The 222998-nt window shown below is 48.0% G+C and carries 266 protein-coding genes and 1 riboswitch (2 of these 267 only partly in view); of the genes, 125 read left to right on the plus strand and 141 right to left on the minus strand.

The features are described from left to right. Positions 1–249, plus strand: the 3' portion of a protein-coding gene (locus KNQ08_RS04500) for a hypothetical protein (protein WP_050677872.1). The gene continues 36 nt to the left of window position 1, outside the view; 249 of the gene's 285 nt are visible here — the last part of the coding sequence; its start codon lies beyond the left edge, outside the window; the stop codon is at positions 247–249. A gap of 114 nt (positions 250–363) precedes the next feature. On the opposite strand, the gene KNQ08_RS04505 is transcribed toward KNQ08_RS04500, so the two are convergent. Then, a complete protein-coding gene (locus KNQ08_RS04505; RefSeq protein ID WP_214804878.1) occupies positions 364–3582 on the minus strand; it encodes an ABC transporter permease in 3219 nt (1072 codons plus the stop codon). A gap of 329 nt (positions 3583–3911) precedes the next feature. Between KNQ08_RS04505 and KNQ08_RS04510 the strand changes: the two genes are divergently transcribed. Next, entirely contained in the window at positions 3912–4235 is a 324-nt protein-coding gene (locus KNQ08_RS04510) for a DUF3784 domain-containing protein (protein WP_214804880.1), read from the plus strand. A 99-nt stretch (positions 4236–4334) separates the two neighbouring features. Here the strand turns inward: KNQ08_RS04510 and KNQ08_RS04515 are convergent, their stop codons facing one another. Further along, positions 4335–4802 carry a GNAT family N-acetyltransferase gene (locus KNQ08_RS04515; protein ID WP_214804882.1) on the minus strand — a complete coding sequence of 156 codons (468 nt, stop codon included), beginning with the start codon at positions 4800–4802 and terminating at the stop codon, positions 4335–4337. Positions 4803–4921: 119 nt separating this feature from the next. Here KNQ08_RS04515 and KNQ08_RS04520 point away from each other — a divergent pair, with 119 nt between their 5' ends. Further along, positions 4922–5533 (plus strand): DUF3885 domain-containing protein, encoded by a 612-nt coding sequence (locus tag KNQ08_RS04520; RefSeq protein ID WP_214804884.1) that lies wholly within the window; start codon positions 4922–4924, stop codon positions 5531–5533. Positions 5534–6046: 513 nt separating this feature from the next. Here KNQ08_RS04520 and KNQ08_RS04525 read toward each other — a convergent pair. Genes KNQ08_RS04525 through KNQ08_RS04535 form a run of 3 tightly spaced genes read right to left on the minus strand, consistent with a single transcriptional unit; the run spans position 6047 to position 8585 of the window. Then, a complete protein-coding gene (locus KNQ08_RS04525; protein ID WP_214769983.1) occupies positions 6047–6424 on the minus strand; it encodes a VOC family protein in 378 nt (125 codons plus the stop codon). A gap of 17 nt (positions 6425–6441) precedes the next feature. Further along, complete coding sequence (locus KNQ08_RS04530) at positions 6442–7605, minus strand: MFS transporter (protein ID WP_214804886.1); 1164 nt, start codon at positions 7603–7605, stop codon at positions 6442–6444. Further along, positions 7602–8585, minus strand: coding sequence for an ROK family protein (locus KNQ08_RS04535; RefSeq protein WP_214804888.1), 984 nt, complete (start codon positions 8583–8585; stop codon positions 7602–7604). Before KNQ08_RS04535 ends, KNQ08_RS04530 begins: the two co-directional genes overlap by 4 nt. Before the next feature lie 264 nt (positions 8586–8849). On the opposite strand from KNQ08_RS04535, the gene KNQ08_RS16955 reads away from it, so the two are divergent. The 4 genes from KNQ08_RS16955 (at position 8850) to KNQ08_RS04555 (ending at position 11424) form a co-directional block, all read left to right on the plus strand. Continuing rightward, complete coding sequence (locus KNQ08_RS16955; RefSeq protein ID WP_133208597.1) at positions 8850–9755, plus strand: methyl-accepting chemotaxis protein; 906 nt, start codon at positions 8850–8852, stop codon at positions 9753–9755. 109 nt (positions 9756–9864) lie between these two features. Continuing rightward, entirely contained in the window at positions 9865–10353 is a 489-nt protein-coding gene (locus KNQ08_RS04545; protein WP_149427329.1) for a GNAT family N-acetyltransferase, read from the plus strand. 34 nt (positions 10354–10387) lie between these two features. Continuing rightward, complete coding sequence (locus tag KNQ08_RS04550; RefSeq protein WP_214804890.1) at positions 10388–10966, plus strand: GNAT family N-acetyltransferase; 579 nt, start codon at positions 10388–10390, stop codon at positions 10964–10966. After that, a complete protein-coding gene (locus tag KNQ08_RS04555; RefSeq protein ID WP_064300945.1) occupies positions 10948–11424 on the plus strand; it encodes a GNAT family N-acetyltransferase in 477 nt (158 codons plus the stop codon). Before KNQ08_RS04550 ends, KNQ08_RS04555 begins: the two co-directional genes overlap by 19 nt. A 40-nt stretch (positions 11425–11464) precedes the next feature. Here KNQ08_RS04555 and KNQ08_RS04560 read toward each other — a convergent pair whose 3' ends face one another. Then, positions 11465–12517 carry a C45 family autoproteolytic acyltransferase/hydrolase gene (locus KNQ08_RS04560; RefSeq protein ID WP_214723140.1) on the minus strand — a complete coding sequence of 351 codons (1053 nt, stop codon included), beginning with the start codon at positions 12515–12517 and terminating at the stop codon, positions 11465–11467. A 162-nt stretch (positions 12518–12679) separates the two neighbouring features. Between KNQ08_RS04560 and KNQ08_RS04565 the strand changes: the two genes are divergently transcribed. Continuing rightward, on the plus strand, positions 12680–14386 hold the full coding sequence (locus KNQ08_RS04565) for a methyl-accepting chemotaxis protein (RefSeq protein WP_149427331.1): 1707 nt from the start codon (positions 12680–12682) through the stop codon (positions 14384–14386). A 140-nt stretch (positions 14387–14526) separates the two neighbouring features. On the opposite strand, the gene KNQ08_RS04570 is transcribed toward KNQ08_RS04565, so the two are convergent. Further along, positions 14527–15030, minus strand: coding sequence for a DNA topology modulation protein (locus KNQ08_RS04570; protein WP_149427332.1), 504 nt, complete (start codon positions 15028–15030; stop codon positions 14527–14529). A gap of 81 nt (positions 15031–15111) precedes the next feature. Between KNQ08_RS04570 and KNQ08_RS04575 the strand changes: the two genes are divergently transcribed. Further along, positions 15112–15534 carry a hypothetical protein gene (locus tag KNQ08_RS04575; protein ID WP_149427333.1) on the plus strand — a complete coding sequence of 141 codons (423 nt, stop codon included), beginning with the start codon at positions 15112–15114 and terminating at the stop codon, positions 15532–15534. A 250-nt stretch (positions 15535–15784) separates the two neighbouring features. On the opposite strand, the gene KNQ08_RS04580 is transcribed toward KNQ08_RS04575, so the two are convergent. Beyond that, a complete protein-coding gene (locus KNQ08_RS04580; protein ID WP_149427334.1) occupies positions 15785–16531 on the minus strand; it encodes a bacteriorhodopsin in 747 nt (248 codons plus the stop codon). 151 nt (positions 16532–16682) lie between these two features. On the opposite strand from KNQ08_RS04580, the gene KNQ08_RS04585 reads away from it, so the two are divergent. Beyond that, complete coding sequence (locus KNQ08_RS04585) at positions 16683–17123, plus strand: VOC family protein (protein WP_214804892.1); 441 nt, start codon at positions 16683–16685, stop codon at positions 17121–17123. Positions 17124–17143: 20 nt separating this feature from the next. Here the strand turns inward: KNQ08_RS04585 and KNQ08_RS04590 are convergent, their stop codons facing one another. Both KNQ08_RS04590 and KNQ08_RS04595 read right to left on the minus strand, forming a co-directional pair. Continuing rightward, complete coding sequence (locus tag KNQ08_RS04590; RefSeq protein WP_214804894.1) at positions 17144–18412, minus strand: NAD(P)-binding domain-containing protein; 1269 nt, start codon at positions 18410–18412, stop codon at positions 17144–17146. A gap of 36 nt (positions 18413–18448) precedes the next feature. Beyond that, a complete protein-coding gene (locus KNQ08_RS04595) occupies positions 18449–18895 on the minus strand; it encodes a MarR family winged helix-turn-helix transcriptional regulator (RefSeq protein WP_023468262.1) in 447 nt (148 codons plus the stop codon). Between the two features lie 121 nt (positions 18896–19016). Here KNQ08_RS04595 and KNQ08_RS04600 point away from each other — a divergent pair, with 121 nt between their 5' ends. From KNQ08_RS04600 to KNQ08_RS04610, 3 genes are all read left to right on the plus strand, one after another. After that, positions 19017–19496 (plus strand): GNAT family N-acetyltransferase, encoded by a 480-nt coding sequence (locus KNQ08_RS04600; protein WP_149427337.1) that lies wholly within the window; start codon positions 19017–19019, stop codon positions 19494–19496. Between the two features lie 118 nt (positions 19497–19614). Further along, positions 19615–20268, plus strand: a complete 654-nt coding sequence (locus KNQ08_RS04605) for a flavodoxin family protein (protein WP_285800975.1) — start codon at positions 19615–19617, stop codon at positions 20266–20268. Next, the gene (locus KNQ08_RS04610) at positions 20265–20750 is read left to right on the plus strand and encodes a YusW family protein (RefSeq protein WP_251133617.1); all 486 of its coding nucleotides are present in this window, start codon (positions 20265–20267) and stop codon (positions 20748–20750) included. Before KNQ08_RS04605 ends, KNQ08_RS04610 begins: the two co-directional genes overlap by 4 nt. 40 nt (positions 20751–20790) lie before the next feature. Here the strand turns inward: KNQ08_RS04610 and KNQ08_RS04615 are convergent, their stop codons facing one another. After that, positions 20791–21576 carry an endonuclease/exonuclease/phosphatase family protein gene (locus KNQ08_RS04615; protein ID WP_214804896.1) on the minus strand — a complete coding sequence of 262 codons (786 nt, stop codon included), beginning with the start codon at positions 21574–21576 and terminating at the stop codon, positions 20791–20793. Next, on the minus strand, positions 21573–22103 hold the full coding sequence (locus KNQ08_RS04620) for a GNAT family N-acetyltransferase (protein WP_214770027.1): 531 nt from the start codon (positions 22101–22103) through the stop codon (positions 21573–21575). The genes KNQ08_RS04615 and KNQ08_RS04620 overlap by 4 nt, the downstream gene beginning before the upstream one ends. A 79-nt stretch (positions 22104–22182) precedes the next feature. Here KNQ08_RS04620 and KNQ08_RS04625 point away from each other — a divergent pair, with 79 nt between their 5' ends. Further along, positions 22183–22599, plus strand: a complete 417-nt coding sequence (locus tag KNQ08_RS04625) for a GNAT family N-acetyltransferase (RefSeq protein ID WP_214804898.1) — start codon at positions 22183–22185, stop codon at positions 22597–22599. On the opposite strand, the gene KNQ08_RS04630 is transcribed toward KNQ08_RS04625, so the two are convergent. From KNQ08_RS04630 to KNQ08_RS04640, 3 genes are all read right to left on the minus strand, one after another. Continuing rightward, positions 22596–23057: a DUF2178 domain-containing protein gene (locus KNQ08_RS04630; RefSeq protein ID WP_149427342.1), complete on the minus strand. Its 462-nt coding sequence runs from the start codon at positions 23055–23057 to the stop codon at positions 22596–22598. The two genes, KNQ08_RS04625 and KNQ08_RS04630, sit on opposite strands and share 4 nt — an antisense overlap. Next, complete coding sequence (locus KNQ08_RS04635) at positions 23057–23263, minus strand: helix-turn-helix transcriptional regulator (protein WP_023468270.1); 207 nt, start codon at positions 23261–23263, stop codon at positions 23057–23059. The genes KNQ08_RS04630 and KNQ08_RS04635 overlap by 1 nt, the downstream gene beginning before the upstream one ends. A gap of 471 nt (positions 23264–23734) precedes the next feature. After that, positions 23735–24016, minus strand: a complete 282-nt coding sequence (locus KNQ08_RS04640; RefSeq protein WP_214770032.1) for a hypothetical protein — start codon at positions 24014–24016, stop codon at positions 23735–23737. A 213-nt stretch (positions 24017–24229) separates the two neighbouring features. Between KNQ08_RS04640 and KNQ08_RS04645 the strand changes: the two genes are divergently transcribed. The 4 genes from KNQ08_RS04645 to KNQ08_RS04660 all read left to right on the plus strand — a co-directional run bounded on the left by KNQ08_RS04645 (position 24230) and on the right by KNQ08_RS04660 (position 27024). Beyond that, entirely contained in the window at positions 24230–24406 is a 177-nt protein-coding gene (locus KNQ08_RS04645; protein ID WP_169738094.1) for a hypothetical protein, read from the plus strand. A gap of 80 nt (positions 24407–24486) precedes the next feature. Further along, on the plus strand, positions 24487–25539 hold the full coding sequence (locus KNQ08_RS04650; RefSeq protein WP_214804900.1) for a flavin monoamine oxidase family protein: 1053 nt from the start codon (positions 24487–24489) through the stop codon (positions 25537–25539). Further along, positions 25536–26447, plus strand: a complete 912-nt coding sequence (locus KNQ08_RS04655) for a PhzF family phenazine biosynthesis protein (RefSeq protein WP_214804902.1) — start codon at positions 25536–25538, stop codon at positions 26445–26447. Before KNQ08_RS04650 ends, KNQ08_RS04655 begins: the two co-directional genes overlap by 4 nt. Next, the gene (locus tag KNQ08_RS04660) at positions 26419–27024 is read left to right on the plus strand and encodes an HAD-IA family hydrolase (RefSeq protein ID WP_214770040.1); all 606 of its coding nucleotides are present in this window, start codon (positions 26419–26421) and stop codon (positions 27022–27024) included. The genes KNQ08_RS04655 and KNQ08_RS04660 overlap by 29 nt, the downstream gene beginning before the upstream one ends. A gap of 39 nt (positions 27025–27063) precedes the next feature. On the opposite strand, the gene KNQ08_RS04665 is transcribed toward KNQ08_RS04660, so the two are convergent. From KNQ08_RS04665 to KNQ08_RS04675, 3 genes are all read right to left on the minus strand, one after another. Beyond that, entirely contained in the window at positions 27064–28245 is a 1182-nt protein-coding gene (locus tag KNQ08_RS04665) for an MFS transporter (protein WP_214770043.1), read from the minus strand. A 17-nt stretch (positions 28246–28262) separates the two neighbouring features. Beyond that, positions 28263–28856: a TetR/AcrR family transcriptional regulator gene (locus tag KNQ08_RS04670; protein WP_023468277.1), complete on the minus strand. Its 594-nt coding sequence runs from the start codon at positions 28854–28856 to the stop codon at positions 28263–28265. 117 nt (positions 28857–28973) lie between these two features. Next, positions 28974–30026 carry a hypothetical protein gene (locus KNQ08_RS04675; protein WP_251133618.1) on the minus strand — a complete coding sequence of 351 codons (1053 nt, stop codon included), beginning with the start codon at positions 30024–30026 and terminating at the stop codon, positions 28974–28976. Positions 30027–30308: 282 nt separating this feature from the next. Here KNQ08_RS04675 and KNQ08_RS04680 point away from each other — a divergent pair, with 282 nt between their 5' ends. The 3 genes from KNQ08_RS04680 to KNQ08_RS04690 all read left to right on the plus strand — a co-directional run bounded on the left by KNQ08_RS04680 (position 30309) and on the right by KNQ08_RS04690 (position 33977). Beyond that, the gene (locus KNQ08_RS04680) at positions 30309–31610 is read left to right on the plus strand and encodes a hemolysin family protein (RefSeq protein WP_214770046.1); all 1302 of its coding nucleotides are present in this window, start codon (positions 30309–30311) and stop codon (positions 31608–31610) included. A gap of 300 nt (positions 31611–31910) precedes the next feature. Beyond that, on the plus strand, positions 31911–33203 hold the full coding sequence (locus tag KNQ08_RS04685; protein WP_149427349.1) for a globin-coupled sensor protein: 1293 nt from the start codon (positions 31911–31913) through the stop codon (positions 33201–33203). 78 nt (positions 33204–33281) lie between these two features. Next, positions 33282–33977 carry a hypothetical protein gene (locus KNQ08_RS04690; RefSeq protein WP_214804904.1) on the plus strand — a complete coding sequence of 232 codons (696 nt, stop codon included), beginning with the start codon at positions 33282–33284 and terminating at the stop codon, positions 33975–33977. 142 nt (positions 33978–34119) lie between these two features. On the opposite strand, the gene KNQ08_RS04695 is transcribed toward KNQ08_RS04690, so the two are convergent. Then, on the minus strand, positions 34120–34749 hold the full coding sequence (locus tag KNQ08_RS04695; RefSeq protein ID WP_023468282.1) for a Lipopolysaccharide core heptose (II) kinase: 630 nt from the start codon (positions 34747–34749) through the stop codon (positions 34120–34122). Positions 34750–34894: 145 nt separating this feature from the next. Between KNQ08_RS04695 and KNQ08_RS04700 the strand changes: the two genes are divergently transcribed. Genes KNQ08_RS04700 through KNQ08_RS04720 form a run of 5 tightly spaced genes read left to right on the plus strand, consistent with a single transcriptional unit; the run spans position 34895 to position 39064 of the window. Beyond that, entirely contained in the window at positions 34895–36373 is a 1479-nt protein-coding gene (locus KNQ08_RS04700) for a carboxypeptidase M32 (protein WP_214804906.1), read from the plus strand. Further along, complete coding sequence (locus KNQ08_RS04705) at positions 36373–37095, plus strand: glycerophosphodiester phosphodiesterase (RefSeq protein WP_251133619.1); 723 nt, start codon at positions 36373–36375, stop codon at positions 37093–37095. Before KNQ08_RS04700 ends, KNQ08_RS04705 begins: the two co-directional genes overlap by 1 nt. A 13-nt stretch (positions 37096–37108) precedes the next feature. Further along, positions 37109–37579, plus strand: a complete 471-nt coding sequence (locus KNQ08_RS04710) for a hypothetical protein (RefSeq protein ID WP_050677915.1) — start codon at positions 37109–37111, stop codon at positions 37577–37579. Next, on the plus strand, positions 37569–38126 hold the full coding sequence (locus tag KNQ08_RS04715; protein WP_029341679.1) for a guanylate kinase: 558 nt from the start codon (positions 37569–37571) through the stop codon (positions 38124–38126). Before KNQ08_RS04710 ends, KNQ08_RS04715 begins: the two co-directional genes overlap by 11 nt. A 50-nt stretch (positions 38127–38176) precedes the next feature. Next, complete coding sequence (locus KNQ08_RS04720) at positions 38177–39064, plus strand: phosphotransferase family protein (protein WP_214804908.1); 888 nt, start codon at positions 38177–38179, stop codon at positions 39062–39064. A gap of 78 nt (positions 39065–39142) precedes the next feature. On the opposite strand, the gene KNQ08_RS04725 is transcribed toward KNQ08_RS04720, so the two are convergent. The 4 genes from KNQ08_RS04725 to KNQ08_RS04740 all read right to left on the minus strand — a co-directional run bounded on the left by KNQ08_RS04725 (position 39143) and on the right by KNQ08_RS04740 (position 41622). Further along, positions 39143–39388, minus strand: a complete 246-nt coding sequence (locus tag KNQ08_RS04725; RefSeq protein WP_023468288.1) for a hypothetical protein — start codon at positions 39386–39388, stop codon at positions 39143–39145. An 85-nt stretch (positions 39389–39473) separates the two neighbouring features. After that, positions 39474–39959, minus strand: a complete 486-nt coding sequence (locus tag KNQ08_RS04730) for a tetratricopeptide repeat protein (RefSeq protein ID WP_214804910.1) — start codon at positions 39957–39959, stop codon at positions 39474–39476. 71 nt (positions 39960–40030) lie between these two features. Continuing rightward, positions 40031–40474, minus strand: a complete 444-nt coding sequence (locus KNQ08_RS04735; RefSeq protein ID WP_023468290.1) for a MarR family winged helix-turn-helix transcriptional regulator — start codon at positions 40472–40474, stop codon at positions 40031–40033. Between the two features lie 71 nt (positions 40475–40545). Next, positions 40546–41622: a GTP pyrophosphokinase gene (locus KNQ08_RS04740; protein WP_231681756.1), complete on the minus strand. Its 1077-nt coding sequence runs from the start codon at positions 41620–41622 to the stop codon at positions 40546–40548. A 140-nt stretch (positions 41623–41762) separates the two neighbouring features. On the opposite strand from KNQ08_RS04740, the gene KNQ08_RS04745 reads away from it, so the two are divergent. Further along, positions 41763–42899, plus strand: a complete 1137-nt coding sequence (locus KNQ08_RS04745; RefSeq protein ID WP_058713078.1) for a hypothetical protein — start codon at positions 41763–41765, stop codon at positions 42897–42899. Positions 42900–43031: 132 nt separating this feature from the next. Here KNQ08_RS04745 and KNQ08_RS04750 read toward each other — a convergent pair whose 3' ends face one another. Beyond that, positions 43032–43454 carry an organic hydroperoxide resistance protein gene (locus KNQ08_RS04750; protein ID WP_023468292.1) on the minus strand — a complete coding sequence of 141 codons (423 nt, stop codon included), beginning with the start codon at positions 43452–43454 and terminating at the stop codon, positions 43032–43034. A gap of 108 nt (positions 43455–43562) precedes the next feature. Between KNQ08_RS04750 and KNQ08_RS04755 the strand changes: the two genes are divergently transcribed. Beyond that, complete coding sequence (locus KNQ08_RS04755) at positions 43563–43994, plus strand: MarR family winged helix-turn-helix transcriptional regulator (protein WP_251133620.1); 432 nt, start codon at positions 43563–43565, stop codon at positions 43992–43994. Between the two features lie 17 nt (positions 43995–44011). Here the strand turns inward: KNQ08_RS04755 and KNQ08_RS04760 are convergent, their stop codons facing one another. Then, positions 44012–44467 (minus strand): hypothetical protein, encoded by a 456-nt coding sequence (locus KNQ08_RS04760; protein ID WP_023468294.1) that lies wholly within the window; start codon positions 44465–44467, stop codon positions 44012–44014. Between the two features lie 126 nt (positions 44468–44593). On the opposite strand from KNQ08_RS04760, the gene KNQ08_RS04765 reads away from it, so the two are divergent. Genes KNQ08_RS04765 through KNQ08_RS04780 form a run of 4 tightly spaced genes read left to right on the plus strand, consistent with a single transcriptional unit; the run spans position 44594 to position 48295 of the window. After that, positions 44594–45085 (plus strand): PH domain-containing protein, encoded by a 492-nt coding sequence (locus tag KNQ08_RS04765; RefSeq protein WP_214804914.1) that lies wholly within the window; start codon positions 44594–44596, stop codon positions 45083–45085. Continuing rightward, entirely contained in the window at positions 45082–46530 is a 1449-nt protein-coding gene (locus KNQ08_RS04770; protein ID WP_214804917.1) for a PH domain-containing protein, read from the plus strand. Before KNQ08_RS04765 ends, KNQ08_RS04770 begins: the two co-directional genes overlap by 4 nt. Before the next feature lie 34 nt (positions 46531–46564). Then, the gene (locus KNQ08_RS04775) at positions 46565–47485 is read left to right on the plus strand and encodes an alpha/beta hydrolase (protein ID WP_214804919.1); all 921 of its coding nucleotides are present in this window, start codon (positions 46565–46567) and stop codon (positions 47483–47485) included. A gap of 18 nt (positions 47486–47503) precedes the next feature. Continuing rightward, positions 47504–48295, plus strand: a complete 792-nt coding sequence (locus KNQ08_RS04780) for a PP2C family serine/threonine-protein phosphatase (protein WP_214804921.1) — start codon at positions 47504–47506, stop codon at positions 48293–48295. A 35-nt stretch (positions 48296–48330) separates the two neighbouring features. Here KNQ08_RS04780 and KNQ08_RS04785 read toward each other — a convergent pair whose 3' ends face one another. Then, positions 48331–48477 (minus strand): hypothetical protein, encoded by a 147-nt coding sequence (locus tag KNQ08_RS04785; protein WP_023468299.1) that lies wholly within the window; start codon positions 48475–48477, stop codon positions 48331–48333. Positions 48478–48625: 148 nt separating this feature from the next. Here KNQ08_RS04785 and KNQ08_RS04790 point away from each other — a divergent pair, with 148 nt between their 5' ends. Continuing rightward, positions 48626–49222: a DUF1129 family protein gene (locus tag KNQ08_RS04790; protein ID WP_029341691.1), complete on the plus strand. Its 597-nt coding sequence runs from the start codon at positions 48626–48628 to the stop codon at positions 49220–49222. Positions 49223–49243: 21 nt separating this feature from the next. Next, positions 49244–50428: a hypothetical protein gene (locus KNQ08_RS04795; RefSeq protein ID WP_214804923.1), complete on the plus strand. Its 1185-nt coding sequence runs from the start codon at positions 49244–49246 to the stop codon at positions 50426–50428. 47 nt (positions 50429–50475) lie between these two features. On the opposite strand, the gene KNQ08_RS04800 is transcribed toward KNQ08_RS04795, so the two are convergent. Then, positions 50476–50886, minus strand: a complete 411-nt coding sequence (locus KNQ08_RS04800; RefSeq protein ID WP_149427360.1) for a hypothetical protein — start codon at positions 50884–50886, stop codon at positions 50476–50478. 83 nt (positions 50887–50969) lie between these two features. Further along, the gene (locus KNQ08_RS04805; RefSeq protein ID WP_149427361.1) at positions 50970–52433 is read right to left on the minus strand and encodes a potassium/proton antiporter; all 1464 of its coding nucleotides are present in this window, start codon (positions 52431–52433) and stop codon (positions 50970–50972) included. 160 nt (positions 52434–52593) lie between these two features. On the opposite strand from KNQ08_RS04805, the gene KNQ08_RS04810 reads away from it, so the two are divergent. The 11 genes from KNQ08_RS04810 (at position 52594) to KNQ08_RS04860 (ending at position 63551) form a co-directional block, all read left to right on the plus strand. Next, positions 52594–53466, plus strand: coding sequence for an SDR family NAD(P)-dependent oxidoreductase (locus tag KNQ08_RS04810; RefSeq protein ID WP_023468304.1), 873 nt, complete (start codon positions 52594–52596; stop codon positions 53464–53466). A gap of 222 nt (positions 53467–53688) precedes the next feature. Continuing rightward, positions 53689–54174: a GNAT family N-acetyltransferase gene (locus KNQ08_RS04815; protein ID WP_064299892.1), complete on the plus strand. Its 486-nt coding sequence runs from the start codon at positions 53689–53691 to the stop codon at positions 54172–54174. A gap of 73 nt (positions 54175–54247) precedes the next feature. Next, a complete protein-coding gene (locus KNQ08_RS04820; protein ID WP_050677930.1) occupies positions 54248–55297 on the plus strand; it encodes an oxidoreductase in 1050 nt (349 codons plus the stop codon). A gap of 183 nt (positions 55298–55480) precedes the next feature. Further along, positions 55481–56557: a C39 family peptidase gene (locus KNQ08_RS04825; RefSeq protein WP_214804925.1), complete on the plus strand. Its 1077-nt coding sequence runs from the start codon at positions 55481–55483 to the stop codon at positions 56555–56557. Positions 56558–56696: 139 nt separating this feature from the next. Beyond that, entirely contained in the window at positions 56697–58400 is a 1704-nt protein-coding gene (locus KNQ08_RS04830) for a DUF2339 domain-containing protein (protein ID WP_214804927.1), read from the plus strand. Between the two features lie 134 nt (positions 58401–58534). Further along, positions 58535–59353 (plus strand): iron uptake system protein EfeO, encoded by an 819-nt coding sequence (efeO, locus tag KNQ08_RS04835; protein ID WP_149427363.1) that lies wholly within the window; start codon positions 58535–58537, stop codon positions 59351–59353. A 2-nt stretch (positions 59354–59355) separates the two neighbouring features. Then, the gene (efeB, locus tag KNQ08_RS04840) at positions 59356–60588 is read left to right on the plus strand and encodes an iron uptake transporter deferrochelatase/peroxidase subunit (RefSeq protein ID WP_251133621.1); all 1233 of its coding nucleotides are present in this window, start codon (positions 59356–59358) and stop codon (positions 60586–60588) included. Beyond that, on the plus strand, positions 60572–62245 hold the full coding sequence (locus tag KNQ08_RS04845; RefSeq protein ID WP_214805716.1) for an FTR1 family protein: 1674 nt from the start codon (positions 60572–60574) through the stop codon (positions 62243–62245). The genes efeB and KNQ08_RS04845 overlap by 17 nt, the downstream gene beginning before the upstream one ends. An 86-nt stretch (positions 62246–62331) precedes the next feature. Next, positions 62332–62793, plus strand: a complete 462-nt coding sequence (locus tag KNQ08_RS04850) for a YflT domain-containing protein (protein WP_023468312.1) — start codon at positions 62332–62334, stop codon at positions 62791–62793. Between the two features lie 93 nt (positions 62794–62886). Then, the gene (locus tag KNQ08_RS04855; RefSeq protein WP_149427365.1) at positions 62887–63252 is read left to right on the plus strand and encodes a YciI family protein; all 366 of its coding nucleotides are present in this window, start codon (positions 62887–62889) and stop codon (positions 63250–63252) included. Further along, positions 63252–63551, plus strand: a complete 300-nt coding sequence (locus KNQ08_RS04860; RefSeq protein WP_029341704.1) for a putative quinol monooxygenase — start codon at positions 63252–63254, stop codon at positions 63549–63551. Before KNQ08_RS04855 ends, KNQ08_RS04860 begins: the two co-directional genes overlap by 1 nt. A 41-nt stretch (positions 63552–63592) precedes the next feature. Here KNQ08_RS04860 and KNQ08_RS04865 read toward each other — a convergent pair whose 3' ends face one another. Further along, entirely contained in the window at positions 63593–63910 is a 318-nt protein-coding gene (locus KNQ08_RS04865; protein ID WP_149427366.1) for a hypothetical protein, read from the minus strand. A gap of 79 nt (positions 63911–63989) precedes the next feature. Further along, positions 63990–64526, minus strand: a complete 537-nt coding sequence (locus tag KNQ08_RS04870) for a flavodoxin family protein (protein ID WP_214804929.1) — start codon at positions 64524–64526, stop codon at positions 63990–63992. A gap of 145 nt (positions 64527–64671) precedes the next feature. On the opposite strand from KNQ08_RS04870, the gene KNQ08_RS04875 reads away from it, so the two are divergent. Further along, positions 64672–65340, plus strand: coding sequence for a hypothetical protein (locus KNQ08_RS04875; RefSeq protein WP_029341707.1), 669 nt, complete (start codon positions 64672–64674; stop codon positions 65338–65340). On the opposite strand, the gene KNQ08_RS04880 is transcribed toward KNQ08_RS04875, so the two are convergent. Next, entirely contained in the window at positions 65328–66179 is an 852-nt protein-coding gene (locus tag KNQ08_RS04880) for an alpha/beta fold hydrolase (protein WP_050677940.1), read from the minus strand. The genes KNQ08_RS04875 and KNQ08_RS04880 overlap by 13 nt on opposite strands. 113 nt (positions 66180–66292) lie before the next feature. Here KNQ08_RS04880 and KNQ08_RS17015 point away from each other — a divergent pair, with 113 nt between their 5' ends. The 3 genes from KNQ08_RS17015 (at position 66293) to KNQ08_RS04895 (ending at position 68628) form a co-directional block, all read left to right on the plus strand. After that, positions 66293–67297: a helix-turn-helix transcriptional regulator gene (locus KNQ08_RS17015; RefSeq protein WP_050677941.1), complete on the plus strand. Its 1005-nt coding sequence runs from the start codon at positions 66293–66295 to the stop codon at positions 67295–67297. A 159-nt stretch (positions 67298–67456) separates the two neighbouring features. Continuing rightward, positions 67457–67783, plus strand: a complete 327-nt coding sequence (locus KNQ08_RS04890) for a hypothetical protein (protein WP_050677942.1) — start codon at positions 67457–67459, stop codon at positions 67781–67783. 326 nt (positions 67784–68109) lie between these two features. After that, positions 68110–68628 (plus strand): hypothetical protein, encoded by a 519-nt coding sequence (locus KNQ08_RS04895; RefSeq protein WP_214804931.1) that lies wholly within the window; start codon positions 68110–68112, stop codon positions 68626–68628. Positions 68629–68697: 69 nt separating this feature from the next. Here KNQ08_RS04895 and KNQ08_RS04900 read toward each other — a convergent pair whose 3' ends face one another. Then, positions 68698–69420, minus strand: coding sequence for an SDR family oxidoreductase (locus KNQ08_RS04900; protein ID WP_214804933.1), 723 nt, complete (start codon positions 69418–69420; stop codon positions 68698–68700). A gap of 111 nt (positions 69421–69531) precedes the next feature. Here KNQ08_RS04900 and KNQ08_RS04905 point away from each other — a divergent pair, with 111 nt between their 5' ends. Continuing rightward, positions 69532–69885, plus strand: coding sequence for a winged helix-turn-helix transcriptional regulator (locus KNQ08_RS04905; protein ID WP_069940701.1), 354 nt, complete (start codon positions 69532–69534; stop codon positions 69883–69885). Between the two features lie 14 nt (positions 69886–69899). On the opposite strand, the gene KNQ08_RS04910 is transcribed toward KNQ08_RS04905, so the two are convergent. The 3 genes from KNQ08_RS04910 to KNQ08_RS04920 are packed head-to-tail and all read right to left on the minus strand — an operon-like array spanning position 69900 to position 72828. Then, positions 69900–70874 carry a hypothetical protein gene (locus tag KNQ08_RS04910; protein WP_214804935.1) on the minus strand — a complete coding sequence of 325 codons (975 nt, stop codon included), beginning with the start codon at positions 70872–70874 and terminating at the stop codon, positions 69900–69902. Further along, the gene (locus tag KNQ08_RS04915; RefSeq protein ID WP_050677947.1) at positions 70871–71917 is read right to left on the minus strand and encodes a DUF58 domain-containing protein; all 1047 of its coding nucleotides are present in this window, start codon (positions 71915–71917) and stop codon (positions 70871–70873) included. Before KNQ08_RS04915 ends, KNQ08_RS04910 begins: the two co-directional genes overlap by 4 nt. Before the next feature lie 2 nt (positions 71918–71919). Continuing rightward, on the minus strand, positions 71920–72828 hold the full coding sequence (locus tag KNQ08_RS04920; RefSeq protein WP_058265957.1) for an AAA family ATPase: 909 nt from the start codon (positions 72826–72828) through the stop codon (positions 71920–71922). Positions 72829–73050: 222 nt separating this feature from the next. Between KNQ08_RS04920 and KNQ08_RS04925 the strand changes: the two genes are divergently transcribed. After that, positions 73051–73278 (plus strand): hypothetical protein, encoded by a 228-nt coding sequence (locus KNQ08_RS04925; protein WP_050677949.1) that lies wholly within the window; start codon positions 73051–73053, stop codon positions 73276–73278. Between the two features lie 33 nt (positions 73279–73311). Here the strand turns inward: KNQ08_RS04925 and KNQ08_RS04930 are convergent, their stop codons facing one another. The 9 genes from KNQ08_RS04930 to KNQ08_RS04970 form a co-directional block, all read right to left on the minus strand. Beyond that, positions 73312–73527, minus strand: a complete 216-nt coding sequence (locus tag KNQ08_RS04930) for a DUF3006 domain-containing protein (RefSeq protein WP_050677950.1) — start codon at positions 73525–73527, stop codon at positions 73312–73314. A 21-nt stretch (positions 73528–73548) separates the two neighbouring features. Continuing rightward, a complete protein-coding gene (locus tag KNQ08_RS04935; RefSeq protein ID WP_069941047.1) occupies positions 73549–74409 on the minus strand; it encodes a ComEC/Rec2 family competence protein in 861 nt (286 codons plus the stop codon). Next, positions 74406–74957, minus strand: a complete 552-nt coding sequence (locus tag KNQ08_RS04940; protein WP_149428138.1) for a histidine phosphatase family protein — start codon at positions 74955–74957, stop codon at positions 74406–74408. Before KNQ08_RS04940 ends, KNQ08_RS04935 begins: the two co-directional genes overlap by 4 nt. Positions 74958–75003: 46 nt before the next feature. Next, positions 75004–75798, minus strand: a complete 795-nt coding sequence (locus tag KNQ08_RS04945; protein WP_214804936.1) for a DUF3307 domain-containing protein — start codon at positions 75796–75798, stop codon at positions 75004–75006. Further along, a complete protein-coding gene (locus tag KNQ08_RS04950; RefSeq protein ID WP_214804938.1) occupies positions 75795–76442 on the minus strand; it encodes a hypothetical protein in 648 nt (215 codons plus the stop codon). Before KNQ08_RS04950 ends, KNQ08_RS04945 begins: the two co-directional genes overlap by 4 nt. Before the next feature lie 285 nt (positions 76443–76727). After that, entirely contained in the window at positions 76728–77198 is a 471-nt protein-coding gene (locus KNQ08_RS04955) for an NUDIX domain-containing protein (protein WP_231681758.1), read from the minus strand. Between the two features lie 298 nt (positions 77199–77496). Next, a complete protein-coding gene (gene parC, locus KNQ08_RS04960; RefSeq protein WP_214804940.1) occupies positions 77497–79902 on the minus strand; it encodes a DNA topoisomerase IV subunit A in 2406 nt (801 codons plus the stop codon). Continuing rightward, on the minus strand, positions 79895–81865 hold the full coding sequence (gene parE / locus KNQ08_RS04965) for a DNA topoisomerase IV subunit B (protein ID WP_214804942.1): 1971 nt from the start codon (positions 81863–81865) through the stop codon (positions 79895–79897). Before parE ends, parC begins: the two co-directional genes overlap by 8 nt. A gap of 178 nt (positions 81866–82043) precedes the next feature. Beyond that, complete coding sequence (locus KNQ08_RS04970) at positions 82044–82445, minus strand: CoA-binding protein (RefSeq protein WP_023468336.1); 402 nt, start codon at positions 82443–82445, stop codon at positions 82044–82046. 429 nt (positions 82446–82874) lie between these two features. Here KNQ08_RS04970 and KNQ08_RS04975 point away from each other — a divergent pair, with 429 nt between their 5' ends. The 9 genes from KNQ08_RS04975 (at position 82875) to KNQ08_RS05015 (ending at position 93789) form a co-directional block, all read left to right on the plus strand. Continuing rightward, positions 82875–83915, plus strand: a complete 1041-nt coding sequence (locus tag KNQ08_RS04975) for a tyrosine-type recombinase/integrase (protein ID WP_058703402.1) — start codon at positions 82875–82877, stop codon at positions 83913–83915. Between the two features lie 30 nt (positions 83916–83945). Beyond that, positions 83946–86555, plus strand: coding sequence for a DEAD/DEAH box helicase (locus KNQ08_RS04980; protein WP_214804944.1), 2610 nt, complete (start codon positions 83946–83948; stop codon positions 86553–86555). Further along, positions 86552–87082 (plus strand): glycerol-3-phosphate acyltransferase, encoded by a 531-nt coding sequence (locus KNQ08_RS04985; protein ID WP_149427376.1) that lies wholly within the window; start codon positions 86552–86554, stop codon positions 87080–87082. Before KNQ08_RS04980 ends, KNQ08_RS04985 begins: the two co-directional genes overlap by 4 nt. Before the next feature lie 12 nt (positions 87083–87094). Next, positions 87095–88645 carry a GNAT family N-acetyltransferase gene (locus KNQ08_RS04990; RefSeq protein WP_214804946.1) on the plus strand — a complete coding sequence of 517 codons (1551 nt, stop codon included), beginning with the start codon at positions 87095–87097 and terminating at the stop codon, positions 88643–88645. Positions 88646–88936: 291 nt separating this feature from the next. Further along, complete coding sequence (locus tag KNQ08_RS04995; RefSeq protein ID WP_214804948.1) at positions 88937–89614, plus strand: 50S ribosomal protein L25/general stress protein Ctc; 678 nt, start codon at positions 88937–88939, stop codon at positions 89612–89614. Positions 89615–89709: 95 nt separating this feature from the next. Continuing rightward, positions 89710–89809: riboswitch (TPP riboswitch) on the plus strand. Positions 89810–89909: 100 nt separating this feature from the next. Further along, positions 89910–90482 carry an ECF transporter S component gene (locus KNQ08_RS05000; protein WP_214804950.1) on the plus strand — a complete coding sequence of 191 codons (573 nt, stop codon included), beginning with the start codon at positions 89910–89912 and terminating at the stop codon, positions 90480–90482. After that, positions 90479–92008 (plus strand): ABC transporter ATP-binding protein, encoded by a 1530-nt coding sequence (locus KNQ08_RS05005; protein WP_251133622.1) that lies wholly within the window; start codon positions 90479–90481, stop codon positions 92006–92008. The genes KNQ08_RS05000 and KNQ08_RS05005 overlap by 4 nt, the downstream gene beginning before the upstream one ends. After that, positions 91980–92702: an energy-coupling factor transporter transmembrane component T family protein gene (locus KNQ08_RS05010; protein ID WP_214804952.1), complete on the plus strand. Its 723-nt coding sequence runs from the start codon at positions 91980–91982 to the stop codon at positions 92700–92702. The genes KNQ08_RS05005 and KNQ08_RS05010 overlap by 29 nt, the downstream gene beginning before the upstream one ends. Positions 92703–92757: 55 nt before the next feature. Beyond that, positions 92758–93789, plus strand: a complete 1032-nt coding sequence (locus tag KNQ08_RS05015; protein WP_214804954.1) for an NAD(P)/FAD-dependent oxidoreductase — start codon at positions 92758–92760, stop codon at positions 93787–93789. Between the two features lie 72 nt (positions 93790–93861). Here KNQ08_RS05015 and KNQ08_RS05020 read toward each other — a convergent pair whose 3' ends face one another. Next, positions 93862–94680 carry an alpha/beta fold hydrolase gene (locus KNQ08_RS05020; protein ID WP_055968162.1) on the minus strand — a complete coding sequence of 273 codons (819 nt, stop codon included), beginning with the start codon at positions 94678–94680 and terminating at the stop codon, positions 93862–93864. A 154-nt stretch (positions 94681–94834) separates the two neighbouring features. On the opposite strand from KNQ08_RS05020, the gene KNQ08_RS05025 reads away from it, so the two are divergent. Together KNQ08_RS05025 and KNQ08_RS05030 are read left to right on the plus strand one after the other, a co-directional pair. After that, complete coding sequence (locus tag KNQ08_RS05025; RefSeq protein ID WP_214770140.1) at positions 94835–96103, plus strand: hypothetical protein; 1269 nt, start codon at positions 94835–94837, stop codon at positions 96101–96103. Continuing rightward, entirely contained in the window at positions 96100–97365 is a 1266-nt protein-coding gene (locus tag KNQ08_RS05030; RefSeq protein WP_214804956.1) for a hypothetical protein, read from the plus strand. Before KNQ08_RS05025 ends, KNQ08_RS05030 begins: the two co-directional genes overlap by 4 nt. A gap of 1 nt (position 97366) precedes the next feature. Here KNQ08_RS05030 and KNQ08_RS05035 read toward each other — a convergent pair whose 3' ends face one another. The 4 genes from KNQ08_RS05035 to KNQ08_RS05050 all read right to left on the minus strand — a co-directional run bounded on the left by KNQ08_RS05035 (position 97367) and on the right by KNQ08_RS05050 (position 99135). Then, on the minus strand, positions 97367–97603 hold the full coding sequence (locus KNQ08_RS05035) for a hypothetical protein (RefSeq protein ID WP_214770144.1): 237 nt from the start codon (positions 97601–97603) through the stop codon (positions 97367–97369). A 118-nt stretch (positions 97604–97721) separates the two neighbouring features. After that, positions 97722–98051, minus strand: a complete 330-nt coding sequence (locus tag KNQ08_RS05040; RefSeq protein WP_214770146.1) for an antibiotic biosynthesis monooxygenase — start codon at positions 98049–98051, stop codon at positions 97722–97724. Positions 98052–98083: 32 nt separating this feature from the next. After that, positions 98084–98707 (minus strand): hypothetical protein, encoded by a 624-nt coding sequence (locus KNQ08_RS05045; protein ID WP_214770149.1) that lies wholly within the window; start codon positions 98705–98707, stop codon positions 98084–98086. After that, positions 98707–99135: a GNAT family N-acetyltransferase gene (locus tag KNQ08_RS05050; protein WP_214804958.1), complete on the minus strand. Its 429-nt coding sequence runs from the start codon at positions 99133–99135 to the stop codon at positions 98707–98709. Before KNQ08_RS05050 ends, KNQ08_RS05045 begins: the two co-directional genes overlap by 1 nt. 44 nt (positions 99136–99179) lie before the next feature. Here KNQ08_RS05050 and KNQ08_RS05055 point away from each other — a divergent pair, with 44 nt between their 5' ends. Beyond that, positions 99180–99965 carry a pentapeptide repeat-containing protein gene (locus KNQ08_RS05055; RefSeq protein ID WP_214804960.1) on the plus strand — a complete coding sequence of 262 codons (786 nt, stop codon included), beginning with the start codon at positions 99180–99182 and terminating at the stop codon, positions 99963–99965. A 67-nt stretch (positions 99966–100032) separates the two neighbouring features. On the opposite strand, the gene KNQ08_RS05060 is transcribed toward KNQ08_RS05055, so the two are convergent. Further along, a complete protein-coding gene (locus tag KNQ08_RS05060; RefSeq protein ID WP_251133623.1) occupies positions 100033–100863 on the minus strand; it encodes a nucleotidyltransferase domain-containing protein in 831 nt (276 codons plus the stop codon). Next, positions 100745–101218: a hypothetical protein gene (locus KNQ08_RS05065; RefSeq protein ID WP_029341746.1), complete on the minus strand. Its 474-nt coding sequence runs from the start codon at positions 101216–101218 to the stop codon at positions 100745–100747. Before KNQ08_RS05065 ends, KNQ08_RS05060 begins: the two co-directional genes overlap by 119 nt. A 199-nt stretch (positions 101219–101417) precedes the next feature. On the opposite strand from KNQ08_RS05065, the gene KNQ08_RS05070 reads away from it, so the two are divergent. Next, positions 101418–101987, plus strand: coding sequence for a recombinase family protein (locus tag KNQ08_RS05070; protein WP_064299856.1), 570 nt, complete (start codon positions 101418–101420; stop codon positions 101985–101987). A 25-nt stretch (positions 101988–102012) separates the two neighbouring features. Here the strand turns inward: KNQ08_RS05070 and KNQ08_RS05075 are convergent, their stop codons facing one another. Next, complete coding sequence (locus KNQ08_RS05075; protein WP_023468357.1) at positions 102013–102420, minus strand: hypothetical protein; 408 nt, start codon at positions 102418–102420, stop codon at positions 102013–102015. Positions 102421–102565: 145 nt separating this feature from the next. Between KNQ08_RS05075 and KNQ08_RS05080 the strand changes: the two genes are divergently transcribed. Beyond that, positions 102566–102949, plus strand: coding sequence for a hypothetical protein (locus KNQ08_RS05080; RefSeq protein ID WP_029341748.1), 384 nt, complete (start codon positions 102566–102568; stop codon positions 102947–102949). A gap of 17 nt (positions 102950–102966) precedes the next feature. Here KNQ08_RS05080 and KNQ08_RS05085 read toward each other — a convergent pair whose 3' ends face one another. Then, entirely contained in the window at positions 102967–103494 is a 528-nt protein-coding gene (locus tag KNQ08_RS05085) for a hypothetical protein (protein WP_149427387.1), read from the minus strand. 110 nt (positions 103495–103604) lie between these two features. Here KNQ08_RS05085 and KNQ08_RS05090 point away from each other — a divergent pair, with 110 nt between their 5' ends. Then, positions 103605–104204 (plus strand): TetR/AcrR family transcriptional regulator, encoded by a 600-nt coding sequence (locus tag KNQ08_RS05090; RefSeq protein WP_133207306.1) that lies wholly within the window; start codon positions 103605–103607, stop codon positions 104202–104204. 40 nt (positions 104205–104244) lie between these two features. Here the strand turns inward: KNQ08_RS05090 and KNQ08_RS05095 are convergent, their stop codons facing one another. From KNQ08_RS05095 to KNQ08_RS05155, 13 genes are all read right to left on the minus strand, one after another. Then, complete coding sequence (locus tag KNQ08_RS05095) at positions 104245–105534, minus strand: MATE family efflux transporter (protein WP_214804962.1); 1290 nt, start codon at positions 105532–105534, stop codon at positions 104245–104247. Beyond that, on the minus strand, positions 105528–106265 hold the full coding sequence (locus KNQ08_RS05100) for an ABC transporter ATP-binding protein (RefSeq protein WP_064299853.1): 738 nt from the start codon (positions 106263–106265) through the stop codon (positions 105528–105530). Before KNQ08_RS05100 ends, KNQ08_RS05095 begins: the two co-directional genes overlap by 7 nt. Then, on the minus strand, positions 106244–106990 hold the full coding sequence (locus KNQ08_RS05105; RefSeq protein WP_214804966.1) for an ABC transporter ATP-binding protein: 747 nt from the start codon (positions 106988–106990) through the stop codon (positions 106244–106246). The genes KNQ08_RS05100 and KNQ08_RS05105 overlap by 22 nt, the downstream gene beginning before the upstream one ends. Further along, positions 106938–107765, minus strand: coding sequence for an ABC transporter permease (locus KNQ08_RS05110; RefSeq protein WP_251133624.1), 828 nt, complete (start codon positions 107763–107765; stop codon positions 106938–106940). The genes KNQ08_RS05105 and KNQ08_RS05110 overlap by 53 nt, the downstream gene beginning before the upstream one ends. Further along, on the minus strand, positions 107762–108697 hold the full coding sequence (locus KNQ08_RS05115; protein WP_214770170.1) for an ABC transporter permease: 936 nt from the start codon (positions 108695–108697) through the stop codon (positions 107762–107764). Before KNQ08_RS05115 ends, KNQ08_RS05110 begins: the two co-directional genes overlap by 4 nt. Next, a complete protein-coding gene (gene nikA, locus KNQ08_RS05120) occupies positions 108697–110214 on the minus strand; it encodes a nickel ABC transporter substrate-binding protein (RefSeq protein ID WP_214804970.1) in 1518 nt (505 codons plus the stop codon). Before nikA ends, KNQ08_RS05115 begins: the two co-directional genes overlap by 1 nt. Before the next feature lie 162 nt (positions 110215–110376). Beyond that, entirely contained in the window at positions 110377–111291 is a 915-nt protein-coding gene (locus KNQ08_RS05125) for a methyl-accepting chemotaxis protein (protein ID WP_023468367.1), read from the minus strand. Between the two features lie 116 nt (positions 111292–111407). Continuing rightward, the gene (locus KNQ08_RS05130) at positions 111408–112166 is read right to left on the minus strand and encodes a glucose 1-dehydrogenase (RefSeq protein ID WP_149428140.1); all 759 of its coding nucleotides are present in this window, start codon (positions 112164–112166) and stop codon (positions 111408–111410) included. Positions 112167–112271: 105 nt separating this feature from the next. After that, entirely contained in the window at positions 112272–112454 is a 183-nt protein-coding gene (locus KNQ08_RS05135; protein ID WP_214804972.1) for a hypothetical protein, read from the minus strand. Between the two features lie 290 nt (positions 112455–112744). After that, entirely contained in the window at positions 112745–113182 is a 438-nt protein-coding gene (locus KNQ08_RS05140; RefSeq protein ID WP_023468370.1) for an Asp23/Gls24 family envelope stress response protein, read from the minus strand. A 42-nt stretch (positions 113183–113224) separates the two neighbouring features. Then, positions 113225–113431, minus strand: a complete 207-nt coding sequence (locus tag KNQ08_RS05145) for a DUF2273 domain-containing protein (protein WP_035397250.1) — start codon at positions 113429–113431, stop codon at positions 113225–113227. A gap of 15 nt (positions 113432–113446) precedes the next feature. After that, on the minus strand, positions 113447–113989 hold the full coding sequence (gene amaP / locus KNQ08_RS05150; RefSeq protein WP_023468372.1) for an alkaline shock response membrane anchor protein AmaP: 543 nt from the start codon (positions 113987–113989) through the stop codon (positions 113447–113449). Positions 113990–114273: 284 nt separating this feature from the next. Beyond that, positions 114274–114717 carry a hypothetical protein gene (locus KNQ08_RS05155; RefSeq protein WP_149427394.1) on the minus strand — a complete coding sequence of 148 codons (444 nt, stop codon included), beginning with the start codon at positions 114715–114717 and terminating at the stop codon, positions 114274–114276. A gap of 85 nt (positions 114718–114802) precedes the next feature. On the opposite strand from KNQ08_RS05155, the gene KNQ08_RS05160 reads away from it, so the two are divergent. Then, positions 114803–115531 carry an SDR family oxidoreductase gene (locus tag KNQ08_RS05160; RefSeq protein WP_023468374.1) on the plus strand — a complete coding sequence of 243 codons (729 nt, stop codon included), beginning with the start codon at positions 114803–114805 and terminating at the stop codon, positions 115529–115531. A gap of 73 nt (positions 115532–115604) precedes the next feature. On the opposite strand, the gene KNQ08_RS05165 is transcribed toward KNQ08_RS05160, so the two are convergent. From KNQ08_RS05165 to KNQ08_RS05175, 3 genes are all read right to left on the minus strand, one after another. Further along, a complete protein-coding gene (locus KNQ08_RS05165) occupies positions 115605–116573 on the minus strand; it encodes an LLM class flavin-dependent oxidoreductase (RefSeq protein WP_149427396.1) in 969 nt (322 codons plus the stop codon). A gap of 62 nt (positions 116574–116635) precedes the next feature. Beyond that, positions 116636–117325: an ABC transporter ATP-binding protein gene (locus KNQ08_RS05170; protein ID WP_023468376.1), complete on the minus strand. Its 690-nt coding sequence runs from the start codon at positions 117323–117325 to the stop codon at positions 116636–116638. Between the two features lie 107 nt (positions 117326–117432). Next, a complete protein-coding gene (locus KNQ08_RS05175; RefSeq protein WP_023468377.1) occupies positions 117433–117825 on the minus strand; it encodes a hypothetical protein in 393 nt (130 codons plus the stop codon). 197 nt (positions 117826–118022) lie between these two features. Between KNQ08_RS05175 and KNQ08_RS05180 the strand changes: the two genes are divergently transcribed. Further along, positions 118023–118541, plus strand: a complete 519-nt coding sequence (locus KNQ08_RS05180; RefSeq protein ID WP_149427397.1) for a DUF4256 domain-containing protein — start codon at positions 118023–118025, stop codon at positions 118539–118541. A 137-nt stretch (positions 118542–118678) separates the two neighbouring features. Continuing rightward, positions 118679–119542: a sensor domain-containing diguanylate cyclase gene (locus tag KNQ08_RS05185; protein WP_149427398.1), complete on the plus strand. Its 864-nt coding sequence runs from the start codon at positions 118679–118681 to the stop codon at positions 119540–119542. On the opposite strand, the gene KNQ08_RS05190 is transcribed toward KNQ08_RS05185, so the two are convergent. Both KNQ08_RS05190 and KNQ08_RS05195 read right to left on the minus strand, forming a co-directional pair. Then, positions 119504–120193: an alpha/beta fold hydrolase gene (locus KNQ08_RS05190; protein ID WP_149427399.1), complete on the minus strand. Its 690-nt coding sequence runs from the start codon at positions 120191–120193 to the stop codon at positions 119504–119506. The genes KNQ08_RS05185 and KNQ08_RS05190 overlap by 39 nt on opposite strands. After that, the gene (locus tag KNQ08_RS05195; RefSeq protein ID WP_149427400.1) at positions 120190–121035 is read right to left on the minus strand and encodes an alpha/beta fold hydrolase; all 846 of its coding nucleotides are present in this window, start codon (positions 121033–121035) and stop codon (positions 120190–120192) included. Before KNQ08_RS05195 ends, KNQ08_RS05190 begins: the two co-directional genes overlap by 4 nt. 39 nt (positions 121036–121074) lie before the next feature. Here KNQ08_RS05195 and KNQ08_RS05200 point away from each other — a divergent pair, with 39 nt between their 5' ends. Then, the gene (locus KNQ08_RS05200) at positions 121075–121740 is read left to right on the plus strand and encodes an HAD family hydrolase (protein WP_214804974.1); all 666 of its coding nucleotides are present in this window, start codon (positions 121075–121077) and stop codon (positions 121738–121740) included. Next, a complete protein-coding gene (locus tag KNQ08_RS05205) occupies positions 121737–122120 on the plus strand; it encodes a GNAT family N-acetyltransferase (protein ID WP_149427402.1) in 384 nt (127 codons plus the stop codon). Before KNQ08_RS05200 ends, KNQ08_RS05205 begins: the two co-directional genes overlap by 4 nt. Here KNQ08_RS05205 and KNQ08_RS05210 read toward each other — a convergent pair. Genes KNQ08_RS05210 through KNQ08_RS05220 form a run of 3 tightly spaced genes read right to left on the minus strand, consistent with a single transcriptional unit; the run spans position 122112 to position 123510 of the window. Beyond that, complete coding sequence (locus KNQ08_RS05210; protein ID WP_149427403.1) at positions 122112–122549, minus strand: GNAT family N-acetyltransferase; 438 nt, start codon at positions 122547–122549, stop codon at positions 122112–122114. The genes KNQ08_RS05205 and KNQ08_RS05210 overlap by 9 nt on opposite strands. 14 nt (positions 122550–122563) lie before the next feature. Further along, positions 122564–123019, minus strand: a complete 456-nt coding sequence (locus KNQ08_RS05215) for a hypothetical protein (protein ID WP_149427404.1) — start codon at positions 123017–123019, stop codon at positions 122564–122566. Then, positions 123016–123510: a sigma-70 family RNA polymerase sigma factor gene (locus tag KNQ08_RS05220; RefSeq protein ID WP_167507569.1), complete on the minus strand. Its 495-nt coding sequence runs from the start codon at positions 123508–123510 to the stop codon at positions 123016–123018. Before KNQ08_RS05220 ends, KNQ08_RS05215 begins: the two co-directional genes overlap by 4 nt. Positions 123511–123648: 138 nt before the next feature. On the opposite strand from KNQ08_RS05220, the gene KNQ08_RS05225 reads away from it, so the two are divergent. The 8 genes from KNQ08_RS05225 to KNQ08_RS05255 all read left to right on the plus strand — a co-directional run bounded on the left by KNQ08_RS05225 (position 123649) and on the right by KNQ08_RS05255 (position 128441). Next, positions 123649–124674 carry a serine hydrolase domain-containing protein gene (locus KNQ08_RS05225; RefSeq protein ID WP_251133674.1) on the plus strand — a complete coding sequence of 342 codons (1026 nt, stop codon included), beginning with the start codon at positions 123649–123651 and terminating at the stop codon, positions 124672–124674. Continuing rightward, positions 124671–125081: a group-specific protein gene (locus KNQ08_RS05230; protein ID WP_214804978.1), complete on the plus strand. Its 411-nt coding sequence runs from the start codon at positions 124671–124673 to the stop codon at positions 125079–125081. The genes KNQ08_RS05225 and KNQ08_RS05230 overlap by 4 nt, the downstream gene beginning before the upstream one ends. Beyond that, positions 125078–125638 (plus strand): AAA family ATPase, encoded by a 561-nt coding sequence (locus KNQ08_RS05235; protein ID WP_214804980.1) that lies wholly within the window; start codon positions 125078–125080, stop codon positions 125636–125638. The genes KNQ08_RS05230 and KNQ08_RS05235 overlap by 4 nt, the downstream gene beginning before the upstream one ends. A 164-nt stretch (positions 125639–125802) precedes the next feature. Further along, complete coding sequence (locus KNQ08_RS17020) at positions 125803–126027, plus strand: hypothetical protein (RefSeq protein ID WP_353049217.1); 225 nt, start codon at positions 125803–125805, stop codon at positions 126025–126027. Positions 126028–126033: 6 nt separating this feature from the next. Continuing rightward, complete coding sequence (locus tag KNQ08_RS05240; RefSeq protein WP_353049218.1) at positions 126034–126609, plus strand: phosphotransferase; 576 nt, start codon at positions 126034–126036, stop codon at positions 126607–126609. Between the two features lie 49 nt (positions 126610–126658). After that, complete coding sequence (locus KNQ08_RS05245; RefSeq protein ID WP_214804982.1) at positions 126659–127090, plus strand: hypothetical protein; 432 nt, start codon at positions 126659–126661, stop codon at positions 127088–127090. Positions 127091–127463: 373 nt separating this feature from the next. Next, the gene (locus KNQ08_RS05250; RefSeq protein WP_353049219.1) at positions 127464–128117 is read left to right on the plus strand and encodes a DUF2268 domain-containing putative Zn-dependent protease; all 654 of its coding nucleotides are present in this window, start codon (positions 127464–127466) and stop codon (positions 128115–128117) included. Between the two features lie 9 nt (positions 128118–128126). Further along, positions 128127–128441 (plus strand): hypothetical protein, encoded by a 315-nt coding sequence (locus KNQ08_RS05255; protein ID WP_214804984.1) that lies wholly within the window; start codon positions 128127–128129, stop codon positions 128439–128441. A gap of 90 nt (positions 128442–128531) precedes the next feature. Here KNQ08_RS05255 and KNQ08_RS05260 read toward each other — a convergent pair whose 3' ends face one another. From KNQ08_RS05260 to KNQ08_RS05280, 5 genes are read right to left on the minus strand one after another with little or no spacing between them, the layout of a single operon-like run. Then, positions 128532–129845 (minus strand): HAMP domain-containing sensor histidine kinase, encoded by a 1314-nt coding sequence (locus KNQ08_RS05260; RefSeq protein WP_214804986.1) that lies wholly within the window; start codon positions 129843–129845, stop codon positions 128532–128534. After that, a complete protein-coding gene (locus KNQ08_RS05265) occupies positions 129842–130513 on the minus strand; it encodes a response regulator transcription factor (RefSeq protein WP_149427414.1) in 672 nt (223 codons plus the stop codon). The genes KNQ08_RS05260 and KNQ08_RS05265 overlap by 4 nt, the downstream gene beginning before the upstream one ends. Positions 130514–130529: 16 nt before the next feature. Further along, positions 130530–131675 carry an ABC transporter permease gene (locus tag KNQ08_RS05270; RefSeq protein ID WP_149427415.1) on the minus strand — a complete coding sequence of 382 codons (1146 nt, stop codon included), beginning with the start codon at positions 131673–131675 and terminating at the stop codon, positions 130530–130532. Then, positions 131672–132349, minus strand: coding sequence for an ABC transporter ATP-binding protein (locus KNQ08_RS05275; RefSeq protein ID WP_133207334.1), 678 nt, complete (start codon positions 132347–132349; stop codon positions 131672–131674). The genes KNQ08_RS05270 and KNQ08_RS05275 overlap by 4 nt, the downstream gene beginning before the upstream one ends. Next, complete coding sequence (locus KNQ08_RS05280) at positions 132349–133206, minus strand: efflux RND transporter periplasmic adaptor subunit (protein ID WP_214804988.1); 858 nt, start codon at positions 133204–133206, stop codon at positions 132349–132351. The genes KNQ08_RS05275 and KNQ08_RS05280 overlap by 1 nt, the downstream gene beginning before the upstream one ends. Before the next feature lie 168 nt (positions 133207–133374). Between KNQ08_RS05280 and KNQ08_RS05285 the strand changes: the two genes are divergently transcribed. The 6 genes from KNQ08_RS05285 to KNQ08_RS05310 are packed head-to-tail and all read left to right on the plus strand — an operon-like array spanning position 133375 to position 141177. Continuing rightward, entirely contained in the window at positions 133375–134070 is a 696-nt protein-coding gene (locus KNQ08_RS05285) for an ABC transporter ATP-binding protein (protein WP_023468400.1), read from the plus strand. 27 nt (positions 134071–134097) lie between these two features. After that, positions 134098–134865, plus strand: coding sequence for a hypothetical protein (locus tag KNQ08_RS05290; RefSeq protein WP_214770218.1), 768 nt, complete (start codon positions 134098–134100; stop codon positions 134863–134865). Between the two features lie 19 nt (positions 134866–134884). Continuing rightward, positions 134885–137530: an ABC transporter permease gene (locus KNQ08_RS05295; protein ID WP_214804989.1), complete on the plus strand. Its 2646-nt coding sequence runs from the start codon at positions 134885–134887 to the stop codon at positions 137528–137530. A 52-nt stretch (positions 137531–137582) separates the two neighbouring features. Next, a complete protein-coding gene (locus tag KNQ08_RS05300) occupies positions 137583–137999 on the plus strand; it encodes an NUDIX hydrolase (protein WP_214723299.1) in 417 nt (138 codons plus the stop codon). 14 nt (positions 138000–138013) lie between these two features. After that, positions 138014–140632 (plus strand): ABC transporter permease, encoded by a 2619-nt coding sequence (locus KNQ08_RS05305; protein WP_214804992.1) that lies wholly within the window; start codon positions 138014–138016, stop codon positions 140630–140632. A gap of 17 nt (positions 140633–140649) precedes the next feature. Next, a complete protein-coding gene (locus KNQ08_RS05310) occupies positions 140650–141177 on the plus strand; it encodes an HAD-IIIA family hydrolase (protein WP_214770225.1) in 528 nt (175 codons plus the stop codon). Positions 141178–141378: 201 nt separating this feature from the next. Here the strand turns inward: KNQ08_RS05310 and KNQ08_RS16960 are convergent, their stop codons facing one another. Beyond that, positions 141379–141501: a hypothetical protein gene (locus tag KNQ08_RS16960; protein ID WP_285800976.1), complete on the minus strand. Its 123-nt coding sequence runs from the start codon at positions 141499–141501 to the stop codon at positions 141379–141381. A gap of 152 nt (positions 141502–141653) precedes the next feature. Between KNQ08_RS16960 and KNQ08_RS05315 the strand changes: the two genes are divergently transcribed. Genes KNQ08_RS05315 through KNQ08_RS05325 form a run of 3 tightly spaced genes read left to right on the plus strand, consistent with a single transcriptional unit; the run spans position 141654 to position 144867 of the window. Next, the gene (locus KNQ08_RS05315; protein ID WP_214770227.1) at positions 141654–142355 is read left to right on the plus strand and encodes a hypothetical protein; all 702 of its coding nucleotides are present in this window, start codon (positions 141654–141656) and stop codon (positions 142353–142355) included. Further along, a complete protein-coding gene (locus KNQ08_RS05320) occupies positions 142327–143583 on the plus strand; it encodes a hypothetical protein (RefSeq protein ID WP_214770230.1) in 1257 nt (418 codons plus the stop codon). The genes KNQ08_RS05315 and KNQ08_RS05320 overlap by 29 nt, the downstream gene beginning before the upstream one ends. Positions 143584–143613: 30 nt before the next feature. Next, on the plus strand, positions 143614–144867 hold the full coding sequence (locus tag KNQ08_RS05325; RefSeq protein ID WP_214770233.1) for a hypothetical protein: 1254 nt from the start codon (positions 143614–143616) through the stop codon (positions 144865–144867). A 1-nt stretch (position 144868) separates the two neighbouring features. On the opposite strand, the gene KNQ08_RS05330 is transcribed toward KNQ08_RS05325, so the two are convergent. Both KNQ08_RS05330 and KNQ08_RS05335 read right to left on the minus strand, forming a co-directional pair. Beyond that, positions 144869–145399 (minus strand): nucleotidyltransferase family protein, encoded by a 531-nt coding sequence (locus KNQ08_RS05330; RefSeq protein ID WP_149427424.1) that lies wholly within the window; start codon positions 145397–145399, stop codon positions 144869–144871. Then, positions 145396–145983 (minus strand): TetR/AcrR family transcriptional regulator, encoded by a 588-nt coding sequence (locus KNQ08_RS05335; RefSeq protein ID WP_197484507.1) that lies wholly within the window; start codon positions 145981–145983, stop codon positions 145396–145398. The genes KNQ08_RS05330 and KNQ08_RS05335 overlap by 4 nt, the downstream gene beginning before the upstream one ends. A 154-nt stretch (positions 145984–146137) precedes the next feature. On the opposite strand from KNQ08_RS05335, the gene KNQ08_RS05340 reads away from it, so the two are divergent. Together KNQ08_RS05340 and KNQ08_RS05345 are read left to right on the plus strand one after the other, a co-directional pair. After that, entirely contained in the window at positions 146138–146854 is a 717-nt protein-coding gene (locus tag KNQ08_RS05340; protein WP_214770237.1) for an ABC transporter ATP-binding protein, read from the plus strand. Then, on the plus strand, positions 146854–147882 hold the full coding sequence (locus KNQ08_RS05345) for an ABC transporter permease (protein WP_214770240.1): 1029 nt from the start codon (positions 146854–146856) through the stop codon (positions 147880–147882). Before KNQ08_RS05340 ends, KNQ08_RS05345 begins: the two co-directional genes overlap by 1 nt. On the opposite strand, the gene KNQ08_RS05350 is transcribed toward KNQ08_RS05345, so the two are convergent. Continuing rightward, positions 147883–148557: a hypothetical protein gene (locus KNQ08_RS05350; protein WP_214804994.1), complete on the minus strand. Its 675-nt coding sequence runs from the start codon at positions 148555–148557 to the stop codon at positions 147883–147885. Positions 148558–148669: 112 nt separating this feature from the next. Here KNQ08_RS05350 and KNQ08_RS05355 point away from each other — a divergent pair, with 112 nt between their 5' ends. The 3 genes from KNQ08_RS05355 (at position 148670) to KNQ08_RS05365 (ending at position 149482) form a co-directional block, all read left to right on the plus strand. Beyond that, a complete protein-coding gene (locus tag KNQ08_RS05355; protein WP_050678012.1) occupies positions 148670–149014 on the plus strand; it encodes a DUF2200 domain-containing protein in 345 nt (114 codons plus the stop codon). Positions 149015–149026: 12 nt separating this feature from the next. Further along, complete coding sequence (locus KNQ08_RS05360) at positions 149027–149197, plus strand: hypothetical protein (RefSeq protein ID WP_023468416.1); 171 nt, start codon at positions 149027–149029, stop codon at positions 149195–149197. A 75-nt stretch (positions 149198–149272) separates the two neighbouring features. After that, a complete protein-coding gene (locus KNQ08_RS05365; RefSeq protein WP_214804996.1) occupies positions 149273–149482 on the plus strand; it encodes a hypothetical protein in 210 nt (69 codons plus the stop codon). A 59-nt stretch (positions 149483–149541) separates the two neighbouring features. Here the strand turns inward: KNQ08_RS05365 and KNQ08_RS05370 are convergent, their stop codons facing one another. The 5 genes from KNQ08_RS05370 to KNQ08_RS05390 form a co-directional block, all read right to left on the minus strand. Beyond that, positions 149542–150084, minus strand: coding sequence for an NADPH-dependent FMN reductase (locus tag KNQ08_RS05370; protein ID WP_050678013.1), 543 nt, complete (start codon positions 150082–150084; stop codon positions 149542–149544). 54 nt (positions 150085–150138) lie between these two features. Beyond that, a complete protein-coding gene (locus KNQ08_RS05375; protein WP_214770260.1) occupies positions 150139–151122 on the minus strand; it encodes a ring-cleaving dioxygenase in 984 nt (327 codons plus the stop codon). 58 nt (positions 151123–151180) lie between these two features. Then, positions 151181–151615 carry a MarR family winged helix-turn-helix transcriptional regulator gene (locus KNQ08_RS05380; RefSeq protein ID WP_214804998.1) on the minus strand — a complete coding sequence of 145 codons (435 nt, stop codon included), beginning with the start codon at positions 151613–151615 and terminating at the stop codon, positions 151181–151183. A 369-nt stretch (positions 151616–151984) separates the two neighbouring features. After that, complete coding sequence (locus KNQ08_RS05385; protein WP_214805000.1) at positions 151985–154285, minus strand: AAA family ATPase; 2301 nt, start codon at positions 154283–154285, stop codon at positions 151985–151987. A gap of 92 nt (positions 154286–154377) precedes the next feature. Further along, positions 154378–154806, minus strand: a complete 429-nt coding sequence (locus KNQ08_RS05390) for an Lrp/AsnC family transcriptional regulator (protein WP_214805002.1) — start codon at positions 154804–154806, stop codon at positions 154378–154380. A 136-nt stretch (positions 154807–154942) separates the two neighbouring features. Here KNQ08_RS05390 and KNQ08_RS05395 point away from each other — a divergent pair, with 136 nt between their 5' ends. After that, complete coding sequence (locus KNQ08_RS05395) at positions 154943–155101, plus strand: DUF1272 domain-containing protein (RefSeq protein ID WP_214805004.1); 159 nt, start codon at positions 154943–154945, stop codon at positions 155099–155101. Between the two features lie 35 nt (positions 155102–155136). Here KNQ08_RS05395 and KNQ08_RS05400 read toward each other — a convergent pair whose 3' ends face one another. Together KNQ08_RS05400 and KNQ08_RS05405 are read right to left on the minus strand one after the other, a co-directional pair. Beyond that, entirely contained in the window at positions 155137–155601 is a 465-nt protein-coding gene (locus KNQ08_RS05400) for a DUF4188 domain-containing protein (protein ID WP_214805005.1), read from the minus strand. 1 nt (position 155602) lies between these two features. Next, positions 155603–156139 (minus strand): PadR family transcriptional regulator, encoded by a 537-nt coding sequence (locus KNQ08_RS05405; protein ID WP_075642403.1) that lies wholly within the window; start codon positions 156137–156139, stop codon positions 155603–155605. 147 nt (positions 156140–156286) lie between these two features. On the opposite strand from KNQ08_RS05405, the gene KNQ08_RS05410 reads away from it, so the two are divergent. Continuing rightward, positions 156287–156559 (plus strand): hypothetical protein, encoded by a 273-nt coding sequence (locus KNQ08_RS05410; protein WP_214805007.1) that lies wholly within the window; start codon positions 156287–156289, stop codon positions 156557–156559. 5 nt (positions 156560–156564) lie between these two features. Here KNQ08_RS05410 and KNQ08_RS05415 read toward each other — a convergent pair whose 3' ends face one another. Together KNQ08_RS05415 and KNQ08_RS05420 are read right to left on the minus strand one after the other, a co-directional pair. Beyond that, positions 156565–157122, minus strand: a complete 558-nt coding sequence (locus KNQ08_RS05415; protein WP_214805009.1) for a histidine phosphatase family protein — start codon at positions 157120–157122, stop codon at positions 156565–156567. After that, the gene (locus tag KNQ08_RS05420; RefSeq protein ID WP_214805011.1) at positions 157119–157781 is read right to left on the minus strand and encodes a Type 1 glutamine amidotransferase-like domain-containing protein; all 663 of its coding nucleotides are present in this window, start codon (positions 157779–157781) and stop codon (positions 157119–157121) included. The genes KNQ08_RS05415 and KNQ08_RS05420 overlap by 4 nt, the downstream gene beginning before the upstream one ends. A 90-nt stretch (positions 157782–157871) precedes the next feature. Here KNQ08_RS05420 and KNQ08_RS05425 point away from each other — a divergent pair, with 90 nt between their 5' ends. The 5 genes from KNQ08_RS05425 (at position 157872) to KNQ08_RS05445 (ending at position 160748) form a co-directional block, all read left to right on the plus strand. Continuing rightward, on the plus strand, positions 157872–158591 hold the full coding sequence (locus KNQ08_RS05425; protein WP_214805013.1) for an alpha/beta fold hydrolase: 720 nt from the start codon (positions 157872–157874) through the stop codon (positions 158589–158591). An 81-nt stretch (positions 158592–158672) separates the two neighbouring features. After that, the gene (locus KNQ08_RS05430; protein WP_214805014.1) at positions 158673–159380 is read left to right on the plus strand and encodes a hypothetical protein; all 708 of its coding nucleotides are present in this window, start codon (positions 158673–158675) and stop codon (positions 159378–159380) included. A gap of 10 nt (positions 159381–159390) precedes the next feature. Continuing rightward, positions 159391–160095, plus strand: a complete 705-nt coding sequence (locus tag KNQ08_RS05435; RefSeq protein WP_214805015.1) for an AAA family ATPase — start codon at positions 159391–159393, stop codon at positions 160093–160095. 106 nt (positions 160096–160201) lie between these two features. Continuing rightward, a complete protein-coding gene (locus KNQ08_RS05440; protein ID WP_214805016.1) occupies positions 160202–160549 on the plus strand; it encodes a hypothetical protein in 348 nt (115 codons plus the stop codon). Further along, positions 160530–160748, plus strand: coding sequence for a helix-turn-helix domain-containing protein (locus KNQ08_RS05445; RefSeq protein ID WP_167507574.1), 219 nt, complete (start codon positions 160530–160532; stop codon positions 160746–160748). Before KNQ08_RS05440 ends, KNQ08_RS05445 begins: the two co-directional genes overlap by 20 nt. On the opposite strand, the gene KNQ08_RS05450 is transcribed toward KNQ08_RS05445, so the two are convergent. The 3 genes from KNQ08_RS05450 to KNQ08_RS05460 form a co-directional block, all read right to left on the minus strand. Then, positions 160723–161133, minus strand: a complete 411-nt coding sequence (locus KNQ08_RS05450; protein WP_214805017.1) for an SRPBCC family protein — start codon at positions 161131–161133, stop codon at positions 160723–160725. The two genes, KNQ08_RS05445 and KNQ08_RS05450, sit on opposite strands and share 26 nt — an antisense overlap. Before the next feature lie 74 nt (positions 161134–161207). Continuing rightward, positions 161208–161438 (minus strand): hypothetical protein, encoded by a 231-nt coding sequence (locus KNQ08_RS05455; protein WP_214805018.1) that lies wholly within the window; start codon positions 161436–161438, stop codon positions 161208–161210. Then, the gene (locus tag KNQ08_RS05460; protein WP_214805019.1) at positions 161435–162721 is read right to left on the minus strand and encodes a right-handed parallel beta-helix repeat-containing protein; all 1287 of its coding nucleotides are present in this window, start codon (positions 162719–162721) and stop codon (positions 161435–161437) included. Before KNQ08_RS05460 ends, KNQ08_RS05455 begins: the two co-directional genes overlap by 4 nt. Before the next feature lie 117 nt (positions 162722–162838). On the opposite strand from KNQ08_RS05460, the gene KNQ08_RS05465 reads away from it, so the two are divergent. After that, positions 162839–163417: a hypothetical protein gene (locus KNQ08_RS05465; RefSeq protein WP_214805020.1), complete on the plus strand. Its 579-nt coding sequence runs from the start codon at positions 162839–162841 to the stop codon at positions 163415–163417. Between the two features lie 36 nt (positions 163418–163453). Here the strand turns inward: KNQ08_RS05465 and KNQ08_RS05470 are convergent, their stop codons facing one another. After that, on the minus strand, positions 163454–164068 hold the full coding sequence (locus KNQ08_RS05470) for a histidine phosphatase family protein (RefSeq protein ID WP_055968296.1): 615 nt from the start codon (positions 164066–164068) through the stop codon (positions 163454–163456). Between the two features lie 144 nt (positions 164069–164212). Between KNQ08_RS05470 and KNQ08_RS05475 the strand changes: the two genes are divergently transcribed. Next, on the plus strand, positions 164213–165088 hold the full coding sequence (locus tag KNQ08_RS05475) for an alpha/beta hydrolase (protein WP_214805021.1): 876 nt from the start codon (positions 164213–164215) through the stop codon (positions 165086–165088). A 274-nt stretch (positions 165089–165362) separates the two neighbouring features. On the opposite strand, the gene KNQ08_RS05480 is transcribed toward KNQ08_RS05475, so the two are convergent. Both KNQ08_RS05480 and KNQ08_RS05485 read right to left on the minus strand, forming a co-directional pair. Then, a complete protein-coding gene (locus KNQ08_RS05480) occupies positions 165363–166073 on the minus strand; it encodes a hypothetical protein (protein ID WP_214805022.1) in 711 nt (236 codons plus the stop codon). Beyond that, on the minus strand, positions 166070–166600 hold the full coding sequence (locus tag KNQ08_RS05485; RefSeq protein ID WP_214805023.1) for a nucleotidyltransferase family protein: 531 nt from the start codon (positions 166598–166600) through the stop codon (positions 166070–166072). Before KNQ08_RS05485 ends, KNQ08_RS05480 begins: the two co-directional genes overlap by 4 nt. A 186-nt stretch (positions 166601–166786) precedes the next feature. Between KNQ08_RS05485 and KNQ08_RS05490 the strand changes: the two genes are divergently transcribed. Together KNQ08_RS05490 and KNQ08_RS05495 are read left to right on the plus strand one after the other, a co-directional pair. Beyond that, the gene (locus KNQ08_RS05490; protein ID WP_214805024.1) at positions 166787–167374 is read left to right on the plus strand and encodes a hypothetical protein; all 588 of its coding nucleotides are present in this window, start codon (positions 166787–166789) and stop codon (positions 167372–167374) included. A gap of 65 nt (positions 167375–167439) precedes the next feature. After that, the gene (locus KNQ08_RS05495; protein WP_214805025.1) at positions 167440–170676 is read left to right on the plus strand and encodes an FtsX-like permease family protein; all 3237 of its coding nucleotides are present in this window, start codon (positions 167440–167442) and stop codon (positions 170674–170676) included. Between the two features lie 52 nt (positions 170677–170728). On the opposite strand, the gene KNQ08_RS05500 is transcribed toward KNQ08_RS05495, so the two are convergent. The 11 genes from KNQ08_RS05500 to KNQ08_RS05550 form a co-directional block, all read right to left on the minus strand. Then, complete coding sequence (locus KNQ08_RS05500) at positions 170729–171652, minus strand: DMT family transporter (RefSeq protein WP_214805026.1); 924 nt, start codon at positions 171650–171652, stop codon at positions 170729–170731. A 106-nt stretch (positions 171653–171758) separates the two neighbouring features. Next, entirely contained in the window at positions 171759–172229 is a 471-nt protein-coding gene (locus tag KNQ08_RS05505) for a hypothetical protein (protein WP_149427462.1), read from the minus strand. 33 nt (positions 172230–172262) lie between these two features. Further along, on the minus strand, positions 172263–172580 hold the full coding sequence (locus KNQ08_RS05510) for a hypothetical protein (RefSeq protein WP_149427464.1): 318 nt from the start codon (positions 172578–172580) through the stop codon (positions 172263–172265). Positions 172581–172609: 29 nt separating this feature from the next. Further along, the gene (locus tag KNQ08_RS05515; RefSeq protein ID WP_214805027.1) at positions 172610–175054 is read right to left on the minus strand and encodes an ABC transporter permease; all 2445 of its coding nucleotides are present in this window, start codon (positions 175052–175054) and stop codon (positions 172610–172612) included. Then, on the minus strand, positions 175051–175800 hold the full coding sequence (locus tag KNQ08_RS05520) for an ABC transporter ATP-binding protein (RefSeq protein WP_082665911.1): 750 nt from the start codon (positions 175798–175800) through the stop codon (positions 175051–175053). The genes KNQ08_RS05515 and KNQ08_RS05520 overlap by 4 nt, the downstream gene beginning before the upstream one ends. 97 nt (positions 175801–175897) lie before the next feature. Next, positions 175898–176320, minus strand: a complete 423-nt coding sequence (locus KNQ08_RS05525) for a cytidine deaminase (RefSeq protein WP_214805028.1) — start codon at positions 176318–176320, stop codon at positions 175898–175900. Positions 176321–176330: 10 nt separating this feature from the next. Continuing rightward, positions 176331–177101, minus strand: coding sequence for an ABC transporter permease (locus KNQ08_RS05530; protein ID WP_064299780.1), 771 nt, complete (start codon positions 177099–177101; stop codon positions 176331–176333). Then, positions 177098–177799 (minus strand): ABC transporter ATP-binding protein, encoded by a 702-nt coding sequence (locus KNQ08_RS05535; protein ID WP_214805029.1) that lies wholly within the window; start codon positions 177797–177799, stop codon positions 177098–177100. The genes KNQ08_RS05530 and KNQ08_RS05535 overlap by 4 nt, the downstream gene beginning before the upstream one ends. A 96-nt stretch (positions 177800–177895) precedes the next feature. Next, positions 177896–178336, minus strand: a complete 441-nt coding sequence (locus KNQ08_RS05540; RefSeq protein ID WP_082874170.1) for an NUDIX domain-containing protein — start codon at positions 178334–178336, stop codon at positions 177896–177898. A 10-nt stretch (positions 178337–178346) separates the two neighbouring features. Then, positions 178347–178601, minus strand: coding sequence for a hypothetical protein (locus KNQ08_RS05545; RefSeq protein ID WP_214805031.1), 255 nt, complete (start codon positions 178599–178601; stop codon positions 178347–178349). 116 nt (positions 178602–178717) lie between these two features. Further along, on the minus strand, positions 178718–180322 hold the full coding sequence (locus tag KNQ08_RS05550; protein ID WP_214805033.1) for a M3 family metallopeptidase: 1605 nt from the start codon (positions 180320–180322) through the stop codon (positions 178718–178720). 159 nt (positions 180323–180481) lie between these two features. Here KNQ08_RS05550 and KNQ08_RS05555 point away from each other — a divergent pair, with 159 nt between their 5' ends. Both KNQ08_RS05555 and KNQ08_RS05560 read left to right on the plus strand, forming a co-directional pair. Then, positions 180482–180688 (plus strand): helix-turn-helix transcriptional regulator, encoded by a 207-nt coding sequence (locus tag KNQ08_RS05555; RefSeq protein WP_214805035.1) that lies wholly within the window; start codon positions 180482–180484, stop codon positions 180686–180688. Next, the gene (locus tag KNQ08_RS05560; protein WP_214805037.1) at positions 180685–181383 is read left to right on the plus strand and encodes a DUF3169 family protein; all 699 of its coding nucleotides are present in this window, start codon (positions 180685–180687) and stop codon (positions 181381–181383) included. Before KNQ08_RS05555 ends, KNQ08_RS05560 begins: the two co-directional genes overlap by 4 nt. Positions 181384–181426: 43 nt before the next feature. Here KNQ08_RS05560 and KNQ08_RS05565 read toward each other — a convergent pair whose 3' ends face one another. Beyond that, positions 181427–181576, minus strand: a complete 150-nt coding sequence (locus tag KNQ08_RS05565) for a hypothetical protein (RefSeq protein ID WP_023468457.1) — start codon at positions 181574–181576, stop codon at positions 181427–181429. Positions 181577–181676: 100 nt separating this feature from the next. On the opposite strand from KNQ08_RS05565, the gene KNQ08_RS05570 reads away from it, so the two are divergent. Both KNQ08_RS05570 and KNQ08_RS05575 read left to right on the plus strand, forming a co-directional pair. Further along, on the plus strand, positions 181677–181859 hold the full coding sequence (locus KNQ08_RS05570; protein WP_149427483.1) for a Fe3+ hydroxamate ABC transporter substrate-binding protein: 183 nt from the start codon (positions 181677–181679) through the stop codon (positions 181857–181859). A gap of 6 nt (positions 181860–181865) precedes the next feature. Next, a complete protein-coding gene (locus KNQ08_RS05575; protein ID WP_149427485.1) occupies positions 181866–182729 on the plus strand; it encodes an NAD-dependent epimerase/dehydratase family protein in 864 nt (287 codons plus the stop codon). Positions 182730–182775: 46 nt separating this feature from the next. Here KNQ08_RS05575 and KNQ08_RS05580 read toward each other — a convergent pair whose 3' ends face one another. Next, the gene (locus tag KNQ08_RS05580) at positions 182776–183762 is read right to left on the minus strand and encodes a phosphotransferase (RefSeq protein WP_167507579.1); all 987 of its coding nucleotides are present in this window, start codon (positions 183760–183762) and stop codon (positions 182776–182778) included. 89 nt (positions 183763–183851) lie between these two features. Between KNQ08_RS05580 and KNQ08_RS05585 the strand changes: the two genes are divergently transcribed. After that, positions 183852–184253, plus strand: a complete 402-nt coding sequence (locus KNQ08_RS05585) for a VOC family protein (RefSeq protein ID WP_149427488.1) — start codon at positions 183852–183854, stop codon at positions 184251–184253. A gap of 110 nt (positions 184254–184363) precedes the next feature. On the opposite strand, the gene KNQ08_RS05590 is transcribed toward KNQ08_RS05585, so the two are convergent. The 8 genes from KNQ08_RS05590 to KNQ08_RS05625 all read right to left on the minus strand — a co-directional run bounded on the left by KNQ08_RS05590 (position 184364) and on the right by KNQ08_RS05625 (position 190680). Then, on the minus strand, positions 184364–185815 hold the full coding sequence (locus tag KNQ08_RS05590; protein ID WP_214805039.1) for a 6-phospho-beta-glucosidase: 1452 nt from the start codon (positions 185813–185815) through the stop codon (positions 184364–184366). A 14-nt stretch (positions 185816–185829) separates the two neighbouring features. Then, entirely contained in the window at positions 185830–187668 is a 1839-nt protein-coding gene (locus KNQ08_RS05595) for a beta-glucoside-specific PTS transporter subunit IIABC (protein ID WP_214770332.1), read from the minus strand. Positions 187669–187838: 170 nt separating this feature from the next. Further along, entirely contained in the window at positions 187839–188681 is an 843-nt protein-coding gene (licT, locus tag KNQ08_RS05600; protein WP_149427491.1) for a BglG family transcription antiterminator LicT, read from the minus strand. 175 nt (positions 188682–188856) lie between these two features. After that, positions 188857–189210: a DUF2178 domain-containing protein gene (locus KNQ08_RS05605; protein WP_149427492.1), complete on the minus strand. Its 354-nt coding sequence runs from the start codon at positions 189208–189210 to the stop codon at positions 188857–188859. Beyond that, positions 189207–189422 (minus strand): helix-turn-helix transcriptional regulator, encoded by a 216-nt coding sequence (locus tag KNQ08_RS05610; RefSeq protein WP_023468465.1) that lies wholly within the window; start codon positions 189420–189422, stop codon positions 189207–189209. The genes KNQ08_RS05605 and KNQ08_RS05610 overlap by 4 nt, the downstream gene beginning before the upstream one ends. Positions 189423–189478: 56 nt before the next feature. Next, a complete protein-coding gene (locus KNQ08_RS05615) occupies positions 189479–189934 on the minus strand; it encodes a GNAT family N-acetyltransferase (RefSeq protein WP_251133626.1) in 456 nt (151 codons plus the stop codon). Between the two features lie 16 nt (positions 189935–189950). Then, on the minus strand, positions 189951–190295 hold the full coding sequence (locus KNQ08_RS05620; RefSeq protein WP_251133627.1) for a DUF3147 family protein: 345 nt from the start codon (positions 190293–190295) through the stop codon (positions 189951–189953). Continuing rightward, positions 190276–190680: a MarR family winged helix-turn-helix transcriptional regulator gene (locus KNQ08_RS05625; protein ID WP_035407655.1), complete on the minus strand. Its 405-nt coding sequence runs from the start codon at positions 190678–190680 to the stop codon at positions 190276–190278. The genes KNQ08_RS05620 and KNQ08_RS05625 overlap by 20 nt, the downstream gene beginning before the upstream one ends. Before the next feature lie 75 nt (positions 190681–190755). Between KNQ08_RS05625 and KNQ08_RS05630 the strand changes: the two genes are divergently transcribed. Together KNQ08_RS05630 and KNQ08_RS05635 are read left to right on the plus strand one after the other, a co-directional pair. Next, on the plus strand, positions 190756–191112 hold the full coding sequence (locus tag KNQ08_RS05630; RefSeq protein ID WP_214805041.1) for a hypothetical protein: 357 nt from the start codon (positions 190756–190758) through the stop codon (positions 191110–191112). Between the two features lie 15 nt (positions 191113–191127). Further along, the gene (locus tag KNQ08_RS05635; protein ID WP_214805043.1) at positions 191128–191895 is read left to right on the plus strand and encodes a nucleotidyltransferase domain-containing protein; all 768 of its coding nucleotides are present in this window, start codon (positions 191128–191130) and stop codon (positions 191893–191895) included. Here the strand turns inward: KNQ08_RS05635 and KNQ08_RS05640 are convergent. Further along, positions 191884–192594: a class I SAM-dependent methyltransferase gene (locus tag KNQ08_RS05640; protein WP_214723393.1), complete on the minus strand. Its 711-nt coding sequence runs from the start codon at positions 192592–192594 to the stop codon at positions 191884–191886. The two genes, KNQ08_RS05635 and KNQ08_RS05640, sit on opposite strands and share 12 nt — an antisense overlap. Positions 192595–192777: 183 nt before the next feature. On the opposite strand from KNQ08_RS05640, the gene KNQ08_RS05645 reads away from it, so the two are divergent. Continuing rightward, complete coding sequence (locus KNQ08_RS05645) at positions 192778–193413, plus strand: homing endonuclease associated repeat-containing protein (protein WP_050677254.1); 636 nt, start codon at positions 192778–192780, stop codon at positions 193411–193413. A 48-nt stretch (positions 193414–193461) separates the two neighbouring features. Here the strand turns inward: KNQ08_RS05645 and KNQ08_RS05650 are convergent, their stop codons facing one another. The 3 genes from KNQ08_RS05650 to KNQ08_RS05660 are packed head-to-tail and all read right to left on the minus strand — an operon-like array spanning position 193462 to position 194733. Then, positions 193462–193872, minus strand: coding sequence for a DUF4362 domain-containing protein (locus KNQ08_RS05650; RefSeq protein ID WP_214805045.1), 411 nt, complete (start codon positions 193870–193872; stop codon positions 193462–193464). Between the two features lie 17 nt (positions 193873–193889). Beyond that, positions 193890–194351: an SRPBCC domain-containing protein gene (locus KNQ08_RS05655; RefSeq protein WP_251133628.1), complete on the minus strand. Its 462-nt coding sequence runs from the start codon at positions 194349–194351 to the stop codon at positions 193890–193892. 16 nt (positions 194352–194367) lie between these two features. Beyond that, positions 194368–194733: an ArsR/SmtB family transcription factor gene (locus KNQ08_RS05660; protein WP_214805049.1), complete on the minus strand. Its 366-nt coding sequence runs from the start codon at positions 194731–194733 to the stop codon at positions 194368–194370. A gap of 136 nt (positions 194734–194869) precedes the next feature. Between KNQ08_RS05660 and KNQ08_RS05665 the strand changes: the two genes are divergently transcribed. Then, on the plus strand, positions 194870–195724 hold the full coding sequence (locus KNQ08_RS05665; protein WP_214805051.1) for a LysR family transcriptional regulator: 855 nt from the start codon (positions 194870–194872) through the stop codon (positions 195722–195724). On the opposite strand, the gene KNQ08_RS05670 is transcribed toward KNQ08_RS05665, so the two are convergent. Then, entirely contained in the window at positions 195712–196302 is a 591-nt protein-coding gene (locus KNQ08_RS05670) for a hypothetical protein (protein ID WP_214805053.1), read from the minus strand. The two genes, KNQ08_RS05665 and KNQ08_RS05670, sit on opposite strands and share 13 nt — an antisense overlap. Positions 196303–196459: 157 nt before the next feature. On the opposite strand from KNQ08_RS05670, the gene KNQ08_RS05675 reads away from it, so the two are divergent. The 3 genes from KNQ08_RS05675 (at position 196460) to KNQ08_RS05685 (ending at position 199143) form a co-directional block, all read left to right on the plus strand. After that, positions 196460–197227, plus strand: a complete 768-nt coding sequence (locus tag KNQ08_RS05675) for an SDR family NAD(P)-dependent oxidoreductase (protein ID WP_214805055.1) — start codon at positions 196460–196462, stop codon at positions 197225–197227. A 63-nt stretch (positions 197228–197290) separates the two neighbouring features. Then, complete coding sequence (locus KNQ08_RS05680) at positions 197291–198088, plus strand: SDR family NAD(P)-dependent oxidoreductase (RefSeq protein ID WP_214805057.1); 798 nt, start codon at positions 197291–197293, stop codon at positions 198086–198088. A 26-nt stretch (positions 198089–198114) separates the two neighbouring features. Continuing rightward, positions 198115–199143, plus strand: coding sequence for a phosphotransferase (locus KNQ08_RS05685; protein WP_214805059.1), 1029 nt, complete (start codon positions 198115–198117; stop codon positions 199141–199143). 13 nt (positions 199144–199156) lie between these two features. Here the strand turns inward: KNQ08_RS05685 and KNQ08_RS05690 are convergent, their stop codons facing one another. Beyond that, on the minus strand, positions 199157–200404 hold the full coding sequence (locus KNQ08_RS05690) for a polysaccharide deacetylase family protein (RefSeq protein ID WP_214805061.1): 1248 nt from the start codon (positions 200402–200404) through the stop codon (positions 199157–199159). A gap of 193 nt (positions 200405–200597) precedes the next feature. On the opposite strand from KNQ08_RS05690, the gene KNQ08_RS05695 reads away from it, so the two are divergent. Continuing rightward, positions 200598–202013, plus strand: a complete 1416-nt coding sequence (locus KNQ08_RS05695; protein WP_214805063.1) for an NAD-dependent succinate-semialdehyde dehydrogenase — start codon at positions 200598–200600, stop codon at positions 202011–202013. A 155-nt stretch (positions 202014–202168) separates the two neighbouring features. Further along, positions 202169–202612 (plus strand): NUDIX hydrolase, encoded by a 444-nt coding sequence (locus KNQ08_RS05700; protein WP_214805064.1) that lies wholly within the window; start codon positions 202169–202171, stop codon positions 202610–202612. 85 nt (positions 202613–202697) lie between these two features. On the opposite strand, the gene KNQ08_RS05705 is transcribed toward KNQ08_RS05700, so the two are convergent. Together KNQ08_RS05705 and KNQ08_RS05710 are read right to left on the minus strand one after the other, a co-directional pair. After that, positions 202698–204713 carry a Na+/H+ antiporter gene (locus KNQ08_RS05705; protein WP_023468480.1) on the minus strand — a complete coding sequence of 672 codons (2016 nt, stop codon included), beginning with the start codon at positions 204711–204713 and terminating at the stop codon, positions 202698–202700. A 56-nt stretch (positions 204714–204769) separates the two neighbouring features. Next, positions 204770–205678, minus strand: coding sequence for a helix-turn-helix transcriptional regulator (locus tag KNQ08_RS05710; RefSeq protein ID WP_214770442.1), 909 nt, complete (start codon positions 205676–205678; stop codon positions 204770–204772). Between the two features lie 83 nt (positions 205679–205761). Between KNQ08_RS05710 and KNQ08_RS05715 the strand changes: the two genes are divergently transcribed. Next, on the plus strand, positions 205762–206286 hold the full coding sequence (locus KNQ08_RS05715) for a dihydrofolate reductase family protein (protein WP_214770445.1): 525 nt from the start codon (positions 205762–205764) through the stop codon (positions 206284–206286). Positions 206287–206336: 50 nt separating this feature from the next. On the opposite strand, the gene KNQ08_RS05720 is transcribed toward KNQ08_RS05715, so the two are convergent. The 3 genes from KNQ08_RS05720 to KNQ08_RS05730 are packed head-to-tail and all read right to left on the minus strand — an operon-like array spanning position 206337 to position 208304. Next, positions 206337–207557, minus strand: coding sequence for a cation:proton antiporter (locus tag KNQ08_RS05720; protein WP_023468483.1), 1221 nt, complete (start codon positions 207555–207557; stop codon positions 206337–206339). 3 nt (positions 207558–207560) lie between these two features. Then, the gene (locus KNQ08_RS05725) at positions 207561–208061 is read right to left on the minus strand and encodes a cation:proton antiporter regulatory subunit (protein ID WP_023468484.1); all 501 of its coding nucleotides are present in this window, start codon (positions 208059–208061) and stop codon (positions 207561–207563) included. A 24-nt stretch (positions 208062–208085) separates the two neighbouring features. Continuing rightward, on the minus strand, positions 208086–208304 hold the full coding sequence (locus KNQ08_RS05730; protein ID WP_023468485.1) for an AbrB/MazE/SpoVT family DNA-binding domain-containing protein: 219 nt from the start codon (positions 208302–208304) through the stop codon (positions 208086–208088). 248 nt (positions 208305–208552) lie between these two features. Between KNQ08_RS05730 and KNQ08_RS05735 the strand changes: the two genes are divergently transcribed. Then, positions 208553–208858, plus strand: a complete 306-nt coding sequence (locus KNQ08_RS05735) for a hypothetical protein (RefSeq protein WP_214805066.1) — start codon at positions 208553–208555, stop codon at positions 208856–208858. Here KNQ08_RS05735 and KNQ08_RS05740 read toward each other — a convergent pair. Together KNQ08_RS05740 and KNQ08_RS05745 are read right to left on the minus strand one after the other, a co-directional pair. Continuing rightward, entirely contained in the window at positions 208841–209464 is a 624-nt protein-coding gene (locus tag KNQ08_RS05740) for a zinc dependent phospholipase C family protein (RefSeq protein ID WP_214805068.1), read from the minus strand. The two genes, KNQ08_RS05735 and KNQ08_RS05740, sit on opposite strands and share 18 nt — an antisense overlap. Before the next feature lie 3 nt (positions 209465–209467). Continuing rightward, the gene (locus tag KNQ08_RS05745) at positions 209468–210037 is read right to left on the minus strand and encodes a GNAT family N-acetyltransferase (protein ID WP_214723420.1); all 570 of its coding nucleotides are present in this window, start codon (positions 210035–210037) and stop codon (positions 209468–209470) included. A 130-nt stretch (positions 210038–210167) separates the two neighbouring features. Between KNQ08_RS05745 and KNQ08_RS05750 the strand changes: the two genes are divergently transcribed. Next, complete coding sequence (locus KNQ08_RS05750) at positions 210168–211379, plus strand: MFS transporter (RefSeq protein ID WP_214805070.1); 1212 nt, start codon at positions 210168–210170, stop codon at positions 211377–211379. A 16-nt stretch (positions 211380–211395) separates the two neighbouring features. Here KNQ08_RS05750 and KNQ08_RS05755 read toward each other — a convergent pair whose 3' ends face one another. The 3 genes from KNQ08_RS05755 to KNQ08_RS05765 form a co-directional block, all read right to left on the minus strand. Further along, a complete protein-coding gene (locus KNQ08_RS05755) occupies positions 211396–211941 on the minus strand; it encodes a ribonuclease FAU-1 family protein (protein ID WP_214723424.1) in 546 nt (181 codons plus the stop codon). 105 nt (positions 211942–212046) lie between these two features. After that, positions 212047–213504: a 6-phospho-beta-glucosidase gene (gene bglA / locus KNQ08_RS05760; protein ID WP_214805072.1), complete on the minus strand. Its 1458-nt coding sequence runs from the start codon at positions 213502–213504 to the stop codon at positions 212047–212049. Between the two features lie 24 nt (positions 213505–213528). Next, on the minus strand, positions 213529–215421 hold the full coding sequence (locus KNQ08_RS05765) for a beta-glucoside-specific PTS transporter subunit IIABC (RefSeq protein ID WP_214805074.1): 1893 nt from the start codon (positions 215419–215421) through the stop codon (positions 213529–213531). Between the two features lie 163 nt (positions 215422–215584). On the opposite strand from KNQ08_RS05765, the gene KNQ08_RS05770 reads away from it, so the two are divergent. Next, the gene (locus KNQ08_RS05770; RefSeq protein ID WP_214805077.1) at positions 215585–216295 is read left to right on the plus strand and encodes a GntR family transcriptional regulator; all 711 of its coding nucleotides are present in this window, start codon (positions 215585–215587) and stop codon (positions 216293–216295) included. 478 nt (positions 216296–216773) lie between these two features. Here KNQ08_RS05770 and KNQ08_RS05775 read toward each other — a convergent pair whose 3' ends face one another. Continuing rightward, on the minus strand, positions 216774–217115 hold the full coding sequence (locus KNQ08_RS05775) for a hypothetical protein (RefSeq protein ID WP_214805079.1): 342 nt from the start codon (positions 217113–217115) through the stop codon (positions 216774–216776). 321 nt (positions 217116–217436) lie between these two features. Here KNQ08_RS05775 and KNQ08_RS05780 point away from each other — a divergent pair, with 321 nt between their 5' ends. Further along, complete coding sequence (locus KNQ08_RS05780; RefSeq protein ID WP_058713244.1) at positions 217437–218822, plus strand: MFS transporter; 1386 nt, start codon at positions 217437–217439, stop codon at positions 218820–218822. Positions 218823–218864: 42 nt separating this feature from the next. Here KNQ08_RS05780 and KNQ08_RS05785 read toward each other — a convergent pair whose 3' ends face one another. Genes KNQ08_RS05785 through KNQ08_RS05795 form a run of 3 tightly spaced genes read right to left on the minus strand, consistent with a single transcriptional unit; the run spans position 218865 to position 220797 of the window. Next, the gene (locus KNQ08_RS05785) at positions 218865–219497 is read right to left on the minus strand and encodes an HAD hydrolase-like protein (protein WP_214805080.1); all 633 of its coding nucleotides are present in this window, start codon (positions 219495–219497) and stop codon (positions 218865–218867) included. Next, a complete protein-coding gene (locus KNQ08_RS05790) occupies positions 219494–219988 on the minus strand; it encodes an AAA family ATPase (protein ID WP_214805081.1) in 495 nt (164 codons plus the stop codon). The genes KNQ08_RS05785 and KNQ08_RS05790 overlap by 4 nt, the downstream gene beginning before the upstream one ends. Continuing rightward, positions 219985–220797 (minus strand): MBL fold metallo-hydrolase, encoded by an 813-nt coding sequence (locus KNQ08_RS05795; protein ID WP_214805082.1) that lies wholly within the window; start codon positions 220795–220797, stop codon positions 219985–219987. Before KNQ08_RS05795 ends, KNQ08_RS05790 begins: the two co-directional genes overlap by 4 nt. A gap of 129 nt (positions 220798–220926) precedes the next feature. Here KNQ08_RS05795 and KNQ08_RS05800 point away from each other — a divergent pair, with 129 nt between their 5' ends. Continuing rightward, positions 220927–221310 (plus strand): VOC family protein, encoded by a 384-nt coding sequence (locus KNQ08_RS05800; RefSeq protein WP_214805083.1) that lies wholly within the window; start codon positions 220927–220929, stop codon positions 221308–221310. A 44-nt stretch (positions 221311–221354) separates the two neighbouring features. Here the strand turns inward: KNQ08_RS05800 and KNQ08_RS05805 are convergent, their stop codons facing one another. Both KNQ08_RS05805 and KNQ08_RS05810 read right to left on the minus strand, forming a co-directional pair. Continuing rightward, the gene (locus KNQ08_RS05805; protein ID WP_058703992.1) at positions 221355–221783 is read right to left on the minus strand and encodes a hypothetical protein; all 429 of its coding nucleotides are present in this window, start codon (positions 221781–221783) and stop codon (positions 221355–221357) included. Positions 221784–222111: 328 nt separating this feature from the next. After that, positions 222112–222507 (minus strand): RrF2 family transcriptional regulator, encoded by a 396-nt coding sequence (locus KNQ08_RS05810; protein ID WP_241492567.1) that lies wholly within the window; start codon positions 222505–222507, stop codon positions 222112–222114. A gap of 297 nt (positions 222508–222804) precedes the next feature. Here KNQ08_RS05810 and KNQ08_RS05815 point away from each other — a divergent pair, with 297 nt between their 5' ends. Next, positions 222805–222998, plus strand: partial view of a HAMP domain-containing sensor histidine kinase gene (locus tag KNQ08_RS05815; RefSeq protein ID WP_149427519.1) — the 5' portion only. The gene runs 2122 nt beyond the window's last position; 194 of the gene's 2316 nt are visible here — the first part of the coding sequence; the start codon lies at positions 222805–222807; the stop codon falls past the right edge of the window.

Genomic DNA, 222998 nt, shown 5'->3' on the forward strand with positions numbered 1-222998 from the left:
TGTTTAGGAATACAGTATTTCTTATCGAGCCGTCACAATCCTTATCTCGGTATCATCATGCCAATCGTTTTAGTGATTTTTCTGACATGGCGTTACTTTGATGGTAGATACAACAGTTTTTTAGCCTATGTATTGATTTTAGGAGTCGGCATGATTTCACTGTGGGAACAATGGTCGCGTGGTCGAAAGAAGCTTAAAGAGAATCAAGAAAAAGAATTAGAACGGATGCGCGTGCACGATACATTGTGAGTTACAACGATACATAGCGTTTTTTAGTGAAAAATGAGAGTCGCCTCGGTTTCGATGATGAAACCGAGGCGACTCTCATTTACGTGTTCCGGGTTAGATTCATATTGCGGCATATTAATCGAGTTCAATCTTCACTGTCGTATCCTTTGGAAACGCATCATCCGCCGCAAAGAGAACGAATACCTTCTGGTCATCAGGAACTTGATAGACTAAATCAACGGTTGACTTATATGGTGGGAGATACTGATAACTGTTTCTGAATGCTTTCTTATTATGATTGACGTAATCAACGGTTTCATATTCTTTTCCGTCGAGCGACGTCAATGTAAAGGTGCCAGGTCGGTAAATAGCATAAGCGCCTTTTACTCTATTATCGGGATCGTACATGACAACAGGAACCGTAACATACCGATAACCGCTCTTTTCCTTTAAATCGAGTTCTTTCGGTGTTGGAATGAGTGATTTAGCATAGAACAGTTCAGAAGTTGCTTCCGGATCGCCCGGATACGTTTGGATGACTCCTTTCTTCATCAGTTTTTTTAGTGCTGTTTGATCACCTGTTTTCTTGTCAGCAGATGTTTTTGGATCAGTGGTCAAATCCTTTAATTTTTGTCCGCTCGTCTGTTGCTGAGGAGCACTCTGTGTTGTAGTCGTTGAGGATTCCGTTGAGGCGAACAAGAACAAGCTTGCCACTCCGATACACAAGGAAGCGGCGATGGATCCGAGTGCCCATTTGAAACGCCGTTCTGTCGCTTGCGTATTTTCGACGATACTGCCAAGTGCAGCATTCGGTGTAATCCGGACGGCACGCTCGGCAGGGAGCAAGGCACCTAACAGACCCGTGATCACTGGAATCAAGAGCATGATGCTGAGGAAACCAAGCTCTTGGACCGGAAATTGTCCGTAAACGAAGCCAATCATTCCAAGTGCTGTCAAAAGACCGATCACACCAGCGCAGAGTCCTGTCATCATGCCTTCACTTAGTACGAGTAAACGAACTTGACCGTCTTGCCAGCCTGTTGCTTTAAGGACAGCAAGCTGACTCTTGCGTTCATTGACGTTTTGCCACATTATTTCGGTCGTCGTCAGGATGGCAATCAGTAGAGCGACACCCATCGCGACGTAGTGCATCGTCCCGACTTCGAGTGCGACATATTCGCCGAGCCACGTTGCATACAAAACACCTTTCAGTCGGAACGTGATAAACAAGAAGAATATGAACAAACTCGTCGGTAAGGCAATCGCGACGACGGAGAGTAATGTCCGTTGCCAGTAGGTGACGAGCTGGTTGATGCTCATCCCAAGCACGCTACGCGCGCGGACGAAACGGCGACCTTTTGAGACTTCACCGAAACGCATGCTTTCGTACGGTTTGATCCGACGGATGAGCGTCATCGGCACGAGCGTTCCACCCCAGTAAATAAGTAAACCAGCAAGACCAATCAATAAAATTCGACCGATTGCAATCGGGTTGTCCGTCGTGACCCAGAACGAACCGAGAATCGTCCAGGCAATCAAGACGACGAGTGTCCCGAGCAGCGTGGCTTCGAGGAACAGTAGTTTTGACAGCTGGCGCGGACGCCAACCGAGTGATAGTAAAATCGCGAATTCTTTCTTTCGTGCATACAGCAAAATGATGTTCGAGCTGAAGACATAGACGAGGGCGACAGCGATGACACTTGCGATGATGCCACTCATCCCGACTTTTGCTTCCTGAAAGATCGCAATCGACGAGCCGAGCTTAATCCACGGTTGTTGAACCCACCCGAGTGCTGATTCGTCTTTTAGTCCCGGTAAATAGGTTAAGGCGAGCTGCGGTGAAGAGCCGAGGGTCACGTCCGTGATTAGACCTGTCTTCTGTTCGATTTCTGTCGCCACCTGTTGGAGCTTTTTCTCGCTAGTGGCATTCATCGTCTCGACACCTTTGACGTTGACGCGGATGGCAGAGATCGCGTTGGCACCACGAATTTTAAACGCAGCATCGAGCGTCGTCAGCATCGACGGTGGTTTCGTCAGGAAATCGTACGGATCATTCGTCGGTTTAACGTCTCGAACCGGATTGACCGGACGTTCATTCTTGTCCATCACCCACTGGGCTTTTGACGGGAAGTATGTTTCCATTGGCAGTTCCGTCAGCGGATCTTTCGAGATGTTCAATTTTTTCGGATCAAAGACCCCGATGTAGTTCAAGTTGACCTTTGGCCAGTCCGTGCTTTCTTTTCCGAACATCCGCGCTTCCCGGTACATGCTGCGCTTAGCGAGTAAGGAATCTTGCTCGACTTGTTTCGGTTGGACTTGGTAGGTGAACGGCCAACGTGATGCGTACGGACTTTTGATTGAGCGGTAGTCGATCGGAGACGGTTTTAAGGCAATCCACGTAAAGGAATTACTGTTCGTCTCTTCAGCGGTCGGTAACGTATGTTTCAAAATATCATTGACGAGCTTTTTCTGGACATCTTGTGTCGTGATCGTATAACGTTTCGCACCACTTGTCGGTAAGGAGTCTAAGTATTTTTTTCCGCCTTTTTGTTCGACCTGTTGTACCAGATCGTTAATGGATGTCTCTTTCGACGGAAGCTCTACTTTTTCGTACGTGTAGATGCGCGACGCGTCCACGTATTCACGATTGTTCAACAGGATCGGAATTTGGACACCGTCTTCACCAAACGAGGTGACTTGATCATCTTTTGAAAAATAGTTACTATAGGTTCCTTCGGTCGTCGCTTTATCCAAGCCGACGAGTGCGGCTTCCGCCTCAGGATCAACCCCTGCAATCATGACTTGACTCCCATACTCAAAAAGAGGCTGCTTTCCAAGTGGAAGGGGGGACACGCCTGATTTTACTGCATTTTCTGTAGGTTCCCATCCCGCAGCTAAGAAGGTGACCCCACTCGAGGATTCGTTCTGTAACCCGGTATCTTGCGTGTCTTTGATCGTCAGTTTATAAATCCCTTCTTGATCGATCGTATGCGTACCGATACTCGAAAGTGTTTGGTTATACCCAATCATCGCGATGGGGGCAGCAACCTCGACGTCAGCAATCTGCTTGATCGTGTCGTACTGCTTGCGAGTGATCCCACCATCGAGACCACTCATGTAGTTTGGCTCGAGTAACTTCAAGTCTTCCGTCACACTGCGGCTGCCTTCTGGTCGAACGACGATGTCGTAAGAAGAACCCCAACGCTTTTGCAGTTCGTCGACGACGGTCCCGTTATTGGCTTGCGTCGTTCCGATCAAATAGCTCAGTCCAGTACTGACGATCAGAACGCCGACAAGTAGCAGGATGAAACGCTCTTTGTTGCGCCACCAGGAATTCCAGATGAACTTAAGCATCGGCAAACCCCTTCTGGAGTAAGATGTACTGTCTTATGATGGACCTTGCATTAACCATCAATTGAGGTGTCGTGTAGCTATGGATGTGTACCGATTCAGTCATGGATGAATCCTCCTTTGAAAGAACGTTTTTTATTCCATATGTAAGTTAAAAAATCCAATCATCACCTAATTATAATTGAAGATTGAGAAAGTGAGCTATAAAAAACAGAAAAATCAGAAAAATGGGTTGATCATACAACTAAATATTATGAAACTTGAAGGAATGTAAAAACGTTAATGAATTGACACGCGTCATATATTAAAACGAGAGAAAGGAGCGGATGGTCATGAGCGAATCCATTGTTTATTTTGTAATCCTTGTTCCTCTGCTGGTGTTTGCTATCGTTCTATCGAGAGGAAAAGGTGCATCACTGCTTGCAGGATATAATACGTTGTCTGAAAGTAAGAAACAAGATTATGACGAAGTCGCCTTATGTCAATTCATGGGTAAGATCATGTACGGCATTTGTTTTAGCATCCTGTTGATCGCTGGGAGCGAGCTGTTTGGATATCATTCTTTTTTTACTTTGGGCGTCATGCTACTATTCTTTCTTATTGTAATCGCAGTCGTCTATTCGAACACGAGTGACCGATTTAAGAAAAAGAGATAATTTTGTTCACGTCAGCAAGACCTCCATCATTTAAACCATAATGAGAAATCCTTTAAGACGATTAACATCGAAATGACTTTCGTCGTTCATATGAAGATATCAACCCTCATCAATCGTATATGAAAAAATATGTATGGGTAACTCTGTCGTCTCGATCGTTTCGACCAATATCCATCCTAATTTTTTATAATACGCAGAAGCGTTTTCTGTTTTTAAATAGATTGTTGTGATCTGTCGTGATTTGGCATAGAGGATTAATTGATTGATGAGTTGCTGCGCGATCCCTTGATTCCGATAGACTTTTTCAACGAATAAAGAAGCGAGCCAAGGCGTATAGGCTGGTCGTTCATTCAAGTCATTTTCAAAGAGGGAAACGGTTCCGATACAAGTGACATCATCTAAGGCAACGAACGTCACAGGGTAAGGTTCACTTGGTTTTTTGTCTAAAAATGCTTTTACTTTTTCATAAGGTGGCGTCCCTTTTTTCTTTTGAACGAATTCGGTATGAATCATTGTGGAAACCACTTCTAATTGTTCAGGATGATTCGATAATGTATCAATGATCATCTTCTTATCCTCCTTTCTACACTTATTGTATCGATCATTAAATCGATTCGTCCTGCAACATACGATTGTTGTTATTTAAAACAGTACATCTGTCCTCATCAGAATAAAGGAGCTTTGGAATGAACTTAGAACAATACTTACAACAACATTTTGGGAATGTGAACTTATTTGATCGTTCCTTTGTCGAGAAGGATTTAGTAATTCACGTAGACTTAGTGAAAAATCTTTATCAGTTAAAGAAAAATTCAGATGAAATCAATGAGGAATACTTCAAACAGGCATACGAAAAATCGAACGAACTGTTTAAGGATCTATTCCGAGAAGTGGACCCCCTTTTTTTCGTCGTGCATGTGAGAAGTGAGCGCGGTAAGTATCAAAAGTCAGCGACGAAAGTGTTCCGTCACTTAAGACGTAAAGAAGATAAATACAACATAAAGTTCGTAGAGAAAATGATGGATGAAGAAGAGCGGGTATCCGAATATGCCGTGTTATTACCGAACAAAAACGCGTTGGATTATAAGCGTGTAATCAAAGCGATTTGCCATCAGGATTTCCCGACGCTGCAGCCAAGATTTCGTCAAACGTATACATACTATCCGGAAGTCTTTTTCGTGAACGTAGATCGAAATATCGTCATGAATATCTATGATGATCGCGGTTGTTTCCTTCTGTTCGGTGATTCAGCAACTTATGACGTGTTTAAGAAGAAATATCGTAATGATATTAATTGATCATCAACCGTCTTTTCATCGGTTCGCGAAACGCTCAAGCTAGTGCTAAGAAGCCGATCACTGAAAAAATAAAAAAAACCAATAGAGAAGTGAGCAATGTTAATGCAAGGATTTTCCCCGTGTTTTTTAGACTTATGATGGCGCACACTAGCGCAATTAATAGTCCAGCTAACATATAGTTCGTACCCCAAAAACCATTGAACGGTAAGAGCTTAACAGTAAGGAAAGTGAAAACCACGATGCCGATTGAGATCCATCCCAAATGCCTTCGCATAAACTACCTCCTCGTAAAATGAATACACATAGTCATAATTTGGTTTTTTAAGCGTATCATTACAAATGTTTACAGTGAAAGAGTTTTTTAAATAAGTCGTCTAAAGATATCCTGAATGAACGCGTGTCATACACCAGCTCGTCACGAAACATACCAACAAGCAGGAAACCATTGAGCAGTCATCGAGCAACAAACAATCCCTCACTCTAATCAGAATGAGGGATTGTTTCGTTTCATCATTAGATCGTCAACTCGATCACATTACCTTCCGGGTCCGTGATCGTACTTTCATAATACCCGTCACCCGTCGTCCGGGGACCGTCAAGATGTTGTACACCTGCGTCCTGTAACCGAGCCGTCCAGTCGTCGACCGCTTGTTTGCTGCCGAGCGAAAAGGCGAAGTGGGCATACCCGAGCGCATTCATCGTCCGTTCCGTGATATCCGTCCGTTGCATCAACTCAAGGCGCGCACCACTCGAGAACGTCAGGAAATACGATGTGAACCCTTTCGTCGGATTATGATACCGATCGCCTGCCGTAGCATCAAAATGTGTTTCGTAGAATTGACGCATCCCGTCAAGGTCTGCCACCCAGAGGGCGATATGTTCAATCTTCATCTCCATTCCTCCTTTTTTCAAGACGCTTTTGCCAATCGCTGTCTGAACAACATCCGGTTCAACCCTTCCGTAGCGACCAGCATCAAGAAGATGAGACTGATCGTAAACCAATGGAACAACGATAAGGAATAGGACGTCGCCAGCCAGCCGAACAATGGCGGCATGAAGGTACTACCGGTATAGGCGAATGCCATTTGTACCCCCATCAGCCGTTGCGCCGCAGCCTCCCCGAAGCGAACCGGCGTCTCATGGAGCATTGCCGGATAAATCGGTGCGAGACCAAGCCCGACAAGTACGAAACCAAGCGGCATCCAGGCAGCGGGTGCGAGGATGAAACAGGTAGCTCCGACGAATGCCGTCCATTGACCGACACGAATCAAACGACGATTCGACCAGCGCAGCGACAGAAAACCACTTATGAAACGCCCCGCGGTGATGCTTCCGTAGTAGACGGAAATCCACGTCGCTGCTGACGTCACGGAAAAGGAACGGACTTGGACAAGATAACTACTGCCCCACAGCCCGACGACCGCCTCGGCTCCACAATAAAAACAGAACGCTGCGAGTGCGGCAATCAATCCGCGTGGTTTTCCGGACGACGTATTTACGGTCTGAACCTGTTCAGACACGTGTTTCGGAGCCTGTTTCCAGAGCGGTAAGCTGACGATCAAGATGATCATCAAAACGAGTTGCAATGCACCGACGACGAGGTAACCAAAACGCCAGCCGGAATCGAGCAATACGCCAGCCATGATGAGCGGACCAGCCGTCGCACCGATGCCCCAGAAGCAATGGAGCCAGTTCATGTGATGCGCTTGATAATGGGTGGCGACGAAATGATTAAGCGCCGCGTCAACGACTCCAGCACCCAGTCCGAGCGGGATCGCAAGAACGAAGAGCCAAATCAAGGACGGAGCAACGTAAAAACCAATCAACGCCAGTGCCGTCAAACCGGCAGAAACTGCCGTGATTGGACCTGTTGAATAACGTTCGATCAAACGACCGCTAAACAGACTCGAGACGATCGTTCCGGCAGCAATCGTCATGAAGAGCCATCCCGCCATGTCGAGCGGTGCGTCGAGATCGAGCCGCATCACGGGCCACGCTGTACCGAGTAACGCGTCCGGAAGACCAAGACTGATGAAAGCGAGATAAATTAAAGGTAATAGTAGACGGGTCATCGGGTGAGTCCTCCTAACGGAATTTGTTCAATGAATGATTGGATGCTCAGTTGCATCAAACCATCCAAATAATCGGTTTCCCAGTCGCCTTGCCGCAACCGAGGTAATTTGTCGAGCGGAAAGCGCTTGGCGCATCGATCCGTCAACCGTGCTAATCCGTCATCCGAGACATCTGACGCTGTAAACAAGATGACATCTGGGTTCAAGGTGACGCTAAACGAGAGGATGATCCGACTTAACGCCTCATACCAGTCATCAGAGTGAGGCGAGCTTGTCGCAAGAACTTGACCGACATTTCGTTTCTCGTCAAACGGAATGAACGAGATCTCTCCAGCGAAGTGATGCGCTCCTCGGACGACACGACCTGAAACGGCGAGACCGGCTCCCGGTCCGTTCGTTCCGAGATAGATATAGACGGTCGTATTGTTATCAGAAGCTTGCGCCCGGACCGCCGCATTCATGTCATTTTCGACGATGACGGGTCGCCCGAACCGTTCCGTCAGTTCTTGTTGCAAGGGGCGACCGTCAAGCGTCGGATAATCTGGGGCGAATAGGATCGTGCCGGTTGTATCAACGGCACCAGCGACACCAATCGCAAGCGTTTGAATATACGGATGATCGTCGAGTAATGTTGTCAGCGTTTTCAATAAAACAGATACATGATCCGACGAATCGAAGTTCAGGCGATCCGTTGCGATTAGATGTCCACCGACGTCGTGGATGCGATACTGCAGATACGTGCGTTCAAGATATAGAGCGAGTCCGTGGAAGCGATCCGCGCGATAGCGATACCGTTTTGCCGGACGCCCTCCGCGAACCAATTCAAGTGGTGTCTCTTCAATTTCCCGAGCAGCGATCATCTGATCGATTTGTTTGCTCGCAGTCGGAAAACTGACATCCAAAACGTGACGAATCGCAGGGATCGTATCCAGGTGGTCGACTAAAAAAGCATGACGTGTAAGTGAAATGAGTTCAGTCAAACAAAGACCTCCAATCTAAATCACTTATTAAAAAAGTTTAATAAGTTTTGATTTGAGTATAGCAGGTCGGAAGAAAAAGACAAGTTTAAAAAAGAGGTGTAGGATAAGAATATTTAGAGAAATAACGTTTCATCCTATCGTTGTCTGGATATATAAAAAGAAGATAAAAAATTTTAGTCATATATCTTTAATTCATACTATTCCGATTTGTAATATCTTGGATAGCCTGTAACAGGAGGTAGATGGCGAGAGGAGCTTGTAATCATGACCACCCAACTTTCAACCGACCTAGGATCCCAAGATATTTTAGCCTCCCTGCGAGATAATGTCGCGATGATTCGATTCGACCGGCAACGTCGTGTCGTCGACGTCAATGGTTTATTCGCAAAGACGATGAAATATAAACGAGAAGAGATGATCGGGATGCAGCATCATCTCTTCTGCACGACGGAGTTTGCAATGAGTGACAGTTACCAAGCATTTTGGCAGAAGCTGTTTAGTGGCTTCAGTACGGCAGATAAAATTGAACGCATCGATGCGCATGGTCAGTCGATTTGGCTAGAAGCAACCTATATGCCGATTTACGATGGAACGGAAGTGACCGGTGTCTTGAAGATTGCTTCCGATATTACGGATCGTCAGCAGACGATTCAAAAGTTCGCGACTTCGTTTGACACGATTGCTAGTGATTTGAATACACGATCGACGCATGGCGAGCAGGAAAGCGAAGCGTTACGGCGAACGATCGAACAGATGGCCGAGACGACCCGTGATAACCATCAGACGATTGAACGGCTGCAACGCCAGGCACAGGACATCGCTCAAGTGACTGAGACGATCAAAACAATTGCGTCACAGACGAATCTATTGTCACTGAATGCATCGATCGAGGCAGCGCGAGCCGGAGAACACGGCAAAGGATTCAATGTCGTCGCGACGGAAGTCCGAAATCTCTCAAAGCTCGTCGAACAAGCCGTCGTCGATGTCCGGCAAACGACGCAGCGAATGAATGATGAACTGCAGCGGATTGCCCGTGCGATGACGCAAGCAACGTCGGATGCACAAGCAAGCGTCACGGTCGTCGCAGAAACGGTCGATCGCTTCCATGACGTTCAAAGTGCGGCATCGACGTTAACGGAGACAGCGCGAGACTTTACAAAAGCAATTTAAGTGAGAGACGGTATTCCGGTAAACGGAGTGCCTTTTTGTATAAAAAGTACCCCTATACTTTGGAATAATATGTTAATATACTACAAAACGGAAAGGGAGCGAACTTCTGATGAATATCCGCACTGCTCGACCTGACGATTTTCAGGCATTGATTCCATTGTTCCAGCAAATCCACGATCAACACGTCGCCTTACGACCCGATCATTACCGTCCGCACGAGATGCCGGTTCCGGAAGACTTATTTCTGTCGCAACTCGAGAATCCGGATTTTGCATTACTCGTTGCGGAACAAGACGGGCTTGCCGGTGTGATCGTCCTAAAGGAAGACATCGTCGAAGGGAGCGGCTTCGTCTTCGATAAGCATTACTTACGCATCATCAGCCTCGTCGTTGCGGATACGCATCAAAAACAAGGCGTCGGGAAACGATTGATGCAAGCCGCTTACGCACATGCGGAAACGATCGGCTGTGACAAAATCGAACTCGGCGTCGATGACGCCAATCAAGAAGCGATCGCCTTTTACGAGGCACTTGGAATGGCTGTCCGCTCGAGACGAATGGAATGGAACGTGACGTCAAGCAGGGAAACGTCGACGTGATGTCAAACAACAGGTACTAGAAAGGAGAGAGGTCATGTTCAGATTACAAGTATCCGATCACGTATCGCTTCAATTGTTTGAACGGCACCATGCGGAAGGATTATTCGCCCTCGTCGATGCCAATCGCGCACATCTCCGCGAATGGCTCGGTTGGGTCGATGGTGCAACAGAGACAAGTACATATCAGGAGATCGTCATTCCAGCATGGCTGCAACAATTCGCCGATGGCAACGGCTTTACAAGTGGCATTTATCTTGAGGACGAGCTCGTTGGAACGATCGGTTTGCATGAGATTAATCGGCATCTCGGGCAAACGTCGCTCGGCTATTATTTAGGAGAAAAGGGACTTCGAAAAGGCGTCATGACGGACGTCGTCCGGTTCATCACGAACTATTGTTTCGAGACGCTCGGCTTAAACCGTGTCGTCATCGAGTGTGCGACCGGAAACGTCCGAAGCAGACGAATCCCGGAACGACTCGGTTTCACGGAAGAAGGCGTCTTACGGGACGCTGAGAAATTGTACGGGACTTATCACGACATCCAGGTCTATGCGATGTTACGACGGGACTGGACGAAAACACAGGAGGTGGCAGCATGCGCATCGAGCCAATGAATCAAGCGACGTATGACGCTTACTTACCGGTCGCAATTGAGGAGTATGCGGCAGATAAGTGTCGCGCTGGTACGTGGTCAGAGAACGAGTCGCTTGAGAAGGCGACTGAAGAGTTCGCGGCGCTGTTGCCAGAAGGTCTGAAAACGAAGGATCATTATTTGTTTACGTTTCGTGATGAGACAGATAGCGACATCGGGATGGTTTGGGTCCATGTGACGGAAGAATCACGCGGACGTTCCGCCTTCATCTTCGACGTCAAGATTACGTCCGACAAGCAGAACCAAGGCTACGGCAAGAAAGCGCTCCGATCACTAGAAGTGATATTAAAACGGATGAACGTCAAGAAAATTTCCTTACATGTCTTCGCGCATAACGAACGGGCGATTCATGTCTATGACTCGCTTGGGTATGAAAAAACGGATTATTATATGTCGAAACGTCTCGATGACAGCCATTAAAAAAGATTCCTCTTGCGCAAGCAGGAGGAATCCTTTTTGTTTAACGCCATGTTTGTAAGGTATTCGCGAACTGGATGTTCGTCTCCAGTTCTCCTGTGATCTCGCTTGCTGTGAAGTCATTGCCAGCGAGCCAGTCGGCAAAGTCGAACGTGACCGGTTCCTGATCACCACCAAGCGCGAACCAGACCTTCAACTCTTCCGGGAAGTAGGCAGACGTATGGATCGTTCCCGCCCACTGCGCATATAAATCAGCGAAGACACCTTTATCGGTATCGTTGAGTAGTCGAAAAGCGGACTCCGCATCTTGAATCATGTGTTGATGCGTCTTTAACTCCATCATTCGACGTTTCGAGTCATCGAGGTGATAGCGGTTTTCGTGCTGTAGCAAATCGAAGTGGTTCGTGCACATGTTTGTCTCGCGCACTTGCACATCCCGCGCCGTCGCCTCGATGACGAACGAACGCGCCGATTTATCGTGGACGACATACGTGAACGATCCGCGATGCGGAATCTCCTTGACGAGTGAGATCGCGTCGTCGACCGACGTGCACATCTCGAGGATGATCCGCCCGATCATGAAACTGACGAACCCATCGCCCGGACGACGACGATTGATGAAGTTATAGCCCATTGCAAGCCCATGTTCATTCATCCCGTCCATCCGACCTGTTACCCGTGATGCCGGACCTATGATTGCTGATCCGCCATCATTCGGTTGAAAGACGGAAAATCGACCATCATATGTCATCGGATGGTAATCATAGTTGCGTACGAGGAAATTATCACCTGTCATGATCGAACAACCGCTTTTCGGTCCTTCAACCCGGTAATGCCCGAAATGCAGTAACGTATCTGGCAATGATAGTTCAAGTTCGTCCTGAAGTCCGAGTAACTCGTCCCAAATATGCGGGGCGTAGCGGAGAAACATCTCCTTCGTCTCGACCGGATCGACTTGAAAGCGCGGAACACGGATCTTCCAGTTGTCCTCCCGGTTATGGAGCAACTGGTTTCGTTTGACGTAACGCCCTTGTTCGCGACCGAACTCATAATGACTGCCGCGGAATTGTGTGATCTCATTGGCTACACGTTGCATACGATTCATCCTTTCTTCAACTGCTGTATGCTGATTATATCGAACGCGAGGGAGAATGTCGTATGGCAAGTCTTTACTGAAGCACATCTAAAGTATGGGAATATTGAAAAAATAGTCAACTTTTTCATTCTTATACCGATAACAAAAACGGGAGGGGATGGAATGAAACACATGTCAGTCAGACGGAAGATACAAGCTTTGATCGCAACAGCCGTCGTTGCGATGCTTTTGATTGCGGGAGCAGGACTTTATTTCTTAAATCAGATGTCGAATGCTTCCCGAGCGATGTATCAGAAAAACTTAATACCGATCCAGGAAGTGGCTCAAATCCGGATCGATACACGCGCGCTCGATTCGTTTTTAGTCGAGATGATGTTAACGAAGGACGATACGCGGGTCACGGAACTGCAAGCTGAGATCGATACGCGTCAGGCGCAGATTCGTTCGTCGGTCACGAAGGTCGAAAAAACAGGGCAATTCGATGCTAGAGAGAAGAAACAGCTTGAAGAATTAAAGGATAACGTCCTAGCCTATGATAATTCGATGACAATCGTCCAGGATGCGGCGACGCGCAACGAAACCGAAGAAGCCTATACGGCATACACGCAAGGTCTGGAACAAGTTCGGGATAACGTCGCGGATTCTGCGAAGTCGTTGATGGCTTCGATGACAAAACAAGCGAAGACGTTAGACGCTCAGAATCAAGCAGAAAAACAAACGGCCTTTTACTTAATGCTCGGCATCTTTTTACTCGCGGTCCTCTTGTTTGCAGGACTTGCAATGTACATTACACGTCTCATCACGCGTCCGATTCGTCAATTGCAGGGGTGGATGGATCAATCAGGGAACGGGGACTTGACCGTCCGTGGAACATACGACTCAAAAGACGAGCTTGGACAGTTGACGACGTCCTTCAATGAAATGATTGCATCACAGCAACAAGTCGTGCTTGAACTAACCGGTACGGCTGACCGTGTCGCTGTCGCATCGGACGAGTTGAGCGTCAACGCGGAATCGACGACGAAAGCAACGGAAATGGTCGCTGTGACGATGGAAGAGATGGCAAGCGGTGCTAGTCAACAATTGCATCAAGTATCGGATGCCTCACGGACGATCGAAGAATTGACGACCTCGGTCCGTTACGTCGCCGGTAATGCCCAACAAATGACGGACCGCACAGCGGATGCGATGGAAAAAGTCGCTCTCGGTGGTCAAGTCGTCGGAACACTCGGTACCCAAATGGGACGGATTCAAGAAGATGTTTCTCGACTGAGCCACGTCATTGACGGTCTTGGTAACCGATCGCAGGAAATCGGACAAATCACGGATTCCATCAAAGGTGTCGCGGCACAGACGAACTTGCTCGCATTAAACGCAGCAATCGAGGCAGCACGCGCCGGTGAACAAGGGCGCGGATTCGCTGTCGTCGCAGCGGAAGTCAAGACGCTCGCGGAGCAGTCGGCGGTCTCGGCAAAACAAATCGAGTCGTTGATTCGGGTCATTCAACAAGAGACGGAAGCATCGGTCGCTTCGATGGAGAAGGTTTCAACCGAGATGACGAGTGGGATTGCCGTCGCCGATCAAGCCGGTGCCTCATTCTCAGAAATCGAGACAGCGATCACCGACGTGACAGGGCACGTCGAAGAAGTGTCCGGCGCTGTTCAGGAAATGGCGGCAGCGAGCGAGCAGATTGCCTCCGTCATGCGAACGATTCAAGCAGTGACGGAAGGGACTGCTGCCGGAACACAAAACATCTCCGCTTCGACGGAGGAGCAGATGGCATCGATGGAAGAAATCTCATCCGCGTCGCAGTCACTCGCGACGATGGCGGATGATTTAAAACAAGTCACAGGCAGATTCACCGTGTAAGATATTGAACGACGACCATGAGGTAATTCATCATGGTCGTTTTTTTATTTGTGGTAATGAATGGAAAACAAGCAGGGGAGTAAGCGTGTGGCGTCGTATGTACAGGTTAAGTAAGAGTGATACAAAGCAGCAGATAGATGTTATGAAAGTGATTGAAGAAATTGTTTGACAGCACGACGGGACGTCAGATGGATGACTTGTTTATCGGACGTCGCTGTAAGCGTTGAAAGAATACTCGGTCGCTTATCGATCGGGAAACGCCAAATCCATTTCAGAAAATCGAACGATAGTTTCTCGGGACAGCCTGCCGCCATATCCGGTCGACCGGTCTTGCGATAGCGCCATGTCCTTTTCAATGCCCGGTACAGACAGAGTGTCCGTGGTAGGTCAAGGAAGATGATCGTATCGGCGGCATCAATTCGTAAATCAAGCGTTCCACCGTAATTACCGTCGATGATCCACGTGTCGCGCGATATAAGTGTTTGTTGAATCTGGCGTTGTTCCTCACGCGAAACTGTCTCCCAGTTCGGACGCCATAATAAACTGTCGAGGTGATCAACAGGATAGCTGAGTTTTTTGCCCATCTCGCGGGCAAGCGTCGATTTACCGGATCCACCAGAACCAATCAAAATGATCTTTCGCATCGTAGACCTCCTATTTTTTGTCATAGAAATTGATCATACCACGGTTTTCTAGTCGAGGATAGAACGAAAGGAGTGAATGAGATGGTACCAAATTTCATAATCGAAGGGATGACGATCGTTTTTACACTACTCGTAATCGGTTGCGGCGTGATATTCCTGCCGCAGCGTTGGAAGCGGTATGGCTTGATTTTGCTTGGTTTGGTGGCAATCGGGTGTAGTTCATTTTGGTACATCCGACCGACGCTCGTCAATCAACAGATTGCTGAGGATGAGAAATTGCTTAAGATAGAATTAGCACGGCAATTCCCGGATGAAGTCTACACTACAAAAACACAAAAATTTTCGTATGAGTCTTCGGCGAATCCGGCTTCAATTGAAGTCGAATTTGCAAATGAACCTAACGTAACTTATTTTCTAGATATGGATGGGAACCGGATTAGGCTGTCAAGTTTCACCTTTAAAAACGGAGGATTTCCACAGGATTTACAGCATGAATTCAAATGAAGAGGCTGACTCAAAAAAAGAATGACGCGTCTTTTTACGCCCTTTCCTCAGGCGAGACACAAGCCAGTTTTCCTGCTTCATTTAAGCAGGAAATCGGGTCTTGTTCGTCTCTGACAGCGCATAAATGCGCTTGTTCCTGTAGGAGTGGCGTGTGACGTGTCATTCTTTTTGTTACTAAATAAGGGAGGCAGATCATTATTCTGCCACCCTTATCTTTGTAGAGACTGACTTTTGAGTCAGCCCCTTTTGATTAAGTCGATTTCAAATTTTTCGTAGCAGACATCGTCTTGACGGCGAAGAAGGCAATCAGACCAAATCCGACCTTGTTGATCAAGTCAGCGAAGTTATAGATCAATTCGCGGACGAGTTGTATCTCGATGCCGGGTGCAAACAAGGTGACCGCGTAACCGACCGGATAGATCGCCCATCCGATCAAGATGAACAAGCGCATCTGCAGCAAGGCTTTACGAATCGGGGTAGGCTTATCTTCAGCGGCTTTCGTGACGTTCGTGAACAAGAGATAAATGATATAAAACCATGCGATACAACCGACGACGTATGCCCAAAGACCGAGTTGCGTGAAGCCACCCGCTAGATTGATGGACGACTCTCCGATGTAACCACCGATGATCATGATGATGTCCGCGATGACGAGTTTCGTCAGAAGGGAACGCCCTTTCCCACCTTTTAAACCGAGTAACAGCGGAAACTTGATCAGCAAGAGAGGCGTCGTCACGAGCCAATCGATGTAGCGGATTTCAGTCGGAAAACCATCGATCTCCGACAACAAACCCGATTCCCCGACAGCTTGCTTCATGAAATAGTAATGAATCGCAGCGACGAACGTGACGAGAGCAGCGACTGTTGCGGTTGAGCGGTATTCCGGGGCAAGGGAATTTCGTTCGACGAGAAAATAGAGCGTACCGGCGGCCATTCCGACGAATCCGACCCAGAACATGTACTGGGTCGCAAGGACGAGAAGGTTAACGTCTTCCATGTTGTTTCGACTCCTTTTCGTAAGTGGACACGACCTTTCATACTTTTATTTTACTGACGATACAAACTTCAGACACCACGTCGAAACGCTCTTGATGTGCAGTCTGTCAACGGTTTGACAACATTTTGACACACTTGAGGAGGAGTGACGTATGTCGATTAAACGAACGGATCATATCAGCCTGAACGTCTTGAATCTAGAAGAAGCGATTTACTTTTTTTCACTTTGTGGTCTCGAAGTACGCGGACGTTGGGAGATGAAAGGAGAGTTACTCGATCGTTTATTGAATCTAGAGGGAGCGGAGACGGAGTGTGCTGCACTCGGATTACCAAGTGAACCGATATGGCTCGAACTCGTTCGGTTCAAACACCCGCGTGACACGGCTTCCGTAATCCAATCCGTCCATGCGAGTGGATTGCGTCATCTCTGTTTTGAAGTAACAGAACTCGCCGCGCTCGTCGAACGTTTAGCGGACAATGGATATCAGTCGATTGGCGACGTCGCGAATTACGAAAATGAGTATCGCTTATGTTACGTAAGAGGGCCAGAAGGCGTGATTATTGAGTTGGCAGAAAAAATCGGACCTGTCTAAGACTGGTCCGATGTATATATTTAAGAACAACAGGAAGTCGATGATTGTGGCAGAGAAACGTTGCACACACCCGTCTCCGGTAATGATAACTTGACCTGCTTCGCACGTGCCTCGTCTCCGACAAGAAAAGCAACGACTGATCGAACTTGTTCATAACCGGTCGCAAGCAGGAAGGTCGGAGCACGACCGTAACTTTTTGCACCGACCAGATAAAGTCCGTGATCAGGATGACGTAACTCCGCTTCCCCATGTGGACGGACAGTCCCGCAACTATGAAGGTTCGGATCAATCAGAGGAGCAAGTATTCGACTACTCTCGGTCACAGGATCGATATCAAGCCGTACTTCTTCAAGGAACGAGAAGTCGGGTCGACTTCCTGCGTTGACGATCAGCTGATCGATATGATGGAGAGACCGACCATCTTGAGCAGTGATGTCAAACGACTTTCCTTTCGATTCAATGGATTGGGTCTTGAAACTGGAGTGAACCCTAATCTGATCTCGTTCAACGAGCTGACGGATACGCGAACCGAGTGCCCCGCGACCTTCTAGTGCATCCTTATCTTCTCCGCCGTAGGCTTGAACGGGGTCAGATTTGCGAAGAATCCAATGAATCTCCGTTTCAGGGTGTTGCTCTTTAATGGAAACGAGTTCAAGGAGCGAGTTCAAAGCCGAGTGCCCGCTACCGATGACAGCGACGGATTGATTAGCGAAAACAACAGTATCACGTTTCGCATTTACGATCGAATACCGGACAGGTAAGTTCTGCTCGATTTCGACTCGATGACCAGAACTGATTGCAGGATTTGGTCGCCCGAGGACGCCAGACGCATCGATGACCGCGCGAGCGAGAATATGTTTACGTCCGTTCGGCGTGTCTATGACTAATTCGAACGGTGTTACATCACGTGAGGCATTCGTCATCTTGTCTAGACCTGCCCGTGAGATCGAGAGAATCTCATGTTGGAAATGTAGAGAGGGAGCAATTTCCGGTAATGCAGCAAGTGGGGCAAGGTATTGTTTGATCAATTCAGTTCCGGTCGGCACAGTATCGTTTGCTGGTGCAATCCAGTCCGTCAGCTCGAGCAAGTGACGTGCTGCGTCACTAATATTGTATTGCCACGTCGAAAACATCCGAACGTGTTCCCATTGTTTGATATGGTGGGCAATCGAAGGACCTTTCTCAAATAGTAAAAACGATTGACCTTCCACTACAAGTTGAGCTGCAGCTGCAAGACCGATCGGACCGGCACCGATGATGACGATGGGGTGGGAAGAAGCGTATGACATGAATAAAACCTCCTTTTTATTTGTAAATTGCAAGTATTAGAGACATGGTTTACAGCAGACGTCACTCTCGCCCATCTTCGTGTTTAGCAAGTCGATTGCCTGGAGGACATGTGCTTTTTCGAAGGAAGTCATTGATGAGAAGATGGAATCAAGATACGTGTTCATCTCTTCGTCAATGGCTTGAGCAACACGTAATCCTTTCTCGGACAGGCGAAGTAGGTGAATTCGCCGATCGTTGATCGCGGGACGCTTTACGAGTAGGTCCCGCTTAATCAATGTTTGTACTTGTCTGCTGAACGTAGTGATATCAAGAGCGAGTTGGTCAGCAATTTCTTGCATTGCCGAGTCAGGATGTTTGGCAACCTGATACAGCAGATGACTTTGAACGAGAGATATCTCTTCATCTAGGACGGCACAACAATTCTTATTCAATAATCCGAAGCGCCGGGTGAACGTTTGAAATAATTCACGAGTTTCATTCATGTATAGCTCTCCTTTCTCTATTTTGCTTATGAATCAGTTATACGATATAAACTTGCAAATTGCAAATAATAAATATATGATTTTCTCATATTCAATTTTAAATAAGGAAAGGGGGAATTGGATGCTTGTTCGTTCGATGGAAGAGAAAGATCGTAGCACTGTGTTAGCCATCTATCGTCAAGGAGTAGAAGAAGGGAACGCGACGTTCGAAACGATGATTCATGAGCAAGAGTGGTGGACAACGCTGACGCAATCTGAACGATTCGTTCTAGAGCAAGGTGGAAAAGTGATTGGCTGGGCTAAACTGGGACGTGTTTCTGAACGTCATGTCTACCGTGGCGTTCGAGAAGTCAGTATATATCTAGAGCGTTCCGCTCGAGGACTCGGCGGTGGACGATTCTTAATGGAGGCGTTGATCACCTATGCGGACGCCAACGGGATATGGACACTTCAATCACACATGTTCCCAGAAAACATCGCAAGCAGACGGCTGCATGAGCGACTTGGGTTCGAGCTAGTCGGTCGACGACGTGCCATCGCACAGCATCATGGTGTCTGGCGAGACACGTTGTTATTTGAGCGACGAAATGACCTCAGGTAATGAAGTGATGTTTACACGCTTGATTGTTCATTTCAAATCTTCTAGCATGACCTGCCTTCGCTGAAGCGAGGTTTTTTTAGTTTATCCGTCGATGGAAGAAGGAAAGTACTAAAGACGTATGATGTTACTTAAAATGACGGAGGAGGATGGATGGATGTTGCACGCCTTATTTTTAAACTGCACCTTAAAAGCATCACGTGAACCATCGAATACGGAGGCGCTGATCCGTGACGTGATTGCATATTGGAAACAAGAGGACGTCACTTCAGAAATTGTCCGGATCGTCGATCACCAAGTGGCGTTCGGCGTCACGGAAGACGAAGGCAACGGGGATGAATGGCCCGTGATTTTCGAAAAGGTGAAGCGGGCGGACATCGTTGTCATCGGAACACCGCTCTGGTTGGGTGAAAAAAGTAGTGTTGCGACGCAAGTCATTGAACGATTGTACGGAGGGAGCGGCCTGACGAACGATCTTGGACAAGCAATCTACTACAACAAGGTCGGTGGCGTCATCGTCACGGGGAATGAAGATGGAGCTAAACATGCGTCTGCTTCCATCTTGTACGGTCTGTCGCATATCGGCTTTACGATTCCGCCGAACGTCGATGCTTACTGGGTCGGTGAAGCGGGACCAGGACCATCGTACATCGAAGCAGGACGAAACAACGATTTTACGAAGCGGCACGCACAGTTTTTAGCTGCCAACCTATACCATTTTGCGAAGATGTTAAAGGAACACCCGATTCCAGCAGAAGGGAATGTGATGGAATGAAAAAACAACGTTTAACAGGATATGGTGTCGCAACGTTGTTCGCGATGAGTTTAATCCTTGCGGGTTGCGGAAACGACGAAACGTCGACGGACAAGGTCGAAGAAGGATCAACGAATTCGAACACGACCGACGATACGATGCAAGACAAAGATACGGTAACGAAAAATGCCGACACGGATTATGGCTTCAACAGTCTGTCGATTGAAGCGGACGTTGAAGGGGATAACGATGCCATTGATATTAGTTATGATCGGGATAATGACGGAACGGAAGCGGAATATCGCTATAAAGGGGAGCAAAAGCAAGGAGACGACGCGATGACGAAACTCGACGCGAAGTTCAAGAACTTAAAGATTGATGCGGATACATCTGAAAAAGAGGTCATCAGTGAGGTTGAACGTGTGTTTGCGATCCAGGATGCTTCTCGCTTAGAGGTTGAAATCGAATTCTCAGACGGAACCGAAAAAGAATATAAAAAATAAACAACAGGTCTGCGCCCATAAGGGGTGTAGACCTGTTGTCTTAGTGTAGCTTCACATGAGCGAGGACACCGTAATGATCGCTCGGTACAAGGTGATGCGGCAGTCGATGATTTCCGATCAGCTGGACGTGCTGTAAGGTCACCTGTGAAAGTGAACGCTGACAGAGTAACCAATCATATCGAACGGGGCTTGTAATGCCGTCATTCTTCCTTACGTACGGATTCGTCACGGAATCAAGCGTCGCGGCGGCAATTTGTCCTGTACGAGCGGCAAAACTACCAGCGAGATCGACCCATTCCTTAAACGCAGCTTGATGCAGAACAGAGTTTGGACCATCATTAAAGTCACCGCCTAAGAACTCGATCGTCGTGTCATCCGTCTGTGAGGCAATCCATTCGTTGACGAATCGAAGTTGATCGAGTCGGATGTCTGAAGCACGCCAATTGAAATGAATGTTCGTCACGGCAAAACGAACACCGTCAATCGAAAACGGGATCCGAATCGCACAGTGGTGGTTGATGTTTGCTGTCGCAGCGGCACTCGAATCCGTTCGTTCAAACGGCAATTTCGTCAGAATGGCAAGTCCTTCATCTGGTGAATCCATGTAAGGATCCATCATCCAATACGGATAACCGGTCGCCTCTGCGAGGTGCTCAGCGATCGAGACGAATGGTTCATCCGGATGAAACGTCGACATGACTTCTTGCAGAAGGAGAATGTCCGGTTGGTGTTGCTTGATCTCCGCGCATAACGCCTCGAACCGTTTTTGTCGTTTGTGCGGGTGATGCCAGATGTTATATGTCGCAATCGACAATGAAAGACTCATAGCTGTAAGCCCATCAACACCGTATCGTAAAAGCAACCATCCGATAATAACCGGTCATGACGCAGTCGTCCTTCTTCTTGAAATCCATGTCGCTGATAGAGGCGAATGGCGCCGAGGTTCGTCTCGACGACTTCGAGCTGAATTTTTTGCAGGGATTGCGCTTTTGCCCAAGCAATCATTCGTTCCAGCAGTTGGGTACCGATTCCTTGCCCCCAGTCGGATTGAAGTACACCGAGTCCAAATGATGCCTTGTGCGCGAAACGTTTTAAATGAAAACCACGACACCGGGCGTAGGCGATGAGTCGTCCCTCGCGCTCGACGACGAGGATACGATCCGGAACCGAGGAATCGCGTAACTGATCTGCGAAATCCGTCGCCGTCATCACGTCCTCACCAGGCATTCGGTCGAAGTATTCCGTTTCCGCATCGAGTGTTTGGCGGAGTTCAGCGAGGGCTTCAGCGTCACTGAGTCGAGCCGGTCGAATCTGGTACCGTTGTGTATCGAACGAGTGGTGCATCGTCTGCATATGTAATCCTCCGTTCTAGATGGAATATGCTATCATTATGGCAGGGATGGTATCATTTGTAAATTTAAGGAGAGAAGAAATGAAAATTCAAACTGGAACGAAGGAAGATAGGACATTCATCCGCGAGCAATTGATTGCCTACAATTGGCAACATGTTCCTAAAGCCTTATATGAACAATCGGAAGAACTTTGTTTTACAGCATATAACGAGAAGGGCGAATGCATCGGAGGAATTACCGCGTCTTACGGTTGGCAACACATTCATGTCCAGTTCCTTTGGGTGAGCGATACAGCACGACAGGCAGGTGTCGGAACCCGCCTGCTGCAAGCAATCGAAGGATATGCGAAGGAAGCAAGGTGTACGAAAATTCTTTTGGACACGTTTGATTTTCAAGCACCAGACTTTTACCGCAAACATGGTTATGAAGAGTATGGACGACTGACCGATCATCCATCGATTGGACAAACTCAATACTTCTTCGTCAAGCGACTTTAACGCCGGACGTGCACGATCCAAGCCGACATGTACGTAAGTGTTCCGATCGATAAGACAAGAGCAATCGCATAAAACGGAAACGCTGGATACAGTTGGAGTAACGGTTGCTCAAACAAAAAGGCAATCATTAGAACGGGAAGGCTGATCATAAAAGCAACGTACGCTGCTCGAGTCGCTTTACCGGTGATCAGTGCCTCACGTTCGTCGGAGTCGGAAAATTCTGCTGTCGCAAACGAACGCGAACGGTCTTCTCGTAAGAAATAGCTGACGATCGAGAGGACTATCGCAATCACTAGCACTGGAAGGACACCCATTACATCTAATTTCAGCGACAATCCCGTACCGGATACAGGATCATCTTGAAATAACTGCAGATTAGCATGAATGGCACTAATGAGATAAGCAGCTAAAAAGTAGAGACAACAATTAAGTAAAGATTGAGTGACGACACGTTTCATCAGGATTCCTCCTCTAATTGAAATAGTTCCTCGATCGGGCAATCAAAGACGCGGGCAATCTGCATCGCGAGTAAGAGCGACGGTGTATAGCTTCCTTTTTCAAGTGAGATGACGGTTTGTCGTGTCACACCGATTCGTTCAGCGAACTGCTCTTGTGTCCACTTGTGCTGTTGACGATAGAGGCGGACATGGTTCGTCAGTTTCATCTGACGACCTCCTTTCCAGTTGTTTACATTGTAAAGTCGGGTTTACATTTTGTAAAGTAGACTTTACGTCATGTATGTAAAAAATGGAGCTGACTCAAAAGTCAACTCCTCAGACTGAAGACAAAGCGTAAATTTTTTTAACGAAAAGGATTGCGCTTTTTTGTTCATCTCGAATCGTTTTCCTGGGACTAGCATCGCTTCGCTTCGCTGCAGGGTCGCTCTTGCTTGTTTTCCCTAGAAAGTGATTTGGAGTGAACAAAACGCTTCTCTGATCCTTCTTCTGGATATAAAAAAATGACACATTACACGCCACTCCTATAGGAAAAAGCGCGATTTTGCGCTGTCAGAGACAAACAAGACCAGTTTTCCTGCTCGAACGGAGCGGGAAAACTGGCTTGTGTCTCGCCTGAGGAAAGGGCGTGAAAAGACGCGTCATTTTTTAGGATCAGTCATCTGAAGCCCACGTGAGCATTAAAATGCGTAAGGTGTCATAATGATAGCCATGAGACAAGCGAACGTCGTCAATCCCTGATGATGACGTAAAGATAAGAAGAGCGTGACCAGGCCGGTGATCGTCATACCGGATAAAATCCATCCTAGCCAAAACTCCGTGCTATTCGAAGCAATCGGGATGCTCATTAAGTAAGCTGTTGCGTGTGGAAAGAAGCCGATGGCATCTAACAGGATACCGCCAAAGACACCCATCAGCAGCAAGCCGATCGACAGGCGAAATAGTGCTTGACGTTTAATCATATGCATGCTCCTATTCTGTTTGGTTGACGCAAGAAATCCTACTGTTGCGCCTATTCAATATGTTTCTACAAAAAGCGAGGGATTCCTTTCTGTTATCTATCCCTGAACTTTATCAAAAATCCTTGCTTCTGCACATCAATCGGAATATTCAGATAATTATCGGGTATTCTTTTGAAAACGCCATCGCCGATTCAGTGGAGAGGAGAAGAGAAGATGATGCCTGAACTGATACCGGATGACCGGGAGCTCGAACGAAGGATTCGGATTGTCCATCTGTTGCGAAAACTGGGTAAGACGGACGAAGCGATTGCCCGATCCTTGTATGTTTCGATCGAATGGGTTCAATCGATTTATGAAGAAGACGACTGGCAGCAAATGCAATCATCCTAAGGCAAGGACGTCTCGTCCTTGTTTTTTCGCGTGTTCCGGTATACTAAAACAAGCATCTCAAATAGAGAGGATGAAGTGAAATGAACGTTGCCATCATTGGAGCAGGAATCAGTGGTTTGTATCTCGCGACGCGTATGCAGGAGCTTGGACACGCCGTGACGATCTATGAAGCACGTGACCGAATCGGAGGGAGAATTGAGACGGTCGATTTCGAACTAGCAGGACAAGCATATGCGTTTGATCTTGGACCGACTTGGTTTTGGCCGGACAGTGAACCATTGATGGTCGATTTGATTCATCGATTCGATTTACCGACACTAGAACAATATGCGGCGGGAGCGCTTCGACTCGAACGGGCTGACGGCATCGAGTCACATGTAGTTGCGAATCAACCGACGGCGCTTCGCCTTCGTGACGGAATTCGCTCCGTTGCTACGGCACTTGCTGCACGACTCACACCGGGAACGATTCGACTCAAGTCTCCGATCAGCCAGATTGATGTCACGAACCGGATTGTCGTCAGTTCAGGAAGGAAAAGTCAATCGTTCGATGAGATCGTTCTCGCACTACCACCACGTCTAGCGGCAAGACTATCGTATGTGCCAGCTTTACCTGAAGCAGTCCTGGATGAACTCGCAGCATTACCGACCTGGATGGCGCAGCAAGCGAAATGTCTGATTTTTTACGAGAAACCGTTTTGGCGTGATTCAGGCTGGTCCGGTCAGGCAATCAGCTGGACTGGGATGGTGCAAGAGATTCATGACGCTTCCCCACAAGACGGACCGGGAGCGTTGTTCGGTTTTTTCCGGACGCCGGCACTTGAACGACAGTTATTGACCGAGGCGGAAATCAAGGAAACGTTACTCGCGCAGCTGGTTCGTCTGTTCGGTGAACAAGCGCGTCAGTCGATTGGTTGGGCGTATAAAGACTGGTCGACGGATAGTTGGACAGCAACACGAGCTGATGCAGCACCGCTCGTGGATTTCCCGGCATATTATGCCGTTAATCTCGGAGTGGAACATGCAGCGATTTCACTGATTGGAACAGAGACCGATCCGAGTCATGGTGGACACTTAGAAGGCGCCTTACGATCCGTTGAACGCTATTTAGAAAAGAGAGGAAGAGAAAAATGATCGAGACGCTACATTATGATGTGTTCACGACGACGCCAGGAAGCGGTAATCCAGCTGGGGTCGTCTTAGACGCCGATCAATTGACTGAGTCGGAAATGCAACGAATCGCTCGTACGAACGGCTTTACCGAGACGACGTTCGTCTTGTCATCCGAGCAAGCGGACTACCGCATGCGCTACTTTGCACCGGAACGGGAAATGGATTTATGCGGTTATGGTACGATCGCTGCATTAACGGCACTCGATTCAAAAATCCGTTTATCTACGATATGTCAGATCGAGACAAAGTCAGGCATCTTGCCTGTGATGCGTTTAGCAATCGGAATGTTTCGCTTGCAACAAGGACAACCACAATTACATCAGTTTGACGGTGACATAAAGCACGTTCTAGCCGCAATCGGTCTCGAATTGAAACATCTCGATGACCGATGGCCAATCGTATACGGCAGTACTGGGAACTGGACACTGCTCCTCCCGATTCGTCGACTTGAGGACTTTCACCGGATGGTGCCGGATAACCAACGCTTTGCCACCGTGTTGACCGACTTCCCACAAGCCTCGATTCATCCGATTTGTTTCGATACATATGACCGACAAGCGACGATGCACGGACGTCACTTCTCAGCAACGGGAGCAGGAAGCATCGAAGATCCGGTTACGGGAACGGCGAGTGGTGTGATGGGCGTCTATTACCGGAAATTCATCCAGCCACTTGCAACGGAAACAGCGATCATCGTCGAACAAGGACACGAGGTGGGTCGACCCGGTCAGGTCGGAATCCGTATTTCTGGCGAAGGTCTTGATCACAGCAAATGGAAAGTCGAGATGGACGGGCAAGCCGTCTTTGTCGGCGTCAAGAGAGCGGGAGAGGAAGAGGCAGATGTTAAAACACTTCATTTGGGATTTTGATGGCACCTTGTTTGATACATATCCGGTGTTAGTCGATGTGTTCGTGGAATTACTCGAGCGTGAGGGGCGAACGGTTGAACGCGAGCAAGTAGCAGAGCTGATGGCGATCTCGGCAAAAACGACGTATGAGGCGTTTGGTGTGTCCGAAGCGTTCATTCTGAACTACAAGCAACAAAAGATGATCATCGAACAAGAACAGTCTGAACCGTTTCTCGGAATCCGTGAACTGCTAGAGGTGTTATCGACGAGAGGTGCGACGCATCATATCGTCACCCATCGTGGAACATCGATTCATGCGTTGCTTGCAAAACATGGGATGACGCATCATTTTCAAGACGTGTTGACAGCACCGGATGGATTCGCCCGAAAACCGGATCCGGAAGCTGTCACGTACTTGATCGATCGGCACCAGATGGCACGAGACGAGACGATCATGATTGGAGACCGGGAACTCGACGTCTTAGCCGGACATCGTGCCGGTATCAAGACGTGTTTGATAAGCGAACATACGAGTCAGACCGTTGCGACGTATACCATAACGTCGCCCGGTCGATTAAAGGAATTGTTACTGACATAACGACAGCCCCGCTTCCAGTGATGGAAACGGGGCTGTTTTTTAAGAAGACAACCGATCTGCTTCGGTTGCTTCAGCGAGTGGTGCACGCCAGAAATACGTCAGTAAAATGCCGACTGCGAGCATGACTGTCGCAAAATAGAACGGATAGTTCAAATTGACGTCAAAGAGTAGTCCACCAACGATCGGTCCGAGAATGTTGCCGATGCTCGTAAACATCGAGTTCATTCCGCCGACGAATCCCTGTTCATTTCCGGCAATCTTCGAAAGATAGGTCGTGACAGCGGGGCGCATCAAGTCGAAACCGACGAAGACGACCATCGTCACGAGAATGATCGAGAGATAGTTCGTCACGAACGTCATCAAGACGACGAGCAGTGTCGAACCGATCAAGCTGTACCGAATCAAGCGAATCTCACCGAACCAGCGCGTCAAACGATCGAACAGTCCAACTTGGACGATGACGCCGACGATCGCACCGAGAGAAATCGCAAGCGCAATGTCCTTCGCCGTGAAGCCGAACTTCCGATCGACGAACAAGGCGAACAACGACTCGAATGAGGCAAGACCGAACGATGAGATCAACAGGACAAGAAAAGCGATGAAATAGAGCGGACTGAAGACTTTCCGGAAACCCGTCTGTTGTTTGACCGTCGTTGTCTCGTAGTGACGTTCCGGTTCCTTAAGCGTAAAGACGGATAACACCATCGCTGTCAAACCGAACGCAGCAGCAAAGAAGAACGGTGTCCGCGAGCCAAGGTCAGCGAGGAACCCACCAATCCCCGGTCCGATGATGAAACCGGTCGAGATGGCAGCAGACATATATCCGAGCGCTTTCGGACGAGTTTCGTTCGTCGTGATATCAGCGATGAATGCCGTGACGGCTGGCATGATGAATGCCGCACTGACACCACCGAGAATCCGTGACGCGAACAGGACTTCGACGCTTTGACCGAGACCGAATAAGAGCTCGGACATGCTGAAGATGAATAAACCGATGATGATCATCGGTTTACGTCCGTACTTGTCAACGGCACGTCCCGCGAGTGGTGAAAGAATTAGTTGCGCAAAGGCGAAGGCGGAAACCATGTAACCGACTGTCGCCCCGGAGATGTTCAACTCGTTCATGATCGTCGGTGTGACGGGAATGACGAGTCCGATGCCTAAAAAGGCGATGAATAAGTTGAGCAGGAGTGTACTTAAAATCAATGTATTGTTTTGCATAGTTCACCTCAATAGAATTAAATCGTTTTTGACATACCGCGCCAGACGATCGGCCAGACAGCTTGCTGTCGAGCGTGAAACGCGTCGACACCGTTGTAGACGAGTTCCGTCAGCGTACCTTCCGCAACCGTCAGATAGGCGAGAGCGGCACTTTTGTAATCCGTCGAATAGAGAATCTGTTCCGTTCGGTCTCGTTCGCGAAGTAATCGCGTCAATAGATCGTGCAGCGAATCGAAAAACGGATTGAAGCGGTCCGTCATTTCTTGTTCGAGCTTTTCCGGTGGAAAATAGGCAGCCCGAAGAATGAATCGCATCAGGATATCATCTTGCTGTTCCGAAATGAACCAATCGAAGAAGCCGTGCAGCGATTGCTCGAGCGGCTGCTGCCGCGTACTCGTGAAATACGTCGCAAAGCGGCGCTTTTGTTCTTGCAAGGCGTACGTCGTCGCTTGCAGGAACAGGTCGTCCTTCCCTTTATAGTGCGCATAGATCGATGGCTTTTTTATGCCAACCTCTGTCGCGATCTCTTGCAACGATGCCCCTTCATAGCCGTGTGCGGCAAAATGATGGATGCTCGTCTGTAACAATTGTTGGGCTTTCAGATGAATCACCTTCCTAACGGTCGTTAGGTAACACTGTAACAGCAAATTTCAAATGTAGTCAATCAGATTGTCTTACCGCACAAAAAAACTGACTCCGCGAAGGCGGAATCAGTTAAGGAAGAATCATTATTTATTCATGACACGACCGCGTGTTGCGACGCGTGAGCCGACGATTCCTGCGAATGACGTAAAGATAAGAGTCAGAAGCAGTCCGACGAACGCCCAGATTGAAACTTTTGACGCCGTTTGTGTCGCTTGTTCTGTTTGCTCGCGAACATCTTGGACCGTTTTCTTGAGGTCAGCGGATGTTTCATCAAGCGTTTGTTTAGCAGTCTCAATTTGTTGCGTCGTTTCTTTTGTTGCCGTGTTGAGACCATCGACGATGTTTTGCGTCGCTTCTTCCGCTTCAGCACCTGTCAAATCGGTGTTTTTCGCAACAGCATCAGCGATTTTATCTTCATCGACTGATTTCTCGATTTTTTCAGCTCGTGCTGTCAACGAATCACCGAGATCCTGGACGATCGTATCGAAGTTCTCTGGTTTCGTGATCGCTTCCTTACCAGCAGCCGTGACGTCTTCTTGAACAGCGTCAAGTTCGTTCTGCAAGTAACCTGGTTGCAATTCTTTGATGTCCGTATCTTTTAAGATTTCGTCGACGTTCCCTTCAAGTTCTTTCGTATCAACTTGTGACACGTTTTTCGTAATCGAATCGAATCCTTTCGTCGCAGCTTCTTGCGCCGTCGAAGCAACGGATCCGATGCCGTTACCAGCCGCACCACCGACCGTACCGAGTAGTGAGCCGACCGATTGTAACGTATTGACCGTCGTGAACGTCAAGAGAGCGAACAGTAAGATGACGCTCGTCGACCATGTCAAGAAACCGTGGACGAGACCGGCACGTGCCGACGTCAAACCGGAGACGAATCCGGCAACGAACAGCGAGATGAGCAATGAAAGGATTGCCCAGATGATCAAACCAGTACCGACACCATCGAACGGGTTATTCGATGTGACGTCCGTGACGCCGAGTCCGATCGCTGAACCGATTAAACTAAATAAGATCAATAAAGATAGAAATGATACCACACCTGCAAAAATCGAGCTCCATGAGATGTTACGACCTGCTCCGTCCGCTTCCGCTCGGAAATGCGACGAAAAGCCTCTGTTTGTCTTTTCCATAATAAGCACTACCTCTCCCCAAATTGGTCTTTCAATTTCGAGATGTTCATGAATGTAAAAGCTTCATCTCAAGTTTCTTACGCGCATAGCTCTTATATAACCGGTAACTAAATAAGAGAAACCTAGTATTACAGGTACATGATTAATGGTCGTCTGAACTTCAACGAAGTGATATTGGTTGCGTTTGAAGAAAAAGCATCGTACACTCTTATCAAGTGTCACGTTATACTGTACAGTTTAAAATCAAAAGGAGGTGATCCCCCGCTTTTAGGGGGATACAAGTTGGACATCGTCTTAACACTGAATTTGTTGTTGCTCGTCGTATTGATTGGTTTGACCGCGTTTTTCGTCGGTTCGGAATTTGCTGTCGTTAAAGTCCGGATGTCACGTCTCGACCAGATGGTGCAAGAAGGAAAAAAGGGAGCAGTACTTGCGAAGAAGGTCGCAGGAGATCTCGATTATTACTTGTCGGCCTGTCAGCTCGGTATCACGATCACTGCACTTGGTCTGGGTGCACTCGGGAAACCGACCGTCGAGAAATTGTTGACACCGGTCTTTGATGAACTTGGTGTCGCCGTTGCGCTGTCAACGATTCTCTCATACAGTATCGCTTTCATCTTCGTGACGTTTCTCCACGTCGTCATCGGAGAACTTGCACCGAAGACGCTCGCGATCCAGTATGCGGAACGGATGACGTTACTGCTAGCGCCTTCACTCTATGTATTCGGAAAAGTCATGTATCCGTTCATCTGGATCATGAACGGTTCGGCCCGTGTCCTCTTGCGGATGTTCGGTGTGAAACCTGCCGGTCACGAACAAGCCCATTCCGAAGAAGAGTTGAAGATCATCATGGCACAAAGTTTTCAAAGTGGTGAGATCAATCAATCGGAACTCGCCTTGATGCAAAACGTCTTTGCGTTTGATGAGCGTGTCACGCGCGACATCATGGTGCCACGGATGAACATGATGGTCATTTCGGACGAGATGAGTTGGGAAAATCTATTACAGACGATGTCTGACAATCCGTATACACGTTACCCGGTCAGTGAAGGAACGGATAAGGACCGGATTAGTGGTTATATCAACGTCAAGGAAGTGCTCGCCCATCACGCGGTACAAGACGAACGAGAACTTGCATCGTTCCTTAAACCGTTGCCGGTCGTCTCGGAATTGACACCACTGCAAGAAACACTCTTGAAGATGAAACAGACACGGTCACACATCGCTCTCGTCATCGACGAGTATGGTGGGACATCCGGTTTGATCACGATGGAGGATATTTTGGAGGAAATCGTCGGTGATATCCGTGATGAATTCGATGAAGCGGAGCAAGCCGAGATCGAACAGTTACCGGACGGCTCGTACCGTTTAGCGGGTACTGTCCTATTAGTTGAAATTGAAGAACGATTTGGTCTTCGGTTCACTGAAGCAGAGGCGGTCGACACGATCGGTGGATATATCCAATCACGGACGGCTGTTTTTGAAGAGGGAACGATCGTCACAGATGAGGCGTTTACGCTTGAAATCTTGCGTTCTGCCCAATATCAGATTCAGGATGTCAAGTTGACCTTGCCGTCAAGCTAACAGAAAGACCCGTTTTGCTTAGTAGTTCAATCTACTGAGCTGGCGGGTCTTCTTTTATCAAACGAGGTCTTAGCGCGTTCATCAAAGAGAAGTATGATAATATTCCGGACCGACGAGCTCGCGAATCGATAAGATTTGGCGATAAAGCGAGAGTATATCTACTAGATGCTCAGGAAAGTGGTCTCTTTAATCAACAAACGTTCAAGGTTATACATAATTATTGTGATTTTCCATTCAATTGTTAGAAGTTCGAGACGATATAAGGAATGAAGTTCACAAATAAATGAGGGAGAGAAGCATATGAAATGGTTCGCGAAATCAGCATCACCGTCCTTTGATGCGCGCATCGAAGGCGAACGCGCTCATGTCGTGTTGAATGTTCCGACATCCTTACATGAACAATTACGTTTAATCGGTCTAGAAGCAGTCGATTTACAAATTGTCCGGGTCATCCGCGAAGATGTATCCCGTTGGATGCCGAGCATGGTCGACGCGTTCTACGAGGAGCTGGTTCGTGTTCCGTCACTCCGGCATTTGATTGAACAGCATTCGACGCTCGAACGATTGAAAGGCACTCTCGCTCGGCACATCCTACAAATGTTCGATGGTCAGGTGACGATGGACTACATTGAAGCCCGGCGCCGGATCGCTGAACGGCATGTTCAAATCGGGCTGCATAATAAATGGTATATCGCCGCTTTTCAAAAAGTCTGGAACGTCCTCAGTGAACAGATTGACTGCAGTGATTGGCCGGAAGCAGAACGTGTCCGGATCATGCGGGCAGCGGGGAAACTCTTCAACCTCGAGCAACAGATCGTCATGACGATGTATGAGGATCAAATCGATGAGGAACGCCAAGCGATCGCGACAGCCAAACGGCACGTCGGAGATGGCGTTCAAAAATCAACGGAAGAACTTGCTGCGATGAGTGAAGAGTCGTCAGCGAACTTCCAGGAGATTGAACGGCACGCCAAACACGTCTCGACGACGACAGACGCAATTTCGATCCAGTTGACGGAAGCGGTCAGTGAAGCAGAAGCAGGTGTCGTCCTCGTCGAAGAGGAGACACGTCGCTTTGAACATGTCGTTGCAGATTTATCACGGACGACCGAACAAGTCGCTGAACTGTCTCGTCTGTCGCAGGAAATCGAGCGAATCGCCGGGATGGTGACGACGATTTCTGATCAGACGAATCTTCTCAGCTTGAACGCCTCGATCGAAGCGGCGCGTGCCGGGGAGATGGGGCGCGGATTTACCGTCGTGGCGCAAGAAATTCGGAAACTCGCTGAAGAGAGTAAACAGTCGGCAGCCGAGACGTCGCGGATCGCCCAAGAAATCACGCAAAAGATGCTCGTCGTCTCAGAGCGGATGGGAACGACGGAGACGGCGGTCGTCCGAACGACGACGGAGATGCAACAAGTCGTCCGTGCCTTTTCACGGATTTCAGAACAGACGGATGCGGTCTCGCGGCAAATTCATGAACTATCGACCGATACGAAGGATGTCGCCGGAACGATCGAAGGTATGCGTAAGATTGCAGAAGCGATTGCTGAGACAGCGGATGACTTACAAGAAGTCGCAGCAACCTTATAAGTGATCCCTCCTTTCTACGGGAAAGGAGGATTTTTTTGTCGTTTTATGGAAAAATGAAAGTGGAGGTGTGAATGGTTTATGGTTCAGAGTCTACTACTGATTGTTTTATGTTTTTTAGCATTGATTGGACATTATTTGATGACAGGGGAACTCGCTCCACGTGAGTTGTACGGGTTACTCGGTTTAACGGGCGTCGCTTTCGTGATCGGTGGAGTCGAATGGTGGCAAATCCGGCGCGATTTACGTTATCGGGGAGTAGAAGAGGGGATATCCGTTCGCTTGGCAGATCGGGCGAGCCGAAAGACGAATACGGTCTTTCTCGCGCATGAACGATGGCTGACGTTCTCACGTCGATACGCCACGTGGTGGCAGGCAATCCTTGCGCGCTTCGAAAAGTTCGAATCATTTTTTCTCGACGTGACGTTCGAAGGAGACGGGGAACAATTACAAATTAAAGAGACGAGAACGGAGTGGCTCCGCAATACGACACATTTCGTGATTCGCAAAGACGGACGCGATGTCGGAACGATTCGTAACGATGCGGCACTGCGTCAGCAACTGCAGCTGCACGAAGTCTTACTCGTCTCGTATGCCGGTCAGGAGTATCAGATTCGGTCCTCGACGCTTACGCGAAAAATCGGCGTCTATCAAAACGGGGATTGTATCGCGACGGGGTCACGACACGGGGCGCGACTCGTCTTTAACTGTGACACGAACGAACGTCTCTTAGCCGTCGCTAGTATGATCGTCTTTCGACTTGTTTATTCGAAGTGATTTTATTTCACTGACCGTACTATTGATTTAAAAATTTAAAGCAAAAGAAGTAATAAGATAGGTCGTTCCCCTAATGATTATATGAATACATACAAAAAAGGCGCGCTGGATCTCTACAGAAGAGAATCAGCACGCCTTTTCGTTAACCGGTCTTTCGGATCGATTCGAACAACCGTCCCTTATAGACGTCGGCAATCGTATTGAGGAACGTCTCGCTCAACTTTTTCGGGAAGAACGGTTTTGCATATACATAATGATATGCCTTCTTCAAATCATCCCATTGTGTACACGGTTCCGTTTGACGGAACCGAGCGACGTCGATGATCCGTGTTCCGTTAGCGGTCAAAAGGATATTGCGTAAATGGATGTCTGATGGGTTCAAACCGACGGATCGTGCTTGTGCTAAAGCCGTATCGACTGTCGTTAAGACGGATTCCGGGATGAACGTCCCGCTGACGAGACATTCGAATAACGTTTGACCTTCAATGTATTCAAGCACGATATAATCGGCACCGTATTCGTAGACTTGCGCATACGTCGGAAAATCAGTCAACTGTGCGTAGATGCTCCCTTCGAGATCAGCGAGCGTTCGAAACGACGGGTAAAATTTCTTGATGACGCGATCCGTACCGCGGATGCGAAAGACGAACGCACTTCGTCCTGTCCCGATTAAGTCAAGTTCACTCGGAAGATGCTCGATCGTACAAACGAAGCCTGTTTCTTTCAATTGGATCAATTGCGCTAACTCAGCGTCAGTTTTCAATGGTGTCACTTCCTTTCCTCCTTCATTTCTTATACCCATTATACGCTCATCTGACAGGAAAAGTTTCAAAAATCGCTTGTGTGTGAAAGTTTTGAACATTATGTGATATGCTAAAAATGCTACACTGTTACATACTTTAAGGGGGTTTTTAATCATGTCAACGACACAACAATGGCGCGACCATTTTGATGGTCTTCGCGCATACGAAGAAGCCGTCGCATTACTTTACTGGGATATGCGGACATACATGCCGGATCAAGGCGCAGCGAACCGTTCTGCGTCGATCGGATTCCTCTCGACGGAGAGCTTCCGTCGCCGGACAGGCGAAACATACCAACAATTACTAGCAACGATGGAGCAAGAGACGCTGACGGGTATCGAAGCGATCTCGTTCGCAAAAGCAAAAGAAGCATTCGATCGCGACTCGAAAATTCCAGAAGCCGAGTACCAAACATTCATCACGTTGATCTCTGAGGCAGAGAGCGTCTGGGAAAAGGCGAAGGACGCGAACGATTGGTCGATGTTCGAACCATACCTCGAGAAAATCGTCGCGATGGAGCGCCAGTTCGTCGAGTATTGGGGCTATGACGCGCACCCATATGACGCACTGCTCCATGATTATGAACCTGGGATGACGGTCGCGACACTCGACCCATTGTTCGCAGAACTCCGTCAAGCGATCATCGGTTTGCTCGGTCAGCTCGAAGGAAAAGACTTTCCGACGCTTGATTGGTCAGCGGACCGCGAGACACAGATCGCCTTGAACCAAGAGTGGCTCCGCGATATCGGCTACGACTTCACGTCTGGTCGCTTAGATGAGACGGTCCATCCGTTCCAGACGACGATCAACCGGAAGGACGCACGCATCACGACGAAATACGATGAGAACGACTACCGGAACTCTGTCTTCGGCACGATGCATGAAGCCGGACACGCGACGTATGAGCAAGGGATCGAACCGGAACTCGATTCACTCGGTCTTGGTAACGGGGCTTCGATGGGGATTCACGAATCACAATCACTGTTCTTTGAGAACTTCATCGGACGCAACCAAGGTTTCCTCGACGCACGTTATCATGGCTTACAACAAGCGATTCCGTCACTGGCTGACGTTCCGTTCGAACGCTTCTATGCCGCGGTCAATGAAGTCAAACCGTCACTGATTCGGATCGAAGCCGATGAATTGACGTATGCGCTTCATATCATCATCCGCTATGAGCTGGAAAAACGCTTGATGACGAAAGAGCTCGAAGTCAAGAATCTTCCGCAAGAATGGAACCGTCTCTATAAAGAGTATCTCGGTGTGGATGTGCCGAGTGACGCAAAAGGCGTCTTACAGGACGTCCATTGGTCAGGTGGCTCGTTTGGTTACTTCCCAAGTTACGCGCTCGGTCTCGTCTATGCGGCACAGCTCAACGAAGCGCTTCGTCGTGACGTCGATAACGTCGATGGTCTGATCGCGGCCGGAACACTCGCTCCAATCAAAGGCTGGTTGAAAGAAAACATCCACCGTCACGGGAAATCGAAGACACCGGCTGAACTGATCGAAGCAGCAACGGGTCAATCGATCTCGGTCGCACCACTCGTCAACTACTTGACGAAGAAATACACGCGTGTCGTCGAGGCACTCTGATGTTATGGTTCGCACACCGCGGCGTCAGTGACCGTTTTCCGGAGAACACGCTTGAAGCCATCGCTGCTGCGATTGAAGACGACGTCGATGGGGTCGAATTCGATGTCCATTTCTCAAAGGACGGTGTCGGTGTCATCATTCACGATGAGACTGTCAACCGGACGACGAACGGGAAGGGGCGCGTCATCGACATGACGGTTGCTGAACTGCAGGCGCTGGATGCTGGAGCACGATTCAAAGGGGAACCGATCAAGACGAAGATTCCGACGCTTGACGAAGTCCTCGCAATCCTTGCACCAGTGACCCTGCGGCTCAACATCGAGCTGAAGACGGATACGATCCGCTATGACGGGCTTGAAGCGTATGTCCTCGAACGTTGCGCGGCACACGGCATCGCGACCGACCGGCTGTTATTCAGTTCGTTCAACCATTATTCGGTTGCCTTGATTCGTAAGCTCGACCCAAGCGTCGAGACGGCGATTCTCTATCCGTATCCGATCTATCATCCGGAAGAACAAGCCCTCCGAATTGGTGCGACCGGTATCCATCCCGATTATCGACGGGTGACGGAAGCGGACGTCGCGTTCGCTCACGCGCAAGACGTCACGGTCCGGGTTTATACTCCGAAGACGGTCGAGGATGTCCGGCAGATGCAGCGGATCGGCGTCGACGCCGTCATCGTTAATAATCCAAAAGGGATGCGCGATACACTCGAAGGATGAGGAGGAGGAAGGGATGCGCAAGGAATACGTATTCGTCATCAGTTTGTCGCTCGTCGCTTTATTCGTCGGACTTCAGCTTGGCTTTGCCCGCTTGCCGGAACCAAAACCGAAGCAAGTGACAACGACACCGATGCGCCCTGCCGATTATCAGGCAGGACTTGCGTCAGCGAAACGGGAACTGAAGCAGATTCAGCGCTTCACCTTGAAAAGCACCCTTCCTGCGGATGGAACGACGGTGACCTGGATTTATGAGACCCCATCCGATGAACGAATTGCGGTCGATTGGTATTACGTCGAGAGTTATCCGGAAGCACAAGTCCAGATGACACGAAACGAAACATCCCGGATCATCTCGTACGAACGCTATTTAATCGTCATCCGACCGATTTACGGAACGGTCGTCGATAGTGAACTCGAACAGTTCGCTCTTCGCTTTACAGGTTACTTCACGACACAACAACAGGGGGAAAACGATGTCAGGTAAAATCATTCTCTTGATTGGTGGATCGGGCAGCGGAAAGTCCTCCCTGATCAAACGTCTGCGAACGGAATACGCGCACGTCCGGTTCATCCCGTCGGTGACGACCCGACCGAAACGACCGACGGAGATTGATGGAGCAAGCTATCATTTCGTCGACGTCAAGACGTTCCAACAATTGATCCAAGACGACGGCTTCATCGAATACGCCCACGTCCACCGGGCGTGGTACGGGACACCGCGTCAAGCGTATGTCGATGTCCTCGAACAGGATCAAATCGTCATTAAGGACATTGATCCGAAAGGGGCGGCGAACTTCAAGCGTTTGTTTGGCGACCAAGTGATCACGATTTTCGTCTCGGTCCCACCCGACTTGATGAAGGAACGACTGTTGATGCGCGGGGATACACCGGAGTTTGAAGCGCGACTCGTCGATTACGAGGAAGCGTGGAAAGACCGCGATCATTATGATTATATGATTGAAAACATCGATTTTGAGACAGCGTATGCCGATCTGCTTGAGATCATTGCTGGCTACATTCCACAGGCATGACGAAGAGGACGCAAGATGCGTCCTCTTTTTGATGTCAGAAAGGAGTCTCCATGCTACCTACGCATCCCTTACTCACGCACGTTGAGAGCGAAAGACAGTTATCTGGACGATCGCGCCAAGCCGTCTGGTCCGTCAAGACAGCAACAGCGCACTACATCGTCAAGGTCGTGACGGATTCGTTTAGTCGTCAATTTGAACGAGAAGCCGCTTTAGCGATTCCAAAACAAGCGGGATTGTCTCATGCCTTACCGCTAGCGACCGGACGGACCGCAACGACCGCTTACGGCATCTATCCGTACCTACCCGGACAAACCGTTCGAAGCGTACTCGAGGAGTCACCGGAATTTGCGCCTCAGCTTGGTCAGGAGACAGGGCAAGCGTTGAGACGCATTCATGACGTCACCGCACCGAGCGAAATGACGTCTTGGAGCGAACGTTGCCAGGCGAAACATGACCGCTACCGCGCGGCGATTGACGGGTTGCTTGAGCCAACGTGGATCGAGCGTCTTGATCGATTCATTAGCGAGCGGATTCCGTTACTTCAGACACGTCCAAACCGTTTGCAACATGATGACGTTCATCTCGATAATCTCCTTGTCGAGGATGGGCATCTTTCCGCCTTCCTTGATTATGGGAACCATGATTATGGCGATCCGTGGCATGACTTCGTCAAATGTGGTCTGTTTCAGGTCGAGACGAGTCCGCTATTTGCCCGTCACATGATCGAAGGATATTTCGATAAAGAAGTACCGTCCGACTTTTGGCGAATGTATAGTCTTTACATGGCGATGGTCGTCTTCTCGGCACTCGCCTGGGCGAAGCGGTTCGATGCAGACGGAATGCAAGCGATGCAACGACGCGTTCAGCGAATCATTCAGGATCATGCTGGATTTCAGCGGGACATCCCGCTTTGGTATGAAGGGCAACGTCATGACTAAAAAACAACGGGTTCGTTTCTTTTTAATAAGAGACGAACCCGTTGTTTTTATAGGTGAATCTTAAGATGAAAATAGAGATTACCACTCGAAGCCTTCTTCACTATACTTGCCGTTCGAATTGAAGAATCGTTCTTCTGTTTTACCGTTTACCGTACTCGTATAAATGACGTAGACGTCGAGATGATCATTCTGATCCGCCATCTTTTTAGCAGCTTTCTTAGCATCGGCTTCATTCGTATATGTCTCTGACTTGCTTGCCTTGCCGTGTTTTTCTTGCCCTTGTTCTTCATAACCTTCTACTGTCCATACTTTTTTTGATGACATCCTTAACTTCCTTTCCTGCCAAAAGCGAGTCCGCTTGGCTGTTACATTATGCTGTGCAAACCGATCCATCGTCAACCGTTGCTGTTCATTCTTTGACGATCTCGTCCAAATGATCGGCATAATAACGGATTGCCCGGTCAAATGTCTGGATCGAGGCGTCCGACGACGTCGTAGCAAGACTCTTCAGCAACCGACCGACTGCCTGATCGGCTTGACCCAAATTGTACTCCGTCATTGCGAGGAAGGCTTGCAGGGCATGGGCGTCCGGGAATTCACGGAGCGCACGATGGAACACGTCTGACGCAACTTCGAACTGACCGATGACACGATATGTACTGCCGAGCCCGATATATGCCTGCAGACGGTCTTCGCCAGTAAGACCGAGCGCTAGTGCTTGTTCATAATAGGGAACAGCAGCCTGCTCCTCGCCGAGACTATCATGACACCACGCCATCTGATAGAGAACGGTCGGGTCGTTAGGTGCCGTCTCGACATACTGACGAACGACAGCCTTCGCTGCTTCATATTGCCCCGTCTGTCGTAACTGTTGCACCGATTCGAAATCAAACATCGTGTTTACTCCTCCTGAATTTAAAAAAAACGGATCCGGTCATCCTGACCGGATCCGTTCGATTGAACAGCTTAGATTGTTTTTTCAAGCTTCGTCAAGAGCGTCCGGAACAGTTCGAGTTCCTGATCCGAGAAGTCCTCGAAGACGTCTGCGAGGTAATCCATCTTCATCGATTCGAGTTTTTCATAGAGCTCGATGCCTTTTGGAGTGGCGCGGAGTTCGACGACACGACGATCGAGTTCACTTCGCTCGCGCGAGATCAACTCTTTTTTCGTCAATTCGTCTGCTAATGCCGTGATCATGCTCGCTGAGAATTGGAACTCCTGCGAGAGGGCAGAGGCGATTTGCGGACTGTTCGCACAAAGGGACTTCAAGATGAAGAATTCATTGCGTGTCAAGTACGTCGTGAACATGCTACGCACGTCCTTTTTGATCGCGCGGTAGTTCATCCGTAATCCTTTTTCTGTATCAACGATCAACTGATCGCGTTGTGCTACTTCTAGTGTAGTTGCCATGTATCGTTCACTCTTTCTATACCGTAGTTTCTTTCACTCGTGATTTAGTATAGTGAAAAATTTTAGTTTAATCAATATTTTTCTCTTGAATCATCTGTTTCGACGACGCGGGCGACTTGGGCGACGATCTCTTCGACGTTGCGCAGTTCTGGATAGAAGCGGCGGAAGAAGTAGTCGATCCGGTGTGTATCTTCGCCAGCAATCGTCAGTGCCATGCAGATATAGGCGATGCCGATTCCTTGACGGGGCAGGAACGGATTCGGCATGACCTTCGCACAGCGTAAGGCGAGCGGACTGTGGGTCGTGACGGCTTCAATCAATTCCCCGTATGTCCGGATATCGACATAATGGAACATCCGAATTAGTTCGTTGATCAATTGTTGATCGGAATCGAGCATCATTTGCGATGTAACGAGTCGTTTATCGAGCTCGTTAATGACCGGGGAGTGATCGATGAAGTAGTTCAAGTTATCTGCCGTGATCCGGACTTGATGTGGGTCAGACAAGATTTGTTGAACGGTCTCGTCTTCAAATTGTTTTAACTGTTTCTTGATGTTGACGAACTCCTGATCGGCGATCTCGAGTAATCCTGCCACACGACTGAAGCTGCGCCGGACTTCTGCTGGGACACTGTTCGGATTTTTATATCCAAGATCATGTTCGATCTCCGCCCACGCGTGTTGCAGGATCGAGCGAATCTGGATCTCAGCCGTGTAGTCCTTGAAGCGACCATACTCGCTCAGGGCAAGCCGCTGATCGCTGAGTGAAGCGACGAAGTGGACCGAGAGATAACCGAATTCCGTCGTATCGAGCAACGTCGACTTATCGACCGATTGATCGCGATCGATCGCGAACTCATTCTCGATGATTCGTGCCGCTTCCCGGACGTCGTCATGGAAATAAGTGACGATCCGAATCCCGGTCAAGTCATGGACGTCCTTGAGTGAACGGTATTTGTTCGGTTGCCGTAAGACTTTTTGATACAGACTCTCGGAGTCCTTCGTCCGGGCGACGATTGAGTGGTATTTGATGCCTGCCGCGTCCAGCAACTCGGACAAGAGCATCTTCAACTTGTCGGCGTAGGCATCGTATTCTTCCTTATCGTTGACATATTCGAGCATCATCGTATTTAAATCTTGTGATTGCACCGTTTCGCACCTTCCTCATCCTGTAGTCATCTAGCCATATTGTAGCACTCTGCTTCGTTAAACGCACAGCAAGACCCTGTTTGAAGCAGTACGATTCGTGGGAAAAAGACAAGTAGTACGTGTCCGGGAGGAGATTAATCATGGAAATAGTGGATGCCCGTGCTTTACCCGCCGATCATATGGATGTTTTGCATGTCACACCATCGTCGATCTATTTTCGACGTCGTCTTGATGACGCCCGTTACCACATCAGCCGGTATGATCTTGAAGATCAAGAACAGGTCGATCTAACGCCAGAAGCCTTGACGGATCACGGACCAACCCGACCGTTCGTGCGGCACGGAAGAGTCTATTGTTTGAATGAACATACGCAAGAACAGGGCGGGGAGACGGAAGTGCTCGTCATCGATCTCTTGTCCGGTAAACGGGAGCAGATTGCATCGTTTTATGTCGAAGGGGATTTGACGCTCTACTGGGTGCTCAATGAGAACTATCTCGTATTCTTACAGACGACGGATACGACGTCCGCGTTTCTGTATGACGTCAAGGATGAATCGCGGCAGACGATTCGTGATCCACGGCTCTACGGGATGACGGAGAATTACCGGGAACTCTATTTCTTTCTCGTCACGCTCGAAGAGAAGGAGTACATCGTCTGTAATGCCCGACTCGATGAGTTCTCGTTCTATGACGCCCTTGAAAGTGGTGTCATCTCACCAGAAGATCCGATCGACCACTCGGAAAGTCTTTTGATTGCCCCACTGCCGACCTTGATCGAGGAGATCGAACGTGGTGTTGAGCACTTATCGTTCGCAACCTTGTTGAAGTTAGAAGGGGAAGGGGATACCGTCCAGTATCTCGGGGAACAGGAAGGGCATCTGATCTTTAGTGCCTATACCGATCGTCTAAACGAAGAAATCTTTTACCGGATCGACACGGAAGCGAGTGTCGAAGAGGTCGCCCGGATTCAGTGGAGTGACTATGAACCGCTCGACTTCACGTACGATGACGTTGAGTCGACGATCTTCATCGTCAATGACCGGTCCGAGCACCATCATGAAGTGATCAACCTACGCAACGGTGCCCGATTCCTCGATAAGGAGCCGTTCGAACGTGTCTTACGTGGACGCTTTTATCTACACGAAGCGATCGGAGACGACGCGGAACCGATGGTCACCGTCTATGACGCAGAACACAATGAACGCTACCGGTTCGAGGATGCCTATTATGTCACCGTGTCCGGGGAACTCGTCATCTTATCGGTCCATCAACTGTAAAAAAAGAGCGGTTGTTCTTTTCGTGAGAGCAACCGTTCATCATCAAAAATATAATTATTTCAAATACCGAAATTATTATAAAAAACAAAAACCAGCCGAGAGTAAACCTCAGGCTGGCTAGAAATGCTACACTTATTCTGCGTCAGTTGTACGTGTATAGACGTCGACTTGGATGTTTCCAGCAGTTGCACGCGAATAAGGGCAGACCGTATGCGCGACTTTCGCAAGTTCAGCCGCAGCTTCTTCCGAGATCCCGCGGACGAGAACATCGAGTTCGACAGAGAGCATGAATCCGTCAGCTGCTTCGTTTAATGTCACGTGTGCTGTGACTTCACTGCCATCGTGTTTGATTCCTTGTTTGCGAGCGACCATGTTCAAGGCAGAGTCGAAGCAAGCAGAATATCCTGCAGCAAAGAGTTGTTCTGGGTTCGTTGCTTGTTTTTTCGATCCTGGTACCGGCATTGCGAGGGCAACGTCAAGAATACCGTCCTCCGATACGACGCGTCCGTCGCGACCTCCGACAGCTGTTGCAGATGATGTGAACATTGGTTTCATGTGTGTAACTCCCTTTCGTTGTTAGATTCAAATAAGTAGCTTACAATTAGATTGTATACAATTTAAATCGAAATGCAACTCGTTTGCTCACGATTGGAGGAATTTTTTATGAACCCGTTAGCTTTAGATGAACAACTCTGTTTTCCGTTTTATGCGATTTCGCGTGAGATCACGCGTCGTTATCGTCCGTTACTTGAACCCCTCGGTCTGACGTATCCACAATATCTCGTCATGCTCGTCGTCTGGGAGGAGGAGGGACAATCGCTGAAAGCCATCGGTGAACGGCTCCATCTTGATTCGGGAACGTTGACGCCGTTACTGAAGAAACTCGAAGCAGCAGAACTGTTGCGACGCGTCCGTAAGCCGGAAGACGAACGGCACATCCAGATTTTTTTGACAGATGCCGGTCGTGCGTTACGGAAACAAGCAGAGACCATTCCGCTTGATCTCGTCCAAACACTCGACGTTGACGAAGAAGACTTGCGCGTCGTCAAAGCGGCACTGAATCGTCTCGTCATGAAAATGAGCGACCCGGATTAACCGGATCGCTCATTGTCTTATTTACGGCGGAAACCTTCTTCTTCAAGATAGTTCGCTGCTTCCTTATACGAGTTGAATGCACCGTCTAAAAGATCACCGGCGTAGACGAGCCACGTGTCGATGTCTTCATTGAGTAACGTCAATTCGAACTGATTATCGTTGACCCATGTTTCTTCGAGTGTTTCGACCGATTGGACCGTCGAGAGTGCTTTGATCGCATCTTCTAATAAGAGAATTAAAGCAGGCTCTGAGAATTCACGGATGTTGACGAACCCTTTTTCGTCCGTTTCATAACCTGGTAGACCAGCGGCATAGACGAAGCCGTTTCCGTTCGGATGCAAATGATAGACGAGATTCTTCTTCTCATACTGACTGTCCGGGAATTGGAAATTGACGCGCTTCAGCGAGACATCTTTGCGGACGAGTTGTGGGAAGGTCTCGATAATTCGTAGTTTTTCTTCAAAAGTTAACATGGTTCCTCCTTGGTGTTACAGTTCTTCACTTCTATATATGCGATGAAATCAAACAAAATGTCAACCGCTGTCTGAAACCAAGCGACGTTTTTAACCGTAAATGGAAACGAAAGGAAGTGTTTTTGGATGTCTACTGTACAATGGCATACGCTGCCAGAACGATCGATTCGAGCAGAACGGCTCGGATTGTTGCCGTTACACGGCTTGATCGTCGTCATTTTGATTGGAACGACGATTACCCAAGTCATGTGGCTCGACCTGACACCCTGGTGGATGGGCATCGTCGGTCTGCTTTGGCTGATCTATTTCATTCCCCGTATCGTCTACATACCCGTTCTTCGCGTGAAGTATATGCGTTATCGTATCGATGAGGAATTTCTCGTCGTCCGCAACGGCATCTTTTTCCGCCGCGAAGTCACCGTGCCGCTCGTCAAGGTGCAACTGATTGACAGTCAAACGGGACCAATCCTGCGTCGCTATGATTTGATCACACTGGATATTCGAACGGCATCCGGCTTCGTCACGTTGTCACGACTCGATCGTGCACAAGGAGACGCGCTACGCACACAAGTCGAACGATTCGCGAAACTCGAGGAGCGGGAGGAGGAATCGTTATGACCCGGCGCGTCCACCCGCTGTTCATCGTGATGTCGAGTATCTCGATTATCCGCTCGCTCCTGATTCCGTTCGCCGCCTTGATTTTAAATGCGATCCGAAAAGGCGAGATCAACACCTATACGTGGATCGGGATCAGTGTTGGGATTGTGTTCGTCCTCTTATACGGGATCGCCTCCTGGTATTTCTATACGTTCACGATCGATGCCGAGACGATTCGGGTCCGCAAAGGGATTTTCCAAAAAAGTGAACGGACGACGCAACGTAAACGGATCGAGTCGATCGGCATCCAGCAAAATGTCATCGAACGACTGCTGCGTCTTGCGACGTTGACCGTCGAGACGTCGTCCGAGAGCGGAACACCGGAAGTCGAACTAAAAGGAATCCGTCTTGATTTTGCGAAAGAACTAAAGTCGTCGATCAAAAACGAGGGGCAACTCGTCGTCGAAGAACAACAGGAAGAAGTCGCCTATACGATCCCGGTCCGCGATTTGGCATTAGCCGGTGCCTTGTCAGGACGCGTCGGACTGGCGCTCGTCGGGATCGGAACCGCCTATCAATTCATCGATCAGTTCATTGAACGTTATGTCGATCGACTGTTCTCGGAGCTCGCGCATTTATCACTGTTCGTCTTGACGGGACTTGGCGTAATCGTCTTACTCGTCATCTATATCGGCTCGATCATCGTCTATATCTTGAAGTACGGTTCGTACCGTGCCGTCTTGCAACACAACCGATTGTTGATCGGATACGGGATGTTGAACCGGACCGAGGTCGCGTTTCATGCCGACAAGATTCAAGCCCTCGTCATTCAGGAAAGCTGGATTCAGCGGTTGATTGGACGGGCTAGCCTGTCCTTGCACATCATCTCGGCGACTGGAGAAAAGGAGCGACTGTTGCTCCATCCGTTCATCCGGACGAACGAGATTGATGCGTTCCTAGCGACATATCTGCCGCGCTTTCGACAGTTCAGCCCGCAGCATGAAGTCGCACCGATTGGCTTTCGCTACCGGGTTCGTTGGCCGTTACTCGGTTATGCGCTGTTGTTTACTGCACTAAGCAGTGTCGTCATCATCGTCCTTGATACTTCCTGGCGCTTCTTAATCTTGCTTCTGTTCATCTGGTTACCGTTCTATTACCTCGCTGTGCGTAGTGGTTACCGAAAGACCCGTTTCGGAACTGGCCACGATCTCTTGATGTTACGCAAACAATGGGTCCAAAAAGAGACCGTCTATACGCCGCGACTGAAGATTGAGGAATTGACCTGGTCCGTCTCCCGCTGGCTCGAAGCAAAGGAGATTGCCCGGATTGAGATTCAATTACGGGGCAATACTGCCTTTAACGCGCTCTATTTCGAACGAACGGATATCGATACCTTACAGCGCTGGTATAAACAATCGTTCCTTTCGACCCCGTTAGCAGGGGAAGTGCAAACCGACGACGAATAAGGAAAGACTCACTGTCGGAAAGGAAGCGAAGCACATGCGCAAATGGGGAATCGGCATCGTGTTGCTCGTCACGTGTCTGCTACTGTTCATCGTCTATGATGGATACCGGATGCAAGAAACATTGATCGGTCAGTCGGACGCTTCTCCGATTCTGAAGACGACGAGAACGGACGGACAGGTGACGAACGACGAGACATGGTTCAAACAAACGAGCGAGACACAGCAATGGTCGAAGGACGGGCTCGTCCGTTTCGGTCGTTATCTACCGGTTGACGGTAGCAAACAGACAGTCCTCCTCGTCCCGGATGAGATGATGTTTTCACAGACCGGTGTTTATGCGCTTGCCCGCTATTACCATGAGGCTGATTTTAATGTCTTACTCATCGAACGGCGTGGGCAGGATCGAAGCGGTGGCGTCCGGAATTACGGTTGGCTCGATCGACTGGATGTCTTGGAATGGACGAAGCGCTTGCTTGCTGAAAACGGAGATGATACACGGATCGTCTATCATGGACTCGGTGTCGGCGGGGCGACTGTCTTACTCGCTTCTGGCGAGACCGTACCGACACAAGTCCGGGCGATCGTCGCTGAAGGAGCTTACGCCCGACTCGACGACTGGTTCAGTCTACTCGCGGACGAACAGATCCGTTACCCGGCACTGCCGTCTCTGACGGTCGCGAGCATGTGGAACAAAGGCGAGCAGGATTTCTTTTATGGCGACGTCTCGGTGACGCGCCAAGCAACGAAGAGTCGGGTTCCGACGATGTTTATCCACGGACTGAAGGACGATCTCGTCCCGGTTCGGATGATGTATGAACTGTATCAAGCAAAAACGGGATTAAAACAATTGTATCCGGTTCGCGATGCCGGTCATGACGAGACGTATACGATGGACCCGGACAACTACGAAAAACGATTACGCTTATTCCTGCAACCGTACTTGCGGGAGATGTAAAGAAGGGAAGACTGATGCATGCAGACGACACAATCATCCTACTACTGGGTCGGATCCGACGAACCATTCGTTGACACGAAGCAGATTGACCAGATTGGTCGGGTGACGCTCGGTCGATTCGGAGGCTGCTCAAGAAGCGGTCAATATAAAAACGAAGACGGGGCTGCCATCTTAATCGGCGACGATTGGGAGATGACCGTCGTCTTAGACGCTCATAAGACAGCAGATAGTGCAGCACTTGTCTTACAGCAGTTAGCACAACACGAGTCGCGCATTCGGACTGATCTTGATGCACTACTTACGGACGCATTCCGACGAATCGAGACGACCGTGCTGGATCTATTTCAAGACCCGGACTTTTTAGCGGCGTGTGCGACGTTGCAAGGAGAAACGGCGTGTCTGATTGCGGTCCGCAAAGGACGGTTCATCTGGTGGTTCTCGGTCGGTGACGTCGTCTTGTATCTGTTTCACCCGGAGCTGATGAAGATGGGACAAGCCGCTTTGAACCAGCGTCAATTCTATGAATGGATTGGACGCGCGAACACGTTTGCGTTACCGGTCCCGAGTTACGCGCGTGGGATCCGCGAATTGCGTCAAGGCGAGAATCAGTTGTTCGTGACGACGGATGGTTTGCTTGAGTGCCCGGGAACCCCATATGCTGACGCGATGCAGATCGAGGACACTTTACGATCAGGTGGTGTCAAAGAACTTCTCTCGACGATCGAGGCACAGGGTGTTCGTGACAGTACGACGGTCATTACATGGACCGTCACGATTGACGAACGCGTCACCCAACCTAGTGATACATGAAATAACCCGCGCTCCTGCTTGAGCGCGGGTTATTGTTATTCTGTTTCAGGCGTTTGTTCCTGTTGCTGATCGAGTTCGACCGGTTCTTGGTCCACGGGTGGCTTCGCTTCAGCCAACGGGAAGGCGATGCCCGCACTTGTCAGCAAGGTGATCAAGGCGGCGCTCGTCAATGTTTGACGCATGGTCCGACACGTCCTTTCTATCTGATTCCGACACTATATTTTAATAATTCTGAACATTCTTCATCGTTTCGTCAAGCAATCTTTTACTTCCACTACGTATTTTTCCCAAAAACCCAGTATACTTAAACATGAAAAAGGGGGAAATCGATTGAAATTAACGAAAGCCAACACACGTCTATTAGAAACCGTTTTACCACGCTTGAATCTGAATGTCGCAGAACCAGACCGGACGGAAATTGAAGACCGTCTGCGGGCAGATATCTACGAAGCCCAGCGGAAGCAGCGTCCATTCGAAGAGATTCACGGTCTATCCGTCGAAGCACGCCTCGATCAGATGATCGCTGAGTTACCACAACGACATCGGATGGAGACGCAAAAACGCTGGACACGAAACTATGTCTCCTCAATTCTGATGTTCATCTTCATCGAAGGGATCGACGGATTGTTCCAATTCGCCCTGATCGATTACTTATTCTTCTCAATCATCGCTCTATTCTTGATCGATGCGATGTCACAAGTCATCACGGCACCGAAGCTTAAACAAGTCAAACCGCGGGTGTGGATTCAATTCGTCATCAGTTTCATTTTATTCTCAACCTATAAGGCACTGCTCGTGACGGTCTTCCCGGCACCGGACGTCTTGATTCAAGTCAGCGGAACGCCGTCTTATATCATCGGCATCGCGGGACTCGTTGGTCTCTACATCTACTGGTCAAAGAATCCGTTACGAAAGCGCGGCGCATAATTCGCGAGAGGAGAGGATTGCGTGGAGTTCACACATTGGAAACGACGGCTGCAAGATCATTTCGAACGAATGGGCTTTTCCCTACTGACAGAACGATTAGCATCGCAAGATATGGTCAAGCTCGAAGCGACACATGGTGCCTTCCTGTTCTTTCCGGTGACGATCCATCTGTATGAGCGGTCCGGCTGGAAGATGGTCGCCTTCGAAGCAGAGACGGAGGAGGAGCCACAACTCGTCGAGCAGCAGATTGCGTCGTTGTTCCAACTCTTGATGGTGACGTTCCAAGAAGAAGAGCGCGAGTTCCTACTCGGATTTCATGTGAATACCGGTCGTTACCTGACGGACCGTAATGCACCCGTCGGACGGCTCGTCCGTCTGATCGAAGAGTGCTGGTATGACGGTGACGTCCTGCGAGTTGACACATTCGATCCGTTTCCGGGACTGTTCGTCGCACCACCTTTTGCCCATCAAAGTTATGCCTTCATGCCGGAAGAACGAACGTGGCGCTTATCTGTCGGGCGTACTGGACGTCCGGCGAACGATTATCGTTTCGACGGAACGATTTTGTCCCCACACCGCTTACCGGAGTCGGAATTATTCACCGTGACACCAAAGTCGGTATCGTTAGAAGACGATAACGCGATCCGGAACTTACTGGAAACAGAACGACAGACGATCACTAAGTTCCATGATCGCGCCATGGCGACGATTCGGGCGTACGATCCATCATTTGGTTTTGCTTGGCGCGGGACGCAGACATTTTTCCACGGTGTTCCGGTCAATCCATTCGCACAGCGCTTGTGGCTCGAGAACGGCGTGACGCGATACCGGATTCTACAACAAGGATCGACGCGATTGCTTGCTTCCGGTGAGACCTGTGACGCTGTCATCGAAATGCTCGATGATGCCGTCAGCAGTGAAGAACCGGATGGTCAATCTGTCAGTCCGATTGGTCAACTGATCCTCGGGATTTGGCAACAGATCGAGTCGGACGAAGCAACGTATATCACGAACGTCGATTGCCGCGGCATCTCGCGTACACAAGCCGATAACCGGATCCGCCACGCGCTAGCAAGGCAAGAGACGATCGAGTGGGTGCACCGGGCACCGAACGAAGATGATATTTGTCGCTTTGCCGGTCTGACGTTGACCTTCCCGCATCGTCCACCGGGTGTCATCACGATTGAACGAACGGAAGCAGAATAACACGAACAGGCACGTCTGCTTACTCGCGGACGTGCCTGTTCGTTTTTTTAGTGCGCGTGCTGTGACAATCGATTAAAGACGACGGACAGACTGTAATAGATCATTGCTGTCAGAGCAGCGATCGTAAAAGAAAGCGGCAGGTCAAATGCGTCCTTCGTCGTCAAGAGAATCAGGAGACTCGCGATCACGATACCGTACACTCCGTAACCGAGGACTGTCGGCATATACGCTAATGTCGTCGATGACCGGTTGATGATCATGCCGATAAGGAAGTCGAGTAAGAAGCCGGACAGCAAGATGATGGGTAACGCAAATAAGGTGTAGGAAATGAATGTCGAACCAAGCGATTCATACATCGTATCCGATGTCCGATCTCGGAGCGGTGTATAGGATATGTATGCTAGGACGGTGCAAACGAGCGTGGTGGTCAAGATGACGGCAAGTAATCGTTTCAACATCAAGGTTCCTCCTTTATTTTCCTTTTTGAGTATACCAATCTACATCAAAAAAACACACCCTACTGGAGGATGTGTCAAATGATCTATATTCCGAGTGACGCGATCAGCCGTCGCACGTCCTGATCCGCTTGTTTAGGTGTTAAAATCAACAGTTGATCGTCTACGAGGACACGTGTCTGACCACGCGGCGTCAGAATTTCATCTTCACGAATGATCGCAACGACGAGCACATCTTGGGGCATCTCGATATCCTGTAACGTTCTTCCGGCAATCACACTGTTTGTCGAGACCCTGACCTCGATGATTTCCGCTTGCGGATGGGTGACGGTCATGAATTTCAGGAACGGTTCGACCGTCGTGTCGGGCTGTGTCTCTAGCCCCATTCGCCGGACGATCCACGGTAAGGCTGTTCCTTGCAAGAGAGCAGACGTCATGACGGTGAAGAAGACGATATTGAAAAGAAGTGGTGCTTCCGCGAGACCGCTTGAAAGCGGATAGGTCGCGAGAATGATCGGAACGGCGCCCCGTAATCCGGCTGCCGTGATGACACTCTGTTCTTTGACCGTGTACCGAAACGGAAGCAACGACAAGACGACGGCAAGTGGACGAGCGAGCAGGATCAACGTCAGGACGATGACAGCCGAGACGAACAATGTCCGGGGATCGAGCAATTGTTTTGGAAAGACGAGCAATCCGAGCATGATGAACATGCCGATCTCTGCTAAATGCGACAAGCTACCACTAAATCGTTTGAGCGTCTCGCGGTAGATCATGTCATGATTGTTGATCCAGATCCCGGTCAAATAGACAGCGAGAAACCCACTGGCGTGCAAAATCGTCGCGAGACCATACGAGAAGAGCGCCCCACTGAACAGAAGCGTCGGATAAAGGGCGGACGATGGCAACTCAATCCGGTTCAGCAGTTGCGTGACGAGATACCCGATCGCAAGACCAACTAGCGTCCCGAGTCCCATCTCGTAGATGAAGGACAGAATACCCGCACCGATCGAGAACGATTCCGGCGCTAACGCAAACGATGTGAACAAGATCGTCAGGAAGACGGCCATCGGATCATTCGTTCCGGACTCCGCTTCGAGCGTATGTTTGACTTTGGCATCGACCGGTCGTCCACTGAGCAGGGAAAAAACAGCAGCCGCATCAGTCGAGCCGACGAGCGCGCCGATCAATAACGCGACCGGCCAAGAAAAATCAAGTAATAGATACGCAACGATGGCAATGATCCCGGTCGTTGCAAGGACCCCGACGGTCGCAAGCGACAGGGCAGCGGGGAGAATTTTCCGGAAGTGTACCCATTTCGTATGCAAGCCACCGTCAAACAGAATCAGAACGAGCGCCATCGTCCCAAAAAGACGAGCTTGCTCGAAATCACCAAAGTTGATGATTCCTGTGACATCTGACCCTGCCACGATCCCGACGACGACGAACAGGATCAACGTCGGTACATTTAACCGGACGGCAAACTTCGTCGTGATGATCGCAATCAATAGTAACGTTCCTGCGACGAATAAGATCGTCCCTTCTTCCATCCGACCACCTCTTTCGTGATAACATGTTCTCCTTTTAGTATACGTTACTTTTTGAAAATTTCGAAAAATAACGTCAAAACGAGGTGTACAAACGAAAAGAAAAAGGAAAACTAGAAGCAGAACTATATGCGTTCAATACGGAACACAAGGAGGAAAAGGGATGAACATCTGTATCGTCACGGGTGCCAACTCCGGCATGGGGATGGTCACGATTCAAGAATTATTGGAGCGAGGAGATCGGGTCATCGCTACCGTCCGTTCGCAGAAAAAAGCGACGGCACTCGTGCAACTACTGCGGGAACATGGTGTATCGCATACGCACCTGGAAATCGAGATCGTTCAACTCGATCAACTGGATTCCGTCCGTCGCTTCGCGGATCGTCTGTTTGATTTAGTCGGTCGCATCGACCGCTTGATTTTAAACGCCGGTGTCATGGTACCGCCGTATCATGTCACGAAGGACGGCTTCGAATCACAATTCCAGGTCAACTACTTGAGTCATTTCTATTTGATCGAGCGCTTATTGCCGTTACTTGAGAAAGGGAACGATCCGCGTGTCATCTCGATTTCGTCGCTCGCAGGTGAAGGCGGTTTGATTCGGACCGACGTCGAACTCGAAGCGATCGCCCACGTCAAAAAAGAACACTATAGCCCGATGCGTTCCTACCGCGAATCAAAGCTCCTGCAAATGATTCATATGCGTGAACTGGCTGAAAAGCACGGCGACCGGATCACGTTCGTCAGCGTCCACCCGGGGATCGTCAATACGGATTTGTTCTACCGCGGCAAGTACGGCAAAGTGATGAAGACGTTACTCAAACCGGTCGCGCAAGTCGGATACTGGACCGGAAAACTCTATACACCAGAATACGGCGCGAAGACGGCACTCTATCTCGCAACGACCGACGATCCGCTCGATAACGGCGGCTACTATGCAGATTCCGCTCCACGACTCAGTAATCCGATCGTCGAAGACGACGAGTACCGGGCGCAAGCACGGAATCTGTCGCGTCGCTGGGTTGAACTCGCCTGAACGACAAAAAACGACCGGCTCGTGGGAAGCCGGTCGTTTATCCGTTGTGACGACTGGGGGTCAGATCACTCCTAAAGGATACGTTACATTGAAATAAAATTGTGGAATATGAAAAAAATCACAAAATAATGGGCAAACGTGAAATCTTGAAGCAAAAAGGTTTTCTTCTCGCTGTACATTCGTTAGGATAGAGAAGAATTTTTTTGTAACAGGAGGAATAACATGATACGACAAGCTACATCAAAAGACGTTCGAAACATCGCAACCCTACTTGAGCAAAAAGCGCTCTCCCTCAAAGCCAGTGGCAGTAGCCAGTGGTCTGCTTATCTGGAGCAAGACATCGAGCAACTCGTCGCGCGAGATTTAGAAGCAGGTCGCTTATATGTCTTTGAGGATCAGAACGAGCTGCTTGGTTCCGTTGCCCTGCTTCCTTCGCTCGAATGGGATCAATCCTTGTGGGATGATGTAGAAGGTCTGTATATCCATCGAATCGTCGTCAGCGACCGCGCCAAAGGACGCGGGGTCGGTCGGAAATTGCTGGAACACGCGATTGCTGTGACAGAGGATGAAGGAGAAATCCTACGACTCGATTGTGTCGCTTCAAACGAGTTTCTCAATGCATATTACACGTCCTTCGGATTCGTCTATCAAGGAACACGGGACGGCTTCTCGATTTATGAGTATGAACGCATCGAAGCGACAGCCTGAAGCGGTTCAATCAAGACAACGGTCGTTTCGTTTGGTATGGTAATAGAAAAAGAACGGTTCAAGGAGTGATCGGATGCGATTGAATATCGGCTTCATCGGCTTTGGCAAAAGTACGACCCGTTACCATTTACCGTACGTGATGATCGAGGACAACTATCACGTCACCTGGATTTACAATCGGAAGGAAAAACCGGAGCTGTTCGCATCCTATCAGGATCGACTGCCGGATGCCCGTTTTACGACGGATCTGTCCGAAATGCTCGCTGACCCGGCACTTGATGTCGTCGTCATCAATACACCACCGGCGACACATTTCGAATACGCGTTGCTCGCGCTGCAACATCAAAAGCACGTTCTCGTCGAAAAACCATTTACGGTGACGGAAGAGGAGACGAAGCGTCTATTTGCAGAAGCACATGCACAAGGCGTCAAGATTCTCGCCTATCAAAACCGACGTTACGACAGCGACTTCCAAGTCGTCGCGCAAATCATCCGTTCCGGGAAACTTGGTCGTCTCGTCGAGGTCGTCTCGCAATTTGATCTATTCCGCCCGGAAGCGGCGTCAGCTGATGCGCGTCACGAAAACGGTGCGCTTTACGGACTCGGCGTCCATACGCTCGATCAAATCATCGCTTTGTTCGGAAAACCGGACAAGGTCGCCTTTGACGTACGAAGTGTTCGACTGCCGCATAATCCAGACGACGCGTTTGCGATTGATCTCTATTATCCGGAGCTCAAGGTCAGCGTCCGGACGAGTCATGTCGCACTTGCCCCGGCACCCCGGTGGATGTTACACGGCACGAACGGGACGTTCATCAAACAACACGTCGACCGGCAAGAGCTCGACCTGAAAGCGAACTACTTCCCGGGAGAAGAGGGGTTCGGTGAGGATTCAGAAGACGATTATGGGCGTTTGATCTATCACGATGAACACGGTCATCTGCAAGACGTCCGAATCCCGAGTCCTGTTGGTGATTACGGTAAAATGTATCGCGCCTTTTACCGCAGTATCGTCGAAGATGCACCGCTTCCGGTGAAAGAAGAGGATACCTTGTTTGTTGCCCACCTGCTCGAACAAGCTTTTGCGCAACCGTCACCTTATATCTTGACGATCCAAAATTAAATTTTAATTTGATTGCAGGTTGATGACAACTCGACTGTGCCCATAGGCATGGTCGGGTTTTTTTGATATAAAGAACAGGTGCATTCCTTATTTTTCAGATTTTTCTAAAGAAATGTTGATTATTTTTTCAAAAAGTTGGGAATAAGGGAATGTCTCACCAAATCAAAATATAGGGGGTCTATCATGAAACGATTCTTATCCGCATTGCTCGTAGCGGTTGTCATTGTTGGCGTACTCAGCCCTTCGTTGATCGCTGAGGCCGCGACGAAGTTGACCGTGACGACGGATGTCTTACGCGTCCGCGAGAAACCGTCGACATCGAGTAAGATTCTCGGTAACGTCTACAAAGGGAACGTCTACACATCAAAGGGAACGTCCGGCAGCTGGTATAAAATCAGCTACAAATCCCGCACAGGCTACATACACAAGAACTACGTCAAATCGTCTTCGTCGAAATATACGTCGACAGGGACGAAGTATACGACGGTCGGCACACTCAACGTCCGGACGGGTGCTGGAACGAAGTATAAAGTCGTAGGACAGCTGAATAAAGGGTTTGCCGTTGCGACATACGGCACGTCAGGGAGCTGGACACGGATTCTCTATAAGGGAAGCTACCGCTATATCTCGACACAATACGTCTCGAAGTCGAAACCATCGACGACGACGAAGAAGTTAAATGTTCCGTACTACAACCAATATTCACTCGGGTATCCATCTGGTTGTGAGTTCGTCTCGTTGAAGATGGCACTTGAATACAAGAAAAAAGCCGTCTCTGCTGCGTCACTCTACAATCAAATGCCGAAAAGTATGAAGAACGCGACGTATAAGAACGGAAAGTATTACTGGGCAGATCCGGAAAAAATGTTCACGGGGAATCCAGCCGGAACGCTCGACTACTACAAGAACTGGGGTATCTACCCGAAAGGAATCCTACCACTTGCGAAAAAATACCGCAGTGGTGCCGTTGATATCTCGAAACAAGGCGTCTCGAAAATTGAACGTGAGATTCGTAGCGGTAACCCGGTCATCGTCTGGGCAACGGTCGATTTCAAGAATCCATATGGCTACTTCTCTTGGATCAAACCGGACGGTAAAACATTCACAGGTTACCGGAACTATCACGTCATGCTCGTGACAGGTGTCTCAAGCGGTTCGTTCTACGTCTCGGACCCATACCGCGGCAAGTACAGTGTCAGTCGCTCGCAGTTCACATCCGTTTTCAATAAAACGGGACAATATGCGTTATCTGTTCGTTAAACCCTCATCCGGTCGCTCCCACGCGACCGGATTTTTGTCATTTTCAGGCATATCGATACGAAATCTACTGTAAAATGAAGGAGTTCACCTGCTAGGTGTGTAAAAGAATGACAATGTATCCATGAAAGGAAGTGAAGAGATGGAAGATCCACGGATCACGCGTCTCGAGCAGGAGATCGCGGCGTTACGACAACGAGTAGCTGCCCTTGAAGGACAGCACACTTCGTCTGTCGCACCTGAACCGAGCGAACCAGAAGTAAGTACAGTCGCCCGCCCAGCTCCGCGCCCTGCTTATACGAAACGAAAACCGGTTGTTCCTCCACCAACATTTAAGGAAAAACGCTCCCGCGAAGAATGGGAACAGGTCATCGCGACCGTCTGGTTACCCCGGATTGGAGCGATATTCGCTGCACTCGGAGCCTTGTTCCTGTTCTCCTACGCCTCGGTTGCCGGTCTGATCAGTCCGCCTGTCCGCATCGGAAGTGGGGTCTTGATCGGTCTACTCGTCATCGCCCTTGGAGAATACCAGTATGAGAAGAAACGACGTGAGCTCGGGGTCGGACTCGTCGCGACCGGTACGATCGTCGCGTTGGCGGCACTGTTCGCCGGGATGGCCTTATATCAATTCTATCCACCGTCTTTAGCCTTCTTACTTGAGCTCGTCGTCGTCTTCATCGCGTACGGTCTGATGCTCTGGATGCGATCGCAAGCCTTGCTCGTCCTCGTATCCATCACCGGTTTCTTATTACCGTATCTACAATTATCGGACGACCCGAACTTACCGCTCTTCTTATTGTACGAAGTCGTCCTGTTCGCAGCGATCTTCTTTGCGGTTGACCGACTGAAGGCCAAAAAAGCGTTCGTCTTCGCTTGGGTGATCTTTACGATCGCACTCGCGTTCGGCCTACTCTCGTTAGAGCTCTACTGGCTTGATGAACAGGTACCACGACTTGATGAATGGTCTCTCTTACTTGCGACATTCTTCGGTTACGGTGCGACATCGTTCGTCGGACGACGCATCCAGTTTCAGCCAAACGTGCCAAGCTGGCTTGCCGGGATTGTCGTCTTACTGACGTTACTGATCCTCGATTGGTCGTTCGGGACGCTTGTAGCGATTCTGTTCGCCGGAATTGCCTACGTGCTTGCGGATCGATTAAAGGATCCGGCTCAAAACGGCGTCGGTCACGTCGCCTTACTCGTCGCTGTCCTCTTGATTCCGGCAGATGCCCTCAGCTGGACGTATCAACTGCGCTACTTCTTGATTGCCGGGTTGATCGCCGCATTTTGGTTCGTTCCGCGGGCGCGAATGCCGCATCAACGGTTGTTTAACGTCGGGTTGTATGTCGTCTTTATCTTTTCAGCCGTCGTTGATTATGAATCTTATCAAAGCATAGGGCTGTCGTATGCGTTGACGGTGCTCGCGATGGTCATTGCTTCGACGGCATTCGTCTTGCTCCTCGTTCAGACACATCGTGATCCGGTTTGGAAAGGGTCGTGGCAACTTGTCCTCGTCTTAGCTGCAATCGGTGTCTTTACGACATACACGTTGATCATCATGGAGTTACCATTCTACCGCGGTCTTGAAGAGACGGCGCGTAGTACGACGTTGTCCGCGGCCTATATCGTCCTCGCACTCGTCCTTGTCGCGATTGGTCGGATGCGGACGTCGTCGACGTGGCGATTATCCGGGTTGTTGCTACTGACTATCAGTGCCGTCAAGCTTTTACTATTCGATTTGTCGTTCCTGAGCTTATTCCAAAAAGCATTCGTCTTCATTGGCTTCGGAATCGTCACGTTCATCATTTCACGGACGTACTTCAAAAAACGCAAAGAACAAGCCTGACAAAACGCTTAAATCGGTTGAAATGAACCGGTTCAAGCGTTTTTAATTGCTCAAAAATTTTTATTGATAACGATTATCATTGTCGTCTATACTATTTAAGGAACTGACTTAATTAGTAACAGGGGGAACTATACATGAAACAAGTATTATTGATGACAGGGGCGCTCGCCGTCGTTTTAGCAGGTTGCAGTGAAGCGAAACAAGCGGAGACACCAGCACCGAAAAAGACGAATTTTGACCAGGTCGTCACGGATTACCGGACGTATGCGATCAACGAAATCGATACGTTCGTCCGCGAGACGGAAAAGTTCACGGATGCCGTACAAGCGGGAAAGCTTGAAGAAGCGAAAGCGTTGTACGCACCGACGCGGATGTATTACGAACGCGCAGAACCAATCGCGGAAGTATTCGGTGACCTTGATCCGAAGATCGATGCGCGAGCAGGCGACGTGAAAGCGTCGGAGTGGGGTGGCTACCACCGGATCGAGCAAGGATTATTCGAAAAGGGAACGACAAAAGGTTATGAAGCATACGCGAAACAATTGATGAAGGACGTCCACTTACTGCGGGCAAAGGTCGAGACGGTCGAGGTGACACCAGAATTACTCGTCACGGGGGCGACGGATCTATTGAACGAAGTCTCGACGTCAAAAGTGACAGGGGAAGAAGACCGTTATTCGCATACCGATTTATATGACTTCGCGGCAAACGTCGAAGGGGCTGAAAAGATTTACGAACTGTTAAACCCGGCGCTAAAAAAACAAGATGCGGCGTTATCAAAAGAGATTGCTGCTCGCTTCAAGGATGTCTACGCGTTACTCGATGCGAAGAAACAGGGTGACGGCTATGTTCTCTATACGAGTCTCTCGAAACAAGACGTCAAACAGATGAGTGTCGCCATCAATGAACTCGCGGAACCGCTCTCGAAGATGGGCATCGTACTGGAGGGATAAGCATGAAACCAATCCAAGAAGGCGTCACGCGGCGTGACGTCCTGAAGGTCGCAGGCTTGACGAGTCTCGGGGCCGCCCTGTATGCCAGTGGTCTTGAGAAGTTCCTTCCGCGGACATTGACTGTTGAAGCAAGTGATCAAGAGCCGTTCTACGGGACGTATCAAGCGGGAATTCTGACACCACCACAAAATCACGTCCAAGTCGTGGCGTTTGATATCAAGACGGAGCGCCGCGATGAATTGGTCGATTTATTAAAACGCTGGACGCGTTTATGTGCCAGACTTGCTGCCGGGTTACCATACGGCGATTCCGACTCCCGTTACGTCCCACCGGAAGATACGGGGGAAGCGGATGGATTATCGGCCGGTCACTTGACGTTTACGTTCGGGTGCGGTCCAAGTCTGTTTGACGGTCGCTTCGGCATCCGTCATAAACGACCGGATGCCCTTAAACCGTTGCCGACGTTCGATCTCGATCGTCTGGACGAAAAATGGAGCGGTGGCGACCTCGTCGTCCAAGTTTGCGGTGATGATGCGCAAGTCGTCTTCCATGCGATCCGTAACCTCGTCCGTGTCGGGCGTGGGACGGTCGCGATGCGTTGGTCCCAAGCTGGTTTCCAGCGCAGTAAAGCAGCAGATGCCTCTGGTGGGACGCCGCGTAATCTGTTCGGCTTCAAGGACGGCACGGGGAATCCTGATGTCTCGAAGAAGCAGGTCCGGAAAGAATCGCTCTTTTGTCAGTGGCAAGATGGTACACCGTGGTTGACGAACGGCTCGTTCCTTGTCGTCCGTCGCATCCAGATGCATCTCGAAGTCTGGGACCGGACGATCCTAAAAGAGCAAGAACGGACCTTCGGGCGCGAACGCGCTTCTGGGGCACCGCTCGGCTCAACAGACGAGTTCGCTTCCGTCACACCAGCGAAACGACAAGCTCGTGGCGAAGCAGCCTTACCGGTTGACTCGCATACCGCTGTCGCGCACGGGGATGGGAAGACAGCGATCTTACGCCGTTCCTACTCGTATCAAGACGGCATCGATGAGAAGACAGGTGCCCTCGATGCGGGTCTACTCTTCTTATCGTATCAGCGTTCACCGAAACAATTCATCGAGATTCAGCGCCGTCTTGCCGCACAGGACCGATTAAATGAATACATCACGCACCGTGGAAGTGCCATCTTCGCTTGCTTCGGTGGAATCTCGAAAGGAGGCTACATCGGTGATGCGTTATTTGCGTAATCTCGTCCTTGTACTTGTATTCCTTGTAGCCGGTCAACAAACGATGCCTGTCTATGCTGCTTCGACGGATGATCTCTATGTCGCGATCGGACAAGCCCTGTCTGCCGTCGCAAGTAAAGATCGCGCAGCACTGAATCAAGCGATTGATGAACTAGGACAAGCTGCTCAAGACTTACCTGATCAACAAGCGGCAATCACGAAAGCCGTCAAACAGGTCGATGCGAAACGGTCGGCAACGTTTCCGGAAGTCCGCGAGCAACTGACAGCACTCTCTGCTGCTGTCCGGAAGCAGGAAGAAGCAACGAAACCGAAGACGGACCCGATTGCGAAAGCAAAAGTGAAGCAATTGCTTTCGTTGACGAAAGAGATGCGGCAGGTCAAGGCGAGCGATCGTCCGGCAGCGGAGCAACGGTTGTTGACCGCATGGGCGACGCACGAGAGTCTTGTTCGCAACGACAGTGTCGGTCATTATGGCAACATCGAGATGGCACTTGCGTCGATCCGGATCGCGGCGGCGCGTGATTCCGCGGATACGAAGGAATGGAAAGCCGCACTTGATCAGTTCGATACGGCCGTTCAGTCTTTCCTCGACGGAGAGAAAGTCCAGGCGAAGAAAACGGGACTGCAGTCGCTGCTGACGCCACTCGAGGAGGCGCAAACCGCACTTACGGCAAATGATCTGCCGGAAGCAAAAGAAGCGCTAGAAGCATTTCTCAAGACTTGGCCGCGAGCGGAAGGTGAGGTCCGGACACGTAATGAAGGGCTCTATTCCCAGCTTGAATCAGACGTACCACTGTTACTTGCCCGACTGACGCCGGAAACTCGGGAAAAAACGGCACAAGAACTCCAGTCGTTTGAGAATGCTATCGCACAATTACAAACGAAGACGCATTATACGTTCGTCGATGCAATGCTCGTCATGCTGCGGGAAGGTCTCGAAGCATTATTGATCGTCAGTGCGCTTGTTGCCTTCGCGCGGAAAAGTCGATCGAAACAAGAAGGGAAGGTTTGGGCAGGCGCTGGGCTTGGTCTGATCGCAAGCGGTCTGTTAGCGCTCATCCTCCAGACCGTTTTTCAGGCCTCGTTCGCAGCGACAGGTCGGGAACAAATCGAAGGCTACACAGGAATCGTCGCGGTCGTTGTCATGTTGTTCGTCGGCTACTGGTTGCACTCGAAAAGCGCCGTCGCCAAACGAAAACACTTTTTGTCGACGCTTTCGACGACGTCCTTGTTCTTCGTCAGCTTCTTGACGATCTTCCGAGAAGGCGCCGAGACGTTGTTATTTTATATCGGAATGGCACCAGCGATGACGAAAACTGCCTTGTTATCCGGAATCGGTCTCGCGATCATCATCATCGGTCTCGTCTCGTATGCGGTCATCCAGATTGGTATTCGTTTACCGATTCATCGTCTGTTCCAAGTCGCGTCCTGGTTGATTTATGTGATGGCGTTCAAGATTCTTGGTACGAGTCTGCACGCGTTGCAGCTGACGAACGTCTTACCGATTCATCCGATCAATGGACTCGGAACCGCCGGCTGGATTGGTTTCTACCCAACGCTCGAGACGCTTATCCCGCAAGTCGTCCTGATGATTCTGATTGCCTTGTTTACGATCTGGCAAAAGCGGCGCACAGCAGCAATCCAGACTGCTGCTTGATCCATTTTTCAATTTCAGGTTTCAACTATTATGTTTCGGGTATAACTTCTTATCAGCAGCTTGCTGCATGAAAGAGAGGGATTTTTATGCTTGAAACACGCATCGTACGAAACATGACCGCTGTCGACGCAGAAGTGACGAGCCTCAAATCAAGTGGCTATTCGAATAAACAGATCTACATCTTTGCGAAAGACGAAGAACTCGCGGAACGGATCGCGAATGACACGCAGACGTTACCGTACCGCGTAACGAAGAAGTCATTCTTCGAGACGTTATTATCAGCCGTCCGCAGTAACCGTAATGATCGGATTGCTCAATTGTCCGAGCTTGGCATGACGAAGGATGTCGCTGAGGATCTAGAAGATGAAGTCCGACACGGGCGGATCGTCATCGTCGGTTCGAAGTCCGATTTACTGAATCCAGCGTTCGCGGCGTCTTACGTGACGGATGAAGCAACCGATTATGGTGCTGGCGTACCAAAACTTGAAGACGAGGAAACGACGACGACGTTACCAGCCGATCAAAACGTCAAGTTAAAAGATGAATGATACATAAGCCTCCTGTTTCTCAGCGTAGAGACAGGAGGCTTTTGTTTAGCCTTCTCATGGAAGGGAATGGGAAAATTGAGAGGAGGAGAGACAATGCAATTCTTATATGTCGGTTATTACGATGCTGAGCGGATGGATGCTTTATCGAAGGAAGAGATCGATGCTTTGATGTCGCGTTGTGATGCGTTGATGAACACCTTCAATGAACAAGTCGATGTCCTATCAGACTGGCACCCGGGACTTACGACACAAGCATTTTACTGGCAGGATGGGGTCGTACAGAAGAATGTAGAGCCGGATCGAACGCATGGAGAGCAGATTGGCAGTTTGATTGTCTTTGAAGCACGTGATTTGGATCATGCGATGGAACTGGCTTCCCTTCATCCGACGACTCAAGTCGCAGAAGGGGAATCTTACGGTTGGCGCGCAGAAATCCGTCCATTATCAGGTACCTCTTGATGTATGGATTATGGACGACATTTACGACTCAAGCCGGACAACGCGACCACGTCATCGCCCTGTTACTTGAAGCTGCGGCTTCTTTAGAAACTCATCCGAGTTGTCTACACTACATCATCAGTAGTTCTGACGAACCGGATGTGCTACATGTCCGTGAAATCTGGACGGATGCCGCTGCACACCTCGCGTCTTTAGAGTTACCGGTGACGCGGCGTTTGATTACGCAAGCGCGTCCGTTGCTCGAGCGTGTTGAACGCGTGCTCGAAGACCACCCGCTCGGTGGCAAAGGACTCATGTAAACCAAAAACCCCTCCTCTAGTCGAGAAGGGGTTACATGCTGTTAGGTTGTCGTACACTGGATATCGATGACGTCCGACGCTCGCACCATCCGGCGCATACCTGTCGATGTGACGAGTTCAATCGTTCCGCGGTCATGAAAAATCGCTTGGATCGAACCGGATACCGTATCGAGTTGTTTTAATCGGACGTGGACCGTCTGTCCGGTCCGGACTGCACGTTCCATGATGTGTTGTAAGGAGAGGCGATCACGAACAATCGTCTCTTCGCGTGATTGATACAGATGTTCAAGATGAAGGATATGCTGGCGTGAAGTCAGTTGTTTCCACTTGCGATTCGATCGTTTTTTAGATGCGAACATGGCTGACCACCTCCTGAATTGAGTCGTACGCTAGATAGTCGTGCGCTCTGCTTCAGTTATTTCCCTTCACGAACAGTGCTTAAACACGTGCTCCTGACATTTTTTCACGAAACGCCTCGATTGCGGCAATCGCTTCTTGATCGTACTCGACCTCACCTGGTGCATTTCCTTCGGCAAGAATCGCTGTCTCAAGCGTCGCGCCAAGGAACGATGCGATATGCTCGAACTGCGTGACGAGCGCTTGTCCTTTAACGCGTGGATTGTCTCCTCCGACCGCGATCAAGTGGAATCGTTTCCCCGCCATCCGGCTTTTGAAGTCGAGCTCTTTGTCGCGCAGTGACTCGCTGAATCGATCGATGAATAATTTCATCTTCGTCGACATCGAGTACCAATAAATCGGAGTGATGAACAGGATGTCATCGTGTTCAAGCATTTCTTCGACAATATGGCGATAGTCATCGCCAATCGGTAAAAAGCCTCCATGATGACGGCGGTCTTCAATCGGCTGAATCGAGACGTTCGCCAAATCGACAGCAACATGAGGGATTCCTTTCAATGCTTGTTCCCCGAGCCATTCACTGTTTCCTTTACGTGAGCTACCAAAAATCGTATACATATCGTGCATCTCCTTTTGAATTCGATTGTTCTATTCTATTCCAAACTGCACTGTCAATACACCGATATGCTCACAATTGGTTTTGAATAAGGGTTTTGCGGAAAAAGACAAGAAGACGAAAAACAAATAGGGGAGGAACGGTCGAATGGAGAGAAGCACGCTCATTGCGCTAGAAAAACACTTATATGCCATCCACCTCGAGATGGATGGACTGGCGCGACTCATCACGAAACAATTGATTCATTTGAGCCAAGTGGCTGCATCCGTCGAACATTTTCGACGGATGAGCTTTGATATCTATAAACATCGGACGTCACTCGAGCAGATCCCGTCACAAGTCTTGTATGAGACGGCACTCGACTACGAAGACTGGCTCGAGGAAGAGTTTGATGAGATTCCTGCTAGCTGGCAACTGGCGACGAAAGAAGAGGAGGCACTCGAGCAGCTTTGGTGGTTCGAATTCTCACGAATTCAAGCGGAGCTCGAAGAATGGCTTAGTCTCTATCTGATTCGCCGGATTCGAGAAGACGTTCGTTACATGCCACCGGTGATCGAGAAAAATGCCTATGCTTTATCAGAGGATGCCCGTCACGTCTTTTGGCGCCTCTTACAACGCTCCGTCGCGAAGCCTTCATCAAAGATCAAGGCGAATCAACTGTCATGTCGGATGGGCATCGCTGAGATTGCCCGCTGTGCCCGACTTAATCAAGACCGGACGCGTCGTGCGATTGGTGAACTAACGCGTCGTGGTCTGATCGCAATCGAGGAGGATGATGAGAAGCTAAAAATGCGGCTCCGCCTTCAAGTCATCTGATTAAAAGCGATGAACCGTTCGATCATCCGTTCATCCCGACGCGCGGATGGACCGATCCAAATCAGGTGACCGGGACTTTTCGATTCAATGAACTGCGCGTGAGGAATGCTCCGTCGTGCGTGTTCCGCATGCTCGAACGGAACAGCACGGTCTGACTTCGAATGGACGATCAAGACGGGACACGTGACGGCTTCAAGCCGTTCTCGTTCTAAGTCTTGTGTGATATCAAACAAGACACCTCGCCCAGGACCATTTTGAAGACCAACCTCATATAATAACGACGCATCCGTCTCACTAATGTGGGTACGGATCGTTTCGCGTGGTAACAGACTCGTCATCTCGACCATCCGCACCGCTGCTTCTTCAGGAAACTTACGAATCTTATCCTTCACATACGTCCAAAGCCCCCACTGGATGAACTGCAGGGGACGTTGTAAGACCGGTTGGATCAAAAGACGGTGATACGGCAGCGAGATCCGGTGCGTCATCGCACACGCTAAGACGAGGGCATGAACGCCTGGATCCATTCCAGCAAGTGCAATTGCCGTCGGTCCGCCGGCAGAGATGCCGTAAACGGTGTACTGTTCAATCTGGCGGGAAGCAAGCCACCCAGCGTAGAACGTTGCAAGCGCCTCTGGACTATCTGCGAGCTGAAGTGGAGTTCTTCCATATCCCGGACGTGACGGTACGATGACACGATATCCTGCCGTGATTAACTTTTCGACATGGTAGACCTCCCGGTAATCCGACTGCGTACCATGAATCAAAAGAATGACGGGACCGCTCCCGCTATCTCGGTAATCAAAACGCTGACCATTCCATTCTGCGATATAATGCATCCAAATTCTCCTATCTCTTAATTTTTACCATTTTATTGTTAATTTAATATTCATTTTCATGTATACTGTAAAGTATAACCAAACCATTGTGACTTAGGAAATGAGGATGCGTAGTGTCTAACGAAAAATTAACTAACCGTGACCGCTTACTTGCTGTACGAGAAATCTTCGAACGTCAGTCGGATGAAGACCATACGTTGACGCTTGAGGAATTGAGCATGGAACTCTCGAAACGAGGACTGATCGAGAAGCTATCCCGAAAATCGTTGAAGGATGATATTGCGGCACTTGCCAAATCAGGTTTTGACGTCGTGGCGGAAGAGACGAAGAATGGACTTGCCATTCCGTATCATCTCGTCAGTCGTCCCTTTGAGCATCATCAGCTCCGATTGCTCGTCGATGCCATCGCCAGTGCGAAGTTCATCTCGGAAAGTGAGACGACGTCGCTCGTTAAGACGATTCAGTCGTTGACGAGTGACAAGATGGCGGAGTCACTCCAACCGGTGCTACATACTGTCAAAAAACCAAAAGGAATGACGTCGCGCTCGATCGATACGATCCAGAAAGCAATTAGCGATGGGTTCGTCATCAGTTTCCAGTACCAAGGAAAGTTTAATGAACGGACGCGGAAGTTCGAGTTACGGAAGGATGGCGAGCATTACCTCGTTTCTCCGGCTCATCTGTTGATGGATAACGGAAATTACTATTTGATTGGACGCGATGAGCGGATCAAAGAGATCCGAACGTACCGGGTCGACCGAATCGTCGATTGTAAAGCGTTCGAACCGATGGAAGAACCGGTCCATGTCGAGCCGAGTTACTTAAGTAACATGTTCAACATGTACGGGGGAGAGAACGAGCAATTGACGCTTAAATTCCAGGAGAGTCTGATGCCAACCGTCGTCGACCGGTTCGGAACGGATATCCGCTGCCGTCGTCTCGATGACCTCTGGTTCGAGGTCAAAGTCGATGCGCTCTTTTCCGACGGTTTCATGATGTGGCTGATTCAGTTCGGCAACCAGGCGGAAATCATCGCGCCTGTCGAACGGCGGGAGACATTCAAGAACAAGGTGGCAGGTCTTGCGACGATGTACCAAGTCGAAACACCTGCTCTTTAAGGGCTGAAGCAAGGTTCACTTGACCGTGGATCTTGCTTTTTTAAATTGTCGAGAAAAAAACTTTTTGTCGTTTTTTGTCGGATATTCATATTTGAATATTTTAAGCGAATAGTTCCAGTTACTATTAAGGGTATCTGATACTTATGTAGGAGGAACGACATGCAACAGATGGAAAAAAGCCAATCAAACGGGATGCGGAAACTAGCTGCTTTCCTCTTCTTCGTTTGTCTATCCTATACATCGTGGTACTTATTCTCACTTTTTGTCTTTCATCTCGTGTTTCCAGAAGATGTCGTGACATCCTTAGATATCGTCGTGTTCGGATTCAGTCCGGTCGTCGCTCTTGTCGTCACCATCGGCTCGCTACGCTTGATCGAACGACGTATGAAACCTAAATTCACACCCCTTTTATTCATCGGATATACGCTCTCGACAAGTATCTTGATTTATTACGCGATCGTGAACGAACTTCTGCCCCGACTGTGACTTGCAACTCCCCAGCAATTGGCATATGCTACGCTTATAGCTTGCTAGGTAAGGGGGGATACGATGAACGCACAGTATATCCTCGACTGGATGCCGCTCGTGATTCCTGTCGGTGCCATCGTCTTTATTGTCGTCATTGCAAAAAAAGCTTCGAAAATCGATGCTGAAAAGTAAGGAGACTCCAATCAGGGAGTCTTTTTTTATTGGCTTCTGTTGGTACTTTATTCACGCGATTTCCCTATTGTGCAAAAACATAACGTCACCCATTTCTATGGTATAAAGGAACTAGGCGAAAGACCTAATATTAGGAAATCATGGAGGGACAGATGAGACAAAGAACCGTCATGACTTTACTTGCACTCAGTCTACTGCTTACCGTATGTATGATGAAAAAACCAACGTTGACGCCAAAAGCCAGTACCATCGATCTCACCATCGCCGTCGTCGGAACGGCTCCAGTTCTTACGCAATCACCGGACTTCCACTCGATTGATCTGCAGGAGATCAAAGGGGATTTACGACGATACGATGCTGTCATGATTATGCCCGACTATTTAAACGCGGCAGCCGGACGTGACTATGCTACCGTCTACCGGAAGGCGCAGATTCCCTTTTTCTTCATCGGCTCTCAAAAATCCATCGAACCGTTTCTTGACCCGAGTCTATCCTATGAGGAAAGCATCTCGGTGCCGAATCCGACGTTTGCGGCTGGTATGCTCTATGACGATACACAAGAGACGACCTGGTTGTTTGGTGAGGGAATCGAACGACCGAATCGTTCAGAGCAACTGAAGATCTATCAATCAATCTTTCAAACGATTGAACAGAGTCACTTAGCAAAGTAACGCTTGAATGAAACAGACCGAAGTGCTCGGAAGTACATCTACTTCCAAACACTTCGATCTGTTTTTTCGTCAATCGAGTTGTTTCGTCGGGGCTAAGACGATTTCCCGGATGTTGACATGTTGCGGCTGCTCAAAGGCGAATAAGACAGTGTCCGCGACGACTTGCGGATCGAGTCCACCGTCAATCGACTGTTTCCATTCGTTGTAGCCGTCCTTAATCGCGTCACTTGTCGTATGACCGAGCAGTTCTGTCTCGACGACACCTGGTGCAATCGTCATGACGCGGACACCATGGGACGCGACTTCACCTCGGACGTTCTCACTCATCGCGTGGACGGCGAATTTCGTGCCGACGTACGCGGCGTGGTCTGCGAACGTCTTTTTACCGGCAATCGAGCTGATGTTGATGATCGTGCCGGTCTTCCGTTTCACCATCGAGGGAAGGACAGCTTGCATCCCGTGTAAGACACCGAGCGCGTTGACGTCAAACATCTCTTCCCATTCTTCCGCATCTTGTGTCTCGATTTGACCGAGTAACATCCGACCCGCATTATTGATGATGGCTTCGACCGGTCCGAACGCTTCCGTCGCGTCTGCTAAAGCAGCATCGAGGGCAACTCGGTCGGTGACTGCGACTTGGCGAATCAAGACATCGTCTGAAGCAAGGCTCGCCAGACGATCAATTCTTCGTCCGAGCAATAAGACGCGGTACCCTTTCTGAATGAACGTTCGTGCAATCGCATGCCCGATTCCTGACGTCGCACCGGTGATGGCAATGAATCCTGTTTTCATGATATCGTCTCCTTATTTGATATGATAAATTGAAGATAACAGAGGGAAACCAATCCGAGAAGTACGCACTTTTAGGTCAGTCGGTTACCTTTTGGTAAGGGAGGGAACGGTATGCCGTATCTAAATGAGTTCGATGCGACGATGCGTCAGATTCAAGGCAAGTGGAAAGTGATGATCTTGTACGAGCTGCATGAGGAAGGTGCGGTACGTTTTAATACACTGGAGCGTTATATCCAGGACGTCTCACCGAAGACGCTGACACAGCAACTGAAGCAACTCGAACAAGATGGCTTGATTACGCGGACCGTCTACCCGGAAATCCCACCCCGCGTTGAGTATGCGTTAAGCGCGAAAGGTACGTCCTTGATTCCCTTACTCGATGCGATCTGCGACTGGGGTCTTGCGACGACACCACGCAACCAATTGATGCGCACATTATGCGACGAGGAAGCCCCCGCTCCATGAGCAGGGGCTTTTCATTAGCGTTCGATTTGTTCGCGTACTTGACGGCGGAACGTCTGGATATCGTAGGCCGGTTCACTTGGACTGAACTCAATCCCGTCAATCAGACGAGCGTTTTGCACCGTATCCGGGAACTCGATCCGTGTCAGCCATTCAAGCGTCGTCTCTTCATGGCGTCTTGGGAAAGCTTGCTCGAGCTGAGAAGCAATCTTCAGAAGCGGATGATGACTATGCCGTTTTGGCGCATGTGCCCGTACTTGTTTGGAGTGCTTGACGGTTTGTTCTCTTTCGATCGCTATGACTTTTCGCTTCCGGATGACATAAAGCGTAACCGCAACTAAGATCACCGTCAGAAGCGTCGTTGCGATCCAAATCCAATCCGGTGTTCCTGCCTGGACGGCAGCTTGCTCCACGTCTTGAACACCTTTGATATTCTCTAGCCCCATTGCCCGGTTCGTCATCGTGTCCGCTTCCCGACCAAGTGGTTCCGTCCAAAGGAATAATGAACCGAATGCTTCAAATAACGGACGAATCGCACTCGTGACGGATCCGACGAGCGCTTCTTTCGTGAGACGGAAGACAACAGCGATGATCAGCCCCGCGCTGAGGACTAACGCGATCGTCGGGAAGATACGCCGCCATTCTGTCATGTACGTGACGACGAATGGATACGCAATGACGAAGACCAAAATTAAAAAGGCGCCAATTGGTGGTGTCACTCCCGGGAACAATACCATCACGACGCCGATGACCATTGCACTCGTAGCGTATCGCCACGCCGAATCGACCGTATCAAGAAACGCGGTCCAGGCGACGAAGACGAGCGCTAAGACGCTAGCTACGGGAGAGAGGAAATATAAGGATCCCGCTACGAGTAGCTGTAATCCGATGCGAAGCGAACGATGCGGCACGAAGGCGAGTGCCGGAAAAGCGAGCGCGAGATAGAACGGAACCGGTAACAGACTCGCAAGGAATATCCACCAGAGAATCATGCGCTCACTCCTTTCTGCCGGTGACCGAGATGAATCTCCGCCGTCGTCGACGGCACACTACGTTGCAGTCGCTTCGTGAAGTACCGGCGCTCGAGCGGTAGATCGTATTCGGAAATCCGGGCAAGGCATTCCATCGTCCGTAGGAATTGATGTTTTCCCATACCAGACGGAACATGGTACCACTGACCGGATCGGTTGACCATCGAAATCCAGAGGCTGTAGGAAGCCCCTTGTTTCTCGAGTTCACGGATGATCGTCGCGGCACGCGATAATAGTTTCTCGAAGTCCGAGCGGAGGGCAAGTCCGTCTGCGGACAAGCCATCGACGATGACGGCATAATCATGGTTACGTTTCCGATCATATTGATACGAGTACAGTTCATTCGTCTTCGCATAAGCGGACCAGTAGATCGACTTCGCATCTCCGGAGTAGGGGACGACGGAGTGGAAACTCGAGCGATCGGTGAACGGACTCGAGCGATCAATCGTCTCACCGGGAATCATCCGTTCATTCCACTCGACCGACGCTGGTGCAAAGTCAGGGAAGACGTGCCCCAGCTCTTGGATATCAAGCGTCACATAAATTGTGATCAAATGAAACGGATCCGAGATCATGACGTCAAACGACTGAATGCGAATCGTTCCCCGGTGAGCGGCAATGACATCGATTGAAAACGGCACGATCGTCTGTTTGCTGACATATAAGTGTTGACGCCAAAATTGACTACTCGCATCAGGAAGCTTGATCTGATCCCCGAGCAAGCCAGAGATCGTGATGCGACCGAGTGGTAACTTCGTTGGGTTCGACAATTCGAACGGTATCTGGATCGTTTCCTCTCGAAAAGCGCGAACGGTCTCAAGGAGGCGGACGCGAATCCGCTTCGCAACGTATTCGAGATAATACGGCATCACCCAGCCATATAATGTATAGGCGAGTAATAAAGCCGCAATCCAGACAGGACCATAGAGTCCCACGATGACGCCGCTTGCACCTGTCATCGTAAGAATGATGAGGTTAAAGCCTTTTGGTATGATCAATTGCATGATTACACCTCAGTCGGAACAGTGAGTGAATCGAGGACCTGCTCGACGAGACGTTCGTTCGATAGCTTCAGCGTCGCTTCGAGCGTTAAGACGAGACGGTGGGCAAGCAATGGCGTCGCCAAGTGCTTGACGTCCTCTGGTGTGACGTACGTCCGCTCCTGCATCCAGGCCCGTGCTTTTGCTGCTTTTAAGAGTGCGAGCGTCGCTCGTGGACTCGGTCCGATCTCAACGTCACGATGGGCGCGGAGTGCGTCACAGACATCAAGTAAGTAGTTTTCGACGCTATCCTCGATTGAGACGGCAACGACTTCCTCTTTCCAGTCATTGAGTTGTTCGAGCGGAATCTGTAGTTCGGCTGCTGTTAAGTGCGCCCCGCGTAATAATGCTTTTTCCGCTTGACGTGTCAGCGGAGCGAACGACAACTTGAACAAGAAACGGTCGAGTTGGGCATGCGGTAATGGGAATGTACCGTGTCCATCGAACGGATTTTGTGTCGCGATGACAAGAAAGTGTTGCGGTAACGTATAAGATGTATCCCCGATCGTCACTTGCCCTTCCGCCATTGCCTCGAGCAATGCTGACTGTGTCCGTGGAGTCGTCCGGTTGATTTCATCGACGAGGACGATGTTCGCGAACAGCGGACCAAACCGTTGTTCAAACGATCCTGTCAGCGGGTTGAACAGCTCCATCCCAAGTAGGTCGGTCGGTAACGTATCCGCTGTACATTGAACACGTGAGAACTTCGCTTCGAGTGTCTGCGCCAGTGCTTTTGCTAATGTCGTCTTACCGGTCCCCGGACGGTCTTCGAGCAACACATGACCTTCTGCGAGCAAGCCCATCAATAAATGATCAATCACATCGTCCTGACCAAGGACAGATTGTTTGAGTGATGTACGTAACGTTTGAAACATGGATGATTCCCCCTTTAAGATGCATCGTATTTCTAAAGTGTACGAAAATTCAGAAAAAACTGCTAGTGATTTTCCAGGAATCACGCATAAAGAAATACGTCTATCTTTTATACTACCAGTTTCATCCAAAAGTTTCGTAAAATATCAAAAAAATTGAAACAGGATTATGAAGTTACTTAGCGAATAGAAGGATATAGTCATTGGAATAGGGAGGATGGACAGATGAAACCACATACTACCGAATCGAACTCTACTCTAAACCAGCAACAGGATGTTGCTCACAGTCCTATTGACGAGTATCAACGTATTGTTGCCGGAGGACCTCCGAATCGCCGAGCCTTTGCCGCGATTCGTCGGCTCCCATTCGGATTACGTTTGCTGACGTATACGCTCGGTTCCTTATTCACAGCAGGCATCATCGCTGGTCTCGTCATCAGTCTACTGGGTTAAAAAAGACTCCCTCAGCGTTCTAAGGGAGTCCCATCATTCTTCAAAGAGATCATCCATCAAATCGGTGATCTCTTTTTTACGTGCGTTCGTCTCATCGCGTAAGATCCGAATCGAGCGCCCGGTCCAGTCGAGTCGGTCGCCAATCGTCGCCTGGCGCGGCAAACGACTTTTCGGTAATGTGATCGTCTCGCGGTCGTCCGTCTCGCAAATCGCTAGATCGTCTTCAAAATCAGCTAGGGTCAATCGCATCTGATGCACCTCCACGTCTTGTTATTCCGGTCGTAAGTCGGTCCGGTTCGATTCCTTGATGCCGTCACCAGTCGAGATATACTGGATCGTTCCGCTTTGATCGGTTCGATCAATCGTAATCCGTTCTGTCTTCAGCTCCTGTAAGACGGAGGGACGTGGGTGACGATAGGCATTGTCCTTCCCGGCTGAGATCAACGCTCGCTTCGGATCAACGGCTTGTAGGAAGGGCAGGGAGGACGATGTGTCTGCTCCGTGATGTCCAAGCTTCAAGACATCGGCGCTAAGATCGACATCTGACTCAAGCAATTGTCGTTCCGTCCGGATCGGTGCGTCGCCCATGAAGAGGAACCGGTCCTGTCCATGTTCAACCCGCAGGACGGCACTCCAGCTGTTGAGATCCTGTGTCCCGTCCGTTAGGGGAGCAAGGAACGTAAAGCGTGCAGCTTCACTCGGTATCTCAAGACCTGCCTTAACCGACTTGATCGTCACCCCTTCGCGTTTGACGGCAAGGAGGAAATCGCGGTATGTCTCTGTCGTATGCGTGACACGCGGGGCATAGACGCTGTCGACTGGAAAGGCATCGAGGACGGTATCGAGTCCACCGATATGATCGGCGTCCGGATGTGTCGCAATGACTGCTGTTAAGCGTTTGACACCCAATTCTTGCAGGTAGCGGACGACATCCTCGCCTTTGCCGTTATTCCCGCCGTCAATCAAGATCGCGTCTTCCTTCGTCCGGATGAACGTACTATCTCCTTGACCGACGTCAAAACCGTAGACCTCCATCTGTCCCGCGGTTGGGGCTGGGGGCTCTTCGTCCCGTGTCGTATAGAAGATGACGATCAGGCAGAGTGCTAACAGAATCGTTGATCCCCATTTCAACATGTCGGTTCCTCTTTCTCGAACAGATACAGCATGCCGTTACGCGGATGACCGAACCGTGGCCCCCGGTAACCGCGCCGTTTCAAGGCAGCACGCATCAAAATCATCATACCGCCATGCCCGACGAGTAAGACCCGTTCATCATCCTCGAACATCAGTTGATTCAACAGGACCTCAATCCGTTCATTCGCTTCCTTGATCTCCGCTTGAATCCGTTTGCTGAACGGGGCTGCGAGTCGACCGAGGACCGCCCAGCCAAGAAACGGTAACCGTAGATTCGACTGAATCGTCGGAAACGGTACTTCCCGTAGTAGATCCGTCACGATGATCTCTTTATCGTAGACACTTTGTGCCGTCTGGACGGCACGCGGCATGCTACTGGCATAACAGACCGTCCAGTCGATCTGACCAAGCTCGACCGGTTGAATATCGATGTCTGACGTATCATACCGTTCAATCCATTTTTCAATATCGCTGGCGCTGATCCAGCCTTTCGTCGGGTATCCTTCCGTCACCCGGTGATGTCTCACTAATCCAATTTGTTTCATACTTCGTGCGACGGTCAAGACCGTCTCCCTCACTTTCATTCATCGTTTAGAGTGCGACGCGAATCGCGAGTCCGCATAAAATCGCACCTAAGATACTGAGCAAGCTCCCGATGATGTAATATTCCGCAAAGCGGCGATCTTCAAACTGTTTAAAACGTGCCAGTGCCTTCAAAGCAATGATGAACCCGATGGCTCCGGTTGCGTTCGTGACGACGAGCAGGGTAATGATTGCCCGTTCGACGAGACCGATATAACGCCCGATTCCGTTTAATTCCGTCGTATAACTGCGCGCAGAATCTTCGACTTCATGTGTGACGGTCCGCGAAACGCCGTCTAATTGCTCCTTACGTGTCACTTTTCGCTCGAAATGCGCTTCGATCAAGCGCGGAGCAAATGGTGCGAGCATTAAAGCAATCCCGTGACCGAGTAACTCCGTCGTCACTAAACTAAAGCACAGAATCCACAAGACCTGCTCGGGTCGTGAGAACGACAACGACCAATCGACCGGGATGAATATCCATGTCAAAGCGATGATGGCAGCGATATGTAACGCTTGATCGATCCAGTACGCCGCCGCTTGCTTGACGCGACGTTTAAGCGGGGAGGCATCGAGTAGGGCGTGAAACACGAGAATACTTCCTCCAAGCCATCCGGCGATGTCGATGGTTAATCCCCCTCGGATGACGAAGAACGCAAGGACAAGTAGCATCAGAGCCGCATGAACGGCAAGATGTTGGAATAAGATCCGTTGGTGTCGGTGTTTCAGTAGCGCCATCCGTCTCGTCTGTAATGGGAAATCAGCAAGTAGATGGACAAGTATAAGGCTAAGTAAGACGGTCACCGAATCGCCTCCCAGACTTGGAATTGCTCCAGTGCCTGTGTCAAGGCAGCTTCAAGACGCTTCCGTTGCTTTCGCTGCGAGCGGGAAACGAGTTTTGCGACATTCGCGCGGGCATCCTGTTCCTTAAAGCCCATCTTCAGACCAATCTCTTCATACGTATCATCCGGATATTGGTCCATCAACCGGTGCAGTTCAATCTGACGGTCCGTTTTCCCGAAATACGCCGGATAAAGCATTTCGAGATAGCCATTCAGCAGGGCGGTCGGTAAGTAGGGCGGTCCAGCAAAGGCGATCCGTGACGGAAGCGTCTTCGCCTGTTCTTGCGCTTCAAAAGCGTGAATGATCGCACTGCCATTGGCTTCTTCGGCTTGGGTCGTTGAAATCGTCTCATATTGACCAAATCCGATCCCAATGTAACCTGGTAATTCTTGATTCAATAAGTGCAGCATGACCGGATAACTAACCGGATAATCCGCAAATACCGCCAGTAAGCTATCACCGGATTTGATTTGGAACGGGACGATACTCGTAGGAAATGCCGTATTCAGATCATTCGCGAGTTCTCGGAGCGCTTGAAGTAATGCTTCTTTGCTCGGATAATCGCGGGAGCCTTTGACATCAAACGACAAGGCAACAGCTTGCATGACGATTCCTCCTGTTCATTTGTTGCCACAATCATGGAAACATTTTATTTGTTACCGTTAAACGGGTAACATTCGCAGTGTTACTGTTATTAGAGTAACAAAGAATGAAGAAGAAGACCAACAGGACAATAGACCGATTTTTACACGACAGGGGGGATGGATGAATCTGACTAAAAGATCATTTTTTTATTCAAGTTAACATAACATGTATTATCAATAGTTATAAGATTTTGTCTCATAATCAGGGTAAACTTAAGATAGTGAGACAAAACAAAAAACACGGAATTAACCGTGTTTTCGACAATCATACGGACGTGTCCGTTCCAATCGATGAATCAAACGATCCAGGAATATATGATGGCGGCGTTCAAGTTGCGTGATCCGATCAAGTGGCAACCACGCGAAATCAAAGAAATCACCGCAATCCTGACCGTCACCAGCCACACAATGCGTCCAGCGGTTCTCTTGGCATTCGATGTGCGCATGGTAGAAATACGTGTAATGCACCCGCATTCGCTCCGGATAGCGCATCTCTTCTTCGCCGATGTACTGGACGGATGCTAACGAGAGACCACTTTCCTCAAGCGTCTCACGGACAGCCGCTTCTTTTGCGATTTCAGCATCTTCGATCGTACCTGCGGGGATCTGCCAATCACTCTCAGGAGCCGATTGTGGATGAAAAACAAGTAGTTCCCATCCGTTAGGTTTTTCCCGAGTGATATAGATTGCTACTTTTTCGCGACGTCTGAATTTCATCTTCATCACCTCTCCAAGGTCGGCAGATTGCACAACAAGCAGCTAAAGGGACGGTCCCGTAGCTGCTTGATCAATTGACGCTATAAGCAAAGCTGCGGAGACGCGTGACCCGACGCTTGTTCGTGACGAATCGTGACCTGACTATTTCTTCTATTGTAGCCGTTATTGGTCAGTGTTTCAATTTGTAAACGATATTTATAGCGATAAATCTCAAAATTCCGAGCATTCGTCTCAAAATTCCCCTCTCCTGCCCCGCTAGATCTAAAAAAGCTCCCCCGTTATCCGGAGGAGCCTCGTCTTATCGTGTATACCAGTCGAGCAAGGGACCGAATTTCTCTTCATCGTAGGCAAATGAACCGTTCGATAAGCGGTCGAGGAACGATAACGAACCGATTTGGATCGTTTTCTCCTGCTCTTTTCCGCTGAGGACCAATTCTTTCGCTTGTGTGACGTCGATCAATGCTGCGACTTGGTGTGGTTTCGATTTCAAATCACGGAGCAACTGTAAGCCACGGAGCGCACGGCTCGAGACTTGGAACTGATCCGCGAGGCGCATCTTCTTCAAGGCACCCCGTTGCGTCAAGAGGACGATCTGTGGTGCTTCCTTGAAGCCAATTGCACCCGCGACAACATCTTGATCCTTCAGGTTGATCGCTTTAACACCGGCAGCCCGGACACCAACGACAGGAACGTCGTCTTCCGTGAACCAGAGACCGAAACCGTTCTGTGTTGCAAGGAACAGCTCCGTTTGACCCGTTGAGACCTGAGCATACAAGACTTCATCGTCTGCCTTCAAACGAACACCTTGAAGTGGTTTTGACTTCCGCTGGGCGTTGTAGTCACTCAGTTTCGAGCGTTTGACCATCCCTTGACGAGTCACGAACAAGCAATGCTGTGCTTCGTCGAACGAACGAACGAGATCCGCTGAGAGAACCCGGTCACCCGGTTCGAGTGGAACGAGGTTCGCGACGTGTTGACCGCCATCTTTCCACTTCGTATCCGGCAATTGATGGACCGGAATCAGCAAGTAATTCCCGCGAACGGTCCAGACGATCAAGTGATCCGTCGTCATCGCTTGCCCTTGGAGCAACGGACGATCCTGTTCCTTCAAATCCGGTAAGTCGTTCGAAGCACCGAATGAACGGAGCGACGAGCGTTTGACGTACCCGTTTTTCGACAGGAAGACCATCGTTTCTTCGACAGCGATCATGACTTCTGTCTTCAGCTTCAGTTCTTCAACTTCTGCTTCGATCGTCGAGCGACGTTTGTCCGCGACTTGTTCCTTCAAGACTGTCAATTCCTTGATGATGAGACGATTCCGTGTCTTTTCATCGTTAAGGATCTTCTCAAGACGAGCGATTTCCTTCTCGAGTTTCGCTGCTTCTTCCTGCAACTCGACGATATCGGTATTCGTTAACCGGTAAAGTTGGAGCATGACGACGGCTTCCGCTTGGCGATCCGTAAAGTTGAAGCGCGTGATCAGCTTCTCCTTCGCGTCTGCTTTGTTCGACGCAGAACGGATCAAGGTAAGTGTCTCATCGAGGACAGAGATTGCTGTCATCAAGGCAGAAACGACTTCCTGACGGCGTTTCGCTTGTTCGAGATCAAACGCTGTCCGGCGGATGACGACTTCCTTGACGTGTGCAAGATACGCATCAAGTAGTGTCAAGACGCCCATTTGCCGCGGTGTCCGTTCATGGATCGCGACCATGTTGTAGTTATAGGCAATTTGTAAGTCAGTCTGTTTGAGGTAGAAGTGTAAGACACCTTCTGCGTCCGCTTCCTTCTTCAACTCGATGACGACCCGTAAACCGTCGCGGTCGGTCTCATCACGGACTTCCGCAACCCCTTCGACCTTTTTATCAAGACGGAGTTCTTCCATCCGTTTGACGAGATTCGCTTTATTGACCTCATACGGGAGCTCCGTGATGACGATTTGCTGACGACCACCCCGCAGTGTCTCAATCGTTGAGCGCGAGCGGATGATGACTTTCCCGCGTCCTGTCTCGAACGCCTTCTTGATGCCGTCAAGCCCTTGGACAACACCACCAGTCGGGAAATCAGGACCTTGCATGTGCGTCAACAAGTCATCGACGTTCTGGACCGTCCCTGAGATCCGACCAATCGCAGCATCGAGGACTTCTCCCGCGTGGTGCGGTGGAATCTCGGTTGCATAACCAGCGGAAATCCCCGTCGAACCGTTCATCAGCAAGTTCGGTAGGAGTGACGGTAAGACGAGCGGTTCTTCCGTCGTATCATCGAAGTTGAGCGTGTAATCGACGGTCTGTTTGTTGATCCCGTCGAGAATCAGACTCGAAACTTTTGATAAACGGGCTTCCGTATACCGCATCGCTGCCGCGCTATCGCCGTCGATTGATCCATTATTCCCTTGCATATCGATCAACGGGTAACGCAGTTTCCACTCTTGGCTCAAGCGGACCATTGCTTCATAGACCGATGAATCACCGTGCGGGTGGTAGTTACCGATGACGACACCGACCGTCTTCGCCGATTTCCGGTAAGCACGGTCAAACAGGTTGCCTTCCGTATGCATCGCATACAAGATCCGGCGTTGAACCGGTTTCAGACCATCCCGGGCATCCGGTAAGGCACGATCTTGGATGATATATTTCGAATAACGACCAAACCGGTCGCCGACGACTTGCTCGAGCGACAGGTTCAGGATGTTTTGTAGATTAGACATGTTCGTTCACACTCTCTTTCGTCACGTGCTCATTCTCGATGATCGAGAGGTCTTCCGCGAGACCGAAGGCGACATTGTCCTCGATCCACGTCCGGCGGTGACCAACGTTATCGCCCATTAAGACCGAGACACGTTTTTCCGCAACAGCAGCATCGTCGATCGTGACCCGAATCAATGTCCGTGTCTCGGGATCCATCGTTGTTTCCCAGAGCTGTGGTGCATTCATCTCCCCAAGTCCTTTGTAACGCTGGATCATATAACCTTTACCGAATTTCTTCGTCGTTTTCTTGAGTGTCTCTTCGTCCCAGACGTATTCAAATTTCTCCGATTTGCCTTTTCCTTTTGAGACACGATAGAGCGGTGGTAAGGCAACGAAAACCTTCCCAGCGTCGATCAACGGACGCATGTAGCGGAAGAAGAACGTCAATAGCAAGACTTGGATATGCGCGCCATCGGTATCGGCATCCGTCATGATGATGACTTTGTCGAAATTACAATCCGACAAGTCAAAATCGGCTCCGACACCGCCACCAATCGCATGAATGATCGTATTGATCTCTTCATTTTTCATTATGTCAGCGAGTTTCGCTTTTTCCGTGTTCAAGACCTTACCACGGAGTGGAAGAATCGCTTGGAACGTCCGGTTTCGTCCTTGTTTCGCAGAACCACCGGCAGAATCACCCTCGACGAGGAACAATTCATTCTTGTCTGCGTTTTTCGAAGCAGCAGGTGTCAGTTTTCCGTTCAAGATGCTCGAACGTTTCTTTTTTTTCCCATTTCGTGCTTCTTCGCGGGCTTTCCGCGCTGCTTCACGAGCTTGCGCTGCGCGGATCGCTTTTTTGATCAACAGCGTCGCCGTTTGCGGGTTCTCTTCCAAGTACATCGAGAGACGACGACTGATGACAGCGTCACAGCTCGTCCGCGCTTCCGGTGAACCGAGTTTCGACTTCGTTTGTCCTTCGAACTGAAGGAACTCTTCCGGAATTCGGATCGAGACGATCATCGTCAACCCTTCGCGGATATCATTTCCGTCAAGGTTCTTATCCTTTTCCTTCAAGAGCGTGTTTTTTCGGGCATATTCATTCATGACCCGTGTCATTGCCGTTTTTGCACCGACTTCGTGTGTTCCACCGTCGCGTGTCCGGACGTTATTGACGAACGACAGGACGTTTTCCGAGTACGCATCCGTGAACTGGAAGGCGATATCGACTTCGATCTCGTTTTCCGTTCCTTCGAACGCAACCGTCGGATGCAGTGTGTCTTTATCATCGTTCAAGTACTGGACGAATTCGCTGACACCGTCTTGGTACTGGAAGATGTCCTGTTTATCGGACCGTTCGTCCGTCAGCGTAATCTTCAGACCTTTCAGCAAGAAAGCGGATTCGCGTAAGCGTTCCGCGAGCGTATCGTAGTTGTATGTCAACGTACTGAAGATCGAGCCATCTGGTTTAAAGTAAACGCTCGTTCCTTTTTGACGCGTCGTACCCGTTTCAAGCAACGTCGTCTTCGGAATCCCACCGTTTTCAAACGTTTGCTCATATTGTTTCCCGTCACGGAAGATCGTTACTTTCAAATCCGTTGATAAGGCGTTAACGACCGACGCCCCGACGCCGTGTAAGCCACCGGACGTCTTATAGCCACCTTGACCGAACTTACCGCCAGCGTGAAGGACCGTGAAGATGACTTCAGCAGTCGGCTTTCCCGATGCATGCATCCCCGTTGGCATTCCACGTCCATGGTCACGGACGGTGATTGCATTATCTTTATGAATCGTGACGTCAATTTGTTCCCCGAATCCTGCAAGTGCCTCATCGATTGCGTTATCGACGATCTCGTAGACGAGATGGTGAAGTCCACGGTGATCGGTTGAACCGATATACATACCTGGGCGCTTTCGGACTGCTTCGAGTCCTTCGAGCACCTGTATGGCATCATCATTGTAGTTATTTAAGTCTGTCGCCATTCATTTCACCTCAAAATTCGAAATTACGACGTCGTTTTTACAAACGTTCGTTCGTTATTTCGAGTAGTCTGTCTCTAATTGTAGGCATCTTCTTGCTTCCTGACAAGCATAACCTGTAAAGCGCATGAAAAAAGACACCTTCACGAACGGGTGAAGATGCCTGAAATCGTACGATGACTCACAGATATTGATGCTCGATTTTGATGCAACGATTCTCAATATATGGAATACCAGCACCAAGTGCGAGACTTTCTGCTTCGACACTCGAGAGACCAAGCTGATTCCAAATCATCCCGACGTCACCGTGAGCAACAGCATCTTTGGCGACATCCGCTAAAAACTCAGACCGACGGAAGACGTCGACGATATCGATGTGTCCTGGAATGCTTGCGACGCTCGGATAGACTTTTTGACCGTTCCACTCGTTTAACGTCGGATTGACTGGAATGACTTCGTATCCATGTTGGACTAAGTAGTCCGCAATCCAGTTCGCGGTCTTTCCGGAATCACTCGAGACACCGACGACGGCAATGCGTTTGGCATCCTTCAAATACTGACGTGCTTGTTGATCGGTAATCATCTAGAACTCCCCCTTATGAAAATAACTCTTACCTAACACTCTATACCCGAACCAAGATGAAGTATGCGAAATCGAGCACGTTTTCGACGTTTTTCAGAAATCGTCTTGAAATCAAATGAGTCGACCAATGACCCGTCGAACGACTTCTCGATGCAACTGAGAGCGAAATTGAATATTCATTCTTTTTTGATGATTTAGGTGACATAATACTATTATTGTTATTAAAGAGAATGTTGTAGCTCAAAAACCATAAAAATAGGCTAAATTCTCACGTGCATCGAGTTGATCAACGACCCGTCTGATGCGTTGTCGATGCAACTGAGGGCTCTCTGTCTGACAATTTAACGTTGCGTGAAATAACTATTTCACGCAAACAAGTGTCTGACGTACCAACGTTTGGTATACTACTACTAGAGGGGTGATTGTCGGATGAGTTTATTTAAAAACCTAGGAAAAACGATACATAAAACGACCGTTTCGGCTACAGCACCAGCGATTCCTGGTTATGAGCGGATGCCACGCTTCATTCAGTCCTATTTGGATCAGTTAGCAGCAAAACATTTCTCATTAGCAACGATGCGTCGCTACGTCTATGACTACGAAGCGTTCTTTCAATTCGTTGCAACGGCGTCGGGTGAAGAAGTAACGGCGCGCGAGATTCCGCTTGAAGCGTTCGTCGAAATCGATGCAGCGGGGATCGAAGCTTACGCTGAATACCTTGCCTTAACGAAACAAAATGCACCAAGCGTCATAAACCGGAAATTATCAGCATTACAGTCGTTGTTCCGTTATTTGGTCGATACAGGTCAGCTGTCAGAAAACCCGGTCGCAAAAGTCAACCGACCAAAACAAGCGAAACGGGAACCGGTCTACCTGACGAAACGCGAGTGGGACGAATTGATTCAGTTGTTACCGTCGAACGTCGAGATGAATGCCCGGGAAGCGTCTCATTATGAACGTGATCGCGTCCGCGACGTGACGTTATTCCAACTACTCGGCTATAGCGGGATGCGTCTCAGTGAGATGACCCAACTCGTCTGGAATGATGTCGATTTCCATGAAAACACGCTCCGTGTCATCGGAAAAGGCAATAAAGAGCGGCTGATTCCACTCGCGAAACCAGCCCGGATCGCCTTACGCAAATACGCGATTCATTATCAGATGCCAACGAGTGGCGCCGTGCCTGTCTTCCAAAAACACGGGAAACCACTCAGTCCACGGGCAGTCCAGCATATTTTGCAGCGGCACACCGAACGATTAAAACCGGTCCTCCCCTTTTTAGAGCGCAAAAAAATTACACCGCATAAATTGCGGCATACGTTTGCGACACGTCTTGCGACCGGTGGGGTCGATGTCCTGACGATCCAGCAGTTACTTGGTCATGAATCCGTCGCGACGACACAAGTCTATGCCCATATCGGCGATTCGGAGAAAAAACGCGCCGTCGATTTATTCGATGGTGAACGATAATCACATTATGTTAACTAAAGGAGAAATGTCATGAATTACGGGCTCAGTGAACGCAAAATCAAACAGATGTCTGATGCCTATGCTTTTCGACGGGGAAAGAAGTATGTCGCCGCTCGAAAGGTCACGTTGCATAATTATCGAATGGGCGACGAGCTGATCGAAGCGAGTGTCGACGGTGAGGAACGATTCACGGTGACCGTCCGCGTCAAGGCGCACGGTGTCGACGCCGGCTGTAATTGTCCATCACTTGCGATGGATACATCGTTTTGTGGACATATCGTCGCCGTTTTACTAGCGATGCATCATGTTCAGGCGCACGGCACACCGACGCCGCTGTCACCACAGATTCGTCCCTTCACGGCGTTTCAAGTCGATGACGCTGGCGCGCGCCATTATTTACGCAGTCTCACACCGGATCGTCGGGTGGCGATTCATTTCGAACTGACAGGACCCGTCGTGACACTCAAAAGATTGACGGACAATCAGCAGCATCAACTGTCCCTGCCCTACTTCGATCGTCTCCTTGGACAGACGGAGTATTTGCAGCGACTCGCCGATGTTTCGTTCAGTCCTGATTTACAAGAACGAATCGTTTCCGGGACACCAATCGTCAAACTCCATCTCGACCGAACGGCTCAGGAAGTCGAAGTCCGCGTGTCGTTTGATTATCAAGGAATTCAGCTGAATCCGCTCGATGAGACGATTTACGCTGGACGGGATCAGGTAACGGAGCAAAGTGCCTTACGCTTCTTACGTGAATTCCAAGCAACACCACGAGACATGCGATACATCATCACGAGTGACGCCGCACAGTATTCCTTTTTGCGGAGTCTGCTTGACGAACGGGTTGCGCTCGGTCAACTGGAGTTATTTGCAACACAAGCGATCCGGACAACGTTACCAAAAGGTCCGTTCCATCCGCGAATCGAAGTCGACGTGACGGACCGCCTCGACTGGCTCGTGTTCAACTTTTCGATGGACGGGATTCCGGAAGATGAGCTGAAACGTGTCCTGAAGTCGCTCGTCTTACAAAAACGGTACCACCGCTTGAAATCCGGACAGTTCGTTTCTTTAGAAACAAGGGCTTTTCAGCAGTTACAACGGGTCCTCGCTCAGATGGAAGCAAGTGAACGCGACTTACGCGACGGACGGATCGTCTTACCTGCTGTCCGGAACATGAAGCATCTAATTGGCGCTTCCGTCCTCCATCTTCACGCCGATTTGCTCGAGAAATGGCTTGAATTGAAATCCGGACAAGGATTCCAGCTCGACTTGCCGAATTCGTTAGAATCACGACTCTATCCGTATCAACGGACGGGCATTCAATTTCTGAAGAATTTAGACGCGCTAGGATGTCACGGGATTTTAGCCGATGAGATGGGGCTCGGGAAGACGATTCAAGCGATTGGTTATGTCGCGACGATTCCTGACCGTCGCGCGCTCATCGTCGCGCCGGCGTCACTACTCCGCAACTGGGAGGCGGAACTGAAGCGCTTTTTACCCGGTCGACCGGTTCATGTCGTCACTGGTTCTCAAGCCAGCCGACTCCGCGAACTGGAGCACTTACCTGACGATACGGTGACGATCGTCTCCTATACGACGCTTCGGACCGACGTCCGTCGCCACCCTGTATATGACGTCGTCTTCTTTGATGAAGCACAGCACTTGAAGAATCCGCAGTCACAAACGGTCAGTCAACTACGGCATCTGCAAGCAAAACGCCGTTTCGCCTTAACGGGAACACCACTTGAGAATCGTCCGCGTGATATCTGGTCGATCTTCCATGTTCTGTTTCCAGAATTACTGCCGGATTTAGCGACGTTTGAGAAATGGTCATTTGATGACATGCAACAGTTCATCCAACCGTTCTTATTACGGCGTGAGAAACAAGATGTCTTACAGGATTTACCGAAGAAACAGATCGAGCATCATTATGTCGAGCTCGGTCCGAACCAAAAACGCTTATATGCGTCGTATCTCGCCAAATTGCAACTCGAGACGCTGCAACACTTAGACGAGACGAAACGCGAAGATCGTCTGAAATTACTGGCTGGGTTAACGCGGTTGCGGCAAATTTGCAACGATCCGGGATTATTCGTCGAGGAGTACACAGGGGAAGCAACGAAACGAACGCGTCTACTCTCATTAATTGCCGAAAAACGGGCAGCCGGAAAGCGGATCTTGATTTTCTCGCAGTATACACAAATGCTCGAACGCATTCGCTCGGATCTCGCGCAACGTCACCTCCCCCACTTCCTGTTGACGGGTGAGACACCACTCGAAGACCGGTTGGCGTTATGCGATCGGTTCAATGACGGTGAAGTCGATCTCTTCTTGATTTCCCTGAAAGCCGGTGGAACGGGACTGAATCTCGCGTCTGCTGATACCGTCATCCTCTTTGACAGTTGGTGGAATCCGGCCGTCGAACAACAGGCAGCCGATCGCGCTCACCGGCTTGGACAACAGTCCGACGTGACGGTCATCAAACTGCTGACACGCGGAACGATCGAAGAAAAGATGACGGAATTACAAGATCGAAAAGCTCAGATGGTCGATGCCGTCCTGACGGCTCCAGACAGTGATGCCCTGACCGTCAAGGAACTCGTACATCTCGTAGAAACAAAGGAGGAACATCGGTGATCCTTGATCTCCTGCTTGGTTACCTTATCGGTAGTATTCTTGGCGGTACGCTCTGGAAGTACGTCAGTCGTACCGATTTGGCACAGGTCGGTTCCGGAAACATCGGTGCCCGCAACGCCCATCGCGCCGGTGGGCTCCCGGCTTTTTTATTCGTGTACCTGTTTGATGCCGCGAAGACGGTTCTTGCACTACAGCTAACAGACGCATTTTATCCCGTCGCTCTTGCCGTACTTATCGGTCACTTGTTTCCGTTGTTTCATCCGCGACGCGGCGGTAAAGGGTATGCCGTATTTTCCGGAATCGTCTTCGCCATCACGCCGTGGGCATATCTTGCCGGACTAGGCATACTCGGTCTGTCTTATCTCGTAACGAAAGATAGCGTCAAAGCGGGGCTGATTCCGGTTGTTCTGCTCCCGTTACTCCCTGTCTACTTTGACGCGGGACCCATCAATATCTTGTGTACCGTTGCTGTAAGTCTACTTGTCCTGTGGGCTCATGATGCACTTCACAAGCCAGTCATTACATAAGGAGGACGTCTCATGATCGACTTTTCCATTGCTACCGCTTCGGACGCGGAAGCAATCCATGAACTGAACTACCTCACCTTCACGGAAGAGATTCCGCAACATCAACCGAACACCGAACGGAAACGGATTGACCGGTTTCATGATCAAAATACCTATCTGATCGGCAAGGAAGACGATCGACTCGTCGCGATGATTGCCATTCGGAAGCATCGCCCTTTTTCACTTGAAGAAAAAGGCGTGACGTTAGATGAGACACTGACGGACCCAGCGGAAATCCGCTTACTCAGCGTTCGTCCCGAATACCGCAATAGTCGTACGTTCATGCAATTGATGCGTTTTTTGATGGTCTACTTGGAGCGGGAAACGATTGATCATGTCTATATCAGTGGTACGACACGGGAAGCTAAACTATATGCGCGGTTCGGCTTCACACCAATCGCAGCAACGCTCGGTAGTGGCGATGCCCAGTTCGTACCGATGTTGTTGTCGCGCGCAACATATGAACGATCCGTCATCGCGGACGTTTTACGTCCTCTGCATTTTCTAGCCGGTCCAGTCGAGGTTGCACCAACAGTCCGCCAAGCGGCACAACAAGCACCGCGTCCGCATCGGACGGCCTCGATGCGTCAGCTCGATCAAGATTTACGTGGTCGGATGTGTCAGTTGCTGGATTTGCCATATGTCTCGATGGCTGTTGGCAGTGGCACCCTCGCCAATGATATTGTCGCACAACAACTGAGTGGACATGGATTGATTCTAAACGGTGGCGAGTTCGGTCAACGCTTGATCGATCACGCGGCACGAGCAGGAAAGTCATTTGATATCCACCTGCTTCCGTCCGGTCACCCGATCGACTTGGAACAACTCGCAAGTCAACTGCATCAAACGGAGTACGACTGGATTTGGTTGACGCATTGTGAGACGTCTACGGGCGTTCTCTACGATCTCGATGCGGTAAAAGCGCTATTAGATCAACGAACCGCACTCATCGTCGATGCGATCAGCGCCGTCGGGACCGGACGTTTCTCATACGCTGGCTGCAGATTCGTCACGACCGTCTCCGGAAAGGCAATTGGGGGTTTACCGGGTCTTGCGTTCATCGGTCATACAGACAGCATCCTACCTTCTCCACGAATTCCACGTTATCTGGATCTCGGACTCTATGCGGAAGGCGTCGCCTTTTCCGGCTCATCGAACTTGTTGCTGGCTTGTCAGGCAGCGCTGGATGCCCTTGATCTCGATCAAGCAGCCATCAAGATGACCTATCTCGAACAAGCCGTTCGCGCTACTGGTTTCAACCTTCTTGCGACTCAAGAAGCGCAAGCGCCGGGAATTCTGACGATCGTTCATCCGTCGGCAACCGCTTTAGGAGACGCTCTTCGGATTCAGGGCTATCATGTTCAATATGAAAGCGACTATCTCGTCCGTAATCAATGGCTCCAAATCTCAACGATGGGACAGACGACGATGCGGCACATCGAACGTCTCATCCGCGTGTTGGTCCGTGAAAACCAACGCATCACCATAAAAAATGAAAAAAACGAAAGACCTCTCAACCCTTGATTTCAAGCGGTTTGGAGGTCTTTCGACTTTAAAAAATAAAAATTAGAGGTTTAAGGATTTAAAACATAGGGGTATAAACTCACTAGCACCGCATCAAACGGTGACTTACTCACACATGTTTCTCAATATCAGCGTAATGACCTGGGAGAGAAATGCAAAGTCACGAAAGCGTCAGATTCAAAGCGAGTCTGAAACCGATTGTCTTAGCATGTTTCATATTGTTCAGGACTTGTCCTGCTCCTACATTCATTACCTTTTGAGGGCTATACCAAATTCAAGGGGGAAATGAACATGTCAGTTAAATTAACAGCCGAAAAACGCGAGGTACGTCCACGCTCACTCCGTAAACAATTACGTCATGAAGGAAAAGCTCTTGGTGTCGTGTATGGTTACAAAGTGGAAAGTACACCAATCGCATTTGAAGAAAAAGAATTGCTTAAAATCGTTCGAGAAAACGGTGAGAACGTCTTGATTTCACTGAAACTCGACGGTAAAAATATTAACGTCTTGATCAACCGTCGTGATATGGATGTCTTCACACCAACTGTCGATCACGTTGAATTCATCGCTGTTAAAATGGATGAAGAGACAGAAGTCGAAGCAGACGTCGTACTCGTCGGCGAAGCAGCTGGCGCTAAAGTCGGCGGATTCCTGTCACAGACACTCTTTAAAGTAACAGTCGCAGCAACACCAGATAAATTACCAGAGAACGTCGAAGTCGACGTCACGAACCTCGAAATCGGCGATTCGATCTCTGTAGCTGATCTTCCGGAACAAAAAGATTTCCGTATCGTCACAGAAGGCGACATTCAAGTCGCAGCTGTCGTCGAATCTACACTCGAGCAGGATCTTGAGGAAATCGAAGAAGCAGAAGCTGAGGCGCAAGCGGAAGCTAGTGAAGACAACGAAGCGGAAGCTACGGAAGAGTCTTCAGAAGAAGCAAAAGAAGAGAACGAAGATAACAAATAAGTCGTTTATCGATACGCCCTTCGTGGCGTATCGTTTTTTTGTGTCTTGACAATAGACAGAAGATTGCCTAAAGTGAACAGCGTATCACCTATTACTATATCCACTAGGGGAGCCCATTTGGCTGAGACGATTCACTTCGGACCCTTCGAACCTGATCTAGTTCATACTAGCGTAGGAAAGTGGAGCGATCACATCCAATGACTCCTGCTGCGCGCAGTTTTTCTGAGGACCGCTCTCTTTTTTACGGAGGGCGGTCTTTTTTGGTGTCTCCCCCACTTAAAGGAGGACGAACACGATGCAACACTGGAAAATGAAAGAAATCATGGTCATGATGATGCTCGCCGTCGCTTGCGGGGTCATCTATCTCGGTTGGTCAACACTCTGGTTACCGATGTCTGCGATCTTTGGACCTGTCGGTGCCAACTGGATGTTTGGGATTTGGATCATCGCGAGCCCGCTCGTCGCAGCAATCATTCAAAAACCAGGTGCCGCCCTCATCGCGGAAATCGTCGCGGCAGCCGTCGAGCTGTTCACGGGTAGTCACTTTGGTTTATCGGCTCTTCTAATCGGGGTCTGCCAAGGGCTTGGCGCGGAACTCGTCTTTGCGATGACGCGTTATCACCGTTATGACACCTGGACATTGATGTTATCGGGTGTTGGAGCCGCAATTGGTAGCATTGTCTATAGTCTGATCGCGAACGGATTCGGTTACTACACGACGACGACGTTGCTTGCGACAACAGGTTTACAATTGATTAGTGGTGCATTACTCGGCGGCTTGCTTGCAGCGATTCTCGTCCGTCGCCTTGTTGCGACCGGTGTCTTAAACGGGTTTGCGGCAGGACGTGCGAAACGGGAAGTCGCATGATTACTGTCGACGATCTCAGCATCCGCTATACGGGTCAGATAAAATCGGTGCTCGATCATGTATCGCTGACGATCGAGCAAGGAACGACCCTTTTGCTTGGACGCAGTGGGAGTGGCAAGACGACACTGCTTCATGCCCTAGCCGGACTGACACCGGAGACGATCGAAGTCGAACAGACTGGTACCGTTACCCGGTCCGGTTCGGTCGGAGTGCTGTTCCAAAATCCAGAAGAACAGTTCTGCATGGAAACGATCGGACGCGAAATCGCCTTTAGCTTAGAAAACCGGTCGATTCCACGTGCGGAGATGGAGGAACGCATTGAACGCTTACTCGCACTCGTTGGTCTCCCTCTCCCCTTCTCGACACCAATCGCGAGTCTATCCGGGGGGATGAAACAGCGCCTCGCGCTCGCCGCGGTCCTAGCGCTCGAGCCGACGATCTTATTACTCGATGAACCAACGGCTCAGATTGACCCGATCGGGCAACACGAGCTGATGGCGTTGATCTTTCGGATTCAGAAAGAACATGATTTAACGATCGTCTTGATCGAGCACCAACTCGATGTCTGTTTACCGTACATCGATCAGGTTGTCTTACTTGAGAACGGATCGATTACTGCGACGGCGCATCCGCAGGATTTGTTCCCGCAGGCTTATACAGAGCTTCAATCGAAAGGCATCGCTGTTCCTTCTTTGTATCCGTACACGTTAGAGACGTTACCCATAGATGGACCACAAGCAGCGCGACTTCACGTGCTTCCTCCAGTCGCTACAGCAGGCATTCCCTTGTTACACGTCGCTGCATTATCGACGAAAGCCCCTTACCCGCTAACCGATGCGACATTTTCCTTGCAGACAGGAGAATGGGTGATGCTGCTTGGGGCAAACGGATCCGGGAAAAGTACGTTGCTTGCAACACTCGGTCGGTTGCTCTCGCATCAAGGAACATATCGGTTCCAAGAACGTCCGGCTCAGCGTTACTCCCGGCGACGCTTTTATGAGCACGTTGGCTATGTCTTTCAACAACCGGATCTGCAGTTTCTCAAACTGACAGTCGAAGCGGAAATCGACTGGAGTCACCGGGCAGCGACGAGTGATGAGCGCACAGCGTTGCTCGAACGACTGGAACTCGCATCTGTCAAACAGCAGTCACCGCTTGCGCTTAGTACGGGGCAACAACGACGGCTCAGCGTCGCGACGATGCTCGGGCAGACGAAGGATGTGTTGTTGCTCGATGAACCGACGTTCGGACAGGACGGATTGACGACACGGCGGCTCATGGAACAGTTGTTGACGGAACAACAAAACGGAACGACACTCGTCATGGCAACACACGATATGGAACTCGTCGCCCGATACGCGGATCGTGTCCTCGTCATGGAGCAAGGCCGAATTGCCTTTGACGGAAGTCCGAGCGAGTTATTCGCTGATGTTCCGTTACTCGAACGCTGTCAGCTACAACGTCCACTTTCGTACCAATTCCAGGAGGTGAAGCGCCATGCAGACGAACGCGTCACCGTTCGCTAAACTCAATCCTGTCATCAAGGGTAGCGGATTGTTTTTGATCATGTTTGCCTTGATTGCAACGAACGACTGGGTCAAGACGTTGGTGTTCCTGAGTTTTGCTATCGCGCTGCTACTCCTCTCCGGGTGGGGTCCTCGCGATTTCTTGAAACGACTCGCACCTTACAGTCTATTATTCTTATTGACGTTCTGGATGATGGCAGCCTTCGGCAAAGGAACGAATCCTCTATGGTCGTTTGGTTGGTTTCATGTCACATCGGAAAGTGTCATGCACGGCTGGTTACTTGCCTTACGGATGGCAACGTTCGTCTGCTTAAGTTTCGCTTTCGTCACGACGACCGATGCGACCCGGTTCGTGATGAGCTTGATTCACCAAGCAAAGGTGTCGCCTCGCTTCGCGTACGGATTTCTTGCCGGGATCCGCTTTCTTCCACATTTGATCGAAGAAGTTCGCGTCTTACGGCAAGTCCGGATGATTCGGAACGTTCACAGTCGCTTTCCTGGTGATGCGTTCCTATCAATCGGCTTACCGCTCTTCTCGCGATCGATCCAGCGGGCAGAACGGATGGCGATCGCTTTCGAAGCCCGTCATTTTTCAGCAGAACGGACATATTATGAAGTGCCAGTCGTTCAGCGCCAGGATGTTATCTATCTCATGGTCATCCTCCTGTTCATCAGTCTTGTCTTTTGGCTATGATTACCGCCACCCGTATCCGGGTACATTCTAGCAAGACAGATTGAAGGAGAACGACATGAAACGAATCCTTTTGATTGGTGCAGGACACGCTCACCTGCATTGCATTACCAATGGACCCACAGAAGACGTCGAGTGGCTGATTTTAAATGCCTCGACGTACCAATATTACTCGGGCATGTACTCCGGACTTGCTGACGGAACGTACGATATCGATGAGATCCGTATCGACGTCGCCGCACTGTGTCGCGCCTATGATAAACAGTTCATCGAAGAGACCGTCATCAAAATCGACCCCGATGAAAAAGTCGTCTTCGGTGCATCCGGCAGACGCTACACCTATGACGTCGTCTCGACGAATATTGGCTCGTTCGATTGGGCGGAAGATACGACACGATTATCGATTAAACCGAACTACCGGTTACCCGATACATTAAAGCGTCTGCAACAAGCAAAGCGTCCAGTCTTGATTGGAAGTGGTGCAGCGGCCGTCGAGATGGCGGCGTCCTTAAAAGCAGCGGGTGTACCGATCACACTGATCACGGATCCAGAGTTACTTTCAAGACACCCCGCAGCGGAAGCGATTGCGAGACGGTTAAAAGAACTCGATGTATATTGGATCCGAGAACGTCCAATAGATGACGAACCACCACTCCGCTTCAAGCATCACTCTCCAATCGAGTCGGATGCGATCATCCGCTTAACGGGTGCGAAAGCACCGGCATTGTTTGCAGACAGCAAGCTCTATACGGAAGACGGGTTCCTACTCGTCAATGAACAGTTGCAAGCGCTCAATCATCCAAGTCTGTTTGCTGCGGGTGACGCGGCGACCCTCGTCGCCTATCCCGATATTCCAAAGAACGGTGTCACAGCTGTCCGGCAAGCACCAATCTTACTAGCAAATCTCTTACGGTACGTCCAGGAAGAGGCACTGCAAACCTATCGTCCGCAAACGAACTATTTGACGATTTTATCGATGGGACCACGTCATGCAGTTTCAATGTATGGCAATCAGTATTCGACTCACCCGTTCGGTTGGTACCTGAAGCGCTGGATCGATCAACGGTTCATGCGGAAGTATCGCCCTTAAAAGTGTGCGCCGGCGCACGCTTTTTTCTGTACACAAAAACAAGCCATGGACGGGTGTCCATGGCTTGTTGGATTAGACGGTTTGATTTCCTTTAACGTACGAGAGTAACGTTTCGTTGAACTTCTCTTGTTCATCAAGCAACATACCGTGCCCACTCTCTTCGAAGACTTCAAGTCGTGCATGTGGGATTCCCTTTTGCATTTCTTCCGCGAACTCGAACGGACAAACTTGGTCTTTTTTACCGTGGATGATCAACGTATCGACTTTGATGTTCTCGAGTTTTCCACGTAAGTCTTCATCACGTAATGCGATTGCTGACTGAATCGTACCGTGGGACGAAGCGGCGATGCTAAGACCATGGAACCATTGTTGAAGTGGTTCTGGATGCTCCTTCGCAAAGAAGATTTCCCCAAATCCTTTGAGCATCGACGGACGATCTTGTTTCGTGTCGGCAATCAACGCATCGACTTCTTCTTTCGTCATCCCGTATGGATAGCCATCTCGCTGTGTAAAGACAGGTGCCGCAGCTCCTGCGAGGACAAGTTTACTAACTTTTGAATCTCCGTATTGCAAGAGATAGGACAAGGCGATTCCTCCTCCCATCGAGAAGCCAAGCAACGTGACATTCGTTAATTTCAGCTGTTCGATGACTTCATTGACGTCAGACGCCATTGTCTTATAATCGTATCCCGTTGCCGGCGCATCTGATTTGCCATAACCGCGATAATCGATTCCGACGTAACGGTACCCTTCTTCGACGAGCAGATTCTTTTGATACTCGAACATGTTGTTGTTTGCCGGCCAGCCGTGTAAAAAGACGACCGGTTGACCCGACCCGACATCCTCGACATAAATTTTCGTGCCATCAACTGCTTGAATGAATGTACCCATCATAAAACCCCCATAGTAATAGATTGACCGTGCATGCATCTAATATTCCCGAGTCAAGATATGTTAAACATCTTAATGTTAAAGTATTATAGAAAATTCTGTCTATTATAGAAATTATGGTAAAATATAGTCACTAGGATAAAGGAGGTTTTTCATGAGACGCTATATACATACGGGTATTCTCGCAGGCGTAGTCTTACTTGCCGGATGCGGTAAAGAACAATACTTAGACCTTACATACGATGTTAATTACTGGGGCGGTATTTCGACTACCTTTGATGGGCAAGAGATACCGGATCTCCCGAAAAAACAAACCGCTGCTTTGTTGAAGGTTTGCCAGCAAAAACCAGACATGAAGCACTTACCTGATCGATATGTGCAACACGAAGGATTTGACTTATACTTCCTGCCTCCGAGTATCCAAGGGCGTGAGTTCCAACACGTCCGTTTCCTGTCAGACGAAAAAAAGGACTATCTGGCTTGTCAGCCGATTCGCCATGCGGATTATGCGGTCCATCAGATCAAGCGAAGTGATTATCCATTCGTCGATTGGTCAAAACAACCGGTTAAAGCTAAATCGACAGTCGTTCGCTTTGGACCCGTTCCAAAAGAAGTGACAGATCAACAAAAACAGGAAAACGAAGATCGTAAAGAAGTAAAAGAGCTCGGACGGTACCTTTTCCCGTCCTATCAACTATCTTTGCCACCGGAAGGACAACTCGTCGTCTACATGAAAGAGAAAGGCAAAGATAAAGAACAAACACTCTTTGAGACGACCGAGTCACTATCCGGTTCCGAATTGAATTTAGCTTTTCGCGCTAGTCCGGATGGTGGTGTCCAACAATCGTCGATCGAGCTGATGTTCAGTGGTGACCGTGTCGGATTCCCTTCGACGATTCAAGAATATATGAATGGACAAGCCTATCAGATTGAGCGAAAGCAACTGCCGGATACGATTGCGACAGGTCAGACTGTCCAGTTCGCAACCGTTCGGAAACAAGAGGACGGAAAAGTCGTCCAAGAAACATCGATATATTTGCGTTTTAATAAAACCTACACAAAACCAGTGAATTACGATTATGGATTCCTTCAAGCATCCACAAGCGATTATGTCGGTTTCATCCATCAATCACCGAAACAGCTCATCGATAGCGATTATAAGTTCGTCTCAGCAATACCGGATAAACTAGCGAAAAAAATCGCTCAGGAATTAAAAGAGACCGACGTCATGGAGCCACAAGGCACAAAACTAAAGCAGAAAAAATTAACGTTGATGCGCGAAGGGAAAAGCCAAATGTTCGAGCTGTATGAACGCAAACGCGCTAAAAAGCTTGAAATCTATGTCGTCAAACCAGGATCAAAGAACGGTGCCAAGCTGTCGGGTACGACCAGTGAAGCACTTAGTGAGGTGCTTAATCAATGAACAAACGTTACTGGATCGGACTAACACTCGGTGCAACGCTAGCATTAAGCGGTTGCCAAAGTGACGCGCCGAATTTCAAATGGGATTACTTATCGCAAATGTATGACGGAGGGCAATTCAACGAAAAAGAATCTCGCACCTTGTCAGCTAAAGAACGAACTGTCATTCAAAAAACGTGCGCGTCTAAAGTGAGCGATGCACCTACCGATTACGCTGTCGGCGATATCTATTCCGTCATGATGACAAATCCGTTCGAGGATTATGAAGGTCAAACCGTTCGTTACGTTCAATCCGGAAAGAAGACTTACTTATATTGCGAAACGCCATTAAAAAGTGGATATTATCCGCTAGCAAAGAAAGACGATGTCTTCAAGAAGACAGCTCTGACTACACAACGACAGAACTTTAACATGAAGCCTACTGTATTAAAAAAAGACGATCGGTTCATTCGTAATGAGAAGGTTGCCGATCACTCCGCTCGAACATTAGAGCTCCCAGGTTCAGGTTACCTTGTCATCGACGCGACGGATGTCACGAAAAAAGATACACGGACGACGATCTTTACGTACACGCATTCACTCACGCCATTTACACGTGACGTCAAACTCTATCTCGTCTACAATCAACAATTCGGTTCGACTTATGACGTGATGGTGCGCTTACCTGAGTTATACGGTGGACGTCATGTGGAACGCCCGATTCATTCGATGAAACAACCGGGCAAGGTCCGGTTCATCCCGGGTGACGGGACACCGGAACATTACGGAACGCTCATCGCAACGGAGAAAAATGGACGCGAATTCCGCTATGAATTATCGATTCGACATACGATGGAACGACCACCTGAACTTCAAGAGCCGGAACAGACAGCAGACGACGTCGTAGCGGATAACTTGGAAGTGACGCTATTCCATCAAGAGCAGTTCCAGCATGTCCGTTTTGAAGAAGATGATCAAGGAAATCGTATTTCGGAGAAAGGTCTCGATTGGGACAACATGATCATGATGACGAGTGATGAATCCGGAAAATTACAAAAAGCAATCAAGGCAAGTGAACAGGCTGACGTACGAGGAAAACGGGCGAAGTGGAAATATCTGACGTTCCGAGATGGAGTGAAAGGACAACAATACGAAGTTTATCTCGATAAGCGTCTCAAAAAGACCGATGTTTATTTAAAAGATTCGAAGCGTGACGTGTCGATTCACCTATCGGCGACAGGTCGTGACATCCTCCTTCCTTTGTTCGAGCAATACGAAAAATGATTCACGCCATGAAGACGAGATGCTGCAACAAATAAATCAAGGAACACCAGAAGATGAAAGCAATCCCCTCTCTTAACCACTCTGTACGCGTCAACGGTTCACGTAAGAAGGACACGCAAGCGAATAGTAAGACGAAGAAGTAGAGATAAATGAAGCCACCGCTCGTCAAGAAACCAAAGAGCAGGATCATACCCCCGAGGACGGACAGGCTAGAGACGACAGGTTTACGATATACCATACGGTGCCACCTCGTTTTATCTAGTTTGTTAGAATATACCCAGATTACGGAAAAACACTCTAATCTATAGTTACAAACAACACCCCTTGAGAGACTTCCTTTCAAGGGGTGTTGTTGGTTATTCCGTTGCGGCACTGTGATCAGCGACGATCGCATATTCCGTGACGGTATTCGACGTCACGAGCGGTTTGACTTCGGACGTTCCGTTATCCCGCTTATGGTGCACGCCTTTGTACGCTTGACTCTCTTGCCACGCATGGAATGCTGCTTGATTCGACCACGTCGTCATGATCGTGACGATGTCTTCTTCTTCCTGACTGATATCGACGAGGACTTGCATCCGGTGGAACCCTTCCATCCGTTCGATTCCCTTCGTCGTCTTAAAACGCGCTGCGACCTGATCTGCTGCACCTTTGATGACGTGTAACTGGTTCATGACGATCCACATGTTCTTTTCCCCCTTTTTTCGTCTTCAGTATACTAGAAGTCACGGGTCGTAGAAAACACGGATGCGTTATCGCTTGGTAACGTCAAGCGTTGGATCGTCTCTTTTCCGTCTACGCTCGTCGCGATCATCTCGAAGTAGAGCGAATGCGGGAACGCATCCGGTAACGGTTGGACGGTATGGAAACGTTCCTGATCTGCTACAGACAATGAGCGCTGCATTGGACGTAGTGGTGCGTCCCCATCAGCCGTCGTCTTATACGGCTCGAACCGGATCGATTTCATTTGTTGCGAACCATTCATACCGTAGGCGACAAGGTATCGACCTTCGTCCGTCGTCAACAAACGACCTTCGAACCAGTCCGTCTCCCTCGTCTGTTTCGAGCGAATGATTCGGTCGATTCGTTGTGCATCATCGGTTTGTTGCAGGAGCAAAAACAAGCGGTCGTGTTTCGCTTCAAGATACGCGACGGCGTAATGGTCAGACAGTCGTTCGACGAAGTAGACGTCGCGCGCTTCGATCGGCGTGTTCGTCATCTGTGTATATAACCGGGCGACTTGCTTCGCCGTAAAAGAAGCGGTCTCTTGACGTGGCTGCATCCCCGTCAGCGTTCCGAGCACGAGACCGAACAATAAGATGAGGAAAAGACGCCGTTTCATCAGTCGACCTGTTTGACGAGCAGATGATAGCTCATCCCTGGTGGATAGTCATCGATTCGTCCGACTTCGACGAATCCCTGTCGCTCATAAAACGGAAGCGCTTGAAATGAGAACGTCTCGACGCGGATTCGCTGAACACCCGCTGCTCGTGCCCATTCCTCCAGTTGACGGAGTAACTGAGTACCGAGCCCGCTTTCCCGTTCCTCTTCGACGACGAAGAACCATTCAATATGTAACCAGCCCCAGTACATTTCCCCTGAGATGCCACCGATTGGTTGATCGTCACGTGTCGCAAGTAATGTGACGGCTTGTATTCCCTCGGAGCGTTTCGTCGCATGAAACGGTGATCGCTCGACATTGTATTGGCGTACTTGCTGCCTAAGCCAGTCCTGTCCGTCCTCATTTTCATTAAGTTGAAATTGCAGCATGTCCAAACTCCTTTCTTGTTATAGTAGTAGTGGAGGTGAATCATATGGAGCCTACATTCCAGATTGATTGTACGAAGTGTTTTGGTTTATGTTGTACCGCACTCGCTTTTTCGAAATCCAGTGATTTTGGTCATGACAAACCGGAAGCGACACCGTGTCGTAATCTTGACGCGGACTACAGCTGTCGCATCCATGACCGATTACGCGACAGCGGCTACAAAGGCTGTACCGTCTATGATTGTTTCGGTGCCGGACAGCATCTGTCACAGCAGACATTCGAAGGCGATGATGCACCTAAGCGACGCCAAGCAATCTATGCTGCCTTCCCGAAGATGGTTCATTTGTTTGAGATGATGTGGTACATAACCGACGGGAAACGCGATGTCACGCGTGACATTCACGATCAACTCGATGAGACGCTTGCCGCACTGACTCGGTACGCGGCATTACCAGCCAATCAATTTGAACGACTTGACTTGATACCGGTTCGTCAAACCGTCCGACCACTCCTTGAAATGATTGCGTCACGTGTTCAAGCTCAGTATAGCGGAAGACGCGACCAGACACCACGCGACTGGGTCGGAAAACAATTACCAAGACGTGATTTCACAGGTGCCAGTGTTCAGAACCAGTGGTTGCTTTCGACGAACTTATCGCGCAGTAACCTGCGCGGAGTCAACTTTCTCGGGGCGGATTTGCGAGACTGTAACGTCAAAGACGCCGATCTGACGGATGCACTCTTTTTGACACAGGCACAAATCAATGCGGCAATCGGCAATGCAGCGACGCAGTTACCGCGTCGCTTACTCCGTCCGTCCCATTGGCGTTAAACAGAAGCGAACGATAAGGAGGCACGTTTTCGGTCGATTGATCCGAAAGCGTACCTCCTTTTGCTTGTTATCGTTTACCGAGCGTAAAGCCGTCAAAATAACGCCCGCCGAATGGTGCGAGATAATCATCGACTAACGCGACGACCTCTCGTCGGTCATCCGATTGATAATACAACTCGAATGCCATTGTGTGTCGACTGGCATAATCTTCGTCAAACTCCGCAAGAGCACGGATCGCCCACTTCCCTTGCCCAATGAAACGACGATTGGCGCGAAGGACGAACTCGATGCTCTGTTCATATAAACGTGACGCAATCGCTAGACCTTCCGCGCGGTTCGTCACACTCTCGAAGTCGTCGAGCATATCACTTAAAAAATAACGTGCGCGCTCTTGTTCCGAAGTCGTCCACGCAATCGGTCCGTCCGCCAATTGTTGAACGGCTTCCTGATGGATAGATGCAAGTCGCGGATGATCCTCGATCGTCCAACTGTCAGCAATCATTCGTTGCAGGGACGGGCGACCACGTTCCCGATCACTCTCGAAAAAATGTGCAATCGTCTCAAAGGAATGGACGAATGCTTCGACCGGGACACCGTCATGGATGAACGACTCCCGGTACGCCTGACCTCGACTTGCTTCAAAAATGATCACATCGACATCTGATTGTGCGGTCGCTTGCCCTCGCGTATGGCTACCGGCAAGTAAAACAGCACAGTGATTCGGGTACCGTGACGCGACGAGCGGCATGATCCAGTCGCACCACTCCATGCGTGTCCACTTAGTCTTCAACTTGTTCACCGATTCCGGAGAAGACGGCCAGTTCGTCACCCGGTACGGCAACGATCGTCGCGTCGGCTCGGTGTGGCGCGAGACCGATATCGATCGCCCACGATTCATAATATGTATCCGATCCGTTCAGGACGAGCGTTTGTCCGTTGCTAAACGTTAGGAATAAGTGCGGTGCCGTCTTTCCGATCCGGACACCGGTGATGCGTTCCGCGTGAAGCGAGACGATCAAGTGTAACATCTCTTCCTTCGTCGCATGGCGGACGACCCAGTCCTGTGTCGTCTCGACATCGCCATAAAACAGACGATCCGTCTCGATCCGAAGTCGTAGTTCAGGCGCAGTCGTATCGAATAAATTGATGAATTCGAGCGTGACGTAGCCTGCGACATGGACCGTCGCTAATTGTGTACCGATGAAATAGGTCGTCAAGAGCTGACGGGCGAGTTGATGATCTTCTTTGTTCATGATGAGCACCTCATTTAAAAAGAATGAATGGTATCGGGATGAGTCCGAGAAACTTACTTCCACTCAATTTACCACAAATTAGTCGATACGAACATGAGAAGAAAGGCATGTTTTCGGTTTTCTGCGGCACGGAGGTGAGAATACGGTATACTGATGAGGAACTGACGTCGATCGTGATCGACAGAGAGGAGCTCCATTCATGCAATATTTCTACATGAGACCCTATCCGGATGATCCAGACTGTTCTACACAACAAGAGGAAGCCGACAAGATTGATGTGACGACACGTGTCATCGAGACGCATGATTCGGCCAAACGACGGACGGAATTAGAACAGATGCTCGAGACACTTCAGACGGGAGACGAAGTCATCGTCACGCATCTCTACATCTTAGCAGACTCGACGCGGCACTTGATCGAGATGCTCGAGCACATGGAGACACGCGGTGCGACGCTGTGGTCACTCCGCGAACAGATTCGGACGAGCGAGCGTGCCTCGTTGTCGTTTCTTGAAACGGCACGCCACCTGGTCCAGCTGCAAAGTGATGTCATCAGCATGTCGACGCGTGCCGGACTCTCAAAAGCAAAAGAACAAGGAAAGCAGACCGGTCGACCGCGGAAGCCGGATGAAAATGTCCGCCGCGCGATCGCGATGTATCAAAGTAAAAACTATTCGCTCGCTGATATCCGCGAACAGACCGGTATTAGTAAAAGTACGTTGTACCGATATCTCGAAAGCGAGACAATCGATGCAACGGATAAAGGCTGACTCCATCATGGAATCAGCCTTTTTTTCAGCTATTTTGCTTTAAGGTGTTGCCGAGCCATTTTTGGAGGGCTTTTCCGCCTTCATAGAACGAGCTGTCTCGTAATTCATACGTATGACCACCTTGTTCAATCAAGTCGAGGAACGTATTCCCGACATCCCGGTTTTCCCATTTCCGCTGATCCGTCAAATACTTGAAACCGAAGTTACATTCGACGTTGAAGATGATGTGGAAGGGTTCCTTGAACGATTGGACGGCACGAATCATCTCGATCAAGATCATCCGTTTCGGTGATGACGCTTCGAACGTATCGAACAGTGTCGTCCGGCGTCCGTGAAACTCGATGACGCGGATTGCGCGACCGGTATCCGCTTTAAAATCATAACTCGTCCGAATCGAGACGATGATCTCGCGTTGGTCTGGTTGTACTGGCATGGTGTATCGCTTCCTTTCTCTCGGTCGATTATAGCATGGACCTGCTTGAATTTAATAGATATCAACGACTCGGTCTCAAGAAGGATTGTCGTAACCCAAAATTTGTCTTATACTAAAATTACCAAATACATAAAGGAGCGTTTTCGTGAAACATCTATTTTCGATACTCCTCTCGGCGAGTCTTTTGTTCACGGGTTGCTACTGCACTCTCGATGAACGGACGGATGAGCCGCACTTCAAATCACGTGCCCGCTCCATCTCCTCGTACCATACCTTCGACATCGAATATGCGAAAGGACTACGGAAGGAGCAAGTCTCGAACCGAACAGTCACCGTGACGGATTCGAACGGTGAACGGATGCAAACGGAGATTGAAGTCCTTGACGGCAAAGAAATCCGAATCAAACCACCGCGCTCTGGATACAAAAAAGGACGCCGCTACATCATCCACATTCGGGATTCGATCGACGCCCGTAAACAAGTCCATACGAATACGATTCGGGAACGAACCTTCACTGTCGACCGCTGACAGACAAGGTTCGTTTTTCATTTGGATCGAGCCGGAAAGACGGTGTAACTCATCGAGATGATTCCATCGATCACGAGGACGAGCCCCCACAGTTGTAACGTCCGTAAAAGACTCTCCGTCTGCTCAGCATCTCCCAGCCAGAGAATCATGGCACCGAGTAACGTACCACCAATCAAAAAGGCTAGTACGTGACGATAGAAACCGTTGCGTTCCCGTCGCGCACGCGATATCCGTTCTTTTGCTACGTGCTCTTTTAGGACAAAACGGCGGTAGACTCCATCCGCCCAGGCAATCATCTGCTTCCCGAAAGCGAGTGAGACACCGATATAGATCGCAGCAAGTCCGTGCGCGAGCGTTGCGGTACTGCCGCGACTTAAATCAAACACTGTTAAGACCAGTAAGACGATATCAATCACCGGCGACATCGCCATAAATCGAAAACCGAGTCTTTCGCGCCTGAATCCATAACGAACGATCAGTCCGGCGACGATGAATACCCAAAATAGAATCTCACAACAGACGATTGCCCACGCGACGAGTTGCATATCAATCCTCTCCTTTTTTAATACGACTGTATCATAAAGATAACACCTCTTTCATCGCTTGACTAGTCTTTTTAATACATTCGTGCTAAAAAAGATGATATACTTGAGACATGCCAAAACAAGTCAATCACGAAGAACGCAAACGCCTCATCGCCGAAGCGACGTGGCGCACGATTTCTCAAGTCGGTATTGAACAAGCCAGTGTCCGGACGATCGCCAAGGAAGCGGGACTCTCACTGGGTGCCTTGCGATATTACTTCACGACCCAGGACGAGTTGCTCCGCTTCTCGATGGACCTCGTCCAAGAACGGGTCCAAGCACGCATCACAACCATTTTCGAGAAAGGAGGAACCCCGGAAGAAACGTTATGTGACGTCTTACTTGAGGTCTTACCTTATGCACCCGAGCATCAGCTCGAGATGCATGTCTGGTTTCAATTCATGATGTCCGCGTATTCATCGCAAGCGACGGAAAATCCGGACGATATCTACCATATGGTTCAAGTACTGTTGACACAGATTCCGGACGGTACACTTCGCGCGGGCTTAGACATTGAGCTTGAGAGTGAACGGCTCGCAGCACTCGTTGATGGGTTAGCCTTTCATGCTCTGTTTCGACCAGAACGATTACCAAAAGAACGCCTGCGTCATGTGCTCGTCCATCACTTGAACGCCCTCTTCGTCCGTCCTTTAGCGATCGACGACAAATAACCCGCTGTTCCCTTTGCGCGCGAGGGAAACAGCGGGTTTTTCATCGTCTTGCTTCTACGAGAATCAACGATAAGGAGCGAATCAAGAAGAACGTCAAAAACGCTGCCCAGACGCCCTGATTTCCAAAAGTCGGTGTCAGCAGGAGGACGACCGCAAAACCAATTCCTGCTTGAATCATCGAATTCCGAACGGGTGTTGCTTCAACCCGCCCGGCAAAGATTCCTTCATAGATCATCGCCCAACCGGCGAGGAGCGGTAGGATGATGATCCAGAAGTAATAATCGCGCGCCGCGTCTAGAATTGCCTCTTCTGAAGTGAACAACTGTAGGAGCGGTGTCTCAAGGAAGAGGAGCACCAGTGACCAGAAGACGACCGAGTAGAATCCAAACGTCCGTGCCAAACGGACACTCTTCCGGTATCCTGCCTGATCCTGATGCCCTCTCGCCCGACCGACGAGAACCGTTGACGCATGACCGAGTCCACCGAACCAGTAAGAAATCAGATACTGGATTTGTAGCAGGATCGCGTTGGCTGCGAGGATATCCGGTCCGAATTGTCCACCAGCACGTGTGAACCAGCCGGTGACGAGTAGAAGGAAAATCGTGCGAATGAACAAGTCACGATTGACTTGAAAGAATTGACGGTACGCTTGCCATGCCGTCAAGGCGCGCCATTCATCACGCGTCATCGCCAAATGACCACGAATCAGGTACAGACTACAGACGACGATGCTGATCTCCGCGATGACGGTCGCAACCGCGATTCCAGCAACACCGGCATCCAATCCGTAGACGAATCCGATATCGAGAACGACATTGACTCCTGTACTGAACAATTGGACGAACAAGGCGTGCTTGACCTGACCGGTACCAATCAACCAGCCGAGTAACGCATAACCCATCAACACGAACGGTGCGCCGATCATCCGGTATGAGATATACGTCTTGACCGCGTCTAGCAAGTCAGCGGGTGGTGCAAGTAAGTACAGTCCGATTTGCTCGAGCGGCTGTCGAAACAACAGGATAAGTAGACCGATGCAGGCTGCTAGAAACAACGGTCGGTAGAGGGACGTCCGTAAGGCATGTATGTCATTCGCCCCGCTTGCTTGGGCACTGAATCCTGTCGTACTCACTTTTAAGAAACCGAACAACCAGTAAATCGTATTGAAGAAGACGGCTCCGACGGCGATGCCGCCGATCGCCCGCGGATCACCGGATTGACCGATGACGATCGTATCGGTCACACCAAGCAAGGGTGTCGCAATACTTGAGAGAATCAGCGGATACGCGAGTAACCAGTACGTTTTGTGGGTCGGTTGTGCGTTCACCATGTTCCGGCCTCGACGAATCGTTGGGTATACGCACCACCTGATTCCAATCGATCAATCAAATCAACAGCGCGACCGTCACGTAAGACGAGTATTTCCGAACAGAGGCGCCGGATGAAATCAATATCGTGCGAGATCAATACAAGACTGACACCGAGTGTCTGCTGCAAGCGTTCCAGTAGCTCGATGATCTGCGCCCGAGAGACGACATCAAGTCCCGTCGTCGGCTCATCCATCACGATGATGTCGGGTTCAATCGAAATCGCGCGGGCGATCGCGGCACGCTGAATTTGTCCCCCACTCAATTGATGGGGCACTCGATCGAATAACTGCTCCTCGACCCCGACAGCAAGTGCGAGGGCTGTAATGAGATTTTCTTCTGACGTCGCTGGGAAATGCCGCAAGATCGGACGATGCCGACGAAACGGTTCAAGAATCGATTCCCGCACCGTCCATTCTGGGTTAAAGGAAGCGAGAGGATGTTGAAAGACGGCTTGAATAGCTCGTCGCTCGTTTCGGTGCCCACTCGGAAAAGCCTTTTCATGTAAGGAAATCAAACCATGCGTGGGTTTGAGCAGACCGAGGATCAATCGTCCGAGTGTCGTCTTGCCACTCCCACTCTCCCCGATGATGCCAATCGACGCCTTTTTCGTCACGTGAAATGAGATATTCGACAAGATAGACTGACCCTTTATCTGATAAGTAAGATCTGTTACGGATAAGACTGGTGACATGAACTCTTCCTTTCTTCCAGTGATGTACGATGCGCTTGCATCAAGCTCATCGTGAACGGATGACGACTTTGCTCGATCATCTGTGGTGTTCCCGTCTCGACGATTCGTCCATCCTGCATTAAGACGAGTTGCTCCCCGTAATGTAAGGCAGGTCCTAATTCGTGGGTGACGAACAAAATCGTTGCCCCGTACTGGTGTTGGTATTCGGTCAACCAGTCGAGTAAACGACGTGTCAAGACGGGATCGAGTGCCGTCGTTAATTCATCCGCTAAAATCAACCGTGGTTTTAAGGCGACGGCAAACAGGATCGCAAACCGTTGCAATTGCCCACCGCTCAACTCTCCTGGATATCGGTCCAACCAGGTCGGGTCCAACTCAAGTGTTCGCAAGACGTCATCGATATAAGGATGATTGATCTTGCGCCCATGTGCGCGATATGTATCCCGTAACATCTGACGCATCGTTAAAAACGGAAGAAACGCATCGGTATACTGCTGCGGTATGTAACCGATATCGAGACAACGTCGCAGGGGTTCGTCCGAGATGACTTCTCCCTTCGACGACATCCCGTCCGGCAATCGATCCAGTAATCGTTTCAGCAAGAGCGTCTTACCGCTCCCGCTCGCTCCGACGAGACAAATGAATTGGTGAGCCGGTAGCGATAGATTCACGTCATGCAGAAGGACGTGTTTCGCCCGAACGTGTAAGCTCCGAATCTGAATCATTTACGTGTCCTCCTTTTTTCTTCATCCACCGCGTCCATCCCATCGTCGCGACGACGGTCAAGACGATGCACGCACCTGGCAAAAGCATGAGCCGGGGTGCCGAACTGAAATAAGGACGTCCTTCGTTCAACATCGCTCCCCACTCTGGCAGTGGTGCTTGGACACCAAGCCCGATATAAGAGAACGCCGATAAGAATAAGATGACTTTGCCGACATCCAAACTCATTAACACGACGACTTGCCGAATGATAGTCGGAAGGATGTGGCGTCGTAAGATCATCCTGTCTGTTAACCCGTTGATGCGTGCCATGCTGATGTATGGCTTTTGCATCGTCTCGGTCACGAGTGTCTCACTTAATCGCGCGTAGAAAATCCATTTGATGAGTAATATCGCAAAGATCAAACTTTGAGGACTAGCACCAAATAGTCCGGCAATAACGAGTGCTAGAACGGTGTCTGGAAAAATCACGAGACCATCTTCTAACCGATGAATCCACCGCTTGAGACGTCCATCATAAAAACCGGCTAGACAACCAAGGCAGGTACCGATGCACGCTGTGAGCAACACAGTAAGTAGGCTGAAACCTAAGGATATCAAACCAGCTAAAAAAAGACGAGCTGCGAAATCTCGTCCTAAACCGTCTGTTCCGAGCCAATGTTCAAATGAAGCAGGCTCAAGTCTTTTCGCTACGTTGGTATTAAACGGATTAATATATACGGTATATGAAATAAATATGAGTAGACATCCCCCGAAAATAAACCATCTTTTTTTCATGTATGTGTTCCCTTCTGCCAATCTGGTCGTAACGCCCGGTTTAGCGACCGGATACCTTGATGCAAGACAAGAATGATGCCTGTCGTCAGCAAGATGTACCCTTGGATCAGTGGGTAATCGCGTTGCAAAATCGCATCGACCATTAATTTTCCGACACCTGGATACGCGAACAGGACTTCGAGGACGACGACACCCCCGGCAAGACTGCCGAGCGTCAGACCAAACACGGACAGGACCGGTGGCACACTGCCGCGTAACGCATAACGCCAAAGGATCGTTCGCTCGGATATCCCACGCATCCGTGCCAACTCGATGTACGGTTGGTTCAGTTCACGGCGTAGATTCAGTCGAATCAATGGAATATAGACGCTCGCAAGTGGAAAGCCGAGCGATAGAGCCGGGAGGACGAGTGACGTCATCCCTTCCCGTCCCATTACAGGTAACCATCCGAGACGGACGGCAAACAGGTCGACGAGCAACAGACCGATCCAAAAACCAGGCACGGCCGCTCCGCTCATGCTGACAAGGTGCGCGAGACGGACGACGCTTCGGCGCGTCGTCAAGGCGCTACCGATTCCTAGGGGTAAGGCGATTAATAAAGCGATCGTAAGACCACCAAGTGCCAGCTCCGCTGTCACGAGATAACTCTCTAACAACATCTCAATGACCGGTCGTCCCGTCTGTAACGAGTTTCCGAGATGTAAGGTAAATATGTCTTGCAGCCAACGGACGTACTGGACGAGCATCGGCTGATCGTATCCTAATTCACGGCGCGCGGCCTCGATTTGTTCGGGCGTTGCTGATAATTCATCGATATTCAATAACGTCAAGACCGGATCACCCGGCAGTAACCGTAACAAGACAAAACAACTGAACGTGATGAGTAGAGTGAATAGACTCAGCGATAGCAGTCGTTTGACGATCGAACGCATCAATCGGTCACCTGCAACGTGTTCGTGATCATGTAATATTCACTCTTTTCCGTTTTCCATCCTTTGACGCGTTTGCTGTCATAGGCGACGAGTGTTGAAGGATGGAGCAAGAAGCTATTGTAGCGTTTCTCGTCGACATATCGCGCGATTTGCTCCGCAAGCCGTGAACGCTCCTCGATCTGAATCGTTTCATTTAACGTCTCGATCTGTTTCGTCAACTTCGGATCCGCGACACGACTGAAGTTCAGTCCCCCGTTCGGATGATAGGTCGCGTTCAAATAATATCCAGCATCCCCACGCGGAGCTGTCAGATTGCTGTACGTCGCGATATCCCAGTCCCGGTTACTTGCCATGTATTCTTCTGGGACATCGATCTGTTTAATCGTGATCGCGACACCAATCTTTTTCGCGTCATCTTGAATGACTTGAGCGATCAACGGCAGGTCTGGTCGAGCCGCATACGTCAATAACGTCAGCTTTAAAGGACGACCGTCCTTTTGCATCCGTCCATCTTGCTTCGTATAACCGGCTTGTTTGAGCCATTCCTCAGGCGTCTTCTGCTCTTGTTGCGGATAGTTCGGAGCAAATGGGAATGACGATAGGAATGGACCACGTGCTGGCACCGCATATCCTTGGAGGACGTGATCGACGAGTTGCTTTCGATTGATCAAAGCATCCATTGCCTGTCGGACTTCAAGCGATTGCATCGGACCGTTCGCGACATTCATTGTCAACTGATGGACACGGAACGTATCCGTCGCTTGGACTGTCAACCCTTCAGACTTCAACTGCTTGACACTCTCGATTTCCGGTCGATAGACGATGTCCGCCTGTCCGGCACGCAAAGCGTTCGTCCGTGCGCCAGCATCTTCGTTGAAGACAAAATCAACGGAATCAAGTTTCGCTTGTTCTTGCCAATAGGACTTGAAACGTTTTAACTCGACTTTTGTTCCCGGAGCGAACCGCTCGACTTGGAACGGACCGGTTCCCATCGGTTCCTTCGTCACCCCGCTCGCTTTCGTGTCAATGATTGCTGTGTTCGGATTGACGAGTTCCGAGATGAACTCTGGATATGTCGTCTTCGTTTGAATGAGCAGATCGGGTCCGTCCGTTTTGATCGTCTCGATATTCAAGGCATTCTTGACACCTGGATTTTCGTCGATTGAGCGTTCGAGAGACGATTTGACGGCTGCCGCATCAAGTTGTTTCCCATTATGGAACGTCACGTCTTCCTGTAAGACGATCCGCCATGTTCGCTTTCCTTCGTAGGACCATTTTTTCGCAAGCCATGGCTCGACCGTCAATCGTTCGTCATCAAGACGGACGAGCGTCTCCGTCACCCCTGCGCGAAGCGGAACATAACTGCTATCCCGATGCGGATCGAGCGATTGTGTCGCGAAGTTATAGACAAACGTCAAATGGTTTTGCTCTTGTGGCTTATCAGAAGCAGCACAACCGGCAAGTGTCAAACCGAGGAAGACACTGCCGATGAGGCTCGCAGTTTTATATGTAGACATTGTTCTCCACCTTTAATTCGGAATAATTACGTTTTACATCATATCGTAACGATTCCGATTTAACAAGCGTCTTTTCTATTTCTCTATATTGAATTCGCCATCAAAAAAATACCGAATCAACTACAAGCGAACAGCTCGTGTGATTCGGTAGCGGTGTATTTCTTATAAGACGTCGACGAATTGTTTTGCTTGACGCTCGAGTTGTTTCGCTGAATCAGCCAATTGATCGAACTCACTGACCGTATGCTCGAGTTGACCCGTACTGTCCTTGACCTTAGAGGAAATGCGCTCGATGCTGTGCGAAACATCTTCAATCCGCTCAACGATCCCTTCAATGTTGTTCTTAATCTCCCCGATTGAGTGGGACACTTTGTTCGACAGGTTTCGGACTTCGGTCGCGACGACATCGAACCCACGCCCATGTTCGCCAGCACGTGCCGCCTCGATCGCCGCATTCAAGGCGAGTAGATTCGTCTGCGCCGCAATATCACGGATCGTCTTGACGATATCGGTGATCGAATTCGCATCCTTCCGTAAGGCAACAAGGCTCGACAGATTCTCGACGGACTCCGCCTCGACTTGTTGGACGGTCGCCAGCACGTTCAGACCGTCCTGACGACCACTCTCCGATTTGACAGTCAAGAACGCGGACGTCTCGTTGAGTTCAGCTGCCATCCGTAAGACGTCCTGTTGGCGAATCGTAATGTCCGATGCAATTTTCGAGACACCGACAACCCGGCGCCCGTCATCCGAATAGATCGGCATATACGTCGCTTCGAGCCATTTTTGTTGCCCATCGGCAGCCCGGCGTTCAATCTTGTCCTGATAGGTGATGCCTTGCATCAATTTGCGCCAAAATAACTCGTAATCTGGACTATTGACGTACGCAGGAAAGCAAAGGTCACGGTGGTATTTACCGATTAGCTCTTCCACTTCATACCCCATCGTCCGGGCAAACAACTCGTTGACATATGCGACTTTCCGTCGATCGTCGAAGCGAATGATTGCCAGATTTTGCTCGATTGCTCGAATGACTTGTGTGTCGGTGACGTGTGCTGCCTGTTCTTGCATCGACATGCCGATTCCTCCCCGGATTCAAACTCAAGGTCATAATGCTCCTTTTGTCATATTATCCCTTATATCGACAGGTTCCTGCCATTTTAAACTGTAATCTAGTAAATAAGATACGATTATTAATACGCACTCCATCCACCATCGGCGACGACGATCGCCCCGTTAACAAAACTTGCCTCGTCAGACACGAGGAACAATGCCAATTTTGCGATCTCATCCGGCTGACCGGCACGTGGATTGAGTCCCATGCCAAGCATTGCGCGGCCCATCCCGAATTCATTCAGGTTCGTCATCGATTGGCCGATGTTCGTCTCGACGGCTCCAGGTGCGATCCCGTTACAGCGGATTCCCTCTCCGGCGTAAAAGAAGGCGGTATTCTTCGTCAGACCAATGACGGCATGTTTGGAAGCGGTATAGGCTGCTCCTGCCCGGGCACCGTTCAGACCACCGATCGAGATGTTATTCAAAATGACACCACCTTTTACTTCCTTGAAATGCTTGACCGCTTCGCGCATCAGACGCATCGTTCCCGTCGTATTGACGGCGAGAACGTGATCCCAGCGTTCATCGGAGATGTCTTCCACTCCCTCCATTCCGTCCATGATACCGGCATTGTTGACGAGAACGTCCAGTTTGCCGTAAGCCTCAAGCGCTTGTTGGACGAGTTCTGTTGCTGCGTTAGGCTCGGCGATATCACTTACAACAGCCATCGCTTCTCCACCCGCTGCCTTGATGGCAGAGACGATCCGTTCGACGGTATCCAATCGAATGTCCGCTGCGACGATCCGTGCGCCTTCTTGTGCAAACAATTTGGCCATGGCTTCACCCATTCCTGAGCCAGCTCCCGTGACGATGATCGTTTTACCTGTTAGTCGCATCATGAATCATCCTTTCGTTTATCGTGATACTAATCTATTCCCGAAAAAGGCTCTAGTTTAGTCAAACGTCATGTCGATTCCATGAAAAAAAACCGACGATTTTCGTCAGGTCCTGCAGTTAATGCGTTGCAATTGTTTCAATGCGACATCGACGTTGAGCTGCTTTCCGGTTTTCTCCGATTCTCGGAACATGCTCGGATTAAATAATCTAAATTGATGATTGATCCAGTTTTGTCGATAGATTTCGTGTGCTTGTTTTATGATTTCTTCGTCTGACAACTGTTTCATGTCTATATCCGCGCAGTCGAAATCATCTACACCAAACTCGAAACCACAGCATGGACAAATTTCGTTACTCCCCGCAAAGTGTTCATAATATGGTGGATCTTCAAGTTTATTGCATCCACACACAGGACAGATATAATACGGATCGTTTAGTTTCAAAGATACGATGCCTCCTTATATAATGATCATTCTTATAACTATCGTAACCTATCCAACCATTACTTTTGAGATGAAGTCATGTTATGAATACATGAAAAAAAGACCCGACGAGTTCGTCGGATCTTTGGACTTGCTTATTGCAGTTCGCGGCTCTTTTCTTCTTGTTCGTTGTTCGATTTATTTTTTGCTTCAAATTCAGCGCGTGTCATGACGTCCTCGACGTGCATGTTGACTTCGACGACTTCAAGTCCTGTCATGTCACTGATCGATTTTTTAATTTTAGCGACCGTCTCTTGGAAGATTGACGGAATGTTTTTACCGTATTCGACGATGACTTTCAAATCGAGTGCGACTTGGCGTTCGCCGACTTCAGCACCGATTCCTTTCGTGATGTCTTCCGAACTCCGGAGACGATCCGTCAGTCCACTCATGAATCCACCACTCATTGACAAGATGCCTGTCACTTCATTCGATGCGATCCCTGCGATTTTTTTGATAACTTGATCTTCGAACGTCAATTTATTCTCGCGTACCACTTCGTTTTCAGTTGTTGTGTTTACTTCGTTTGCCATTTGAAATCTCTCCTTTTGAATGTGTAGTTAGATATATATGAATCAGTCCCGTTGAAAGAACTGAATCCACCCTTCGATATCGAGCGCACCATCGCGCCACTTCCCAATCAAGAATCCGATCGCGGCGAAGGCAACGATGAGAATTGTCGGACCAAAGCCAATCGTCAAGAATAAGATGGCGAGGATTAGACCGACAAGTCCTCCGATCAGTCGGAACCGATACGGGTAAAGTGCTTCCCTTGTCTTCATGTTCCCTCTCCTCTCTTAGACGACACGTTCCGATGTTTTTGTTTTCGTGTCACTGATTGTGACCTTCGTACTCGTGACCGGCAACTCGAGTAAGGATTCGACGGCTTGTTTAGCGCGTTCTTGGATATCCTTCGCGATCGTCGGCAGTCCCTCTTGCCCGAAGACGGAGCAATCGACTTTTAAAGCGACCGTCTCTTTTTTCGAGTGAATGTCGGCATGGACTCGCGGTGTCCGTACGCCTCCAATCCCACGAATCGACTCCAAAGCCGTCCGTTCGATCGTTTCCTTTGAAATCGTGATCGTTCCGTCACCCGTTTGAATCAACAGACGTTGACCTTTCGAGCGGCTGAATAATCCTGTGAATAATAGAATGACGAATACGAATGCTAAAAATCCTCCGATGGATAGAACGGTATAGCTATACCATTGCTGATCCTGCCACTGCTCAATCAATGAACTGAGCCGTGGAACATCATACACACCGAGCACAAGCAGCCCGACACTGACGAGTCCGAGTATGCCTATGATGACGAGTAAGAATCGATTGAACCCATTCATCTGCACCTCTCCTTTACGATTGTTAACCTCTTTCACCTAGGTGATTCAACACATGAACTATTATGTGTATGGTGTATTTATTCCCGTTCATTCGAACCCGAAACATCTACATACACTTTTGTTAAAATGTTCATATATTCTGATTATTCAGACTATAATTAACGAAACAAGTGGATTATTTACTATATTTAACGAAAAAAGACCTCTTTCAACTAAAAAGAGGTCAACACTTTAATCCATTTATCATTTCCCGTATACTTCGTCAACACGTTTTTTGAAAATGATCATTCTACTTCGATCGGAATGGCAAAATAACCGTTTCCTTCTTCCCACCCTGCTCTAATCTGATAGACATATTTTCCACGGGTCGTTGGTAAAGTGATATTTTCTACGTCCTGAAACGTTTTAAGCTTTTTTCCATTTGCAACGGACCATAACTCAACGGCAACAGTTTTTGGATGCGGACCATTTCGAAAAAGAATCGACATCTGTTCTTCCGGTGCAACGCGTTCACTTTGTTTCTTTTTTACTTGTTCAACGGGTCCAACCTTTGCATCAGCTGTCTCTCCTAAAAAAAGTCCCGACCACGTATAAGTTCCTAAGTACACCTTTGCTTCACGATTTTCAATCGTCACGTCAGGTGCTGGTGGTTGATGGCGGAAAGGATCCAGCGAGAAGAGTAACCCTAAACTAATCAGCACTATACCAATAAACGTTTGTTGTTTCACGAGGCAACCTCCTACAAAATGTTTTTAAATCAATAAAAGCGGCAATACCTTTCAAGGAGTACGTTATTCAAAAGGAGGAGTTCAGATGATTCAGGATAAAGTCGTCATCATTACAGGGGCATCAAGCGGGATTGGGGAAGCAACCGCTAAAGAACTTGCAAAACAAGGAGCAAAACTCGTTCTTGCTGCACGCCGGGAAGATCGTTTGCAAGAACTCGTCAAAGCCGTTGAAGCAGAAGGTGGTCAAGCCGTCTATCAAGTGACGGACGTCACTGATCGCGAACAAGTCGACGCACTTGCTAAGCTTGCGAAAGACAAGTTCGGCTCAGTTGATGTCATCGTCAACAACGCGGGATTGATGCCACTATCACACCTCCATAAAAATCAACAGGATGAATGGAACACGATGGTCGACGTCAACATCAAAGGTGTTCTCCACGGAATCGGAGCCGTCCTCCCGTACATGCGCGAACAAAAAAGCGGGCACGTCATCAACATCTCGTCCGTCGCAGGTCACGAAGTCATGCCGTCAAGCGCCGTCTATAGTGGTACGAAATTCGCCGTTCGCGCCATCACGGAAGGTCTTCGTAAGGAAGAATCGGTCGACAATCACATCCGCGCAACGATCATCTCACCGGGAGCAGTCGATACGGAATTGAAGGACCATATCTCGGATGACGAGATCAAACAAGGAATTGGTGACTTAAAAGCCATCGATGCGAGCGCGATTGCGCGTGCCATCGCCTATGCCGTTAACGAACCAGAGGATGTTGCGATCAACGAGATCTTGATTCGTCCAACGGCTCAACGTTAATTATTTGTAGATTTGTAGATTTGTAGACAGGACCCCTCATTAGCCAAACAGCTAACGAGGGGTCCTGTTCTGTTTAGAGTAGTCGTTCCGCGATGAGCTGGTACGACTGTAATCGTTTTTCTTGATCAAAGGCATTGTTGATCAGTAAAAATTGATCCGTTTGATAACGGGTTGCTAACACCTCAAGTTCTCGCACAACGACATCCGGTGTCCCAACAATCGCTCGCCGGCGATCTTTCTGAATCCGCTCCGCTTGCACGTCATTCCAGACCTTTGCTTCTGTCGTCTTAAATGACGGAACGATCGAATTCCCGAGTCGGACGCCTTGAATCCAGGCATCCTGTGTTCGAGCGAGACGTTCTGCTTCTTCTTGTGTCGGAGCACAAATGACGAAAACACAGGCGATGACGTTCTTCCCGCCTGCCTCGCGATATGTCGAGAGCGTCTCTTCCCAACGATCCGGATTGATGAAGTGACCAAACACGAGACCACGGTCTTGTTCTGCTGCAATCCGCGCGCTACGTGGCGACAGACCCAAGATCGAGATCGGCGACGGTTTTCGGTCACGCGGTGTCGTCTTGACGATCCGGTACGGGTGTCGATTCGATAGACTGTCTGTTAAGAAGCCCGCCGTTTCATTGACGAGTCGACTAAACTCCGCCGCCCGGTTTTCTTCTCCATCCGTCAACGCAAGTCGTGTCCGTTCACTCCCGCCCGGAGAATTACCGATCCCGAGTTCGATCCGTCCCGGATAAAATGCATCGAGCGTCGCAAAGCTCTCGGCGACTTTCAGTGGATGATACTGCGGCAACAACACTCCACCTGAACCAAGCTTGATTTTTGACGTCTTCGCACCCATTCGGGCGATGAACAACTCCGGTGCCGCACTGAGCAAACCGTTCGTATTATGATGTTCGGCGAACCAGTACCGTTCATAACCGAGTCGCTCGGCTTCTAAGACGAGTCGTTCCGTCGCTTCCATCGTCGCTTCGACCGTATCGCCCTCATGTAACGGTACTTGATCCAGTATTCCTAGTCGCATCACGCATTCCTCCTCTACCCTTTCAGTGTAAAGGGTGGAGGAACGGAGTTCAAAAACGAGGCTCAGACACGGACGAGACGATCTTCGATGATGACGCCATCTCGCATCTCGATCGTTCGGTTCGCCCGTTCGGCAAGTGCCGGATCGTGGGTGACGAACAGGACGCCGCAGCCTTTTTCTTCGTTTAATGATCGTAAAAGATTGAAAATGATTTCTCCTGTATCCGTATCGAGGTTCCCTGTCGGCTCGTCGGCAAGCAACCATTTCGGTTCATGGACGAGTGCTCGGGCAACGGCGACCCGTTGTTGTTGTCCACCGGAAAGTTGCGACGGCAAGCTGCCTGCTTTATCGGCGAGACCGACTTGCGCGAGTAACTGCTCGGCGCGTTCTTTTTTATCGTATGGTACTTTTCGACCGAACAAAGGCGCCATGACATTCTCAAGCGCCGTCAGCGTCGGAATCAAATGAAACTGCTGGAAGATGAAGCCGATGTTTTCGAAACGAAAATCGGATAGTTCCTTACTGTTCAATTTATTGATCGGCTTTCCGTCATAATGCAACTCCCCACTCGTCGGACGATCTAGTGTCCCGATCAAACTGAGTAACGTCGACTTTCCAGAACCTGATGGACCGATGATCGAGATGAAGTCACCTGCTTCAAGCGTCACTTCGATGTCTTGTAACGCATGTGTCTCGACTCCGTCTCCCGAAAATGATTTTCCCATCTGTTTGCATTGAAATGTTCCTTCCATATGTAACCCTCCAAAATTCGTGATAACGTACTATTCAAGAATTTATTGGGAATTCCTTCTAAATGAAAGGAAATAAAAAACAGCATTCTTGAGGAACAAGAATACTGTCAAGAAACACGTGGTTGAATGGAAACGAAATTTTTACGATAGACGATCTCATACGGTAAAACGAATAATAGACAGGCAAGAGCCGTGAACTGAATCATGCTTCCGGTTGGTGGTAGCGGAGACAGCGATGCATCATGCCACGCTTCATACAAACCAATGAAAAGAAACAGGACGACACTACTCGTCGTCACGTAGATGAGTAAACGAAGGGTCAATGGATAATGACGGACGATCCACAACATTGGTAAACCAAAGATAAAATAAGATAACGTCATCGCAAACGTTCCGAATTGATAGACGATCTCAAAGTCGATCGTCGTCAAGAACGAATATGCTGTGAACGCTAAGAACGAAAGAATCGTCACAACAGCCGCATAACTGATCCAGCGCATACGGTTGGGCTCCTCTCCTAAATGTCGTTCCTGTACGCGCGATCGCAACAGAAACCGGATATGTACAATTAGTGTAGGCAGTCCGATTTCATTTGTCAATTGTCTTCAGATTGACTTATTCAGTCACTAAACGATTGCACTGGAAACGGATTCATTGAATAATGGAAAAAACGAACTAGGAAAGTGAGGTTTTACCGATGGATGAGCAACTCACGATGTTTCGTGATCGCTTTGAGGCTACTCCTGAACGCCACGAGGGTCTTTCATATGACGTGCTCGAGTCTCGCCTGACGCCTTCGAAACGAACTGCCCTTGCTTGGATGGAACAGACAGGTGGAGAGCCGAATGTCGTAGCTCTTAATGGACGACTCGTCATCGTCGACACTGCCAAAGAGAGTCCAGTTGGTCGTCGAAGCGTCTGTTTGGACGAATCCGCTCGACTTGGTCGAAAGAAAAATGCGTCCGCAGCAAGTGTCGAGTCGATGATTGAGACGCTAGAGGTGCACCTCTTAACACCAGAACAGTATCAAGAACTACAGACGCAGTTTTCGTTTGACGAAAAAACCTCCAGCTGGCTTAAGACGCCAGACCTGATCCGTCAAAAAGGTGGCGCCTTGTTCGGAGATCGTCGTTATGAGACGACGTTCATCTATCACAACGGAGCGGATTCCTATTATGCGAGCCGAGGATTTCGTGTCTGCATTGAGCTTAATTAATCAAAAAACACTCTACGATTGGAGTAGAGTGTTTTTTGTAAATTATAGATAATAAAACCCAATTATGATATGATGGTCGATGAGTAGAGGAGGTGGACGTCATATTTGTATTGGGATTGATTGTAGGTGGTCTTATCATGTTGATTAGTTTCCGGTTATTCCGCCAGCAACAGCCGGATACGATCGCATTGTGTAAAGATATCTTCTACGTGTTCGAAGTGCAGCCGGAATATCGGTTTCGTTATATCAGTCCTTCCCTCGATGACCATATGGGGAAAGGCGTGGCAGCAGCCAGCTACATGGATCCGGACGAGTGTTTCGCGCGGATTCATCCGGAAGACATCGAAGTCTTGATGTCGAAGATTTCGGGCGATTGTGACTACGATCAGCCGTTTCGGCAACGCTGGCGGACCAATGACGGAACGTACGTCTGGTTCGAAGAGTATGCGACACCCATTTGCGAAAATGGGCAGATCGTTGCCATCCAAGGGGTGATCCGTAACATTGACGAGCAGTTGAAATCACAACAGGCATTACTCGATCAATACCGGATCGATGCCTTGACTGGTCTAGGGAATCGCCATGCCTTCAACGAGGCTGTCCATACACTCGATCAAGAGAAGACGGCGTATGGGGTGATTCTGCTTGACTTGAATGAACTAAAAGAGCTCAACGACCGGTTCGGTCACGCGGTCGGTGATGCCTTGCTTGAACAAACAGGACTTTGCATCCGCCGCTTGACAGACCATGGCTACCGGATCGGTGGTGATGAATTCGTCTTGATCGATGAGAGTCCGTCGATTGAGCTGTTCGAGGGATTCGTCGAACACGTCCGCTCGACGTTCGCGACACACGAAATCGGGCTCGCAATCGGCGCCGTACATACGACAACAGGACGCCGTGTCGACGACGTCCTGCATGAGGCAGATGAGCAGATGTATCAAGAAAAGATGAATGATCGCTTAAGTCGTCAGCATGGATTGATAGGCTTGAAGCAATAAGGTGTTGAAGCGTTCCGGTTGATCGAGATTCGCTGTATGCCCGGCTCCCTCGACCGGTAAGACGATGACGTTCGGCACGTGTTCCGCAACGAACGCGGTTGCGTCGACTTCGTATGTTTCATTCGTTCCGTTTAGGATGACGACCGGTAAGGTGATCGACTGCAGCATCGTTTCCGTTAATGCCGGAAAACGGAACGTCATCAAATCAAGGACTGCCCGCGCCGTCGTTTTCCAGGCAGGACCATGCAACTGTTCGAACTGGTCGGCAATTTCCGGTGCCTGCTGTTCGAGGTCGAGGAAGAACTCTCGTTGCTTGCGCATCAGCGGTTCCATCGCTTTAGGAATGAATGGTGAAAAACCCGTGATACATATCCCTTCGAGTTCGTCCGGTGGATCGAGTGCCAGTTGCATCGCAAGCGTTGCGCCAAGCGACAACCCGAGAATCCATCCTGGACCTTCCTGTGCCATCCGTTCGCGGATGGCACGTGTTGCTTGTGATAAGTAATCTTCCGTTGCCGGTTCCGTCGTCATTCCGTGACCAGGCAGATCAATCGGAATGAACGTAAAATCATCCGCTAAAGCGGATAGCTGTGGTGCAAAGTGTGTTGCTGCCGTTCCCATTAAACCATGTAGTACATACATACGTGTCATACGGTATACTCCTTAAATTGATGTAGTGTCAATATCGCGTCTACGATGACGTCCGGACGATCGCGATGCATCAGGTGTGATGTTCCCGGAACGAACGTCACGTTCGCCTGATAGGATAGATTCGCCTGTCGCCGAATCAATTCCTGCCATTTTCCTTCCATCTGCTCCAGTTCGTCTTTTGGAAAACCAGCAGCCATCATCGTTTCGATCGACTGCGCTTTGTCCCGTCCAAGAACGGTCAACGGAACACCGAGATCGCGCATGCGTGGTTGAAGATCTTTCGCATCAGCTTTCCACTGCGAGATGATCGCATGCATCGACCGGTAATACGCCGGGTTCCAATCCGTGCGGTCATCCCCGTCCGGGAAACGGTCACGTAAATCAGTTGCTTTTGATAGTTCTTCGAACCGATCGATCCAGACGGCGTCATCCCCTTCTCGGTCGAGCATCGGTGTATCCAGCTGATCGAGTTCTGCTAAATCAACGGACGTCGCATCCACGAGAACGAGACCGGCGACACGTTCTGGATGATGTAGAGCAAAAGCTTGCGCAACGAGTCCACCGTACGAATGACCGACGAGTGTGACCGGAGTCGCAATATTCGTCGCGTTAAGAAACTGATTGATTTGCCGTAAGATGCCGGTCGTCCCGTCGATGTAATCGCCCGACCATTCGTGTGGATGAAAGCTGACGACGCGGTAGTCCGGTGTCAGTTTCGTCAGAATGTCCGCCCAGTCCTGATACGTCCCACCGAGCGAGGGTAGGAGTAACAACGGTCGACCTGTCGAACCGTCGTCATAATACGTCACTTGTTTTCCCTGATGTTGCATAATTCGTTCCATTATAATCACTCCTCTATACTTTGAAAGATGGTGTTTACCTTGATTCGTGCTTTATTGTTTGATTTAGACGAAACGTTACATGACCGGTCCGGTTCTCTTCCCTATTTCCTTCGGGATCAGCATCAACGTTTTCGTGAAGTTGCGCATGTTCTGATCGACGACTATATCACGACGTTCTTATTGCTTGATCAAGAAGGACGCGTCTGGAAGGACGTCGTCTATGCGGAAATGATTCGTCGCTTTGAATTGCCGCTTTCTGTTGAAGTACTGCTACACGACTACGTGACGCGTTATCCGATCTTCGCACGGAGCTTTCCGGGAGTCGACGCCTTTTTTGCGCAATTACCGACTGAGCTACCCATCGGCTTACTATCGAACGGTCGGACGACGTTCCAACGTGCCGTCTGTGACGCAATCGGACTGTCTCCCTCCTTTACGCAGATTGGGATTTCGGAACAAGAAGGCGTCCGTAAACCGGATCCGATATTTTTCCTTCGCTTAACGGATCGTTTAGGTGTTCGCCCGGACGAAGTCCTTTATGTTGGCGACAATTACGACCACGACATCTTACCGGCACGCGCCCTCGGCATGCAGGCGATTTGGAAGCGCACAGGCGATGTTCCATTGACTGACACGCAATTTTCGGACTGGTGCCAGTTACCTTCCCCACTCCAAGACCTGATACGAAAGGAGAACCAGCCATGACGGAACAGATTCGCCGTTTCCAACCTGACGATTTTGAGCAGATTCATCGATTGAACGCATTAGAAGGATGGCAGGATCTCGTCGCTGATCAAGAGCGGACCCGCAACGCGTGGATGAAAGCAAATGCCGCTTTCGTCCTTGAATCTGACGGAGAAATCCTTGCCTATGTCCGCGCCTTAACGGACGGTTCGGTGACGACGTTCGTCTGTGAGCTCCTCGTCAGCCGAAACGCACGCAAGCGTGGGTACGGACAACAGTTACTCGATCACTTACAACTTACCTATCCGACGCGGATCGATCTCCTGGCAACCCGTCAGTCTGCTTCTTTTTATGAACAACAAGGATTTCGTGCTTTCCATGGTTTCCGTAAATCACGATGAAGCCAATGATTTCGAATAACTCGTGCTCGTTACGCTGTAGCCCATCGCTTGATAAAAGTGATGAGCTGCTTCGCGTTCTGGTCGATTACCGCTGTTCAGTAAAACGGCAGTTGCTCCTCTTGCATGCGCCCAGTCTTCCGCTGCTTGGATCAAGTGGCGACCAATTCCCCGCCGACGATGTTTTGCGTTGACGACAAACGCGACGATTCGGACATAGGTCGTATCATGCTCGAACGCTTGCGCCTGAAACAGACCGACGCAGCCGAGAAGGATGTCGTCGTCTTCTAGCACAAGCAAGTCATAATCCGGATGACGGGTGACCCGCGAAAATCGTTCGTGTAAGACGTCCTCGCATGCCGGATAACCAAGTTGCGTCATCAATCCGACCAATTGCGGTAGATCGTCTGTTGTCCAAGACCGGATGTTCATATTTCTCTCCCTCCTTATCGTGTGGGCGACAGAATCATCACCCGTTCCCGACCTTCTTCCTCACCGACGACCAGCACGTGCTCAGATACCGGATCGTCCTTGACTTGATAGACGGTAAACGCATCGAGGTTCGACGCAAAATCAGATGTGTCCTGTTCTAGTTTCGTATCGGTCAAGACATCATCCGTGACGCCAAGTCGTTTCCCTCTCAGCTGTTGCCAGTCTGAATTCGTGATTTTTTTTGCTACCGTGTACAACTGTTCATCATAATACATGCCGACGACCATCGATTGCGACGATTGCTCGGGAACGGTCTCATGCAAGGAACTAAAGCCGATGATTGTCAGACCGGCAGCGAGACAAGCAGCTTGTAACGAGCGCCGGCGCCGTTTCGCTTTGCGGATACCTTGCATTGTCCGTTGCCTGACGGATGACGGTACGTCGATCAAGATTTTTGGCTCGTGATTCATAGACTCATCCCCTTCTGTCGTCGTACTTTCTCGAGTGCGCGGTACAACGTGCTTTTGATCGTACTCAGTGGCACATTGAAGGTTTGCGCAATCTCTTGCAATGACAAATCTTCTTCATACCGGAAGTAGACGATTGATCGCTCGGTCGGCTCGAGGACATCCAGTAAATCGTCCAAGTACAAGCGATCGACGAGACGCTCTTCAAACGACGTCGTTTGACTGGGTTCGATCGCGAGCGGCTGAAACGACGCTCGATGTTGCTGGAAAGCGCAATTCATCGTGATGCGCGTCAACCACGTCTTAAAATACGAAGCATCCCGTAAACTCTTTCGCCCACGCCATGCCCGGTACGCGACCTCTTGGACGTTCTCAAGCGCTGCCGCCTCCTCTTTCAGATAAATGAAGGAAATACGGTAAACATAGTCTTCTTCTGCGAATAAAGCTGCTTCAAAAGCAACGTCGGATAATGCTGCACCTGACTTTCGAAACACATCGGCATCCTCCTTTTTTGCAATCACTCCCCTATTAGATACGCGACACGTTTAAAAAGTTTCATTTTTTTCAAATTTTTCTTATAATTCCCTTTTCTTGCATGAATGAATTCGATAGGATGGGAAACAGAGAGGATGATGAACGTGTACAAGAAACTCATTGCTTTACCGGAGCTCATGCACCTCGAAGGGGCGGTCTCCATCCACCAGCAAGGTGAACAAATCTTTAGTCATGCTAACGGATTCGCACATCGGGGCTACCGTGTATTGAATAAAGAAACGACGCGATTCGGAATTGCCTCTGGTGCGAAACTTTTCACGGCGGTCGCCATCTTACGATTAGTCGAGGCAGGAAAGGTTGCACTCGACGAACACGTCGCGACGATTTTACCGGACATAGGAATCGATCTAGACGGCGTGACCGTACATCATCTGTTAACTCATACGTCAGGCATCGGTGATTATTTTGACGAATCGACGATGACCGATTTCGAGGAGGTCTTTCAAGATTTCCCGATGTACCGTTTGCGTCGTCCCATCGATTTTTTACCGTTGTTTCAGGACCAAAAAAGACTGTTCATTGCGGGCGAACGTTTTCATTACAACAATGCGGGATACATCCTGCTCGGTCTCGTGATCGAACAATTGACGAAACAACCCTTCGCGGATTACGTGACGAACGAAATATTCGCTCGTGCGCAAATGACACAGTCTGGTTACTTCCGACTCGACTCCCTACCGGCAGATACAGCCACCGGCCATATCGAGAATGAAGACGGTACGTGGCGAACGAACCACTATACGTTACCAATCATTGGCGGACCAGATGGCGGCGCCTTCCTCACAGCATCAGATATGGAACGTTTCTGGCGAAGTCTTCTGACGCATCAGTTGCTGTCTGAATCGATGACCGCACAACTGTTTCATCCCCACGTCAAAGTCAACGATGTTGCGTCTTATGGTTACGGCGTCTGGCTAAAACGACTCGATGCCTTGCACGAGAAGTGGCACATCATGGGTTACGACCCGGGTGTCAGCTTTCATTCCGCCTATTATCCACAATCGGAAACGATCGTCACCGTCTTATCGAATACGTCTGACGGAGCCTACACGCTCGTTCAGGCTATCGAACAACTTTTACTTGAGAAAGGAATCCATACATGAACTTTTATATCGCTTCTCGCTTTGATCACACGTTGACCGTCCGCTGGCTCCGCGATGAACTCCGCTTGCGTGGACACGATGTAACATATGACTGGACGATGAACAATCGGGCAGAGGATCCCGAAGCATTACGAAAGATTGGTCTTGCTGAATTCGAAGCCGTACAACAAGCGGACGCCTTCGTGCTCGTGTTACCAGCAGGAAAAAGTAGCCACGTCGAACTCGGGATTGCGCTCGCGACGAATCGTCCGATTTACTTATGCATGCCGGATGCGACCTACTTCACCGGACCATTGGCCAGTACGTTTTATCATATCGGACGGACGACCCCTTGCTTCGGAGCGAAAGAAGATTGGCTCGCGCAGATTCTCGCCGATCGCTTACCGGAAGAACAACTGACGTCATGAGGACCGTCCTGTTGACGATTGGACCGACCCATGCCGGGAAAACGACTTTCGCACGACAGGTTGCTCAACGTCTCTCATCAAGCCTTGTCATCGATCAGGATCTTCAAGCACGTTTTTTGCTCGAACATTATCCGGACCTCGTTCCAACAGAAGGACCGAATCAGATCAAACATGACTTGACGGGATGGTTGATCGAACAGGCAATCACGTCTTCCGTCGAGACGATTATCTTATGTAATGCCAACACCTCGCGGATTGGTCGGAAACAATTATTAGATCCATTCTCTCGTTCGACGTTCCGCTCGATCCTCGTCTGGTTCGATTTACCCGAAGTGACAATTGCAGACCGACTGACTCACTCCAAACGCGATGGACGAGAGATTCGTGGCGACTCGTCGTACCACGACATCTATCAGCGGCAACGAATCGAGCCGCCAGTTTCCAGTGAAGCGGACAAAATCGTTCGTCTTCGTTCGACGGAAGACGTTGACACATTCCTCGACCATGTCACGGATCCGTCGCTTGATGCTCTTTTCGATGAGATGTTGACTGATTGAAGAACATGACAATCGCGTGTAAAGCACCCGCATGAGATTCGACCTTCTTTCGGTATTTTGATCGTCGCCTCCCGTCTCGCAGCAATGACCACCCGCTTCTTCATAAACGCATTCAAAAAGACCAGCGAATATGTAACCGATTACAAAAGAAAGAAGGAACATCCATGTCTGAAGAACAACGACTGACTGGCGGAAATGTCTCCGCTGTCTATCAAAAAGGTGAGCATGTCTATCGCTCACAAAAAGAGAACAGCAAAAACGTCCAACGGTTATTACGCCACTTAGAAGCTAAACGTCTATCCGGTGTTCCCCGTTTCGTCGGCATCGACGAACAAAATCGAGAGATCCTGACCTTCCTCCCTGGCGAAACAGCCGATTATCCGCTATAAGCATACATGTGGCACGACGACGTCTTAGACGATGTCGCACGTCTGATGCGCCAGTATCATGACGCGACAGTCGACTTCGAAGTCTCACCGGACTGGGCACCGTTGCTCAATACCCCTACTCCATACGAAGTCATCTGCCACAACGATTTTGCCGTCTACAATACGATTTTTCAGGATCAAAAACTGAGTGGCGTGATTGACTTTGACCTCGCGGCACCCGGTCCACGTGCTTGGGATATCGTCTATACGCTCTATACGTTCGTTCCGCTCAGCAACAGACGACAAGCACCTGACGGATCCGTTCTTGCCTATTCACTGGAGCAGGATGACGCACGCTTCGCCAAGCGAGTGAGTCGGTTCCTTGATGCGTATGGCTATGAAGGACCGCGTTCCGAACTGCTATCCATGTTATTGATGCGTGTCGAAGCCCTGTATCTGTTGATTGATCAAAGAGCTGCGGACGGTGATGCTGCTTTCATCAGGATGAAAAAAGAAGGTCACGACACACATTACCGCGCGGAATACCGTTTCATCGCGGAACATGGGGAGAAATGGTTCATCGATAAACCCTCGATAAAATAACGTTTGATTCGCTATGTATCTCGATGATTAGGATATAGGAGTGATTTCTTTGAAAATAATTGATCTCGATTTTCTACTGACGACTGAAGCATACGATCTCGAACTGGATACGATGTCGTTAAAGGCGAATGACCATTATGCGATTGATTTCTATTTTTATGGTGCTGACGAGACATTCAAGCTTTTGATTGACGATCCTTCGCGCGATTACTTTTTGATGCGTTTCGAAAAGTACGCCGTTTTCTTAGGGACGTTGCAAGAGCATGGCATCATCGACGACAGACTCCGAAATCCGTATCCGGTCGTGAAGTCAAAAGAATCGATATTTGGAGAGTTCGCTGCGAAGTATATGAAAACGAAAGAAGTGTATACCGAACGGGGAGACTTGCACTTATTCGCTATCAGGACGCATGAACAGGATTTTTACATTCTGTCCTACAGTGATCCGATCGTCATTGACCATATGGCGAAAGAGGATTAATTGAACAGCAGATGTTGTTACACCCTAAAAAAAAGAGGAGTATGAACGTATATTGAAAAAATCACTGCCCTTACTTTTCGCTACTGCGTTCCTGTTCTTAAGCGCTTGCACGGAACAGGGGAAGACAACACGACCCTCTACTCAACAGATCTCAAAGAGTGAAAAAATACAATCCGAATCTGTAAAAATTGATGACGAAAGTAAATTGAACATTGTTTTTCTCTATGAACCGTACAAACAATATCTACAAGCGTCTTTAAAAAACAATGATCCTGAAATAGATAAAAAGAATTATGCGAAATATGTCTTAAACTATATCGACAAAATCGGGGAAAAGGAGCAGTTCGCGACAGCCGACTTAAAGGGTTCTCTGATGTTGCAATCAACCGTATACGAACAAGAGCTACTCGATAAAATCGAGAACTTGATGAAACAGCAGGACAACATTAAAAAAATCATCCAAAAAAATTACATCGCTTCACATAAGATCCTTCCCAAAAAGAAAAGTACCATTTTCATCGCTCCGATTAATCCTGAATCCTCTCTCGATATCCATTCGATGAAAGGTGTTACAGGAGCAGATGCATTCGTTCTCTACCTGGATCCAAACTACGATCAAGACGTCTTAGCATATACGACGGCACATGAATATCATCACTTAGTCCTCATGGATACACCCGATTTCAGTTTAAGTACGACTCTCAATTCCGTCATTTTCGAAGGAAAGGCAGATGCCTTTGCTGACCGAATCGTCAAAGGCGTCACTAATCCTTGGAATGTCGCGATGGATGAAGCGACGAAAAAACATGTCGCGCCCCTCGTCAACAGCTATGAAGTATCACAACTCGACTTCGTTGTAGGTAACGAACAAAAAGAGATTCCTCGCTGGAGTAACTACATGTTAGGGCGTGATATCCTTAATCATTATTTTGAGTTGCATCCAGATCAGTCCATTGCTGACTGGACCTATACGAATCAAACAGATATCTTAAAAGGATATAAGTATCAAAAGATTCTTGAGCAATGAGGTGCTTTCATGAAATACACATGTCCCGTCTGTGGATATGACCAAATGGACGACATTGCTTATTATGAAAATGGTGACGCTTCGTTCGAACTTTGTTCTTGTTGCGGCTTTCAGTTTGGAGTAGACGATGATGTCGAAATCGAGGACAGTATCTTCTTATCGAGAAGTGAAGCACACGACTTGTATCGATCGAACTGGCTCAAGGACGGTGCTAAAATCTTTAGTGATTATGCCTTTACACCTGATCAAGACGAAGGTGAACCTTTGGAAAGAATGATATTACAAAAACAATTACGCAGGATTCATATCAAGCTAGAAAGCTAAGCTGAATTCAAATCGATGACTTAAGCAAATGAAAAGGAGCGTCACACTTCACGATAAAACCGTGTAAGTTCACGCTCCTTTTGTCTGTCATCATTCTCGCGTCTCGTGCGCCATCAACATAACGGTCACGATTGCTCCTTGATCTGGATGATTCTTAATCGTCAACTCACCATCATGTAAATCGATGATTCGTTTAACGATTGATAAACCAAGACCATGTCCTTCATTCGCTCGTGACTGTTCGCCCTGATAAAAGCGATCGAACACGTACGGTAAGTCCTGTTCCGCGATTCCTGGTCCTTCATCGCGAATCGTGATACGAATGTTCTTTCCTTCATGCAAAGTCACTTCTAACACTCCCAATTCTGGCGAATAACGAATCGCGTTCTCCAGCAGATTGAGCCAGACGTGCTGCATCAGTTCCTCTTCCCACTCGACGGACACTTCTGGTAAATCAAGCTCCAGTCGAAGTGATTTCTCTGTCCACTGTCGTTCCAGTAACAAAAGACTCGTCCGAAGTTGTTCGTCGAGGCGATACCGTTTCCGCTCGATGATCGTCTGATGATCAAGCCGCGACAAGCGGACCAGATTCGACGTCAAGCGTGATAGACGGGTGCTCTCTTGCTCCATGATCGTCAAGTACTGCTGCCGTTTATCCGGATTTTCTTCTGTCTGTAACAACCTAGAAAATCCTTGAATCGAAGCAATCGGTGTCTTCAGCTCATGCGAGATCGAGGCGACAAGATCCTTTGCAAGATGGTCGTTTCGTCGCAGTGCTTCGGTCATGTGGTTGAAGTTTTCAACGAGGAGCGCGACCTCATCATTTCCGCCTTCCGTGATCGAGACATCATAGTTCCCGTTCGTCACTTCAATCGCCGCTTCACTGATGCGACGAATCCGTCGTGTCACGAGCGTGACGGCAAGCCAGGTCAGGATGAAGGCGACGCCGATCGTGATTGCGATACCGATCCCAGCTGAAGCTCGTAATCCGTCAAGGATCCGTTGCCCGGCAATCGGTGTCGAAACGAGATATCCTGTCTCCATCTGACGGATATATCGCGACGGTTCGATCCATGTTCCATCGATCGTGATCTCACCCTTTTGCTGTAACTGGTTACGTTCTGACGCCGATAATGACTGTACTTGATTGAGCGACGTGTATTGTGTCGTTTGAATCAAAGACTGATCCATGTATTGACTCGCTTCAGCGAACGACAGGTTTTGGTCTTGCATCAATCGTTCAATCTGATCCGTTCGTTGTTGCAATTGATTATTCAGATCTTGATCGATTTCTTGGAACTGGAACCAGACCGTCATGATGAAAGGTAACAGCAGTGGAAGTAACAACAAACCGAATAGGATGACGAAAAAGCGACCGGAGATCGAACGGATGAAGCGCTTCACTGGATCACTCCTTTATAACCGAGTCCCCAGACCGTCTCGATCGTAAAATCATCATAAGTGCTGAACTTGTCACGCAACCGCTTGACATGGACATCGACCGTCCGACTGTCGGTCTCGACATCATATCCCCAAATCTCGTCCATCAACTGCTGACGTGTAAAAATCTGCTTCGGATGTGCCAACAAGCGATAGAGCAGTTGAAACTCCTTCTGTGGCAACGGTATCTCACCACGAGGCGTTACGACCGTCGCGTCCGTCATCCGTAGTTGCAGGGAATTAACGATTAATTCTTGTGCTGCTACGATCTTTGAACGGCGTAACAGCGCTCGGATCCGCAGTAAGAGCTCGTCCAAATCAACTGGCTTGACCATATAATCATCGGCACCGGTCGTGAATCCGGCTTCCTTATCCTGAAAGGAATCCAGCACTGTCAACATCAAGACAGGTTGTTCGTACCCGGATTCACGTAGCAGCTCAACCAGTTCGATTCCTGAGACGTGCGGCATCATCACATCCGTCACGACGAGGTCGACGTGTTTCTGATCGAGTTGATCGAGGGCGTCTTTTCCGTCTCTCGCTTCAATCACCGTAAAGCCGGCGGACCGGAGTGTCTCACCTAATAGTAGACGGACATTCCGGTCATCTTCGGCAATCAAGATCGTTACCATCGTCCTCCTCCTTCACTTAAACATTTCGTAAGGCTTCGATCGGATTCAAACGGGACGCCTTTCGCGCTGGCATGTAACCGAACAAGACGCCGACACCGATCGAAAATCCGGCGGCAAGCAGAATCGTGCTCACGGAGAGTGTAAACGGTGTACTAATCATCAAACTGACGCCAAATGCGAGCATCGCTCCGACAAGAATCCCGATCACTCCACCCATCAAGGACAGCAAGATCGATTCCAAGAGGAACTGTAGGCGGATCGTACGTGGTTTCGCACCGAGTGCTTTTCGCAAACCAATCTCCGTCGTCCGTTCTGTGACCGAGACGAGCATCATGTTCATGATACCGATTCCGCCGACGATCAAGGAAATCGACGCAATACCCGTCAACAGGAGCGAGAGCATCGTATTGATTTGGTCAATCGAATCGAGTGCTTCATCCAAGCTGACGACGTCATACGTATCGTCGCGTCCGTTATAGAATTGATACAGCTTTGCCGAGACATCCCGTTTGACGGTCGCGACGTCTGCCGCGTCCGTCTTGAAGACATCCACTTGCTTAACGGCTGTCACCCCAAGCGTCCGCAGGGCTGTCGTATAGGGAATGACGATTTGATCGCCATCCGCGTCACTGACACCGACGATCCGGTAATCGAGTCCATCGAGCTTGATTGTCTTACCGATCGCGACCTGACCCGGATAGAGCGTTCGGGCGACGGACGGACTGACGACGGCGACATGCGTCTGTTGTTTCACATCACTGATGACGATACCACGTCCTTGCGGGACATCTTCTGATTCCCGGTAATAGATGTGGTTTCGTCCTTCGATCGTCACTTGGTCGAGCGTGTGATTTTCGACACGGACGTCCCGGACCGTCGAAACGGTCGGTGAGACACCGCGTGTTCCTTTAATCGTGTTTAACTCTTCCAGTTGTGCAGGTGATAATCCTTCTTTCAACGGCGTCTCTGTCGTTTGGACCGTTAATTTATTGGCACCGAACGACGCGACCTCTTCGTTGATTGAGGCCGTCGCGCCGTTGACAATCGAAATTAAGGCGATGATCGATGCGACACCGATGATGACACCAAGCGTCGTCAAGAACGACCGCATCTTATGATGCCAGATATTCGACCATGCCATCCGTAACGTTTCGCGAATCATGTCGTCACCTCCGTCACCTGACCATCTTCGATCCGGATGATCCGGCGGGCTTGCTTAGCAATATTGACATCGTGTGTGATCATGATGATCGTCTTCCCTTCCTCTGAGAGGCTCTCGAACAACTCCATGATTTGTTTCCCTGTCTTTTGATCGAGCGCTCCGGTCGGCTCATCAGCGAGTAAGATCGTCGGTCGCGTCACGAGCGCCCGGGCAATCGCAACCCGTTGTTGTTGACCACCGGACAGTTGACTTGGTAAGGCATCGGCTTTATCTGTTAATCCGACACGTTCCAGGAGCTCAAGCGATCGTGCGCGGCGCTCTTTGCGCGAGACGCCGGCATAGATGAGCGGTAATTCGACGTTTTGTAAGACGCTCATGCGCGGTAGCAACTGGAACTGTTGAAAGATGAAGCCAATTTCTTCATTGCGGATCGTCGCTAGCTGATCCTCGGATAGATCGTGGACGAGCTGCTCCTGCAAGCGATAGACGCCGTTTGAAGCGACATCGAGGCATCCGATGATGTTCATCAGCGTTGATTTTCCTGAACCCGAAGGTCCGAGGATCGTCACATATTCACCAGCCTCGATCGTCAGCGATACTCGATCGAGGACGATGTGACGATTGGTTCCTTCGCCGTAAGATTTTTGGATTTCTTGCAAGTCAACGACCGGCATCAGGACGCACCTCCTGGTGGGGTCGGAAGAAGACCGGAACCACCGTCTTCACTCGGCAGGAAGACTTCGTCTCCGGCGGACAATCCGTACTTGATTTCAATATCCTGTCCGTCCGTCACGCCCGTCTCGATGTATTGACGAGTCGTTTCCCCGTCTTTTTTCACATACACATACGGACGATCCGACTTCGAATACGAAATGACATCGAGCGATAAGACAGGTACATCTTGTGCGAGTTGATATGGTAAACGTCCCTCGACCGTCATGCCGGGTAACCAGTTTGACGAGCTCGGTATCGATACCTTTGCATTGAAATACGTACTTCCATTTTCCGTCACAGCTTCCGGACTAATCGATTCGACCTTCCCGTTGATGGTTTTATCAGATGCATCCGTCTGTAGTTCAATCGCATCTTCAACTTCAATCCGTTCGATATCTTGTTCATCAATTTTCAGACGAGCGATCAACTCTTTGTTGTCTGCAACAACGAAGAGGACGGTATTCGGGGCATAGGCTTCGCCTTCCGCGACGTCAAGACGAACGAGTTGTCCGGAGCGAGGTGCCTTTACATCTTCTCCTCCTTCGACGCTGATGATCGTTTGACCTGATTTGACGGTATCCCCTTCTTCAAAGCGAACGTCGGTGACGCGGACATCACGATCACTGATGACCGTCTGTCGATCTTTCGCTTCAAGCGTGCCTGAAAAGTAGAAGAATGTTTTTAATGTCTTCGACTCGACGACCTCCTTCGTTCCTTGTGCTTCTCCTCGTCCTAAAAAGAGCGTGGAACCGATTAATAGGAGTACCAGGATGACCCCTCCACTGATCCATAACCATTTCTTGCGTGTTCGTTTCATGTTAAATGCCTCCCTTGATTGGTGTTAATCCGATCATAAGGAGAAGTTATGAACCAACTATGAACAAATGTAAAAAAAGTGGTTGGGTCAGAAATAAAAACGCAATAGACAAAATTTTCTAAAAATAATACACTGAACATAACCAAATTATGTAAAAGGAGTGGTCATATGGATATTACCTTTCAAGATATTTCGCATACATTCGAACGAAGCGGTGTCCGGACCGACGTCTTGCATCAACTAAACGGTCAGTTTTCGCAAAGTGAGGTGACGGCACTCGTCGGTCCATCCGGGTCTGGAAAATCAACGTTCCTGAGTCTCCTTGGTTCACTCGATCGCCCGACGTCCGGTCAGATTCTTTATGACGGACAGGACATCACGTCTTGGAAGAACAAACGGTTATCGCAATTTCGCTCGCAAGAGATCGGATTCATCTTCCAGCAGTTTCACTTATTACCGGCACTGACGGTATCTGAGAACTTAAAGGTCGCCTTGTTAAAGCAAAAGACATCCTTTAATCAAGAGGAGCGGATTCTCGAGTTGCTCGAACGGGTTGGACTCGACGATAAACGGAATGCTTTACCGGCTCAATTATCCGGTGGACAACAACAACGGGTCGCGATCGCCCGTGCCTTGCTTCACCATCCGCAATGGATTCTCGCGGACGAGCCGACCGGTAATCTCGATTCCGTGACCGGTGACGCAATCTTCGAGCTGTTACTAGAGCTGCATCGTGAAGCCAAATGTGGCGTTTTATTTGTCACACATGACCTAGAACTCGCCGAACGTGCTGACCGGATTCTCTTCATGCAGGATGGACGAATCGTTGAAGATCGCCGGAAGCGTACGGTGCAAAGTGTCTAAGTATTGTTAATGAGGAGGTGTCTCGCGTTGCACACGTTTCGTGCCAAATTAATCACGAGCTTCATCGGCTCAATTGTCGTTTTTCTGTTGCTGTCGGTATCGACGCAGTCCGCGTATGAAGCGTTTCAGAATGCGGACTTCTCGGAACAGGAGACGACGATCGTGCGGGGATGTAATCATAACGACTTATCCAATTTATTCTTCACAAAAAACAGTTGTAATTTCGATGACAAAATTGATGAAAAAGAAGACGGCGTCTATCTGGGAACGTCCGATGAAAAAAGTAAAAATACGGGAGGCACACCACGCGGTCGAAAAGTAAAGGATCTTCCTCCATTTTCTATTTTGAATGTTGTAGAAGGCACATCCTCCAACAACATTCTATTCTTCACCGCTGTACTTGTACTCGTTGCTTTCGTAGCATACCGGATTCTTCGTCGGCGGCGACGTTCATCACAATCACGAGAATCTGAAAGTGAAGCAAACCATTGGGTCCAACCATCTCCTGAAAGTTATGTCCAACAAACAAACCTTCAATCGATGCTTACTCCGCCTGAAGAATCATTGCGCCTGATGCTATTTGATTTTAATCAACGCTTACCACGTGCCCTCAAGCGGCGAAGCCATGAATCGTTGACAGACTGGACGGAGCGCATTCATCTGGTGACGCCACTCTCCCCTTACTTCGTCACCCGCTACGCGGCGCAAGCAGAAGTAGAAGCACTCGATGCACAAGCGATTCACCATTTCGAACAAGATCTTGCGTGTTATTTAAAGACGCAGCTCTCCCAATAACAAGCAAAGGAGACTACATATGCTTCGTTTCGTCATCAATCACTGGCGCCGGCAGCGAGGGAAATTCATTCTGACGCTCATCGGTGCCCTCATCATCAGTGCCGGACTCAGTTTGATGTTCAACTTGACCGATTCGAGTCAAGGGACGGTTGAACAAACATTACAAAAAAAATGGTCGTCTGCCTATGACATCGTCGTGCGACCGAAAGGAAGTCAGCTTGCAAGTGAGTCGAATGATTTACTTGAACCGAACTATTTAAATGGGATTGATGGTGGAATTTCCTTCAAACAATACGAAACCATCAAGAAAATGCAGGACATTGCAATTGCTGCACCCGTCGCCGTGATGGGTTATGTCAAACTTGGCTTACGCGTTGATGAGCAATGGGACGTTCCCGATAAACCTGGCTTTTACCGTTTGAGAGAAACGCTGACATCACCTAACGGTTTCGGGGAAAAAATCCTAAGCGACGAAGCCGTTTATAGTGTCAATGGCAATCAAAACGCACGTGTTGCTGATATACCAGGAGTCTTTACAACTAAGTCCACGTCGCGAATCATCTATCCTCGGACATTCAGCTTGCTTGTAGCAATTGATCCTGAAGCTGAAGCCAAGTTAGTGGCTCTTGACCGTAGCATCATTCCTTCAAAAGGAAATAGTCGCTATTTTACTAAAAATGATAAAGCTACCGAAAAAGCAAATCCAAATACCATTCCGATTCTTTTAAATCCAAATTCATTTAATCAAGGGACTTTTCAGTATTCAATCGAACGACTAGATGTTCCATTCGATACACAAAAACAACAAGATACATTTTATTCAAAGATTCCAAAGGATTTTACACCTGCGTTTGAGATGCTGAATGAGATTCCAGGTAAAACAATCAAAAAATTTAAGATTTCTTCAAAAGATGTTGAGCAAAAATTTTTTAGCACTTTAACGAATACTCCAACCAAAAATACTCAATCATCACGATTAGATGATGCAACGATTTCTGATTACTTACAACTCGAAATCACGACTGGACCGCTAACGTACCAATCTGAAAAAAGTCCGTTTGCCGCGCGTTGGTCAAATGCCTACCAAGTTGAGAGTCAGAAAATTCAAGTCACGAATCCATTTTTAAAGGATACGAACGCTTTACCTAAAACCGGATATCGTTCCACGCATTCGTTAGAAAAAAAAGTAAAAGACACTATGGGTAGCGGAAATGATATTTATTATTCTCCCGGCTTTTCAATGAATGTCATTGGACTTTATGATCCTAACAAAATTCGTGTATCAAAAGATCCACTTAATGAGTTACCGATGGAAACATATCGCCCTTCTTCAGCTGATCTGGTCTTAGATGCAAACAGAAAACCAATCAATCCAGCTAAATCTATCAATACTTCAGGCGACCCAGTCGGATTACTGACTAACTCACCGAATATGTTGACGACTCTAGACAGTGCACAGCAATATCGAGGCAACAAATCGATCTCATCGATTCGTCTAAAAATTAAAGGTGGCGAAACACTCAGCGAAAAGTCAGATCAGCTCTTACAACAAATCAAAGCAACCATCGAGAGAGATCCTGGTCTTGTCGCTACGATCACTAAGGGTTCTTCCCCACAACCGGTCGTCACGAAAGTCGTCGAACAAGGCAAAACACTCGGTTGGATCGAACAACCATGGGTTCATATCGGTGCTGCGATGACGATCTTCCGCGAGACGAGTGTCGGTTTTTCAGGCGTCATCTTCGCGATGCTCGCCGTCGCCATCGTTTATGTCCTCGCGACGAGTTATGTTTCGATGCTCGCGCGCAGAAAAGAATTCGCTGTTTTACTCGCACTCGGCTGGCGGACGAAGGATCTCTATAAAATTGTCTTGATCGAGGCTTCAATCCTCGCCGGATTCGTCTCTACGGTTGCCTTGATTGTCGAAGGAATCTTCTCATATGTCCGTAATGAAGCGATGAACGGTTGGAGCCAACTTTGGATCGCGCTGTTCAGTCTCGTCATTTACCTGGCTGGCGCGACCTGGTCGGCGTGGACGATCCGTCGCATATCACCTTATGAAGCGATCAAAACCGGCGAATACGCGAAAGCAGCTCGCGTCGGACTGAAACTTCGTTCGACCGCGACACTCGCACTAAAGGAACTGATCGGGAAATGGAAACGAAACAGTTTGTCGGTCCTCTCGATTGCTTTACCGACAGCTCTCTTGACCTTTTTCCTGTTCGTGACGTTCCATTTACAGGGTGTTCTTTACACTTCGTGGCTCGGTCAGTTCGTTGCCCTGCAAGTCGGTCCGATGCATTACGTGACGATGGGTGTTGCCATCACGATCGCTATTTTGACGACGGGAGAGATCATGTGGCAAAACGTCACCGATCGCCGCGCCTCACTCGCCGTCCTAAAAGCACTCGGCTGGACGAACGGTGCGATCCGTCAATTGATTGTCCTTGAAGGTTTCCTCGTCGGTCTCATCTCCGGAGTCATTGGGATGATTGTCGCCTACTCGACGATTTACGTTTTATACGATCTTGTTCCCTGGAATGAGCCGTTATTGATTGGCGTATCGCTCGCCCTACCGATTCTGTTCGGTGTCATTGCAGCCTTCATCCCAGCACAACTGGCAGCACGTGTTCAACCGTATCAAGAACTGAAAGATGCATCTTAATATTTGGCGGAGGGGCAACAGGCGTTGTCCCTCTCTTCACAGGAGGAAGTCTATGTTACCGACATCGATTTATTCGTTATCAGCTGGAGCGGTCGTCTTGAATGACCAAAACGAGATTCTTTTGATCCAAGGACCAGATCGCGGTTGGGAGTTTCCGGGTGGCATCGTCGAGCCTGGGGAAAGTGCAGCTGACGGTATCATTCGCGAAGTCAAAGAAGAGTCTGGAATTGAGATTGAAATCGTGAAATTTTGCGGCATCTATCAAAATCTCGAGGCGAATGTCTGTGCGACCTGTTGGCTTGCAAAAGCGATTGGTGGTCAACCGCAGACGAGCAGCGAAAGTTTAGCAGTCGGTTTTTTCCCGCTCGAAGAAGTGTTACGACGCGTAACGTGGTCGAACTTCAGCGAACGAATCATACATATCTTAGATGAACAGTCTCATCCGTTTTTCGTAGCTTTTACTCCATAAAAGGAGGAATGACGATGTTTCATTTTGTCTTAAACCAGTGGCGCCGGCAACGTGGAAAATTCATTTTGACGCTCGTCGGTGCGCTCATCATCAGCGCTGGACTCAGTCTGATGTTCAACTTGACCGATTCAAGTCAGGGTACGGTCGAGCAGACGTTACAAAAGAAATGGTCGTCCGCGTATGATATCGTCGTTCGACCGAAAGGCAGTCAGATGTCGACGGAGTCGAATGATTTGCTGGAGCCCAACTACTTAAACAGTATTACAGGTGGTATTTCTTTCGCACAGTATGAAAAAATCAAACAGATCGAGGATGTGGACATTGCCGCGCCAGTAGCGGTGATAGGATATGCCAATATCGGTCTAACCATCAAAGATCAGATGACAGCTCCGAAAGCCCCTGGGTTCTATCGCATTTCTCGCACGGAGTACAGTGATTCCGGATTGAAGAAGGAGAAGCTCTTCACGACCAACATCCATGCCATCAAGAGTGACGTCTCTTCTGAATTACGCATCCCAAACCTCGATAACTTCTTCGTCGAGGATATCAACCCTTCGAAGATGGCGATGATTGTCGCAATCGACCCGGAACAAGAAGCACGCCTCGTCGGTCTCGATAAAAGCGTCAAGAAAAGTCCCACATCCCGTTATTTCGAAGAGACGGACCAAGCAAATCCGACATCTAATGTCGTTAACGGTTTTACGTTACCGATCCTCATCAATCCGAATACTTCAGATGCGGGATATACCGACTTTAAAATCGAACGGCTTGATTTACCATTTAAAACGGAACAACAACAGACGGAGACGATCGACCGCCTCCAACAGCAATCAGAACTACAGGATTATTTAGTAACGATTAAAAGTAAAACACTCGAAACGAAACGTATTTCCGCAAAACGTCTAGATTCACTGTTGTTCAATGCTTTAGCAAAACCAGATTCCGTGAAACGAAAAGAACTTGAAGTCACCTCATCTGGACAGCTACTCTACCGGACGGGAGCTTTAAACTATACTGCAACCGATAGCCCGTTTCCGAAGCGATGGAGTCAAGCCTACTCGTTGAACAGCGAGACGCTTCAAACTGATCAATCGCTTTTTGATATTCCCATCCTCCCCTCAAAAGGATACCGTCCCGTCCAGTTCAGCAAGATGAAAGTCAAAGATACAGACACGAAAGAAGTATCTGAACTTACTCCAACCGTCGACTTTGATGTCATCGGATTGTTTGACCCGAAAAAAATCACAGTATCCAAAGATCCGTTGAATGAACTACCGTTAGAAACGTATCGCCCGGCGACCGCTAATCTGGTCCTTGATGCAACAGGAAAGCCGATCAATCCGTCACCTACCATCAATTCATCGAATAACCCGGTTGACCTATTGACGGGTTCACCGAATATTTTAACGACCTTAAACGCCGCTCAACTGATCAACGGAAAACAATCCATTTCGTCCATCCGTTTAAAAATCAGTGGTGCCAAACAGATGGGTGAGAAGTCCGAACAATTACTCCAAGACGTGAAGCAACAAATCGAGCGAGAAACCGGTCTCATCGCTACGATCACCAAAGGTTCCTCTCCTCAACCGGTCGTCACGAAGGTGATCGATGACGGGAAGACGCTCGGTTGGATTGAACAACCTTGGATCCACATCGGTGCTGCGATGACAATCTTCCGCGAGAAGAGCGTCGGGTTCTCCGGTGTCATCTTCGCGATGCTTGCCGTCGCCATCGTCTATGTCCTCGCGACGAGCTACGTCTCAATGCTCGCCCGCCGGAAAGAATTCGCTGTTTTACTCGCACTCGGCTGGCGGACGAAGGATCTCTACAAAATCGTTTTGATCGAGGCGGCGATCCTCGCTGGATTCGTCTCGACGATCGCCTTGATTGTCGAAGGCATCTTCTCGTATGTCCGTAATGAAGCGATGAACGGCTGGAGCCTCCTCTGGATCGCGCTGTTTAGTCTCGTTATCTACCTCGCCGGCGCCACTTGGTCGGCGTGGACGATTCGCCGGATCTCGCCGTACGAAGCGATCAAAACAGGCGAGTATGCAAAGGCGGCTCGTGTCGGACTAAAGCTTCGTTCGACCGTGACATTGGCGCTAAAGGAACTGATCGGGAAATGGAAGCGTAATAGCCTGTCCGTTCTCTCAATCGCTCTTCCAACGGCTCTGCTGACGTTCTTCTTATTCGTAACGTTCCATTTACAAGGAGTGCTTTATACATCATGGCTCGGACAATTCGTTGCCTTGCAAGTCGGTCCGATGCATTACGTGACGATGGGCGTTGCAATCACAATCGCTATTTTGACGACGGGTGAAATTATGTGGCAAAACGTCACCGATCGCCGCGCCTCACTCGCCGTCTTAAAAGCGCTCGGCTGGACGAACAGAGCGATCCGTCAGTTGATCGTCCTTGAAGGCTTCCTCGTCGGTTTAATTTCCGGCATCATTGGACTGATCGTTGCCTATTCGACGATTTATGTCTTGTATGACCTCGTTCCATGGAATGAACCATTATTGGTTGGCGTATCGCTTGCCTTACCGATTTTGTTCGGTGTCATCGCCGCCTTCATCCCAGCTCAACTGGCAGCACGTGTCCAACCGTATCAAGAACTAAAAGATGCTTCGTAAACTAAGGAGTTGTACACATGAATTCTATTCAGGCAATATTTCTTGACCGAGACGGAACGATTGGTGGAGATGCTACCGTCCACTACCCTGGAACGTTTGCGTTATTTCCATATATTCCTTCACTAATCGAACGCTTACGTAATCAAGGGATTTTACTGATTGCGTTCACGAATCAACCTGGTATCTCAAAAGGATTTGCCCGTGAAGAGGATTTTCGGACAGAATTACTGAGCTTCGGCTTTGATGATATGCTGATTTGTCCGCATGCAGCGGAAGATTGCTGCACTTGTCGCAAACCATCACCTGAATTATTAAGGCAAGCACAAGCAAAACACGATCTCCGACTCGATCAATGTGTCGTCATCGGGGACCGGTGGAGTGATATGGTGGCAGCTGCGCACGCCGGGTGTATCAAAATCTTAGTCCGAACCGGTGCCGGAGAGAGCTCCATTCGTGATTACGCTGACCGGGTGGAACAAGCAAACGTCGACTATATTGCCGACGACTTAACGGACGCGATCGCTTGGCTCGATACGCAAAACTGAACAAACAAAAAGGCGCGCTTCCACAATGGAAGTCACGCCTTTGTTATTTCTTCGAACGTTTTGGTTGAGAAGATGCGTAGACACTAACCGCTATCACAAATAAGATTGCAAACCATGTCCAAAATGACATGTCATCGCCTCCTTTAAATAATGCATAGGTACTTTAACTACCTTCTTTTTATTACCAATAAATCCCTGCAATCATTTATTAGCAATTTTTCGTAATAGATAAAGCGCGTAGATGATCGATGGAACAGCCATCGCCATGAGGATGAGATGGACACTTCCGAATAACACGTTCATAGCTAGATTAAATTCTGACACTTTTGTTTCCTCCTATATTTCGATGGTTCTTTTATATTTATTCTACTATAATAATGCATTCACTATTTTTTGAACCCTTACAATTATGTAATAATTTTCAATCCCCCTTCATTATGAAGGGATTCACGTTACACTGAACGTACGAAACAGAGGTGAATATGTTGCAATTAACATTTGAGTACATGCCTTATTATTACGATGATGATCTTCAATTGATTCCAAATGATTTTTCAGACCCTGATAATTTGCGCTTCGTCATCGAACAAGACTACTCGTCAGCTTTTAGCATCTTTACGAATCCAGACGATGAATCCTCCTCGTTTGAAAGTTCATTTCTTGAGCAGTGGTTTCATCGATTACAAGCTTTCCCACTATTCGTCTGTGTAGAGGTGAATCGTTATGACGAAGAAGAGTTTGAAGCGTTATGTCGCTTTTGTTCAATTACATATAATGATTTAACACCACTTGCGGACAAACGTTTCATCGTCGCTGAACTGAAGCATGTTACCGATTTTCAACACCTGTATTCTTACTTACATTCCCACGCGAGTTGGAATGATCTTGTCATCTGGTCGACCAAACCAAATGTCTTCCTGATTGAATACCGAACGCACTACTACTCCGAAAGACCAGAAAAAACGGTCATCGTCTCCATGCAGGAAAACATGTCTATCTTTGCGTTCAGCTACGATGCAGATGTCGTGAATGTTGTCTCGAATCAACCGTTTTTTGAGACGGCCGATCGCCTGTTTAATACCTTACCCGACTTCGTTATTCCAACCTTGATTGACGACACGGAGGACATACAAAAAAGGAGTGAACAGCTTGCATGCCCTAACAAAACAACTAACTAAATACATGCTCGAGAAATATCAGTTAACCGATTATGTACTCTATGAATCGTCCTACGCTCGACACAAACTGAACTACCAAACCGTTTACTCTTTTGAAACGTTTTGGATTCCGCGAGGTGCATCGGTTATCGAGGAAGAGGATGGCACGATGCTTCCTGAAGGAACCGTGCAGATTACAATTGACCCTGTTACGAAACGAACGACGACGTTATCCTTACACGGTCTGAACTCGATTCATTCCGTGCCTGACGATTTACGTGATCCAACCACTCGGATCGCTTGGATCGAATCAGAGACCGATATGATCCATGGTACGCATTTCATGCTCGAAGAAGAAAACGACACTTTTTTCAGTTATATGAGTTGTCACGAAGGGATTCGGCTGTCTCCCGGTTGTTTCATTCACTTAACGTTAACGGAAAATGGTCAACTCGATGAGTTGTTCCTATACGGTCCTCATCCGAGTGATCATCATGTGAAACAGGAACCTTTCGCTTTAACGCTCGAGGACATCGACTCGCTAGCTAAACAACAAATAAAGTGGTTCTCCTATACAAAACCAGGACATCAATACGCGCATACTGTCGTCGAGACTATCGTGACGCAAGAAGGATCTATCCTTGTGCCTAGTAAACTGGATTTCACGTCATCATTTGATCGAAATGACATCTTAACGTGGGCAAATCCGTCAACTTCAATTCTCAAACGCCATCCTTTCCAATCAGCAGCAAGCGTGACAGCAGAGGATGCGATCATGCAGACCGAACATCCTGATTTTCGTCCGATCCAGCAAGAGACGGTGAACGCCTGTCGAAACGCGATTCAAGAAATCGTCCAAAACGTCTACCCCAGTGAATCCGGACAATGGATGATTCGTCATATCTACCGGCAACACCCCAACCTTGCTGTCAAATTATCTCGCGCGAATCCGACGTCCTATGTTGATCAGCAAAGACGCATCACGATTCTCCTTGATGAAAAGACGCTTGACTGGATTAGCTTGACCGACGATCAGGAACTCCATACCGCGCTCGCATCCGTTACTCCACCGAAGCTCGAAGATGATCAGCAAGATATCATTTTCAATGCATTACGTCCGTACCTTTTGCTCACGCCGCGTTATGTGTTCGATGTCTCAAAAGGTCACTACGTTCTTTGTGGTTTGCTTGACTCGAACCATGCCTACTTACCAGCAACAAATGAGATCGTTTTATTACGTGATCTATAAAGTGAAGTTAGATACGAAGGAGTGAACGAGTTGCATCCATTAACGAAAGATTTAATCTCCCATATCCAAGACAAATATCAACTGAACGATTATGTCTTACATGAGACCTTCTATCGCCGTGAAAAAATTCATGGTGAAACGCAATATTCGCTTGAGACGTGTTGGTTCCCCATCAATCACGGTCCTTGGTCTGAAGATGAGAATTATCCAGACGGTACGATAGAGATCCAAGTCGATACGGCTACAAAACGAACGACTTCGATCCACAAAAATGGCACTGTCACGATTCATTCTCTTCCAGAGGATTTACGTGATTTAGACATTCGGATTGCATGGCTTGAGCAAGAATTAGGAATGACGTTCGAGAAGCAGTTCATGTTCCTTACGCATCAAGATTCCCTGTATCAGTATGTCAACTGTCATCACGGGATTCGCCTCTTCCCCGGTCTGTTCATATCGCTTGAGCTAACGAATGAAGGAGCGCTCGATTCTTTCAGTGTCTATGGAACCCCCGCGCTGAGTAACAAGTATCTGACTGAACTGTTCACATTATCCCTTGAACAAACGGCTCCCATCATCTCGCAACAGTTCCGGAGTTTTTCAGTTCCTAACGAACACCAACACAAACTAGCATATGCAATTGAAGAAATCTTTGTTTCTCAAGACGGCTTGCGCACGTATCCTCTAAGTAATCCCGAAACTTCGTCCGTTGCCATGAACGAGATCGTAACATGGGAAAAACCGTCCACGTTCTCCTATACGCGCAAATTGATTAAGCGGCGAGACACCGTCACGGCACGCGATGCCGAAGCTCAAACGCCACATCCGGATTACCGACCGTTGACTGACGAGATGCTGGAAACCTGTCAGTCGATTGCTGTAGACCTCATCGCTGCCGAGTATCCGGAGGAGTCCGGAGCGTGGACGATTCAAGAAATCAATCGGGATTTCCCATTCATTAACGTAGTAGTACGCCGGACTCGTGACGATATAAATCTCGCTTACAAACGTCGTTTGACGATTCTCCTGATGGAAGATACTTACGAAGTCAGCCTAATCGTTGATAACGAAGCATTTATTGATCTCTATAATGACTCGACACAAGGATTGCCTGATAGCGTTCCGGAAAAAGTCATACGTCACGCACTCATGCCTTACCTGACATTGAAACCGTATTATGTCTTCGACCGGGCACTTGACCACTATGTTCTCTGTGGTTTGCTTGACTCGAACCACGCTTACTTATCAGCAACGAACGAAGTCGTCTTATTACGCGACTTATAGGTCAATTCAGCCATTGATCTATCCGATTTCTTACGACTTGCGGAAGAACGAGGCTTCTCAGTTGTTCGAGACGCTTACGGTCGACTTCCTGTTTCATAAATACGTCTTCAATCATCGCGACCTTTTGTTCTCGTCCTGGAATCAGTTGATAAATGACATACCAATCAACGAGTGACATGAACGGACGTCCAGCTGAATCGATTGATTGTTCATCAAACGGATAGATGAACACGCCCTCGCCATGACGAATCTGCAGTCCGCTCATCAAATCGATATCGATTCCTTCAATGATAAATTCTTGGAACACTTCCGTCGCGTAAAGTGACGTCTTGTCTTGTTCGACGACAGTCCCCATGTCCGCCAACAGTTGGACTGCTCGTTCGGCGTCCGCTAACGCGACGACGAGATCGATGTCGCGCGGTACAACTGGTAGTCCATGCTGCGCCAACAATAATGAACCACCGATACCAAAATGAATCCGTTCTTGCTGCAAACAAACGACGACTTTTTCTAAGACTTGCTCAAGACTCATCGCCGGAACCCCGCTGCTCGAAACGGTCCTTCCATCGAAATCGTAAAGATGATTCGCGCAATTTCATCCGGTGATGTCTCGTTTGGGTGGCTCAACCAGGATTCGATGACACCGAGATGGGCGGCTGAGAGATAGGCAATGAGATAATTTTCTGGAACAAGCCGTTCTCCTTGTTCCGGTAGTCCCGAGAACAGAATCTGTTGCATGTAATCACGGACTCGCTTCCGAAACATCCCGTCACTCGTCGGACTGAGTAAGATCCGCATCAGCGTCCGGTGTTCATAAAGAAACGTTAGAAACGGGATGATTCGTCGGTATGGTGAGTCCTCCGTTTTGTTGATCAGGACGAATGGAATCTCGCGTTCGAACGTCGCTTCGATCTTTTCAAAAACCTCATTCGTCATCCGCTCGAGCAGTTCGTATTTATCCGCGTAATGATGGTAGAACGTCCCGCGATTGACTTCCGCCCGTTCCGTCAACAACTTAATTGTCACGGCGTCAAATCCAACTTCGTCGATCAGCTGAAGGAACGTCTCGCGTATCCTCCGGTCGGTCCGGATAACGCGTAAATCCTGTTTTTTCATCGAAATCGCCTCTTTCTTCAACATTTTATCGAGATGTGTCGCTTAAGCGACAGATGAACGTTAACTGGTCATTGCTCCCAGTTTCTCTCCCTTTTATAATGAAATTAATCAACACGTTGTTCAATAATTATTTCATAAAAGGAGGGAGAATACGATGGATCTACGATTACAAGGTGTATCAAAATCATTTCATCAACAGAACGTCCTCCAACAGATTGATCTTTTGATTCCGTCCGGTGAAATTTGTGGTTTGCTCGGTCCGTCAGGTTCCGGAAAGACGACATTGATTCGTTTAATGATTGGTGCAATCCAAGCAGACGCAGGTTCGATTCAGATTGGCGACACTTCGATACCAAATTTCAAGATGTTATCGCAGATTGGTTTCATGCCACAAAACGATGCCTTATACGAGGATTTATCTGGCCTTGCGAACCTGCAATTTTTCGGTTCCTTATACAATATGTCCCGTCAGGATTTAGCAAAACGAATCGACGAGGTATTGACACTCGTCGATTTAACGAATGATCGAAAAAAGCTCGTTCGCCATTATTCCGGCGGGATGAAGAAACGATTGTCCCTCGCCATCTCGATCCTGCATCGCCCTAGCGTCCTATTTCTGGATGAGCCGACCGTCGGGATCGATCCCGTGTTACGTCGCCAGATTTGGAATCAATTCCAAGCGATCCGTACGCAAGGCACGACGATCGTCGTTTCGACCCATGTCATGGATGAAATCAACGAATGCGACCGGGCAGCACTGATCTATAACGGTCGGATCATCGCCTACGATCCGCTCGACCGTTTACTTGCGCAGACTGAAAACGGTCAGGTCGAGGAACTGTTCCTGCTAGCTGGAAAGGACGTGACGTAATGTGGCAACTCGCACGACGGGTCATCCGTCAAACGTTGAACGATAAACGAAGCGTCGGACTGATTTTGCTTGCTCCATTACTAATCTTCACCTTGATCTATTTCCTACTTGGAAACGATGATTACACGCCTGTCGTCGCTATCAGTCAAGATGTACCGGCTCCAGTCTCGCAAGCGATCGAAAAACAGGATCTGTCGATTAAAACATATAACGGCAGCGATGCTGACGCCTATCTAAAGGATCATGAAACGGTCGACGTCGTCTTAGATATGAAAGACAATCAGCTAGCGTTGAACCTCCGCGAACCTTCAACGAAAAGTTCAAAAGCGTTACGTGAGATTCAAGCTGGATTGGCATCCCTGCAACCGACGATGCAACTCGAGACGAACTATCTTTACGGAAATGTCGATCAATCGACGTTTGATGCGCTTGGTTTCGTCTTTTTATCCTTGTTCTCCTTCTTTTTCGTCTTTATCTTATCGGCAATGGCACTCGTCAAGGAACGCAGTGGCGGCACGCTCGAGCGATTGATGATGACACCAATTCGCCAAACCGACGTCATCTTCGGCTATACGCTCGGCTATAGCGTCTTCGCTTCCATCCAGGCAATTCTTGTCGTCCTGTACGCGACGACCGTTCTTGACTTACCATCTGAAGGCTCGATCATCTGGGTCTTTCTGACGATGCTTGGACTTGCCGTCGTCGCAGTCTTGTTCGGCGCAACGATTTCAATCTTTGCTCAGTCTGAATTACAAGTCGTCCAGTTGATTCCCTTTACGATCATTCCGCAGATTTTCTTCTCGGGCTTGATTCCGCTTGATTTAATCCCGTATGGACTCGGTAACATCGGATATATCACCCCGATTTTCTACGGAGCGAGCGCGATCAAGGAGGTGCTCGTCTACGGCAACGGTTGGTCAAGCATCTGGCCGTACTGGCTTGGATTATTCCTCTATGGTGCAGTGTTGTTCCTGTTGAACATGCTCGCTCTCAATAAATATCGCGGACACCAAAAAAGACACGGCTGATTACACGAGCCGTGTCTGATTTTGCTTAAGCTGTTCAAGGAAAACAGTCCGTCGAGAAGGATCAAGTGTCTGTTCTGCCACGTCGGCATACCGAACGAGCTGATACATCTCATACGGAACCGTGACCTCTAAACGTGTTAACCACTCCGTCAGCGTCTCATGTGTCCGTCGCTGTTGCGCTGGAGCAAGTGACCGATTGAACGCGCGCACTGCTTCACGAATTTTTGAATCAAGAATACTGTCTTCTGATGAGGACTGGACTTCAGGCGTTAGCGTTAGCGATAGAGCGGTTCGTTTTGGTTGATGCCTTGGTGGAAATGACCACTGCATGCGGTTGAATCGTTGTCGACGATACAGATAGAAGATGATCACTAAAGCGACAATCCAAGGAGTCACACGAGCGATTTGATTGATCGCATCCGTCAAGAAACCTCGTCCAAGCTCAATCGGTTTTTTCTTTTTAGGTTCCTTCCGATATCCTTCGTGCCCGCTTTTTGAAGAATCCAGTTGTTTGATGATTTGCTCTTTTTTCGCATAGATGACCTTTTTAGTCGGTAAAATCGTACTCGGAACACGTACCCAGTTTCCTGTCGATTGATCAATCGGTGGATCGATCAATGCCTGATACGATAGTTTTACACCTACGACGCATAAAAATAGTACTAGGCACGTCATGAAAGTCATTCCAATGATTCGACGTCTCATTTCATCCTGCACCTCCAAACCGACTTAAAATCCTTGACACAAGACCTTTTCCCATATGTTACCATGAAAGGAGGCGATTCAGATGAGTTACGAAAAAGTATTTCAAATGCCGATGCAGCAGCTGTATCAGGTATACCGTCAAAAAGTCGAGCGCAAGCAACGGACGCAAGACGAGCTTGATGACGTGCTGTTCTGGTTGACCGGACACACGCAATCAACTCTTGAACAAGCCATACAAACCCAAACTGTCGCAGCCTTTTTCGAGCACGCACCCGACCTGAACGAACGCCGATTTTTAGTCACTGGCGTCATCTGCGGGATTCGTGTGGAAAATCTAACGGATCCGCACATTCGTAACATTCGGATTCTCGACAAACTCGTCGATGAGTTGGCGAAAGGAAAAGCGTTAGCTAAAATCTTACGATAAGGAGGAATGCTAATGTCTACTTTACTCAGTACACTGGCGATCCTCGTCATGGTGACCAGTGTGACCTATTTCATCGTCTATCAAGTCAAACGAAATAAAGGAACCCATCGTTCACCCGTCTATCGACTTGCTTTTAGTGGTCTGTTGGTCGGCTTGATGGTCAGTTATTTTTTGTTGACGTGAGTCGTGATTTTTAGTTTTTGATTTAAACAATAAAATCATTAATACAGTATTTGAAATAATGAAGGAGGTATACGATTGAAGATTCGAAAATGGATCCTTCCGCTTTTGCTACTCATCTGTCTTGCTTCACCGAATGCCGCAACAACATATGTGAAATGGACGGTCGCTACGACGGGCCACTATCTCGAACGTCTTCAAGCGGCTGACATTTCTTATAAAGTCCGCCAACACACGCTTTACATTCAAGAAAAGGATCTGCGCCGCGTCACGTCGTGTTGTACATGACAACGATAGAAACCCCCCTCATTTCGCTGAAATGAGGGGGGTTTCTGATCAATCACGAATTAGCGAATCGTTTTTAATGCCGTTGCCCACGGAATGACTTGATCGAGCATCTGGTTGACCGATGTTTCTTGAACGGCTGCCGCTTTTAAGACCGATCCATTCTCGAAATCAGTGAACAAGGATAACGCTGGATGCACCCGGACATCGGCAATCAATAACTCACCGAGGATGCCACGCAAGTGTTCTGCCGCCCGAGCTCCACCGACAGAACCGTAAGAGACGATCCCTGCTGCTTTATTGTTCCATTCGACCCGTAGATAATCGAGCGCGTTCTTGAGTGACGCTGCGATTGAGTGGTTGTATTCCTGAACGATGAAGACGAATCCGTCTTGTGCTGCGACATCCTTCGACCAAGCAGCAGCACCCGACGCATCCCCATCCTTTTCACCTAGGAGCGGTAATTTGTAGTCCGCGATATCAAGAATCGTATAGTTCGCGTCACCTCGTTGATCAGCCAGTTGTTTGACCCAGTTCCCGACTTGTGGGCTGAGACGTCCTTCACGTGTGGATCCTAAGATGATGCCAATGTTTAATTTCTCCATCTTCATTTCCTCCTCTTATTTAGATGCGGTTAGTTACGTTATCGTAGCGTTCTCTTAAAGGTATTCTTTTTCGATTTTCCGAGTGCTCCGGACCGTATCGATCGGACGGACCATTTGTTCGATCTGTTCTCGTTGCGGCTCGAGGAATGGTGGTAACGACAATTTCTCCCCGACCGTTTCGTACGGCTCGTCACCCATGAAACCAGGACCATCCGTTGCCCATTCGAACAAGACACCGCGCGCGACACGGGCATAGAGGGACTCGAAGAAGAAGCGATCGACGTAACCGGACGTGTTGAAGCGTAAATGTTGCATCCGCTCGATCCATTCCTGTAAAGCAGCCGTATCTTCAACGCGGAAAGCGACGTGGTGCACCGTTCCGAATCCTTGACGTCCGCTTGGTAGAACGACGTTGTGCTCAACGATGACTTGTGCGCCGTTTCCTCCTTCGCCCATCTCGAACAAGTGCAGGGAACCAGCTTGATCGACTTCTCGCATCAACATCGCTTGTTCGAGTACCGCTTTTAAATTGTCGAATTCCGCGATCCGGATGTGAATTGGACCGAGTCCCGTGATCGCGAACTCGAGGGGTACCGGACCATTTTGCCACGGTGTGCCGGAAGCGACACCTTGATTATGCTCGTCAGAAATCAACATGTATTGTTGCTCATCGAAATCGACGAACGAGAGCGTCTTCTTGCCGAATTGTTCTTTGATACCACGGTGCTTGACGTCGTATTTGTCAAAGCGTTTGATCCAGTATTCGAGTGCCGCATCCGTTGGGACACGGAACGCCGTCTTGAAGATTTCATTCGTTCCGTGTGATCCCTTTTGGATACCAGGGAAATCAAAGAATGTCATATCCGTGCCTGCAGATCCTTTATCATCGGCGAAAAATAAGTGATACGTCTGGATGTCATCCTGATTGACGGTCTTCTTGACCAATCGCATCCCTAGGACGTTCGTAAAGAAGTCATAGTTTTTCTCGGCACTGCTCGTAATCGCCGTCACGTGGTGTATTCCTTTTAGTTCATTCATGAAAAATCGCTCCTTTTATGGTTATTATCTCGAATTCGAGATATCAGTCTAAAAAATTTTATTGTTTTTTTGCTTGATAGCCGATCGTTTTGGCTGTCTCGATGAATGCTTCGAGGTCTGACGGGGTTATTCCTTGAAATACTTGATTAATCGCTTGCTCGTGCTTTGGAAAAATCGTTTCCATCAGTTGGTGTCCTTCAGAGGTCAGTTCCGCAAATGTCACGCGCCGATCCTCTGGACATGCTTTTCGGACAACGTAATCTTTCTTTTCGAGCTTATCGATGACATAGGTGATGCTACTGCTCGTGATCAAGACTTTTTTCCCAATCAATTGAATCGGTTGCCTGCCTTTGTGAAACAGCAACTCAAGAACCGAAAAATCCGTTGGGTTCAACCCCCATTGCGCAACATCCTTCTTGATGACTTCATGTAACGCATCAACTGCGCGCACCATGACCGTCAATGCTTTCAAGTTCGGATTCGGTGGAGTCATTTCGTTCACCTCTTTTGTATCTTTAATTCATATATCTTTAATTCGAGATAAATATACCACCTCTGTAATTATTCGTCAATTACTTTGAGTCGTTTTTAATGTGCATTATTTTCAATTTAAATTCAAATAATCATAAGATAAAATAATTTATCTTTTAACAAATTTAAAATATAGTTAGTTTTTTAAAAGATCTGTATCTTAAATCAAATATTATACTTAAATAATTAACGTCATTATAAGATACGCCTTAAAAGTAAATATTTTTTTTACATTTACTTTTAAGGTTAAATAGCAATATTTAGATTAACTTAATTTACTTATAGCTCTGATAAAAAATTAATTAAAGAAACAAATGGAAGAATAGAAATTTCACTTCCAATAAGTTGAAAAATGTTTTGTCGCATTATTTGAATCAAATAATTCTTTAAACATTCTTTTTAAATCATCTTTACTTTTCCCTATAGTTTCCATTGAATGATCGTCTATAGAATGTGAATTAACATCAAATAGTTTTTTGTATTCTTCATTATTTTTATAAAAATCAACGATTGAAATTCTATTAAATTTAGTATAAGTCTCAACTATTCTCCTCATTGAATTCAACATTGAGTTTGTTAAGTCATGTGAGTATAGAGACTGTAATTCTATCCAAAGAAGTTCGTAATGAGTATTAAAATCTTCTTTCGGAGAAGTAATTTTTTTAAAGATTCCATTTTCTAATCTATAAAAATTATTTTTACTGTATTTTGATACTTCCACTATCTTTCCTTGAAGCTCTTTTTTTTCTTTAAAATATCCTTGCGGCTGAACATTTAAATAAAAATGAGCATTATGCGTTAAGCAAATGAAGTAATCTTTTGTAGAATGGAATTTGTCTATAAATTTATCTGTATAAATTTTTTGAATCTCTGTAATAATTAAATATTGCATTGTATCGTCATTTGAATTCATTGGATCATCAAATACAATAACCTTTTGTTTATTACTTCTTTTTTCAACATCACTCAAACTTTCTATAAAATATAAAAATGCTATAATATTCTTTTCTCCAGTAGATAGCTTATCTATGGATCTCACACCATTTTTATCTTTTATTTGATAGTGTTCAACATCCTCTAAATCTTTTTCTAATGTTAACTCTAAATTGTATTTTCCAACTTTTTTTAACTTTTCATTAATAATTTCAACAAATTTAAATGTGTTTTTAGTACTTTTTAAAATTCTAGCTTTTTCTTCATTTAATTCTCTTAATTTATTTTCTAAGTAACAAATTGTATTTTCTTGCAGGTTTAAGTATGATCCTTTAATGTCTTTTTTCCTCTTATTAATTATAATATTAATATTTTCTAATTCTTCATTAATTTTATTTAATTCAAATTCCTCTAATTCATAGCCACGCCAATTACTCTTATATTCTTTTTTTTCTTTTATTTTTAAGGATACAAAATGAAGTCTAAGCTTTTTCATCGCAACTTCTTTTTTCATTATAATATTATCAGTAAAATTATTATGTTTATTTGATAGTTCATTTAATTTATTTTCGATAATTGTAAAATCTGATGGAATTGTAAAATCTAATTTTTCAATGGTTCTAAAGATCAAATTAAATTTATCGGAAAGACTTTGATTCAACAAATCTAAAATATATCTATATTCTATTTTTTTATTTTTTATTTCTTCAATAATTTCTACGGCTTCTTCATGAAATATACTATAAAAATTTTCTTTTTTAATTACTTCTATTTCATTTATCTGGATTATTAATTTTTTTATTATATCAATTTGATTAGTTATTTGATTTTCGATATCTTTTACTTCAGATAGCGATATAAAAGTTTCCAGTTCGCTAAATCTTTTTTTACTGATCTCGTTCCCACAAAATGAGCAGTTCTCTCCTGCATGATGAATTTTTAAACCATGTCTTACAAAAGTCATTCTATCTGGATCATCTTTTAATTCTTTTATTAAAGAAACCTCCTGCATTTTATGACCTAAAATTTCATTAACATCATTAACTAAATTCGATAATTCTATAGATTTAAATTTAAATTCACTCGAAATTTTATTTTTAGTTACTTCAAATAAAATTCTTTCGTTAATTAAAACTTCCTCTTCACTTAATAACCTGCTTGTCTTAATATCATTTATAAAATGATTTCTAATATAATTGGGTTTAGTAATTTGAGGATTATTTTTAGTTTTTAATTCTCTCGCTTTATCGGAATAAAAAGAATCAAGTAGATTTCTTTGTTCATTGTATTTACTTAAAATATCTTCCCTTTGTTTATACAAAAGGTGTTTTTCTATACCTTCTTCTAAATATAAATATTTCCATTCTAAAGATTTTAGTTCGTTGTTAAGAAGAAGTTTATCTTCTTCAAACTTTAAAATTTTTTCTTCAACATTATTAAATAACTTTTTTGCATTTATATTTTCTTCACCTAAGACGATAGCATTTAATTTTTTATCGACTACCAAATTATTAAATCCAGTAAAAATACGTACATCGTAATTATCACTTAACTGACTCAATATCATTTTACGAAGAGTGGATTTTCCTGCGCCATTTTTACCGAATATAAAATTTTTATTCTTTAATTCTAAAAATTGATTTTTATTATAGTCAAACACACCATACTCCTGTTTAGATAAATCAATACTTATACTCATTTGAACATCCCCAATCTATATTTTGTGATGAAAAAATAATAATCTTTCTAACTTTCTATTAAATTTTGTCTACAGTCTTTTATATGCCTTTTCTAATATACCGTATATCCCGTGAACGGCACTGGCGTCGACAGTCGAATCCAGGTCGACGGTTTGCCGTAGACCGATGCATCATCGAGAAAACGTTCCAGTGTTGCAACGGACGCGGTTTGCAACTTGACCATGAAGTTATAGCTACCGGTCAGGCGGTGACACTCGACGACTTCTGGATGTCCTTTACAAAATTCAATTAAGCCTGCGCAGCGTGTCTCTTCGAACATGACGACCGCGAGTAACCCTTGCGCGAGTGCTTCTGGATTAATGACAGCGCGGAATCCTTCGATGATTCCCGCGTCCTCCATTTTTCGGACCCGTTCGATGACGGCAGGTGCCGATAACCCGATCTGTCGTCCGAGTTCCGACCATGGAATCCGGGCATCGTCTTGCAGAATCCGGATAATCTGTTGATCAATTTGGTCCATTTTTCATCTCCCTTTCGAATTAAAACCACTTTCTTCAAATTAACACGGAATCAAAGGAAAATATAGCCTTTTCCTATGTTCTCCTACTGTGCTCATCAAAATGCTTTTCTTATACTAGTAACAGGAGGTGATACTTATGGAACCAACCTGTGTCCGGTGCCAAGAAACGATTGAAACGACGGTCTATCAGTGCTCGCACGTTTGTACGTTTTGCGAACCGTGTACGAAAACGCTCGATCATATTTGCCAAAACTGCGGGGAGATGCTCGAACCCGTCACACCAGTCGCGACTTAAAAAGACGGATGCCTCGGCACCCGTCTTTTGTCTATTTAGATCGTCTCTTGTGATTGCCGCTCGGCTAAGCGCCCTTTTGCTTTTTCTTGATGCGGCTTGATCGCCGACTCCCCGAGTGCTTTCGCTAGACCTCGTGTTGGAAGATTGACATACATCGACTCATAATTGCTGACTTCGAACGTCTCATGAAAGATCCCGACCGCTTCTGATGTCCGTGCCTTCTGATTGAATCGTTTCCACGCCGTCAAATGACGGGAACCATGGGCATATGCCATCAATTCTTCCGTCGAACGCCAATATTGAATCAACGTCACGGAACGCCAACCGACAAGTGACTCATGCGAAATCAGACCGACATCGTTTGCATAACACTCTTGTAGCATCGGTCCCATCGCCTGGACCGTCGGCAACCATTGCCGGACGGAACGCAGACGATTGATCCGTAAACCGATGATGAACACGACGACGTCTTTGTTCGGAGTCGCAATGATCCGTTTCATGTCAATTTCCTCCTTCAAGGGTCTCAAGGGAAGCGTCACACCAATCGAGTAACGCCCGTGTCTTCCGAATGCCATAATCAAGCGTCAATAACCAATAGACGGCATCATTCGAGTCCGGATAAGAACGAATCATCGCATCGATCGCTTGATACGTCTCAAGTCGTTCTTCGAGCAATCGCGCGTGCTCCTGAATTTTCTGCAAGGTGACCTCTTTTGAAGCATGTCGAGCGAAGTACAGCTTCAACAACAGGTCGTTCCGTTGCACCGGCAGTTCAACGGACGGTTCAGCGACCCACCTCTCGAGCTCTGCATGCCCGTTTTCCGTCAGGGCGAATTGTTTCCGTTCCCCATCCGTGACCTCTTCAACGATCAACCCTTCCGCTTCTAACCGTTTCAGCGTCGGATAGACTTGTCCGAAGCTGATTTTCCAAAAGTGATTCAAGCTCGTATCAATCGTGTGTTTCATCTCATAACCAGACGTACATCCGCTTGCAAGAAGTCCGAGAATCGCATAACGGGTCATGTTTTCTTTTGGCATCGGTCCCTCCTATATCTAAAAGATAGTATCTTTTAGATATAGTTCCCGTTCATCCAAATGCCAAACAGGAAATTTACTGGATGAAGCAGGAATTCTCATTTTAAATCCGAATTCTTGTTCACATACTTAATTAAAAGGAGTTCTCACATGACATACGCTAAAGCTTCTCTCTTCTTTAGTTTGCTCGGTCTGCTCATCGCCTCTATGATTTTCCAACCGCTCAACTGGTCGTTCGGACCGAACTCGATGCTTACGATACCGATCGGACTTGTCATTTATCTATTCGGAATCGGACTCGGGATCGTCGCTATCAAACGACGCGAACCGGGAATCCTCAAATATGTCAGTCTCGCCTGTTCCGTTCCGCTTGGTGTGTTACTACTGCTCTTTCTCGGTTTCATCTTCAGCGGGCAGATTTAATCATTTTACAAGAGTTGTTCATGAGACGTTTTCCCGCTTGCATCGAATGTCAGCTGATGGATCGCTGGACTCGCCATCGTGCCCAGCCACTCATTTGCCGGTCGTCTAGTATAGTGTTCGAGCACTAACGACAATAAAAATCCATGCGTCGCGACGACCACTCGGTGGTGTGGGTGGGTTTTACGTAGCTGATCGATGGCTACTAGAGCACGATTGCGTGCTATTTGATTCGACTCTCCACCACTTTCCGCATAATCATCATTTTGGAATGATCGCTTCATCAGTTCTTCTAGCCGTTCAGGCGATAAACGTTCGTCTGTTTCCTGAAAACGCCGTTCCTGAAACGCTGCCTCGTAGATCGGCAAACCTCGTTGCTCAGCAAGTGGGCGAACCGAGTCTATCGCCCGTCGCATTGGACTCGAATAGATGGCGTCAATCGGCATCGCTTGAAAGAACGCTACGAGTTCCTGCGCTTGTTCTTGACCTGCATCTGTTAATCCCCGCCCTCGATCACTGCCTGTTTTGATCGATTCGCAATGGCGAATGAAATAAATCGTCCTCATCGCAACTGGACCCACGTTCCTTCAGAAATCACATCTACGTTCGAACCGATGACACGGATCGCTGTCGCGTCGTCGATTGCGTACGCTGGATTCGTCAATGTCTCAGCCCATAATTCGGCAGCTTGTAAGTGATTATCTGGTAACTGCGGATGATCGAGGTGTGGGAAAATTGAAAAGTCAACGAGACCTAATGTTGCGTTCGATTGCTCCGGCGTCTTTTTCCATCCAACGAAATCTGTTCCGATTCGTGGCGTAAGCACCATGCTGCCGGCGCTCATCCCGACATAAACACCGGTCAGTTGCGGTAATAGTCGATCAAAGCCCGATTCGACGAACCAATGATGTAGAAATAGCGGATCCCCACCATTGACGAGGATGACATCCGCTTGTTCGACCGCTGGTTGCCAAATTGCTGGATCAATTACCGAGACCGCTGATAATTCCAACAGACCGACTGACTTCCATCCTAAATCGACCATTGGTGCCTCATCTTTTCCTTGAATGAAGTTGACAGCGAGGTCCGTTCCTCTGCCTAATGCGTAGGAAGCTGTCGTGATCGCGATGGCATGGCATTCCTCAATCGGTTTTCTGAGCATCTCGCGTAACGCTTTGTGAATCGATGGATTCTGTACCCCACCGGACGTTAATAAATAGTCCATCATCGTACCTCCAGTCCTTTGCTTCAGTTTACAATATTTGTTTCTTTCTGGTATCCTTACTTTTATTCCCACTAGAATAGGAGGAATCATATGTCTTTCGACTTAATGACGTTACCTGAAACGACGTTACACTATCGTCTGATTCTCGGAACTTCCGATCAACCGACTTTTATCTTTGAAAATGGATATGGACAAGATCTTTCAACCTGGCAACCAATCATGGATCAAGTTGAAGGACTTGGAACGATCTTGATGTATGATCGTACGAACATCGGTGGTAGTATGCAGCATGATTCCGAGACTAGTCGCCAGAGCGTGAATCGCCTTCGCCGTTTAATCCATACCTTATCTCTCAAACCACCATTTATTCTTGTGGGTCATTCCTATGGCGGCACGTTAGTTCGACAATTTGCATCGCAATATCCAAGTGAAATAAAGGGTCTATTGCTCATTGATGCAACACCAGAGTCCTATATTCAACGCTTCTTACCAATGATGCCAAACACGTTCCAATCCATATACAAAAAACAATTCACGCTCGAATGTACATACGAAGATTTTAAAGAGAGTATTGAAGCGACGAACGTTGATATCCTCTACCCATTTCCAGTCATTGTTCTGTCTGCTGGTAAAAAAGATCATTATTCGCGTGAGGCGCAACTATTGTGGCACGAATTGCAACGACAAACTGCTGCACAGTCGATCCAAGGCTTGTTGATCGAAGTTCCAAACAGCCGGCACTTCATTCAACAGGATGCCCCCCATATTGTTGTCGATGCGTTACATCGTTTGATTTCAGGTGATTCTTAAGCTCTTTTCAAAGGAACTATTTCCCATTTCCAAACGTATACTTAATATAAGCTTGATTCGACACACTGATTGGAGGCACATATGTATTCGATTCCTAGCTACTTCATACTCTACTTAAAAATCATGCTGACGGATAAGATTCCGGTCTTTTGGTCGTTGATTTTCCCGTTGATTCTCGCCTTTGTCTTCGGGTCACGCCTCGACTTCACCGAGAACAGTTTCCTCTCATTCCTCGCGCTCTTTTGGGGCTATATCTTACTTTCGATTTACGTGAATGGCATCGGACTCCAACTTGCCCGGATGCGGGAGCATGGTTTGATGAAGACGTATATCATGATTTCCGGTAGTAAGATTGGTTGTATTCTCGCACTCGTACTCGTTCAGCTCGTGTTCGCAGCCGTTAGTTTGACGGTCTTTACGACGATCCTGATGCTTGTATTCGGCTTCTTCTCACCTTTGACGTTGTTACTCGCTTATCTCGTCTTGTTGCTCAGCATCCCGCTTGCTTTTGCAAGTATCGCCTTGACGATGCTTCCGGCAAAGATTTCGAGTATGTCGACATTAATCAACATCGTCATGTATCCCCTGTTCTTGTTCGCAAGTAACCAACCGGATCGCTGGTACAGTTACTTGAATCCTTTTTATGTCATGAAAACACTTGGTCTCGCCGTCTCTGAGCACGTTACGGGAGCATCGTTACTTATCTTGACCGTCGTACTCGTCGTTTATCTGTTACTTGGTCTATTCTCTGTCAAACGCTTTAATCTCATGTCATTGCTGACCCGATAGGAGGATTCAGATGCACGTTCAACACGTACGCTTCAACTATCCGAAATCACCTGATCTGTTACACGATGTCTCCTTTTCGCTCATTCCCGGAAAATTGAACGTCTTGATCGGGATGAACGGTGCCGGGAAAACGACACTGTTTGATTGCATGACCGGTGCCTTACCGATCACGTCCGGAGAACTGGACTTACCCGATATCTCGGACATTCTCTATTTGACGCAATTCATCTATTACTCGGATGAACTAAAGGGTAAGGATGTCGCCGTCTTCGTCGGTCGGCTCGCTCGTTTGAAAGCATATCGCAAGCAAGAGACGTATACGCGTCATCTGAAACAGCCACGAGAGCTCGATTTATTCGCTCATCTGTGGGAGATGAAAATCGGTAAGATGTCCGCTGGCGAAAAGAAATGGTTGTTCGTCACCCTGTTGACGACAGTACCACGTTCGCTCTACATCTTTGATGAGCCAACGAGCGGGGTCGACCCGGCAACACGGCTTCATATCATGCGACGCTTCGATCAGATGACGGCAAACGGTCAAACGTGCCTCTTCTCGACCCATCAATTACACGATCTATTGCATACCGATGCCCATGTCATCTTTCTCCATCAAGGTCGTATTTTGTACGAAGGCGACTTCAAGGATTGGTTGAACCGATTCGAGACGACCGATCCGGACGTCGCGTTCGTTCAAATGCTTGAACTGGCAGGATAACGTTAACCACCTCTCTTTTGTGGAGGTGATTTTTTGTAATGTTTGAAATACAGGTTTTTAATAAACATGTACAGGATATACACATTATAAGAAAGGAGGTCGTCCGATGCATTTCATCTCTGGTCAAGCTTTTATCACGATGATGGATTCACTTTTCAACGAACAGGAATGGAAGCGACACATCTTATACGTCACTGCGAATTCAGCAGCGATCCACTTGCAAAAACGATCTGTTGCTATCCACTTGCCACCTCTTGAATATCAGATTTCGTTTCTCGTGCATTTACCAACGCTAGAAAAACGACTGATCGTCAAAACGAATCAACAGGAGACGCGTCAATTTTTCTTTGATTCAATGGCTTCCATCGATTGTATGTGCACTAGTATAATGCCGTGGGCGAATCCAGGGAGATTCAATGAGGAGGAAAACGTTCATGTCCACCAACACTCTTGAACAACGCATGAATGCCGTCCTCGATTGTTTGGCGGCCGCAAAGGACTACCAACGCATCGCCGGACGGCATGATGTGTCGTATCAACAATTGTATAACTGGGTCCGGCGCTATGAGAGCGGCGGTATTCCTGCCCTGACGGATCGCCGTGGCCGGAAGTTACGAAGCGAACGACTTACTTCGACTCAGCATACGCTTTGAACCGATCAAGGATCGCCTGCCAGCCCGCTTGTTGCATTTCAGGCGGGTTGCTTGTTTCGGCATCAAACGATTCGACGACTTCGGTCTGTTGCCCGTTCCGAGAGAAGTCGATTGTCACCTGGCGACCATCTTCGAGGACATACGCAATGCGTTCGTAAGGAACGATTGTCTCGTATGTACCCGTGAAATCAAACCCCATGCTACCATCTTTTGCTTCCATTCGATTCGTGAATTGTCCGCCGACCGTCAAATCATTCGTTGACGCCGTCGTATGCCAATCGTCAGACGCTGCATTCCAGCGTTTGATGTCTTCCGGTGCATTCCAAATCTCCCACACGGTCTCGACCGGACGGTCAATCACGGCTTGAATCGTTAGTTTCGTCATCTTTCTTCCTCCTTACTAATTGAAGTTCCCTCCCTATTTCGAGGACGACTAAATGAATTCCTTGTTATTATCGATTAATTCAGAGGTGATTTCGGACGCTTTTTTTTCCATAACATGAACAATAAAATCGCTGGAACGAGACAGATGATTGCATCGGTAACGGTCGGCAGTCGTAACGCGGGACTTGTTAAAAACCGAACGCCTTCCACCGTCCAAATCGTTAACATACAGGCGGTCAATGCTGCAAGCCGCCAGCGTCTCGGAATCCGGATCCAATAAGCGAGGAGTCGCTCCGATAACTTCATCTTCCTTCCACCTTTCGGACCGCTTTCAGAAAGCTTTGTTCCGTTTTATAGGAGGCGTCGCGCCACATGAAACGTTTTGTATGCTGGAACGTATTTTTTTCAAACTGGTTACCCGAACTCGTCTTGAAGTAATGGGCGACACTTAACGAACCATCGAATGTGTTTTTGATGATCGTGTTATCATGGACATCATGCTGGACGAGCAATTGACCACCCTCGAGTCCTTTCGTATCATTCCCGATCAGCTGATTTTGCTCGATCCGGACACGTTTTGTACCGCCTCGCTTCGTGTCATACCCACCGATCGCAATTCCGGTGTAGACGTTTTGCCGTACATCATTCTGGCGCACGATGACATCTTCTGCGTATCGTCCGGCATGTTCACTCGTCACTTCAATCCCGATGTCACTCGCTTCGACGAGATTCTTCTCAATCGTCAAATTCTTCCCACCATCGACATAGATACCGGCTGCATTGTATTCCTTCCCGTAAGCAGGATTGCCGTAGCTCGACGTCCGGTAAACACGATTTTCCGACACGACGCCCTCACGGACGAAGTCGTCTTTCTTCGACTGAGCGATTCCTTCGTGTCCGATCAAATCAATGCCGATGTTGTCGTTATCCCGTAAAACGTTCTTCGTCACCCGGAAATGTTTGACGTTTCCGTTTAAGACGAGGGCTTCACTGAAACCGAGACGATTCTGCTCGACTCGGTTACCGGTGATCGTCAGGTGACGAATCGCTCCCGTTCCGTAGACGGCGATGCCGTGTGCATTCCCATCTTTCGCGAGCGTCTTAATCTGGCGAACCATATTGTTCTTCAACGTGATGTTAGATCCTGATCCCGTGACCAAAATGCCGATCGGTGTCGCATCCGACCGTTTCGACTGAACGGCTTCGATCGTCAGTCCTTGGATTGTCACATATTTTCGATTTTTCACCTGAACGATCGGTAAGGTTGCGTCCCGATCTTTGATGTTTTTCCCGCTTAATGTGACCTGCTCGTCTTGATAGTTTCGAAAGGTGATCGGGCGTTCTTTCGTTCCGTTCTGTCTAACGTTCAGCTTCTCGTGATACGTTCCTTTTCGCAAGTAGACCGTCGTACCCGCAGTCGCTTTTTGTGTCGCCTGTCGAATCGTTTTAAACGGATGCTTCAACGTGCCAGTATTTTTATCACTGCCGTTCGGTGCGACGTATAACGATTTTGCCGTCGATTCGGCCTCTTCACTTGTCGAGGCACAACCGACGAGCAGGACGGTTGCTAATAACCATTTGCCTTTCATGATTTCCTCCTTTATTTAGCAAGAACATTGTTGGTATAATTTAGGTGACATTTCTAATTTTTTGAATATTTCAATTTCATCTCGATTCACTATGACTATGGAAAAGAGGATCACGTCATGAAATACGCGCTTTTATTCAGCCTTCCCTTCTTGCTTGCTGGTTGCACAACGGAAGCAACCGTCCTTCCAAAAGAAACCGTCAAGATCAAGAAGTCTTCCTTTTCGATCACACCTTCTACCACGAAGGACGAGTCGCAGCAACAGCGGACATTTTTCTTAACTGGTACACTCGATCGCCCGCTCCAGCTCAAGGCGGTCCAATTTGACGATACAGAACCACCAGAGGTGCTGATCGACAAATCGATTCCTGCCGGTACATATGATCGCACGCCGTTCCAGTTGACGTATGATTTGAACCTACTCAACGATTCGCATGCCTTCACCTATTCGCTTGATGCGAAGAATGGTATTCCTGAGACGAAAACGGCCTATACCTTACCTCAAAATGTCCAGACTGACAGCGGTCAATTCAATGATCAAAAACAGACGAATGCTTCATTCTATCCCTTACTCCTCAAACGCTATACGACAGGAGAATCGATCATCGGTCGCTCAATCGACACGTTATCCTCTCCTCACCTAAAGGTCAGAAAACAAGAAGGCGCAATTTTGATCTATTTGACGAAATCACGATAAGGAGAACGGCGGACCGAGAAAAAGTCCGCCGTTTTTTTAGTCCGCTATGACATGCGACATGTCAGCTTCTAATCGAATCACGGCTTCCCCATCCCTGTATTCAACGATCGTCAAACTCGTTCCATGAATGAACGGCGGATCCCATAAGGTCGCGAACGGCTTTCGTTGAAGATATGTCAGCAAGATGTTAAGGAAGATGCCGTGGGTGACGATTAAGATGTTTTCGTCTTCTTCATGGTCTGCCAGTCGTTCCAAAAACGATAGAATGCGCTCCCGGACCGCGTCAAAGGATTCTCCACTCTCCGGTATGTACGTATGCGGCGTTTGCCAAAATGCAGCATGAGCAAGCGGGTGTGCGACTTCAATTTCCGCCGCCGTCCGCCCTTCCCAGGCCCCCATGTGCATTTCACGCAATCGATCGTCGATGGTGACCGGAATCGCTGGATCGAGATCCATCATTCGAACTGTTTCTCGGACGCGACCAATCGGACTGATATAGAGATGATCCAGATGAATTTCACGTAAGCGGTGACCAAGGTCCCGCGCATTCTGTCTGCCCTTTGCTGTCAGAGGAGAGTCTTCCCAGCCTTGCATTCGTTTTTCTAAGTTCCATTCCGTCTCGCCATGACGCGTAATGTAAAGTGTTGGCATCTATTCCATCCTTTCGATTTCTAGTTTCTTTCAAAAGTGTATCAAACTCTGGCTGCTTTTTCCTGCAACTAGAGAAAACGAATCCAGAAGAGAAATTCACCAATCCGTTCGGTATGATGAAGATAGACCTAAAGGAGGAATTCGATGAATCGCCAAGAGATGATTGACCTTGCCAAACAAATCCGCTCAGATGAGGAACGTCCTCAAGTCACACCTCCTCATCCACCGCAAGCGACCACGACTACGCTACACGTGCCGACTTCAGTCGGAGATGTCCGAGTGTTGTGCCACTCACCGATTGATGCAGCAGAACCGCTACCTGGATTCATCAGTTTCCATGGTGGCGGCTTCATCACCGGAACGCCAGAGATGGATGAACCATGGAATCTGTTTCTCGCCGAGACCGCCAACTGTCATGTTCTCAATATCGAGTATCCGTTAGCGCCGGAGCATCCGTTTCCTGTTCCGGTTCACGTCGCCTATGAGGTCGTTCAGTGGATTTTCCAACATGCTGATACGCTACACCTCGATGCTTCACGCATCGCAATCGGAGGGCATAGTGCTGGTGGCAATCTTGCGACTGCCGTATCGTTATGGAACGCTGAGCAGACAGATCCTGTGCCGCTCATCGCTCAAATTCTGGACTATCCTCCGCTTGATCTCGCGACGGATCCCGCGGATAAACCATTCTTCGAGGAGGCGATCCCCGCTGAACAGGCACGGCAGTTCAATGCGATGTACATCGCTCGTGCGGAAGACGCGTATCATCACCTCGCTTCGCCACTCTATGCGGCTCAACTCGATGCGTTACCACAGACGCTCGTCCTGACGGCGGAGCACGACTCGCTGGCGCAGGAGGCGCGGCAGTATGCGAAACGCCTTCAGGCGGCAGGTGTCGCTGTTGAGCACCAGGAATTCGCCGGTCAAGCTCATGCGTTTACGCATCACGGTGACTTAGACGTGGCACTTCAGGCGTGGCAACGTATCGCGGATTACCTCAAGTCTGTCTATCGTTCGTAAGTATACGGAGCTGACTCAAAAGTCAGTTTCCACAAAGATAAGGATAGCAGAATGATGATTTGCTACCCTTATCTTATAACAAAAAGAATGACGCGTTTCACGCAACTCCCACAGGAAAAAGCGCATCTTTGCGCTGTCAGAGACAAACAAGACCCGCTTTCCTGCTTGAATAAGGCAGGAAAGCTGGCTTGTGTCTCGCCTGAGGAAAGGGCGTGAAAAGACGTGTCATTCTTTTTTGAGTCAGCCTCTTTGTCTTTTTAGCCTGTCTAATCGTTTACTCGGTGAGAAGCGAGTCAATCGGACTGTCTAGTGATCGCTGAATCAATCGTATGATCGTCTCTTCCGGTCGATCACTGACGATCCACATCACGTCTGTTCCGTTTTGGTAGGCAAGATTGAGCTGTTTTCCTTGCTTTAGAACGTGTACTTTCAATCCATTAACGGTACGTACCCGTTTTCCAAATCGTGCCGGAATCTGCTCACTTTTCAGTCGTGTCTGAATCACTGTATAATGACGATTCGTTACAAGTTTCGTCGTCATTTTCTTCTTGTTTCCTTCCCACGCTAGGCTCCCTTCGATTGCCTCGCCTTTCGTCGATTGATCCCGAATGAGATCCATTGAACTGCTTAACATCCAGTTCGACTTTTTTTCGTAAATCATCAGCGTATCGCATCGTCCTTCAATCACGTTTGCTAACAGTAGATTATAGTCACCGAATCGAGCGTCCACTCGGAAATCGTCTTTCTTCAACGTATAGGTGGACTTGTCACTCAAGTCATATTTAAACTGATGCTCGGCCGTTTCTACAGCAGTCGGATAGGAACCACTGTCGAATAGGCTCGTACCATCAACGTGAATCTTTTCCTTCACCTCGACATTCTTTTCTGGTGCGCATCCGCTGATACAGAGGAGTCCTACTAGTAAAATCGGTATCGTTTTTTGATAACTGATTCGTTTTATCGCATAAGCTCCTTCTTGTTTCATGGACGTATATGTAGACTGACGTCGTCTCTCCATCCTTTTTTACTCACCCGTTGCTGAAAGATCGAATGACGTTCAGTACCAACTTGAAAAGACGGTGTCGGTCGAATGATCCGATTCGTAAAGTCACTTGCGCCGTATGGAAGATAGAGTTCAAAGTCTGGTCGTCTCGTCACACCGATTGCCGTGACGGTCTCCGGGAACTGCGCGATTGCATCTTTTGCTGATGTGTATGGAGGCAAATCGTTGACTGCGTGCATGCGTGCTTGATTCTTGACCGACCACGGTAAATCAAGCCATTCACACAATTGTCGCTCATGTCTTTTTTCCGTCGCTTCTGAAATATCCGATGGATCAAAATAGACGATATCGATGTCCGACTGTGCGTTTAAGTCGGTTCCCCAAACCTTCGAACGTAAGACACCGGCACAGATCCACCAATCCGGCAAATCAAGTCGTTCTACAGTGGCCAGCATGAGTTGCACTTCCGCATCCTCTCGTAATCGCTGTTCGATGTCAGCTTGATTCATTTCGTTTTCTCCCTCCAACGCAGCATGATGCTGGTTGCTTATTTTCTATAGTTTACCTCATTTCATCAGAACGGGAATCATTTCCTGACTTTTATACCATTTTTTGTATTATCGCTTGTTTCCATTCCTTGTAAATAGTATATTTTGTATAACTATTCTGACAATTCAACGAAAAGGAGTGTTTTCATGTCACGTTCTCGTAAAACGATTCCCGTGCTTGTGACTTCTTTTGCTCTGCTTGGTGGTGTTGGTTGGTACTGGGCTTCACATCAGGATAAACCCGTCAACGTCTCATCACAAACGAAATTAGCTGGTGTTAATGAAACAACCGAAGATCGTGTTCAATCGATTCAAGAATTGATGAAGCTAGGAATTGTTAAAACGTATCCTGGTGATCCGGAATTAAAAAAGAAGTCATTCCGTGCTGAAGCACTTTTAGCTTCTCCCCCAAAAGAATTACAGTTAAAAGAAAAGACGGGTTTCCGCTACGTAACCGTACCACTTGTCCTGCATGATACGACTGAGACTGTGGGAGGTTACAGCATTTATAAACCGAACTTGTTTGTTCTAAATGACGGTAAGGGCAACGAATACAAGGTGGTCGACTATGTCAACCATAATCCGAAGGCATGGCGTAACAGTCATCAGTATTACGCACCACAACGTGCTCAACTCGATCTCGTGTATCAAGTACCAGTCAAATCGAAAACGTTCGTCTTACTCGCAGATTCCGACGCGTTCCCGAAAACACATGCGATTAAGATCGAGTTATGAACTGTCGCGCTTGCATGAATGTGTAGGCGCTTTTTACATAGTATTTTAGAAGGGACGTGGTGTGAGTGCTACGATTCATTTGGAATTCTTGGTGGCGCAACAAAGAACGATTCATCCTCTTACTTGTCGGCGTACTCGTCGTCAGTACCGGATTGAGTTACTTGATCGGCACGACGCAAGCGAACAACGGTACGGTCGTTGACGAGTTACAAAAACGCTGGAAATCTTCCTACGATATCGTCGTTCGTCCACCGGATAGTCGAAGCGTGACGGAAGACCTCAAACTACTCGAACCGAACTATATGAGTGGTCTTGACGGTGGGATCACGATGAAACAATACAAAACGATTCAAGCCCTTGCAGATGTCGACGTCGCTGCTCCAATCGCGATGATTGGAAATCATGCGACAGGAGCAAACGTCGGTACGCATCGTTTTGATGATTACGGTGTCTATAAGTTGACGATCACTGACAAACAGAATACCGGATTAAACGTCGAAAAGTATTCTTCCGTCAACTATCTTGCTGCTGGGTGGACGCCTGATGAAAATGCCACTATCTCTGGTGTCTCACCTGCTGCGCTCGGTGAAGAACCTTTGCTCGAGTTCGGGAGCGATACGATGATTGCCGGAATTGACCCAAAAGCGGAAGCCCGTTTGATTGGTCTAGACGAGGCGAGAGTCGCCGGCAAACATAGCCGTTATTTTGACGAACAGGACGCAGCAAACATCGTCGATCCGGAACTTGGAACGGTCGAGCTTCCCATATTGATGAACGAGCGCGAGTATGTCGACGCATCGCGAACGTATACGTATGAAAAGTTAGATCTTCCCCTCATTAATGATTCGATTCAGGAGACGATTCGAGATGTGACGAAACGGGGCGGTGAAAAATATTTAAAAACGTTAAAGACGACGGATAGTCCTGGAAAAACCTATTCCGTCACGACACAAGACGTTCAGAAAAAATTGATCCAGCAAATCATGACCGACTCCTTTCCGACATTACCCTCTGGTAACTCCGAGTGGCTGATCCTCAAACCGTCACCAATCAGTTACCAGACGATTTCGAGCCCTTTCGCTTCGCGTTGGCCTTTCAGTTATCAGGTCGAACCGCAAAAAGTCAATCCTGATTCCTTACTTGCGAAACGGACGATGTATCGTGAGGCACGGATGTTCGGAAAAACGAGTGACGATTGGCCACGGATTCGCTTGAACTATATCGGCGTCTTCAATCCGAAGAAATTGAATTTATCAAAGGATCCGTTAACCGAATTACCGATGGAAACTTACTTCCCAGCTAAAGCACAATGGGTCATGGACAAAAACGATCGACCGGTCAATCCGGTCAAGGACGTCAAGCCGACGAACGACGCCTATGATTTCTTGACGAAACCACCTTCGATGTTGACGACGCTCGATGCCGCCTTTAAGATTCGCGGTGAAAAAGCGATCTCCGTCATTCGTGTCAACGTCAAAGGTGTCGATCAGATGAATGCCGCGAGTGAGCAAAAACTCCAAGATGTCGCTCGCGAAATCGAGGATAAGACCGGTTTGATCACGGACGTCACGCTCGGTTCGTCACCGCAACTTGCATTGACTTACTTACCGGGTCTAGAAAAAAAATCGGCGCTTGGCTGGGTGCAGCAACCGTGGATTAAGCTCGGTTCTTCGATGACGATTTTCCAGGAAGCGAAAGTCGGTATGTCTGGTGTCATCGCTAGCGTCATCGCGGTCGCACTCGTCTATGTCTTTAGTTCTAACATCATCCTGCTGTACGCTCGTAAAAAAGAGTTCGCGATTCTATTATCACTCGGTTGGCGGCCACGTCAGCTCTCTAAACTGCTATTCCTTGAAGCGACGCTACTCGGTTCTCTCGTCGCACTAATCGCCTGGACGATCCTCGGTACGTTCTGGTTGACGACGGACCATCCAATCGCACTGGGTCGGATTCTTCTAATCGGACTAGCCGGTTTACTCATCTACTGGGGTGGTACACTCGTACCGATGACATTGATCCGAAGAATCAAGCCGTATGAGAGTATGCGTTCCGGGGAAGTCTCTCGTTCACGACGCTTCGTCCGCTCCCAATCGATTGTTGGTATGAGCATGAACCAACTCTTCACATACTGGCAACGAACGCTTCTTTCCATCATCGCGATTGCCTTACCCACGGGTCTGTTCATCTTCTTCCTGTTCGTGACATTCCGTCTAAAAGGAGTCTTGTATGCAACGTGGCTCGGCGAATACGTCGCTTTAGAAGTCGGCACGATGCATTATGTCGCGATGGGTGTCGCCTTATTGATTGCTATTTTGACGACGACGGAAATTCTTTGGCAAAACGTCAATGAACGTCGCAGTCAACTCGCCGTCTTAAAGGCGACAGGTTGGCAAGACACACTCATCCGCCGACTTGTCTTACTGGAAGGTTTGTTGACAGGGCTACTTGCTGGGATTGTCGGTCTTCTCTTTGCGCTAGCGATGATTTGGCAAGTCTACCGTCAATTCCCGACATCGGAACTCGGTTTCTTATCTGCAACGATTCTAATTCCGCTTGTAACTGGAATTATCGGAGCCGTCTTGCCAGCTCAACGGGCTGTCCGAATCGTTCCGAATGCAGCGATCAGTAGTGTCAGCGTCAATTCCAAAGAGACGGAGCGTCGCTTTAAACTGGCCCTCTCAACGATTGGTGCCGTGCTATTCGTCGGTGTCTTATCGCTATTCCTGTTTGCGACAAATGAATCGCCAGCTGAACAGACACCGACCGCTCAAGCACCGAAGGTCATCACGACGGGTAGTAAGATTACAGATGGTTTGACCGGATCGAAGAGAACGCTTAAGAAAACAGAAAAACAAGCTTCCGGTGTGATTGAAGAAACGATGGCGAAAGGCGTCATCAAGACGTTCCCGGGAGACCCCGTCGTCAAAGATACAAGTTTTTGGGTTGGTACGTTATTGAAGCAACCGCCTGCCTCCTTGAAATTAAAAGAAAAAGCCGGTTATCAATACATCACTGTACCGACGTTCTATCAAGACCCATTTTATCAAGAAATCGGTGAAGAAAGGTTTTACCATCCGAATCGTTTCAGTCTGACTGGAGTCAGCGGAGTCTACGAACCGATTGATTATGAAAATAAGAACGAAAAAACTTGGAAACAAGGACTGAAATACGTCGCCCCGGGCAAAGCACACGTCAATCTCGTCTATCAAGTTCCGGCAGACGAGACGGAATTCGTCCTGTTCGTCTCAGGGGATAACTTCGCGAAGACGATTTCAATCAAAATCGATTTAAAGAACGACTAAAAACAGACCGTCTTGCGCGTAGATTCCCCTATGCGCGAGACGGTCTGTTTGTTCATAAACGAATTAGGATGATGCCACCTAGCATGACAAGTAGACTGACGATCTGCACACCAGTGACCGGTTGTTTTTTCGCACCGAACCAGCCGAAACGGTCAATCAATAGGCTGCCGGTCAGAAGACCGATCGTGACGATGACGACGGCGAGTCCTGTACCAACGAGCGGAACGATGAAGGCATTACCGGCAACGAACAATGCACCGATCAACCCACCGATCCAAATCCAGGGAGGTAAGGGTTGAGACCGATCGATGTGCCATTTCGTTCGGAGGATCAGATTCAGCAATAACAAGGTGATCGTACCGATGACGAACGAGATCAAGGCGCCTTTGACGGCTGACCCGAGAACACTTCCGAGATGACCATTGATCGCCGTCTGGGCAGCACTCATCATACCGGTTAGAATTCCGAGCAGACGCCAGACAAGGACCGAGCTTTCTGATGATGCCACCTGTTGCTTCCGCCGTCGTGCGAAATAGTCACCAAGCGCGACCGTTCCAACGACACCGAGTAACACAAGCACTGCGCCGATGACTCGTGTCAGTGAGAGTGAGGTGACCGTTGAATCAAACAATCCGAAATGATCGATCAACAGTCCCATGATGACCTGACCGAAAATCGGCATGATGACCGTTTGGACGCCTCCGAGTCGCGGAAACAGCAAGATGTTCCCAGTCAAGTAGATGACGCCAAGCAGTCCCCCACCCCAAATCCAGAACGGTTCATCGGCAGTAGCTGTAAGACCTGCGAGATTCCCATCGACGAGGAACACGAGAATCAGTAAGAAGAGTGAGCCGATCGAAAAGGAAATTAGCGAAGCGAGGAACGGCGATCCCACGACGCCCCGTAGCCGTGTATTGACACTCGTTTGAACCGGTACGAGCAGACCGATGATAAATCCAATGATGATAGCAAGCATACGAGGACCTCCTTCTTCATGTGCCCCTTCATCATACGGCAGTCGAACACGCTGAAGCGACCGGAATGCTCAAAAAAGGAGCCGGTTCATCAACCGGCTCCACGGATTAGATCTTTTTCCACGACTTCGGATAGGTCCGCAGTTCCTTCTTCGTTGGATGCTCAGCATCAAGACGTTTTCCGTTTCGTTCAAGCAACATATCGGATACAAGCAAAACAATCGCAAGAACGACATAGACGGCAAAACTGAGGAAGAATGGCAAGTCGAATACGATGATCAGTGGGAAAAATAATCCCATTAAGATCACGAACAAAAAATCGGTCACATACTGCCATTGAATGATTTTTTTCATCTGTGGTTCTACCGTTAATGCCATATCACGTTCGACTTCTTGCGAGTGAATCCGCGCAATCCAGACCAATGCTACAAGTAAAAAGAACAATGGCCAGTACACGTCCCGATTGGCGACGACTAATAAGATACTGACGCCGTACAGCAACGAGCTGTACAAACGTGGTTTGACGAGTTGACGCTTTTCTTCTTGAATGAACGCGATGCGTTCGGCTTTCGTTTTCACCTATATTCCCCCAAACGGATGTAACATCTACTATTAATTCGATCGAACCGTCCGAGATCGACCGATGTACTCGACTTTATTTTGAAGTACACGATACATCCGGTATTCTCCCGTCGGTGCCGACTTCAGCTGAACGGCAATCTGATGACGTCGTGATTTCGATGATTCCGACGCTACGAAGTACGGTTTGACCGATGCGATATCATCGCGTCCGAACTGCTTCGTCACGTGTCGAACGACTTGTACTTCAACAATCTGTTCATAGGTCGCATCCCGTTCATCTGCGATCATCCACCAGCCGACACCGCTAATTATTACGAGTAATAGAATCGCCCCGATCGTTTTTCGCATTTCGATCCCCCCGGTTCACGTGCCCTTATTTACTGTTTCAATTCGTGAACGAGGTTTTCCTGCTTTCGTCGGGTGACGAACCAAGCGATGCTTATGACAAGCACTATTAAACCGACAATGGTTCCGGCAATCGTCGGTACGTTGAAGTAAAATGATCCCGCATCATCAATCCGTGTCACGAAGAAGGTCGCACCAAGACCACTGATCAGTCCAAAGGTGATGCCGCTCCCAATGAATAAGAGCATTTGAATGAGTGTCAGCTGACGGAGCTTGTTCCGTGTCAACGCAATCGTTCGTAGCAAGGCGTATTCGCCTCGTTTTCCACTCACGAAACTGAGTAAGGCGTTCGCAAGTCCGAACCAGACGGATCCACTCATGACGACGAGCGCAATCAAGAAGACGAACCAGCGTTCCATCGTTTGTTGCTCCGCATCGCGAAGCGCGTCAGATAGTCGACTCACTTGCAATGTCGGATAACTTTCTGTGATCTCTAATAATGTTGTGGTCACTTGCGCCTTCGTTAACTCGGACGGAACGTCGATAAAGACATTCAAGATCTGATCGTTCGGTTGCCGCAGCTGCTCGTTCCGCCAATCCACGAGGACATCTGGTGCCATCTTCTTTTCGATTCCAACGATTCGGAATTGACCGACCGAAACGCTTTGTTCTTGTTCCCCGTCCCATCGCCCGAGCGGCAACATATCGCCTTTTTGAAGACTGTGTGTTTTAGCGAAGGTACGTGAGACGATGATTCCTTCTGTGTCACTCGTCTGTTCTCCCGCTAAGACGTCCAGACGACGATAGTCCGTCACTTCGTATTCGATCGAGATATCTTCTTGAGGCGACTGGTATTCGAAGGAATTGCGAGACGAAAGGAAGGTCGCTCTTGCGCCAGGTAGGTCGGTTTCAATTTGTCGAATCAATTGCAACGGGTTTCCTTGCGATCCTTCATCCAAACGACTCTTTAGGACGACTTCTGTCGGATATTGGCTGATGATGTACTTCCGCTCGTTTTGTTGCACCGTCTCAAGGAACGTCGAGCCGATGACGACGATGATCATCAAGACTTGAACGATCAGCATCAACCAAGCATTTTTCCGGAGTTGCGGTAACACGCCCCGGAAGGCAACGAAACTCGTCGGTCCCGCTAACCGACGAACAATCGGTTCCGCTCGCTGCAGCACTCCCTTCAAGAGGAGTGGCGTCGCAAGATACATCGTCAGTAAAAAGGCGACGGTTGCACCGAGCCAGGCGATTGTCCGTGCCCCCTCCGTACTGGCAATCACTTCAGCGAACAACACCAAACTGACGGTCAATCCACTACTGAACAGGACGAGACGTTTTCGCTGGGTCGGTCGTGACGCCGTTTTCAGATTTTCTCGCAAGACGTGGAGTGGTAACACATCCCGTTTTCGATAAGCCGTACTCGCGAGCAACAGCAGAATCAACAAGGCACTACCGAACGTTACGAGCATCAAGAACGCTCCCTGTTCGATCATGAGGGAGACGATCATTTTACCCTCTGTCGACCATACGAGTAGACCGAGTAACGGGAAGCAAATACTGCCTAGAATCGTAAGCACCGTGCCCGCTAAGACAATCAATCCAGATTGAACGAAGAACAGCTGAAACAGTTGCCGTGTCGTCGCCCCAAGCGTCCGCATGATCGCAAATTGGACTGCATGTTTACGTAAATACAAGTCAAAATTCGCCATCAAGATGAAGCCGGACACGACAAGGATCAGTACTGACAAGATTCCGATGTAACCGTTCAGCGCCGGTGAGAACGCTTGCCCTTCCGAAAGTTCAACCCGGAGCTTCGGATTCGCTTTGACGAGCGTATCGGCATAGTGGACGAGATCCACCTCTTTTTTTAGATTGAGCAAGACGGCTTTCGTTTCGATCGGATGGTTCTTTTTCAGATCAGCATACGAAAGCAAGACTTGATCGTGCGAGACTCCCGGTGTTTTTGTATTTGGTAAAATCTCGCGGATTCGATACGTCGCTTCTCCGACGCGAAGCGTTTGCCCGACACTACGATCAAGCGACGTCGCGAGTCTAGCTGACAGGATCGCTTCTCCCTGTTTCAAATCGTTCGTGAAATGATACCGACTTTTCGTCAGGGCATCCGAATGAACTCCGATCGTCTCCACGTCGGCCATCGTTTGACCAGCGACGCGCGCTGTCGTCTGTAAGATCGACTCTGCGCGCAAGACACCGTGATTCTTTTCAAGTTGCTCCAACACGGACTGATCCGCCTGCTCGTCTTCAGGTGTATATTTGACCGTCAGATCGACTTGACCATATCTTTGTACACGATCTGTCTCGATTGCGGCTTGATTATGTAGTAAAAAAATGACCATCGTCAAGACAAGACCAATCGAAATCATGACGCTTCCGATTGAGGTCACTAAAATCATCGGACTTTTACGGTACAGTCGGTGGGAAAGACGGAAGAGATGTTGTCGTTTCATACAGCCCCCACGAACTGCTCGTATGTCTCTAAGATCGGCGCCACGTCTCCGGTCGACAGCTGATCGGCAACGATCTGTCCGTCATGGAAATACAGCACACGTTTCGCATGAGCGGCTACGGTCGCATCATGGGTCACAAGCAGGATGCTCGTCTGTTGTTCGCGATTGAGTTCTTGAAGCAATTGCATGATTTCAGCAGATGTCTTGAAGTCGAGGTTCCCCGTCGGCTCATCCGCTAAGATGATCGGTGGTCGACTGATCAAGGCACGTGCGATCGCAACACGTTGTTGTTGTCCACCCGACAGCTCTTGCGGTCGATGATTGTTCCACTTCGTCAGTCCGACTCGTTTGAGCCAAATCTCTACCTCCTGATTGATCGTTTTATCATCCATCCCCTTCAACATCAATGGTAAGGCGATGTTCTCCTGGACCGTCAAATCATCGAGCAGATGAAACGATTGAAAGATGAACCCGATGTGCTGTTGTCGGTATAACGTCGCAGCAGGCTCAGTGAAGATGTCGCGTTGCCGTTTTTCCTTTAAGGTCAACGTTCCGCCGGTTGGCGCGTCAAGCGCTCCCAGAATATTCAACAGTGTACTTTTACCGGAGCCACTCGTGCCCATGATGGCGATGAATCCTCCTTCCTCTAACGTAAAGCTGACTTGTTTTAATGCATGGATCGTCTCCGTTCCACGTATGTAGGTTTTTGATAACCGTTCGACTTCTAATAAAGCTGACACGCATATCCCTCCTTAGTTATTCCGTCTTTATCATAACCATAATAAGGATTATTTAGAAGTAAATGCAAAAAAACTCCTCATCTAAACGACGAGGAGTTACTGGTTATTGTCGAACATATTTTAATGGAATCAAATCTGCAATCCGGACTTTCGTCAACTGATCGTCGATCGTTAAGAGGACAAATGCGTCCGGTGCATAGTCGGAAATCAATTCGCGACACATGCCGCACGGACTGACGACACGAATCGTTCGGTCCGCCTCATCCGAATAGGGATGTCGGACGGCGACGATCGTCTCAAAATCCGTCAATCCATCCGTGATGGCGGAACCGATCGTGATGGCTTCCGCGCACACCGTCACCCGTCCGATATAGGCTTCGACATGAACACCCGTTTTCGTCGCGCCATCTTTTGTCCGCAACGCAGCTGCGACGTGATGTTTATCGTCAGCGTAACGGCTTTGAATCGTTTCGGTTGCTAGTTCGACCAGTTGCAGGTCGGCTTCTGTAATCGGATAAGTCTGCATAATCTGCTCCTTACGTGTCTTTTTTCTTATAGGTCAAACCGATGAATTGTGCTTTTTCATTGAATAGTCGACGGTAGGATAGAAAACCAACGAGGACCGATGCCATCGCCGCCGTCGTCAAGATCAGGAATAGAATCAATAGTTGATAAAGGACAGCTTCCATTGGATCCGCGCCACCGATGATCAACCCACTCATCATCCCTGGCAGTTGGACGAGCCCCATCGTTTTTTGCGCTTCGATTGTTGGAATCATACTTGTCCGGATTGCGCCTTTTAAACTCGTATCAATCGCTGTCTTCGCATCTCCACCGAGTGAAAGAATCAGTTCGATGACCTCGTCGCTTCGTTCGACCTCGTCCTTGAACTTATTGAGAAACAATAAGGACAAGATCATACAGTTTCCGATGACCATCCCGCTGATTGGAATGACTTGCTGGGCTTCGAACGGAATGATTCGTAACCCGAGCAAAATGCCCATCGTCAATGCTTCGACCGCAATCAGTGTGAACAAGATGATCCACTGGATCCCGGGAATCCCGTCCCCTTTACGGATGACGTTCAGTGTCGCTGCACCGATCATCAACAGAATCATCAGTAACATGAAAATTGGACTTCCGCTTTCAAAGACGAACGTCAAAATATAACCGATGATCAACAGCTGTACAATCGATCGAACGGTTGCGATGATGATGTCCTTCTCTAGACCAAGCCGTAACGTCCGTGCTAAGACGAGGGGAATCAAAATGAAGATGAGCGAAGTCGCCAGTTGGAGGTAACTCATACCGATTCCCCCTTCAAAAATGCTTGCGTCTCGGCTTGACCATTTGAAGCGAGTTCCTTGAATGCACCAGACTCGATCAATCGTCCATCCTTTAAAAACCAAATGTCGTCGCTGACCCGCTTGGCTTGCTCTAAGTCATGCGTAATCCAAATGATTGTCGTCTGTAACTCCTGCTGTAGATCAAGGATTAGCTTCTCAATCTCTTGTACCATCCGGTAATCGAGACTTGCCGTGATTTCATCGAGCAACAGGACGTCCGGACGATTGACGAGTGTCCGTGCGATTCCAAGTCGGCTTCGTTCGCCACCGGACAAATCTTTGACCGGTCGCTCAAGTTCGACAGATAGATCAACTTGTTGTAGCAAACGTTCCGCTTCTTCGCGCGGTAACGATTCACCGAAGATCGATTTCGGCAAATTGATATTATCGTAGACGGTACCTGGAATCATCGGCGCGCTTTGGAACGCCATCCCGATCCGTTTGCGGACGTCGAGCAAATTCATCTGCTCAAGTGGTTCGCCTCGAAAACAAATTTCGCCGCGATCGGGAGAAATCAGTCCATTGATATGTTTCAATGTCGTCGTTTTCCCGGCACCACTCGGTCCGACGAGCGTCGTAATGACACCTTCGCGGAACTCACCTGTTATTTCGTGTAAGATGTGTTGATAGCTGACTTCGTGAAACGTAAGAATCGACATACTGTGTGTTCACCTGACTTTCTACAAGTTTCGGGTAATGCTCCTGTAATGTTGTACCCGAAAATCCGTCACCTTAGTACGTCAAGCGACACTTCCTTACGCGTGGATGATCTCTCCGGCAAAATCATACGGTACCGTTCGACCAGCAAAGAGCGATTCTTTTGATGCTTCCGGTAAATTGAGGTGTTTGAACGCTTCTTCACGGTCCATCCAGACAAGTCCGGAAATCTCTTCTGGAACATTCGTCTTTAATTGACCGGAGGTGATTTCTCCCGCGAAGAAGAAAAAGAGACAATGTTCCCCCGCTTGCGGGAAGAATGCTTCTGCCACGTGGACGATGTCGCCTGGAATGATCGTAAATCCTGTCTCCTCCAGTACTTCGCGCGTGATTGCCGTATGTAGCGTTTCGTCTCGTTCGACCGTCCCACCGGGCAATGTATAGTAATCACCGTGATCGCCACGATTCTCGACCATCAATAATTGATCGCCTGTGGCATTGAATAATGTCGCATAGACGATGTTTTTACAGATATTCATGTTCGTCCTCCTATTTTCTTCTTTCCGTCTGAATGATACAAAATAACGGATCCAGTTGAATCTCACTTATGCGGTAATATCCATCATCACTATGATCAAGTAACAGACGTTTTCCGTTTTCTTCAACATATTTTAAGGATTGGATTGTTTCAATTCGTAATCGTGACAGCGTCTCCCCAGTCGGTCGGAGGACATGGAGTTCAATTTCAGTAAATGCCGGATACAGAATAAACTGAATACGCTCTTTTGAGGAGTTGTGTAACATGTATTTAGACCGCTGATAGAATGCTTCTTCCTCCGGAAACTCAAGAATCGGCTCTACTCCGAAAAAATAGAGGCTTTCTAACTCTTCTGGTATATGAATTTTCTTGTCGTCCTTCATTATATCGATGTACCGTCCTGTAAAATTATCTTCCAAGTCTCCACTTCTGATGTCAAAAAGCTCACTAATTCGCTCATCTCTCCTTCAGTCGGCAAGAAAGATACACCCGCTCTCGCGTAGACATCTTGAATCGAATGGGTTTGACTAAGAGCTAAAGCTGCGACGAAATCTTTCAGCGTTTGGTCGGGATCTTTCGTGAAACGGTAATACAACTGAAGAGCGGCAATCTGAGCAATCGCGTACTCGATGTAATAGAACGGCGTCTCAAAGAGATGGATGACACTCATCCATTCGTGGCCTTTCCAATCGGGTGTTTCCGACCAATCGATGACGTCCGTATCGTATGATTCTCGGAGATCGGCATAATAGGCATGTCGTTCTGTCGGATCATGGTCGGGGTGAGCATAGAGCCAAGATTGAAAACGATCGACGATGATCGTCTCGGGTAAGAACTCGACAATGGAACGCATCTGTTCGAGTTTTGCCCGGGCAACGTCTTTTTTATCCGGAATCACCTGATGCCATTCGTTCATCGTCAACAACTCGAGCGACATGGCAGCGAACTCCCCTACTTCAAGCGGAATCGGTTGTAGTCCGTCGTACGTTTCTTTCATCGCATCATGATGAACGGCATGGCCGATCTCATGCATGAAGATGACGAGATCATCAAACGTATCGATGCGATTCATGAATAAGAACGATTGCTGTTCGACCGGTAAATACTCACAAAATCCTCCGCCCGCTTTGTTCGACCGGGCACCGATATCGAGATGATTCCTATGTCGCATTTCTTTTAACACGTCCGCAAAATAGGGGTGAACGCTCTCGAGGATGGCTTGAGTCTGATCTAAGAATGAAGTGTCAGAACCGGTCGCGTGATGATCAATCTGTGTATAGGCCGATTGCCGGACGTCCCACGGATGGAGCACCTGTTTGCCGAGAAACGTTTGTTGTTCGCGCTGAAATCGCCGTTTGACCGGTAGAAAGTCGGATTGAATGATAGTGGCGTAATGATTGACATCTTGACTCGTATAATCGACGCGTCCGAGTTCTGCAAAAGCTAGTTCCTCGTATCCGATCTTACCACTTGCAGTGGCACGCGCTTGTCGTAAATCAACGAGTCGTGAAAACAACGGTTGAATGACGGATTCTTTCATGCGGAATGCTTCCTCAATCGATAAGAGCGCTTGTTTTCGAGTGGATTCATCCTCGTCAAATAAATCAGCATGAAGATCGGAAACCGGCTCTCCCGATTTTGTCAGCATCGTCGCCTCAATTCGGAGATAGTCTTGAATAAGACAAGCTTCCTCCACTGTCGTACTTGTTGCTCTGAGTGATTGTTCAAAACGTGCTCTCGTTCGAAGTGGGACGTCATCGCGCGAGACGAGATCCATTTTTACGGAACGTCTCAACGTATCGAGCTTATCCGATAGCTGCTGACGCCCTTGTTCGTATTCAGAAGTGGTACCGGGGTCTGTGACGTCCTGGAGATACGCGATTTTTTGTTTGAGCAATGTCTCTTCCATTTGGAGAATCGAAGCGATTCGGTACGCAAGATCCTCATCATTATAAAAAATATCGTTTACAGGTGACTGAGATTTCATCGACGGATTTCACATCTCCTTTCATCTTATTTTAGTATACAGTTTATGCCATTCATATGATGGGTTTACGAATAAATGACCACTATATTGTCCTTTTTGACTATTATCGTTGTCAAAAAGACGATGATAAGTTACATTATATAGGAGGTGAATCCCCATATGAAATCCAGGTTAAAAGAATTACGTGCTCGTCACGGGTGGAATCAGTCTGAACTGGCACGACGTGCAAGCATTTCGCGCCAGACGATCAGCTTAATCGAGCGAGAAGAATTCATGCCGTCGCTATTGATCGCTGTCAAAATTTCTCGTGTGTTTGATACACCGTTAGAAGACATCTTTTATTTCGATGAGGAGGAATTAACATGAAAAAGGAAGCAATCAAGGTCATCATCGCAGCTTTACTCGGTTTCATTAGCAGTTATTTCGTCATGTTTGTCCTCAAAAATACCAATTTGTCACAGTTTGAACGATCGCTCTATCTTGATTACATATTCACTGGTCTTTTCGTTATCTTGACGATCTTGACTCTCAGTTACGTCGTACGCTATTTACAAATTCGTCAATTGACTCGACGATCCGTTTCTTCCGACGAAGAGGACGCGATTGACGATCAAGTGAATCGCTACTATGCGGACGGCATGATGATCGTGCAGTTCTCCAATCTCCTCAGTATCGGGCTCGCTTCTTTTAGCATCATTGAAAACCAGTTCGGTCTTCATTTGATACTGAGCGGATTCTTTTTCGTCATCAGTTGTATTGCCTCGATTTATTTTCTCAATCTTATGCGCCAGATCTATCCCAACCGCTATTTCCCAAAGTATTCGGAAAAGAACTATGCTGAAAAGCTATTCGCTGCCTCAGATGACGGAGAACGTCACGTCATGTTCGAAGGTCTGATTCGGTCACAGTCCCTGTTACAATTTTTATTGATGGGTATCATTGTCGTATTAGTCGTGTATTCGTATGAGACCGGTCAATCTCAGATCTTTGCAATCAGCTTATTGATTATCGCCTTGATCTGGAGCAACGCAAAATATTTTCTCCATGTACGCAATCGCTAAAAGGAGCATTCAGTCAATCGACTGGATGCTCCTTTACATGCCTTCAAAAATCACGATGATTTTGTTGTTGATGGACATCATGCTGGTTCAGTGTATATTCCTGATCGTCGAGCGAGCGATGTTTCGACTGACTCCGCGCTGAAATGAACCAGACGACTCCACCAACGGCGAGAAAAATAGCAATGAAGATCATAGACACCCTCCTTTAGATTCCTTTTTTACTTTATTCTTCCAACACCCTGGTTTTTCCTTTACGATAAGATAGAAGATTCAAATATATAGGGGGCGATAGGATGTTTGGTAAAGAACCGACATGTATGCATTGTGGCAAAACGATCGAAGGAAACGAAAAAGTCTACATTCAAATGCGTTATCCAAAACATCGCGGGATGACGGAAGTCAAAGCTTACTTAAAAAGCGAAGGTCGTTTCATCTGCGAAAAATGTTTCGCTGAAAAGACAGAGTCAAAGGGGTAAGCACTTATGAACCTGAAAGAGAGTACGATTTTAGTTACAGGAATGACCGGAACGCTTGGCTCTCGTGTTGCGCGACGTTTTCTAAAAGAAGCGCGTGAAGTGCGCGGTTTGTATCGCTCTCAGGAACAAGCGGATCAATACGCTTTCAAAGGTGTCCACGCAGTCATCGGTGAACTCGGTGATCCGAATTCGCTTCTTACAGCACTTCAAGGCGTCGATCTGTTGATTCACTGTGCTGCCTATCTCGGAGATGATCCCGATTTAGCACAGGAAGCAAATGTTACAGGTGTACAATATCTCGCAGATGCTGCGACAAAAGCTCGTGTCAAGCGCATCATTCACATCTCGACGACTTCCGTGTACGGCGAAGTCGTGAGTGGACATTTTACGGAAACGTCACCGCTCCTACCGTCCGAACATGTCTACATCCATACAAAGCAGGAATCCGAACGCCTGTTAAAGGAATATACACCCGATTCCGATTTAATCATCTTACGTCCAGGATCAATTTGTGCCGAGGAGCAGTCCTACTGGGGGGATCGTCAAGTCGAGCGGATGAAGGAGGCGGATGTGATTACCTGGGTGCACCCGGACGATGTCGTCCCGTGGGTCCATACGGATAATCTAGTCGAAATGATCGTCCTTGCCGCAACGAATGCGCATAATGGGGATATCTTCAATGCGATCGATGCGAATCTACCTGAGACGGATTTTCGGATGAAGTTGATCACAGCAAGTGACAAGCCGTACCAAATACCGAAGCGTGCAGCGGAACACGCGACATTTGCGAATGACCGAATCAAGCAACTTGGTTATATTCCGATTCGTACTCCTGAATCAACTATTGAACAGTTGGTCAAATCGTTTTAATAACGAAGAGGCATCGAATCGAGTGATTCGGTGCCTCTTTTTACGCTTATCTTACCGACATCCACTTGATCCAGCGATTCCGGTCGTGCGCTCGTAATTCTTCTATCGTTAAAAGGACTTGCTTCGTTCCAAGTACTCGTTCCGCCTCAGGGATTCCACTTTTCCCAAGTGAGCGATTGAGATTAAAATTCAGCCAGTCGAGCTTTCCTTGAACACTGCTATCGATGACGTGCGTCCAGTCGACATCAGACAAACGTTGGTTTGTCGCGTAACCGTCAAGAAATGCGTTAAATCGAACGCGGTCAAACGTATTGTTTTTCAGCTTCGACCAATAACAGGCTGTCTCGAACACGTCGACGGCTCGATGGATCAGACCCGCAGACTCCCAGTCAATCAGGACTGGACCCGTTGGTGTCCAGAGGACGTTTTTTGGATCGAGATCACGATGACTGACGATCCAGTCTACTGGCAGTTGTTTCTGTGCTTTCTGTGCTAATCTTTCAATTCGTTGCAAATGTTCCTGCTCTTCCATGAATAGCTGCAGCCACTTTCCTTGCTGCCGTTTTCCTTCTTCTAAATGACCGTTCCAATCGATTGAAGTACTTGAGGTATCCGGCTTTATGAAGCCAGTCGTCGCTATAGAAAGAGCGTGCAATCGTCCTAATTGAACTCCGATTTGTCGTGCATGTGCCGATCGAAACTGATCGGTTGATAACGTCTTGCCATCGATCCAATCAAATAAAAGGTAATCCGAGCCGTCAATCGTTTGTACCGCTTGATCGTTGACGCGACGTGCTGGTAATGCTGCTAAGTGAAATGACGCTTGCATGGCGACATCTTCTGACATTTTAAAATTTTTTCGCGCTTCAGGACGTTGCATGATGTCCGGATTCAATCGCTTTAAGACGTAAGATCCAGTCGTCGTCTGTAATCGCCATGTCTCATGCATGAGTCCGCCAGTCAATCGTACAGGTTCGCTAATCATTTGCCCTATTGTAAAACGTTCACAAATCAAATTCATCGTTTGTTGCATCCTATTCTCCATTTCGTTCGTTCCAACCGATCCATGAAATGCTACACTAGTTTTGCATGATTTCATTGAACACGAAGGAAGGTTTTAGTATGAAACAAATTCATCACATCTGTATTCAGACGACGGACTACGCTGCGTCTAAACACTTTTATGAACAGCTTGGGTTCTCCCTCGTTCAAGAGTCACCTGGTTTTCACGACCGCGCCTTTAACAGCTGGTTACGACTCGGTGATTTCTATATCGAATTGCAAACACCCAAATCGGGTCAGCCGTTCACCGATTATACGAAACAAGCAGCGGGTCCCGTCCATTTCGCACTTTACGTTGACGACTTGCAAGAAGAAGTAACACGCCTGGAACGACTCGGGATGCCTTTCCTACCGAAACACGGCGGAAACATCTACTTCGTCGTCGATGGTCATCTCAGCAAATTAAAAGCACCAGAAGGAACAATCATCGAATTACGGGATACGTTTGCGATTCATGGTTGAATATTGAAAATACCTTCATTGATGATTTTTTATGAAAGAATCTAATAATAATTAAAAAGCTAACGATTTGTAATCTAAACATTTCTAGATCAAAATCGTTAGCTATACCTTTATTTGATTTTAATATGTTTTTGATTTTCTATAAAGGCACCATTTGATGCAATTACTTTTTTATACCAATCAAATGACGCCTTTTTTTGTCTTCGATTCGTTCCACTGCCATCATCATGACGATCTACATAAATATAGCCATACCGTTTTGCATATTCTCCGGAAGAAGCACTAACGAGGTCAATACAGCCCCAACTCGTGTAACCGATAAGTTCTACACCGTCTTGAATCGATTCGTACATTGCGCGTATGTGATCTGTTAAATAAGCAATTCGATAGTCATCTTGAATGTTTCCTTCACCATCCAATTCATCAAATGCCCCTAAGCCATTTTCGACGATGAATAACGGGAGTTGATAACGGTCATATAACTGATTCGCCGTTAAACGGAGTCCTTTCGGATCAATCGTCCATCCCCATTCCGATTGATTCAAATATGGATTTTTAACAGTCGGGAACACATTCCCCGCTGTCATCTTATCCAATATTTCTGGATCAGTACTGATACAGCGACTCGAATAATAACTAAAACCAATAAAGTCCACTGTGTGGTTGCGTAATAGTTCAATATCACCTGGTTCCATCTGAATTTCAATTCCAGCATCTTTCAATTGTCTTAATGCATAACCAGGATAGGCACCGCGAGCTTGTACATCAATGAAGAAGAAATTCTCACGATCACGTTCCATCGCTTTTTCGACGTCATCTGGGTTACAGGTATAAGGATATGTCATAGCTGCTGCCAACATACACCCAACCTGAAGATCCGGTTTAATCGTATGAGCAATTTCCACGGCACGCGCACTCGCTACCAATTGATGATGTGCTGCTTGATACTGAATTTGTTGCCGATTCTCTCCTTCTGCGAATACTAATCCAGCTCCCATATAAGGAAGATGGAACAACATATTTATTTCATTGAAAGTCATCCAATAACGAACTTTTGAATGATACCGGGATACGATCGTCTTCACATATTGTTCGAAGAATGTAACCATCTTTCGATTGCGCCAACTTCCGTAATGCTTTACTAAATGAACGGGGACATCAAAGTGCGCCATCGTAACGACCGGTTCAATTCCATATTTCAATAATTCATCGAACACTTCATCGTAAAACTTCAATCCTTGTTCGTTTGGTTGTTCTTCATCACCATTTGGAAAGATACGCGCCCATGAAATCGATAAACGAAGTGCTTTAAATCCCATTTCGGCGAATAACGCAATATCCTCCTTGTAGCGATGATAAAAATCAATCGCCTCATGGGATGGATAAGTTAGTTCTGGGAGCGGCTCATAATGTGATAAGTCTCCTTTCATGACGGCTCTTCGAGTCGACCCATTAGGAATTAAATCAACGGAAGATAATCCCTTTCCATCGGATAAATAGGCACCTTCTGCTTGATTAGCAGCAATAGCGCCACCCCATAAAAAGTTTTTTGGAAATTGCATCGTCTCATCCTTTCTTATGCAAAAGCAGGTTTATTGTATTCACTTACTGAAATTTGATCTTGGTCAATCGTAATTTGTCGTTCTTCTGATAAATTCGTGAAAATCACAGGTGTGATGATGTCATAACCTTCCGCTTGAATCGATTCCATATCAAAAGTGATTAATACATCCCCTGGTTCGATTTTCTGGTCTTGTGTGACGTGTAATTCGAAGTGAGTTCCATCTAAGCGTACCGTATCAATCCCAACATGAATGAGGATCTCCATTCCGTCCTCTGACCGAATACCAATCGCATGTTTGCTTGCAAATATAGCAGTTACTTGACCTGACACTGGGGCGATTACTTTTCCTTCAGTCGGAACGACTGCGAAACCTTTCCCCATTGCTCCACTCGCAAACACACTATCCGAAACTTTTTCGAGAGACACGATTTGACCTGACACTGGGCTTGGAATCGTCATCTCTGTTGATGGACGAATATTTTTTTCCACTTCTTTTTCAATCGGATCATCTTCAAAACCAAGGATGTATGTTAAGACCATCGATAAAAAGAATGAGACACCAACACCAATTAACAACCCGTAAAACGCTGTCATACTATCTCCAATAAAGACGGGTAACGTCAATAATCCCGGAGGACCAGAAGCAACTGCTACACTTCCAAAATGTCCTACGATTCCTCCACCTACTGCTGCACTAATGATTGCTGCAATGAAAGGACGCTTTAAGCGTAACGTGACTCCATATACGGCAGGCTCTGTAATACCGAATAATGCGGTAATTCCCGTAGAACCTGCTAATGTTTTTAACTTTTTATTTTTTGATCGAAGCATGACACCAAATGATGCTCCTGCCTGTGCAAAAATTGCTGGTGCAGTTGCCGGTTTGATATAGTCATATCCTTTAGTCGCAATGTTATTGATGAAAATCGGAACAACTCCCCAGTGAATACCGAAAATGACGAGGATTTGCCATACACCGGCAATGAACGCCCCTGCTAAAATCGGATTAAATGCTAGTACCTTTAAAATAAAAGCAGCAATCAAGTCACCTGACGTAACGCCGATTGGTCCAAACACGATTAATGTCAATGGAACGATTGTAACGAGAGCAATCAAAGGAGTAACAAAATTTTTAACACTCTCATGGACATATCGATTGAAAAATTTCTCAACATAACTCATAACCCAAACGGCAAGAATGATCGGAATGACTGTAGATGTATAGGACATCATCGTCACGGGTATACCGAAGAATGTCGTCGCGACTGCATCCGCTTTCAGTTGAATGATTGTAGGATAAATTAAAGCACCCGCTACTGTCATGGCAACAAATTGATTTGCACCAAACTTTCGCGCTGATGTAACCGCTAACAAAATAGGTAAGAAGTAAAAGAGACTATCCGCTGTAGCATTTAAAATGATATAAGTTGTTTCGGTAGGAACTAACCAACCTGCATTCGTCGCAATCGCAAGTAAACCTTTCAAGATACCTGCTCCCGCCATGACACCAAGCAACGGCGTAAAGATACTCGAAATAACATCAATCGCTCGACCGAAAATATTTCCCTTTTCACTTGTCTCAGAAGTATCTGTTGATTCTTCCATCAGCTTTGTTTGTTTCCCAATTGCTTGATATACCTCAGGTACTGTATTTCCGACGACGACCTGAAATTGCCCTCCGCTCTCTTTTACAGCAATAACACCTTCTAGTTTTTCAAGTTTTAGTTTATCAGCCTTTGCTTTATCTTTAAGTACGAAACGTAGTCGGGTCGCGCAATGGACAAGTGAACTAACGTTTTGTTCACCTCCGACAGATTCAATGATTGCTTTAGCCAGTTGATCGTATTTCATAGTACACCTCCATAGTTGATAGACACAAAAAGAAACCCAGATGAGAACAAGTTACGTATTTCATAGAAATACGCATTGCTTCACCTAGGTTTCGCCTGCTTGACCAGTAACAATCCTATTAGATAAATATATATTTATTAACCACATAATAACAACAATACATTAATATGTCAATCTTTCTTTTTTTCTTTAATCAATCTTGTAATATGAACCGTTAGGTACAATTTCTCTTCATCCGTCAACCGATAATCATATTTTGTCTGAATAAAGGTAGCGATTTTTTCAGTGCAGACATAGGACTTTGGATATTGCATTTTCACTAGATCGAAAAGCGCACTCTCATCTCCTTCGTATTCCGTTCGTGTCACGAGTCGTTGTGCAAAAAATTTAAGGTGGGTTACAAAACGATGATAGGCGAGAGCATTCTCATCCCATTCTAGTGCAAAGTGGTATTTTACGAGATTCAATACTTCTTGAATGACTTTTGTCATTGAGACGATGTTTGGCATCTCTTCGTTTAATTCAGCATTCACGATATGAAGTGCAATATAGGCTGCTTCGTCTTCAGGTAATATGATATTGAATTTTTCTTCAACCAGTTCAAGCGCTTGCAGACCAACACTAAACTCATCTTGATATAAACGTTTAATCTCCCAAAGCAATACATTTTTGATCTCTAAGCCTTTTTCATGACGTTCTAATGCAAAATGTAAATGATCAGCAAGAGCGATATACACAAGTTCATTGAGTTTTTTCCCGAGCGTCAATTTAGCAATCGTTACGATATCATCAGTCAAGACGATGATTTCTTCAGGAATTTCTTGAAGTAGTAATTTAAATCGTTCATGATTACCTGCATCATCGAGATAAAAGACTTTTTCCACATCGGAGGCTAATATCTTCTGTCCTGAATTCCGTTTAAAGCCGATTCCCTTCCCCATGACGACTCGCTCACGCCCTGCTTCGTCAAATACACTGATGACATTGTTGTTGAAAATTTGATGAATGATCATCGGTGACCTCCTTTCAAATCAGAAAAATAGAAAAACCCAAATCAAACGTCACTCACGGTTCCAGTGATCGCTGATTTGGGTTTCGCCTGCTTGACCAGTAACAATCCCTATTCCATTACATTCTATATCATTGTTGATAACGGTTACAAGTATCATTTTTATAAACATTCATTCCTTACATCTTTCGGTTCACGTACAGCAATACAAGCGGAAAGAATAAAAGTTGTCCTCCTAATGCTAGTAACAGAGCAAATTGAATGTCTTTTATGATCGACAGATTGACGAGAATCAAGATCAAGAAAAGATATCCGATACTTACGAGATAAGCGATATGTCCACTACGGATTTTAATCTCTCCTTGGCGCTCATCATACGGTTCCGTTGGCGAGAATACCGTTCCTGTGATACGTGACGTGACGCCAGCTAAAACGAGGATAATCCCAAGAGTTTTAGCCGCCGGATCTGTCATCGTTAAGTACAGACCTACTCCAATTAAAATGAAGTCTAACAACACATTAACTCGCTTCATTCTATTCCCTCCTCGTTCGTTCGATTCGGTGTAAAGATGTCTTCGATTCGCCGTTCAAACAGATCAGCTAGTGAAAACGCGAGGTCGAGTGACGGATTATACCGCTCTTTTTCGATGGAAATGACCGTCTGACGCGACACGTTCAATCGTTTTGCCAGTTCGCCTTGCGACCAACCTCGTTCTTCGCGCATCTCTTTGACCTTATTTTTCATGATTTCACCTTGTAGTCCCACTATATGTAAATAACATACTACCTGTAAAGTTTCCTTTACACCCTCTTCATCCGCTCCCACATGATATACCGATCGTCTCTCCCGACTTGAATCAATCCCGCTTTTTCGAGTACTCGAATCGATGCTTGATTCGTCGACTCCGTCTTCGCAAGTACCCCTGTCACTTCCGTTTGTTTAAACGCCCATTCAATCAATGCTTGAACTGCTTCCATCGCAAACCCTTGATTGAGATACGCTGGTAACAGACCATAACCGATTTCGACCGCTTGTCGTATGTCCGGCTTCCCCTTGAATCCGATATCCCCGATTACTTGACCATCCTTTGTCATGACAAGCCAGCTGCCCCAGTATTGTAGCGAGGGATCTGACGCTATTGACATCAAATGATGCTGAACTTCCGGTCCGTTATCGTAGTGCTGTTGTTGTAAACGTGTCACGTCATTCGCTGTACATGGATGAATCGTCAATCGCTTTGTTTGGAGGGTTATCATTACTTTGTCTCCTTTTTTAGGTTTGCCACCACTGTTGTAGGTAACGTTGGATATACCAACAAACGATAAAAAAACTTGTTGCACCAAGTATACTGTAAAAAATAGGAATACCTAAGCGGATCAATCCATATAAGACGGCAAGCAATAAGAACGTCGCTGGTAATCCGAGTAACACACTCTTTAAGAATGTACTCAGTTCTGTCCGTTCACTTCCCTGTTTAACGAGCCAGGCAAAGCTGATCAAACTGACGACGGGCAATGCAGACAACACACCACCCAGTGACGGTGAACGCCGGGCGACTTCCGTGACAAGACCGATGACCAGTGCGCTCGACAGCACCTTAACGAGAAAAGCAGTCATCTGCCGCCTCCCGCAACAATCGAAACGCCTGTTCAATCGCCTGTTGGTCTGTTTTTGACATCGTAGCAAGGACTTGATTTAACCGTTCAGGATCAAGTTCCGTATGACGACGAACGATTGTATCTCCTAAGTCTGTCAAACCAATCGTCACTTGGCGTTGGTCTTCTGGATTCCGTTTTTTTTCGATATAGCCTAATCTGTCCAACTTTTTGACGTGCTCGGACGTCGTATTATGTGAGAGGCGAAATGCCTCGGCAATCTGCTTGATCGTCGGATTCACCGCAAATTGAATGTATTGCAAAATACGCACACTTTGGTGAGACAGGTTTTCTTCGAACCGTGGATGTAGTTGATAATAAATTTTTGCAAAATCAGCTGAAATCATAATGCTCCCTCCTTATATCGTATAATCCGAATATATCGTAAATTACGACATATAACCAGAGAAAGAGGTATTTTCATGAAAAAAGTGTTAGCTACTATCGTATTGGTCATTCTATTTCTCAGTGGATGCTTAGCGGAGACGACGATGACAACGACGGACCTCATCGCGGCGGAAGCCATTAAACAAGCTCAAGACGTCATCCGCTTGAACGATCGCGTGTATCGACTAGATCAGGTCGTAACCTTCTCCGATCTCCCCTTGACTCCTGGTCCACGTGTTCAAAAAATAGCATCCGAAAAGACGCTCGAGGACGGCATGGCAACTTGTCTTAAGAGCGGTACGGTCATCTATCAAGAAAAAGATGATACGATGTTTATATATGTGCAGCGAAACAAGAAGTGGTATCGCTATCAATCCATTCCTGAAGGATGAGGAGGGGGAAGACAGATGCAGTATCCAACGACATTGGGCACGAAAAATGGCTACATCCACAATCCAACTTCCGCTGAAGCGATTCCTGTCCGTTATCGTGCCGTGATTCAGGACGTCGTCGCCTATGTACAAACCTTATCTGCGTTTCATGGCGTGTACTTGTATGGCAGCGTCGCCAAAGGAACGGCGCGTCCCTTTGAATCCGACCTCGATTTTACACTGATTTTGACAGAGCCGTTGACGGAAGAAGAACACATGCAGTTAGATGAACGGACAGAAGACTGGTTGAAGGACTATCCATTCGTCACCAAAATCGATTATGACATCGGTCTGCTTCGCGACGTCATGCGGGATGACGAAGTTCTTCGCTGGGGTGTCTGGTTGAAATCCGTCAACTTGTTTTTGGCAGGCGAAAATCTCCAAAGTCGATTTCCATCCCTTCGTCCGACACGCGCTCTTGGCTTCGCGTTAAACAGTGGAGTACGTGAGCAGTTGAAAACGGATTTATTTCTCTTAGAAACCGGTCAGGTCGCTCTGCTTCATTCCGATTCGATCGTGAAACGGATTGTTCGGAGTGCCTATCACCTTATTCTAGAAGATGATCAAAGCTTCGTGCATGACCTAGAGACACTCCGCCCGATCCTGCTTCATTATTTTCCTGACGAACCGCGCTTTTTGTCACTGTTCGCCGCTTACGATACAGACCAAATCGTATCGCTAGAGGATGTCCATTACTTTGTAGACTGGTTCATGTCTCGAATGCCGGACGAATCAATCCTTTAATTGAAACAAACCGGTCCACAGTCCAGCATGACCAAATAATGCCTCTGGATTGTCGACGGGTTTCATTTCCGTTAGTTCGATGACGTCGAATGCATCGAATATGGAGAGTAATCGCTCTTTCGTATAGCCGAGTCCGCCTTGGAGACTATTTTCTTGATAGACTTCCCAGTCCGTCAACGTCGCCCCACCAAGCGGACCACCCGCAACAAAACACGTTAATCCGAAGTATCCTCCTGGGCGCAACATCTCCTTCAGTCGCGTCACATAAGTCATACGTCGATGTGGCGCCATATGATGAAAACAGCCGGAATCGTAAATGAAATCATATGTATTCTGTTCGGTCGTCTCTAGAAAATCTTGCTTTCGAAACGCAACATGTGCCCCAGTCTGCTGCGCTTGTTCTGTTGCCCAGTCTAACGCGGTTGCTGAAAGATCCAGTCCCGTCACCGAGAAACCGTGTGTTGCGAGATAAATCGCATTTCGACCCGGTCCTGTTCCGAGATCTAACGCATCACCAGGCGAGAGCCAGCCCTCTTCGACGTAGCGAACTAAGTTCTCGTCCGGAATATTCTTAAAAAACGGGATCGGTTTCGTCCGATCTTCATAAAACTTGTCCCAAAACGGTTCTGGTTCACGCAATCGCGCATCAAGCATCTTTAAAATATCCTCCATCGTATCAATCGTCTGTGTTTCTGTCATTGATCAGTTCCCCCTCTTTTCTTCTATAATATTGTATTCGTGTTCAACCTCTTATTTTCCTGTATTTCTCGGATGAAAATGCGCTATTTTTCTTACCTTACGATATTGTTAGTATGTTCTCGTAATCTCCCATGCTACACTAGCTTTTAATTGAAACAACCATTCAAAAGGGAGATATCTTGCATGCGTCAACATCCGACTTCCACTTCCACCTTAGCAACGGATGAGAAGATCATCCGCTTGATTCAAGGTCTTCATCAAATGCACCATTCACCTATGAAAGCTACCCATTATCAAAAGTTAGCAGCTCAACTTCCTTATCCTTCTCTTGAAGAGATCAATGCCCGATTCGGTTCGTGGGCACACCTGTTAGAACGAGCTGGAATCGTCAAGACTTCCCATTTATCGACGAAAGAACGCATGACGTTGAACCGTCCCGCCGCGGTTAAGCGAACGAAACGGTGGTCGATCGAAGAGAGCGTCGCCTTTTATGTCGCACAAAAAGGAACGAACATGACGATTCGCTCCTACACAGAATTACGAGATTTACACCCAGAGATGCTAAGCGCAAATACGATCATTCGTCGTTTCGGCACGTGGAAAAATGCCTTAGCGCACTTCGACCTCACCTCGAACGGCTTCTTCACCGATCAAGACTGCTTAGACGCTCTTCAACAAGCTGCAGCCACACATGGACCACTTCTGACGAGTCAACAATATGCTAAGTGGGCGCGTGCGCATCAAGCACCTTCACTGACGTTGTTGATTGAACGCTTCTCCAGTTGGCGCGAAGCTTTACGTCGTCTCGAAATCGAATAAAAAGGATCGTGCCCGCTGATTGATTCGACGGGACACGATCCTTTTTGATTATTGTTTTGGCAATCGTAGCAGCTCATGATCCTCTCCTTCAGCGCATTGACGTAACGTGTAGGTTGCCTTCTGCTTCACGATTGTCTTGTCGAGTTGCTGACAGACTTCGTTTTTACGATCATCGTCTGTCGTACCGAACTGATCACGCGATGAATCGGACGTATAGTGATACGACTTGCCCTCATACTTGACGTCATACAACACCAGATCGCCTTCAGTCGTAAACGCCGTGATGCGAATCTGATCCGATTCCCCTTGCTTCGACTTCTTCAAAAAGGACTCGAATCGGTCGCTGTTCGCAACATCCTTCTGGACGATGATGTCGCCGTTCTCCTTCGCCTCTTCCATCGTATACTTTTCGCAACCGGTTAAACAAAGCAGACATACTATAAGACTGAGCTTCCGCATCCCTCACCGACTCCTTCTCACTGTTTCACTAATAGACGATCGAGGCGATACAGTTGCGACGTAAAGCCTTCCTTCATCCCCATACCGAGCACTTCTTGCACGGCTGCTTCTGTCTCATAGGTCGACTCGAAGACGATCAACGTCGTCTCCCCGTGATCCAGGAATGTCGTGACATTCTCGCTTCCTGGTAAATGTTCTGAGATCGCCCCTGACGCGTCCGAGAAATAATCTGCATGACTATACGTATTCGGAGCATCGATGTGTCTGAAAATCGCTTTTCCCCACGACGCCATGCCGTAAAAGTCACCTTGCGCCGGATCAACACAGCGCATGCAATAATGCCATACACCACCTGGTTGAAACTCAAACGTCTTGATCGTCGTCTCCCAGCCTTCCGGTCCCCACCACGCTTCGAGTTGCTCTTTTTCCGTGAATGCAGCAAAGACACTATCTCGCGGCGCCTCGCATGTCCATTCCATTCGTAGAGTCTTCCCCTCAATCGAAGTCTTCAATTCCTTTTTCATTCGTCCCGTCTCCCTTCATGTTCGACTGAATCTGCTTCAAATGTGCGTCTAGACGATGCATGCGGGCTTCCATTTGCGCAAGCGAGTTGCTCCACGTGACGAGTTCTCGAAACGCTTCTGGGCGAAGGCTATACAAGCGACGATTCGCCTGCCGTTCGACAGTGATTAGTTCCGCGTCAAGCAACAGCTTCAAATGCTTCGAGGTTTGCGGTTGGCGTAAGTGTAGTTGTTCAGCCAACTCATTGACGGAGCGAGGACCGTTTCGTAACGCTTCAATAAGTTGAAGCCGTGTCGCGTCTCCGAGTGCTGAGAATCGTATTGGTATCCGATCGTTCATATCCGTTCACCTCTTTATTTTGTATATTCCCATTTTAGAATATTCCAAACTAAGAATATAAAAAATGCAAAATGATTGTCAGATGCGTTCAAATGGCGTACGTTCTAGAGAACCTGTATGAAAAGAGCGTGAACCAATGAAGACCGAATGGATGGAAGCATTCCTCGTCACCGCGGAGACCGGTAGCCTGACGAAAGCAAGCGAAGTACTGCATATGACGCAACCGGCGTTAAGTAAACAAATCAAAAGTCTTGAGAGTGCACTTGAAGCCTCGTTGTTACACCGTTCAGCACATGGTGTTACGTTGACGACAGCTGGCGAAATCGTCTTTGAAGAGAGTCGTGAACTGCTTGACCGGATCGATCAGATGAAACGACGGATCGGTACGATTGACGAACGAACGACGTTGACACTCGGATCATGGCCAAGCGTCGCGATGACGTATCTCCCGCGTCACGTCTCGCGTCAAGCGACGGCCCCGGATCTCAAATTGAAGACGGCGCATACGACGATCGATTTGATGCAAGGTCTTGAAGAACGGCGATACGATGCTGTCTTACTCGACGATCGTCACCATGTCCATCCGTATCATACGACGCATTTGTATACGGAGAACTTTTTGCTTTATGTGCATCAAGACGATGAACGATTTATAGGCTGTACATCTGTGGCGTTTGAGCAAATTCGTGACGCCTCTTTCTTATCTCTTCCGATCGATTGCGATTCGACGAACATCCTAAAGGACGCGTTCATCGAGCGAGGTGCCGTCTATCAAGCAGAAAACGAGATGGAATTCGGATCGAGCGTCCTCGGTTTCATACGTGCAGGACTGGGTATCGCTCTATTGCCGGAGATTTTTCAAGATGGACTGTCACCTGAAATCAAGACGTTACCGGTCGACGGATTTGATGTCGTCCGCGAATTGTCACTCGTCTCACGAGACGCCTCCTATCATGCGATCCTGCTTGATTTGCTCGGTCAATCGCGCTGAAGGTGCACTTGTAGTTCATGTCTCAGATCATCGACCTGATCTTGTGAAATCGCCGAGTCCGGTGTCTCACCGTACCGGACGAGATGATAGATCGATGGATCGAGCGTGACATCAATCCGCTGTAACCATTCGCCGACCGTCTCTTCGGAGCGGCGGCGTTTTTGTTGTGTCAGTTTTCGATCGAACGTTTGTAACAGACGGCGAATCTCTGACTCTGATTCTTCACCAACAAGTGTTTGTCGTATCGAACGATTTGGGGAAAACACCGGCGGCGGCTCCATTAAATCGTCGATTACAGCCTCTCGTATGCGTCGTTTTCGCAAACGCTTTAAGAAGTAACGTACACTGAAGAGGACGATCAGTAGTATGACAAGACCGACGACACCGTAAAAGGTAACAACACCTAAGGCATCCTTATCCGCAAATCCCCCGCTTTGAATGTCGATTATTTGCTTGGTCGGTTTTCCTTCTTCCTTTCCGCTTCCATCAAACATAAATCGGGCTTGATAGGTTGCCGGATCATAAAAGAAATAACGATAGACTTCCTTACCGACCAATTGAATAGCAGCAAGGCTCACGAGAGCTATACATATTGTCACAACTAAACCACGCTTCATCCCATCCCTCCTTTTCAATATTTTACCATCTCCACTTTATTATGGAGTGATTTTTCTTTCTTTTCAGTCAATTTTTCATTAGAGTAAGTGATGACTCTTAGTAAAAGGACGTGACATCATGTATCTTCCAAGTTTTTCGTTAACCGATCAGACATTTCTTATCACAGGAGCTGGGCGAGGCATCGGACGCGCGCTCGCCATCGGGATGGCAGAAGCCGGTGCTAACATCATTCTCGTCGCCCGGACAGAACGGGATTTGAAGGAGACGGCACAAGAAATCGAGCGACTCGGTCGAACGGCTTACATATTCCCGTGCGACATCACTGACCGGAAACAAGTCGTCGAGATGGTAGCTCGTGCCTACGAACAAGTACCGCAGATTGATGGGCTCGTCAACAACGCTGGAATGAACATTCGCTCGAAGGCACTCGATGTGACGGAAGACGAGTGGGAAACGATCCAACAGACGAATCTGAAATCCGCCTTCTTCTTCGCTCAAGAAATTGGGAAACGGATGCAGGAGACAGGTGGAAGCATTCTGAACATCGCCTCGGTTGCTGGTCACGTCGCCTTACGGACCGGCGTCGTGTATGCGACGACGAAAGCGGCAATGATTCAGATGACAAAAGTACTGGCGCTCGAATGGGGACCACGAAACATTCGTGTCAATGCGATTGGACCGTGGTATTTTAAGACGCCGTTAACGGAACCATTGCTGAAAGATCCTAAATACCTGCAAGAGATCGTTGACGTGACACCGCTCGGTCGGGTCGGTGAATTAGAAGAACTGGTTGGACCAGCTGTCTTCTTATCGTCTGCTGCAGCCCGTTACGTGACCGGGCAAACGCTTTATGTCGATGGTGGGATGACGATTAAAGGTTTTTAAAGACAGAAGAAGACGGATGCGCATCTGCTCATCCGTCTTCTCGTATCTGAAAGGAGTTTCATCATGTCAAAACGGATTGCACTCGTCGCTGGCGCCTCGCGTGGTGCCGGACGTGGCATCGCTTATGCCTTGGGTGACGCTGGAACGATCGTCTACGTCACAGGACGGAGTACGAACGAACAGACAACGGATCAACGAAGCGAAACAATCGAAGAGACAGCTGCTGGTGTCACAGCACGCGGCGGACTTGGTATCCCCGTCGTTTGTGACCATACGAATCAAACGGACATCGATCGTCTGATTCAGCAGATTCAGCACCAACATGGTCGAATCGATCTCCTCGTCAACTGCGTGTTCGGTGGTTCGGAAAGCCACTTGCCGTCTGGAACCGGACGACGGTTTTGGGAGCGACCACCGGAACATTGGGACGCGATGATGTCTGCCGGACCAAAAGCGTATTTGTGGACGATTCGGGCTGCGATGCCATTGCTACAACAAAGTCCAGCTGCGCTCGTCATCAATTTGACGTCATTCACTCCAGATCAGATGGCGGGAAACCTCTATTATGATTTGGCGATGCAAACGATTAATCGAATGACACACGTCATGGCGCAGGAGTTATCTCGGACGACCATTTCTGTCATCGCGCTCTGCCCCGGTTTCATGCGGACGGAACGGGTCGTCGATGCTGGATTCGCGAGTGCTGCGACTGAATCGACGACCTATATCGGACGAGCCGTTACAGCGCTGATGGCGGATGACGCCGTTAGCCGTTATTCTGGACAAGCCGTCTTCGTTGCCGATCTCGCGAAGACCTATCACTTTACGGATCAGGACGGGACGCAGCCACTACCGTTTTGAGCTATACCGTTTGAGGAGCGTGAACTATGTGTCCTGAAGATAATCAATTGATTTCGATCGCTCTATCACGATTTGGGATTTCATATGATTCTGCTCTAGATCATTCAATCTCTTTATCGACTTTCGGAATTCATGGTGACAAACATTATCGAATAATCTGTAATAGTAACGCTTATTCTTTACGCCTTCTTGCGGATGATCGATATAGTTCTGAGACAGAACTTGCCTCTGCATCTGATTTGAATCAGCAATTATACGCAACTGATAGAATACGTGCACACGGACTCCCCTTCATGAAACGTGTTCAACCGACAACTGACTCAAATAATACATTTTCAATGATTCGAGATGATGCTGGTCGAGCGTGGCGCTGTGTCCTCTTTGATTGGATAGACGGCACACATATTACTGCACAAACTAAATCATCAGTGTCAAAAATGGGTGCGTTGCTCAGGCAGCTACATGAAATACCGGTCGATTCACAATTTTCTTTTCCGGTCGTTGACCATACCGTCGCCTACCAAAAATGGCATCATGATTTATCAAAGGTGGATACTGTCATCACCACAATAGACCAACAAAGGTTAGGTAACTATCTCGATCTCGTCCAGTTCCATATCTATCAGGCACAACGCAGATTGAAGAACGATGTGCTACCTGTTTTATCAACAGACCTCAATGCACTAAATATATTATGGAAGAACGATCATATCGTCGGAATCGTTGATCATGAGCATATCGGTTACTCTGATCGTATACAAGATCTCGCATGGATACTTAAATGGTACGCACGTAATGAAGGGATTCATTCTTTTAGCGTGTCCCCTGTACTAGCGCAAACGATTTTAGGAAACTATGACATGAATATTTTTGATCACGATGATTTTGTTCGACTTAAATCGTTACTCTGGCTTTCGGGTTGTTTTAATTTTCATTTTGTTCGACAAACATTTCATCTTTTATCTGATTCTATCGTTTCAAACGAGGAATTGAGCAATCACCTAGAACGTTACCGTCAAAGAGGAAAAGCTCTCCTCTCACTCCTAGCAAAATGATCTATGGAACGGTTCACTTCCGTTCTGGTCGTGCTGGATCAAAGACCTCTTTCGCATCAAAGAATGGATCGAGGACGCTCGTCTTTCCAGCAACGGCTTGACGTAAACGAATCCCATCAACGTTGATTCGAGCTTGGCGGAAGTAGTCGGGTCCAACTTGTTTCCACGCATGTTGACTCGCATCAACATTGAAGAAATAACGGAAACCGCTATCGATGAGTAAACGATATTTCTCACCCGAATACTCATGCCAATCCCCGACATCACTGCCATATGGATAAATCAGTTGCGTCGTTTTTCCGATCAGCGGAGCAACGTCCTGTTTGTAGCGTTTAAGATCCGCGCAGATCGTCGCGACTGATTCTTTTCCGACCCAAATATGTCCGTACGTATGACTCGCGAACTGCCAGCCGTCCTCTTTTAATGCGATGGCGGTCTGTTTCGCTTGTTTTCGTGCCGTCTCGACCTGTTTATTGTGTCCATATTGATTGTAGGAGGAACGATACCCGAGCACCCCGTTATAACCTGTGATACCAAGCAACCCTTTTGCTCCTTTATAGGAAAAGTCAGGATGCGACTGGACGAACGCATCGATGATTGGTACGAGATCATAGGCACCATCCGGCTTTCCAACCATTGCGTTGACGATTTTGCCGTCCTTCACTTTTAAATTCTTCGCAAATCCATCGCCTTTCATGTATTCGTAATAATTGACGTCGTCCTGCGACAACACGAGCGGTTGCTTTCCTTTTGGTAAACGGACGGGTGTCTCGACGATCTTCCCGTTCACCTCTTTTGCTAGGTCTGTTGGTCGGACGAGTACGTAATCGTTTTTATACAACGCATCTAAAATCCGTTCGAATTCCTGTTGCGTCACCATGTAATCATCGTACCCCGCTTCCTTCCGGTCGCCGTCAAATGCTTGTTTTGGATCAGCAATCAATGAATGGAAGAAGAGATGCGGCACAGGTTTTTTCACAGGCAGGAGCGCCTGCTTTTTCTGTTCATATTCTTCCGTTTTCTGTTTCGTCTCTTTTGTGCGCACGGGTTTTAACACCTTAATCGCCCGGTCATAATCGTACTGGGCAGCGTAACGCTCAGCACGCTGTAGCGTCTTTTCTATGTAAACTTGTTGCGAAGCTTGTCTTTTTTGCTGTGTCTCGCGTGGTTTATCCGGCTTTTTCTCAACGACTTCTTTTTCTCCACATCCACTTAATAATAGACTCAACGCCACACTGCTAATGATCCAATTCCGTTTCATGACTGTCGACCCCTTCATCAATTTTGATATTTTCATTCTCCATTACTTTAACTATTCCCGATTGTTCAGTCGATTAACTATTTTGTTGAGTCATTCCGTTTCGTTATGACGGTCCATCCAAAGCGGAACTTCCGCTCCTTCGTCTTGAGGTGTTTAATAGGGAGCGTAATGAAATTTACGGAGGTGCAACAAGATGATTGAAAAGAACTTAATTAATGGTGAATGGTATGACACAACAGAAACGATTCCGGTCTACGACCCTGCAACGAAAGCATTGCTCGGACATGTTCCGGCAAGTTCAGCGGAAGACGCACAACGTTCCGTTGATGCAGCGAGCGAAGCATTCGTCAAGTGGTCAAACGAAACTGCAGACACACGTGCGAATTTAGTCGACGCCTGGTATCGCTTGATCAATGAACACCGTGAGGAACTCGCCCGGATCATGACAACAGAACAAGGGAAGCCGTACGTCGAAGCACTCGGTGAAGTCGATTACGGCAATCAATACGTCCGTTGGTACGCTGAAGAAGCACGCCGGATTTACGGTGAAACGATTCCGGCTTCTGTTCCAGGAAAACGACTCTTCGTCGAAAAAGAACCAGTCGGTGTCGTCGCAGCGATCACACCATGGAACTTCCCGGCAGCGATGATCACACGCAAACTTGCTCCTGCTCTTGCAGCGGGTTGTACGATTGTCCTTAAACCATCGGAAGAAACACCGTTTACGGCACTTCGCCTCGTTGAATTAGCAGAAGAAGCAGGTATCCCTAAAGGTGTCATCAACGTCTTAACAGGTGATGCAGCAACGATCAGTGGCGTCTGGCAAGCCGATTCCCGCGTCCGGAAGATCACGTTCACAGGTTCAACAGCCGTCGGGAAACTGATCATGCGTCAAGCAGCCGATACGATGAAGAAACTATCACTTGAACTCGGTGGACACGCACCCTTCATCGTCACGGAAAATGCGGATCTCGATAAAGCCGTTGAAGGCGCGATGCGCTCGAAATTCCGGAATGGTGGACAAGCGTGTGTCGCGACGAACCGCTTCTACGTGCAAGCGTCTGTTCTTGACGCATTCACGGAAAAATTCACAGCAGCCGTTAAACAACTACAAGTCGGGAACGGGATGGACGCTGACTCGACAGTTGGTCCATTGATCAATGCGAAAGCCGTCGCAAAAGTCAAAGCACACATCGATGACGCTGTCGCAAAAGGGGCAACGATCCTGACTGGTGGTACGATTGACGAATCTGTCGGCTACTTCGTCACTCCAACCGTGCTTTCGAATGTCACAGAAGATATGCTCTGCATGCAGGAAGAAACGTTTGGTCCGCTCGCACCGATCTCTGTCTTTGAGACACTCGATGAAGTCATCGAACGGGCGAACAACACACCATACGGACTTGCAGCTTACGCGTTCTCTGAACGCATCGATGAAGCATTGATGCTCGGAAAACGACTCGAATACGGGATCGTCGGTCTGAATGATGGCGCACCATCTGCTGCACAAGCTCCATTTGGTGGCTATAAAGAGAGTGGTCTTGGCCGTGAAGGTGGCGTCTACGGCATCGAAGATTATCTCGAAGTCAAATACTTGTCGCTCGGTTAACCAATTAAACATTTCGTTTGAAACAAACGATTTTTACCCATAGGTCACCCCTCATTTCTTGAGTGAAATGAGGGGTTTTTGTTTGGCATGCTTACATACTATTTTGTAAGGTATGATTGAATTCAAATGATTATACGAAAAGGAGTGATTTAAGAATGGATGTCATCACCTTCGGGCAGCAAGAACAGAACCAACACTACATAACAAGACCTGCTGTTTATGCGGTCATGCGCGACTCTCAAACAGGTAAAATTGCCGTCATTCAAAAAAAGGACGGTAAGTTGTTTCTTCTAGGTGGCGGTATCGAGACCTATGAGACGTATGAAGACTGTCTTAAAAGAGAGGTACTAGAAGAAACGGGGATGGACATCGAAATCGGTGATTTCATCGGACGAGCCAATCAACATTTCTATTCACAAAACGAAACGGCATATTATTTGAACGAAGGGCAGTTCTATCGTTGCGATGCTGGGCAGAAAGTACAAGATCCGATTGAGGATGATCATGCCTTACGATGGATCGACCCGGTTGAAGCAATCGAACATCTATTTCACGACCATCAACGCTACGCAGTCCAAAAGACGCTATACATGATTTAAATCAAGACGCACAAAAGGAGCACGATTCTCTTTTTCAGAGAAAACGTGCTCCTTTTAAATATGTGACAAACGAACAGTCTCGTTGTTATTCGACGTATTCGTAGAGAACGACACTCTCGATGTAGTGAATGAAGCGACGTAATTCCTTCTCCTCTTCGTTCGAGAGATCCCCTTCTTTCGACATATTCGCGATTTCAAGACGCTGAACTTCGATAGCTTTCAAGCAAAGTTCTTCTTTTTGCTGATCGACGTCCTTGCCACCGATTGGTGACGACCAACGCGTATGTTTGAAGCGAAGTCGTTTATAGAATTCCAGCACACTTTGAACGACGTCTGGTGGGTACGATGAGCGGCAATTCTCGAGACGTTCGATCACTGTGCCCATTACCTTTTCATACAGTTCATGCTCGACTTGTGTCATTTGAATCAACGCGTCAGACGACATGTTCGATCGTTTCCGCTTCCACCACAATTTTCGAATCGGTTGGACGATTTGGAAACGCGAATCCTTGCCGATCGCCTTACGACGGTTTTCGATCGAGCGGAAGACATCCTTCTTCAACAGATCCGGCACCTTGTGCTCAGCGACGAAACGTTTTGATTCTTCCTTTTCCCACTGGACGGCTTCCAGTCGCAGTGCTTTCAATTGATCATTGAATTGATCGAGCTCTTCCTGACTTTTTTCCTGTGCCCGAAGTAACCGAAGCATGACATGATACTCATTAAGGAGATCAAACGCAACGACCGCATTGTCTTCGTCCGTCACTTGTTTGATTTCTGAGATTGCACGGCGAATCATCCGTTGTTTTTGAGCATTCAGGTCGAGTGCGATTGGTGTAGCCGCTTCTCCCCGGTTCAAGACCGGTAAGAGAATCGTTGCGAGAACGAGTGTATAGATGATGACACCCGCTGCAAGGAAGATGATCAATGAGCGTTCCGGGAAGGCTTCGCCGGACTCCGTCAAGAACGGTAATGACAAGACCCCGACCATCGTGATCGTTCCGCGAACCCCGACCAGTGTCGTGATTAAATCTTGTTTGAAGGACGGTCGACGATGATCGCGGTCCTCTTTTTTAAAGAACCGATGATCGAACCAATTGAAGAACATCGTCCAGACGAGACGGATCGCGAGAATGAATGAACCGATTTCGATGACATATAGCATGAGACGCCAGTTGTTGATCGCATCATCTGCAAAAATCTCGCGTGTCGCTTCCGGCAACGTCAAACCGAGCAATAAGAAGATAATCCCGTTTAACGTATACGCAATCATCGTCCAGATGTTATCCGTCAACGTCTGCTCTTGTGCAAAGAACGTTTCCGTCCGTTCTTTGATCAAGGCATGCAAGATACCACCTGTCACGACGGCGATGACGCCTGACGCGTGAAACCCTTCTTCGGCGATGAAGAAGATGATGAATGGCGTTAAAATTTGCAATAAGGCATAAAAGACAACATCTTCAATGCCGGCGCGACGCAAGCGAACCTTGAGAAAGTTCATCGCGAGTGAAATCGTCAATCCGATCAATGCTCCGACGATGAACATGTAGAAGAACTCAGTCGTTGCGCTTTGAAGCGAGAAATACCCTGTGACGACAGCAGCGACCGCATAACTGAACGCAACGAGTCCCGATGCGTCATTGATCAGCGATTCTCCACGGACGAGCGTCAGAATCTGTTCTGGAATCTGGACACGTTTCGCAATCCCGTTGACGGCAATCGGATCGGTCGGCGATAAAATCGCAGCTAAAGCAAAGGCAGCAGCGACTGGAATAACTGGAATTAACCAGTTGATGAAGTACCCTCCGACGATCGTCGTCAACAAGACGAGAATGATCGCGTTCCCGAAGATCGCTGTCCGCATCCGCCATAAATCTTCTCGTGGGAAGTGAGAACTATCGTTGTAAAGTAACGGTGCGATGAATAAGAGGAGGAACCACTCGGATTCGACCTCGATCGTCAAACCACTCATCAGGAGAGCGGCGACGGTTCCGGCAATGATTTGAATCAAAGCCGTTGGGATGAAACGGATGTAATGTCCGATGACTTGCGTCAATAAAATAAGCGCAAGCATCAATAAAATCAATGATAGTGTTTCCATGGAAGACCCCTTCCTCTATTGTTTCTTTCTACCTATATCCTAACATAGTTTTTTAATCAATCCTGTCCGAGCGCCTTATCGGACCGTTGCACAGCAATCATTTCTTCTGCTTGACGAATCAACTGCTCCCGGAGTTCGAGTGGTTCAAGGACTCGCACTTCCGGACCGAGCCGCATCAATTGGCGTCCGAGATACGGCAGTTCGGTTTCCGGAACCAACCATGTTCGTTCCGACTGAATCGGTAAAATCCCCTCTAGCAACCGTTCGCCTAATGGTGATACTTCCAGTTTCACCGTCGTCATCGGTACACGTGTCATGTCTTGTTCCAAATCTGAAAAGGTTAACTCGGTTGCTGGCAACTCATGAAGCATCACGTCTTTGATCCGATCAACACGGAACTGGCGATACCCTCGATTCGTCTGTCCATAGAAGTACCAGCGATTCTGTTCGAACGATAAACCAATCGGATCTACGACGATCATGCGTTGTCCTTTTGTCGTCTCATACAGAATATTCCCCATCCGTCCGCTCTCTAACAAGTCGAGTAACGCTGGATTTTGCGGCGACGGTGGTGTGTCGACCGTTTGAAAGCGAAAGCGGTCTTTCCATTTTACGATCTGTTGCTCCGTCATCTTCGGTAACTCGTTCGCATAACGTTCAGCGACTTCCTGTCGAATCGTACCGAATGGAAAATCGGGAATCTGTCCGACCCATTCCAGAAGGATGAAGAAGACAATCGTCTCTTCATCCGTCAAAACGAGTGGCGGCATGTTCCGATGTGGCAACATCCGGTAACCCCCTGCCACGCCAGGTTCGCTGTAGATTGGATAACCATTTGCTTCAAGTACCGTCATGTCTCGTTGAATTGTCCGGATCGACACCTGACATTCTTCCGCGAGCATCCGTGCAGAGAAGTGTTCGCCCCGGTTTAACAAGCGTACTAAACGCCACTGTCTCGTATTCATACAGTTCCTCCTTAAATGACGACATCTTTTGTCGTCATTATACGCTAAGATGAAGTCACACGATGCAAAAGGAGGAATTATGGATGTCACAACCTACGACCGTTCTTTATATCGCTTGTAGTCTTGACGGGAAAATTGCCAGACTCGATGGTTCACTTGATTGGTTATTTGCCGTTGCCGGAGACGGGGATAATGGTTATCAAGCGTTCTATGATCAAGTCGGTGCCGTCATCATGGGACGAAAAACATATGATGAAGTCCTTCAACTCAGCGAGACGTACCCTTACGCAGATATTCCGAGTTATATCTATAGCCGGACGCAACGAACGTCTGAGACGGTCACCTATACGGATGAACCGCTCAATCAACTGCTCGACCGGATTTCGCCAACGATTGAAGGTAATGTTTGGCTGATCGGTGGTGGCGAATTGATTCAAGAAGCGTTGCGCTTAAAACGCATCCGCTCGATTGAACTGGCAATCGCCCCTGTCATTCTCGGAACAGGCATCCCACTGTTTCCGGAAGGAACGAATGAAACGAATCTTCGTTTGACAGCGAGTCGCCATTCGGGACAATTCCTGATGGCGACGTATGAAGTCTTGACTTAAATAACAACAACCGGTTCGGGAAAGCGAACCGGTTGTTCGTTTACATCAGATTAGGCATTTTTCTTCGTCTTTTTCGCTTTTGGTTCTGTCCACTTAAAGATTTTATTCATGACGTTGTAAATCCGTTTTGATTCCTTCGTCATCAACGGTCCGAGAATGGCGAGAATCAAGACATATAAAGCAGAGAATGGTGACAAGATATCCATCAATCCACCGGCGATTCCGAGATTCGCGACGATGATCGAGAACTCCCCGCGCGAGACGATCGTCAAGCCGATGTTTGAGGATGCTTTGTGTGACAAGCCTGCTTTACGTCCCGCAATCATACCCGCCACGTAGTTCCCGATGATCGTGATGACGACGGCACCGAGTGCGAGCCAGACGGCGTCAAGTAACATCGTCGGATCGATGCTCAATCCGAAACTGAAGAAGAAGATCGCACCGAAGAAATCACGGAATGGTACGACGAGATGTTCGATCCGCTCACCTTGGTCGGTTTCTGAGAAGACGAGGCCGAGTAACAACGCCCCGATTGCTTCTGCAACATGAATCGTTTCCGAGAATCCGGCGATGAAGAACAAGGCAGCAAAGACGACGATGATGAAGACTTCATCCGAGGCGATCTTCAGCATCTTATTCAAAAGCGGTGTTGCCTTCCGAGCGACGATGAAGAACAACAACATATAGCCGAGGGCGATCAAGATCGATGTGAGGGATGCGAGTAATGTCGTCCCACCACCGAGAAGCAGTCCCGATAAGACCGACAAGTAGACAGCGAGGAAAATGTCCTCGAACATGATGATTCCAAGAATCAATTCCGTCTCCGTGTTACCAGTCCGGCGGAGATCAACGAGGACTTTCGCCACGATCGCACTCGAGGAGATCGTAATGATTCCGGCGATGACGAGTACTTCATAGAGTGGGAATCCGGCGATGAATCCATAGAGTAAACCACCTGTAAAGTTAATCGATAAATAGATCGTTCCGCTCGTGACGATCGATTTTCCAGACCGGATCAACTTACCGATCGAGAACTCGAGTCCGAGATAGAACAAGAGGAATAGGACGCCGATTCGTCCGAGGAAACTGATGAACTCAGCACTTTCAATGAACTTGAAGTCTAGTATCCCGATTGTCGGAGCGTGCGGTCCAACAATCATCCCGAGAATAATCAGAAACGGGATGATTGAGAAATTGAGTCTGTTCGCGAGCACTGCCGCGATCGCCACTAAGATAAGCGCGGTACCGACTTCAAATATGAGATGATCCATATATTATCCGCCTCCTTCGATTGAGAATAATGCTTTCGTGATGTGACGGACGTTTTGACGTTCTCCTGACAGGACAATCGTATCTCCCGCTTCAAGGCGCGTTTCTGGTCCAGGATTTAACGATTTCGAACGGTCATGTTTAAGCACTGCAATGATCGAGATGTCATATTGGTTACGGACATCGAGTTCCCCAATCGTTCGATTGTTGACCTTTGAATCCTGACCGACTTTGAACCACTCGATGACGAGATCATCAAACGCGAGTTCAATTTTTTCAAGATCCTTTGGCTTATAAGATAATCCTCCGAGAATCCCTGCCATCTGACGAGCTTCTGCATCATTGAACGTCACGCTCGAGATGCTCTCATCAAAATCATCGTCATCATAATGATGCATTTCGCGTCGTCCGTCGTCATGGACGATGACGACCACCTTATCTCCTCGTGTCGTGATGCCTTCGAACTTCCGTCCGATTCCTGGTAAATCTACTTCTCGCATATCCATCTGTTATTTCCTCCTTTTTATTTTTTACAAATGATGATTCGCTTTGTGGATGAGCGTCTTGAACGTCTCATCGCTCAATATATCTTGAAGGTCATGCAGCTGTTTCAAATCCGCTTTCGCCATGATGACAAACCCGTCCTCCTCAATGAATGCCACGCGATCTCCTTCCTCCACTTGCAAGGCCTGCCGAATTTTTTTGGGGATGGTGATCTGTCCTTTTGACGTTAACTTTGATAGCTCCATCACGAACTTCCTTCTTTCTGTGTTTTTTCTTGTATTCCTTACTTCCTTACTTTTCTTATTTCCAATATAACATAGTTCTAAACTTATTCCGAGTGTTTTGCTTTGAATTAAAATTTAAAAATCGATTTTCTTTTTGTTCAACCGTATTCATACGATTATTTTCAAGACATCTTACAATAAACATAGAAAAACGCATCCTAATCTAAATGGATGCGTTCTTCGTCTTATTGTTATTCGGAGGTGATTTTATGTCGCAATTATTTTCAATTGCGTTTGTAATCTATATTTTATCGTTGAACATGGCAGCGATCTATCTTGTCCATAAACGAATCGTACCAGCTATAGTCGCTGGCTTAACAATTCTCTTCCTGATTCCAACCGTCAGTTGGACCGTCATGGTACTTTTTGTATTCGCTTTATTCGTCACACCAGTCATGGATTGGTTTGAAGGTTTAGAAAGTCTGATTAACCTGATGTGGATTGGTCTGTTGAACGGATGCTGCTACATATTATTCGGGATCGTCAAATGGGTCATTTCAATGATTCGGAGATGATTCTTTGACCAGAACTATCTTTAGCCCTTTTTCACCTAAGTGATGGAAGGAACGTTCAATCGCTGTTTCGATGTATCCGTCCAATTGATGCGGCAACAAGATATCATATTCTTGTGGCAGAACGGTTCGTCGGTCCTCTTCTACCTCGCTAACAAATTGTGGAAGTGCTTTCCACCTCGACTGTACACTCACTTCGTGAAGCGCTCCGTTGATCGCTTGTTCATTCCAGTTCACGAACGGAGCGATGCGTGTATTGTACCGCCTAAAATCATCATGATATCTTGAACCGATCGAGGCGTCGGCTATGATCGCTTGCCGCAACCAGGTCATATAAAATCCGCGTAACCAAATATCGTCTGCTATCAGATGGACGTAATAGCCAATTCGAAAAGATGGATCCCAAGACGTCGAGTCTCTCCAAAATGCTTCGTAGTCAATTGTTCGTGTCCCGTTCGCTAATTCACCCGTATAATAGTGGGCTTGCTCCTTCTCGTCATGGCGTGCATCAGGAGCGATCGTACCTATAAGGAATCGAGCAGGTTCTAGTTCCGGAAGTAACGTAATCAATCGTTGTCCGATGTAGGCATGCATCAGTCGTGAACCCATCGCTTACCTTCCTTCATAATCACTGCGCGTGATCGCATAAATCTTTAAGTCCCAGAAACGCTCTTTAACGAATAAAGCACTCCGCGAGACTCCTTCGAACGTCATACCGATCTTTTCCATGACACGAGCAGATCCATCATTTGCAACAAAACAACGGGCTTGAATGCGCTCGAGTCCGAGTGTCTCAAAACCGTACTGTACGAGACGCGCTGCTGCTTCCGGCATCAAACCCTTCCCCCAGTAATCGCGCGACAGCGCATAACCGAGTTCTGCTTGCTGTTGCTCAAACGAGACTTTGATGAAATCAATCGTTCCGATGACTCGTCCGTTCGTTTTGTCTTCAATCGCCCAAGGTGCCGGATTCCCTAGTTCGTATTGGCGAAGGATGTGATCGACGAATTGCTCAGAATCCGTGAGGCTTTTATGCGCATGCCAGCTGACATATCGCGCCGTCTCTTCATCTTTCGTGTAGGCATAGATATCTGCTGCATCTTCTGTGCGAACCGGTCGCAAACGGAGTCGCTCCGTTTCAAGTACAGGCAAAGCTTGATATAAATCGATGGTCGTTAACATGATTGAACCCTTCTTCCTTTGATTTTTTCCAAGTATACCCACTCTTCTATAAAAAGTATAGAGATATACGAAAACGTTATCAGAATTTTCTGGTATACTATTGGAAAATGATGTAAGAAAGGGTGTTGTCATGTCTTCTAGGGAACGAACGCTCTTAAGTGCGCTCGGTATTTCACAGTTTGGTGACTTCATTTATCTCGTTGCGATCAACGTATATATCTATCGATTGACCGGCTCAGCGTCAGCCGTTGCTGCCCTGTGGATCATCAGTCCAGTCGTATCTCTCGTCATCAAGTCGTTCGCAGGAGGTTGGGTCGACCGATCCGACTTACGTCGACTGTTGATTCAGACTGATGTGTTGCGTGCTTTCTTAATCGGTATCATGCCATTTCTACCATTATCGTTGCTTTACATCGACTTGATCGCCTTAGCCATCATCAAAGCGGTCGTTGAACCGGCAACGTTGACCTACATCACGACGCTTGTTCCACAAAACGATCGGACGTCGTTTAATGCCTATCGTAGTCTGATCACGTCAGGTGCCTTTTTGATTGGTCCGGCTCTCGCTGGAGGACTGCTCTATGTTACTTCTGCTGATGTTGCCATTTGGCTCAACGCTGTCTCGTTTCTCGGATCAGCTGTCCTGCTGATGCGCTTGCCGCGTTTTACCGCTTCGGTCGAACGAGGGATGCGGCTGCAAGACATTATATCCGATTGGCGGCTTGTCTATCAGTTCAGCAAAAGCGCACGCTACGTGATCGGATTATACATCCTCGCGATGCTGATGATGATTGCGACACTTGCACTTGATACGCAAGAAGTCGTCTTTTTACAGCGAAGCATCGGCTTATCGGAAACCGATTATGGTTTACTGATGAGTCTGACTGGGATCGGTTCCGTCGCCGGCAGCTGGGTCGTCGCCCGCTACGCCAAAACACTCTCCGTTCGGATGATGCTGACGATTGGCTATGTGTTCGTCGCCGTCGGTTACATGCTGTATGCGAGTGCGAATTCGTTTTCAATCGTCTGTACTGGTTTCTTGTTGCTCGGTTGTTTCCACGCATTTGCGGGAACCGGTTTCCTGACGTTCCAACAGACGAATATTCCACTCCACTTAATGGGACGCTTTACGAGTCTATACGGTGTCGGTGTCAGTCTGCTACAGATTCTAGCGATCGTCGCAATCGGTCTGCTCGGTGACATCTGGTCGATTCGTTTCAGTACGATTCTATTTGCCGGTCTCCTCGTGATCGTGACGATCTGTTTCCTTGGATGGGTTCTCCTCCCGCGCAAGCAACAGTATTTCGCAACGAACGAGATCAACGAAGAACAACATGCCTAAAAAACAGGGAACCCCGTCAACGCGGTGTTCCCTGTTTGAGTTGCTGTTTCATCACTTCTGCGTGTGCGACGAGCGGAAAAGATCCATCTTGTAATTGTTTCTGCAGTTGTTTGGCTTCCACCCAAGCGAGCGCATATTCCGCTTCTGAGACAATCCCTTGCTCCCGTGCTGCTTCCAGTTCATCCACATCGACTAACAAGACTTGTCCCGATGGCAAGGCGATGAGATCGAGAAACAGATCCTCCCAGTAGACTCGTCCGTCCTCTAATCCGGTACGTAGACAGATATCGATATAGGTTTGTACTAACTGACCCGTGGCGTCATACATCGAGGTCACGGCATGATGGGCATCGATTGGGAATTGTTGTACCCAGACGTAACCAGCGTCAGCGATTCGAACTATTTCGTCACCATAACGGACATCTAACGGTGAAGTGACTTCAATCAGTTGAAGGAGTGTCACATGTCCGTTGAACACCTCGTTTTCTACCTGTTCATGAACATAGTGTCGTTGTGTGATGCGACGCCAGTCACGTCGATCGGCATAGCGTTTTTTGATCATTTACCGGTCCCCCGTTTTTTCCTTAGTGTGCCATACCCCACTTCTTTCTTATTCTAATTCTTTAAAAAAAGGGGCAACGGATTTTTTCCGTTGCCCCTTACTTCATCATTTTGCCGTCTCTGAACCGTATAACGCAGCACCATTCGTCTCGATGACGTGACGGTACCAATCGAACGAGTCTTTTTTCATCCGTTCCATTGATCCGTTGCCTTCGTTATCCCGATCGACATAGATCATGCCGTAGCGTTTTTTCATCTCACCTGTCGTAAAGGAGACGATGTCGATGACGCCCCACGGCGTGTAGCCAATCAATTCGACGCCATCTTCGAGCACGGCTGCTTTGAACGCTTCGATGTGCGCACGCAAGTAATCGATCCGCGCTGTATCATGAATCTGACCATCCTCGATCGTATCAATCGCACCGAAACCGTTCTCGACGATGAACAACGGAATCTGATAGCGGTCGTACAGACGATTCATCGCATAGCGCAGACCAACCGGATCAATCGCCCAGCCCCAGTCGCTCGACTGGATATATGGGTTCTCGACACCATTCGCGAGACCACCGTTGACGATGTTGCCCGTGTTATTGACGACAGCATCATGTTTGACGGTCGTCGACATGTAGTAACTGAATCCAAGATAATCGACCGTTCCGTTTCGTAAGATTTCTGCGTCACCGTCTAGGATCGGAATATCATACCCTTCCCGTTTGAACTCATTCAACGCATAAGACGGATAGTAGCCGCGGACTTGGACGTCTGGGAAGAAATAGCGCTGACGCATCGATGTCTCAGCGAGCAGGATGTCTTCCGGGTGCGATGAGTACGGATAGATCGGTACGTGTGAGACCATTGCTCCGATTTCGAAGTCCGGGTTGATCGCTTTCCCTTTCGCGACGGCAAGTGCACTTGCGAGTAACTCGTGGTGTCCCGTTTGATACATGACTTCCATCGCGTTCTCTTCCGGGTCGAGGAGGACACCGGAATTCGTCCAGAGGAATAATGGATTGCTGACGTCCATCTTGTTGTTGATCTCATTGAACGTCATCCAGTACTTAACCTTGTCTTTGTAACGTGTGAAACAGACTTCCGCGAATTTTTCGAAGAACAGCGCTACTTTTCGGTTTCGGAATCCACCGTATTCACGTGCGAGGTGGAGTGGCATCTCAAAGTGCGACAATGTGATGATCGGTTCGATGCCGTATTTCAGTAATTCGTCGAAGACGTCATCATAGAACTTCAGTCCTTCTTCGTTCGGTTCTGTCTCGTCCCCGTTCGGGAAAATCCGACTCCAACCGATCGATGTCCGGAGACACTTCAGTCCCATCTCAGCGAACAGCGCGATGTCCTCTTTATAACGATGATAGAAATCAATCGCTTCATGGTTCGGATAAAATTCATCCTCTTCTACTTGATCCGTGATGCGACGAGCGACACCGTGCGCCCCTGCCGTCAATACATCGACGACGCTCGGTCCTTTTCCACCAGCGTTCCAGCCGCCTTCGAATTGATGCGCTGCTAACGCACCGCCCCATAAGAAATCGTTTGGTAATGTCTTCATCTTCATGTCCTCCTTCTATTTCTCTTACTTGATGATCGTCAAGATTTCTGTGTTTGCCGTCGTGACCGTCTCGTCCGTCGGTAGGATTTGCGCATAACTCTGCGTGTTCGTGATAATGATTGGCGTGATTGTCTCAAGTCCATGCGCTTCAATCGCTGTCGCATCAAACGTTACGAGTAGATCGCCTGTCGTCACGGATTCGCCTTCTTTGACGTGAAGCGTAAACGGTTTACCGTCGAGCGTCACGGTCTCAAGACCGACATGGATCAAGACTTCGACACCACTCGTCGAGCGTAATCCGATCGCGTGACCTGACGGGGCGACCATGACGACGGTACCGTCAAACGGAGCCGTGACCCGGTTGTTCGTCGGACGAATCGCTACCCCTTGTCCCATCGCACCGGAAGCAAAGACAGGATCCGGTACATCTGATAAAGCAACGATTTTTCCTTCAAGTGGTGCGCGAAGCGTCTCTTCGTTTGTCAGAGTTGCGCTGACTTCCTGTTTTGCAACTGGTGTCGCTGTACTTTCAGGTGCTACGACCGGAGCAGCCTGCTCCCCGAAACCGAACACTTGAATCAAGACGATCGGTAGAATCAAGGCAATCGCCGTTCCGATCAATAAGCCGATGATCGACGATGGATAGTCGGAATCGATGCCGTTGACGAGCGTCAATGGTCCCGGTAATCCGGCGTAGGCAAAGTAATACGGTTTAAAGAAACTTGCCGTGACAGCGCCGATTGCTCCCGAGATACAGCCATAGATGAACGGTTTTTTAAAACGGAGCGTCACCCCATAGATAGCCGGTTCCGTGATACCGAAGATACCTGTCAGTCCGGCTGAAACCCCGACTTTTTTCGTTTCTTTGTTACGTGCTTTCAAGATGACCCCGATGACAGCACCGATTTGGGCGATGACAGCAATCGTTTGGTAGGCTTGGAACGAGTCGCGACCATATTGCTCAAAGTTTGCGAGCACCATCGGCGTGACACCCCAGTGGACACCGAAGATAACGATGACTTGCCAGAAGCCACCGATGATGAGACCAGCTACCGCAGGAGCATTCTCCGCTAAGTAGTTATACCCGTTTGCGATCCCTTCTGCACCAAGTGTCGTGATCGGTCCGATCAAGAGAATCGTAAGCGGCACCATCAACACCATGCTGAAGAATGGAACGAACAACGGACGAATGACTTCATGAATCGTCTTGTTTAGGAATCGCTCAACATAGGACAAAATCCAGACGAGGAATAATGGCGGTAAGACCGATGACGTATACGTCGTACCGGATAAAGCGATTCCTAGGAACGTGATGGATTCACCGGCAGTGATGCGTGCTGCGATATCTGCCCATGTTGGACTGACCAGTGCCGCACTACAGGCGACCGCGATGAAGGCGTTGACCTTAAAATGATTCGCTGCCGTGATGGCAATGAAAATCGGCAAGAACGTAAATGGTGCCCATGAGATGAAGCTGAAGACTTCATAAGTACCTGTCTTCGCAAATGCCGGAAAAGCGAGCGTCGTCAAAATCAAAGTTCCCTGCAGAATCCCCGCTGCAGCTAAGATGTAGACGAACGGTGCAAAGACGGCTGACATCGTCGCAATGATTCGGTTGAGGACCGTCCCTTTCGGCGCCTCTTCCGTTTCTGGTTGCTCCAAATCGACGAGCTTCAAAAATTCTTGATGGACTTCTCCGACGTGTTGACCAATGACGACCTGAAACTGCCCGCCAGACTCAACGACCGTAATGACGCCAGGTAGTGCACTGACTGTTTCCTTAGCTGACGAATCCGATCGTTTCAAGACAAGACGAAGTCGAGTTGCACATCGGACGGCGCTGATGACGTTGTCTTCGCCACCGACAGCTTCTAATATCGAATGCGCCAATTGTTGATAATCGCGAACCTTGCCCATATCGTGTCCCTCCCCTGAATATGACGCTTGAATACCCTTTCATTTTAATTGTACATGCACAATTAATCAATACATAAATAATTAAATTTAACATGTTATTAATCAACAGAAGGCTTATGCTATACTAAAGAAAGAAAAAGTTCGCAAGAAAAGAAGGTGTCCTATGCTGAAATACCAACAGACGGCTGATGAAATCGAACGGTACATAGAACAACATGAGTTGAAACAAGGGGACAAACTACCGATTCTTGAAGAGTTGATCCGGCAGTTCGCCGTCAGTAAGACGACGATGACAAAATCACTTGAGTTACTCGAACGAAAAGGAATCATCTTTCAAGTCCGCGGAAGCGGGATTTTTGTCCGGAAGACGAATCGCACCGGCTACATTCGTCTGTTCTCGACCCAAGGATTCAAGCAGAATCTCGTCGGTCATACGATTGAGTCGACCGTTCTTGCACTCGAATCAATGTCTGCAACGAATAACATCGCGAAGAATCTCGGGATCGAGGCAGGTGAGACGGTTTATTACGTTAAGCGAATCCGCTACATCGACGGCAAGATCCTCTGTCTCGAAGAGTCTTACTATCGCCAATCAATCGTTCCGTACTTAAATCGTGAAATCGTCGAGCAGTCAATCTTCGAATACTTAGAGACGGCACTCCAATTGAATATCGGGTTCTCGGATATGTACATGCACGTCGGGAAGTTAAGCGCTGAGTCGGCTCGTCATCTGGATCTCACCGAGAGCGATCCTGCCATGACGATCGAGACGGTGTTTCATTTGACGAACGGTCGTCCGTTCGACTATTCCGTCATCACATACCACTATGAACATTCACAATTCGTCGTTCAGGCAAACGGACTATATCTTTAACAAACGAAAAAAGTAAAAAAGCGAAGTCTGATGATCGTCTTCATTTTACTGAAGACGTTGCATCGGATTTCGCTTTTTCTTTTAAGAAACTAACTAAAATTAATATACAAAACGGATAAATCGCTAAAACGACAATCAATAATAAGCCAAGAACTGGGCTCGGAAAATCAGTAGGATACATGACTGGGAACCACTGACTCAATGCATACGACATGAAGACAAAATACGGTATCCAACTAAAGGAAAACGACCAAGTAAGTCGACTTCGAACTATTATCCCCTGCATCAGACGAATAGGTGTAAAGAATAGGATCATACACACCGTGATCAATAGAAAATCCATTAGGTAAAAAAACTGATATGATGTTCCCGTTATGCGGATAATACGTTCAATGTTTAATGTCATCTCAACAGGAAGAAAGAGCATCAAGGCGAAAAACAGACTCCATCCGTTCCATTTTACAAATAATCGCATGCTTTAAATAACGATCTCTTCTTTACTCGATTTCTCGAGATACAGTTCCCCATCAAACGTCGTCAAGGCAATCACTTTCCTGTCTTTTTCATACCATGCTGTCGCTCCTTCACGATCGAGTTCTTTCCAACCGGCTTGGCGAATCCGAGTTCCATAGAGTAGACCCGGTCCATCGGTTTCCGAGACAAGACGCGTTTTGATTTTCCACTCACCTTGTTTTTCAACTGCCGTAGCAAATCGTGGCACTGGAAAACTGGATACCTTCGATTCTTGAAATCCAGCATACCAACCACCGACGACTACAATGAGCCCAAGACATATAATGGCGATCCATTTATTTTTCATAAGCATTCTCCTTTACTTTCCACCCTCATTTTAAAATTACCAAAATATAGTTTTCTTACCCTCATCCTAAAGACGGATTACTGATTTTTTCGTTGTGAAAACACATGAAAATTATTTCGAATTTATGAAAACACCCAAAAAATTTTCAATTTTTTTCATAAAAAATGCACACCTTTGTTTGTCCTTAGAGTCGCAACGGTTTGACAACTCCAGGCACAGAGCCATTTTCAATCATTTTCAAGTGGTTAAGCACATTAGCAACTTGACTTCATTTCCTGCTATGGTACGATACGAACTTATTAAAGGGAGTGAACAGAACTTATGAAATTCAGAAAAGAAAAAGTCAATGTCGTTGACATGAAGCAAACCAAAAAAAGTGTCTACGCGACCGGAATTGGGAATGCGATGGAATGGTTCGATTTTGGTCTTTATTCCTATCTCGCAATCATCATCAGTCAAAACTTCTTTAGCGCTGTCGAAAATGATGAACTGAAGCTCGTCTTTACGTTTGCGACCTTTGCGATCGCTTTTTTAATGCGACCAATCGGCGGAATCGTCTTTGGGCGAATTGGAGATCGACTCGGGCGGAAGGTCGTCTTAACGACGACAATCGTTATGATGGCTGGTTCGACGCTCATCATTGGACTATTACCGACCTATGATCAAATCGGAATTTGGGCACCGATTCTGTTATTGTTAGCACGTATTTTACAAGGATTCTCGACTGGCGGTGAATACGCCGGTGCAATGGTCTACATCGCTGAGTCATCACCAGATAACAAACGAAGTGCTCTCGGAAGTGGACTTGAAATCGGTACACTCGGTGGATATATTCTCGCTTCATTACTTGCTACAACACTTTTTGTCACCTTATCGGATGATCAAATGGCATCTTGGGGATGGCGAATTCCCTTCATTCTAGGGGCACCACTCGGTTTATTTGGTCTCTATTTACGTCGTCACTTGGATGAATCACCGATCTTCGAAAATGAGATCAATGAAAATACAGAAGAACCCGCGACATTCCGCGAAATCCTGCGTGACCACAAACGTGATATCATCGTTTGTTTCATCGCTGTCGCCTTCTTCAACATTACGAACTACATGCTCTTGTCCTACATGCCATCGTACCTCGATGAAGTCATCGGCATGTCAAGTTCGACAAGCACGATTCTCATCACCGGTGTCATGGTGATCATGATTCCGCTCGCTTACTTCTTCGGGAAGCTTAGTGACAAAAAAGGCAATCGCAATATCGTTCTTTTCGCGTTAGCCGGACTATCGTTGCTTTCAATCCTGTCGTTCTTCTTGATTGGTCTTAAACCACTCTTGTTCGTCGGGATCGGAATCTTCATCCTTGGCTTCTTCTTGGCGATCTTTGAAGGAACGATGCCAAGTCTTCTACCGAGTATCTTCTATACGGATGTCCGTTACCGGACGCTATCCGTGACGTTTAACGTCTCTGTCTCGATCTTCGGTGGAACGACGCCACTCGTTTCGACGTGGCTCGTCCATACGACACAAAACCCGCTCGCTCCTGCTTTCTATTTAACAGCAGTCAGCGTCATCGGCTTCGTCACGTTCTTCTTCTTCTTTAAGAATACAGCTGGTAAGGCACTGAAAGGGTCGCATCCGACTGTATCGAGTGAAAAAGAAGTCGCGTCGATCGCGAAGAAACCAGACGATGCTCTCTGGTGGGCAGAATAATCGCTATAAGTAAGAGCCGTCTTCCACAGAAGACGGCTCTTTTTAATAAACAGCACTCAACTCTTTTACGACGCGGTCCGCGACTGCGAGTTCCTGCTCTTGCGCAAAATCGAACTGACAACCGATTGCTACCAGTCCGTTCGCATGCGCCGCTTTGAAATCAGATAAGCGGTCACCGACAACGTAGCCTGACGAGATGTCGTGCGTCTTACAAATCTCCCGTACGAGTGCTGATTTATCACCGGAACGGATGTCTTCGATACTATAGACATGATCGATATAGGATTCGAGTCCATATGTCGTCACGATCGCTGACAAGTAGGACGGCCACCCATTACTGGCGATATAAACGGAGTGACGCGCTTGTTTCAAACGACTTAGCAACTCGACCGTTCCCGGATATAGGCAACCATGCCCCGCCTTGACTGCCTGCTCTATGCTACGTCGAAACTTTTGATCCGCAGCCTGTTGGTCTGTGGCTGAAAAGTCCGGTAGTAACGTCTGCCAGACTTCCGGTAACGAGACGCCCATGATCTGCTGATAGAGGGCGACTGGCGTCTCTCCCTCCCAGCTCCCCGTCTGACGCAACTCATGAAAGACATCTTCTAGCGCATGCGCCAGCACGGCATTCGTTTGAAACAACGTTCCATCCATGTCAAAAATGTAGTGTGTCATTCGCTCTCCCCTTTTTGCTCTTGTTTTATTTTCTGAATCATGGCTTCTATCGATGTATCCTCAGCAATCAGACGATCCGTTGGGCGGTGATCCCGATCAATCCACCAGCGTTTCATATCCGTCTCAGAAAACTCCGTCGGCTGGCGCATCGCATGGCGACGAATAGTTTCTTCGAATGAGACGTCAAAATAATACGCCGCGTAACGTGACGTAAAGCGACGTTCCAACCGGTCAATCATCTCACCGTACCAGTCCTGTGCAAGAATGCCTTCCAGCAGAATCGTCGCGTGGCGTCCGTCAGCAAGTCCGACCAACTCCTCGATCCAGCGAATCGCCGGATTTCCTGGTCCATCTTTTACGTTCAACATCTCCCTGCGGATGACATCTTGTGACAACAGGATGCTATCCGGTAAAACCGATCGTAACGCTTTGGCAAGCGTCGTTTTTCCACTACCAGAATTCCCGCGAATGACGATCAAGCGCGACTTCATGTCGTGAACCAGTCCCCGTTCAAGGCAGCAATGTACCGCTCTGCAGAGAGTGCTACTGCTTCAGACGCGCCGGTTTCGATTTTCCGATGAAAGGCGTCATATAATTTTTCAAAGTGAAGCGGACGTAACGTTTCTGCTATTCGCGCGACCGTCTTTGCCGGAAGCGGAATCACATTCGGATAGCTGTACATAAAACTGACCCATGCCCGATCGGCAACGATCCGAATGATGTCCCCTGTCAACAATAGCCCCGCCGATGCGTCTTTTCGTTCACAGATGACTGCTCCTTTGAAGTGACCACCGACGCGATGTAACATCACATCTTCCGCCAATTCCAAGCGTTCACCACTCCAGAAGACGATGCGTTCGCTTGGTCGCGTCACGAACGATGCATCATCTTCATGAATATAGATCGGCACGTCAAAAGTCTCCGCCCATTCGACTTGTGTCGCGTAATAATGCGGATGTGATAAAGCAATCGCCTGAATTCCGCCTAATTTCTCAAGTTGCTCTTTCGTTGTTGAATCAAGATATGTAATGCAGTCCCATAACAGGTTGAACGATTTTCCTTGGACAAGATACGCCGTCTGACCGATACCGAACGCCGGTGTCGTCTGAATCGCATAGACGCCTGCTCCGTCGTCACTAATGACGTTTTGATATGTTCCTGACGTTTGCATGGCAGCGAGCGTCGTCCACGTTTGACCAGTTGGATTGACATACTGTCGTTCCTCTAAGCAAATCGGACACGTTTCACGTTGCGGATTAATTTGTTCGACACCACACGTCGTACAGATGATGGTTTCCATATTATCATTCCTTTCCCATTCGTAAATGATTTTCCTGATATATCATACCATATTCCATTTATAGGGATTGAAGGAATTAAGAGGTGGTTATCGAAAGGAACATGTATGAAAACAAAGGAGGAGATGCTCATGTCAATTTCGACCCACCTTATTGCGCCCCGCTTGAACGCTGTCTTTTTGCATGTTCAGGATGTGAAATGTGCCGCCGCTTGGTATCATCAGTTACTACAGCTCCCGTTTGATGCATCGCGCGTCTCGTCACCTGTTTATAATCTCCCACTCGAAGGTCCAACGAGTTTGACGCTTAATGATCATTCGAATGACGCAACGTACCAACATCATCCCTCCCCTCATGCCTTATTTAATTTTTATACGACGGACATCGATGCCTCCTATCAGTTCGTCTTATCACTACAAGCACCCATCATTCGTGACATCGAACGTTTCGATAATTTTGCTTACTTTACGTTTGCAGATCCCGACGGCAACGTCTTGATGCTCTGTACAGGGTAAGACAAAAGCAGGCCGAACCACTGATGTGGCTCGACCTGCTTTGTTTAATAAGACGTTCGATCATCATTTATGACGCTTTGAAAACGTTCTGTGAACCGATTGATCGCCTCTTCAGTATCAAGAATGCCAGAAAACCAGATCTTTTTGTCTTCCGAAAATATAAGATGCAATGACCCTTCTATTGTAGACTCCACATTAAGTGTAGCAATCGTATCTGACTTCAATAATGTCTTTTGTGATAGAGTGACCAGTTCATTTGTCAACGTTTCGCGTGTATCTTCTGACGTTTTTTCATGAAGAAGATCAACTGTTTTATGAAGCAATACGGCTTTTGAGACACGCGATAAATTCAACTCACGAATTTCAAAAATGTAGGCGTCCTCATATTCATGATGACGCTGGACGATGAATCGTGGAGAATGCACTAAGTGTTGAATGAAGTGAACGAACATTTCGATGGTCATTTCGGACATACCGAAACCCTCCCTTTTACGTGGATCAATGGACGAATGCCTTTAATCCTTTATCTGAATGGACAGTAAGAGTCCTGTATAAAAATCAAGCAGGTGAATTGGAAATATCCCCTCCTTCCTGTAAAGTTATACCACAAAAACAAGTACAAAGTGTACATGTTTTTGTTTCAAAATTAAGATTCGAATAGCGTCCGAATCTTGTTTATAGTAACATAAAAGATACTAGTTTTAATCATAATTAACATGATGATCTGATAAAAATCTGCATGACTGGAATATGTACACGGATAAAGAGTCAGAGATCATCTATCCCTCTCTGACTCTTTCTTCAGTCGTTCATCGTCGGCGCGATTAAATCTTGTAACGTGTATGCCTGCAACGCGTCCGTAAAGGACATGAATGCTTGATCGAACGCTTGACGTGTGTTTTGCAAACTACCATTTTTATTGGGAACGGTCACATTTTCAAGATAGGATACTTCTTCAAATAAATGAACGATTTCTCCTAACGTAATCGTCTCTGGCGATTTCGCTAATTTGAATCCACCATTACGACCTTGTACGGAAATGATGAGACCAAACTTGCTCAATGAATGGACAATCTTCATCAAATGATTTTTAGAAATATCATAATGGGTTGCCACTTCTTGAATTTGTACGAGCCGATTCGGATGCGACGCTGCGAAAATAAGCACACGAATGGCATAGTCCGTAGAGCGAGTCATCTTCATCCATTTCACCTTCTTTTTCTTTCCTTTATATAAACATAGTACAGAAGCTTACTCATTTTCACAATCAATAGTATGGCTTGAAGTGTCATGTCGAGTGATTTTGCACATATGTATATCGTTTATCTTAAAGGATATGAAGTGTCAAAATCTAGGGATTTTTTCGGAAAAAGGCAAAATGATATTTTAATCGATGAAGCAATTCATGCAGAATGTTTAATGTCTATGATAAGATTTCTTTAAACATGTATTTTTATCGTTTGTTTATATATCTTTTTAGAAAGAGGTCTAGTCATGAAGTGGCTTTCATCAAGTCTGTTCCATCGATTTTATATCCTATTGTTTTCGAATTTCTTGATTTTTGCAAGCATCGGCGTCTTAACATTCTACTTTGCTCAAAAAGAGCTGGAGCAACACCGAACTTCATCACAGAAGATCACATCACAAAAAACGCAAGCTCGCACACTATGGAATGAAGCACAACAAGT

Source organism: Exiguobacterium sp. s46 (genome assembly GCF_018618875.1).
GTDB lineage: Bacteria > Bacillota > Bacilli > Exiguobacteriales > Exiguobacteriaceae > Exiguobacterium_A > Exiguobacterium_A abrahamii.

Coding starts and splice junctions, on each gene's coding strand:
- KNQ08_RS04510 (WP_214804880.1), top strand. CDS start 3,912: ATGAGCGAATCCATTGTTTATTTTGTAATCCTTGTTCCTCTGCTGGTG.
- KNQ08_RS05595 (WP_214770332.1), bottom strand. CDS start 187,668: ATGAAATACGATCAACTGGCTAAAGCAATCATTGAATCTGTCGGAGGT.
- KNQ08_RS05500 (WP_214805026.1), bottom strand. CDS start 171,652: ATGCTTGCTATCATCATTGGATTTATCATCGGTCTGCTCGTACCGGTT.
- KNQ08_RS04820 (WP_050677930.1), top strand. CDS start 54,248: ATGCGATTGAATATCGGCTTCATCGGCTTTGGCAAAAGTACGACCCGT.
- KNQ08_RS05800 (WP_214805083.1), top strand. CDS start 220,927: ATGTCAATTTCGACCCACCTTATTGCGCCCCGCTTGAACGCTGTCTTT.
- KNQ08_RS04580 (WP_149427334.1), bottom strand. CDS start 16,531: ATGGAAGACGTTAACCTTCTCGTCCTTGCGACCCAGTACATGTTCTGG.
- KNQ08_RS05615 (WP_251133626.1), bottom strand. CDS start 189,934: ATGATAACCCTCCAAACAAAGCGATTGACGATTCATCCATGTACAGCG.
- KNQ08_RS05655 (WP_251133628.1), bottom strand. CDS start 194,351: ATGGAATGGACATGCGAGGCGCCGCGAGATAGTGTCTTTGCTGCATTC.
- KNQ08_RS05195 (WP_149427400.1), bottom strand. CDS start 121,035: ATGGAACGAATTATGCAACATCAGGGAAAACAAGTGACGTATTATGAC.
- parC (WP_214804940.1), bottom strand. CDS start 79,902: ATGTCTAATCTACAAAACATCCTGAACCTGTCGCTCGAGCAAGTCGTC.
- KNQ08_RS04590 (WP_214804894.1), bottom strand. CDS start 18,412: ATGTCATACGCTTCTTCCCACCCCATCGTCATCATCGGTGCCGGTCCG.
- efeB (WP_251133621.1), top strand. CDS start 59,356: ATGAAACCAATCCAAGAAGGCGTCACGCGGCGTGACGTCCTGAAGGTC.
- KNQ08_RS05400 (WP_214805005.1), bottom strand. CDS start 155,601: ATGAAACGGATCATTGCGACTCCGAACAAAGACGTCGTCGTGTTCATC.
- KNQ08_RS05225 (WP_251133674.1), top strand. CDS start 123,649: ATGAACGTGTACAAGAAACTCATTGCTTTACCGGAGCTCATGCACCTC.
- KNQ08_RS04805 (WP_149427361.1), bottom strand. CDS start 52,433: ATGGAAGAAGGGACGATCTTATTCGTCGCAGGAACGTTACTATTGATT.
- KNQ08_RS04635 (WP_023468270.1), bottom strand. CDS start 23,263: ATGAAACTGACGAACCATGTCCGCCTCTATCGTCAACAGCACAAGTGG.
- KNQ08_RS05740 (WP_214805068.1), bottom strand. CDS start 209,464: ATGGGTTCACGACTGATGCATGCCTACATCGGACAACGATTGATTACG.
- KNQ08_RS04570 (WP_149427332.1), bottom strand. CDS start 15,030: ATGCGAAAGATCATTTTGATTGGTTCTGGTGGATCCGGTAAATCGACG.
- KNQ08_RS05160 (WP_023468374.1), top strand. CDS start 114,803: ATGATTCAGGATAAAGTCGTCATCATTACAGGGGCATCAAGCGGGATT.
- KNQ08_RS05265 (WP_149427414.1), bottom strand. CDS start 130,513: ATGGTAACGATCTTGATTGCCGAAGATGACCGGAATGTCCGTCTACTA.
- KNQ08_RS05375 (WP_214770260.1), bottom strand. CDS start 151,122: ATGAATGAACTAAAAGGAATACACCACGTGACGGCGATTACGAGCAGT.
- KNQ08_RS05660 (WP_214805049.1), bottom strand. CDS start 194,733: ATGAACGATCGGATACCAATACGATTCTCAGCACTCGGAGACGCGACA.
- KNQ08_RS05140 (WP_023468370.1), bottom strand. CDS start 113,182: ATGGCAAACGAAGTAAACACAACAACTGAAAACGAAGTGGTACGCGAG.
- KNQ08_RS05475 (WP_214805021.1), top strand. CDS start 164,213: ATGAATCGCCAAGAGATGATTGACCTTGCCAAACAAATCCGCTCAGAT.
- KNQ08_RS05720 (WP_023468483.1), bottom strand. CDS start 207,557: ATGGATCATCTCATATTTGAAGTCGGTACCGCGCTTATCTTAGTGGCG.
- KNQ08_RS05795 (WP_214805082.1), bottom strand. CDS start 220,797: ATGGAAACCATCATCTGTACGACGTGTGGTGTCGAACAAATTAATCCG.
- KNQ08_RS04705 (WP_251133619.1), top strand. CDS start 36,373: ATGTTATGGTTCGCACACCGCGGCGTCAGTGACCGTTTTCCGGAGAAC.
- KNQ08_RS04575 (WP_149427333.1), top strand. CDS start 15,112: ATGGTACCAAATTTCATAATCGAAGGGATGACGATCGTTTTTACACTA.
- KNQ08_RS05370 (WP_050678013.1), bottom strand. CDS start 150,084: ATGGAGAAATTAAACATTGGCATCATCTTAGGATCCACACGTGAAGGA.
- KNQ08_RS05125 (WP_023468367.1), bottom strand. CDS start 111,291: ATGTCGATGCAAGAACAGGCAGCACACGTCACCGACACACAAGTCATT.
- KNQ08_RS04620 (WP_214770027.1), bottom strand. CDS start 22,103: ATGCAGACGATGCACCACTCGTTCGATACACAACGGTACCAGATTCGA.
- KNQ08_RS05635 (WP_214805043.1), top strand. CDS start 191,128: ATGCAGTATCCAACGACATTGGGCACGAAAAATGGCTACATCCACAAT.
- KNQ08_RS05355 (WP_050678012.1), top strand. CDS start 148,670: ATGAGTTACGAAAAAGTATTTCAAATGCCGATGCAGCAGCTGTATCAG.
- KNQ08_RS05040 (WP_214770146.1), bottom strand. CDS start 98,051: ATGTGGATCGTCATGAACCAGTTACACGTCATCAAAGGTGCAGCAGAT.
- KNQ08_RS04605 (WP_285800975.1), top strand. CDS start 19,615: ATGATGTTACTTAAAATGACGGAGGAGGATGGATGGATGTTGCACGCC.
- KNQ08_RS04825 (WP_214804925.1), top strand. CDS start 55,481: ATGAAACGATTCTTATCCGCATTGCTCGTAGCGGTTGTCATTGTTGGC.
- KNQ08_RS05020 (WP_055968162.1), bottom strand. CDS start 94,680: ATGGGTACATTCATTCAAGCAGTTGATGGCACGAAAATTTATGTCGAG.
- KNQ08_RS05565 (WP_023468457.1), bottom strand. CDS start 181,576: ATGATCTTCATTGCTATTTTTCTCGCCGTTGGTGGAGTCGTCTGGTTC.
- KNQ08_RS05620 (WP_251133627.1), bottom strand. CDS start 190,295: ATGACTGCTTTTCTCGTTAAGGTGCTGTCGAGCGCACTGGTCATCGGT.
- KNQ08_RS05675 (WP_214805055.1), top strand. CDS start 196,460: ATGTATCTTCCAAGTTTTTCGTTAACCGATCAGACATTTCTTATCACA.
- KNQ08_RS04770 (WP_214804917.1), top strand. CDS start 45,082: ATGACCCGGCGCGTCCACCCGCTGTTCATCGTGATGTCGAGTATCTCG.
- KNQ08_RS04530 (WP_214804886.1), bottom strand. CDS start 7,605: ATGACCCGTCTACTATTACCTTTAATTTATCTCGCTTTCATCAGTCTT.
- KNQ08_RS05405 (WP_075642403.1), bottom strand. CDS start 156,139: ATGCCAAAAGAAAACATGACCCGTTATGCGATTCTCGGACTTCTTGCA.
- KNQ08_RS05785 (WP_214805080.1), bottom strand. CDS start 219,497: ATGACACACTACATTTTTGACATGGATGGAACGTTGTTTCAAACGAAT.
- KNQ08_RS05490 (WP_214805024.1), top strand. CDS start 166,787: ATGTCACGTTCTCGTAAAACGATTCCCGTGCTTGTGACTTCTTTTGCT.
- KNQ08_RS05705 (WP_023468480.1), bottom strand. CDS start 204,713: ATGGAAACACTATCATTGATTTTATTGATGCTTGCGCTTATTTTATTG.
- KNQ08_RS04715 (WP_029341679.1), top strand. CDS start 37,569: ATGTCAGGTAAAATCATTCTCTTGATTGGTGGATCGGGCAGCGGAAAG.
- KNQ08_RS04920 (WP_058265957.1), bottom strand. CDS start 72,828: ATGTTTCAAACGTTACGTACATCACTCAAACAATCTGTCCTTGGTCAG.
- KNQ08_RS05240 (WP_353049218.1), top strand. CDS start 126,034: ATGTGGCACGACGACGTCTTAGACGATGTCGCACGTCTGATGCGCCAG.
- bglA (WP_214805072.1), bottom strand. CDS start 213,504: ATGAAGACATTACCAAACGATTTCTTATGGGGCGGTGCGTTAGCAGCG.
- KNQ08_RS05075 (WP_023468357.1), bottom strand. CDS start 102,420: ATGCCAGTACAACCAGACCAACGCGAGATCATCGTCTCGATTCGGACG.
- KNQ08_RS05790 (WP_214805081.1), bottom strand. CDS start 219,988: ATGAAGTCGCGCTTGATCGTCATTCGCGGGAATTCTGGTAGTGGAAAA.
- KNQ08_RS05530 (WP_064299780.1), bottom strand. CDS start 177,101: ATGAGTTACCTCCAACTGGCGACTTCGCTCATCTTCATTTTGATTCCC.
- KNQ08_RS05590 (WP_214805039.1), bottom strand. CDS start 185,815: ATGCAATTTCCAAAAAACTTTTTATGGGGTGGCGCTATTGCTGCTAAT.
- KNQ08_RS05810 (WP_241492567.1), bottom strand. CDS start 222,507: ATGACTCGCTCTACGGACTATGCCATTCGTGTGCTTATTTTCGCAGCG.
- KNQ08_RS05680 (WP_214805057.1), top strand. CDS start 197,291: ATGTCAAAACGGATTGCACTCGTCGCTGGCGCCTCGCGTGGTGCCGGA.
- KNQ08_RS04655 (WP_214804902.1), top strand. CDS start 25,536: ATGATCGAGACGCTACATTATGATGTGTTCACGACGACGCCAGGAAGC.
- KNQ08_RS04830 (WP_214804927.1), top strand. CDS start 56,697: ATGGAAGATCCACGGATCACGCGTCTCGAGCAGGAGATCGCGGCGTTA.
- KNQ08_RS05395 (WP_214805004.1), top strand. CDS start 154,943: ATGGAACCAACCTGTGTCCGGTGCCAAGAAACGATTGAAACGACGGTC.
- KNQ08_RS05700 (WP_214805064.1), top strand. CDS start 202,169: ATGGATGTCATCACCTTCGGGCAGCAAGAACAGAACCAACACTACATA.
- KNQ08_RS04785 (WP_023468299.1), bottom strand. CDS start 48,477: ATGCGTCAAACATTGACGAGCGCCGCCTTGATCACCTTGCTGACAAGT.
- KNQ08_RS04865 (WP_149427366.1), bottom strand. CDS start 63,910: ATGTTCGCATCTAAAAAACGATCGAATCGCAAGTGGAAACAACTGACT.
- KNQ08_RS05730 (WP_023468485.1), bottom strand. CDS start 208,304: ATGGAGCTATCAAAGTTAACGTCAAAAGGACAGATCACCATCCCCAAA.
- KNQ08_RS04980 (WP_214804944.1), top strand. CDS start 83,946: ATGAATTACGGGCTCAGTGAACGCAAAATCAAACAGATGTCTGATGCC.
- KNQ08_RS04890 (WP_050677942.1), top strand. CDS start 67,457: ATGCAACAGATGGAAAAAAGCCAATCAAACGGGATGCGGAAACTAGCT.
- KNQ08_RS05285 (WP_023468400.1), top strand. CDS start 133,375: ATGGATATTACCTTTCAAGATATTTCGCATACATTCGAACGAAGCGGT.
- KNQ08_RS05210 (WP_149427403.1), bottom strand. CDS start 122,549: ATGAACATCCGGTCTTGGACAACAGACGATCTACCGCAATTGGTCGGA.
- KNQ08_RS05690 (WP_214805061.1), bottom strand. CDS start 200,404: ATGAAACGGAATTGGATCATTAGCAGTGTGGCGTTGAGTCTATTATTA.
- KNQ08_RS04615 (WP_214804896.1), bottom strand. CDS start 21,576: ATGAGTCTTTCATTGTCGATTGCGACATATAACATCTGGCATCACCCG.
- KNQ08_RS05770 (WP_214805077.1), top strand. CDS start 215,585: ATGCTGAAATACCAACAGACGGCTGATGAAATCGAACGGTACATAGAA.
- KNQ08_RS05085 (WP_149427387.1), bottom strand. CDS start 103,494: ATGCAACTCGTCGCGTGGGCAATCGTCTGTTGTGAGATTCTATTTTGG.
- KNQ08_RS05385 (WP_214805000.1), bottom strand. CDS start 154,285: ATGAGTATAAGTATTGATTTATCTAAACAGGAGTATGGTGTGTTTGAC.
- KNQ08_RS05560 (WP_214805037.1), top strand. CDS start 180,685: ATGAAAAAGGAAGCAATCAAGGTCATCATCGCAGCTTTACTCGGTTTC.
- KNQ08_RS05465 (WP_214805020.1), top strand. CDS start 162,839: ATGAAATACGCGCTTTTATTCAGCCTTCCCTTCTTGCTTGCTGGTTGC.
- KNQ08_RS05735 (WP_214805066.1), top strand. CDS start 208,553: ATGTCGCAATTATTTTCAATTGCGTTTGTAATCTATATTTTATCGTTG.
- KNQ08_RS05445 (WP_167507574.1), top strand. CDS start 160,530: ATGTCCACCAACACTCTTGAACAACGCATGAATGCCGTCCTCGATTGT.
- KNQ08_RS05270 (WP_149427415.1), bottom strand. CDS start 131,675: ATGATTCGCGAAACGTTACGGATGGCATGGTCGAATATCTGGCATCAT.
- KNQ08_RS04995 (WP_214804948.1), top strand. CDS start 88,937: ATGTCAGTTAAATTAACAGCCGAAAAACGCGAGGTACGTCCACGCTCA.
- parE (WP_214804942.1), bottom strand. CDS start 81,865: ATGGCGACAGACTTAAATAACTACAATGATGATGCCATACAGGTGCTC.
- KNQ08_RS04610 (WP_251133617.1), top strand. CDS start 20,265: ATGAAAAAACAACGTTTAACAGGATATGGTGTCGCAACGTTGTTCGCG.
- KNQ08_RS04845 (WP_214805716.1), top strand. CDS start 60,572: ATGCGTTATTTGCGTAATCTCGTCCTTGTACTTGTATTCCTTGTAGCC.
- KNQ08_RS04900 (WP_214804933.1), bottom strand. CDS start 69,420: ATGAAAACAGGATTCATTGCCATCACCGGTGCGACGTCAGGAATCGGG.
- KNQ08_RS04815 (WP_064299892.1), top strand. CDS start 53,689: ATGATACGACAAGCTACATCAAAAGACGTTCGAAACATCGCAACCCTA.
- KNQ08_RS05005 (WP_251133622.1), top strand. CDS start 90,479: ATGATTACTGTCGACGATCTCAGCATCCGCTATACGGGTCAGATAAAA.
- KNQ08_RS04640 (WP_214770032.1), bottom strand. CDS start 24,016: ATGATTAAACGTCAAGCACTATTTCGCCTGTCGATCGGCTTGCTGCTG.
- KNQ08_RS05360 (WP_023468416.1), top strand. CDS start 149,027: ATGTCTACTTTACTCAGTACACTGGCGATCCTCGTCATGGTGACCAGT.
- KNQ08_RS05280 (WP_214804988.1), bottom strand. CDS start 133,206: ATGAAACGAACACGCAAGAAATGGTTATGGATCAGTGGAGGGGTCATC.
- KNQ08_RS05485 (WP_214805023.1), bottom strand. CDS start 166,600: ATGAATCAAGCTGACATCGAACAGCGATTACGAGAGGATGCGGAAGTG.
- KNQ08_RS05580 (WP_167507579.1), bottom strand. CDS start 183,762: ATGCAACAAACGATGAATTTGATTTGTGAACGTTTTACAATAGGGCAA.
- KNQ08_RS04955 (WP_231681758.1), bottom strand. CDS start 77,198: ATGAAATTCAGACGTCGCGAAAAAGTAGCAATCTATATCACTCGGGAA.
- KNQ08_RS04880 (WP_050677940.1), bottom strand. CDS start 66,179: ATGCATTATATCGCAGAATGGAATGGTCAGCGTTTTGATTACCGAGAT.
- KNQ08_RS04600 (WP_149427337.1), top strand. CDS start 19,017: ATGCTTGTTCGTTCGATGGAAGAGAAAGATCGTAGCACTGTGTTAGCC.
- KNQ08_RS04950 (WP_214804938.1), bottom strand. CDS start 76,442: ATGCAAGCTGTTGCCTTGTCGTTTGATGTCAAAGGCTCCCGCGATTAT.
- KNQ08_RS04810 (WP_023468304.1), top strand. CDS start 52,594: ATGAACATCTGTATCGTCACGGGTGCCAACTCCGGCATGGGGATGGTC.
- KNQ08_RS05555 (WP_214805035.1), top strand. CDS start 180,482: ATGAAATCCAGGTTAAAAGAATTACGTGCTCGTCACGGGTGGAATCAG.
- KNQ08_RS05010 (WP_214804952.1), top strand. CDS start 91,980: ATGCAGACGAACGCGTCACCGTTCGCTAAACTCAATCCTGTCATCAAG.
- KNQ08_RS04555 (WP_064300945.1), top strand. CDS start 10,948: ATGCGCATCGAGCCAATGAATCAAGCGACGTATGACGCTTACTTACCG.
- KNQ08_RS05065 (WP_029341746.1), bottom strand. CDS start 101,218: ATGAACAAAGAAGATCATCAACTCGCCCGTCAGCTCTTGACGACCTAT.
- KNQ08_RS16955 (WP_133208597.1), top strand. CDS start 8,850: ATGACCACCCAACTTTCAACCGACCTAGGATCCCAAGATATTTTAGCC.
- KNQ08_RS04745 (WP_058713078.1), top strand. CDS start 41,763: ATGGAAATAGTGGATGCCCGTGCTTTACCCGCCGATCATATGGATGTT.
- KNQ08_RS05805 (WP_058703992.1), bottom strand. CDS start 221,783: ATGTCCGAAATGACCATCGAAATGTTCGTTCACTTCATTCAACACTTA.
- KNQ08_RS04595 (WP_023468262.1), bottom strand. CDS start 18,895: ATGAATGAAACTCGTGAATTATTTCAAACGTTCACCCGGCGCTTCGGA.
- KNQ08_RS05715 (WP_214770445.1), top strand. CDS start 205,762: ATGTCACAACCTACGACCGTTCTTTATATCGCTTGTAGTCTTGACGGG.
- KNQ08_RS04800 (WP_149427360.1), bottom strand. CDS start 50,886: ATGTTGAAACGATTACTTGCCGTCATCTTGACCACCACGCTCGTTTGC.
- KNQ08_RS05215 (WP_149427404.1), bottom strand. CDS start 123,019: ATGAATCACGAGCCAAAAATCTTGATCGACGTACCGTCATCCGTCAGG.
- KNQ08_RS04545 (WP_149427329.1), top strand. CDS start 9,865: ATGAATATCCGCACTGCTCGACCTGACGATTTTCAGGCATTGATTCCA.
- KNQ08_RS05035 (WP_214770144.1), bottom strand. CDS start 97,603: ATGGTATATCGTAAACCTGTCGTCTCTAGCCTGTCCGTCCTCGGGGGT.
- KNQ08_RS04930 (WP_050677950.1), bottom strand. CDS start 73,527: ATGCGATTGACCCTAGCTGATTTTGAAGACGATCTAGCGATTTGCGAG.
- KNQ08_RS05175 (WP_023468377.1), bottom strand. CDS start 117,825: ATGCGCTGGATCAGTTATGCGGCTGTTGTGACGATTCTTTCGTTCTTA.
- KNQ08_RS05130 (WP_149428140.1), bottom strand. CDS start 112,166: ATGCGACTAACAGGTAAAACGATCATCGTCACGGGAGCTGGCTCAGGA.
- KNQ08_RS05695 (WP_214805063.1), top strand. CDS start 200,598: ATGATTGAAAAGAACTTAATTAATGGTGAATGGTATGACACAACAGAA.
- KNQ08_RS04690 (WP_214804904.1), top strand. CDS start 33,282: ATGGTTCAGAGTCTACTACTGATTGTTTTATGTTTTTTAGCATTGATT.
- KNQ08_RS05550 (WP_214805033.1), bottom strand. CDS start 180,322: ATGAAATCTCAGTCACCTGTAAACGATATTTTTTATAATGATGAGGAT.
- KNQ08_RS04710 (WP_050677915.1), top strand. CDS start 37,109: ATGCGCAAGGAATACGTATTCGTCATCAGTTTGTCGCTCGTCGCTTTA.
- KNQ08_RS05710 (WP_214770442.1), bottom strand. CDS start 205,678: ATGAATACGAGACAGTGGCGTTTAGTACGCTTGTTAAACCGGGGCGAA.
- KNQ08_RS04665 (WP_214770043.1), bottom strand. CDS start 28,245: ATGCAAAACAATACATTGATTTTAAGTACACTCCTGCTCAACTTATTC.
- KNQ08_RS04700 (WP_214804906.1), top strand. CDS start 34,895: ATGTCAACGACACAACAATGGCGCGACCATTTTGATGGTCTTCGCGCA.
- KNQ08_RS04905 (WP_069940701.1), top strand. CDS start 69,532: ATGCCGTATCTAAATGAGTTCGATGCGACGATGCGTCAGATTCAAGGC.
- KNQ08_RS04975 (WP_058703402.1), top strand. CDS start 82,875: ATGAGTTTATTTAAAAACCTAGGAAAAACGATACATAAAACGACCGTT.
- KNQ08_RS05350 (WP_214804994.1), bottom strand. CDS start 148,557: ATGACGTGCCTAGTACTATTTTTATGCGTCGTAGGTGTAAAACTATCG.
- KNQ08_RS05070 (WP_064299856.1), top strand. CDS start 101,418: ATGCAATATTTCTACATGAGACCCTATCCGGATGATCCAGACTGTTCT.
- KNQ08_RS04850 (WP_023468312.1), top strand. CDS start 62,332: ATGCTTGAAACACGCATCGTACGAAACATGACCGCTGTCGACGCAGAA.
- KNQ08_RS05105 (WP_214804966.1), bottom strand. CDS start 106,990: ATGATTCAGATTCGGAGCTTACACGTTCGGGCGAAACACGTCCTTCTG.
- KNQ08_RS05095 (WP_214804962.1), bottom strand. CDS start 105,534: ATGGTGAACGCACAACCGACCCACAAAACGTACTGGTTACTCGCGTAT.
- KNQ08_RS05440 (WP_214805016.1), top strand. CDS start 160,202: ATGCATTTCATCTCTGGTCAAGCTTTTATCACGATGATGGATTCACTT.
- KNQ08_RS05390 (WP_214805002.1), bottom strand. CDS start 154,806: ATGGACCAAATTGATCAACAGATTATCCGGATTCTGCAAGACGATGCC.
- KNQ08_RS05275 (WP_133207334.1), bottom strand. CDS start 132,349: ATGCCGGTCGTTGACTTGCAAGAAATCCAAAAATCTTACGGCGAAGGA.
- KNQ08_RS17020 (WP_353049217.1), top strand. CDS start 125,803: ATGTCTGAAGAACAACGACTGACTGGCGGAAATGTCTCCGCTGTCTAT.
- amaP (WP_023468372.1), bottom strand. CDS start 113,989: ATGAATGGGTTCAATCGATTCTTACTCGTCATCATAGGCATACTCGGA.
- KNQ08_RS05745 (WP_214723420.1), bottom strand. CDS start 210,037: ATGTTAACGACCATCGATTTATATCAAGCTTTGCCTGTACTTGAAACG.
- KNQ08_RS05030 (WP_214804956.1), top strand. CDS start 96,100: ATGAACAAACGTTACTGGATCGGACTAACACTCGGTGCAACGCTAGCA.
- KNQ08_RS05480 (WP_214805022.1), bottom strand. CDS start 166,073: ATGAAACAAGAAGGAGCTTATGCGATAAAACGAATCAGTTATCAAAAA.
- KNQ08_RS05415 (WP_214805009.1), bottom strand. CDS start 157,122: ATGAGGACGATTTATTTCATTCGCCATTGCGAATCGATCAAAACAGGC.
- KNQ08_RS05050 (WP_214804958.1), bottom strand. CDS start 99,135: ATGCTGCAATTTCAACTTAATGAAAATGAGGACGGACAGGACTGGCTT.
- KNQ08_RS05765 (WP_214805074.1), bottom strand. CDS start 215,421: ATGGGCAAGGTTCGCGATTATCAACAATTGGCGCATTCGATATTAGAA.
- KNQ08_RS05460 (WP_214805019.1), bottom strand. CDS start 162,721: ATGAAAGGCAAATGGTTATTAGCAACCGTCCTGCTCGTCGGTTGTGCC.
- KNQ08_RS05650 (WP_214805045.1), bottom strand. CDS start 193,872: ATGCGGAAGCTCAGTCTTATAGTATGTCTGCTTTGTTTAACCGGTTGC.
- KNQ08_RS05435 (WP_214805015.1), top strand. CDS start 159,391: ATGCACGTTCAACACGTACGCTTCAACTATCCGAAATCACCTGATCTG.
- KNQ08_RS05430 (WP_214805014.1), top strand. CDS start 158,673: ATGTATTCGATTCCTAGCTACTTCATACTCTACTTAAAAATCATGCTG.
- nikA (WP_214804970.1), bottom strand. CDS start 110,214: ATGTCTACATATAAAACTGCGAGCCTCATCGGCAGTGTCTTCCTCGGT.
- efeO (WP_149427363.1), top strand. CDS start 58,535: ATGAAACAAGTATTATTGATGACAGGGGCGCTCGCCGTCGTTTTAGCA.
- KNQ08_RS04645 (WP_169738094.1), top strand. CDS start 24,230: ATGATGCCTGAACTGATACCGGATGACCGGGAGCTCGAACGAAGGATT.
- KNQ08_RS04520 (WP_214804884.1), top strand. CDS start 4,922: ATGAACTTAGAACAATACTTACAACAACATTTTGGGAATGTGAACTTA.
- KNQ08_RS05180 (WP_149427397.1), top strand. CDS start 118,023: ATGGATGAGCAACTCACGATGTTTCGTGATCGCTTTGAGGCTACTCCT.
- KNQ08_RS05750 (WP_214805070.1), top strand. CDS start 210,168: ATGTCTTCTAGGGAACGAACGCTCTTAAGTGCGCTCGGTATTTCACAG.
- KNQ08_RS05135 (WP_214804972.1), bottom strand. CDS start 112,454: ATGAAACAGTTGTCAGACGAAGAAATCATAAAACAAGCACACGAAATC.
- KNQ08_RS05665 (WP_214805051.1), top strand. CDS start 194,870: ATGAAGACCGAATGGATGGAAGCATTCCTCGTCACCGCGGAGACCGGT.
- KNQ08_RS04515 (WP_214804882.1), bottom strand. CDS start 4,802: ATGATCATTGATACATTATCGAATCATCCTGAACAATTAGAAGTGGTT.
- KNQ08_RS05625 (WP_035407655.1), bottom strand. CDS start 190,680: ATGATTTCAGCTGATTTTGCAAAAATTTATTATCAACTACATCCACGG.
- KNQ08_RS05780 (WP_058713244.1), top strand. CDS start 217,437: ATGAAATTCAGAAAAGAAAAAGTCAATGTCGTTGACATGAAGCAAACC.
- KNQ08_RS04925 (WP_050677949.1), top strand. CDS start 73,051: ATGAAACCACATACTACCGAATCGAACTCTACTCTAAACCAGCAACAG.
- KNQ08_RS04565 (WP_149427331.1), top strand. CDS start 12,680: ATGAAACACATGTCAGTCAGACGGAAGATACAAGCTTTGATCGCAACA.
- KNQ08_RS05185 (WP_149427398.1), top strand. CDS start 118,679: ATGTTGATTAGTTTCCGGTTATTCCGCCAGCAACAGCCGGATACGATC.
- KNQ08_RS05170 (WP_023468376.1), bottom strand. CDS start 117,325: ATGGAAGGAACATTTCAATGCAAACAGATGGGAAAATCATTTTCGGGA.
- KNQ08_RS05575 (WP_149427485.1), top strand. CDS start 181,866: ATGAACCTGAAAGAGAGTACGATTTTAGTTACAGGAATGACCGGAACG.
- KNQ08_RS05410 (WP_214805007.1), top strand. CDS start 156,287: ATGACATACGCTAAAGCTTCTCTCTTCTTTAGTTTGCTCGGTCTGCTC.
- KNQ08_RS04895 (WP_214804931.1), top strand. CDS start 68,110: ATGAGACAAAGAACCGTCATGACTTTACTTGCACTCAGTCTACTGCTT.
- KNQ08_RS04505 (WP_214804878.1), bottom strand. CDS start 3,582: ATGCTTAAGTTCATCTGGAATTCCTGGTGGCGCAACAAAGAGCGTTTC.
- KNQ08_RS05640 (WP_214723393.1), bottom strand. CDS start 192,594: ATGACAGAAACACAGACGATTGATACGATGGAGGATATTTTAAAGATG.
- KNQ08_RS05425 (WP_214805013.1), top strand. CDS start 157,872: ATGTCTTTCGACTTAATGACGTTACCTGAAACGACGTTACACTATCGT.
- KNQ08_RS05250 (WP_353049219.1), top strand. CDS start 127,464: ATGTTGCAATCAACCGTATACGAACAAGAGCTACTCGATAAAATCGAG.
- KNQ08_RS04550 (WP_214804890.1), top strand. CDS start 10,388: ATGTTCAGATTACAAGTATCCGATCACGTATCGCTTCAATTGTTTGAA.
- KNQ08_RS05605 (WP_149427492.1), bottom strand. CDS start 189,210: ATGAAGCGAGTTAATGTGTTGTTAGACTTCATTTTAATTGGAGTAGGT.
- licT (WP_149427491.1), bottom strand. CDS start 188,681: ATGATCATTCATCAAATTTTCAACAACAATGTCATCAGTGTATTTGAC.
- KNQ08_RS05725 (WP_023468484.1), bottom strand. CDS start 208,061: ATGGATATGCGAGAAGTAGATTTACCAGGAATCGGACGGAAGTTCGAA.
- KNQ08_RS05145 (WP_035397250.1), bottom strand. CDS start 113,431: ATGAAGACAAGGGAAGCACTTTACCCGTATCGGTTCCGACTGATCGGA.
- KNQ08_RS04650 (WP_214804900.1), top strand. CDS start 24,487: ATGAACGTTGCCATCATTGGAGCAGGAATCAGTGGTTTGTATCTCGCG.
- KNQ08_RS04875 (WP_029341707.1), top strand. CDS start 64,672: ATGGAGAGAAGCACGCTCATTGCGCTAGAAAAACACTTATATGCCATC.
- KNQ08_RS05345 (WP_214770240.1), top strand. CDS start 146,854: ATGTGGCAACTCGCACGACGGGTCATCCGTCAAACGTTGAACGATAAA.
- KNQ08_RS05340 (WP_214770237.1), top strand. CDS start 146,138: ATGGATCTACGATTACAAGGTGTATCAAAATCATTTCATCAACAGAAC.
- KNQ08_RS04915 (WP_050677947.1), bottom strand. CDS start 71,917: ATGCAATTGATCATACCAAAAGGCTTTAACCTCATCATTCTTACGATG.
- KNQ08_RS04775 (WP_214804919.1), top strand. CDS start 46,565: ATGCGCAAATGGGGAATCGGCATCGTGTTGCTCGTCACGTGTCTGCTA.
- KNQ08_RS05025 (WP_214770140.1), top strand. CDS start 94,835: ATGAGACGCTATATACATACGGGTATTCTCGCAGGCGTAGTCTTACTT.
- KNQ08_RS05335 (WP_197484507.1), bottom strand. CDS start 145,983: ATGAAAAAACAGGATTTACGCGTTATCCGGACCGACCGGAGGATACGC.
- KNQ08_RS04660 (WP_214770040.1), top strand. CDS start 26,419: ATGTTAAAACACTTCATTTGGGATTTTGATGGCACCTTGTTTGATACA.
- KNQ08_RS04780 (WP_214804921.1), top strand. CDS start 47,504: ATGCAGACGACACAATCATCCTACTACTGGGTCGGATCCGACGAACCA.
- KNQ08_RS05295 (WP_214804989.1), top strand. CDS start 134,885: ATGCTTCGTTTCGTCATCAATCACTGGCGCCGGCAGCGAGGGAAATTC.
- KNQ08_RS05540 (WP_082874170.1), bottom strand. CDS start 178,336: ATGAATATCTGTAAAAACATCGTCTATGCGACATTATTCAATGCCACA.
- KNQ08_RS05205 (WP_149427402.1), top strand. CDS start 121,737: ATGACGGAACAGATTCGCCGTTTCCAACCTGACGATTTTGAGCAGATT.
- KNQ08_RS04685 (WP_149427349.1), top strand. CDS start 31,911: ATGAAATGGTTCGCGAAATCAGCATCACCGTCCTTTGATGCGCGCATC.
- KNQ08_RS04735 (WP_023468290.1), bottom strand. CDS start 40,474: ATGGCAACTACACTAGAAGTAGCACAACGCGATCAGTTGATCGTTGAT.
- KNQ08_RS05165 (WP_149427396.1), bottom strand. CDS start 116,573: ATGCGACTAGGAATACTGGATCAAGTACCGTTACATGAGGGCGATACG.
- KNQ08_RS05090 (WP_133207306.1), top strand. CDS start 103,605: ATGCCAAAACAAGTCAATCACGAAGAACGCAAACGCCTCATCGCCGAA.
- KNQ08_RS05545 (WP_214805031.1), bottom strand. CDS start 178,601: ATGTTACACAACTCCTCAAAAGAGCGTATTCAGTTTATTCTGTATCCG.
- KNQ08_RS05110 (WP_251133624.1), bottom strand. CDS start 107,765: ATGAAAAAAAGATGGTTTATTTTCGGGGGATGTCTACTCATATTTATT.
- KNQ08_RS04625 (WP_214804898.1), top strand. CDS start 22,183: ATGAAAATTCAAACTGGAACGAAGGAAGATAGGACATTCATCCGCGAG.
- KNQ08_RS05515 (WP_214805027.1), bottom strand. CDS start 175,054: ATGAAACGACAACATCTCTTCCGTCTTTCCCACCGACTGTACCGTAAA.
- KNQ08_RS04630 (WP_149427342.1), bottom strand. CDS start 23,057: ATGAAACGTGTCGTCACTCAATCTTTACTTAATTGTTGTCTCTACTTT.
- KNQ08_RS04720 (WP_214804908.1), top strand. CDS start 38,177: ATGCTACCTACGCATCCCTTACTCACGCACGTTGAGAGCGAAAGACAG.
- KNQ08_RS05305 (WP_214804992.1), top strand. CDS start 138,014: ATGTTTCATTTTGTCTTAAACCAGTGGCGCCGGCAACGTGGAAAATTC.
- KNQ08_RS05235 (WP_214804980.1), top strand. CDS start 125,078: ATGAGGACCGTCCTGTTGACGATTGGACCGACCCATGCCGGGAAAACG.
- KNQ08_RS05015 (WP_214804954.1), top strand. CDS start 92,758: ATGAAACGAATCCTTTTGATTGGTGCAGGACACGCTCACCTGCATTGC.
- KNQ08_RS05450 (WP_214805017.1), bottom strand. CDS start 161,133: ATGACGAAACTAACGATTCAAGCCGTGATTGACCGTCCGGTCGAGACC.
- KNQ08_RS04525 (WP_214769983.1), bottom strand. CDS start 6,424: ATGAAGATTGAACATATCGCCCTCTGGGTGGCAGACCTTGACGGGATG.
- KNQ08_RS05775 (WP_214805079.1), bottom strand. CDS start 217,115: ATGAAAAATAAATGGATCGCCATTATATGTCTTGGGCTCATTGTAGTC.
- KNQ08_RS05525 (WP_214805028.1), bottom strand. CDS start 176,320: ATGCAGACTTATCCGATTACAGAAGCCGACCTGCAACTGGTCGAACTA.
- KNQ08_RS05300 (WP_214723299.1), top strand. CDS start 137,583: ATGTTACCGACATCGATTTATTCGTTATCAGCTGGAGCGGTCGTCTTG.
- KNQ08_RS04940 (WP_149428138.1), bottom strand. CDS start 74,957: ATGAAACAAATTGGATTAGTGAGACATCACCGGGTGACGGAAGGATAC.
- KNQ08_RS05055 (WP_214804960.1), top strand. CDS start 99,180: ATGGAGCCTACATTCCAGATTGATTGTACGAAGTGTTTTGGTTTATGT.
- KNQ08_RS04730 (WP_214804910.1), bottom strand. CDS start 39,959: ATGTTTGATTTCGAATCGGTGCAACAGTTACGACAGACGGGGCAATAT.
- KNQ08_RS04990 (WP_214804946.1), top strand. CDS start 87,095: ATGATCGACTTTTCCATTGCTACCGCTTCGGACGCGGAAGCAATCCAT.
- KNQ08_RS04755 (WP_251133620.1), top strand. CDS start 43,563: ATGAACCCGTTAGCTTTAGATGAACAACTCTGTTTTCCGTTTTATGCG.
- KNQ08_RS05380 (WP_214804998.1), bottom strand. CDS start 151,615: ATGACTCCACCGAATCCGAACTTGAAAGCATTGACGGTCATGGTGCGC.
- KNQ08_RS04860 (WP_029341704.1), top strand. CDS start 63,252: ATGTATGGATTATGGACGACATTTACGACTCAAGCCGGACAACGCGAC.
- KNQ08_RS05230 (WP_214804978.1), top strand. CDS start 124,671: ATGAACTTTTATATCGCTTCTCGCTTTGATCACACGTTGACCGTCCGC.
- KNQ08_RS04910 (WP_214804935.1), bottom strand. CDS start 70,874: ATGATTCTCTGGTGGATATTCCTTGCGAGTCTGTTACCGGTTCCGTTC.
- KNQ08_RS04760 (WP_023468294.1), bottom strand. CDS start 44,467: ATGTTAACTTTTGAAGAAAAACTACGAATTATCGAGACCTTCCCACAA.
- KNQ08_RS05330 (WP_149427424.1), bottom strand. CDS start 145,399: ATGAGTCTTGAGCAAGTCTTAGAAAAAGTCGTCGTTTGTTTGCAGCAA.
- KNQ08_RS04765 (WP_214804914.1), top strand. CDS start 44,594: ATGTCTACTGTACAATGGCATACGCTGCCAGAACGATCGATTCGAGCA.
- KNQ08_RS05115 (WP_214770170.1), bottom strand. CDS start 108,697: ATGCGTTCGATCGTCAAACGACTGCTATCGCTGAGTCTATTCACTCTA.
- KNQ08_RS05585 (WP_149427488.1), top strand. CDS start 183,852: ATGAAACAAATTCATCACATCTGTATTCAGACGACGGACTACGCTGCG.
- KNQ08_RS05570 (WP_149427483.1), top strand. CDS start 181,677: ATGTTTGGTAAAGAACCGACATGTATGCATTGTGGCAAAACGATCGAA.
- KNQ08_RS04585 (WP_214804892.1), top strand. CDS start 16,683: ATGTCGATTAAACGAACGGATCATATCAGCCTGAACGTCTTGAATCTA.
- KNQ08_RS05510 (WP_149427464.1), bottom strand. CDS start 172,580: ATGCGAAAAACGATCGGGGCGATTCTATTACTCGTAATAATTAGCGGT.
- KNQ08_RS05420 (WP_214805011.1), bottom strand. CDS start 157,781: ATGGACTATTTATTAACGTCCGGTGGGGTACAGAATCCATCGATTCAC.
- KNQ08_RS05470 (WP_055968296.1), bottom strand. CDS start 164,068: ATGCCAACACTTTACATTACGCGTCATGGCGAGACGGAATGGAACTTA.
- KNQ08_RS05755 (WP_214723424.1), bottom strand. CDS start 211,941: ATGATCAAAAAACGCTATGCCGATCGACGTGACTGGCGTCGCATCACA.
- KNQ08_RS04750 (WP_023468292.1), bottom strand. CDS start 43,454: ATGAAACCAATGTTCACATCATCTGCAACAGCTGTCGGAGGTCGCGAC.
- KNQ08_RS05685 (WP_214805059.1), top strand. CDS start 198,115: ATGTGTCCTGAAGATAATCAATTGATTTCGATCGCTCTATCACGATTT.
- KNQ08_RS05000 (WP_214804950.1), top strand. CDS start 89,910: ATGCAACACTGGAAAATGAAAGAAATCATGGTCATGATGATGCTCGCC.
- KNQ08_RS05100 (WP_064299853.1), bottom strand. CDS start 106,265: ATGTCACCAGTCTTATCCGTAACAGATCTTACTTATCAGATAAAGGGT.
- KNQ08_RS05455 (WP_214805018.1), bottom strand. CDS start 161,438: ATGAAGTTATCGGAGCGACTCCTCGCTTATTGGATCCGGATTCCGAGA.
- KNQ08_RS04725 (WP_023468288.1), bottom strand. CDS start 39,388: ATGTCATCAAAAAAAGTATGGACAGTAGAAGGTTATGAAGAACAAGGG.
- KNQ08_RS05045 (WP_214770149.1), bottom strand. CDS start 98,707: ATGAAACGGCGTCTTTTCCTCATCTTATTGTTCGGTCTCGTGCTCGGA.
- KNQ08_RS05535 (WP_214805029.1), bottom strand. CDS start 177,799: ATGTCGATTCTTACGTTTCACGAAGTCAGCTATCAACACATCTTACAC.
- KNQ08_RS04560 (WP_214723140.1), bottom strand. CDS start 12,517: ATGCAACGTGTAGCCAATGAGATCACACAATTCCGCGGCAGTCATTAT.
- KNQ08_RS05630 (WP_214805041.1), top strand. CDS start 190,756: ATGAAAAAAGTGTTAGCTACTATCGTATTGGTCATTCTATTTCTCAGT.
- KNQ08_RS05255 (WP_214804984.1), top strand. CDS start 128,127: ATGAAATACACATGTCCCGTCTGTGGATATGACCAAATGGACGACATT.
- KNQ08_RS05645 (WP_050677254.1), top strand. CDS start 192,778: ATGCGTCAACATCCGACTTCCACTTCCACCTTAGCAACGGATGAGAAG.
- KNQ08_RS05190 (WP_149427399.1), bottom strand. CDS start 120,193: ATGACACGTATGTATGTACTACATGGTTTAATGGGAACGGCAGCAACA.
- KNQ08_RS04675 (WP_251133618.1), bottom strand. CDS start 30,026: ATGGAAAAGACAAACAGAGGCTTTTCGTCGCATTTCCGAGCGGAAGCG.
- KNQ08_RS05060 (WP_251133623.1), bottom strand. CDS start 100,863: ATGAATCGTGGGCGATCGATATCGGTCTCGCGCCACACCGAGCCGACG.
- KNQ08_RS05310 (WP_214770225.1), top strand. CDS start 140,650: ATGAATTCTATTCAGGCAATATTTCTTGACCGAGACGGAACGATTGGT.
- KNQ08_RS05610 (WP_023468465.1), bottom strand. CDS start 189,422: ATGAAAAATAAGGTCAAAGAGATGCGCGAAGAACGAGGTTGGTCGCAA.
- KNQ08_RS04870 (WP_214804929.1), bottom strand. CDS start 64,526: ATGTATACGATTTTTGGTAGCTCACGTAAAGGAAACAGTGAATGGCTC.
- KNQ08_RS04855 (WP_149427365.1), top strand. CDS start 62,887: ATGCAATTCTTATATGTCGGTTATTACGATGCTGAGCGGATGGATGCT.
- KNQ08_RS04970 (WP_023468336.1), bottom strand. CDS start 82,445: ATGATTACCGATCAACAAGCACGTCAGTATTTGAAGGATGCCAAACGC.